The 230,686-nt window shown below is 65.8% G+C and carries 198 protein-coding genes, 1 tRNA gene and 1 pseudogene (2 of these 200 cut by a window edge); 90 read left to right on the forward strand and 110 right to left on the reverse strand.

What is annotated here, in order from left to right; all coding sequences use genetic code 11:
* From JL100_RS09415 to JL100_RS09425, 3 genes are all read right to left on the reverse strand, one after another.
* On the reverse strand, positions 1–2,531 hold the 5' portion of the coding sequence (locus tag JL100_RS09415) for a response regulator (protein WP_202683353.1). 988 nt of this gene lie to the left of the window's left edge; the window shows 2,531 of its 3,519 coding nt (coding positions 1–2,531); its start codon is at positions 2,529–2,531; the stop codon falls past the left edge of the window.
* Between the two features lie 22 nt (positions 2,532–2,553).
* Positions 2,554–3,621: a sugar ABC transporter substrate-binding protein gene (locus JL100_RS09420; protein ID WP_202683352.1), complete on the reverse strand. Its 1,068-nt coding sequence runs from the start codon at positions 3,619–3,621 to the stop codon at positions 2,554–2,556.
* Positions 3,622–3,801: 180 nt separating this feature from the next.
* Positions 3,802–4,293, reverse strand: coding sequence for a response regulator (locus tag JL100_RS09425; RefSeq protein ID WP_202683351.1), 492 nt, complete (start codon positions 4,291–4,293; stop codon positions 3,802–3,804).
* Between the two features lie 183 nt (positions 4,294–4,476).
* Between JL100_RS09425 and JL100_RS09430 the strand changes: the two genes are divergently transcribed.
* The 4 genes from JL100_RS09430 to JL100_RS09445 all read left to right on the forward strand — a co-directional run bounded on the left by JL100_RS09430 (position 4,477) and on the right by JL100_RS09445 (position 8,846).
* The gene (locus JL100_RS09430; RefSeq protein ID WP_202683350.1) at positions 4,477–5,748 is read left to right on the forward strand and encodes a hypothetical protein; all 1,272 of its coding nucleotides are present in this window, start codon (positions 4,477–4,479) and stop codon (positions 5,746–5,748) included.
* A 68-nt stretch (positions 5,749–5,816) separates the two neighbouring features.
* Positions 5,817–7,061, forward strand: a complete 1,245-nt coding sequence (locus tag JL100_RS09435) for a glycosyltransferase family 4 protein (protein ID WP_202683349.1) — start codon at positions 5,817–5,819, stop codon at positions 7,059–7,061.
* A gap of 1 nt (position 7,062) precedes the next feature.
* A complete protein-coding gene (locus JL100_RS09440) occupies positions 7,063–8,016 on the forward strand; it encodes a GumC domain-containing protein (protein WP_202683348.1) in 954 nt (317 codons plus the stop codon).
* Positions 8,013–8,846: a glycosyltransferase family 2 protein gene (locus JL100_RS09445; RefSeq protein ID WP_202683347.1), complete on the forward strand. Its 834-nt coding sequence runs from the start codon at positions 8,013–8,015 to the stop codon at positions 8,844–8,846. The genes JL100_RS09440 and JL100_RS09445 overlap by 4 nt, the downstream gene beginning before the upstream one ends.
* 8 nt (positions 8,847–8,854) lie before the next feature.
* Here the strand turns inward: JL100_RS09445 and JL100_RS09450 are convergent, their stop codons facing one another.
* The 5 genes from JL100_RS09450 to tnpC (JL100_RS09470) all read right to left on the reverse strand — a co-directional run bounded on the left by JL100_RS09450 (position 8,855) and on the right by tnpC (JL100_RS09470) (position 16,358).
* Entirely contained in the window at positions 8,855–9,331 is a 477-nt protein-coding gene (locus JL100_RS09450) for a helix-turn-helix domain-containing protein (protein WP_202683346.1), read from the reverse strand.
* Between the two features lie 208 nt (positions 9,332–9,539).
* Positions 9,540–10,334, reverse strand: a complete 795-nt coding sequence (locus JL100_RS09455) for a glycosyltransferase (protein WP_202683345.1) — start codon at positions 10,332–10,334, stop codon at positions 9,540–9,542.
* Positions 10,331–13,381: an SLBB domain-containing protein gene (locus JL100_RS09460; protein ID WP_202683344.1), complete on the reverse strand. Its 3,051-nt coding sequence runs from the start codon at positions 13,379–13,381 to the stop codon at positions 10,331–10,333. Before JL100_RS09460 ends, JL100_RS09455 begins: the two co-directional genes overlap by 4 nt.
* Before the next feature lie 260 nt (positions 13,382–13,641).
* Complete coding sequence (gene aguB, locus JL100_RS09465) at positions 13,642–14,523, reverse strand: N-carbamoylputrescine amidase (protein WP_202683343.1); 882 nt, start codon at positions 14,521–14,523, stop codon at positions 13,642–13,644.
* A 476-nt stretch (positions 14,524–14,999) separates the two neighbouring features.
* Positions 15,000–16,358: an IS66 family transposase gene (gene tnpC, locus JL100_RS09470; RefSeq protein ID WP_202685838.1), complete on the reverse strand. Its 1,359-nt coding sequence runs from the start codon at positions 16,356–16,358 to the stop codon at positions 15,000–15,002.
* Positions 16,359–16,551: 193 nt separating this feature from the next.
* Between tnpC (JL100_RS09470) and JL100_RS09475 the strand changes: the two genes are divergently transcribed.
* Complete coding sequence (locus JL100_RS09475; RefSeq protein WP_202685688.1) at positions 16,552–17,061, forward strand: MarR family winged helix-turn-helix transcriptional regulator; 510 nt, start codon at positions 16,552–16,554, stop codon at positions 17,059–17,061.
* 34 nt (positions 17,062–17,095) lie between these two features.
* Here the strand turns inward: JL100_RS09475 and JL100_RS09480 are convergent, their stop codons facing one another.
* A complete protein-coding gene (locus JL100_RS09480) occupies positions 17,096–18,394 on the reverse strand; it encodes a pentapeptide repeat-containing protein (protein ID WP_202685687.1) in 1,299 nt (432 codons plus the stop codon).
* 282 nt (positions 18,395–18,676) lie between these two features.
* Between JL100_RS09480 and phoU the strand changes: the two genes are divergently transcribed.
* From phoU to JL100_RS09555, 15 genes are all read left to right on the forward strand, one after another.
* The gene (phoU, locus tag JL100_RS09485; RefSeq protein WP_202685686.1) at positions 18,677–19,399 is read left to right on the forward strand and encodes a phosphate signaling complex protein PhoU; all 723 of its coding nucleotides are present in this window, start codon (positions 18,677–18,679) and stop codon (positions 19,397–19,399) included.
* A gap of 157 nt (positions 19,400–19,556) precedes the next feature.
* Positions 19,557–20,450 carry an urease accessory protein UreD gene (locus tag JL100_RS09490; protein WP_202685685.1) on the forward strand — a complete coding sequence of 298 codons (894 nt, stop codon included), beginning with the start codon at positions 19,557–19,559 and terminating at the stop codon, positions 20,448–20,450.
* A 47-nt stretch (positions 20,451–20,497) separates the two neighbouring features.
* Entirely contained in the window at positions 20,498–20,800 is a 303-nt protein-coding gene (locus JL100_RS09495; protein ID WP_158045833.1) for an urease subunit gamma, read from the forward strand.
* A gap of 11 nt (positions 20,801–20,811) precedes the next feature.
* Complete coding sequence (locus tag JL100_RS09500; RefSeq protein ID WP_202685684.1) at positions 20,812–21,117, forward strand: urease subunit beta; 306 nt, start codon at positions 20,812–20,814, stop codon at positions 21,115–21,117.
* A 50-nt stretch (positions 21,118–21,167) separates the two neighbouring features.
* Entirely contained in the window at positions 21,168–22,877 is a 1,710-nt protein-coding gene (gene ureC / locus JL100_RS09505) for an urease subunit alpha (RefSeq protein ID WP_202685683.1), read from the forward strand.
* A 23-nt stretch (positions 22,878–22,900) separates the two neighbouring features.
* Positions 22,901–23,347, forward strand: a complete 447-nt coding sequence (locus JL100_RS09510) for an urease accessory protein UreE (RefSeq protein WP_202685682.1) — start codon at positions 22,901–22,903, stop codon at positions 23,345–23,347.
* The gene (locus tag JL100_RS09515; RefSeq protein WP_202685681.1) at positions 23,337–24,113 is read left to right on the forward strand and encodes an urease accessory protein UreF; all 777 of its coding nucleotides are present in this window, start codon (positions 23,337–23,339) and stop codon (positions 24,111–24,113) included. Before JL100_RS09510 ends, JL100_RS09515 begins: the two co-directional genes overlap by 11 nt.
* Positions 24,110–24,778, forward strand: a complete 669-nt coding sequence (gene ureG / locus JL100_RS09520; RefSeq protein WP_202685680.1) for an urease accessory protein UreG — start codon at positions 24,110–24,112, stop codon at positions 24,776–24,778. The genes JL100_RS09515 and ureG overlap by 4 nt, the downstream gene beginning before the upstream one ends.
* An 88-nt stretch (positions 24,779–24,866) precedes the next feature.
* Positions 24,867–25,247, forward strand: a complete 381-nt coding sequence (locus JL100_RS09525) for a YgaP-like transmembrane domain (protein WP_228421161.1) — start codon at positions 24,867–24,869, stop codon at positions 25,245–25,247.
* 302 nt (positions 25,248–25,549) lie between these two features.
* Entirely contained in the window at positions 25,550–26,308 is a 759-nt protein-coding gene (locus tag JL100_RS09530; protein WP_228421162.1) for an ABC transporter ATP-binding protein, read from the forward strand.
* Entirely contained in the window at positions 26,301–27,023 is a 723-nt protein-coding gene (locus tag JL100_RS09535; RefSeq protein WP_202685844.1) for an ABC transporter ATP-binding protein, read from the forward strand. Before JL100_RS09530 ends, JL100_RS09535 begins: the two co-directional genes overlap by 8 nt.
* An 84-nt stretch (positions 27,024–27,107) precedes the next feature.
* Positions 27,108–28,325, forward strand: coding sequence for an ABC transporter substrate-binding protein (locus JL100_RS09540; RefSeq protein WP_202685825.1), 1,218 nt, complete (start codon positions 27,108–27,110; stop codon positions 28,323–28,325).
* A gap of 38 nt (positions 28,326–28,363) precedes the next feature.
* A complete protein-coding gene (locus JL100_RS09545; protein ID WP_228421163.1) occupies positions 28,364–29,251 on the forward strand; it encodes a branched-chain amino acid ABC transporter permease in 888 nt (295 codons plus the stop codon).
* Positions 29,252–29,254: 3 nt separating this feature from the next.
* Positions 29,255–30,238: a branched-chain amino acid ABC transporter permease gene (locus JL100_RS09550; RefSeq protein ID WP_228421164.1), complete on the forward strand. Its 984-nt coding sequence runs from the start codon at positions 29,255–29,257 to the stop codon at positions 30,236–30,238.
* Between the two features lie 374 nt (positions 30,239–30,612).
* Positions 30,613–31,281, forward strand: a complete 669-nt coding sequence (locus JL100_RS09555) for a phasin family protein (RefSeq protein ID WP_202683675.1) — start codon at positions 30,613–30,615, stop codon at positions 31,279–31,281.
* Between the two features lie 80 nt (positions 31,282–31,361).
* Here JL100_RS09555 and JL100_RS09560 read toward each other — a convergent pair whose 3' ends face one another.
* Positions 31,362–32,204, reverse strand: coding sequence for a 23S rRNA (adenine(2030)-N(6))-methyltransferase RlmJ (locus tag JL100_RS09560; RefSeq protein WP_202683674.1), 843 nt, complete (start codon positions 32,202–32,204; stop codon positions 31,362–31,364).
* A 78-nt stretch (positions 32,205–32,282) separates the two neighbouring features.
* Positions 32,283–32,897, reverse strand: coding sequence for a transglycosylase SLT domain-containing protein (locus JL100_RS09565; protein WP_202683673.1), 615 nt, complete (start codon positions 32,895–32,897; stop codon positions 32,283–32,285).
* A 367-nt stretch (positions 32,898–33,264) separates the two neighbouring features.
* Between JL100_RS09565 and JL100_RS09570 the strand changes: the two genes are divergently transcribed.
* Positions 33,265–34,626 (forward strand): tetratricopeptide repeat protein, encoded by a 1,362-nt coding sequence (locus JL100_RS09570; RefSeq protein WP_202683672.1) that lies wholly within the window; start codon positions 33,265–33,267, stop codon positions 34,624–34,626.
* On the opposite strand, the gene JL100_RS09575 is transcribed toward JL100_RS09570, so the two are convergent.
* The 5 genes from JL100_RS09575 to JL100_RS09595 all read right to left on the reverse strand — a co-directional run bounded on the left by JL100_RS09575 (position 34,623) and on the right by JL100_RS09595 (position 40,193).
* Positions 34,623–36,101: an alkaline phosphatase D family protein gene (locus JL100_RS09575; protein ID WP_202683671.1), complete on the reverse strand. Its 1,479-nt coding sequence runs from the start codon at positions 36,099–36,101 to the stop codon at positions 34,623–34,625. The genes JL100_RS09570 and JL100_RS09575 overlap by 4 nt on opposite strands.
* A gap of 112 nt (positions 36,102–36,213) precedes the next feature.
* The gene (locus tag JL100_RS09580; protein ID WP_201071281.1) at positions 36,214–36,447 is read right to left on the reverse strand and encodes an anti-sigma factor family protein; all 234 of its coding nucleotides are present in this window, start codon (positions 36,445–36,447) and stop codon (positions 36,214–36,216) included.
* A 331-nt stretch (positions 36,448–36,778) separates the two neighbouring features.
* On the reverse strand, positions 36,779–37,252 hold the full coding sequence (locus JL100_RS09585; protein ID WP_037456424.1) for a sigma-70 family RNA polymerase sigma factor: 474 nt from the start codon (positions 37,250–37,252) through the stop codon (positions 36,779–36,781).
* A gap of 460 nt (positions 37,253–37,712) precedes the next feature.
* Entirely contained in the window at positions 37,713–39,197 is a 1,485-nt protein-coding gene (locus JL100_RS09590; protein ID WP_202683670.1) for a RimK family protein, read from the reverse strand.
* On the reverse strand, positions 39,198–40,193 hold the full coding sequence (locus JL100_RS09595; protein WP_323378462.1) for a GNAT family N-acetyltransferase/peptidase C39 family protein: 996 nt from the start codon (positions 40,191–40,193) through the stop codon (positions 39,198–39,200).
* A 443-nt stretch (positions 40,194–40,636) separates the two neighbouring features.
* On the opposite strand from JL100_RS09595, the gene JL100_RS09600 reads away from it, so the two are divergent.
* The 3 genes from JL100_RS09600 (at position 40,637) to JL100_RS09610 (ending at position 46,575) form a co-directional block, all read left to right on the forward strand.
* Positions 40,637–43,114 carry a glycogen/starch/alpha-glucan phosphorylase gene (locus JL100_RS09600; protein WP_202683668.1) on the forward strand — a complete coding sequence of 826 codons (2,478 nt, stop codon included), beginning with the start codon at positions 40,637–40,639 and terminating at the stop codon, positions 43,112–43,114.
* A gap of 390 nt (positions 43,115–43,504) precedes the next feature.
* Complete coding sequence (locus tag JL100_RS09605) at positions 43,505–44,917, forward strand: DEAD/DEAH box helicase (protein WP_202683667.1); 1,413 nt, start codon at positions 43,505–43,507, stop codon at positions 44,915–44,917.
* Positions 44,918–44,961: 44 nt separating this feature from the next.
* Entirely contained in the window at positions 44,962–46,575 is a 1,614-nt protein-coding gene (locus tag JL100_RS09610) for a peptide chain release factor 3 (RefSeq protein WP_202683666.1), read from the forward strand.
* Between the two features lie 511 nt (positions 46,576–47,086).
* Here JL100_RS09610 and JL100_RS09615 read toward each other — a convergent pair.
* From JL100_RS09615 to JL100_RS09630, 4 genes are all read right to left on the reverse strand, one after another.
* On the reverse strand, positions 47,087–48,172 hold the full coding sequence (locus JL100_RS09615) for a GGDEF domain-containing protein (protein ID WP_228421166.1): 1,086 nt from the start codon (positions 48,170–48,172) through the stop codon (positions 47,087–47,089).
* 190 nt (positions 48,173–48,362) lie between these two features.
* Positions 48,363–49,355 carry a transglutaminase family protein gene (locus JL100_RS09620; protein ID WP_228421167.1) on the reverse strand — a complete coding sequence of 331 codons (993 nt, stop codon included), beginning with the start codon at positions 49,353–49,355 and terminating at the stop codon, positions 48,363–48,365.
* Positions 49,318–51,927: a circularly permuted type 2 ATP-grasp protein gene (locus tag JL100_RS09625; RefSeq protein WP_228421168.1), complete on the reverse strand. Its 2,610-nt coding sequence runs from the start codon at positions 51,925–51,927 to the stop codon at positions 49,318–49,320. The genes JL100_RS09620 and JL100_RS09625 overlap by 38 nt, the downstream gene beginning before the upstream one ends.
* Positions 51,920–55,252: a transglutaminase family protein gene (locus JL100_RS09630; protein WP_202683665.1), complete on the reverse strand. Its 3,333-nt coding sequence runs from the start codon at positions 55,250–55,252 to the stop codon at positions 51,920–51,922. The genes JL100_RS09625 and JL100_RS09630 overlap by 8 nt, the downstream gene beginning before the upstream one ends.
* A gap of 315 nt (positions 55,253–55,567) precedes the next feature.
* On the opposite strand from JL100_RS09630, the gene JL100_RS09635 reads away from it, so the two are divergent.
* Positions 55,568–55,864 (forward strand): hypothetical protein, encoded by a 297-nt coding sequence (locus tag JL100_RS09635; RefSeq protein ID WP_202683664.1) that lies wholly within the window; start codon positions 55,568–55,570, stop codon positions 55,862–55,864.
* 197 nt (positions 55,865–56,061) lie between these two features.
* Here the strand turns inward: JL100_RS09635 and JL100_RS09640 are convergent, their stop codons facing one another.
* The gene (locus JL100_RS09640; RefSeq protein ID WP_202683663.1) at positions 56,062–56,361 is read right to left on the reverse strand and encodes a GIY-YIG nuclease family protein; all 300 of its coding nucleotides are present in this window, start codon (positions 56,359–56,361) and stop codon (positions 56,062–56,064) included.
* Positions 56,362–56,546: 185 nt separating this feature from the next.
* Here JL100_RS09640 and adh point away from each other — a divergent pair, with 185 nt between their 5' ends.
* The 3 genes from adh to JL100_RS09655 all read left to right on the forward strand — a co-directional run bounded on the left by adh (position 56,547) and on the right by JL100_RS09655 (position 59,738).
* Positions 56,547–58,067 carry an aldehyde dehydrogenase gene (adh, locus tag JL100_RS09645; protein WP_202683662.1) on the forward strand — a complete coding sequence of 507 codons (1,521 nt, stop codon included), beginning with the start codon at positions 56,547–56,549 and terminating at the stop codon, positions 58,065–58,067.
* A 113-nt stretch (positions 58,068–58,180) separates the two neighbouring features.
* Positions 58,181–58,564 (forward strand): DUF779 domain-containing protein, encoded by a 384-nt coding sequence (locus JL100_RS09650; RefSeq protein ID WP_202683661.1) that lies wholly within the window; start codon positions 58,181–58,183, stop codon positions 58,562–58,564.
* Between the two features lie 124 nt (positions 58,565–58,688).
* Positions 58,689–59,738: a metal-dependent hydrolase gene (locus tag JL100_RS09655; protein ID WP_202683660.1), complete on the forward strand. Its 1,050-nt coding sequence runs from the start codon at positions 58,689–58,691 to the stop codon at positions 59,736–59,738.
* 9 nt (positions 59,739–59,747) lie between these two features.
* Here JL100_RS09655 and JL100_RS09660 read toward each other — a convergent pair whose 3' ends face one another.
* The 3 genes from JL100_RS09660 to hrpB all read right to left on the reverse strand — a co-directional run bounded on the left by JL100_RS09660 (position 59,748) and on the right by hrpB (position 64,657).
* Complete coding sequence (locus JL100_RS09660; protein WP_202683659.1) at positions 59,748–60,818, reverse strand: methyl-accepting chemotaxis protein; 1,071 nt, start codon at positions 60,816–60,818, stop codon at positions 59,748–59,750.
* 99 nt (positions 60,819–60,917) lie between these two features.
* Positions 60,918–62,102 (reverse strand): BaiN/RdsA family NAD(P)/FAD-dependent oxidoreductase, encoded by a 1,185-nt coding sequence (locus JL100_RS09665; protein ID WP_202683658.1) that lies wholly within the window; start codon positions 62,100–62,102, stop codon positions 60,918–60,920.
* Positions 62,103–62,134: 32 nt separating this feature from the next.
* Positions 62,135–64,657 carry an ATP-dependent helicase HrpB gene (hrpB, locus tag JL100_RS09670; protein WP_202683657.1) on the reverse strand — a complete coding sequence of 841 codons (2,523 nt, stop codon included), beginning with the start codon at positions 64,655–64,657 and terminating at the stop codon, positions 62,135–62,137.
* Between the two features lie 212 nt (positions 64,658–64,869).
* Between hrpB and JL100_RS09675 the strand changes: the two genes are divergently transcribed.
* Positions 64,870–65,712 carry a putative metalloprotease CJM1_0395 family protein gene (locus JL100_RS09675; RefSeq protein ID WP_202683656.1) on the forward strand — a complete coding sequence of 281 codons (843 nt, stop codon included), beginning with the start codon at positions 64,870–64,872 and terminating at the stop codon, positions 65,710–65,712.
* Positions 65,713–65,902: 190 nt separating this feature from the next.
* Complete coding sequence (locus JL100_RS09680) at positions 65,903–67,138, forward strand: SLC13 family permease (RefSeq protein WP_202683655.1); 1,236 nt, start codon at positions 65,903–65,905, stop codon at positions 67,136–67,138.
* Between the two features lie 568 nt (positions 67,139–67,706).
* Here the strand turns inward: JL100_RS09680 and JL100_RS09685 are convergent.
* The 3 genes from JL100_RS09685 to JL100_RS09695 form a co-directional block, all read right to left on the reverse strand.
* On the reverse strand, positions 67,707–68,807 hold the full coding sequence (locus JL100_RS09685; protein ID WP_202683654.1) for a CobW family GTP-binding protein: 1,101 nt from the start codon (positions 68,805–68,807) through the stop codon (positions 67,707–67,709).
* Complete coding sequence (locus tag JL100_RS09690) at positions 68,804–69,334, reverse strand: Fur family transcriptional regulator (protein WP_202683683.1); 531 nt, start codon at positions 69,332–69,334, stop codon at positions 68,804–68,806. The genes JL100_RS09685 and JL100_RS09690 overlap by 4 nt, the downstream gene beginning before the upstream one ends.
* A 412-nt stretch (positions 69,335–69,746) precedes the next feature.
* Positions 69,747–71,762 (reverse strand): PhoX family protein, encoded by a 2,016-nt coding sequence (locus JL100_RS09695; protein ID WP_202683653.1) that lies wholly within the window; start codon positions 71,760–71,762, stop codon positions 69,747–69,749.
* A gap of 256 nt (positions 71,763–72,018) precedes the next feature.
* On the opposite strand from JL100_RS09695, the gene JL100_RS09700 reads away from it, so the two are divergent.
* From JL100_RS09700 to JL100_RS09710, 3 genes are all read left to right on the forward strand, one after another.
* The gene (locus JL100_RS09700; RefSeq protein WP_202683652.1) at positions 72,019–72,747 is read left to right on the forward strand and encodes an SDR family NAD(P)-dependent oxidoreductase; all 729 of its coding nucleotides are present in this window, start codon (positions 72,019–72,021) and stop codon (positions 72,745–72,747) included.
* Between the two features lie 216 nt (positions 72,748–72,963).
* Positions 72,964–74,310: a DEAD/DEAH box helicase gene (locus tag JL100_RS09705; protein ID WP_202683651.1), complete on the forward strand. Its 1,347-nt coding sequence runs from the start codon at positions 72,964–72,966 to the stop codon at positions 74,308–74,310.
* 97 nt (positions 74,311–74,407) lie between these two features.
* Positions 74,408–76,165, forward strand: a complete 1,758-nt coding sequence (locus JL100_RS09710) for a potassium/proton antiporter (RefSeq protein ID WP_202683650.1) — start codon at positions 74,408–74,410, stop codon at positions 76,163–76,165.
* A gap of 7 nt (positions 76,166–76,172) precedes the next feature.
* Here JL100_RS09710 and JL100_RS09715 read toward each other — a convergent pair whose 3' ends face one another.
* From JL100_RS09715 to JL100_RS09725, 3 genes are all read right to left on the reverse strand, one after another.
* Entirely contained in the window at positions 76,173–77,225 is a 1,053-nt protein-coding gene (locus JL100_RS09715; protein WP_202683682.1) for an SGNH/GDSL hydrolase family protein, read from the reverse strand.
* A 100-nt stretch (positions 77,226–77,325) separates the two neighbouring features.
* Positions 77,326–77,934 (reverse strand): DedA family protein, encoded by a 609-nt coding sequence (locus tag JL100_RS09720; RefSeq protein ID WP_228421169.1) that lies wholly within the window; start codon positions 77,932–77,934, stop codon positions 77,326–77,328.
* Between the two features lie 108 nt (positions 77,935–78,042).
* Positions 78,043–79,929: a potassium/proton antiporter gene (locus JL100_RS09725; RefSeq protein ID WP_202683648.1), complete on the reverse strand. Its 1,887-nt coding sequence runs from the start codon at positions 79,927–79,929 to the stop codon at positions 78,043–78,045.
* Positions 79,930–80,338: 409 nt separating this feature from the next.
* Here JL100_RS09725 and JL100_RS09730 point away from each other — a divergent pair, with 409 nt between their 5' ends.
* Positions 80,339–81,448, forward strand: coding sequence for a porin (locus tag JL100_RS09730; protein ID WP_202683647.1), 1,110 nt, complete (start codon positions 80,339–80,341; stop codon positions 81,446–81,448).
* A gap of 133 nt (positions 81,449–81,581) precedes the next feature.
* Here JL100_RS09730 and JL100_RS09735 read toward each other — a convergent pair whose 3' ends face one another.
* Positions 81,582–82,049 carry an RT0821/Lpp0805 family surface protein gene (locus tag JL100_RS09735; RefSeq protein WP_202683646.1) on the reverse strand — a complete coding sequence of 156 codons (468 nt, stop codon included), beginning with the start codon at positions 82,047–82,049 and terminating at the stop codon, positions 81,582–81,584.
* A 170-nt stretch (positions 82,050–82,219) separates the two neighbouring features.
* Between JL100_RS09735 and JL100_RS09740 the strand changes: the two genes are divergently transcribed.
* Complete coding sequence (locus JL100_RS09740) at positions 82,220–82,501, forward strand: hypothetical protein (RefSeq protein WP_202683645.1); 282 nt, start codon at positions 82,220–82,222, stop codon at positions 82,499–82,501.
* Between the two features lie 61 nt (positions 82,502–82,562).
* Here the strand turns inward: JL100_RS09740 and JL100_RS09745 are convergent, their stop codons facing one another.
* The 3 genes from JL100_RS09745 to JL100_RS09755 all read right to left on the reverse strand — a co-directional run bounded on the left by JL100_RS09745 (position 82,563) and on the right by JL100_RS09755 (position 86,073).
* Complete coding sequence (locus JL100_RS09745) at positions 82,563–83,762, reverse strand: acetate/propionate family kinase (RefSeq protein ID WP_202683644.1); 1,200 nt, start codon at positions 83,760–83,762, stop codon at positions 82,563–82,565.
* A complete protein-coding gene (locus JL100_RS09750; protein ID WP_202683643.1) occupies positions 83,759–85,180 on the reverse strand; it encodes a bifunctional enoyl-CoA hydratase/phosphate acetyltransferase in 1,422 nt (473 codons plus the stop codon). The genes JL100_RS09745 and JL100_RS09750 overlap by 4 nt, the downstream gene beginning before the upstream one ends.
* Before the next feature lie 257 nt (positions 85,181–85,437).
* On the reverse strand, positions 85,438–86,073 hold the full coding sequence (locus JL100_RS09755; protein WP_202683642.1) for a LuxR C-terminal-related transcriptional regulator: 636 nt from the start codon (positions 86,071–86,073) through the stop codon (positions 85,438–85,440).
* A gap of 358 nt (positions 86,074–86,431) precedes the next feature.
* On the opposite strand from JL100_RS09755, the gene JL100_RS09760 reads away from it, so the two are divergent.
* The 6 genes from JL100_RS09760 to JL100_RS09785 all read left to right on the forward strand — a co-directional run bounded on the left by JL100_RS09760 (position 86,432) and on the right by JL100_RS09785 (position 94,266).
* Positions 86,432–87,178, forward strand: a complete 747-nt coding sequence (locus tag JL100_RS09760; protein ID WP_202683641.1) for a substrate-binding periplasmic protein — start codon at positions 86,432–86,434, stop codon at positions 87,176–87,178.
* Positions 87,179–87,249: 71 nt separating this feature from the next.
* On the forward strand, positions 87,250–88,839 hold the full coding sequence (locus tag JL100_RS09765; RefSeq protein ID WP_202683640.1) for a methyl-accepting chemotaxis protein: 1,590 nt from the start codon (positions 87,250–87,252) through the stop codon (positions 88,837–88,839).
* Between the two features lie 117 nt (positions 88,840–88,956).
* Positions 88,957–90,219: an MFS transporter gene (locus tag JL100_RS09770; protein ID WP_202683639.1), complete on the forward strand. Its 1,263-nt coding sequence runs from the start codon at positions 88,957–88,959 to the stop codon at positions 90,217–90,219.
* Between the two features lie 228 nt (positions 90,220–90,447).
* Positions 90,448–90,939, forward strand: coding sequence for a response regulator (locus JL100_RS09775; protein ID WP_202683638.1), 492 nt, complete (start codon positions 90,448–90,450; stop codon positions 90,937–90,939).
* 83 nt (positions 90,940–91,022) lie between these two features.
* Positions 91,023–93,683 carry an ATP-binding protein gene (locus tag JL100_RS09780; RefSeq protein WP_202683637.1) on the forward strand — a complete coding sequence of 887 codons (2,661 nt, stop codon included), beginning with the start codon at positions 91,023–91,025 and terminating at the stop codon, positions 93,681–93,683.
* A 175-nt stretch (positions 93,684–93,858) separates the two neighbouring features.
* Positions 93,859–94,266: a DUF2934 domain-containing protein gene (locus tag JL100_RS09785; RefSeq protein WP_202683636.1), complete on the forward strand. Its 408-nt coding sequence runs from the start codon at positions 93,859–93,861 to the stop codon at positions 94,264–94,266.
* 2 nt (positions 94,267–94,268) lie between these two features.
* Here the strand turns inward: JL100_RS09785 and JL100_RS09790 are convergent, their stop codons facing one another.
* The 3 genes from JL100_RS09790 to JL100_RS09800 all read right to left on the reverse strand — a co-directional run bounded on the left by JL100_RS09790 (position 94,269) and on the right by JL100_RS09800 (position 97,152).
* Positions 94,269–94,484 carry a hypothetical protein gene (locus JL100_RS09790; protein WP_202683635.1) on the reverse strand — a complete coding sequence of 72 codons (216 nt, stop codon included), beginning with the start codon at positions 94,482–94,484 and terminating at the stop codon, positions 94,269–94,271.
* 141 nt (positions 94,485–94,625) lie between these two features.
* Complete coding sequence (locus tag JL100_RS09795; RefSeq protein ID WP_202683634.1) at positions 94,626–96,416, reverse strand: monovalent cation:proton antiporter-2 (CPA2) family protein; 1,791 nt, start codon at positions 96,414–96,416, stop codon at positions 94,626–94,628.
* 37 nt (positions 96,417–96,453) lie between these two features.
* Positions 96,454–97,152, reverse strand: coding sequence for a Crp/Fnr family transcriptional regulator (locus tag JL100_RS09800; RefSeq protein WP_202683633.1), 699 nt, complete (start codon positions 97,150–97,152; stop codon positions 96,454–96,456).
* A gap of 327 nt (positions 97,153–97,479) precedes the next feature.
* Here JL100_RS09800 and JL100_RS09805 point away from each other — a divergent pair, with 327 nt between their 5' ends.
* A complete protein-coding gene (locus JL100_RS09805; protein ID WP_202683681.1) occupies positions 97,480–98,175 on the forward strand; it encodes a DUF502 domain-containing protein in 696 nt (231 codons plus the stop codon).
* A 123-nt stretch (positions 98,176–98,298) separates the two neighbouring features.
* Positions 98,299–100,170: a chloride channel protein gene (locus tag JL100_RS09810; protein ID WP_202683632.1), complete on the forward strand. Its 1,872-nt coding sequence runs from the start codon at positions 98,299–98,301 to the stop codon at positions 100,168–100,170.
* Positions 100,171–100,176: 6 nt separating this feature from the next.
* Here the strand turns inward: JL100_RS09810 and recG are convergent, their stop codons facing one another.
* Positions 100,177–102,258 (reverse strand): ATP-dependent DNA helicase RecG, encoded by a 2,082-nt coding sequence (gene recG / locus JL100_RS09815; RefSeq protein ID WP_202683631.1) that lies wholly within the window; start codon positions 102,256–102,258, stop codon positions 100,177–100,179.
* Between the two features lie 100 nt (positions 102,259–102,358).
* Here recG and JL100_RS09820 point away from each other — a divergent pair, with 100 nt between their 5' ends.
* Positions 102,359–103,213 carry a GNAT family N-acetyltransferase gene (locus tag JL100_RS09820; RefSeq protein WP_202683630.1) on the forward strand — a complete coding sequence of 285 codons (855 nt, stop codon included), beginning with the start codon at positions 102,359–102,361 and terminating at the stop codon, positions 103,211–103,213.
* 6 nt (positions 103,214–103,219) lie between these two features.
* Here the strand turns inward: JL100_RS09820 and JL100_RS09825 are convergent, their stop codons facing one another.
* The 5 genes from JL100_RS09825 to JL100_RS09840 form a co-directional block, all read right to left on the reverse strand.
* Complete coding sequence (locus tag JL100_RS09825) at positions 103,220–104,077, reverse strand: ABC transporter permease (protein WP_202683629.1); 858 nt, start codon at positions 104,075–104,077, stop codon at positions 103,220–103,222.
* A 3-nt stretch (positions 104,078–104,080) separates the two neighbouring features.
* The gene (locus JL100_RS09830; protein ID WP_202683628.1) at positions 104,081–105,004 is read right to left on the reverse strand and encodes an ABC transporter permease; all 924 of its coding nucleotides are present in this window, start codon (positions 105,002–105,004) and stop codon (positions 104,081–104,083) included.
* Positions 105,001–105,132 carry a hypothetical protein gene (locus tag JL100_RS37000; protein ID WP_456115310.1) on the reverse strand — a complete coding sequence of 44 codons (132 nt, stop codon included), beginning with the start codon at positions 105,130–105,132 and terminating at the stop codon, positions 105,001–105,003. The genes JL100_RS09830 and JL100_RS37000 overlap by 4 nt, the downstream gene beginning before the upstream one ends.
* On the reverse strand, positions 105,089–106,312 hold the full coding sequence (locus JL100_RS09835) for an ABC transporter substrate-binding protein (RefSeq protein ID WP_456115311.1): 1,224 nt from the start codon (positions 106,310–106,312) through the stop codon (positions 105,089–105,091). The genes JL100_RS37000 and JL100_RS09835 overlap by 44 nt, the downstream gene beginning before the upstream one ends.
* A gap of 63 nt (positions 106,313–106,375) precedes the next feature.
* A complete protein-coding gene (locus JL100_RS09840; protein WP_202683627.1) occupies positions 106,376–107,383 on the reverse strand; it encodes an ABC transporter ATP-binding protein in 1,008 nt (335 codons plus the stop codon).
* A 178-nt stretch (positions 107,384–107,561) separates the two neighbouring features.
* On the opposite strand from JL100_RS09840, the gene JL100_RS09845 reads away from it, so the two are divergent.
* Positions 107,562–108,167, forward strand: a complete 606-nt coding sequence (locus tag JL100_RS09845) for a phosphorylase family protein (RefSeq protein ID WP_202683626.1) — start codon at positions 107,562–107,564, stop codon at positions 108,165–108,167.
* On the opposite strand, the gene JL100_RS09850 is transcribed toward JL100_RS09845, so the two are convergent.
* From JL100_RS09850 to JL100_RS09860, 3 genes are all read right to left on the reverse strand, one after another.
* Positions 108,154–108,837, reverse strand: a complete 684-nt coding sequence (locus JL100_RS09850) for a glutathione S-transferase family protein (protein ID WP_202683625.1) — start codon at positions 108,835–108,837, stop codon at positions 108,154–108,156. The two genes, JL100_RS09845 and JL100_RS09850, sit on opposite strands and share 14 nt — an antisense overlap.
* Before the next feature lie 65 nt (positions 108,838–108,902).
* Entirely contained in the window at positions 108,903–109,685 is a 783-nt protein-coding gene (locus tag JL100_RS09855) for a DUF3108 domain-containing protein (RefSeq protein ID WP_202683624.1), read from the reverse strand.
* Between the two features lie 83 nt (positions 109,686–109,768).
* Entirely contained in the window at positions 109,769–111,931 is a 2,163-nt protein-coding gene (locus JL100_RS09860) for an RNA degradosome polyphosphate kinase (RefSeq protein WP_202683623.1), read from the reverse strand.
* 200 nt (positions 111,932–112,131) lie between these two features.
* Between JL100_RS09860 and JL100_RS09865 the strand changes: the two genes are divergently transcribed.
* The 3 genes from JL100_RS09865 to JL100_RS09875 all read left to right on the forward strand — a co-directional run bounded on the left by JL100_RS09865 (position 112,132) and on the right by JL100_RS09875 (position 115,505).
* Complete coding sequence (locus tag JL100_RS09865) at positions 112,132–112,605, forward strand: CreA family protein (RefSeq protein WP_202683622.1); 474 nt, start codon at positions 112,132–112,134, stop codon at positions 112,603–112,605.
* Between the two features lie 82 nt (positions 112,606–112,687).
* Positions 112,688–113,650 carry a tRNA dihydrouridine(20/20a) synthase DusA gene (gene dusA / locus JL100_RS09870; RefSeq protein WP_211113158.1) on the forward strand — a complete coding sequence of 321 codons (963 nt, stop codon included), beginning with the start codon at positions 112,688–112,690 and terminating at the stop codon, positions 113,648–113,650.
* Positions 113,651–113,900: 250 nt separating this feature from the next.
* Positions 113,901–115,505, forward strand: coding sequence for a sigma-70 family RNA polymerase sigma factor (locus tag JL100_RS09875; protein WP_202683620.1), 1,605 nt, complete (start codon positions 113,901–113,903; stop codon positions 115,503–115,505).
* Positions 115,506–115,621: 116 nt separating this feature from the next.
* Here JL100_RS09875 and JL100_RS09880 read toward each other — a convergent pair whose 3' ends face one another.
* The 9 genes from JL100_RS09880 to tatA form a co-directional block, all read right to left on the reverse strand.
* On the reverse strand, positions 115,622–116,548 hold the full coding sequence (locus JL100_RS09880) for a dihydrodipicolinate synthase family protein (protein ID WP_202683619.1): 927 nt from the start codon (positions 116,546–116,548) through the stop codon (positions 115,622–115,624).
* Positions 116,549–116,596: 48 nt separating this feature from the next.
* On the reverse strand, positions 116,597–116,776 hold the full coding sequence (locus JL100_RS09885) for a hypothetical protein (RefSeq protein WP_202683618.1): 180 nt from the start codon (positions 116,774–116,776) through the stop codon (positions 116,597–116,599).
* Between the two features lie 52 nt (positions 116,777–116,828).
* A complete protein-coding gene (locus tag JL100_RS09890) occupies positions 116,829–117,578 on the reverse strand; it encodes a ZIP family metal transporter (protein ID WP_228421170.1) in 750 nt (249 codons plus the stop codon).
* A gap of 10 nt (positions 117,579–117,588) precedes the next feature.
* On the reverse strand, positions 117,589–120,369 hold the full coding sequence (locus JL100_RS09895) for a sensor histidine kinase (RefSeq protein ID WP_202683617.1): 2,781 nt from the start codon (positions 120,367–120,369) through the stop codon (positions 117,589–117,591).
* Positions 120,369–120,617 carry a hypothetical protein gene (locus JL100_RS09900; protein ID WP_202683616.1) on the reverse strand — a complete coding sequence of 83 codons (249 nt, stop codon included), beginning with the start codon at positions 120,615–120,617 and terminating at the stop codon, positions 120,369–120,371. Before JL100_RS09900 ends, JL100_RS09895 begins: the two co-directional genes overlap by 1 nt.
* Positions 120,614–122,698 carry a 3'-5' exonuclease gene (locus JL100_RS09905; protein ID WP_228421171.1) on the reverse strand — a complete coding sequence of 695 codons (2,085 nt, stop codon included), beginning with the start codon at positions 122,696–122,698 and terminating at the stop codon, positions 120,614–120,616. Before JL100_RS09905 ends, JL100_RS09900 begins: the two co-directional genes overlap by 4 nt.
* 43 nt (positions 122,699–122,741) lie before the next feature.
* Positions 122,742–123,113: a response regulator transcription factor gene (locus tag JL100_RS09910; RefSeq protein WP_202683614.1), complete on the reverse strand. Its 372-nt coding sequence runs from the start codon at positions 123,111–123,113 to the stop codon at positions 122,742–122,744.
* 131 nt (positions 123,114–123,244) lie between these two features.
* Complete coding sequence (locus JL100_RS36505) at positions 123,245–124,189, reverse strand: SPOR domain-containing protein (RefSeq protein ID WP_202683613.1); 945 nt, start codon at positions 124,187–124,189, stop codon at positions 123,245–123,247.
* A gap of 179 nt (positions 124,190–124,368) precedes the next feature.
* Positions 124,369–124,581, reverse strand: coding sequence for a twin-arginine translocase TatA/TatE family subunit (gene tatA, locus JL100_RS09920; RefSeq protein ID WP_202683612.1), 213 nt, complete (start codon positions 124,579–124,581; stop codon positions 124,369–124,371).
* A 287-nt stretch (positions 124,582–124,868) separates the two neighbouring features.
* Here tatA and JL100_RS09925 point away from each other — a divergent pair, with 287 nt between their 5' ends.
* The gene (locus JL100_RS09925; protein ID WP_202683611.1) at positions 124,869–126,650 is read left to right on the forward strand and encodes an SLC13 family permease; all 1,782 of its coding nucleotides are present in this window, start codon (positions 124,869–124,871) and stop codon (positions 126,648–126,650) included.
* A 24-nt stretch (positions 126,651–126,674) separates the two neighbouring features.
* Here the strand turns inward: JL100_RS09925 and JL100_RS09930 are convergent, their stop codons facing one another.
* The 6 genes from JL100_RS09930 to glpD all read right to left on the reverse strand — a co-directional run bounded on the left by JL100_RS09930 (position 126,675) and on the right by glpD (position 132,598).
* Complete coding sequence (locus JL100_RS09930) at positions 126,675–126,854, reverse strand: hypothetical protein (protein ID WP_202683610.1); 180 nt, start codon at positions 126,852–126,854, stop codon at positions 126,675–126,677.
* A 146-nt stretch (positions 126,855–127,000) separates the two neighbouring features.
* Positions 127,001–127,780, reverse strand: coding sequence for an ATP-binding cassette domain-containing protein (locus JL100_RS09935; RefSeq protein ID WP_202683609.1), 780 nt, complete (start codon positions 127,778–127,780; stop codon positions 127,001–127,003).
* A 13-nt stretch (positions 127,781–127,793) separates the two neighbouring features.
* On the reverse strand, positions 127,794–129,026 hold the full coding sequence (locus tag JL100_RS09940) for a sugar ABC transporter permease (RefSeq protein WP_202683608.1): 1,233 nt from the start codon (positions 129,024–129,026) through the stop codon (positions 127,794–127,796).
* 86 nt (positions 129,027–129,112) lie between these two features.
* Complete coding sequence (gene xylF / locus JL100_RS09945) at positions 129,113–130,159, reverse strand: D-xylose ABC transporter substrate-binding protein (protein WP_228421172.1); 1,047 nt, start codon at positions 130,157–130,159, stop codon at positions 129,113–129,115.
* A 250-nt stretch (positions 130,160–130,409) separates the two neighbouring features.
* Positions 130,410–130,934 carry a peptidylprolyl isomerase gene (locus tag JL100_RS09950; protein WP_228421173.1) on the reverse strand — a complete coding sequence of 175 codons (525 nt, stop codon included), beginning with the start codon at positions 130,932–130,934 and terminating at the stop codon, positions 130,410–130,412.
* Between the two features lie 122 nt (positions 130,935–131,056).
* A complete protein-coding gene (glpD, locus tag JL100_RS09955) occupies positions 131,057–132,598 on the reverse strand; it encodes a glycerol-3-phosphate dehydrogenase (protein ID WP_228421174.1) in 1,542 nt (513 codons plus the stop codon).
* A 158-nt stretch (positions 132,599–132,756) separates the two neighbouring features.
* Between glpD and JL100_RS09960 the strand changes: the two genes are divergently transcribed.
* From JL100_RS09960 to JL100_RS09980, 5 genes are all read left to right on the forward strand, one after another.
* On the forward strand, positions 132,757–134,613 hold the full coding sequence (locus JL100_RS09960; protein WP_202683605.1) for a YdbH domain-containing protein: 1,857 nt from the start codon (positions 132,757–132,759) through the stop codon (positions 134,611–134,613).
* Positions 134,613–134,894, forward strand: coding sequence for a YnbE family lipoprotein (locus JL100_RS09965; protein WP_202683604.1), 282 nt, complete (start codon positions 134,613–134,615; stop codon positions 134,892–134,894). The genes JL100_RS09960 and JL100_RS09965 overlap by 1 nt, the downstream gene beginning before the upstream one ends.
* Complete coding sequence (locus tag JL100_RS09970) at positions 134,891–135,226, forward strand: YdbL family protein (RefSeq protein WP_202683603.1); 336 nt, start codon at positions 134,891–134,893, stop codon at positions 135,224–135,226. Before JL100_RS09965 ends, JL100_RS09970 begins: the two co-directional genes overlap by 4 nt.
* A gap of 131 nt (positions 135,227–135,357) precedes the next feature.
* On the forward strand, positions 135,358–136,197 hold the full coding sequence (locus JL100_RS09975; RefSeq protein ID WP_202683602.1) for a hypothetical protein: 840 nt from the start codon (positions 135,358–135,360) through the stop codon (positions 136,195–136,197).
* A gap of 98 nt (positions 136,198–136,295) precedes the next feature.
* Positions 136,296–136,814, forward strand: a complete 519-nt coding sequence (locus JL100_RS09980; protein ID WP_202683601.1) for a gamma carbonic anhydrase family protein — start codon at positions 136,296–136,298, stop codon at positions 136,812–136,814.
* 51 nt (positions 136,815–136,865) lie between these two features.
* On the opposite strand, the gene JL100_RS09985 is transcribed toward JL100_RS09980, so the two are convergent.
* Positions 136,866–138,680, reverse strand: coding sequence for a PHA/PHB synthase family protein (locus JL100_RS09985; protein WP_228421175.1), 1,815 nt, complete (start codon positions 138,678–138,680; stop codon positions 136,866–136,868).
* Positions 138,681–138,939: 259 nt separating this feature from the next.
* On the opposite strand from JL100_RS09985, the gene JL100_RS09990 reads away from it, so the two are divergent.
* The 6 genes from JL100_RS09990 to JL100_RS10015 all read left to right on the forward strand — a co-directional run bounded on the left by JL100_RS09990 (position 138,940) and on the right by JL100_RS10015 (position 145,183).
* Positions 138,940–139,392 carry a hypothetical protein gene (locus JL100_RS09990; RefSeq protein WP_202683600.1) on the forward strand — a complete coding sequence of 151 codons (453 nt, stop codon included), beginning with the start codon at positions 138,940–138,942 and terminating at the stop codon, positions 139,390–139,392.
* A 195-nt stretch (positions 139,393–139,587) separates the two neighbouring features.
* The gene (locus JL100_RS09995) at positions 139,588–140,838 is read left to right on the forward strand and encodes an LL-diaminopimelate aminotransferase (RefSeq protein WP_202683599.1); all 1,251 of its coding nucleotides are present in this window, start codon (positions 139,588–139,590) and stop codon (positions 140,836–140,838) included.
* Positions 140,835–142,127, forward strand: a complete 1,293-nt coding sequence (locus tag JL100_RS10000) for a homoserine dehydrogenase (protein WP_202683598.1) — start codon at positions 140,835–140,837, stop codon at positions 142,125–142,127. The genes JL100_RS09995 and JL100_RS10000 overlap by 4 nt, the downstream gene beginning before the upstream one ends.
* A gap of 116 nt (positions 142,128–142,243) precedes the next feature.
* Positions 142,244–143,212, forward strand: a complete 969-nt coding sequence (glpX, locus tag JL100_RS10005; RefSeq protein ID WP_202683677.1) for a class II fructose-bisphosphatase — start codon at positions 142,244–142,246, stop codon at positions 143,210–143,212.
* Positions 143,209–144,999: a single-stranded-DNA-specific exonuclease RecJ gene (gene recJ / locus JL100_RS10010; RefSeq protein ID WP_202683597.1), complete on the forward strand. Its 1,791-nt coding sequence runs from the start codon at positions 143,209–143,211 to the stop codon at positions 144,997–144,999. Before glpX ends, recJ begins: the two co-directional genes overlap by 4 nt.
* 108 nt (positions 145,000–145,107) lie before the next feature.
* Positions 145,108–145,183 (forward strand) — tRNA-Glu (locus tag JL100_RS10015).
* A 551-nt stretch (positions 145,184–145,734) separates the two neighbouring features.
* On the opposite strand, the gene JL100_RS10020 is transcribed toward JL100_RS10015, so the two are convergent.
* On the reverse strand, positions 145,735–146,304 hold the full coding sequence (locus tag JL100_RS10020; RefSeq protein WP_202683596.1) for a recombinase family protein: 570 nt from the start codon (positions 146,302–146,304) through the stop codon (positions 145,735–145,737).
* A 399-nt stretch (positions 146,305–146,703) separates the two neighbouring features.
* On the opposite strand from JL100_RS10020, the gene JL100_RS10025 reads away from it, so the two are divergent.
* Entirely contained in the window at positions 146,704–147,831 is a 1,128-nt protein-coding gene (locus JL100_RS10025; protein ID WP_202683595.1) for a porin, read from the forward strand.
* Positions 147,832–147,961: 130 nt separating this feature from the next.
* Here the strand turns inward: JL100_RS10025 and JL100_RS10030 are convergent, their stop codons facing one another.
* Both JL100_RS10030 and JL100_RS10035 read right to left on the reverse strand, forming a co-directional pair.
* Entirely contained in the window at positions 147,962–148,819 is an 858-nt protein-coding gene (locus JL100_RS10030; RefSeq protein WP_202683594.1) for a helix-turn-helix domain-containing protein, read from the reverse strand.
* A 214-nt stretch (positions 148,820–149,033) separates the two neighbouring features.
* Positions 149,034–149,875 (reverse strand): IS5 family transposase gene (locus JL100_RS10035; protein WP_456115318.1). Its coding sequence is split into 2 segments (ribosomal slippage): positions 149,034–149,503 and positions 149,503–149,875, totalling 843 coding nucleotides; the frame shifts between segments, so codons are not numbered across the junction.
* Positions 149,876–150,227: 352 nt separating this feature from the next.
* Here JL100_RS10035 and JL100_RS10040 point away from each other — a divergent pair.
* Positions 150,228–151,472 carry a hypothetical protein gene (locus tag JL100_RS10040; RefSeq protein ID WP_202685116.1) on the forward strand — a complete coding sequence of 415 codons (1,245 nt, stop codon included), beginning with the start codon at positions 150,228–150,230 and terminating at the stop codon, positions 151,470–151,472.
* Positions 151,473–151,637: 165 nt separating this feature from the next.
* On the opposite strand, the gene JL100_RS10045 is transcribed toward JL100_RS10040, so the two are convergent.
* From JL100_RS10045 to JL100_RS10100, 13 genes and pseudogenes are all read right to left on the reverse strand, one after another.
* Complete coding sequence (locus JL100_RS10045) at positions 151,638–153,158, reverse strand: site-specific integrase (protein WP_228421176.1); 1,521 nt, start codon at positions 153,156–153,158, stop codon at positions 151,638–151,640.
* 81 nt (positions 153,159–153,239) lie between these two features.
* Positions 153,240–153,377, reverse strand: a pseudogene (locus JL100_RS36800) (DUF6538 domain-containing protein); the annotation flags it as partial.
* A 592-nt stretch (positions 153,378–153,969) separates the two neighbouring features.
* The gene (locus JL100_RS10050) at positions 153,970–159,999 is read right to left on the reverse strand and encodes a choice-of-anchor I family protein (protein WP_202685118.1); all 6,030 of its coding nucleotides are present in this window, start codon (positions 159,997–159,999) and stop codon (positions 153,970–153,972) included.
* Positions 160,000–160,375: 376 nt separating this feature from the next.
* Positions 160,376–161,680 (reverse strand): M20 family metallopeptidase, encoded by a 1,305-nt coding sequence (locus tag JL100_RS10055; protein WP_202685119.1) that lies wholly within the window; start codon positions 161,678–161,680, stop codon positions 160,376–160,378.
* A 15-nt stretch (positions 161,681–161,695) separates the two neighbouring features.
* Positions 161,696–162,631: a DMT family transporter gene (locus JL100_RS10060; RefSeq protein WP_202685120.1), complete on the reverse strand. Its 936-nt coding sequence runs from the start codon at positions 162,629–162,631 to the stop codon at positions 161,696–161,698.
* A gap of 5 nt (positions 162,632–162,636) precedes the next feature.
* Positions 162,637–162,957 carry a cupin domain-containing protein gene (locus JL100_RS10065; RefSeq protein ID WP_202685121.1) on the reverse strand — a complete coding sequence of 107 codons (321 nt, stop codon included), beginning with the start codon at positions 162,955–162,957 and terminating at the stop codon, positions 162,637–162,639.
* 17 nt (positions 162,958–162,974) lie between these two features.
* A complete protein-coding gene (locus JL100_RS10070; protein WP_202685122.1) occupies positions 162,975–164,039 on the reverse strand; it encodes a histone deacetylase family protein in 1,065 nt (354 codons plus the stop codon).
* 62 nt (positions 164,040–164,101) lie between these two features.
* A complete protein-coding gene (locus JL100_RS10075; protein WP_202685123.1) occupies positions 164,102–165,100 on the reverse strand; it encodes a ketopantoate reductase family protein in 999 nt (332 codons plus the stop codon).
* The gene (locus tag JL100_RS10080; protein WP_202685124.1) at positions 165,097–166,785 is read right to left on the reverse strand and encodes an ABC transporter ATP-binding protein; all 1,689 of its coding nucleotides are present in this window, start codon (positions 166,783–166,785) and stop codon (positions 165,097–165,099) included. Before JL100_RS10080 ends, JL100_RS10075 begins: the two co-directional genes overlap by 4 nt.
* Positions 166,786–166,787: 2 nt before the next feature.
* Positions 166,788–167,630, reverse strand: coding sequence for an ABC transporter permease (locus tag JL100_RS10085; RefSeq protein WP_202685125.1), 843 nt, complete (start codon positions 167,628–167,630; stop codon positions 166,788–166,790).
* A 1-nt stretch (position 167,631) separates the two neighbouring features.
* Positions 167,632–168,609: an ABC transporter permease gene (locus JL100_RS10090; protein WP_202685126.1), complete on the reverse strand. Its 978-nt coding sequence runs from the start codon at positions 168,607–168,609 to the stop codon at positions 167,632–167,634.
* Between the two features lie 218 nt (positions 168,610–168,827).
* Positions 168,828–170,456 (reverse strand): ABC transporter substrate-binding protein, encoded by a 1,629-nt coding sequence (locus tag JL100_RS10095; RefSeq protein ID WP_202685127.1) that lies wholly within the window; start codon positions 170,454–170,456, stop codon positions 168,828–168,830.
* 93 nt (positions 170,457–170,549) lie between these two features.
* Positions 170,550–171,302, reverse strand: a complete 753-nt coding sequence (locus JL100_RS10100) for a class II aldolase/adducin family protein (protein ID WP_202685128.1) — start codon at positions 171,300–171,302, stop codon at positions 170,550–170,552.
* Positions 171,303–171,545: 243 nt separating this feature from the next.
* Here JL100_RS10100 and JL100_RS10105 point away from each other — a divergent pair, with 243 nt between their 5' ends.
* Positions 171,546–172,505 carry a LysR family transcriptional regulator gene (locus JL100_RS10105; RefSeq protein WP_202685129.1) on the forward strand — a complete coding sequence of 320 codons (960 nt, stop codon included), beginning with the start codon at positions 171,546–171,548 and terminating at the stop codon, positions 172,503–172,505.
* 26 nt (positions 172,506–172,531) lie between these two features.
* Here the strand turns inward: JL100_RS10105 and JL100_RS10110 are convergent, their stop codons facing one another.
* From JL100_RS10110 to JL100_RS10175, 14 genes are all read right to left on the reverse strand, one after another.
* On the reverse strand, positions 172,532–173,800 hold the full coding sequence (locus tag JL100_RS10110; RefSeq protein WP_202685130.1) for an amidase: 1,269 nt from the start codon (positions 173,798–173,800) through the stop codon (positions 172,532–172,534).
* Positions 173,801–173,834: 34 nt separating this feature from the next.
* Positions 173,835–174,800, reverse strand: coding sequence for an ABC transporter substrate-binding protein (locus tag JL100_RS10115; protein WP_202685131.1), 966 nt, complete (start codon positions 174,798–174,800; stop codon positions 173,835–173,837).
* A 49-nt stretch (positions 174,801–174,849) separates the two neighbouring features.
* Positions 174,850–175,707 carry an ABC transporter permease gene (locus JL100_RS10120; protein ID WP_202685132.1) on the reverse strand — a complete coding sequence of 286 codons (858 nt, stop codon included), beginning with the start codon at positions 175,705–175,707 and terminating at the stop codon, positions 174,850–174,852.
* A 30-nt stretch (positions 175,708–175,737) separates the two neighbouring features.
* On the reverse strand, positions 175,738–176,511 hold the full coding sequence (locus JL100_RS10125) for an ABC transporter ATP-binding protein (RefSeq protein WP_202685133.1): 774 nt from the start codon (positions 176,509–176,511) through the stop codon (positions 175,738–175,740).
* Between the two features lie 322 nt (positions 176,512–176,833).
* Complete coding sequence (locus JL100_RS10130) at positions 176,834–177,247, reverse strand: DUF3830 family protein (RefSeq protein WP_202685134.1); 414 nt, start codon at positions 177,245–177,247, stop codon at positions 176,834–176,836.
* Positions 177,248–177,265: 18 nt separating this feature from the next.
* Positions 177,266–178,225 carry an acetamidase/formamidase family protein gene (locus JL100_RS10135; protein ID WP_202685135.1) on the reverse strand — a complete coding sequence of 320 codons (960 nt, stop codon included), beginning with the start codon at positions 178,223–178,225 and terminating at the stop codon, positions 177,266–177,268.
* A 4-nt stretch (positions 178,226–178,229) separates the two neighbouring features.
* Entirely contained in the window at positions 178,230–179,339 is a 1,110-nt protein-coding gene (gene atzD, locus JL100_RS10140; RefSeq protein ID WP_202685136.1) for a cyanuric acid amidohydrolase, read from the reverse strand.
* Positions 179,340–179,372: 33 nt separating this feature from the next.
* A complete protein-coding gene (locus tag JL100_RS10145) occupies positions 179,373–180,818 on the reverse strand; it encodes an amidohydrolase family protein (RefSeq protein WP_202685137.1) in 1,446 nt (481 codons plus the stop codon).
* 8 nt (positions 180,819–180,826) lie between these two features.
* Entirely contained in the window at positions 180,827–181,885 is a 1,059-nt protein-coding gene (locus JL100_RS10150; protein WP_202685138.1) for an ABC transporter substrate-binding protein, read from the reverse strand.
* 27 nt (positions 181,886–181,912) lie between these two features.
* Positions 181,913–182,686, reverse strand: a complete 774-nt coding sequence (locus tag JL100_RS10155; RefSeq protein WP_202685139.1) for an ABC transporter permease — start codon at positions 182,684–182,686, stop codon at positions 181,913–181,915.
* A complete protein-coding gene (locus tag JL100_RS10160; RefSeq protein WP_202685140.1) occupies positions 182,683–183,558 on the reverse strand; it encodes an ABC transporter ATP-binding protein in 876 nt (291 codons plus the stop codon). The genes JL100_RS10155 and JL100_RS10160 overlap by 4 nt, the downstream gene beginning before the upstream one ends.
* Positions 183,559–183,578: 20 nt before the next feature.
* On the reverse strand, positions 183,579–185,045 hold the full coding sequence (gene allB / locus JL100_RS10165) for an allantoinase AllB (RefSeq protein ID WP_202685141.1): 1,467 nt from the start codon (positions 185,043–185,045) through the stop codon (positions 183,579–183,581).
* A 17-nt stretch (positions 185,046–185,062) separates the two neighbouring features.
* Entirely contained in the window at positions 185,063–185,854 is a 792-nt protein-coding gene (locus JL100_RS10170) for an SDR family NAD(P)-dependent oxidoreductase (RefSeq protein ID WP_202685142.1), read from the reverse strand.
* Between the two features lie 14 nt (positions 185,855–185,868).
* Positions 185,869–186,912, reverse strand: a complete 1,044-nt coding sequence (locus JL100_RS10175; RefSeq protein ID WP_202685143.1) for an ABC transporter substrate-binding protein — start codon at positions 186,910–186,912, stop codon at positions 185,869–185,871.
* Between the two features lie 154 nt (positions 186,913–187,066).
* On the opposite strand from JL100_RS10175, the gene JL100_RS10180 reads away from it, so the two are divergent.
* From JL100_RS10180 to JL100_RS10195, 4 genes are all read left to right on the forward strand, one after another.
* Positions 187,067–187,975 carry a LysR family transcriptional regulator gene (locus tag JL100_RS10180; RefSeq protein WP_202685144.1) on the forward strand — a complete coding sequence of 303 codons (909 nt, stop codon included), beginning with the start codon at positions 187,067–187,069 and terminating at the stop codon, positions 187,973–187,975.
* 1,451 nt (positions 187,976–189,426) lie between these two features.
* Positions 189,427–190,530 (forward strand): PP2C family protein-serine/threonine phosphatase, encoded by a 1,104-nt coding sequence (locus JL100_RS10185; RefSeq protein WP_228421177.1) that lies wholly within the window; start codon positions 189,427–189,429, stop codon positions 190,528–190,530.
* On the forward strand, positions 190,523–191,602 hold the full coding sequence (locus tag JL100_RS10190; RefSeq protein ID WP_202685765.1) for a serine/threonine-protein kinase: 1,080 nt from the start codon (positions 190,523–190,525) through the stop codon (positions 191,600–191,602). The genes JL100_RS10185 and JL100_RS10190 overlap by 8 nt, the downstream gene beginning before the upstream one ends.
* Complete coding sequence (locus JL100_RS10195; RefSeq protein WP_202685764.1) at positions 191,599–192,681, forward strand: serine/threonine-protein kinase; 1,083 nt, start codon at positions 191,599–191,601, stop codon at positions 192,679–192,681. Before JL100_RS10190 ends, JL100_RS10195 begins: the two co-directional genes overlap by 4 nt.
* A 606-nt stretch (positions 192,682–193,287) precedes the next feature.
* On the opposite strand, the gene JL100_RS10200 is transcribed toward JL100_RS10195, so the two are convergent.
* Positions 193,288–194,490 (reverse strand): IS256 family transposase, encoded by a 1,203-nt coding sequence (locus tag JL100_RS10200; RefSeq protein WP_202685841.1) that lies wholly within the window; start codon positions 194,488–194,490, stop codon positions 193,288–193,290.
* Positions 194,491–194,672: 182 nt separating this feature from the next.
* A complete protein-coding gene (locus JL100_RS10205; RefSeq protein WP_228421178.1) occupies positions 194,673–195,563 on the reverse strand; it encodes a tyrosine-type recombinase/integrase in 891 nt (296 codons plus the stop codon).
* Positions 195,564–195,879: 316 nt separating this feature from the next.
* Between JL100_RS10205 and JL100_RS10210 the strand changes: the two genes are divergently transcribed.
* Complete coding sequence (locus tag JL100_RS10210; RefSeq protein ID WP_228421179.1) at positions 195,880–196,872, forward strand: hypothetical protein; 993 nt, start codon at positions 195,880–195,882, stop codon at positions 196,870–196,872.
* A 117-nt stretch (positions 196,873–196,989) separates the two neighbouring features.
* On the opposite strand, the gene tnpC (JL100_RS10215) is transcribed toward JL100_RS10210, so the two are convergent.
* Together tnpC (JL100_RS10215) and JL100_RS10220 are read right to left on the reverse strand one after the other, a co-directional pair.
* Positions 196,990–198,348: an IS66 family transposase gene (tnpC, locus tag JL100_RS10215; RefSeq protein WP_202685838.1), complete on the reverse strand. Its 1,359-nt coding sequence runs from the start codon at positions 198,346–198,348 to the stop codon at positions 196,990–196,992.
* Positions 198,321–199,517 carry an IS256 family transposase gene (locus JL100_RS10220; protein WP_407696977.1) on the reverse strand — a complete coding sequence of 399 codons (1,197 nt, stop codon included), beginning with the start codon at positions 199,515–199,517 and terminating at the stop codon, positions 198,321–198,323. The genes tnpC (JL100_RS10215) and JL100_RS10220 overlap by 28 nt, the downstream gene beginning before the upstream one ends.
* A 116-nt stretch (positions 199,518–199,633) precedes the next feature.
* Between JL100_RS10220 and JL100_RS10225 the strand changes: the two genes are divergently transcribed.
* Positions 199,634–200,245: a VapE domain-containing protein gene (locus JL100_RS10225; RefSeq protein ID WP_407696978.1), complete on the forward strand. Its 612-nt coding sequence runs from the start codon at positions 199,634–199,636 to the stop codon at positions 200,243–200,245.
* Between the two features lie 479 nt (positions 200,246–200,724).
* Complete coding sequence (locus JL100_RS10230) at positions 200,725–201,057, forward strand: hypothetical protein (RefSeq protein WP_202685817.1); 333 nt, start codon at positions 200,725–200,727, stop codon at positions 201,055–201,057.
* A 77-nt stretch (positions 201,058–201,134) separates the two neighbouring features.
* Here JL100_RS10230 and JL100_RS10235 read toward each other — a convergent pair whose 3' ends face one another.
* The 3 genes from JL100_RS10235 to JL100_RS10245 all read right to left on the reverse strand — a co-directional run bounded on the left by JL100_RS10235 (position 201,135) and on the right by JL100_RS10245 (position 202,694).
* Positions 201,135–201,356 carry a hypothetical protein gene (locus tag JL100_RS10235; RefSeq protein WP_202685816.1) on the reverse strand — a complete coding sequence of 74 codons (222 nt, stop codon included), beginning with the start codon at positions 201,354–201,356 and terminating at the stop codon, positions 201,135–201,137.
* 78 nt (positions 201,357–201,434) lie between these two features.
* Positions 201,435–202,049 (reverse strand): recombinase family protein, encoded by a 615-nt coding sequence (locus JL100_RS10240; protein ID WP_202685815.1) that lies wholly within the window; start codon positions 202,047–202,049, stop codon positions 201,435–201,437.
* 231 nt (positions 202,050–202,280) lie between these two features.
* Positions 202,281–202,694 carry a DUF3846 domain-containing protein gene (locus JL100_RS10245; RefSeq protein WP_202685197.1) on the reverse strand — a complete coding sequence of 138 codons (414 nt, stop codon included), beginning with the start codon at positions 202,692–202,694 and terminating at the stop codon, positions 202,281–202,283.
* Between the two features lie 391 nt (positions 202,695–203,085).
* Here JL100_RS10245 and JL100_RS10250 point away from each other — a divergent pair, with 391 nt between their 5' ends.
* The 5 genes from JL100_RS10250 to JL100_RS10270 all read left to right on the forward strand — a co-directional run bounded on the left by JL100_RS10250 (position 203,086) and on the right by JL100_RS10270 (position 206,201).
* Entirely contained in the window at positions 203,086–203,418 is a 333-nt protein-coding gene (locus JL100_RS10250) for a hypothetical protein (RefSeq protein WP_202685198.1), read from the forward strand.
* Positions 203,419–203,742: 324 nt separating this feature from the next.
* Positions 203,743–204,438, forward strand: a complete 696-nt coding sequence (locus JL100_RS10255) for a hypothetical protein (RefSeq protein ID WP_202685199.1) — start codon at positions 203,743–203,745, stop codon at positions 204,436–204,438.
* 3 nt (positions 204,439–204,441) lie between these two features.
* Positions 204,442–204,996 carry a hypothetical protein gene (locus JL100_RS10260; RefSeq protein WP_202685200.1) on the forward strand — a complete coding sequence of 185 codons (555 nt, stop codon included), beginning with the start codon at positions 204,442–204,444 and terminating at the stop codon, positions 204,994–204,996.
* A 456-nt stretch (positions 204,997–205,452) separates the two neighbouring features.
* A complete protein-coding gene (locus JL100_RS10265; RefSeq protein ID WP_202685201.1) occupies positions 205,453–206,022 on the forward strand; it encodes a hypothetical protein in 570 nt (189 codons plus the stop codon).
* Complete coding sequence (locus JL100_RS10270; protein WP_202685202.1) at positions 206,019–206,201, forward strand: DUF4926 domain-containing protein; 183 nt, start codon at positions 206,019–206,021, stop codon at positions 206,199–206,201. Before JL100_RS10265 ends, JL100_RS10270 begins: the two co-directional genes overlap by 4 nt.
* Before the next feature lie 212 nt (positions 206,202–206,413).
* Here the strand turns inward: JL100_RS10270 and JL100_RS10275 are convergent, their stop codons facing one another.
* Positions 206,414–206,731 (reverse strand): hypothetical protein, encoded by a 318-nt coding sequence (locus JL100_RS10275; RefSeq protein ID WP_228421180.1) that lies wholly within the window; start codon positions 206,729–206,731, stop codon positions 206,414–206,416.
* Positions 206,732–206,840: 109 nt separating this feature from the next.
* Here JL100_RS10275 and JL100_RS10280 point away from each other — a divergent pair, with 109 nt between their 5' ends.
* Positions 206,841–207,296, forward strand: a complete 456-nt coding sequence (locus tag JL100_RS10280) for a tellurite resistance TerB family protein (protein ID WP_228421181.1) — start codon at positions 206,841–206,843, stop codon at positions 207,294–207,296.
* Between the two features lie 246 nt (positions 207,297–207,542).
* Positions 207,543–208,067, forward strand: a complete 525-nt coding sequence (gene coaD, locus JL100_RS10285; protein ID WP_202685204.1) for a pantetheine-phosphate adenylyltransferase — start codon at positions 207,543–207,545, stop codon at positions 208,065–208,067.
* A gap of 28 nt (positions 208,068–208,095) precedes the next feature.
* Here the strand turns inward: coaD and JL100_RS10290 are convergent, their stop codons facing one another.
* Positions 208,096–208,404, reverse strand: a complete 309-nt coding sequence (locus JL100_RS10290) for a hypothetical protein (protein WP_202685205.1) — start codon at positions 208,402–208,404, stop codon at positions 208,096–208,098.
* 137 nt (positions 208,405–208,541) lie between these two features.
* Between JL100_RS10290 and JL100_RS10295 the strand changes: the two genes are divergently transcribed.
* The 4 genes from JL100_RS10295 to JL100_RS10310 all read left to right on the forward strand — a co-directional run bounded on the left by JL100_RS10295 (position 208,542) and on the right by JL100_RS10310 (position 211,659).
* Complete coding sequence (locus JL100_RS10295; protein WP_202685206.1) at positions 208,542–208,979, forward strand: alpha/beta fold hydrolase; 438 nt, start codon at positions 208,542–208,544, stop codon at positions 208,977–208,979.
* A gap of 180 nt (positions 208,980–209,159) precedes the next feature.
* Entirely contained in the window at positions 209,160–209,315 is a 156-nt protein-coding gene (locus JL100_RS10300; protein ID WP_202685207.1) for a hypothetical protein, read from the forward strand.
* 262 nt (positions 209,316–209,577) lie between these two features.
* Positions 209,578–211,131 carry a sensor histidine kinase gene (locus tag JL100_RS10305; RefSeq protein WP_202685208.1) on the forward strand — a complete coding sequence of 518 codons (1,554 nt, stop codon included), beginning with the start codon at positions 209,578–209,580 and terminating at the stop codon, positions 211,129–211,131.
* Positions 211,132–211,257: 126 nt separating this feature from the next.
* A complete protein-coding gene (locus JL100_RS10310) occupies positions 211,258–211,659 on the forward strand; it encodes a response regulator (protein ID WP_202685209.1) in 402 nt (133 codons plus the stop codon).
* Positions 211,660–211,686: 27 nt separating this feature from the next.
* On the opposite strand, the gene JL100_RS10315 is transcribed toward JL100_RS10310, so the two are convergent.
* The gene (locus JL100_RS10315) at positions 211,687–213,696 is read right to left on the reverse strand and encodes a hybrid sensor histidine kinase/response regulator (protein WP_202685210.1); all 2,010 of its coding nucleotides are present in this window, start codon (positions 213,694–213,696) and stop codon (positions 211,687–211,689) included.
* 323 nt (positions 213,697–214,019) lie between these two features.
* On the reverse strand, positions 214,020–214,487 hold the full coding sequence (locus JL100_RS10320) for a VanZ family protein (RefSeq protein WP_228421182.1): 468 nt from the start codon (positions 214,485–214,487) through the stop codon (positions 214,020–214,022).
* Positions 214,488–214,564: 77 nt separating this feature from the next.
* On the opposite strand from JL100_RS10320, the gene JL100_RS10325 reads away from it, so the two are divergent.
* A complete protein-coding gene (locus tag JL100_RS10325; protein ID WP_228421183.1) occupies positions 214,565–214,948 on the forward strand; it encodes a cupin domain-containing protein in 384 nt (127 codons plus the stop codon).
* Between the two features lie 462 nt (positions 214,949–215,410).
* Positions 215,411–215,869 (forward strand): response regulator, encoded by a 459-nt coding sequence (locus tag JL100_RS10330; RefSeq protein WP_202685213.1) that lies wholly within the window; start codon positions 215,411–215,413, stop codon positions 215,867–215,869.
* 77 nt (positions 215,870–215,946) lie between these two features.
* Here the strand turns inward: JL100_RS10330 and JL100_RS10335 are convergent, their stop codons facing one another.
* From JL100_RS10335 to JL100_RS10345, 3 genes are all read right to left on the reverse strand, one after another.
* Positions 215,947–217,419: a PAS domain-containing sensor histidine kinase gene (locus tag JL100_RS10335; RefSeq protein ID WP_202685214.1), complete on the reverse strand. Its 1,473-nt coding sequence runs from the start codon at positions 217,417–217,419 to the stop codon at positions 215,947–215,949.
* A gap of 316 nt (positions 217,420–217,735) precedes the next feature.
* Entirely contained in the window at positions 217,736–217,894 is a 159-nt protein-coding gene (locus JL100_RS10340) for a hypothetical protein (RefSeq protein ID WP_202685215.1), read from the reverse strand.
* Between the two features lie 171 nt (positions 217,895–218,065).
* Positions 218,066–218,470, reverse strand: a complete 405-nt coding sequence (locus JL100_RS10345; protein ID WP_202685216.1) for a hypothetical protein — start codon at positions 218,468–218,470, stop codon at positions 218,066–218,068.
* Between the two features lie 418 nt (positions 218,471–218,888).
* On the opposite strand from JL100_RS10345, the gene JL100_RS10350 reads away from it, so the two are divergent.
* The 3 genes from JL100_RS10350 (at position 218,889) to JL100_RS10360 (ending at position 221,203) form a co-directional block, all read left to right on the forward strand.
* Complete coding sequence (locus JL100_RS10350; RefSeq protein WP_202685217.1) at positions 218,889–220,106, forward strand: sensor histidine kinase; 1,218 nt, start codon at positions 218,889–218,891, stop codon at positions 220,104–220,106.
* Positions 220,100–220,471 carry a response regulator gene (locus tag JL100_RS10355; RefSeq protein ID WP_202685218.1) on the forward strand — a complete coding sequence of 124 codons (372 nt, stop codon included), beginning with the start codon at positions 220,100–220,102 and terminating at the stop codon, positions 220,469–220,471. Before JL100_RS10350 ends, JL100_RS10355 begins: the two co-directional genes overlap by 7 nt.
* A gap of 300 nt (positions 220,472–220,771) precedes the next feature.
* The gene (locus tag JL100_RS10360) at positions 220,772–221,203 is read left to right on the forward strand and encodes a response regulator (protein WP_202685219.1); all 432 of its coding nucleotides are present in this window, start codon (positions 220,772–220,774) and stop codon (positions 221,201–221,203) included.
* Positions 221,204–221,547: 344 nt separating this feature from the next.
* On the opposite strand, the gene JL100_RS10365 is transcribed toward JL100_RS10360, so the two are convergent.
* Entirely contained in the window at positions 221,548–222,750 is a 1,203-nt protein-coding gene (locus JL100_RS10365; RefSeq protein ID WP_202685220.1) for a sensor histidine kinase, read from the reverse strand.
* A 1,333-nt stretch (positions 222,751–224,083) separates the two neighbouring features.
* Between JL100_RS10365 and JL100_RS10370 the strand changes: the two genes are divergently transcribed.
* Positions 224,084–224,248 (forward strand): hypothetical protein, encoded by a 165-nt coding sequence (locus tag JL100_RS10370; protein WP_228421184.1) that lies wholly within the window; start codon positions 224,084–224,086, stop codon positions 224,246–224,248.
* Between the two features lie 53 nt (positions 224,249–224,301).
* A complete protein-coding gene (locus tag JL100_RS10375; RefSeq protein WP_202685222.1) occupies positions 224,302–224,796 on the forward strand; it encodes a cache domain-containing protein in 495 nt (164 codons plus the stop codon).
* A gap of 88 nt (positions 224,797–224,884) precedes the next feature.
* Here JL100_RS10375 and JL100_RS10380 read toward each other — a convergent pair whose 3' ends face one another.
* A complete protein-coding gene (locus tag JL100_RS10380) occupies positions 224,885–225,796 on the reverse strand; it encodes a metallophosphoesterase family protein (RefSeq protein WP_228421185.1) in 912 nt (303 codons plus the stop codon).
* A gap of 241 nt (positions 225,797–226,037) precedes the next feature.
* Here JL100_RS10380 and JL100_RS10385 point away from each other — a divergent pair, with 241 nt between their 5' ends.
* Complete coding sequence (locus JL100_RS10385) at positions 226,038–226,829, forward strand: PAS domain-containing protein (protein ID WP_202685224.1); 792 nt, start codon at positions 226,038–226,040, stop codon at positions 226,827–226,829.
* 465 nt (positions 226,830–227,294) lie between these two features.
* Here the strand turns inward: JL100_RS10385 and JL100_RS10390 are convergent, their stop codons facing one another.
* Positions 227,295–227,696 carry a hypothetical protein gene (locus JL100_RS10390; protein WP_202685225.1) on the reverse strand — a complete coding sequence of 134 codons (402 nt, stop codon included), beginning with the start codon at positions 227,694–227,696 and terminating at the stop codon, positions 227,295–227,297.
* 335 nt (positions 227,697–228,031) lie between these two features.
* On the reverse strand, positions 228,032–228,343 hold the full coding sequence (locus JL100_RS10395; RefSeq protein ID WP_202685226.1) for a hypothetical protein: 312 nt from the start codon (positions 228,341–228,343) through the stop codon (positions 228,032–228,034).
* Positions 228,344–228,606: 263 nt separating this feature from the next.
* On the opposite strand from JL100_RS10395, the gene JL100_RS10400 reads away from it, so the two are divergent.
* A protein-coding gene (locus tag JL100_RS10400) for a tetratricopeptide repeat protein (RefSeq protein ID WP_202685227.1) crosses the window boundary here: on the forward strand, positions 228,607–230,686 show its 5' portion. Its footprint extends 317 nt past the window's final position; 2,080 of the gene's 2,397 nt are visible here — the first part of the coding sequence; its start codon is at positions 228,607–228,609; its stop codon lies beyond the right edge, outside the window.

Genomic DNA, 230,686 nt, shown 5'->3' on the forward strand with positions numbered 1-230,686 from the left:
AGGATAGTCACGACCCCCGCGGTGAGCGGGTCGGCCTTCATCGCGCGGACGAGGTCGATGCCGGTCATTTCGGGCATCATCTGATCGATGATCGCCATGTCGTAGGGGCGGCCGGACAGGCTCGCCCCGGCCAGCATGGCCAGCGCCTCGGCGCCGGAGGTCGCGGTGTCGGCGACCATGCCCCAGGATTCGAGCTGGCGCTGAAGCAGGTCCCGGTTTATCGCGAGGTCGTCCACCACGAGGGTCCGCTTGCCGGCCATCTCCATGCCGGTCCTTCCCGAGACACGGCCGAAACCGTCGGCGACGGGGGTGAGCGGGATCTCGATGGTGAAGACGCTGCCCTTCCGGTGCTCGCTGCGCACGCCGATGGTTCCGCCCAGCAGGTCGATCAGCCGCTTCGAAATGGCGAGGCCGAGGCCGGTCCCGCCGAACCGGCGGGTCGCGGAGGAGTCCACCTGGGTGAACATGGTGAAAAGCCGCGGCAGGGCCTCCGCCGGGATGCCGATACCGGTATCCTTGACCTCGAAACGGACGATGACCTGCCCGTTCGCCTCTCCGACCTTGCTGGCGACCAGGGATACCCAGCCGGCTTCCGTGAACTTGACGGCGTTGCCGGCCAGGTTGAGCAGGATCTGGCGGATCCGTCCGGGATCGCTGCGGAATACGCCCTGGAGTTCCGCCGGGACCAGATAGGCCAGTTCGATCCGCTTGCTGGCGGCCCGGGGTGCCAGGATCGCCAGGACGCTCTCGACCAGTTGGAGAAGCTCGAAATCGATCTCGTCGAGGGTGAGGCGGTTGGCCTCCATCTTGGAGAAGTCCAGGATGTCGTTGATGATCGTCAGCAGCGCCTCCCCGGATTCCTGGATGATCTCGGCATAGCGGCGCTGTTCCTCCTCCAGCTTGGTGTCGAGGAGCAGGCCGGTCATGCCGATCACGCCGTTCATGGGCGTTCGGATCTCGTGGCTCATGGTGGCCAGGAACTCCGACTTGGCCCGGTTCGCGATCTCCGCCTCCTCCTTCGCCTTGCGCAAGTCGGCCTCGTTGCGCTTGCGTTCGGTGATGTCGCGCAACTCGGTGACGCAGGCATCGACGCCACGGAACGGGATCGGGCGCGAGCGCAGCTCCACCGGGTAGCACGACCCGTCGCGCCGCAGCCCGGAGGCATCGCACGGTTCGGCCGAGCCGGTCAGGACCGGCACCGAGACGCGCGCACGGTCCGCCGGCTCGATCAGGTTCAGGACGCTGCGGCCGATCAGGTCGTCGTAGGAGAAGCCGGTGGAGGCGCAAAGGGCCTGGTTCGCTTCGAGGATGACCCCCCGCTGGTGGATCGCGATGCCGGTGAAGGACGCCTCGTGCAGGGCACGGAACCGCTTCTCGCTCTCCCGCAGGGCCGCCTCCGACTGCCGGCGCGCCTCGTGCCCGTCCATGAAGGCATTGAACCAGCGCGTGAGGTCGGCGACCTCGCCGCTCCCGAGGACCGGGAGCCTTTCGCCGGGACCGGAACGGTCCTGGACGGAGCCGTCCTGGAGCGACTGGAACCGGGAGGTGATGCGGCGGATCGGCGCCACGACGCTGCGCGAATAGGACATCGCCGCCAGCAGCGCCACGGCCAGGCAAACGACCATCACCCCCGCGGTGACCCGGCTGATGGTGCCGACATGCCGGTCGAGCGATTCGAGATCGACGACCTGGGCGATCAGCCAGCCTGTACGGTCGGAACGCAGGTACGTCACGACGACCGGCCGGCCGGCGATCGGGTGGGTGAAGCTGCCGGCCGGTGCGGAAAAACCCTCGGCGAAGGACGCGTTCATCCTTTCGCCGATCAGGCTGCGGTCGGGATGGTAGATGATCCGCCGGGCGGCGTCGGCCAGGAGCATGTGCGACGTGGCTTCCGTTTCGCTGTCGCGGAAGTGCCGGTAGAGCAGGTCGACGCTGTAGTTCACCACCAGGAGCGCCACCGGCCGGTCGCGCAGGGTGGCCCGGTCGAAGCTTCGCATCACCTTGGCCGCGGTGATCACCTTGCGGTGGCTCGAACTGGCGTTGACGTTGTCCTCGATCCCGGCCCAGTGGACGGTGCTGGAACCGGCCAGCGCCCCGTCGTAGATGCGTTCGCGGACATCCTTGCGGATGTGCCCGACGTCGAGCGTGTCGCCGACATGGTAGTGGGTCCCGTCCGTGGTGAAGATGTCGATCGAGACCAGCCCCTTGATGTTCAGGTAGCTGTTCAGGATGTAGCCGATGCGGGCCTGGGTCGCGAGGTTCGTGAAGCTGTCCCGCGCGGTGCCGTCCAGCTTGAGCGCATCGGCGATCGCGTCCACGCCCGATATGTTCGCGATCAGACTCTCGACTTGGTCCATCTGGACATGGAGGTGGTCGCGCTGGGCGCGGACCTGTTCGGCCGCGTGGCGGCTCGCCTCGGTCGCCAGGATCGAGCGGGAGACCTCGATCGCGGTCAGCCCGATCGCCAGGATCGGCAGGAAGCTGAGGAACATCAGGTAGGCGATGAACCTGAGCGTGATGTTCAACCTCAAGCGGGACAGCCACATCGCGGCGTCACGGCCTCTCTGGACGGGCCGTGATGACGCGCACCTCGACCATCGTCTCCAGCGGCACCTGTTCGCGGGATAGCATCCGGTTCGCGTAGGTGACGCCCAGATAGCCCTGGCGGCCGGCCTGCTGATCGATGGTCGCGACCAGGGCGCCGCTCTTGACCGCCTCGACGGCGTCGTTCAGGGCGTCGTATCCGGCGATCCTGACATCCCGCCGGCCGGCTTCCTGGATGTACCGGGCGGCGCCGAGCGCCATCATGTCGTTGGCGCAGAACAGCAGCGAAATGCCGGGTTCGCGCTCGAACATCGACTTGGCGACGTCGTATGCCTCGTCGATCTTCCAGTCCGCGCTCTCCTGGGCGACCACCGTGATCGCCGGGTTGGCCGCGAAGGCCCGCAGGGCGCCGGCCTTGCGGGCCTCGGCATTGGCGGCGCTCCGGATGCCCTCTATGATCGCGGCCTTCGTCGGCACGGAGACGTTCTCGGCCAGGACCATCCCGGCCAGGTAGGCGCCGTTCTCGTTGTCGACGCTGATGAAGGGCACCCGGGCCATCCCGACCTTCTGCGCGAACTCGGCATCCAGGCGGTTGTCGATGTTGACCACCGCCAAGCCAGCCGCCTGGGCACGCTTGAGCACCGGGATCAGCTTGACGCTGTCGCCCGGCGCGATGACGATGGCGTCGACCTGCTGCCGGATCAGTTCCTCGACGATGGCGACCTGCTGCTCGATGGAGGTCTCCTGCGCGGCGGTCTTGACCAGCAGCTCGATCCCGAGTTCCGCCTCGGCTACGCGCGCGCCCCGCTCCATTTCGATGAAGAAAGGATTGGTCAGGGTTTTCATGACCAGGGCGATCCGGCGTCGTTCCGGCACGGGATCGGCCGGCTTGACGGCGCTTTCCTTCCGGTCGGCGATGGAGCCCTTGTCCGCGGGCTTGGGGTCGTCGCAGGCGGCGAGCCAGACGGTCGCGAAGACGGCGACGAGGATGCCGCCCATGGCCCTCGCGGCGGCCCTCAGCAGCGGACACGGTTCCCGGTACGGGGTCGTGGCGGCGGAAGTCCCTGCGATGCCCATCGTTGATTCTCCATCCGGGTCGGGCGCGGGCCTGCGGCGCCCCGAGTTGAACCTGCCGGCCGGCCCGAGTCAGGATCAATCTGGCGGGCCGCCCCTGCGAGACTGAACGCATCGCGTTCAACGATCATGTCGCCCTCGCGCGGAAAACGTACAGCGGGGCCGAAACAAAACCAATCCGGATCATGGCGGAAGATCGAGGCTTGCCGGCTGGGCGGGTTCGCCCCGCGCCGGCTCGGGCTCCCGCCGGCCGAGCGTGGCCGAGATCTGCAGCAGGCGGTCGCGGAGCAGCGCCGGCCGGATCGGCTTGGTAAGGAAGGCCGAGACTCCCGCGGCGCGGGCGAGTTCGACGAGCTTGGCCTGCGCATGGGCGGTCAGGAATATCACCGGGATCCGGGAAGGCGGCGCCTGCGGCGGGACGACGCCGGCGGGCCTGCTGCCCGCGCGGAGATGTCGCAGGAACTCGATCCCGTTGACGGGGGACATCTGGATGTCGCTGATGATGATGTCCACGTCGGTGGTCGCCAGCATCTCCAGCGCGACCCCGGCGCCGTTCGCCTCCGCGATGGTGCGCACGCCGAGGTTCCGCAGGATCGACAGGATCAGGTTCCGCGTGAAAGCATCGTCCTCGACGACCAGTAGGCTGATTTCATCGAGTCTCAGTCCGGCGGTCATGGGCGTTCACTTCGCGATGGTGTGACCCCCGACGTACTCCCCATGGGGTAACGCCTGCAGGGTTCCATAGCTTTACTTTACAATGCGATCCGGTTCCACGGTTGAGTTGGGCGCCCCGGTACACCTGGGGCATGGTGCCGCTGGCGCGCGCTCCCGGTTGCGGAGTTCCGGGAAATGCACGCAGTGTCGGGCACGCATGACGACATGCGGCGGGATGGCATGGGAACGGGCGGCGGCATGCGCGATCGGGGACCGGGAGACTTGATCCGGGCCGGCGGACTGGCCGTGGCGCTGACGGCCTACGGCCTGTTCGGCGCTCCCACACCGCCCGGCGTCGGCTGGACCGAGATGGCCGTGGCCGCGGGACTGGCCTGCACCCTGGGGGTGGTCCGTCCCCTCTGCGTGGGGACCGGCCTGATGCTGATCGCACCGTCAGCCAGGCTGCACGAGGTCGTGGGCACGGCAGCCTTCCTCTATCTCCTCTGGGTCCCCTTGCTGGGGGCCGTGTTCGCCGGCGCGGCGCCCGAGGATGTCGTGCGCGACATCGTGCCGCTGGGCTTCCTGTTCCTGCCGGTGCTGCTGGCCCCGGCGGGACCGCTGACAGGCCGTTTCCTGCCGATCGGCCTGGCAGGGGTCGGCCTGCTGTTCGCCATCCGCTGGTGGTGGCCAGCCGTCGACATTGCGTCGGTCGGGCGGACCGTCATGGCGGAGGGCGATCTCTATCTTCTGAACAGCCCGGCCGTGCTCTTCACGGCGGTCTGGCTGCCTCTGGAAGGGGCGGCGAGGCTGTTCCGCCGGCCGCGCCCGGGATCGGCGGTCCTCGCCATCGCGGTGTCGGCCCTGTTGGTCGCGGCGGGGGCCGTCGCCGCGGCCGCGCTCGCGGGTGCCGTCCATCGCGCGGCGGTGCTGATCGCGGCGGCCACGGTCGCTTGCCGGATCCTCGTCCTGGGGCGGCGGACCCCGCTGGTCCTGGCGACCGTCGCCCTGGCGGCCGGCGGGGTCGCCGCCATGCTGCAGGACACGATCCTCGGAACGGCCGCGCAGATCGCCTGGAAGACTGAAACCTACGGACTGAACGAACGGGCTTCCGAGGCGGTGGCCGTCGCCGATCATATCGGCTCCTCTCCCGCATCCCTGGTGTTCGGCGCAGGCTGGGGAGCCCTGGTGCGGAACCCCGCGGTCGGGGAGATGTGGGTCTCCTACACCCATTCCTTCGCGACCTACATGCTCCTGAAGACCGGCATCGCCGGCGCGGTGGCGGTCCTGGCCTATCTTCTCTCGCTCCTGCCGCCGCTGGTCGCGCTCATGAAGCGGGAACCCACGCTGGCGTTCGGCCTGCTGCCATCCCTGGCGCTCGGCCTGTTCGCCCATACCAGCTTCAAGTATCTCTGCTTCGGCCTGATCCTGTCGATCGTCACCGCCCGGACCGGGCAATATCGCGACACCGGGACTTAATCTTCTTGCCTGCCCGACACCGGAATGCTTCTGTATGCGTGTATCGGAGCGGGTTTGGATCGCATCGGATGTGCAAGCCGTCCATCCTTTTCATAAATCGTGTGTTTCCGCCGGATCGCGGAGCAACCGGCCGTTGCCTGCATGACCTCGCAGCGCGGTTCGCCACGCGCGGCTGGCGGGTCTCGGTCCTGGCGTGCGGAGCTCCCGATGCACCCTCGGACGCTCCCGAGGGGGTCTCCGTCACCCGGGCGGGAGACCGCGTCGGCGGCTCCGGCCCGAACGGCGTCGGCTACCTGTCGGCCCTGCATCGCCTGTACCGCGCGGCGTCGCGGATACCCCGGCACGACCTGGTCGTCACCATGACGGACCCGCCCATGCTCGCGGTGCTCGGGCCGCTACTCGGCCGGCGCTGGGGATGCGGCGTCATCCATTGGTCCCATGACCTCTATCCGGACCTGCTGCCCGTCATCGGCGCCCGGCTGCCTCGGCCGGTCCTGTCGCTGCTGCACCGGGCGGCCACGGCGGCACTGCGCCGATGCGACGCCGTGGTCGCGATCGGCTCCTGCATGGCGGACCGGCTTTCCGGCAAGGGCATACCGGCCCAAAAGATCGTTACGATTCCGAACTGGCCCGATCCGGTGATCCATCCGATCCCTCGGGATGGCAATCCGGTCCGGGCCGCGCTGGGCCTGGAGGGCCGCTTCTCGGTGGCCTATTCGGGGAACTTCGGGCTTGCCCACCCGCTGGACGCGGTGCTCGAGGCCGCCTCCGTCCTTGCCGTGACAGCACCCGACGTCGCGGTTCTGCTGATCGGGGAGGGGCGGGGGCTGCCGCGCGTGAGGCGCATCCTCGAACGGCAGGCTCCGCCGAACCTGCGGCTTCTGCCCCTGCAGCCGTCCGGAACCCTTGCGGCCAGCCTGGGCGCTGCCGACCTGCATCTCGCCGTCATGGACAGGCGCTCGGAGGGCATGCTGGTTCCCAGCAAGGTATCCGGCGCCCTCGCCGCGGGCAGGCCCTGCATCCTGCTCGGCCCCTCGGCGAGCGCGGCGGCACGGATGCTGGTGGAGAACCGGTGCGGCGCCGTCCTCGACCCCGACGATGCGGAGGGGCTGGTGTCGGAGATCCTGTCCCATGCCCGCGACCCCGTTTTCCACGCGGCGGCCTGCGAACGGGCGCGGGCGACGGCCGCGCTCTGGTCCGCCGATCGAGCCGCCGACGCCTTCCTGAACGTGGCGGCCTCGGCCGTCCGCACGGTCTCCAGGGGAGAGACGGTGCGACCGCCGGCATCCCGCTGCATGACCGCCGGCGGCTGACATGTCCCTCGACACGGACCTGATCGGCCCCCTCGGGGAAGTCCAGAAACTGCTGCGGAACGGCGTGAAGATCGCGCTCGCCGGCCGCCGCCTCGTTCTCGGCGTCACCGTTCTCTCGGCGGTCTGCGCCGTGCTCGCGCTGCGCCAGATCGAGCCGGTCTTCACCGCCACCCTGGTCGTCGGGCCGACCGCCGCGGGCGGACTGCTCGGCCGCGCCGCCCCGCTGCCGGCGATCCCGCCCGGCAGCGAGACTTCGACGATCCCGGGGGCCGGCGAGACGATGTCGAACTACGAGCGCTTCCTCTACGAGGTCACGTCCTTTCCCGTGGCCGAGGAACTCGCAGCCGCGCCGGAGATAATGCACCGTGCGTTCGAGCCCATGTGGGATGCCGACGCGGGATCCTGGGTGCCCGACGACTCGCCCGTGGCGCGGCTGCGGCGCTTCTTCAACGAACTGGTCGGCCGGATCCCCTGGACCGAGCCGGACGGCAGGACCCTGGTGCGATACCTTCAGAAAGAGGTGCGGGTCCAGCAGGTCGGCACCACGCCGCTCCGCCGGATCATCTACCGGCATGCCGATCCGGAGTTTGCCCGCCTTCTGCTGAACCGGCTGTATGCCACCACCGAACGGCAACTGCGTTCCATGGCGGTCCGGGACAATGGCAGGATGATCGGCGAGATCTCCCGGAAGATCACGGTCACGCAGGATCTCGGGCATGTCGAGGCCCTTCGGTCCCTGCTGATCTCCCATGAACGGTTCGCCATGATGATGGATGTCGACCTTCCCCTGGCCGCGAACCTGATTCAACCGGCCATGGCCGAGGCCGTGCCGGACACGCCCGATCCGGTCGTCGTCGTGGCGATCGCCGCCGCGGCCGGGTTCGTGGCCGGACTCTGCCTCGTCTTCATCCGAAGCGCCGATCTGTCCGAATTCGTGAAGGCGGCAGGACGGTGATCCCCGTCACCGCCATCGTCATGACGCGCGACGAGGCGGCCAATATCCGCATCTGCCTTCATGCGCTCCGCCGGTTCGACGAAGTCTTCGTCGTCGATTCGGACAGTGGCGACGGTACGGCCGCACTGGCGGAGGAACTGGGAGCACGGGTCGTGCCGTTCCGGTGGAACGGCAGCTATCCCAAGAAGAAGCAGTGGTGCCTGCAGACGCTTCCGTTCCGGAATGACTGGGTGCTGTTCGTGGATGCGGACGAACGGGTGTCCGACGGACTGGCCGACGAGATCGCACGCCTGATGGAAACCGGACCGCGGGCGGCCGGATACTTCATCGCCGGACAGCCGGTCTTCGCGGGGAAGCCACTGAGGTTCGGTGCCTGGAACCGCAAGCTCGTCCTGTTGAACCGGTACCGGGCAGCCTTTCCGCCCTTTCCCGACCTTGACGTGGAACGCATGTGGGAGGTCGAGGGTCACTACCAGCCTTCGCTGGACGGGCCGGCGGGAAGTCTGCGCGGCCGGATGATCCACCACGATGCGAAGCCTCTATACGCATGGTTCGACCGGCATAACCGCTATTCCGACTGGGAGGCGGCGCTGATCGCGGACGGCCGCATCCGAGTGCTGGCGGAGCGCGAGAAAGGGACGCGTCGCCTGCTCAAGCGAATTCTCCGCCGGCTGCCGGCGCGCGGCCTGTCGGCTTTCCTGCACAGCTACGTGCTCTGCCTGGGCTTCCTCGACGGGGTGGACGGCTGGAACTATGCCGTCGCCAGGGCTTTCTACTACTGGCAGATCGCGGTCAAGGCACGGGTCCGGCGCGGCGGACCCGTGCTCTAGCCGACGCTTCAGGGACCTGCCGTATCGCTATCCTTGGTTTCTCCTCCGAGTGCCTTGATCAATTCAAAGGCACGCCGCCGGACGGTCGGATCGCTGATGCGATAGTAGGCGCGGACGAGTTCAAGCGTCTCGCGCTTCGCCATCGACTCGAATTCGTCGGTTTCGGTCGGCTCATGGATGACGTCGGCGCCTTCGGGCAGCGGCTGCCCGGTCGGCATGTCCTCGAAGAAGAAGCCGACGGGAACGTCGAGCACCAGTGCCAGATGATACAAACGGCTCGCGCTGATACGATTGGCGCCGCGCTCATACTTCTGTAACTGCTGGAAAGTGATGCCGACCGCCTCTCCGAGCTTCTCCTGGCTAAGGCCCAGCAAGGTTCGGCGCAGTCGGAGTCTCGCCCCGACATGAATGTCGATTGGATGGGGCCCTTCACCGCGACGCGATATCGTGTTCGCAGTTGCGGGTTGGGACTTTTTCGATTTCATCTTCTACCCCTGAGTACTTGCCCGGCGATTAAGGTGTAGCGCACAAATTTAGATTTCAAAAGGACTTATATGGCTCAAATGTCAAGACCTTTCGCGTGCATGATGTCGAGTACGGTGCAACCTGTCGAGCGTACCCTCATCTGGTTAGGGAAATGGAATAAGCGTAGTACAGGTCTCGCTCATACTACACGTGTGAGTGGTGCCTTGGCTACTCGTACATCCGGCGGCATCGATAAATTTCGTAAAACACCGGAAATCCGCGGCGCGTGAGCATGGCCAGATATTGCACCACCATTATTAAAAAGCAGGAAATGACGGAAAGGCGAAGGTAGCGACGGCGAATGCGGGTCTGGTCGCGCCGCCCGACCGAATGCATCACATAGGACAGACCGCCGGCTGCAAAAATGACCAGAGGCTCACGCAAGCGGACGACTCGGGGATTTACGGACAGCGCCGAGATCGTGAACGCATAGTCCGCTCCAACCGTGAACGACAGGTCGTAGCGGAGGTCGGCGACCGCCAGACGCCGATAGACCATGGCCTGGTGATGGGTGAACATGCCGTACCAGACGGTCCGGTGCGATCTGGCCGGCTTCAGCAGCAGGGTCCCCCCGGAGGTGCGCTCCAGGGCGTCGCAGTACAGGAAATCGGGCGAGGCGCTCGCCCGTATCTCCGCCGCGAGCCGCCCCAGGCTGTCGGGCGACGCCAACTCGTCGCCGGCGTTGAGGAACAGCAGGTAGTCGCCGGTCGCGGCGGCCATGCCGATGTTCATGGCATCGTAGAGGCCCTGGTCGGGTCCGGAGCGCCACCACGCGATCTCGGGGGCGAAGCGGACGATGTCGTCGCGGGTGCCGTCCTCCGACCCGCCGTCGACGACGATCCAGGCGAAATCCCGAAAGGATTGGCGGCGCAGGCTCGACCTCGTCCGCCTCAGTCCCTCACGGTCGTCGAGCACCACCGTGACGATGCTGAACAGCGGAGGGGGCGATGCGTCGTTTCTCATCGGTCGGTCAGCACGAACACGGCCGCCGCGGCGACGGCCAGCTGACTCAGCAGGCCGCCGACATTCTGGGTGAACCGGAAGAAGTGGAACGGCTCCGGGTCCCGGGGCACGATGATGGTCGATCCGGGCACCAGGGTCGTCTGCTCGTGGTTCCAGAAGCTGATCTTGAGGGGCTGGGCGCTGCCGTCCGGCTTCAGCACGAACGCGCGCGACGAGTCGGCGTACTGGGTCATGCCGCCGGCTTCCCCGATATAGTCGTCCGCGTCCTTCGCGGGGGAGAATTGCAGGCTGGCGGGGGCGAGCACCTCCCCCGTGACGGTGACGGTCAGCGGGCGCTTCGGAAAGAAGATGCGGTCCCCGGGTTCGAGAACGATGTCCAGCTCCGGGCGGAGCGCAAGCCTTGCCGGGTCCGCCTCAACCGTGATCCGCCCGATGGGCTGGGCATCGCGGAACTCGCTCGACAGGGTGCGCGCCCGCTCGATCTGCGCGGCCGGCGGCGGGTCCGGCCGCGCCAGGACGACCGAGATGTCGCGCTCGATGTTGCGGGCGATGGCCGCGAAGGACTCGGCCTGCTGGCGGCGCACGCTCTCCCGCGCGAAGATCGCGCCGGCCGGATATGCCTGATCCGTCAGCCCGCCGGCCCGCTTCAGCAGGGACGACAGTCGCTCCCCGCGGATCACGTCGAAGCTGCCGGGGCGCTTGACCTCGCCTTCGATGGTGACGGCATAGGGCTCCCGGTCGCTGAAGAGGGGGTCGACCCGGACGGAGTCGCCGGGACCGACGGCCGCCGCGAGCCCGTTGGCCGCGTCGAGGGATACGACCCGCCGGGCGCTGGTCACGGATCCGGGATCTCCCGTCGGTTCCCGGGCGGTGATCTCCACGCTGTTGCGGTCAGCCATATCGTTCAGTCCGCCCGCCGCCGAGAGGAGCAGGTCCAGGCCGACGCTTCCGTCGACCGGGTAGGCGCCCGGTTCCCGGACGGCGCCCCGGACATCGACGGAACGGTCGGCCAGCAGGGTCAGGAGGGCAGGAGGCGCCGTCTCGCCGGGAACGGCGCCCGCGCCGGCCGGTGCCGGTCCGGCCGGGCCGGCTCCTCCGGGGAGCACGCCTCTGGACGCCACCGCCGACCGGATCTCCGCGAAGGAGAACAGCCTCACCGTGTCGCCGTCGGCGAGCGGGCGGTCCGATATTCCCTGGATTATCTCATGCGGCGAAAAGGTGATCAGCCGCCCGGTCAGGCGCCGCCGGTCATATCGCTCGATCACGCCGAACAACGGGTATAGCCCGTTGAGCGCCTGGCTGCTGTCGCCGAGAAGCGAGCGTAGCGACGGCGCCTGGGACAGCAGCCGCGTGCCCGGAAACTTCGCGTGGCCTGCCAGTTCGATCCGGGGCGAAACCGGGTCGACGATATCGCCGCCTTCGGCACCCGCCGCGGCGGAGGCGCTTCCCCCGCGCGATGCCGCGTTCGACACCACGCCAAGACCCTGCGGGCCGCCGCCCGCCGCGCGCGACAGGGTGGCCAGATCCGACCGGTCGGCCGCCGGGTATAGACCAGGCCTGAGGACGCCCCGCATCAGCACCGCATGTTCCATCGCGAAGGCAAGCAGGTCGGGGTGATCGTCGAAGACCCGGGGGCACGGCATCGTCGAAGGCGCCAGGTCCTTCGCGGCCCGGGCCAGCGGCCCGCGGGCAAGCACGCCCTTCGGATCGCCCGAAAGCCGGCGCGCCAGCACCTCGATGCCCGCGCACTCCGCCGGATCGCGGCTCCGGCCATCCCGGCGCAACAGGTCGAGGACCGGTCGGGAGGACAGGAATCCGACATCCGACGATCCCAGCACGATGAGGGTATCATCGCCGCCCAGGAGCCGGTCGGACCTCCCGTCCAGGACCGCCTGGAGATCGACCGGCGACAGCACCCTCGCGAGGCTGCCGGGATCGGTGGTCTCCAGTGCCGCGAAGGGCAGGTAGGGGTCGGGGAGCAGGTCGACGGAGCCGATCAGCGATGCCAGGCTCTCCGCCTCGGCCAGGGCGCGCGGTCCCGGCTGTCGCACATGGCCCGTGATGGTCACCGTTCCCCGTCGATGGTCGCGGGCCGGGCTGACGATCAGCAGGTCGCCGGCCGCGACGGGCCGGGCATCGGGTTCCCCCGGATCGCGGATCGCCTCGTCCGGCGCCTCGGCCCCGTCGATACCCAGGGCGAATCGGACGATGCGGACCGGCGCCGGCTGGATCGGACCACCCGCCAGGGCCAGGGCGTCGGTTACGGACATCGGCGCGCCGTCCGCCTGCGCGGCGGGAGGGAGTTCGTAGATTCCCGGGCGCTTGACCTCGCCGGCGACGGCGACGGTGGGGCCGATCGGCGGAACCACGATCCGGTCGCCGTCCCGCAACGCGGGGTCCGAGCCGTCGAGACCCTGGAGCAGGCCGTAGAAATCCACGGTCCGGGAGGTGCCGCCGCGGATCAGCAGGATGGTCCGCAGGCTTCCGAGGCGGTCCACGCCGCCCGCCGCAAGGAGAGCGTCGAGCAACGTTCCGGAACCGGATACTTCGTGCCGCCCCGGAGACTTGACGGCCCCCGTGACCATGATGCCCATCCGGCGCATGCCTTCCAGGGACAGGAAGGCCTCGTGTCCGGCCATGCTGAGCGTCACTTCCGCTTCCAGCTGGCGGCGAAGGTCGGCGATCGTTCGGCCGGCCGCGCGCAGGGGGCGCAGATGGTGGAGAACCACGTCGCCGTTGGAATCCACCGCGTACCGGCGGCTCGACGGGTAGGCCGCCCCATGGATGGTTATCCGCAACTCGTCGCCCGGGCCGAGCAGATAGTCGTTCTGCGCGGTGCCGAAGGACGGGGGAACCTTTCCGGGCCTCGGGTCGAAAAGGTCGTAGCCATACAGCTTCAACGGAGTCCCGGCACGGCGGCCGAAAGCGGCCTCGATCGGGCTGACGGGGCCGGCCGATTCCGTGGGCAGGCGTCCGCCGGCCGCGTTCCGGTCGGCCCCGATGGCAGATCCGACAAGGCACAGCAAGGCCAGCGCCGACGGTATCAACCGGGCGGTAATCCTGCACGCAGCAGCAAGCATAATCCGTTGTTCATCTACAGGGGTGCATCGGAAGCATATATGCAACCGCATGCAATGCGCAGACTATCGCATGCTCTCCATGGGGAGGCAACCGGCGACGGAGGCTTACTGGTGGTTACAACAAGGGGGTCCGTTGAGGTGCGACGGAGGAATGGGCCGCGGCCATGGATGCGGCATTTCCGCCCAACAGTCGGCCACGGCCATTCCGGATCGATCCCGGCGGAGCGTCAGCGCCGGATCTGACGGTGGCCGTCGAGGGTCAGGATCGGGTCGTAAAGCTCGGGACGGCGGTCACGGAACAGCCCCCAGGAAGCGCGCGCCGCCCGCAGCCGGTCGAGATCGAACGTGGCCGTCAGCACCGCTTCCCGGTCCCGAGGCGCTTCGACCACCTTCTCGCCCTGCGGGCCGGCGATGAAGGATGATCCATAGAAGGTGATGCTCGAATTCTCGGCCTGCTCGACCCCGATGCGGTTGCTGGCGACCAGGGGCATCAGGTTCGCGCCGGCATGTCCCTGCATCACCCTCTGCCAGTGATCCCGGCTGTCGATGCCCGCGTCCTGGGGCTCGGAGCCGATCGCGGTCGGGTAGAACAGGACCTCCGCCCCCATCAGCGCCATGCAGCGCGCCGACTCGGGGAACCACTGGTCCCAGCAGATCGCCGCTCCGATCGTCGCATAGCGGGTCTTGAACACCTGGAAGCCGGTGTCCCCCGGATTGAAATAGTATTTTTCCTGGTATCCCGGCCCATCGGGGATATGGGACTTGCGGTAGGTCCCGAGCATCCGGCCATCGGCGTCGATCATGGCCAGGGAATTGTAGTGGGCATTGTTCGCCCGTTCGAAGAAGCTGACCGGAAGCACCACCTGCAGTTCCGCAGCCAGTGCGCTCATACGCCGCAGGACGGGATGATCGTCGACCGGAGCCGCCAGCGCGAACAGTTCCTGTTTCTGATCCTGGCAGAAATAAGGTGTTTCAAACAGTTCCTGGAGCAGAATGATCTGCGCGCCCTCGCGCGCGGCATGGCGCACGAGCCGTTCCGCCGTCGCCACATTGGCTTCCCTGTCCCAGGTGCAACTGGTCTGGGTCGCGGCAAGTGTCACGTTTCTCATCATTCTCCTCACGAAACGATCGGGCCCGCGGATCGATGGGCCGGGTGGAAAGCCGGTCAACAGATGGGGGCAGGTGCCTGCGGATGTTAGAGGGCTTGCGGGAGGACCGCCGACGACAAATGCCGAGGAAGCTCCGGAAAGGCGCCGGACAAGATCCGGGAGCCAGCGGCAGGCCATCCGCTCTAGCTTCGAAATCTCAGCTAATTTTCTCCAATTAAGAGAGAGTTTACGGACTGGCGATACGGTCCCGCGTGTCACGGCAATAGATGAGAAGCCACTACATCACATAAGTACGAAGTAGTCTATTCGTTCGATATCTAATTAATCATCCGGCTGGTCGCCTCGGGTGAAGTAGTAAGTTGGAGAGAGAAAAAATATTATCGATGCTGCTAATCTTTCTCTAAAAACGATTGGCCACGATGCACAGTGATGCCATTATGCAGTAATTGCTCACGGGGTTGGCGGATCGCGAGCCGTCAGGTGACGGCGAAGGTTCCACCGACGAGGTGGCGTACGGCGGTCCAGGCGGATTGACCTTGCCGACGCGCCGTTCCTGTCACGGATCGATACCCGGCGTGGATGCCGGGTCCCCAGTCGGATCGGAAGCCGTTGGTGACCTTGCGGAAGACCACGGACGGGCGAATTTCCTGCTCGCTGGCGTTGTTGGTCGGCGGCACGCGGCGGTCGGCGAGGAAGACGAAGAACTTGCCGCGCCATGCCTTGACCAGCCGCTGCAACTCGCGTCCGGCCGGATGGGCGGCGGGGGTACCGACCAGGGCATCGAGGCCGCGCTCGGCCTTTGCGGCGTAGGCGGCAAGCGTGCTGTCCTTCAGGCCCGGTCTTCGTTTGCCGACGCGGATGGCCCAGAGCAGGTGATCGCGGATCCTGGGTGCGACCATGGTGTCGCCGCAGTCGATGGCGTACTGCACGTCCCTGAGAACGTGGGCCAGGCAGACCTGGTGGACCCGTCCCAGTTCCTGCTGCCCGGCGTAGCGGTCGGAGATCCAGACCTCGGGCCGATGCCCGCCCAGGATCCCGGCGGCCACCGCCCGGGCGCGGCTGGGGGCGATGGTGTGCAGCACGGCTTGCCCGGAATGGAACACCCATTGCCAGTGGATCACGCCGTTGACCCGCGTCGTGGTCTCGTCCGAGGCGATGACGGAAGCCCCCAGGAGTTTGGCCTTGATCGCCGCGCAGGCCGTGTCGAACGCCGTGCCCATGCGGCGCAACGCATTGGCGATGGCGCCCTCTGAGATCGTCAGTCCGAACAACTCCTCCAGCATCCGCGACAGCCGCTCGAAGCCGACATGATGGCTGTGGTGCAGATAGGCCAGCAGTGCCCGGATGCCCGGTCCGAACGGGGTGCCCGGCGGCATGGCGGCGGGCGGGGCGGCCCGGTAGCGCCGCCCGCAATCGCCGCACCGGCCGCCGAACAGCTCGACCCGCGTCACCACCGGGCGGATCACCGGAAGGTCGATGTGGTCGTAGCGGTGCCGGCACCGCTGGGCGCTCTCGGGCACCGCCGTCCCGCAATGCGGGCAGCCCTCGACCAGGCGGCGCTCGGTCCGGTCCGGATCGTCGGCCAGCGGGCGCGATACTCCGGGGCGCGACGGCCGCGGCTTGCGCCGGCGCTTGGCGTCCGCCGTACGCGACGCACCGCCGGGGCCGTCCTGCGACGGCGGAATGTGCGAATTGGCCGACGTCTTCCGCGGCTTCCCGATCAGCGCTTCCAGTTCGGCAACCCGCGCCGCCAGACGCTCGATCAGCGCCGCCTGCTCGACCAGCAGGGCGTCCTTCTCAGCCTCACTCAGACGGTAACGCGGCGGTTTCTCCATCCCATCCTTGACTCATATTCCAAGCCGCAGCGCAACCCTTTTCGCCAACCCCGTGAGCAATCACATTATGCAAAGGGGCTCAACAAGCAGTTATTTTCGGTCGAAAGTATTTGACGAGTATCCGCCGCACCATAGGTAAGAACTATGGATGCAAAAACAGTTACGCCGCCATGGAATATGAGAGAATCTTTACATGCCCGAAAGTTTCGCGAATTTTGGCCGGAAAATCCAGTATGCGTCCGAAAGGCCGCACGGACAGTCAAATCCGCAGAGCGACAACAGTGTCGGCTATGTGGTGAGGGATGTTCACCGGGCTTTCTCACGTTCATTGCAGGCCAAGATCGCTGCCCATGGCGTAAGCATGGGACAATGGTTCTTTCTTCGTGCCTTATGGGATGAGGATGGACTTACGCAGCGCGAACTCAGCCAGCGAGTCGGCATGATGGAGCCGACTACTGTCACGGCCCTGAACAGCATGGAAAGGCGGGGCCTCGTGGAACGAGTCCGCAATCCCCATGACCGCAGGAAAGTCAATATTTACCTGACTCCCAAGGGACGCGGCCTTCGCGACGTCCTGTTGCCCTGCGCGGCGGATGTCAGCGAACAGGCGACCCGCGGCATCGAGCCCGCCGATCTGGCCATGGCGATCGACGTCCTGCACCGCATGATGATCAACCTCGGCGAGAACGGCGAAGGTCTCTGACATCGGGCCGGCTTCGGCCGTCGTTGTCGGCGGATCAGTCTTCGTCGTCGGGCGAGTGCGCCGGCATCGCGGCGCCGTCGAGGCGCGCGCCCTCCAGCTTCACATCCTTGAGGTTGGCGTCGATCAGGATCGCATCGGTCAGGTCTGCGAAGCTGAGATCGGCGCCGGTAAGATTGGCTCCGCGCAGGTTGGTCCGGCGGAGACTGGCTCCGATGAGCTTCGCCTCGCTGAGGTTGGCGGGCCACATCCGCCCGGTCGCCTTGCCGGTAGGGCCCTTTATATCGACCGATCCCAGTTCCGCGCCGTCCAGTCGTGCCCCGCTGAGATCGCTGCCGCGGAAATTGGTGCCGTCGAGCGTCGCATTCGACAGATTGCACTCCCTGAGGTCCGCGAGCGAAACGTCGGACATGACCAGCAGCGCCTCGGAGACGTTGGCGCCGACCAGCTTGATGCCCTTCAGGTTGGCGCCGGACAGGTTTACCCCGGTCAGGTCGATATGGGCCAGGTCCTCGGACTGCAGGTCGGCGCGCTGGCCGGTGGCGCCGTTGCTGTTTATCCAGTTGTAGTGCCCTTCGAGGCTGCGCTGGATCCTCAGCGAGAAGTTCTCCGCCGCCCGGGCGATGTTGGCGCCGGTGCAGTCCGCGCCGGACAGATCCACTCCCTCCAGCTTGGCTCCCAGCAGGTCGGCGTTCTTGAGGATCGCTCCCGCGAGGATGGCGCCGGCGAGGTTGCAGTCGCGCAGCACCGCCCCCGACAGGTTGGCGCCGCTGAGATTGACGCCCTTCAGGTCGGCCCTGGAGAGATTGGTGTTCTTGACATTGGCCCCGCTGAGATTGACGCCGGTCATGATCGCGCCCTGGCAGTCCGCCCCGGACATGCTGACTTCCGACATGTCGGCGCCCGACAGGTTGGCCCGGGACAGCATGGCGTCGTCGAAATTCGCTCCGGTCAGGTCGGACTTGAGCACCTGGGTGCCCGAAGAGCGGCCATCGAGCAGGGCGCCGCCCCGCAGGTCCGCCTCGCGGAGGATCGCGCCCTTCAGGCGGGCGCCCCGCATGTGTGCCCCCCTCAGGTCGGCGCGGTAGAAATTGCAGCCCGACATGTCGGCCTTGGTCATGTGCGCCGCGAACATGTCCGAATAGCTCAGGTTCGCCTTGTTCACGTCGCAGCCCGACATGTTGGCTCCCGACAGCTTCGCCGACTGCAGGTTGGCGCCGGCCAGATGCATCCCCTGGAGATCGATCATCGCGAGATTGGCGCGGACACCCCCGGCCCGTTTGCTCAGCCAACGCTCATGCTTGTCGAGGATGGCGACCAACTCGTGTGGGGTCATGAAGTGGTCCGTTCGAAATGGGGAGTGCGGGACAGGTCGCGGCTGGGTGGCGGGATCGAGGCTGAGCGGCGTTCCCCGGTATAAGACGCCGGTCGGCACTCTGCCGGAAAGCGGTTAAGATCAGGTTGCCGAGCCTGGATGCGCGCCCGAAACCGAGACGGCCCTCCCATAAGCGGGTTGACGAACCCCCGGAATCGATGAACACCTCGGGGCTGTCGGCCGTTATCGTGGCGGAAACCCCGGTCGGGGCCTTCCATGACCCTGGATGCAAGGAAGCGGAACATGCCGTCAGGACACACCGTGGTCGCGTTCGATACCGAACTGACCACGCTGCACAGGAAGATCGCCGAGATGGGCGGCCTTGCCGAGGAGCAGTTGATGCGTGCCATGGAGGCCCTGGTCTCCCGCGACGAGAACCTCGCGAGCAGCATCATCGGCCGCGACGCCGAGATCGACCGGGGCGAGGCCGAGGTGGAAGCCCTCGCGGTGCGGGTCCTTGCCTTGCGCCAGCCGATGGCGAAGGATCTCCGGCAGGTCATCACGGCGCTCAAGGTGAGCAACAACCTGGAGCGGATCGGCGACTTCGCGAGCAACTGCGCCAAGCGGGTGATGGCGCTGTCGCAGGTGCCGCCGACGGGTCCGATGAAGTCCCTGAACCGCATGGGGGTCACCACCGCCGGCATGGTCCACGACGTGGTGAAGGCCTATGTGGACGAGGATTACGATCTCGCGATGGCGGTGCGGGACCGCGACGCCGAGGTCGATGCCGTCTATACCAGCCTGTTCCGGGAGCTGCTGACCTACATGATGGAGTCGCCCCAGCAGATCACCGCCTGCACGCACCTGATGTTCATCGCGAAGAACCTGGAGCGCGTCGGCGACCACGCCACCAACGTCGCCGAGACCGTCTGCTTCCTGGTCAAGGGCCGCTTGCCCGGCGAGGAGCGGATGAAGGAGGACCTGAGCAGCTTCACGGTGGTCAACCCCCGCGAGCCCCAGGGATAGCCCCGGGGGCGAACGGCCAGCGCCGCCCCGGCGGGGCGATATCCCCGCGGAGCGCCGGATGTCCTTTCGCACTGCAACGGAGCGCGGTATCATGCCGCATCATTGGTTTGGCGGGACGACGCTGCATGAAATCTGCCGATAGTGCCCGCTCTTGACCATGGCGCCGGATACCTCGCTTCCCACCGCCGCACTTTCCTCCCGAAACGAGCAGCCCCGCCTGAAGATCCACGGCGCGGCCCGGGTCCGATTCGAGCATCGGGCCGGGACTACGCGGCTCGCCAACCTCTATCACCACGACCCGCTGCGGGTGCTTTTCCCGAATCCCCGGGCCGGCGACCTGCCGGTCGCCACCCTGGTCACGACGTCCGGCGGGCTGGTCGGCGGCGACCGGCTGGACATCGCGGTCGAGATCGGGCCCGGCGCCTCCGCGCTGGTCACGACCCAGGCGGCCGAGAAGATCTACCGGTCCACCGGTGCCGACGTGCAGGTGTCCGCCGACGTCACGGTCGAGCCGGACGGCTGGCTCGAATGGCTGCCGCAGGAGGCGATCCTGTTCGACGGCGCCCGGCTGCGCCGCGCCACCACCCTCCGCCTCGCGGGCTCCGCGCGCCTGATGGCAGGCGAGCTCCTGGTGTTCGGCCGGATCGCGCGCGGCGAGCGATTCGCCCGCGGGCTCGCGCGCGACGCCTGGGAGGTCCGCCGGGACGGCAGGCTGGTCTGGGCCGATGCCCTGCACCTGGACGGCGACATCGCAGGCATCCTGGATCACCCCGCCTGCTTCAGGGGGGCCACCGCCTATGGCACGATCCTTTATGCCGCACCCGACGCCGCGCGGCATCTGGACGCCGCGCGCGGCATGATCGACACTGTGGTGTCGGAGGCGCCGCCCGGCGTTCTCGCCGCCGCGACCTGCCTCGACGACATGCTGGTCATTCGCTGGCTTGGCGACCGGGCGCACCATGTGCGGCGCGCCTATGCCGGTTTCTGGGCCGGGTTCAGGGCTCACGTCGCCGGGCTGCCGGCGCGTCTGCCCCGCCTGTGGGACGTTTGAGAGGTGCTGCGCATGATGCCTGGGACGATGCAAGTAGGGACGGAGCCATGAACCTTTCGCCGCGTGAGAAGGACAAGCTGCTGGTCGCCATGGCGGCGATGGTGGCACGGCGCCGGCTGGAGCGGGGCGTCAAGCTGAACTATCCGGAGGCGATCGCCCTGATCACCGATTTCGTCGTCGAGGGCGCCCGCGACGGCCGGAGCGTCGCCGAGCTGATGCGGGACGGCGCGGAGGTGCTCACCCGCGACCAGGTGATGGAGGGGATCCCGGAGATGATCCACGAGATCCAGGTCGAGGCCACCTTCCCCGACGGCACCAAGCTCGTCACCGTCCACCTGCCGATCCGCTGAAGGAGGCTGCCATGATTCCCGGCGAGTTGCTGGTCCGGTCCGGAGAGATCGACCTGAACGAGGGGCGGGAGACCGTCAGCCTGGACGTCGCCAACACGGGCGACCGCCCGATCCAGGTCGGTTCCCACTATCACTTCTACGAGACCAACGGGGCGCTGTCGTTCGACCGCGAGAAGGCGCGCGGCTTCAGGCTGGACATTCCCGCCGGCACGGCGGTCCGGTTCGAACCCGGCCAGACCCGCACGGTCAACCTTGTCGCCTATGCCGGCAGCCGCGAGGTCCACGGCTTCACCGGCCGGATCAACGGCAAGCTCTAGCCCGGAAGTCCCCCCGTCAGGTTTCCATCCATCCTGGGAAAGCGTCCGCCATGGCCTATCGCATCGACCGCTCCGACTATGCCGCCATGTTCGGCCCCACCACCGGCGACCGCGTCCGCCTCGCCGACACCGAACTGATCGTCGAGGTCGAGGCGGACCACACCGTCTATGGCGAGGAGGTCAAGTTCGGCGGCGGCAAGGTGATCCGGGACGGCATGGGCCAGTCCCAGGTGACCCGCCAGGGCGGCGCCGTCGATACCGTCATCACCAACGCGCTGATCATCGACCATTGGGGCATCGTCAAGGCGGACATCGGCATCCGGGACGGCCGGATCGCCGCCATCGGCAAGGCCGGAAACCCCGACGTGCAGCCGGGCGTCACGATCGTCGTCGGCCCCGGCACCGAGGTGATCGCGGGCGAGGGGAAGATCGTCACGGCCGGCGGCCTCGACGTGCATATCCACGCGATCTGCCCGCAGCAGGCGGAGGAAGCGCTCTATAGCGGCGTCACCACGCTGATGGGCGGCGGGACGGGACCGGCGGCGGGGACCTCCGCCACGACCTGCACGCCGGGGCCGTGGCACATCGCCCGCATGCTCCAGGCGGTCGAGGCGCTGCCGGTCAATTTCGGACTGTTCGGCAAGGGCAACGCCAGCCAGCCGGCGGCCCTGGTCGAGCAGGTCAGGGCAGGGGTGTGCGCGCTGAAGCTGCACGAGGACTGGGGGACGACGCCCCAGGCCATCGACACCTGCCTGGGCGTCGCCGACGACATGGACGTCGCGGTCGCGATCCATACCGACACGCTGAACGAATCGGGCTTCGTCGAGGACACCATCGCGGCCTTCAAGGGCCGCAACATCCACGCCTTCCATACCGAGGGCGCCGGCGGCGGCCACGCGCCGGATATCATCAAGCTGTGCGGCCTGGGCAACGTGCTGCCCAGCTCCACCAACCCGACCCGGCCCTTCACGGTCAATACGGTGGACGAGCACCTGGACATGCTGATGGTCTGCCATCACCTCGACCCGCGCATTCCGGAGGACGTCGCCTTCGCCGAAAGCCGCATCCGGCGCGAGACGATCGCCGCCGAGGACATCCTGCACGACCTCGGCGCCTTCTCCATGATCTCCTCGGACAGCCAGGCCATGGGACGGGTCGGCGAGGTGATCATCCGGACATGGCAGACGGCCGACAAGATGAAGCGCCAGCGGGGGGCGCTGCCGGAAGAGCGGGGCGACAACGACAATTTCAGGGTCAAGCGCTACATCGCCAAATACACCATCAACCCCGCCCTGACCCACGGCGTGGCGGACCATGTCGGCTCTGTCGCGGTCGGCAAGCTGGCGGACCTCGTGATCTGGTCGCCGGCCTTCTTCGGGGTCAAGCCGGACATGATCCTGAAGTGCGGCATGATCGCCGGTGCGGTCATGGGCGATCCCAACGCCTCGATCCCGACGCCCCAGCCTGTCCATTACAGGCCCATGTTCGGGGCGATGGGCCGGGCGCTCACGGTCAGTTCGGTCACCTTCGTCAGCCAGGCCGGGCTGGAGAACGACCCGGCCGCCCGGCTCGGCCTGATGCGGCCGCTGGTGCCGGTCCGGGGCATCCGCTCCGTCGGCAAGAAGCAGATGGTCCACAACGACATGACCCCGGTTATCGAGGTCGATCCCGAGACCTACGAGGTCCGGGCCGACGGCCAGCTCCTGACCTGCGAGCCCGCGGACGTGCTGCCGCTGGCCCAGCGCTACTTCCTGTTCTGATATCCGCTTTTCCGGGACCCCGCATGCTCCGCCGCGCCACCCGAGTCCACGCCGCCGGCCACTGGCCCGCCGACACCGCCGCCGGTACCGTGACCCTCGCCTTCGACGACCGGTTCCGCCGCCGGATCCAGCTCAACGACGATTCGGGCGCGCCGTTCCTGCTTGATCTCGCGCGCGCCGTCGTCCTGAACGACGGCGACGCCCTGGAACTGGACGACGGCACCTGCATCGCCGTGCGCGCCGCGGACGAGGATCTGGCCGAAGTGACCTGCGCCACCCCGGAGACCCTGGCCCGCATCGCCTGGCACCTGGGCAACCGGCACCTTCCGGTCCAGATCGCGGGGGCCGCCGTGCGGCTCCGCTGGGATCATGTCATCGTGGAGATGCTGGAGGGGCTCGGCGCCGACGTGGTCCGGCTGCGCGCCGCCTTCACGCCGGAAGGCGGAGCCTATGCGCATCATGACCACTGAGCCCGCGACCACTGAGCCCGCGACCACTGAGCCCGCGACCACTGAGCCCGCGACCGCCGAGCCTGCCGCCGGGCCCGTGGATCTCCGGCATCTGACGCGCCTGCTCGCCTGGATGTCGCCGGGCTTCCCGATCGGCGGCTATACCTACAGCCACGGCATCGAGTTCGCGGTCGAGGCAGGACGGGTCCGGGACCGCGAATCGCTGGTTTCCTGGATCGAGGCGATCCTGCTGCACGGCGCGGGATGGACCGACGCCGTCCTGTTCACCGCCGCCGCCCGCGCGGTCGCGCAGGGCGACGAAGCGGCCCTGCGGTGGGCGGCGGAGCGGGCCGGCGCGATGCGCGGCAGCAGCGAGCTGGCGCTGGAGAGCACCGCCCAGGGAACGGCGTTCCTCTCGACGGTGAAGGCGACTTGGCCGCCCCCCGGGCTGGACCGCTGGGTGGGCGTGATCGCCGCCACCGGCCGGCCGCCGGCCCACGCGGTCGCCGTGGCCGTCGTCACCGCCTGCGCCGGCATGGACGCCGAGGCGGCGCTGTGCGCCTTCCTGCATGGCTTCGCGGCGAACCTCGTCTCCGCCGGGGTGCGGCTCGTCCCGCTCGGCCAGACCGACGGACAGCGCGCGATAGCGCGGCTCGACCCGGTCCTGCACCGCGTCGCGTCCGATGCCCTGGCGGCCGATCCCGCCGACCTGGGGTCCAGGGCGCCCCTGGTCGACTGGGCCGCCATGTCCCACGAAACACAGTATACGAGGTTGTTCCGCTCATGAGCCAAGCTGCCGAAACGGCGTCCATCCAACCCGAACCCATCGTCCGCTCGCACACCGGTCCCCTGAGGGTCGGCATCGGCGGTCCGGTCGGCTCGGGCAAGACCGCGCTGGTCGATGCGCTGTGCAAGGGCATGCGCGATGCCTGGGAGGTCGCCGCGATCACCAACGACATCTATACCCGCGAGGACGCCGAGTTCCTGACCCGGAGCGGCGCGCTGGACCCGTCCCGGATCCTGGGGGTGGAGACGGGCGGGTGCCCGCACACGGCGATCCGGGAGGACGCCTCGATCAACCTGGCGGCTGTCGACCAGCTGAACGCGCGGTTCCCCGACCTGGACCTGATCTTCGTCGAATCGGGCGGCGACAACCTGGCCGCCACCTTCTCCCCCGAGCTGGCCGACCTGACCATCTACGTCATCGACGTGTCGGCCGGGGACAAGATCCCGCGCAAGGGGGGCCCCGGCATCACCCGCTCCGACCTGCTGGTGATCAACAAGATCGACCTGGCGCCGCTGGTCGGCGCCAGCCTGGAGGTGATGGACCGCGACGCCCGCCGGATGCGCGGCGAGCGGCCGTTTCTGTTCAGCAACCTGAAGAGCGGGCAGGGGCTGCCCGAAATCATCTCCTTCATCGTCCGCGCCGGCGGTCTGCCGCCGCCGGGCTGAGCACCCCTTCGGTCGAGGGGCAAGGAACACTGCGGCCTGTCGACTTGTTTCTCCGGCGGTTATCTCGAACCGAAATGGAGAGGCGAGCGTGAACAAGGTCATCGACGATATCTATGAGAGGGTGGCCGGCGGGGAAGAGAACCTTTCCCAGGTCGAACGCTGGACCTCGATGCTCGGCGGCGTCGTCCTGGCCGCCGCCGGTCTGCGCCGGGGCGGCGTGCAAGGCGCCATCATGGGCGTGGCCGGCGGCTTGCTGGCAGCGCGCGGCATGAGCGGCCATTGCGCGATCAAGGCCATGATCAACGAACGCTCCGGCCACGACGAAGGCATGTATTCCGGGGATTTCCTCGAATCGGAACGCCGCCGCGCCGACGATCGCCTGGACCGACCCTGGAACCGGGTGGACGAGGCGGCGGACGAGAGTTTTCCGGCCAGCGATCCGCCGTCCTACACGCCGGGCCGCGCCTGACCCGTCCGGCACACGCCCATATCCGACGCCTGATGCGCGCCGGCCTCGCGAGGGGCCGGCGCGCATCGTTTCTGCAACCGGTATTACCAGTGCCCAGCCTTCGTATCCTGCTTATATTTCAAGCATTTCCGGAATGATCGACTGTTCCGTAAACACTATGAAATTGTCATTCATGTGTGCTAAGTTGCATTCGCCTGTGTAGGGAACGGCTCGTTCCGTCGCAGGACACCGCGTCGCGGACAGAACCATAATTCGGTCCCGAAGGGGCCGAACGCGACGCACGTGTGAACCGGGGGAGGCGAATGCAGGGCGAGAACATACTTGAAACCCGAAATCTGACGAAGGAATTCAAGGGTTTCATCGCGGTCAAGGACGTCAACCTCCAGGTCCGCCGCGGCAGCATCCATGCCCTGATCGGCCCGAACGGGGCGGGCAAGACGACCGTCTTCAACCTGCTGACCAAGTTCCTGACGCCGAGCGGCGGGCAGATCCTGTTCAACGGCAACGACATCACCCGGGTCAAGCCGGCCGACATCGCCCGGCGCGGGCTCGTACGCTCCTTCCAGATCAGCGCCGTCTTCCCGCACCTGACCTGCCTGGAGAACGTACGCGTGGCGCTGCAGAAGCGCCTGCGCGGCGACAGCTTCGACTTCTGGCGCTCGGAGAAGGCGCTGCACGCCCTGAACGGCCAGGCCGAGGCGCTGCTGGACTCGGTCAACCTGGCGGCCTACCGCGACACCGCCGCCGCCGAACTGCCCTACGGCCGCAAGCGCGCGCTGGAGATCGCCACCACGCTGGCGCTGGAGCCCGAGCTGATGCTGCTCGACGAGCCCATGGCCGGCATGGGCCACGAGGACATCGACCACACCGCGGCGCTGATCCGCAAGGTCTCGGCCAACCGCACCATCCTGATGGTCGAGCACAACCTGTCGGTCGTGTCCGACCTGTCGGACAAGATCACGGTGCTGCGCCGGGGCGAGATCCTGGCCGAGGGGCCTTACGCGACGGTGTCGAAGGACCCGCAGGTGATGGAAGCGTACATGGGGACGGGACATGCCTGACGGGGCCGCGACGACGACGGGGATGCTGGAGATCCGGGACCTCCACGCCTTCTACGGCGAGAGCCACATCCTGCACGGGGTCAGCCTGGACGTCCGGCGGGGCGAGGTGGTGACCCTGCTGGGGCGCAACGGCGCCGGCAAGACCACGACGATGCGCTCGATCATGGGCATCGTGGGCAAGCGCACCGGCTCGATCCGGCTGAACGGGACGGAGCTGGTGGGTCTTGCGTCGAACCGGATCGCCCGGCTCGGGATCGGCTACGTTCCGGAGGAGCGGGGCATCTTCTCCAGCCTGAACGTGGAGGAGAACCTGATGCTGCCGCCGACGATCAAGCCGGGCGGCATGGACGTGGAGGCGATCTACCGGCTGTTCCCGAACCTGAAGGAGCGGCGCAAGAGCCAGGGGACGCGGCTGTCGGGCGGCGAGCAGCAGATGCTGGCGATCGGGCGGATCCTGCGCACCGGGGCCGACCTGATCCTGCTGGACGAGCCGACCGAGGGCCTGGCGCCGGTGATCATCCAGCAGATCGGGCGGGTGGTGCGGGAGCTGAAGCAGAGCGGCTTCACCATCCTGCTGGTCGAGCAGAACTTCCGCTTCGCCGCCACCATCGCGGACCGCCACTACGTGATGGAGGAGGGGCACATCGTCGACATGATCCCGAACGACCAGCTCGAAGCCAACATGCACAAGCTGCACGAATATCTCGGCGTCTGATCCGGGCGCCGGGAAGCCGGACAGGCTGAACCGGGCGGACGCCCGGACAACGATCAACAACAATGATGAATAGGGATGCTGAACATGCTCAAGAAACTTCTCGCCGGCACCGCCACGCTCGCCCTGGCGGCCGGCGCCGTCACCGGGGCCGCCCAGGCCCAGATCTCCGGCGATACCGTCAAGATCGGCGTCCTGACCGACAAGTCGAGCCTCTATGCCGACGTTTCGGGTGAGGGCTCCGTCGTCGCGGCCCAGCTGGCGGTGGAGGAATTCGGCGGCAAGGCGGCCGGCAAGCCGGTCCAGGTCATCTCGGCCGACCACCAGAACAAGGCCGACATCTCGTCGAACATCGCCCGGCAGTGGTTCGATACCGAAGGCGTCGACGCCATCGCCGATCTGGTCACCTCCTCGACAGCGCTCGCGGTGCAGGAGGTCGCTCGCGACAAGGGCAAGGTGACCCTGATCTCCGGTGCCGCGACCTCGCGCCTGACCGGCGACGCCTGCTCGCCGACCGGCTTCCACTGGGCCTACGACACCTACGCCCTCGCGGTCGGCACCGGACGCGCCATGGTCCAGGAAGGCGGCAAGACCTGGTTCTTCCTGACCGCCGATTACGCCTTCGGCCATTCGCTGGAGGCCGACGTGACCCGGGAGGTCAAGGCGTTGGGCGGCGAGGTCAAGGGCAGCGTCCGCCACCCGCTGAACAACTCCGACTTCTCGTCCTTCCTGCTCCAGGCACAGGGATCCGGCGCGCAGGTCATCGGCCTCGCCAATGCCGGCACCGACACCACCAACTCGATCAAGCAGGCGGCCGAGTTCGGCATCACCAGCTCGGGCCAGTCGCTCGCCGGGTTGCTGCTGTTCATCTCCGACGTGGACTCCCTCGGGCTCCAGATCGCCCAGGGCCTGTCGCTGACCACCGGCTTCTACTGGGACATGGACGACGAGACCCGCGCGTGGTCGGCCAAGTACGAGCAGAAGACCGGCAAGAAGCCGACCATGGTCCAGGCCGGCGTCTACTCCTCGGTCCTGCATTATCTGCGCGCTGTCGATGCGGCCGGCACCGACGAGGGGCTGAAGGTCGCGAACAAGATGAAGGAACTGCCGGTCAAGGACATGTTCGCCAAGAACGGCAAGATCCTGCCCAACGGCCGCATGGCCCACGACATGTATCTGGCGCGCGTGAAGCAGCCGTCGCAGTCCAAGGGACGCTGGGATTATTACGACATCCTGCGCACGATCCCCGCCGACGAGGCTTACCAGAAGGCCGAGCTGAGCGGCTGCCCGTTCACCAAGAAGTGAGTCGCGGTCGATCCGAACCATAGGGAGGAACCGACGATATGTTGGAGCTGCTGGGGGTTCCGCCCCAGGTCCTGTTCGGTCAGCTCCTGCTGGGGCTGATCAACGGGTCCTTCTACGCCCTGCTGAGCCTCGGGCTGGCCGTCATCTTCGGCATGCTCAACGTCATCAACTTCGCGCACGGCGCCCAGTACATGCTGGGCGCTTTCGCGGCGTGGATGCTGCTGAAGTTCGCCGGGGTCAACTACTGGGTGGCCCTGGTGCTGGCCCCGGTGCTGGTCGGCCTGCTCGGCGTCGTGCTGGAGAAGCTGATGCTCAGCCGGCTCTACAAGCTCGACCACCTCTACGGCCTGCTGCTCACCTTCGGCCTCGCCCTGATCATCGAGGGCATGTTCCGCCACTGGTACGGCGTCTCCGGCCAGCCCTACCCGATCCCCCAGGCGCTGGCCGGCGGCCACAACCTCGGCTTCATGTTCCTGCCGACATACCGCGGCTGGGTCGTCGCCGTCTCGCTGGTGGTCTGCTTCGGCACCTGGTTCATGATCGAGCGGACCCGCCTGGGAGCATACCTGCGCGCCGCCACCGAGAACCCGGTGCTGGTCCAGGCCTTCGGCATCAACGTCCCGGTCATGATCACCGCGACATACGGCTTCGGCGTGGCGCTCGCCGGCCTGGCCGGCGTGCTCGCGGCGCCGATCTATCAGGTCAACCCGCTGATGGGCTCGCACCTGATCATCGTCGTCTTCGCCGTCGTCGTGATCGGCGGCATGGGCTCGATCCTGGGCGCCGTGCTGACCGGCTTCATGCTCGGCATCCTGGAAGGCTTCACCAAGGTGTTCTACCCCGAGGCCTCCAACATCGTGATCTTCGTCGTGATGGCCGTGGTGCTGCTGATCAAGCCGGCCGGTCTGTTCGGACGGGAGAAGTAAGCCATGGCAACCCATTCCCAAACCGCTCCCTCCCGGGCCGAAGCCCCGCGGGCCGGCCAGGGCTCGCCCGCGCTGAAATGGGCGGCGCTGGCGGCGCTGCTGGTGGTGGCGCTGGTCGCCCCGTTCCAGCTCTACCCGGTGTTCCTGGCCAAGGCGCTGTGCTTCGCGCTGTTCGCCTGCGCCTTCAACCTGCTGATCGGCTATGTCGGGCTGCTGTCGTTCGGGCACGCGGCGTTCTTCGGCTCGGCCGCCTACGTGACCGCCCACGCGGTCAAGGTGTGGGGCCTGACGCCGGAGCTGGGCATCCTGCTCGGCGTCGCGGTGGCGGCGCTGTTCGGCCTGGGGTTCGGCTTCCTGGCGATCCGGCGGCAGGGGATCTATTTCGCGATGGTGACGCTGGCGCTGTCGCAGATGGTGTTCTTCCTGGCGCTCCAGCTGCCGTTCACCGGCGGCGAGGACGGCATCCAGGCGGTGCCGCGGGGCTACCTGTTCGGGGTGATCGACCTGGGCGACAACCTGGCCATGTACTACTTCGTGCTGGCGGTGTTCCTGGCCGGCTTCCTGCTGATCTACCGGACCATCCACTCGCCCTTCGGGCAGGTGCTGAAGGCGATCCGGGAGAACGAGCCGCGGGCGGTGTCGCTGGGCTACAAGGTGGACCAGTACAAGCTGGCGGCCTTCGTGATGTCGGCGGCGCTGGCCGGCCTCGCCGGCGGGACCAAGGCGATCGTGTTCCAGTTGGCGTCGCTGACCGACATCACGTGGCAGATGTCGGGCGAGGTGGTGCTGATGACGCTGCTGGGCGGGCTGGGCACCATCTTCGGCCCGGTGGTCGGCGCCTTCCTGGTGGTCACCCTGCAGAACTACCTGGCCGGCACGCAGCTCCCGGTGACGGTGGTGACCGGCGTCATCTTCGTCGTCTGCGTCCTGCTGTTCCGCCGCGGCATCGTCGGCGAGATCGGAGCCTTGCTCAAGGGCAGGGCGTGACTCTTCACCGGTTATGGCCATGGACGGCGGCTTTGGCCGCCGTCTTTGTTTTTATGGTCGTGTAATCAAGGGTTTGTTGTTCGTCACGACAAGCCCGCGACAAGACCACGCGAGGTTTTGTCCAGAATGGGCAGCTTCCACCTCTATCCAAAGGGCAGTTGCATTACGCCGATGTGACGACCAGATGCTTGGGTGCGCCGCACCTAAGATAAATATTAAATGCTGAATTTAACGACCTCACAGAAGTTTCATCCAAAATTACTTTGCTGCACCCGCGATATCGTGATATAGCGGCGCAACAAGCACAGTTAATAAAACGTTAACTCGCCGTCCGGCTCTGGTTCGGACGCGAAGCGATACCTGAGGAGTAGACGATGGCGACCGATAAGGACACCACCACTCGCACCGCCAAGGACGCTGGTGAGGAAACGGTGAAGACCACCCGTGCCGCCGCCGCGGAAGCCGCGGAGACCGGCAAGAAGGTTTCCCGCGAAGCTGCCGACACCGCCGAAAAGGGCGCGGAAGTCGCTCGGAAGACCGCCGAGCAGGGTGCCGAGACCGCGAAGCGCGGCATGGAAGCCGGCAGCGACGTCGCCGAGAAGGCCACGCAGACGGTTGCCCATGTCGCTGAGGACACCGCCGGTGCCGCCCGCCAGCTGACCGAGCAGTCGAACCAGCAGTTCGGCCGCGTCTTCAGCATGCAGGCCAAGGCTTCCGAAGAAGTCACCAAGCGGACCCAGCAGAACCTGGAAGTCATGATGCAGGCCGGCTCGGTCCTGGCCGACGGCTTCCAGTCGGTGATGCGCGAGTGGGTGAACTACACCCAGAGCGCGATGCAGCGCAACATCGACGGCGTGAACACCATCATGCGCGCCCGCACCGTGCAGGATCTGCTCGCAGCCCAGAGCGATCTCGTCAACGCCGAAGTCGAGCTTCTGCTGAACAGCAGCGTCAAGATCTCCGAAGTGACCGCCCGCGTCGCCAACGACGCCGCCCAGCGGATCAATGGGCAGGTCAAGCAGCAGGCCCGCAAGACCGCCTGATCCGGTTCCAACGACCGATCTTCGAGAGCGCCGCGGTCCCGACAAGGGGCCGCGGCGTTTTCGTTATCCGGAGACCGGCCTTACTCGGGGACCAGCCACTCGACCCTGGTGCCGCCGGCCTCCGCCCCCAGGGCCTTGTGAAGGGCGGGGAGCACCGTTTCCAGCGCCGTGTCCAGCTGCCAGGGGGGATTGACGACGATCATGCCGCATCCGTTCAGGCGTTTGTGGGTATCCTCCTCGTGGACGGTCAGTTCCGCGGCCAGGATCTTCCGGATGCCGGTCCGTTCGAGCGACTCCTGGAAGCGCCAGACCGCCGGCCGCTCCTTGATCGGATACCACAGGGCATAGATCCCGGTCGGCCACCGCCCATGGCCGAGCGCCAGCGCCGCGACCATCCTCTCGAACTCGTCCGGCGTCTCGAATGGCGGGTCGATCAGCACCATGCCGCGCCGCTCCTTCAGCGGCAGGTGGGCCTTCAGGGCATGGTAGCCGTCCATATGCTGGACGGAGGTGTTGCGGTCGCGCGCGAATTCCTGCCGCAGGGTCTCGACGTCCTCCGGATGCAGTTCGGCCAGCAGCAGGCGGTCGGAGGGCCGCATCAGCATCCGCGCCAGCCGCGGCGAGCCGGGATACCAGCGCAGCGGTTCGCCGGCCTCGTTGAGGTCGCGGATAGCGTCCAGGTAGGGCGCCAGCTCGTCGGGAAGCCCGTCCGCGCCAGCCATGATCCTGGAGATCCCGCCGAGGTGCTCCCCGGTCCGGATCGCCTGGGTCGAGCCGAGATCGTAGCGGCCGATGCCGGCATGGGTGTCCAGGACGCCATAGGGCGCCGGCTTGAGTCCGAGCCGGCTCAGGATCATGGCGACGACGGCATGCTTCATGACATCGGTGAAGCTGCCGGCATGGTAGATGTGGCGGTAGTTCATGGCCGGATCATGTAGCGCCTGAACCCGCGCCAAACCAGCCCCGCGGCGGAGACCACCGCCAAGCTGGGCGATTGCCGGTCAGCCCTGGGCCGCGACCTGGGAGCGGCGGAAGGCCCTGCGGGTATCCGGAGCGATCGCGGGGTCGCCCTGGCGGGCGCACCGGGCGCCTTCCAGAAGGGCGGCGCTGTTCAGGTCCAGGCTTTCCAGGTGCTGGTGGATCTTGCAGGTATAGTCCCGCTGCTGGGAGCGGCTGCCGCCGTTATAGCGGGCCACCGCGACGTTCCAGCTGCCGGAGTCGGCCCGAAGGCGCTTCAGGTAGCGGGCGGCGTACCAGACATTGGCGGACGGGTCCAGGATGCGCTCGACCGGGCGGAAGTTGGCCCGGTGATGCTGGACGGAGAGCTGCATGCATCCGACCGTCGCATTCGGCCGGACGCGGCCCTGGCTGTCCAGCAGATGGCTCCGGGCCTCGTCAGCCGTCTCCGAATAGATCGCCTTGCCGTTGATGTTCATCGCGAAGGGCTGGGGGCGGCCATCCTGGCCGCTTTCCACCAGCGCGATGGACAACAGAAGGCCGCGGGGGATGCCGAGTTCCTGCTCGGCTTCGAGGACATGTTCGGTGCAACTTGCCGCTTGCGCAGATCCGACGGGGGTGAAGCCAAGTCCGATCGCCGTCAAGGCGAAGAGACCCATGCACCGGATGCTTGATCGCCGGCCAAGTGCCCGCATTGCTCTGATCCCCCTTGTCGCACCAGCTTGCGCGCTGGCACCGTGCGCACGCACGGATTTAACCACCGGCCGCCGATACCGGTACGGCGACCGCCTCCTCGCTTGAGTTCCAGATGCCACACCCGGCATCCGTAAGGATGTTTCCCAGATATTCTTCCGACCGTCAACTCCTATGTAACTCGAACCCGTTACACGGGAGAAACCGATCAGCTTCTTTTGAAGACGGTATCGACCAAAATAGAGGTAATGAAAAACCAATATTGACCCTTCGGTCGGCATCTGCCATATCCCTTTGGCTATATGGCGGCAGCCTTTCACAGGTCCCTCAATCTTGACTGATCAGCTTCTCCGGCCGGCGGATGGCGATACGGCCGACCTCGCCGATCCCGCAATTCCCTTGAATCCCGCCGAGTTCGCCCTTGTATCGGGCTATGCCCTGCGCGACGCCGGCGACAATGCCGCCGCCGAAGCGGCCTTCCGGCAAGCCGTCGAGGCTGATCCCGGGTGCGGTGAAGCATCGGGTGCCTTGGCACAACTTCTGGCTGATGGCGAGCACTGGGAAGAGGCCGCGGACGGGTTCCGCGTCGCCTTGTCGCAGGAGCCCTGGCGGATGGAATGGCGGACCGGTCTGTCCGACATGCTGGTCCGGTGCGGCAAAGCGGGGGAAGCCATCGTCCTGTGGCAGGACCTGCTGGAGCGACGGCCCGACAGCGCCTCCGGACACCGCGCCCTGGCCCGGCTCCGGATCGGTGCGGGGCAGCCGCTGGAAGCGATCGATCATTTCCGGGAAGCGCTCTTCCTGGATGCCGGAGACATCGAGACCGCAGTCGAACTGGCGGACGCCCTGGTGACGTCCGGCGACCCGCTGGCCGCGGTGGAGACCCTTCAGCCCGTCCTGCGCCGGCGGCACGACCACGCGGCCGGCCAGTTCGTGCTGGGCCGCGCCTGGCTGGAGTTGGGCGAGCGCTCGAAGGCGCTGGGGGCGCTCCGGGCCTGCCTTGACGCCGCTCCCGCCGATTCCCACGGCGCCGAGGCCCTGATCCGCCGGATCGAAGGCGATGCGACCGAAACCATGTCGCAGGCCTATGTCCGCGCCCTGTTCGACCGATATGCCGAGCGGTTCGACGAGGATCTGACCATCCGCCTGAAGTACCAGGCGCCCCAGACCCTGCGGGCGGCGGTCGACCAGGTGCTCGGCGCGGGTGCCGCCGGCCTCCGCGTGCTGGATGTCGGATGCGGCACGGGGCTGGCCGGCGTCGCCTTCCGACCGCTGGCCGCGCGGCTGCACGGGTCCGACCTGGCGCCCCGCATGGTGAAGAAGGCGGCCAGCCGCGGCGTCTACGACGACCTGGAGGTCGGAGAGATGACCGCGGTGATGGCGCGGAACCCGGGAGCCTGGGATCTCGTCGTCGCGGCCGACGTGCTCGTCTATGTGGGCGACCTCGCGGAGGTCATGGCCGCCGCCGCCCTGGCCCTGAAGCCCGGCGGCCTGTTCTGCGCGACGACGGAGCGCTGCGACGGAGACGGCTTCGCGCTCGGCCCGGCGCGCCGCTTCGCCCACAGTCCGGCCTATGTCCGCCGCATGGCCGCCGAGGCGGGCCTGGAGATGGTCGTGCTGGAGGAGGCGGTGCCGCGCTGGGAGAAGGGCCAGCCGGTCCCCGGCCTCGCGATGGTCGCCCGGTTGCCGGCCTAGACGACCCGCATCAGCGGTTCCTTCTCGCCCTCGACCTGCCAATGGGCATTCAGGCGTCCGGCCTCGTCGAAGTGGAGGGCCAGCCAGTTCCGCGCCCTGATGTAGCGGCGGCCGGTCTCGGGAAAGGGCACCATCTCCAGCGTCGTGCCGTCGGCGATGGTCTCCGTCCCGCGGCTGAGCCGTTCCAGGATTTCCGCATACATCCGGGACGGCGCGGGATGGACGATCCCGGAGGAGGTCAGCTGCCACAGGTCGAAGCCGGGGCCGTGGATCACCCCGCAGGCTCCCAGATGTATTTCACCGGAGACCACGGTGATCCGCATGTTCCGGGCTCTCGCCACGTCCCCCAGCAGGCGGACGAGACGGATATACTCCTTCTCGTGGACATAGCTGCGCCACTGGTCGCGCAGGTCGTCCTCCATCGAGGCCTGCGCCGGCAGGAAGTTGATCAGCTTCTCGACGGCGTGCAGGTTCGCGAAGATCATCGGCACGCTCGACATCAGGAGCAGGTGGCTGCATCCGTCGAACCGGTCCAGCCAGCCGGGCAGGGCATCCCAGGTCGCCTCGGACATCACGCGCGCCTGGGTCCGTTCGGTCCGCAGGTCCGGCGCGAAGATCCCCAGGTCGCCGATGCGGAACCCCTGGGTGAAGGTGCCCAGTTCGCCGCCCCACACGCAGTCCGGCGGGTCTTCGGGGGCGCAGCCGACCTGGAACAGGGCGAAGCTTCGGCGCGCGGCCTCGTAGACTCCCTGGAACACGGGACAGGTCCGCCGGTCGTCGGGATGGGATCCCCAGCCGTCGAAGATGTCGTGGTCGTCCCACATCATGACCGACGGGACGGTGGACAGAAGGGCGGCCGCTTCGGCCTGGCTCCACTGGCGGCAATAGAGGTCGAAATAGAAATTTCCGGCCTCCTCCGACATGGCGGACGTGAACGGGGCCGACAATTGCTCGCGCGACGGAAGGGAACTCCACTGCCGCAGGGCGGGGCAGTCGTCCCAGACCGCGTCGGCGTAGAGCTGGTCGCCGCCGTGCAGGAGCAGGTGGAAGGGACGGGCGCGATGCTGGGCGTTCAGGTGTCCCCAGCGCGCGTTGCGCGGCAGGTCCTGCTGGCTGAACACCGATTCGTCCTCGGTCCCGTTGCAGGCGGTGTAGGCGATCCGCGGCTTGCCGGACAGGCCGGGAACCGTCATGTACCAGCGGTCGCCGCCGCGGAAGCCATAACCGACGCGGGTGTCGTCCGCTGTGCGCGGGACCGCGAATTCCCAACGCCAGACATGGCGCTGGCCAAGCGATGCGACGTGGCGGGGCGGCACCGGAAGCATCACGCCGTCGACCGCCATGTCCGGCGGTTCGGCCGCGCCGGTCAGGACGAAAAGGGCGGAAACCCGCCAACGCTCGCCCTGCAGGCCCCGGAAATGCAGGACGGGTCCGATCAGTTCTCGACGTTCTTTCTTCTTCGGCGGCAACGGCATTCAAAGGCGCCCGATTATCCTGGAAGTTCGACCGAGGAACATGAACGCCCCGTCCCGATCTGGGTTCCTTTTGCGCCTTGAAGATTTGAACCGGATCACCGGGACCGGCGGGTCAGGTTCCTTCCGACCTGCGCCGGCGGAGAATATCGAGCATACGCTCGGGTACCGGTTCATTGAGAACGCCGTCATAGATCCGGTGAAGCTCCTGAACGTGCTGGCGATACTGCTGGAGCAGGGCGGCGGCTTCGATGTCGGTCTTGATCACCAACTCCACCTCCCGTTTCTCCTCGTCGCTCAGCGCGCCATCAAGATAGGCATTGATATCGCTCATGGTCAGTCGCTTCATTGGTATGCATCCCGGCGCTACTAGGGGCGGTTCACCCCGCAACGGGAAAAACCGAAGCAGGCGGTCTCCTGATGGACTATGAGCACTATCGAGGCCGTCAAGCACTTCCATGCCATTTACGCTAAACCACCCGGTATCCGCAATGGCGTTCGCGGACCGCGACCTCCCGGTATGCATGAAGAAGCGGCTGAACCGGCTACAATCGTGGCGTCGGGACCTAAACAAATTTCCCCTCTCCTTGTTCCGGCGGGAGATGCCCGGAGAAGTCCTGTTCCGGGCACTCCCGTCCGGCGTTCGGCAGGAGCCGCAGCGCGTGCGGGCAGCCTCCCCGTCAGGCTGCCATAAGGGTGTTCAGCCGCTCGCGCGCCCGGCACAGGCGAGACCGGATCGTGCCGATGGAGACGTTCAGCTTCTCCGCCGCTTCCTGGTAGGGACGGCCCTCGATCGCGACAAGCCGCACGACCTTCCGCTGGCACGGCGTCAGGCTGTCGAAGGCGCGGTCGACGTCGCGGAACACCAGGCGGGAGAGCTGGGACGGCTCGACCGACATGGCATGGTCCCACAGCTCGACCTTGGTGACGTGCTTGTCGCGCTGCAGGTTGTTGAAGTGAAGGTTCTTCAGCATGGTCGTCAGCCATGCCTGCATATTGGTACCGGGTTCGAAGCGATGGGACCGCGACAGGGCGCGCGCCAGACAATCCTGGGTCAGGTCTTCGGCGCTCGAAGCGTCGCGGGTCAGCTTACAGGCATAGCGCTGCAGGTTGGGAATGCAGTTGACTAGTTCCATGTCGAACGAGTAAGCCATAGTACGCTCCAATGGTCTCTGTTCTGGGAGGGCGGCCCCGGGGTCTGGTGCTGCGCCCTCGAGCGGTCGGGAGTGGGTTTGGTCCTTGGCGGTCCGGACTGGCAGGTCCTGGAGCGCCCGGTGCCTCACCGGGTCTTGGTCGGCGGAGGTGAGCTTGTCCCGCGGTGCGGGCAAAGCTTCGCCCTGGAGTGCCGGTGGCAGCCGGCCCTCCCCGGATCCGGCGCAGATATCGGCGCCTTGGCGGACCCGGTCCTTCAACTTTACTTCATGAGCGGTCCATGCTGGTCACGGTCGGCTTGTCGATCCCTCGGCGCTGCGGAGCATGCCCGGTGGCTCCAGTTCCTGGCGCCGGCCCGGTTGCTCCGGTGTTGGTGCGATTTCAACGTGGGCCGTTTGCGAATGTTCCAACCGAGCCGAGCAAAGAAATTATAAGGGGAAGTGCAAATAAGCGGTATATCGATCAGCCGCGCCCGGCTTCACCGTTTGTCCGACCATCCAAACGTCTTATGAACTCGCGTATGATAATTTTATACAATTCATCTTTTAATCTGAGATCCTCCACGCCCGTATCAATGTTCGGATTGTCATTGATCTCGATGACGAAGATGCCGCGATCGTTCTGCTTCAGATCAACTCCGTAGAGACCGTTACCGATCAGGCCCGCCGCTTTTACCGCGATCTCGACGACGGCCTTCGGCGCCTCGTCCACCAGCATGGTCTTGAAGGAGCCCTGTTCGAAACGGCCGTCGCTGTTGTGCTTGACGATCTGCCAATGTTTCTTCGCCATCAAGTATTGGCAGACGAAGATCGGTTGCCGGTTCAGCACGCCGACCCGCCAGTCGAACTCCGTATACATGAACTCTTGGGCCAGGATGACGTCGGACTCTTCGAACAGCGTTGCGGCGGTAGCCTCCAATTCTCCCCGGTTCTGCACCTTATAGACCCCGCGCGAGAACGAGCCGTCCGGGATCTTCAGGACGATGGGGTAGGGGATGTCCTGCTCGATCGTCGCCACCTTCGCCTTGTCGACGATGATCGTCTTCGGCGCCGGCACCTTGTTGGCCCGAAGCAGTTCGGCCAGATAGACCTTGTTGGTGCATCGCAGGATCGAGTTGGGATCGTCGATCACCGCCATGCCCTCCTTCTCCGCCTTCTTGGCGAAGCGGTAGGTGTGGTCGTCCAGCGACGTGGTCTCGCGGATGAACAGCGCGTCATATTCCGCGAGGCGCAGATAGTCCTTCTTCTCGACCAGCTCGATGGCGATGCCCAGCGCCTCCCCGGCCTTGATGAATTTCTGCAGAGTCTTGGCGCTGCTGGGCGGCAGCTCGTCCTTGGGATCGTGCAGCATCGCCATGGTGTAGCGGGGCGGCGCCTTCTCCGTCGGCTCGCGCCAGGTCGCCTTGGTATAGGCGTCGAGCGAGGCGCGGAAATGGTCCTCCTGGTCGGGACGCAGGTCGTCCAGCGACAGGGGCTGGAGCGAATGGATGTGCCAGTCGTCCTTCAGGCGGATCTGGATCTTCAGCATGGGGCAGCGGAACACGTCGAAGGCGCGCCGGGTCACATCCTGGAACCGGCGGTCGTCGGCGCTGCCGAAGAAGCTGTAGAGCGTGAACGACGCCTCGGGCGGCTGGGCCATGCGCTTCAGCCGCCGGCGCAGCAGCTCCTCCAGCTCGGGCAGGGCGTAGCGGTAGATGCTCTTCTGGCTGAGGTCCAGGATGGTCTTGACCGACGGGATGATCTTCTGGGTCCGCGCCTCGGCGAGCAGCGAGCAGTAGTAGCCGGCGCCCAGGTAGCTGTAGGCCCGGCTGAGATTGACGATCTTCGGATTGCGCGTCCGGACCGCTTCGGGCCTGGCGATGTAGTCCTTGGTGGTGATGATCTCTAGGTCGGTGCGATCGAACTTGAAGGTGGAGGACCTGTCGACGATGATCAGATGGGACGACATTCAGTGTTGATCCTGCCGGGTTTGACCCCGGCCGGGTCCTTGCCGGCGGGGTCGTAGGACGACCATGGCCTTGAGCTGGGCCTTGCCGTAGCGGGCCATGCGCTCGAAGTCCTTCTTGAGGATGGGCATGTTGACGCGATCCGTGTCGCTGGTGTGCTTGGCTGTCTCGACCAGGGGATCGTGGACATAGAAGAACCGTTCGTCGCATCCCGCGACAACCACCCAATGCGGAAACTTCTCGTGGTAGATCCGGTAGGAACTGATCAGCACCACGGGGATCGCCCCCGACGCCACGAGATCGGTCAGTTCGGCGGCGCCGAAGCTCCGGTAGCTGACCGCTATGTCCGTTTCCGCGATGTCCTTCTGCATGTCCTCCTGGACGAGCCGGAGCACCTCCTTCTTTTCCTCGCTGCGCACGCTGTCCAGGAACAGCGCGCGGTCGTCGTTGAGGATCAGTTCCACGCCGAAGCCGCGCCGCCAGGCCGACAGGGCCAGGCCGTAGGGACCGCAGCCGCCATGTCCGGACGTCATGAAGATGGTGGTGGATTCCCGCCAGATCCTAAGCTCCAGCGCCCTGTTCAGGTCGAGCGAGGGATCGAGGGCCTTCATCGCCATCATCAGGGCCGACGGGCCACAGGTGAAATCCAAAGTTTGTTCATAATAGGGCACCCGGATGCCCCGCGGACCGGTGGCGTCGGTCAACCGCTTTTCCAGGCGCAACGCTTCCATATGGTCGGCGTAATAGTCGCGGTAGATGCCGAACTCCCGGTAACCCGCGCGGCGGTAGAGCTCGATCGCCGCCTCGTTGTCGCGCCGCACCTCCAGCCTGAGATAGACGCATTCGTGTTCCTTCGCCTCGCGCTCGGCTTCCGCCAGCAGCCTTTGGGCTACCCCTTGCCGCCGGAAATCCGGATCGACCGCGAACGAGTAGAGCCGTGCCAGCGAGGTGCCGGCGTTGAACAGCAGGAGCACGTAACCCGCGATGCGGCCGGACATCGGCGATTCCTCGCCGCCGGCTCCGACCCCATGGGTCTCGACCAGGCAGACGGCGTTACCGCGCTTGAGGAGGTAATTGAAGTTGCGTCGGGTGAGGCGATCCGACTCGAAGGAGCGGCATTCGACCTCCAAAAGCGCCCCGATATCCGAAACGGTAGCGCGTCTGATCGTATTTGCCGCCGCACTTCGGTGGATTACCTTGGTATGCGTGATATGGTCCAGCATCTTGCCCTACGGGATACGCGCCGGCATGGCCGGTGACGTCACATCCTACTCTCTCCACAGGTCCAGGGAAGATGCTGCGGAATGAACCGGGCGCCGAGATCCGGATAGCAATGCTTAGGAAGTCTTAACTAAAAAAGCGGTACACGGTTAATCATTCGCGTGGCACGAGGGGGCGCGCGATCCGATTCACGAAGTTTGCAGCAGAAAGTCGCGTATCCATGGACGCTCGCTACAATCCGCGGAACCTGGAACACCGGGGCCTGGACACCGAAGCCTTCAAGAGGTCCTTCCTCGAAGGCCTGGTTTACACGGTCGGCAAGGACAGCCGCTCGGCGACCCGCCGCGACTGGTTCACCACCTCGGCCTTCGCCGTGCGGGATCGCCTGGTCGACCGCTGGATGGAGACCACCCGGAACTACTACCAGGCCGATGCCAAGCGGGTATATTACCTTTCGCTGGAATTCCTCATCGGCCGCCTGATGACCAACAGCCTCGCCAACCTGGGCGTGATGCAGGCGGTCGGCGAGGCGCTGGACGGCCTGGGCATGCGCCTGGACGACATCGTCGACGTCGAACCCGACGCGGCCCTGGGCAACGGCGGCCTCGGACGGCTCGCCGCCTGCTTCCTCGACAGCATGGCGACCCTGGGACTTCCGGGCTACGGCTACGGCATCCGCTACGAGTTCGGCCTGTTCGAGCAGCGGTTCGAGCATGGCTGGCAGGTCGAGCATCCGGAGCACTGGCTGCAGTTCGGCAACCCGTGGGAATTTCCGCGTCCGGAAGTGCTCTATCCCGTGCAGTTCTACGGCCGGGTCGAGGAGACCCGGGACAGCATGGGCGAGCGCGCCTACAAGTGGGTCGACACCGAGCGCGTCCTGGCGATGGCGTTCGACACCCCGGTGGTCGGCTACGGCGGCAGGACCATCAACACGCTGCGGCTGTGGTCGGCCCGCGCGACCAGCGACTTCCATTTCGGCCACTTCAACGACGGCGACTATATGAAGGCCGTCGAACAGAAGATCCTGTCGGAGAACCTGAGCCGGGTGCTGTACCCGAACGACGCGACCGACGCCGGCCGCGAGCTTCGGTTCAAGCAGGAATATTTCTTCACGTCGGCCTCGCTCCAGGACATCCTGCGCCGCTACACCCAGCACCATAGCGGCTTCGACGAGCTGCCCGGCAAGGCGGCGATCCAGATCAACGACACGCACCCGGCCATCGGTATCGCCGAGCTGATGCGCCTGCTGGTCGACAAGCACGCGCTCAACTGGGACCATGCCTGGGACATCACCCAGCGCACCTTCTCCTACACGAACCACACCCTGCTGCCCGAAGCCCTGGAAGCCTGGCCGGTCCGGCTGATCGAGCGGGTGCTGCCGCGGCACATGCAGATCATCTACGAGATCAACGGCCGCTTCCTGCAGAAGGTGCAGGCGCGCAAGTCCGTGGACAGCGGGACGCTGGCCCGGGTGTCGCTGATCGACGAGAACGGCGACCGCCGCGTGCGCATGGGCAACCTGGCCTTCATCGGCAGCCACAAGGTCAACGGCGTCGCCGGCCTGCACACCGAGCTGATGAAGCAGACCGTGTTCGCCGACCTGCACCGGGAGTTTCCCGACCGGATCAACAACAAGACCAACGGCATCACGCCGCGCCGCTGGCTGCACCAGTCCAACAAGCCCTTGTCCAACCTGATCACCAGCCGGATCGGCAGCGGCTGGATCCGGAACCTGGAAGAGCTGGAGGCCCTGAAGCCGCGGGCCGAGGACGAGGTGTTCCGCGAGGAGTTCCGCCGGGCCAAGCGCCAGAACAAGAAGCGCCTGGCGGCGCTGATCGCGCGGGAGCTGAACGTCGAGGTGTCGGTCGACAGCATGTTCGACGTTCAGGTCAAGCGCATCCACGAGTACAAGCGCCAGCTCCTGAACGTGCTGCAGACGATCGCGCTGTACAACGACATGCGCGACAGCCAGACGGTCAACTGGGTGCCGGTGACCAAGATCTTCGCCGGCAAGGCGGCTCCGTCCTATCATATGGCGAAGCTGGTGCTGAAGCTGATCAACGACGTCGCCAAGGTGGTCAATCAGGATCCCGCCGTCCGGGGCCTGCTGAAGATCGCCCTGCTGCCGAACTACAACGTCACCCTGGCCGAGGTGATCATGCCGGCGGCCGACCTGTCGGAGCAGATCTCCACCGCGGGGATGGAGGCGTCGGGCACCGGCAACATGAAGCTGGCGCTGAACGGCGCCTTGACCATCGGCACGCTGGACGGCGCCAACGTCGAGATCCGCGAGGCCGTCGGTCCGGAGAACATCTTCATCTTCGGCCTGAACGCCGAGGAGGCCGGCTCGCTGCGCCACGGCAACTATAACCCGCGCGAGGTGATCGCGGCCAACCCGCCGCTCAAGCGGGCCCTGGACATGATCGCCAGCGGCGTCTTCTCGCCCGACGACCCGCACCGGTACCGTCCGCTGATCCAGTCCCTGACCGACGGCGGCGATCCGTTCCTGGTGACGGCCGACTTCCAGGCCTACCGCGAAGCCCACGAGGCCGTCGCGGACCTGTACCGAAACCCGGACCAGTGGACCCGCAAGGCGGTGATCAACACCGCGTCGATGGGCTGGTTCTCCAGCGACCGGACCATCGGCGAATACGCCCGGGACATCTGGGACGCCGTTCCCGTCCTGCCCCAGGAGTAAGGGACGTAGCAGCAGGGGCAGGGGAGGGGCTGTGGACCGCCCCTCCCCTGCCAGCTTGCCGCAGCCGCACATATCCTCGAAATCGCCTCTGGTAATTTCCAGGAAAGGTGCTATCTACAGCCCTGTTGAGTGGCTTGGGCCCCCGACGGTCGGCATGGTGCCGTATCCGCATTTCGGCCCCTCGTGCCTTGCGGATATTGTATTGCTGGACCTTCGGACGCGACTATCGCCCGATCGCCCCGCTCCCTCATTTTCCGAAAGCAGCCGCTCGTTACGCGCGACGCCCCCCGGCCGTAAACGCCGATGGGAGCGCCGCCTTGTCTTGTCCCACGGTTTTGGCCGCAAGCCTTGGCCGCGAGGACTCACGTACCGAGGATTACGTTTTTGACTATGACTTTCGCTGAACTCGACCTCCACCCGACCATTCTGCAAGCCGTTGAGGCTTCCGGCTACAACGAGCCGACTCCGATCCAGGAAAAGGCTATTCCGTTGGCGCTGGCTGGTCGGGATCTGGTCGCTTCGGCCAACACCGGAACCGGCAAGACCGCCGCGTTCGTCCTTCCGGCCCTTCAGAAGCTGAAGACGCCGCGCCCGGCCGGCAGCTTTGGACCACGCGTCCTGGTGCTGTCGCCGACCCGCGAACTGGCGACCCAGATCCTGGACGCCGTCCGCAAGTACTCCAAGTTCGACCGTGTCCAGACCGGCGTGATCCTGGGCGGCATGCCGTACCGCGAGCAGCTCCGCATGCTGGAGCGGCGCGTCGACCTGATCGTCGCCACCCCGGGTCGTCTGATCGACCACCTGGAGCGGGGCCGCGTCAACCTGTCGGGCCTGGAACTGCTGGTGCTGGACGAAGCAGACCGCATGCTCGACATGGGCTTCATCGAGCCGGTCGAGCAGATCGCCGCCGCCTGCCCGGTGGGCCGGCAGACCCTGATGTTCACCGCGACCTGCGACGGTCCGATGGAGCGGCTCGCCGCCCGTCTGCTGAAGAACCCGGAGCGGATCGACATCGCGGGCCGCAACGTCAGCCACGACACCATCGACCAGCGCCTGCTGCGGGCCGATGACCTGGGGCACAAGCACCGCCTTCTCGACCACCTCGTGTCCACGGACGCCGAGGGCAAGATGATCGTCTTCGCCGCGACCAAGCGCGATGCCGACCGCCTGGCCGAGGAGCTCTGCGCCAAGGGTCATGCCGCCGGCGCCCTTCATGGCGACATGAAGCAGCACCAGCGCAACCGCACGATCGACGACCTGCGCCGGGGCCGTATCCGCCTGCTGATCGCCACCGACGTGGCGGCCCGCGGCATCGACATCTCCGACATCACGCAGGTCATCAACTTCGACCTGCCGAAGATCGCGGAGGATTACGTCCACCGCATCGGTCGCACCGGCCGGGCCGGCGCATCCGGCACCGCCTACTCGTTCTTCACCCGGAGCGACTGGAAGCAGGTCAAGGCGATCGAGCATTTCATCGGCAAGCCGCTGACCAACCACGTCATTCCGGGCCTGGAGCCGAGTGAGCGTCCGCGCAGCGCCAGCCCGGGCGGCTACAACAAGCGGCCCTACCGCAGCGGCGGCCAGGGTGCTCCCCAGGGGCGCGGCGGTTTCGGCGGCCAGCGTCGCCCGGAAGGCGAGCGGAGCGACCGGGGTCATGGCCACGGTGACCGGCCCCATGCCGAGCATCGCCATGCCGGCGGCGATCGTCCCCATGGCGAGCGCGGCGGCTACAATCCGGTCCGCCGTGACCGCGACCATTCCGCAGGCGGCGGCCGTCGCGGCTACTCGTCGGCCAGCTAAGGCCGACGGGATCTCCGGGGTACGAAACGCCAGGGAGGCAGCTCATGGATGAACTGCAGGATGCCGTCTCCCGGCGCCGGACGTTCGCGATCATCGCGCACCCCGACGCCGGCAAGACGACCCTGACCGAGAAGCTTCTGCTGTTCGGTGGTGCGATCCAGCTTGCCGGCGCCGTCAAGGCGCGCGGCGAGCAGCGTCGCGCCCGGTCCGACTGGATGAAGGTCGAACGCGAGCGCGGGATCTCCGTGACCGCGTCCGTCATGAATTTCGATTATGACAACCGGACCTTCAACCTGGTGGACACGCCGGGCCACGAAGACTTTTCCGAAGATACCTACCGCACGCTGACCGCCGTCGACAGCGCCGTCATGGTAATCGATGCCGCCAAGGGCATCGAGAGCCAGACCCGCAAGCTGTTCGAGGTCTGCCGGCTGCGCGACGTGCCGATCATCACGTTCGTCAACAAGATGGACCGCGAGGCCCGCGACCCGTTCGAGCTGATCAGCGAGATCGAGGAGACGCTGGCGATCGACGTGACGCCGGCCAGCTGGCCGATCGGGTCCGGCCGGGATTTCCTCGGCTGCTACGATCTGCTGCGCGACCAGCTGATCCTGATGGACAAGCGTCAGGGCGACGTGGCGAGCCAGGGCATCAAGTGCGAGGGCCTGGACGACCCGAAGCTCGACGAGCTTCTGCCGGCCCATGCGGTTGCGACGCTCCGCGAGGAGGTCGAGATGGCGCGCGGCCTGTGCCCGGAGTTCGATCTCGAGTCCTACCGGGCCGGCCATCTGACGCCGGTCTTCTTCGGCAGCGCCATCAACAATTTCGGTGTGCAGGAGCTGCTGAGGGGCCTGGGCGAACTGGCGCCGCCACCGCGGCCGCAGCCGGCCGACGGGCGCCAGGTCGAGCCGATCGAGCCGAAGGTGACGGGGTTCGTGTTCAAGGTCCAGGCCAACATGGACCCCAACCACCGTGACCGCATCGCCTTCTTCCGGCTTTGCTCGGGCCATTTCCGGCGCGGCGTCAAGCTGAAGCACATGCGCTCCGGCAAGCAGCTCGCCGTCAACAACGCGGTGCTGTTCCTGGCGCGCGACCGGGAACTGGCCGAGGATGCCTGGCCGGGCGACATCATCGGCATCCCCAACCACGGCTCGCTCCGGATCGGCGACACGCTGACCGAAGGCGAGGATCTGAGGTTCACCGGCGTTCCGAGCTTCGCTCCGGAACTGCTGCAGCGGGTCCGCCTGGACGACCCGATGCGGGTCAAGCACCTGCGGAAGGCGCTGGAGCATTTCGCGGAGGAGGGGGCGAGCCAGGTGTTCAAGCCTCTCCTCGGGTCGGACTGGCTGGTCGGCGTGGTCGGGCAGCTCCAGTTCGAGGTGCTCGCGGCGCGGATCGAGGCCGAGTACGGCATTTCCGCCCGGTTCGAATCGGCCTCGGTCGATGCCGCCCGGTGGATCGAGTGCGAGGACCCGGTCGAGATGAAGCGCTTCGTCGACTCCAACCGGGCCAATCTGGCGGAGGACCATGACGGCGCGCTGGTCTTCCTGTCGCGCAATTCCTGGCACATGAACCGCACCCAGGATGATTTCCCCAAGGTGCAGTTCCTGAAGACTCGCGAGCAGAACCGCATCGTCCAGCAGGCCGCCGCGCAGTAAAGCTAGCCACAGATACACGTAGATGGCCGCAGATAGTCATTCGTAAATATCTGTGTCCATCTGCGTTCATCTGTGGAAAGGAATGATTACTGCCTTGCCCCAGGATGACCTGAGAGAGACACCGGTGGCCAGAGATGATCCACGGCAACCGAAGGATTCTTTTCCGGCAGAGCATTCACCCTGTTATCGTCATGACCGGGCTTGACCCGGTCATCGCTTGCAGACTCCATCAGCGCCGCCGTGCAGAGAGATACCCGGATCAAGTCCGGGTATGACGAAAAGGGACGCCTCTGCCCATAGCTCAACCTTTTGGCCCTGACGCGACAACCGTGCAGGACAGCCGTAGATCAAGTCCGGTCATGACGAAAGGGAGAGCTTCTGCCTGTAGGCAAGGCTTTTTCGCATTGAGCAATCATCTTGCCGGACAGCCGTAGAGATGGCCCGAGCCTTATCTTTGTCCATCGCCGTCATCTGTGGCAAAGCAAACTGTCAGCCAAGCCGGTACCACGGTTCATGCCGTCTCCAGCTCCTCGCCGACGACCGGAGCGCCGTCCTCGCCGGTGCAGATGCAGTTCTTGCCGGACTGCTTGGCCACGTACATGCGGTGGTCGGCGATCTCCACCAGCTGGGTGGAGCTTTCCAGCGCTTCGGTGATCGCTTCGGCGATGCCGATGCTGGCGGTCTGGGGCTTGCCGTCGGGCCTCACGCCGAGACCGTCGGCGCGCAGGCGCCGGATCGCCGTCAACGCGCCCGGCGTGTCGGTGTCGGGCATGACGATCAGGAACTCCTCCCCGCCCCAGCGGATGACCAAGTCGCCCTGCCGCAGTCCCTTCAGGAGGGACTGGGCCGCGTCGCGCAGCACCCGGTCCCCCTCCTCATGGCCGAAGCGGTCGTTCACCTTCTTGAAATCGTCCAGGTCGACGAACACCAGGGACAACGGGCGCTTGTTCCGCCGGGCGTTGCCGAACTGGAGGTTCAGCATCTCCTCCCCGATCCGCCGGGCATAGGCGCCGGTCAGCTTGTCGTGGGAGGACTGGTTGACCAGCGCCATCAGGAAATGGAGCTGGCTCATCGCCGCCAGCGTCGCGACGGAGGACAGCAGCAGCAGGAGCCACATGGCCCCGAGATAGGAGTTGAACGGGAAGATCGCCGAGCCATAGACACCGGCGGTCAGGTGGGCCAGCAGCAACGGCGTCGCGAAGATGATCCCTTCCACCGCCGTGATGGGGAAGACGCTGAGGCCGGCGCACATCACGAAGGGCAGGAAGGCATAGCCGGCCGCTATGGCGGCCGCGGGGCTGTCCGGGTCGAACTGGTTGACCATCGGATGCGACGCGATGAAGAAGAGCGTCGGCACCGACAGGAGCCATGCCAGCGCCGCCCAGGCCTGCTTCATCCCCTCGCCGCCGCGGTAGTAAAGCGCCAGCGCGCCGAAGGCTATGCTGGCGCCGATCCTCAGCGCCGCGAGATAGCCCCATTCCGGCCAGGCGAACAGGTACATGTCTATGGCGATCCAGAGCGGCGTCAGGATCGAGAAGACACCGGCGACGATCCGGGCCCGGGAAACGATGAGCGCGGCGCGGCGCCGCTGTATCACGGGCGAGTGTCCCCTGGGCTGTATCAGATCATGGACCTGGGCCAGGGAAAGGTCACCATCGATATTCGCCAACGTTTTGTCGGCTATACGGATCAATATATTTGTAAGTGTTTGTTTCACGCCTTTTCCCGCAAGGCTTTAATGTAATTCGCGGGAATATACTAAAATAAATCCTACATTGGTAGGGTTTTCAATCCAGAAGCGGCTCCACGTCCACCTGGACGCTCAAAGTGTGTCCCCATCCGCCCAGGATCACACCCCTCACGGGACTGACGTCGTCATAGTCGCGGCCCCAGGCGAGCGTGATGTAGTCGGCATCGACCGGCTTGTCGTTGGTCGGGTCCAGGTCGATCCAGCCGGCCTCCGTCCCGCACCAGACCGAGAACCAGGCGTGCGACATGTCGGCACCGACCAGCCGGGGGCGCCCCGGCGGCGGATGGGTGCGCAGATAGCCGCTGACATAGCGGGCCGGAAGACCGATCGACCGGAGGCAGCCGACCCCGAGATGGGCGAAGTCCTGGCAGACGCCGCGCCGGTGCGCGAGCACGTCCGCCAGCGGCGTCGCCACCGTCGTCGCGGTCGAATCGAAGGTGAAATCCTCGTGGATGCGATGCATCAGGTCGAGCACGGCCTCGACCGCGGGCCGGCCCGGCGGGAACGACGGTTCCGCGTAGGCGGCCAGATCGGGCGACGCCTTCACCATCACGCTGTCGAACAGGAACTCGTTGGCCTCTATCGCATCGCAAGCGCGCGGCGCCCGGGCCGTTTCCCTGACCTCTTCCCACGCGGGGGCGGAGTCGGCATCGAGCGGCCCGGGCGGCGTGACTTCCAGCTCGACGACCGACTCGATCGTCAGCGACCGGTGCGGCTCCTGGACCGCGAAATACTCCGCCGGGTTGCCGAAATAGTCCAGCCAGGCCTCCCGCACGGCGGGCTCGGGCGTGATCGTCAGGGTGGCCGACGAGCAGGCCTGCCGCGGGTTGTCCCGCGGGCCGAGATGGACGACGTGCTGGGAGACCGAGACTCCGTCGCCGTACTCGTAACTGGTCGTGTGCCGGGTGCGGTAGCGCACCGGCCGGGTCGCGTTGTCCTCGCGAGCGTCGGCGTCTTCCGGCGCGGCGGCAGGGCCAAGCGCGGCGGCGGTATCAGGCGGGGCGGGAGAAGGCATGGCTGAAATAGGCATGGGCCAGCAGGTTCGAGATTTCGGGCAGCCGGTCGGCCAGGCTGTTCAGGGCGTTGCGCAGCGCGAAGCGGTCGCGGATGATCTCCGGTTCGCGCAGGATCTCGCGGGTGTCCTCGATCAGCCGGATCGCCGCCGTGATCGGGCTCTGGTTGACCCGCAGGTTGACCACCGGCGGGCGCGGCAGGGCCGCCAGGTGGCGCGCCAGATGGGATAGCTGGTAGGCCAGCGCCCTGGGGTTCGTCTCGTCGCACAGCAGCAGGTACAGGACCGGCGTCCGCTGGGCGGTCGTATAGTAGCGTTCCCGATAGGTCATGAAGCTTTCGCCGAGCTCCAACAGGACCTCCAGCACCGCCGGATCGTCCCCGGCGCCGTCGCAGATCCGGGTGCCGCGCATCAGCGCCAGGCTGTTGATCCCGCGTTCCAGCCGTCGCCCGATGTCCAGGAACCGCCAGCCCGGGCCGCGCGTCATGCTTTCCTGCTCCAGTCCGGCGAGCGCCGCCAGCGTGGTGATCAGGTCGTCCAGCCGCAGCAGCATCGCCGTATCGATGCGCGCCCGGGCCGATGCCGGCTCGCACTGGCGGTCGAGCTGGGAAATCACGCGCCACATGTCGAGCGACAGCCGGTCGCGCACGCCGGCGGCGGTCCGGTGAAGCCGCTGGATGTTGGCGCGCAGGCTGTTCGGGTGCCCGCCGTCGAACACCGCTCCCTGGAGCGCCTGGCGCAGGCCGCGGCCGGTGCCGCTTTCCGCCATGTCGGCCAGGTCGCGGGGCACCATGCCGGTCCAGTCCATCAGCCGCATCAGCGGGACCAGCTCGTCGCCGCCGCCGGGCCGGGTGCCGTCGGACAGGCGGGTATAGACCCCGCGCAGGATGCGCAGGGTGCTTTCCGACCGCTCGGCGTAGCGGCCGAGCCAGAACAGGCCGTCGGCGACGCGCGACGGCAGGTCGCCGCTCTGGGGCTTGACGTCAACGTCGCGCGCGGCGACGGTTCGCGGCTCCGTGCTGCGGACCTCCGACGGCACGCCCTGGGGGCGGGGCGGGGCGGGGCGGCCTTCAGCCGGGCCGCGGGCCATCACCCAGGTATCCTTGCTGCCGCCGCCGCGCTGCATCGACACGATCAGCCTGCCGGCGGTCGCCGACATGCGCGTCAGCCCACCGGGCATCACCGTGTAGCCGCCCTCGGGCTTGGCCGCGAGATACACCCGCATCACCAGCGGGCGCGGCTGGAGGGCGTCGTCGATCCAGGTCGGCACCGTGGAAAGGCCGAGCTGCTCCTGGCCGATGAAGTCGGCCGGACGGGCGCGCAGACGGGCGATCAGGTCCAGGCGCTCCTGCCGGGTCAGGGACGAGCCGAATACCGGTTCCGACCCGAGATGCGCGAAGGCGGGCTTGATCACCAGGCGATCGAGATGCTCGACCACGTAGGTCCGCTCCTCCTCCTGGCCGCACCACCACATGGCGACGCCCGGGATCTTCAGCTCCTCGCCCAGCAGGTGGCGGCACAGCATCGGCAGGAACGGCTTGAACGACAGCGACTCGACCAGCCCGCTGCCCAGCGCGTTGGCGACGGCCACCGTTCCGGCGCGCACCGCCTGGACGAGGCCGGCCACTCCCAGCGAACTGTCCGAGCGCAGTTCCAGAGGGTCGCAAAAGTCATCGTCCAGCCGGCGCAGGATCACGTCCACCGGCTCGAGCCCGCTCAGCGTCTTCAGGAAAACCTGTCGGTCGCGCACGGTCAGGTCGCCGCCCTCCACCAGCGTGATGCCCAGGTGGCGGGCCAAGTAGGCGTGTTCGAAATAGGTCTCGTTGTAGGGGCCGGGCGTCAGCAGGACGATGCGCGGGTCGCGGGTCGGGCGGGGCGCCAGCCGGACCAGCATCTCGCGGAGCGCCGTGAAGAAGGGACCCAGGGTGCGGACGTTGCAGTCCTTGAAGGCGTCGGTCAGGACCCGGCTGACCACCGCCCGGTTCTCCAGCGCGTAACCCGCGCCGCTGGGTGTCTGGGTCCGGTCGCCCAGCACCCACCAGCGGCCGTCGGGTGCCCGCGCCAGGTCGGCGGCGTAGAGGTGCAGGAACACCCCGCCGGTCGGCACGGCGCCGTGGCAGGCCCGCTGGAAGCCGCGGTCGGAATAGAGCAGCGCCGCGGGCAGCCGGCCCGACCGGATCAGGTCCTGGGGACCGTATAGGTCGGCAAGCATGGCGTTGAGCAGGGTCGCGCGCTGGATCAGCCCGGCCTCGATCCCGTCCCATTCCTCCGCCGGGATCAGCAGCGGGATCATGTCGAGCGGCCAGGGCCGCTCCATGCCCTGGGGATCGCCGTAGATGTTGTAGGTGACGCCGTTCTGGTGGAGCAGGCGTCGCGCCGCCTCCCACCGCTCGGCCATCAGCGACGGGTCGAGGGCGCCCAGCGCTCCCATGAAGCGTTGCCAGTGCGGGCGCAACCGGCCCCCCCCGGTGACCATCTCGTCATAGACCGGGCCGGTGCCGTATTGGAGCGCGTGCGCGTCGCCGAACAGGGAACCCTGCTCGGCGACGGCGCGGCGGCCTTCTTGTTCCAGTGCTTCCGTGTCAGCCAAGGCGCAGGTCGAGGGTCAAAGGAAACTCCAGGTTTCGCCTTTCCGGCGGTGTCTCCATCGGACCCGGAGTGTGACCGAACGGGAAGAAGCGGGCAAGCCGCCGTCCTTCGGCCTCGTGGGCGTTAACCGGGAATGTCTCGTGATTCCGGCCTCCCGGATGGGCCACGTGGTACGAGCAGCCGCCCACCGAACGGCCCGACCAGGTGTCCAGGATGTCGAACACCAGGGGGCTGTGGACCGGGATGGTCGGGTGCAGGCAGGACGGCGGCTGCCACGCCCGGTACCGCACGCCGGCGACGAATTCCCCGTCGACTCCCGTGGGATGGAGCGGAACCCGGCGCCCGTTGCAGACCACGGCGTGGCGCGACCCGACCATGCCGCCGATCTTCACCTGCACGCGCTCGACCGAGCTGTCCACATACCGCACGGTGCCGCCGCCGCCGGGCTCCTCACCCAGGACGTGCCAGGGCTCCAGCGCCTGCCGGATCTCCATCAGCATGCCGCGATGCGCCACTTCGCCGCACAGCGCGAAGCGGAAGTTAACATGCGGCGCGAACCAATCGTCCTGGATCGCGTAGCCGTGGTCGCGCATGTCGGCCAGCACGTCAGACAGGTCCTGCTGGATGAAGTGGGGCAGCATGAACTTGTCGGCCAGCTCGGTGCCCCAGCGCACCAGCCGGTTCTTGTACGGGGTCTTCCAGAAGCGGGCGATCATGGCGCGCATCAGGAGCTGCTGGGTCAGGCTCATCTGGGCGTGCGGCGGCATCTCGAAGGCGCGGAACTCGACCAGACCCAGCCGGCCGCTGCTGCTGTCCGGCGAATAGAGCTTGTCGATGCAGAACTCCGCCCGGTGGGTGTTGCCCTGCATGTCGGTCAGCAGGTGGCGCAGCACCCGGTCGATCAGCCAGGGCGGGCACCAGCCGCCGGCCGCCGCCTGGTCGATCTGGTTGAACGCGATCTCCAGCTCGTACAGCGAATCGTTCCGGGCCTCGTCTATGCGGGGCGCCTGGCTGGTCGGGCCGATGAACAGTCCGGAGAACACGTAGGACAGGGACGGGTGGTTCTGCCAGTAGGTGATCAGGCTGCGCAGCAGGTCGGGCCGGCGCAGGAACGGGCTGTCCGCCGGAGTCGCCCCGCCGACCACCACATGGTTGCCGCCGCCGGTCCCGACATGGCGGCCGTCGAGCATGAACTTCTCGGTCCCCAGCCGGGCCAGCCGCGCCTCCTCGTAGAGGGCGAAATTGTTGCGTACCAGTTCGTCCCAGGAGTGGGACGGGTGGATGTTGACCTCGATCACGCCCGGGTCCGGGGTGACCGCCATGCTGTTGAGCCGGGGGTCGCGGGGCGGCTGGTAGCCCTCCAGGATCACCGGCATGTTCAGCTCGACCGCGGTGGCCTCGATCTCGGCGACCAGGGCTAGGTAATCCTCCAGCATGCTCATGGGCGGCATGAACAGGTAGAGCTTGCCGTCGCGCGCCTCGCAGCATAGCGCCGTCCGGACCACCCACCAGGCCGACTTGCCGGCCTCGGGGATCTCGGTCCGGACCTCGGCCATGGCCTGGTAGGCCTGGCGGCGCAGGGCCTCCGGCTTGGGCGGCTCGGCCGTGCGCTGGCGCAACGGAACCGAGTGGGGGGCGAGGGGCGCACGGTCGTCGAACGGGTCCTGCTCCCAGGAATAGGGATAGTCGCGCATGTCGACCCAGGGCAGGGAGCCCAGGGGCAGGCGGTAACCGAGCGCGCTGTCGCCCGGCGCCAGCAGCAGGCGTTCCTGGCGCAGCGGCCAAGTGCTGGACAGCCAGACCGGTCCCTTCTGGTCCATCCGCCGGTTGATCGGCAGGGCGAACCCGACCGGCTCGTTCAGGCCGCGCTGGAACACCTTGGCCAGCCGCGCGCGCTCCTCCTTGTCCTCCAGCTTGCTGTCGAGCGGGTCGACGTTGACCGGGAGCTGCTGCTCCTTCCGCAGGTAATGCCACGGGTCCTCGTAGGCCGCCAGCACCAGGCTCGGCTCGATCCCCAGCCTCTTGGCCAGAGTCACCAGGAACAGGCCTGCCTCCTGCGTGCCGAAGCCGTAATCAACGGTCTCCTTCGCCAGCAGGTCGGTGTTGGCCCACATCGCGTCGCCGTCGCGCCGCCAATAGATGCTGAGGGCCCAGCGCGGCAGGCTTTCGCCCGGATACCACTTGCCCTGGCCGTAATGGACCAGGCCGCCGGGCGCGAACCGGCGCATCAGGCGGTCCAGCAGGGTGGCGGCATACTGCCGCTTGGTCGGTCCGACCGCGGCGGTGTTCCACTCCGCCCCCTCCATGTCGTCGATCGACACGAAGGTCGGCTCCCCGCCCATGGTCAGCCGGACGTCGCCGTCGTTCAGCTCCTGGTCGATCCGGTGGCCCAGCGCCTCGATGGCACCCCACTGGGATTCGGTATAGGGCTTGGTGACCCGAGGGGCCTCGTAGATGCGGGTGATCGTCATCTCGTGGCCGAACTCGACCTCGCACTCGTCCACCGCGCCGGTGATGGGGGCGGCGCTGGACGCGTCGGGGGTGCAGGCCAGCGGGATATGGCCCTCGCCGGCCAGCAGGCCGGAGGTCGGATCGAGCCCGATCCAGCCGGCGCCGGGCAGGTAGACCTCGGTCCAGGCGTGCAGGTCGGTGAAGTCCACCTCGGTGCCGCTCGGCCCGTCCAGCGCCTTCTGGTCGGCGGTCAGCTGGATCAGGTAGCCGGACACGAAGCGCGCGGCGAGGCCCAGGTTGCGCAGGATCTGCACCATCAGCCAGGCGCTGTCGCGGCACGACCCGGTGCCCAGCGTCAGGGTCTCCTCCGGGGTCTGGATGCCGGGCTCCAGACGGATGACGTAGCCGATCTCCTGCTGGAGCCGCTGATTCAGCGCCACCACGAAGTTGACCGACTGCATCGGCTCGCGCGGGACGCTCGCGATCCACGCCGCGAGCTTCGGCCCGACCTCCTCCGTCTCCATGTAGGGGCGCAGCTCGCGCTGCAGCCACGGCTCGTACTCCAGCGGCCACTGCTCGGCGCTGGGCTCCAGGAAGAAGTCGAACGGGTTGATCACCGAGATCTCGGCGACCAGGTCGACCTCGATCGACAGGGTGTCGGTCTTCTCCGGAAAAACGAAGCGGGCCAGATAGTTGGACTGCGGGTCCTGCTGCCAATTGAGGAAGTGCTGCTTCGGCTCGACCTTCAAGGAATAGCTGAGGATCGGCGTGCGGCAGTGGGGGGCGGGCCGGAGCCTGACGATCTGCGGACCCAGCGACACCATCCGGTCATAGCGGTAGAAGGTCTTGTGATTGAGTGCGACGTGGATCGCCATGAACTCGCCTCGAATTTTTGGTGCAGGGCGCACCGGCTGCGACGCAGGAGGGGGGAACCGTCCGCCGGTCAGGCGTTCCGGCTATTGGGTGTTAGCCAGTCATCATATCCCGCATCGCGGCATGACGGTACCCGCCAGAATCACTCGGATGAGGAAAAGCGCCCTGCTTGCCGACCCCCGAGGATCGGCCCATTTATAGCGACAGAATGTCGCAGCAAGGCGGGGAGGTGAGACGCTCAGTGCTCCTCGGGCATCGCCCGGCGGTCCAGAAGAACGAAAAAAGGAACTGAAGGCATCTTTGGGAGGAAGCCTCTGATGGGAATCGTCATTCAGCTCGGCCAGGACAACGGGATACCCGAACTCGCCGAACGAGTCGCCGGCGCCTGCCGCAACCGCCTGCTCGAACGGAAAACCGCCGCCGTCTCCTTCAATCACATCAGCGAACAGCTCGGCGTCGACCCGCGCCTGGTGCCCAAGGCCGTCGCCTGGCTCCAGCGGAACGGCCGGGCGGAGGTCCGAGACTTCAGCATGCGCAGCCGCCCGCACGTGACGGTGCCGGGGGTCTGCCGGATCGACGACGTAGATTGCTGCCCTCCGGCGGAGAGGACGTGAGGGCACTATTCAAGGAAATCGTAGACTCGAAGACATCTACCAAGTCCGAAGTCATCATGCGCGGGCTTGACCCGCGCATCCACGCGCAAACTGCCGGGATGAAGTGCGCGCGTGGATGGCCGGATCAAGTCCGGCCATGATGAAGAGGGAGGTGGCTGCGATCATATGAAATTGAGCCTGAGTCATGTAGATTTCCGTCATATCTGCAGCCGATCATACAAGTCGTCCCATTCCGGATTGTCCTTGAGGATGAGGAGCACCTTCCACGCCCTCGACCAGTGCTTGATGTTCTTCTCCCGTTGAACGGCGCGCAGGCTTTCATCATGCCGTTCCACCCAGACCAGGCGTTTCAAACCGTATCGCATCGTGAAGCCGTCATAGGCTCCTTCCCGATGCTCATGGATGCGCCGCGCCAGATTGGTCGTAACGCCGACATAAAGAGTCCCGTTGGGGCGGTTCGTCATGATGTAGACCCATGCACCCGCCTCTTTCGGCATGTTTCAAGCTCCTGACCCTGTTCGCCCATGTGCGTATGCACCTTGGAGGGCCGACAGCACACACCGGTCCCGCCCTCGGGACAATCTGCCGCAGTGCGTCTAAGGTATCATATACAGGCCCCCGGTCCTCAGGCATTCATGGTGCCACGTCCAGGATAACCACGCCGTGGTCAAAGGGGGAAACGATGATTCACCAAGCTCTCGACAAGTTCAGCCAGAAGATCGCCATTCGACCAAAGTATGACAACTTCATCGGTGGTCAGTGGGTCGCCCCGGTGAAGGGTCAGTATTTCAGCAACATTACCCCGATTACCGGAAAGCCGGTCGGCGAGATCGCCCGGTCCACCGCCGAGGACATCGAGCTGGCGTTGGATGCCGCCCACAAGGCCAAGGACAAGTGGGGCCTGACTTCCCCGGCCGAGCGCGCGAAGATCCTCAACCGCATCGCCGACCGCATGGAAGAGAACCTGGACCTGCTGGCCCTTGTCGAGACCATCGACAACGGCAAGCCGATCCGCGAGACGACCCACGCCGACCTGCCGCTGGCGGTCGACCATTTCCGCTATTTCGCCGCCTGCATCCGTGCCCAGGAAGGCTCCGCCTGCGAGCTGGACAGCACCACGGTCGCGTACCATTTCCACGAGCCGCTGGGCGTCGTCGGCCAGATCATCCCCTGGAACTTCCCGCTGCTGATGGCCGTGTGGAAGCTGGCTCCCGCGCTGGCCGCCGGCAACTGCATCGTGCTGAAGCCGGCCGAGCAGACCCCGATGGCCATCATGGTCCTGGTGGAGCTGATCGCCGACCTGCTGCCCGAGGGCGTGCTGAACATCGTCAACGGCTTCGGCGTCGAGGCCGGCAAGCCGCTCGCCCAGAACAAGCGGATCGCGAAGATCGCCTTCACCGGCGAGACGACGACCGGCCGCCTGATCATGCAGTACGCGTCCGAGAACATCATCCCGGTCACGCTGGAGCTGGGCGGCAAGTCGCCGAACATCTTCTTCTCCGACGTGATGGCCGAAGAGGACGATTTCTTCGACAAGGCGCTCGAAGGCTTCGCGATGTTCTCCCTGAACCAGGGTGAGGTCTGCACCTGCCCGAGCCGCGTCCTGATCCAGGAGAGCATCTACGACCGCTTCATGGAGAAAGCCATCGCCCGCGTCGGCCAGGTCAAGCAGGGCAACCCGCTCGACAGCTCGACCATGATCGGCGCCCAGGCGTCCAACGACCAACTCCACAAGATCCTGTCCTACATCGAGATCGGCAAGGCCGAGGGCGCCAAGGTCCTGACCGGCGGCGGCCGCGCCGTCCTCGAAGGCGAGCTGGCGGATGGCTACTACGTCCAGCCGACGGTGCTGGAAGGCAACAACAAGATGCGCGTCTTCCAGGAGGAGATCTTCGGGCCGGTCGTGTCCGTGACCACCTTCAAGACCGAGGAAGAGGCTCTCGCCATCGCCAACGACAGCCTGTACGGGCTGGGCGCCGGCGTGTGGAGCCGCGACGGCAACCGCGCCTACCGCATGGGCCGCGGCATCCAGGCCGGCCGCGTGTGGACCAACTGCTACCACCTGTACCCCGCCCACGCGGCGTTCGGCGGCTACAAGCAGTCGGGTATCGGCCGTGAGAACCACAAGATGATGCTCGACCACTACCAGCAGACCAAGAACCTGCTGGTCAGCTACAGCCCCAAGGCGCTGGGCTTCTTCTGATCGCGTGACAAACTTCCAGGATTGTCCTCGCTGAACTGGTTCCCCTCTCCTCCCCACGGAGGAGAGGGGCTTTTCGTCGTCGCGTATCGGGAAAACAGGTGAGGAGGAACGACATGGTAGAACGCGTCACCGTCACGCCGGCCGCCGTCGCCGTCATCGAGAAGCTGAAGGCGATCCACGGCGACCTGGCATTCCACCAATCCGGCGGCTGCTGCGACGGCAGCGCGCCGATGTGCTTCGCGGCGGGCGAGTTCCGCACCGGCGCGCAGGACGTACATCTGGGCGAGATCGTCGGCTGCCGGTTCTTCATCGGAGCCGCGCAGTTCGAATACTGGTCGCACACGCAGCTGATCATCGACGTGGTGCCGGGCCGGGGCGCCGGCTTCTCGCTGGAGGCTCCGGAAGGCGTGCGTTTCCTGACCCGCAGCCGGGTCTTCACGGACGAGGAGGTCGCGGAACTGGAAGCGGCCGGGCCGCCGCCGCGCGGCGACGCCTGACGCTTGATCCGTCCCGTTCCCGAGGGTAAGGCGATTGTCTCGGCGTCCAGCCGGTGCATCTATCTTTCTCGTGCCGCCCGCGAAGGGCCGGGCGCAAGCTTCAGGAAGGGCCCTCGGGTAGGACATGGACAGCATTACGCAAAGCCTGCTCGGCGCCGTGGTCGCGCAGGCCGGATTTAGACGGACGCTCGGGCGGCAGGCCATGGTGGCGGGGGCGCTGCTGGGCGCCGTTCCCGACCTGGACGTGGTCGCCGGCTTCTTCGGCCCCTATGCCAACTGGGTCCACCATCGCGGCATCACCCACTCCATCTTCTTCGGCCCGGTGGTCGGGCCGTTCTTCGGATGGGCGATCTGGCGTTTCCACCGCTGGCGCGCCTCCCGGCGGGGCGAACCCGACCGTCCCGACCCGCCGGAGGTGCTGAGGGCCTGGATCTGGCTGGCGGTCCTGGTGCTGTTCACCCATCCGATCATCGACCTGTTCACCAGCTACGGGACCCAGCTGCTGGCGCCGTTCTCCCGGCACCGCTTCGCGATCGACGCCTTGCCGATCATCGACCCGGTCTACAGCCTGGCCCTGATCGCCGCTCTCGTCATCGGCACCGTGGCGAAGCGCCGGCCGGGGGCCGCGGTCGGATCGGCGGCGGCGGCCCTGCTGTTCATCTACGCCTATTCGCTGATGGGCTGGGCGATCAACGAATCCGTCCGGACCACGGCCCGGGAGGAGCTGCGGCGGGCGGGCCAGCCGTTCGGCGAGGTGCTGGCCTATCCGCAGATGTTCCAGCCCTGGTTCCGCCGGGTCGTCGCCGAGACGCCCGAGTCCGTCATGGTCGGCTACCGCTCCGTCTTCGGCGACCGGCCGATCGAGTGGGAGACCTACCCGCTCCAGGCCGATCCGCTGATCGATCGTGTCGCCGCCACGCCGGAGGCGGCGATCTTCACCTGGTTCGCCATGGGCAAGGTGTTCTGGCAGGTCTCCGAGTCCCCCGACGGCGCGGTGGTCGAGGCGGTCGATTACCGCTACGGCATGTGGGGCGGGGACGCGCTCGGCTTCTGGGGCATCCGGACCCAGGTCGACCGCGACGGACATCTGCTCGGACCGCCTGTCAAGTTCCAGCGGGAGCGGAGCGCTTCCGGCAGCCTGCTGCGGCAGTACTGGCGGGAGATCTGGGGGTAGGCGGCGCCCTCAGAACAGCTCGATCCCTTGGTCCTCCGCCGCAACCTCCGCATCGAGGGCGCCCAGCCCGTCCAGCCCGCTGCCGCCCAGCAGCAGCCCGCGCAGGTCCTGCTCCCGGACCGATCCCGCCCGTGCGGGAGGCGCCAGGGTCGCCAGCCAGCCGGAGCGGTCGGGCACGTCGCGCAATGCCGGATGTGCCGACCGGGTGGCGGAGTCGAGATCGGCCAGGCCGGCGTTCATCGCCGTCATGCCATCCATCACATGGTCCAGCCGCTGCTTCGCCAAATCCTGGAACTGGAGGCGGACGACGATCTGGCCGATGTTCCGGCTCATGTCGGCGGAGGCCGTGACGGCTTCGCCCAGCACCGAGGTGAAATGGTCCGCCTGGAGGATCAGGCCGGACATGGCGAGGTCGATGCGCTCCTTGGCAAGCAGCTGGGGCGACAGGTCTGATTCGGCGATGGTCCGCAGGATGTCGTAGCCGCGCGTCACCCCGCGCGAAACGGCCCCGACGGTCTGGCGCATCCGCTCGGCCAGGGCCGCGGTCCCGGCGGAAAGCTCACGCACCTCTCCCGCGACCACATGGAAGGTCTTTCCGGCGGCGCCTGCGCGCGCCGCCTCGATGCTGGCGTTCAGCGCCAGGAAGCTGGTCTGCTGGTTGATTTCCTCGATCTCGCCGATGAACTTGCCGACCACCTCGACGTCCTGGACCACGTCGTCCAGCAGATACACCATGCGCATCGCCTGCATGGACAGCGAGACGATGTTGTTCACCATCTCGACCAGGATACTCTGCATCAGCACCATGACCTGCTCGATCGGGACGCGCTCGCCTTCCAACTCGACGATGTTCGCGTTCGCGATGATCTCCTGCACCCGCTTTCCCTGCTCGTCCGCCGACAAGGCGAGGTCGCGGAAACCGCTGCTGATGTCCAGCGTGCTCTGTTCGACGATGCGGCTGGTCTCCTCGACTTCGTTGCGGAGACTATCGAGGCATCGGGACTGGAAGGCACAGAAGGCCCGCCAATCGGCGAGCAGGCGGACCGCGGGCGGGAGGGCCGGAGATGATGCGTTTTCCATGCTGGACAGCCAACTCTCCGCACCGGATTTCAGGTGATTGAGCTCAAATTGCGCGAAGCCTAACCTGGGTTGGTGAACGAAGGGTAACCGTAATGCCCGTCAGGCGAATTGGCCTGCGCAAAAGCCGGACGACCAAGCCCATTGGAAATTGTAGCCGCCCAGCCAGCCGGTGACGTCAACCACCTCGCCGATGAAGAAAAGGCCCGGCACCTTGCGGGCTTCCAGTGTCTTGGAGGAAAGCTCCGACGTATCGACCCCGCCCAGCGTCACCTCCGCGGTCCGGTAGCCTTCGGTCCCGGCCGGCGTGATCCGCCAGTGCCGCAGGTCTTCGGCGAGGCCGAGCCAGTCGCGGTCCCGCACCTGTCCCGCCGGCCGGCCGTCCAGCCCGGCGGGCGTCACCCGGTGGGCGAGGCGGCGGGGCAGCACCTCCGACAGCACGGTCTTCACCTCCGCCTTGGGCCGCTCGGCGGCCAGCCGCTTCAGGTGCGCCGCCGCGTCCAAGCCGGGCAGCATGTCGATCTCGACCGTGTCGCCGTCGCGCCAGTAGGACGAGATCTGCAGGATGGCCGGTCCGCTGATGCCGCGGTGGGTGAACAGGATCGCCTCGTCGAAGGCGGTGCCCCCGCAACGCACCGACGCCTCGCACGCCACGCCGGCAAGGTCCTTGAAGTTGCGCGGGTCGGCATCGGCGAAGGTGAAGGGGACCAGCCCGGCGCGGGTCGGCAGCACCTTCAGCCCGAACTGCTCGGCGATCCGGTAGCCGAACCCGGTAGCCCCCATCTTGGGGATCGACAGCCCGCCGGTCGCGATCACCAAGCTCTCCGACTCGAACGTCGCGCGCGACGTCTCCACCCGGAACAGGCCGTCACGGGCGATCCGCGTGACCGACGTCTCCAGCGCCAGCCGGACGCCCGCCTCGTCGCACTCGCGCAGCAGCATGCCGACGATGTCCCGCGCGCTGTCGTCGCAGAACAGCTGGCCCAGCTTCTTCTCGTGGAAGGCGATGCCGTGCCGCCGGACCAGGGCGATGAAGTCGTGCTGGGTATAGCGCTTCAGCGCCGAGATCGCGAAATGCCGGTTGGCCGAGACGAACCGGTCCGGCGCCGTGTGCAGGTTGGTGAAGTTGCACCGCCCCCCGCCGGAGATCAGGATCTTCTTGCCGGCCTTCTCGGCGTGGTCGATCAGCAGCACGCTCCGGCCCCGGCGCCCGGCGGACATGGCGCACATCAGCCCTGCGGCGCCGGCGCCGATCACGATGGCGTCGAATCGGGTGGCTTGGCTCATGCTCGGCTCATGGGAAATCGGGAACCTTCCGTTCAGGTGCCGCGCCGCTTGGCGCGGCTGGTCGGTTCGGCCTGGAGGGGGTCGTCGGGCCAGTAATGCTTGGGATACTGGCCCTTCAGGTCGGCCTTAACGTGCCGGTAGGTGTTGGCCCAGAAGCTGGCGAGATCGCTGGTCACCTGCATCGGCCGGCGGGCCGGCGACAACAGGTGCAGGACCAAGGGAACCCGGCCGCGGGCCAGTGCCGGGGTCTCCGCCAGGCCGAACATCTCCTGGAGCCGGACCGCCAGCACCGGCACGTCGCCTCCCGTATAGTCCAGCGGTATATGGGACCCGCTGGGCACCGTGACATGGGTCGGCGCCGCCTCGTCCAGCTCGCGCTGCCGGTGCCAGGACAGCAGCGACCGGAGCGCCGCCGACAGGTCCAGCCGCTTCAGGTGGGCGCGGCGGGTCAGGCCGGTCAGGAACGGCGCCAGCCAGTCCTCCAGCGTGTCGAGCAGCGCCGCGTCGGACAGATCCGGCCAGTCGCCGTCCGGACCCTCGACCCGGCGCAGGAACTCGACCCGCGCGCGGAAATTCTCCAGCTCCCGGGTCCAGGGCAGGACGGCGAGGCCCAGCTCGCGGATGCCCTGGCACAGGGCGGCGGCTGTCCGGGCGCCTCCCGGGTCGGGCAGCGGCTCGTCCTTCAGGACCAGTTCGCCCAGCCGGCGCTGGCGGCGGGCGAGCACCGCCTCCTCCCTGCCGTCCCAGGCGACGAACTCCACCGTCTCGATGGTGTCGGCGAAATCCTCTTCCAGCTCGGCCAGGGTCAGGGGGGCGGCCAGGAAGATGCGGGCCTCCCGCTTGGCGCCGTCCAGGTCGGCGACCGCCAGGAACTCCTCGGCGGCCAAGGGCTCCATCTTCAGGAAATAGGCGCCGCGCCCGTTGCTCAGCCGGTACTGGCCGTCGCTTCCCGGTCGGCGCTGGCCGATCCGGTCGGGATAGGCCAGCGCCAGGACGCGGCCGGTGTCGGCCACGCCGCCGCCGCCCGGCCCGATACCCAGCTGACGCTGCCACTGGCGGGCCTGCCGCGCCACCTGCTTCACCGTCCAGCCGCTCCGGTCGGAAGACCGCAGCAACTCGACCCGGCGGCGCAGGTCGCCGTCCCGCGGCTCGCCGGCTCCCCCGGCCGAGGGTCCGGCCAGGATATCGCGTTCCCCCAGCAGGGCGGCGATCTCGCAGGCCAGCGCGCCGCAGCCCAGCCGGTCGCCGGCCAGCACCATGTGGGCGAGGCGGGGATGCATGCCGAGCGACGCCATCCGCCGGCCGTGCGGCGTGATCTTGTCCCCGGCGTCGAGCGCGCCGAGGCGGCGCAGCAGGTCGCGGGCCTGGGCCAGGGCCGGCGCCGGCGGCGGGTCCAGCCAGCACAGTTCTGCGGGATCGACCACGCCCCACTGGGCGAGCTCCAGCGCCAGCGGCGCGAGGTCGGCGGCCAGCATCTCCGGCGCGGTGTGGGGTTGCAGCGCGCGGTGCTGCCCCTCCGGCCACAGCCGGTAGCAGACTCCGGGCTCCAGGCGCCCGGCACGGCCCCGGCGCTGGTCGGCCGAGGCCTGGCTGACCTTGACCGTGTCCAGCCGGGTCATGCCGCTGCCCGGATCGAAGCGGGAGACGCGCATCAGGCCGCTGTCCACGACCACCCGGATTCCCTCGATCGTCAGGCTGGTCTCGGCGATCGAGGTCGCCAGCACGACCTTGCGCCGGCCCGGCGGCGTCGGCCCGATCGCCTGGTCCTGCTGCTCCTGGGGCAGATCGCCGTAGAGCGGGGCGATCAGGATGCCCGGCCCCGGCAGGGCGTCCCGAAGTTGCCGTTCGACGCGGCGGATCTCGGCGACGCCGGGCAGGAAGACCAGGATATTGCCCGGCTCCTCGTCCAGCGCGCGGAGAACCGCCGATGCGACGGCGTCCTCGATCCGGCGCGCCTTGGACGGGTCGACATGGCGGGTCTCGACCGGGAAGGCGCGGCCTTCGCTGGTGACGACGGGGGCGCCGCCCAGCAGCCCGGCGACCGCGGCGCCGTCCAGAGTCGCCGACATCACCAGCAGCCGCAGGTCGTCGCGCAGCACCGACCGGGTCTGGAGGCACAGCGCCAGCCCCAGGTCGGCGTCCAGGCTGCGCTCGTGGAATTCGTCGAACAGGACGGCGCCGACGCCTTCCAGCGCCGGGTCCTGCTGGAGCTGCCGGATCAGGACGCCCTCGGTTACCACCTCGATCCGGGTCCGCGGACCGACCTTGCTGTCCATCCGTACCCGATATCCTACGGTCTCGCCGACCGCCTCGCCGAGCAGCCCGGCCATGCGGCGGGCGGCCGCGCGGGCGGCGAGCCGCCGCGGCTCCAGCATGATCAGCTTGCCTCCCGCCAGCCAACCCTCCTGCAGCAGCGCCAGCGGGACGCGCGTGGTCTTGCCCGCACCCGGCGGCGCCTGGAGGACGGCATGGCGGGAGCCCGCCAGGGCCCGGCGGATCTCCGGCAGGATGGGGTCTATCGGCAGCGCCGGGAAAACTGTTTCAGGATTGGACAAGGCGCTGTGATCGTCGGGTTTCGGAAATGGGGGCGGGCTCTATAGCACGGGTTTGGCCGCGGTGCTCGGCCATCGGTCGACCGGTGCCTTCGGTATGAAGTGGGATCGTCCGCCGCAGGGTTACAGGGGGACGGCTTTACGGAAAATTAGCGCCGCCGGCGCATGCTGCCGTCCTGTGATCCTTCAACCTTGGACTTCCCCGACGAGGGTCCATGATCACGAGCGCCGCATCCTCCCCGCGGGCGTCGTCCGCTTCGACGGTTTGGCTGAGGCCGATCCGGTCGATGCCGTGCGGCTGCGCGGATGCCTGCGCCCACGTCCTGAAGAGCGATACCTCATCAAGCGTCTCGCCGTCGTCGTCATCCGGGGTGAACGGTCAGTCGAAGGACGGAGAGAAGCGCGACGCTTCCGGCCTGACCGAGGCCGAGCGGGACCAGGTCAAGGAGCTGAAAAAGCGCGACACGGAGGTTCGCAACCACGAGCGCGCCCATCAGGCCGCCGGCGGCCAATATGCCGGTTCGCCTTCCTACACCTACCAGACCGGCCCGGACGGCAGGCGTTACGCGATCGGCGGGGAAGTGTCGATCGACATCAGCCCGGAACGTGATCCCGCGGCCACCATCGCCAAGATGGAACGGATCAGGGGCGCCGCGACCGCGCCAGCCGAACCGTCGCCCCAGGACTACAAGGTGGCCGCAGCGGCCGACAAGGCGCGCATGGAGGCCCAGCGCGAACTGAACGCCCAGGCCCTGGAGAAGATCCAGGGGGACGGCGAGGCCGAGGAGGACGGGGAAGGGTCCGCCTCCGCAGGGGCCGCCTCCGACGGGAAGGCGCAATCCATCGGCAGGTCCCGGTCCGGTCCGGCGTCTGCCGGGCGAACGGAGCAGGGGCAGGAGGAGAACGAGAAGGAAAAGGAGCGGGACGGACGGCGGGCCGGGCAGCAGGATGGCTTCCCGGAGCAGAACGGCGGCCTCGTGGCCTCTGCCGCCCGGGCCTATCGCAACGCATCCGCCCTGGGACGGGCGGCCGGCGGCCTGGTCGGGATCAGTGCATGACGCGTGTGATACGGTTTCCGGATGATCAGCATGATCATCCGGAAACCGAAAACCCGGCAGATCAATGCCATAGGCGTTGTTTGAAAGGGTCATACCGAAACCGTTGCAACGGTTTCGGTATGACTTGGCGCCCCTTCGGGTGTTAAGGGAGTTCCGCTTCCCGCCTCACACCGACCCGGACTTCCCGCACGTGACCTTGTTCGTTCTCATCGTCTTCGCCGTCACCTATGCGGGCATGGCGCTGGGGCGGTTCCCCGGCCTGCGGATCGACCGCACCGGCATCGCCCTGGTGGCCGCCATCCTGATGCTCGCGGGCGGGGCGCTGGACAGCGGCCAGGTCGCGGGAGCGGTCGATTTCCCGACGCTGTTCATCCTGTTCGGGCTGATGATCCTGTCGGCGCAGTTCGCGTCCGCCGGCTTCTACGACTGGTGCGCGCTTCGGATCGCACGGGCCGGCCGGTCGCCCCGGACACTTCTGGCCGTCACCGTCGCGGTCGGCGGCGGGCTGTCGGCCGTGCTGGCGAACGATGTGGTGGTGTTCGCCATGACGCCGATGCTGTGCGCCGGGCTGAAGGGGCGGGGCCTCGATCCGCGCCCGTACCTGATCGCCCTGGCCGGCGCCGCCAACGCGGGGTCGGCCGCGACCCTGATCGGCAACCCGCAGAACATCGTGATCGGGCAGGTCGGCGGGCTGGATTTCTGGCGGTTCCTGGCGGCCTGCGGCGTGCCGGCGCTGGTCGCGCTGGCGTGCGTGTTCGTCACCGTGTCCGTGGTATGGCGCGGGCGCCTGACCGATGCCGGCAACCCCGCCTTCGCCGACCTGCCGGAACCGGACCTGGACCGCTGGCAGTTCGGCAAGGCGCTCGTCGCGACCGCCGCGCTGATGGTGATGTTCGGGATGCCGCTCCCGCACGAGGTGGGCGTCCTGCTGATCGCCGGCATGCTGCTGATCAGCCGCAGCCTGGAGAGCCGGCGCATGGTCGGCATGGTGGATTGGCCGCTGCTGGTCCTGTTCGCCTGTCTGTTCGCGATCAACTCCTCCCTGGAACGCACCGGCCTGCCGGCCGATGCCGTGGCCGCGCTGGCATCCGCCGGGCTGCTGCCGGACCGCCTTGCCGTGCTCGCCCCTCTCTCGGTCGTCGCCAGCAACACCATCGGCAACGTGCCCGCGGTGGTCCTGCTGCTGGCGGTCTGGCCCCAGCCGCCGGAAGGTGCCCTGTACGGGCTGGCCCTGCTGTCCACCTTGGCGGGGAACCTGCTGATACTGGGCAGCCTCGCCAACATCATCGTGGTCGAGCGGGCACGCGCCGTGGGGGTGCGGCTTGGCTTCCTGGAACATGCCCGGTGCGGCATACCTATGACCGCATTCTCACTCGCCTTTGCGTGTGTGTGGTTGTGGGCAACCGGGCTGATGCCGTTGAAGTGAACGGGAAGTTCCGTAACATTCCGGAAATTTACATTGTGCACCTGCGAGATGAAGATGAACCGATCGGTCCAGAAGTGTTGAGGTGGCCGGGCGGAGCTTTCCCGATTACTTAAATTGCCAGCTACCCGCACGACCTAATGCTCACCCGACGGTGAATTTTTCAACAAAACCCTTTCGACGTTGAGGGAATTGCGCTATGGTCACTCCAACGATGCGGGAACAAGAAAAGCAATAAGCTAACCTGCACGACAAAGGCACGCTTAGGGAGGGCGCTGCCGAACAATGAACGATCCTGCCCGGATCAAGGGCGGGACGACTAGGTTGAGGAAAGCAACGCACCGGTTCCGCTCCCGTCAGGGCGAGCGGCTGAGGTTGGCGTCGAGCCGGCTTTGGTTACCAACTTGGCCACACCGGGGGTGTCGCCCCCGTCATGACAAGGTTCCATGGCGCAAGGCGCTGGGACCGGCCAGGTGCCAAGAAAAATATGAGGGTTAGAACGATCGACGGCGGGCTCACGGCCCGCCGTTTTCTCTTTGTGCGCCCCCTTCCGGGGGCGGCACCGGTGCCGTCACTCCGACGCGTCGCGATAGGCTTCGAACATGGCCTCGATCGTCTCGCGGCTGACGTCGCGAGTGATGAAGACGATCCGGGAGCGGTGGTCGTCGGAAGGCCAGGCCTCCAGCCGCACGGGCGGATGGAACACGTGCTGGACGCCGTGGACGACGACGGGCGTGTCGGACTCCCGCACGTTCAGGATGCCCTTGATCCGCAGCAGGTCGGGACCTCGCAACGTGATCAGCGTCTCGATCCAGGTGGCGAACCCTTCCCAGGCCAGCGGCTCCTCGACCGTCATGCAGAAGGCGGTGATATGGTCGTCGTGCCGGTTCCGGTCGTGGGTGTGGCCGTGATGGTGATCATGGCCGTGATGCGCATGCCCGTGGTCCCCATGCCCATGATCACCGTGCCCGTGGTCCTCGCCGTAGGCCTCTGCCCTCAGCCACCGCTCCACGTCGGGGCTCTTGGTCGTCGGATTGTAGAGCCCGGCGTCGAACAGCCCGGCCGGCTCGATCTCGCCCTGCACGGCGCGCATCAGGGGGGCCGCCGGGTTCAGCGCGGCCAGCCGCCGCTCCAGGTCGGCCAGCGCCTCGGGGGCGGCGATGTCGGTCTTGGTCAGCACGATCCGGTCGGCGACGGCGGCCTGCTTGACGCTCTCCTGGTGGCGGTCCAACTGGTCGGCGCCGTTGACGGCGTCCACCGTCGTGATCACGCCGTCCAGGCGGAAGCGCGCCGCGATCAGCGGGTCATTCATCAGGGTATGGAGCACGGGTGCCGGATCGGCGAGGCCGGTGGTCTCGATCACGACGCGGTCGAACTCGGGGATCTCGCCGCGCACCCGCTTCAGGAACAGGTCGCGCATGGTGTCGATCAGGTCGCCGCGCACGGTGCAGCACAGGCAGCCGCTGTTCAGCAGCACCGTGTTCTCCGAGCTTTCGGCGACCAGCAGGTGGTCCAGCCCGATCTCGCCGAACTCGTTGATGATCACCGCCGTGTTCGCCATGCCGGGATGGCGGACCAGACGGGAGAGCAGCGTCGTCTTGCCGCTGCCCAGGAAGCCGGTGAGGACGGAGACGGGCAGGCGGGTCGGGTTGGCGGCGATGACAGTGGTCACGGTTCGGCTTTCTCAGGAGATGACGTTAGCGAATTCTGGCAGGCGGGGCAGAGCCCGCGCACCTCGACCGTCGGCCGGTCGATCTGGAACCCCCGGGAGCGGGCGCTTTCGGCGATGGCGGCGCTGACGTGCTGGTCGTTCAGTTCGATCGCGTTGCCGCAGTCCCTGCATACCAGGAACTGGCCGGCATGGGCATGGTCGGGGTCGGGACAGCCGATATAGGCGTTCAGGCTCTCCAGGCGATGGACCAGCCCGTGCTCGACCAGGAAATCGAGCGCGCGGTAGACCGTCAGCGGCGCCACCCGGCGGCCGTCCACCTGCATGTCCTCCAGGATCGCGTAGGCGCCCCGCGGACGGTGCCCGCTCCACACCAGTTCCAGCACCTGGCGCCGGATGGGGGTGAGCCTGGCGCCGCGCGACGCGCACAGCGCCTCCGCGCGCGCCAGGGCGCCGGATACGCAGTGCCGGTGATCGTGAGCGGCCGCGGGCTGGGCCGAGGGCCGGGCCGGAGGTGTGGTGATCGCCATGGCGGCTCCCGGAAGATCGTCGGTCGACATGTTATCATATAACGATCCTCCGCCGGAAGTTAATGGGCCGGCCGAAGACGGGCTGCCATGCCAGCACTTCATCTATTCCTGGCGGTCTCTTGTAGCTCGCCTTGGCCGAAGGCCGACCTGCAGCGCCCGCACCCCTTCATTGACTATGACGACCCCGATGAGCGCCGGGCACCGCCGCCGGGAGCCGCGCGGGGCACGGCCTGCACGGGTTTTCGCCCGACCCCTTCAGCGGGAACCACACGGAGGGGCGGCGCCGGTGCCGTCCTTCCGGGTGTCCGCCGCCGCCGCGCGGTGAACCCGCGAACGACAGACAGGTACCAGCCGGTTCCAACGAAAACGGGCGGCCGAAGCCGCCCGTTCCCGAAACGTCGTGCCGGACCGGTCAGACGCCGATGACGCCGCCATCCTCCTTGGTGACGACCACCACCGACGGGCGGGGCGGCATGCCGTCCTTGAAGTCCGGCCAGCGGGTCGCCGGGTCCTCGAAGCTGGACGCCTTGCCGAACTCCGGCCAGTCCTTGGTGTTGTCGGTCGCCGGGTGCTGCACCGCCAGGAACAGCGTCTTGTCGTCCGGCGTGAACACCGGGCCGCACATCTCGGCGCCGATCGGCACGCGGAAGAACAGCTTGCTGGTGCCGCGCAGGTCGCCTTCGGTCTCCATCGCCCAGACGCCGTCGGTCGTCTTGGTGGCCTTGTAGCTATTGCCGTCGGTGGTGACCCACAACCGGCCCTGGCTGTCCATCGCGCAGTTGTCCGGCATGCCGAACCAGCCGTCGGGGGAGGTCGCGGGGTTGAAGGTGGCGCCGACCGCGGCGACGCTGGGATCGCCGCACTTCACCAGGATGTCCCAGGCGAAGGTGGTCGAGGCGTGGTCGCCGTCGGTCGGGGTCATCTCGATGATGTGGCCGAAGGCGTTGTCGGCGCGGGGGTTGGCCACGTCGACCTGCTCGGCCTTGCGCCGGGTGTTGTTGGTCAGCATGACATAGACCTTGCCGGTGACCTTGTTCGGCTCGACGTCCTCCGGGCGGTCCATCTTGGTGGCGCCGAGCACGTCGCCGGCCTTGCGGGCCTGGATCACCACGTCGGCCTGGCTCTTGAAGCCGTTCTCGGCGGTCAGTTTGCCCTGGCCGTGGACCAGCGGCAGCCACTCGCCCTTGCCGTCCTCGCCGTACTTGGCGACGTACAGGGTGCCCTTGTCGAGCAGGTCCATGTTCGCGGCGCGGTCGTTCGGGTTGAACTTGCCCTCGGTCACGAACTTGTAGACATAGTCGAACCGCTCGTCGTCGCCCATGTAGAAGACGACCCGGCTGTCCTTGTTGACCACGCTCTCCGCACCCTCGTGCTTGAAGCGGCCGAGTGCCGTGCGCTTCTTAGGCACCGAGGTCGGGTCGAGCGGGTCGATCTCCACCATCCAGCCGAAGCGGTTGGCCTCGTTCGGCTCCTTCGACACGTCGAAGCGGTCGTGATAGTCGCCCCAGTTGTACCAGTTGCCCGGCACGCCGAGGCGCTTGTAGTTCTCGGCCTCGGGATGGTCGTCGGCCAGCTTGCCGCCGAAGTTGCCGTTGAAGTTCTCTTCCGCCGACACGTAGGTGCCCCAGGGCGTGATCCCGCCGGCGCAGTTGTTGATCATGCCGATGACGCTGGTGCCGGTCGGGTCGGCCTTGGTCTTCATCCGGTCGTGGCCGGCGGCCGGGCCGGTGATCCGCATCACCGTGTCGGACGCGGTGATGCGGCGGTTGTACTTGCTGTCGGCGACTACGGCCCACTTGCCGTCGGTCTTCTTGACCTCGATGATGGTGCCGCCGTGGGCCGCCATCTCGATCTCGGCCAGATCCTTGGTCATGGCCGTGAACTTGGCCTCCTGCTGCTCCACGCCCACGCCGGGGAACATGACTTCCTCGTCCGTGTATTCGTGGTTGATGCAGAGCAGGCCGTGGTCCGGATTGTTCGAGCCGTAGGGCAGGCCGATGTAACCGACATAGTCGTTGTTGTAGCCGAACTGCATCTTCTGCGCGGCCGCGGTCTGCTTCATCGGGTCGAAGGCCGGGGCGCCGGGCAGGACGGGGTCGCCCCAGCGGATCAGGATGTCGGCCTTGTAGCCCTTGGCGACATGGTGGGTACGGTCGACGCCGCGGCTCACCTCGTCGAAGCTGAAGCTGGCCTTGCTGCCGTTGCCGGCGGCGGCCTTGGCCTTCTCGGCCGTCGCGAGCGCCAGCGGGCCGAAGGTGGCGGTGATGGCGGCGACGGCGAGCGACCCGCGCAGCATGTCGCGGCGACCGAAGCGCTTGGCGATGATGTCACCGAGGGTCGGCCCCTCGGAGGGATTGCGGCCGATGTCCTCGGACGCCTCGAAGGCTTCCGCCTTGCACGAAAACTGGGAAATGTCGCGGCTGTCCATGGTTCTCTCCCACCTGCTCCGATCCGTGATCCGCCCCGTGTTCCGGGGTGTGTTGGCGCGGACCATAGACCGGCGTCATGACACTTCCGTGACTGTTCCATGACCCGATCATTAAATCAAAATCCGATTTATCCCTTTGAAAAACCGGGAAATCATCCGTCGGTACCGCGCCCGGCGGTGGACTGCGCCGCGCCGCACGCTAGTTCAGTCACACATGTTAACGGTTACGATCAAACAGCGTTGAGGCTCGGTACCCATGGCAGCACCCATCATCATCTTCGGCGCCAACGGCGGCATCGGCGAGGCCCTGGCGCGGCGGCTCGCTGCGGGCGGCGCGGAACTCTTCCTGACCGGTCGCTCCGCCGACAAGGTCGGCGCGCTGGCGGACGAGCTGAAGGCCCGGCATGCCCAGTGCGACGTGCTCGATCCCGACCAGATCGCGGCCACGGTGGGGGAGGCCGACCAGGGGGAGGGCATCGCCGGGATCGCCTATTGCGTGGGGTCGATCGACATCAAGCCGCTCAAGGCGACGAAACATGACGATTTCATCCAGACCTACAAGCTGAACGTGCTGGGCGCGGTGGACGCGGTCCGCGCCGCCGAGAAGGGGCTCAAGTCGGCCAAGGGATCGGTCGTGCTGTTCTCCACCGTCGCGGTCCAGCAGGGCTTCGCCAATCATACGCTGATCGCGACCGCCAAGGGCGCCGTCGAAGGGCTGGGCCGCTCCCTGGCGGCGGAACTGGCGCCCCATGTCAGGGTCAACGTGGTGGCGCCGAGCCTGACGCGCACCCCGCTCGCCCACGGCCTGACCTCGAACGAGCAGATGACCCAGAGCATCGCCGGGCTGCACGCGCTGGGCCGCATCGGCGAGGCTGACGACATCGCGGCCATGGCGGCCTTCCTGCTCGGCAAGGACAGCGGCTGGATCACCGGGCAGGTGTTCGGCGTGGACGGCGGGCGGAGCAGCCTGCGCACCAAGGGCTGAGGGCGGAACGGGGCGCAGTGCGCATCGCGGACCGCGCCCCGGAGCCCCTGGTCACGCGGGACTTGACTTCGCACCTGCGAAAGCGCAACTATCGTACTCGAACAAACGTACCGTCCGATCGCGCGAAGTGGCCTTGCCGCTGCATCGGGTGGGCCAGTATCAGCACAAAGGGCGACCCGGCAGCGCGCGGGGCAGGCCCCGAAAGATCCCTTCATAGTGACGTCTTTCAGCGAACTCGGCTTGAGCGAGCCGATCCTGCGCGCCATCAGCGCCGAGAATTACAGCACTCCCACGCCGATCCAGGCTCAGGCCGTGCCGCACCTGATCCAGGGCCGCGACCTGCTGGGCGTCGCCCAGACCGGCACCGGCAAGACCGCGGCTTTCGCGCTTCCGATCCTCCACCGCCTGTCGGAAAACCGCACCCGTCCCATGCCGCAGGGCGCCCGCGTCCTGGTGCTGACCCCGACCCGCGAACTCGCCATCCAGATCGGCGAGAGCTTCGCGACCTACGGCCGCAACCTGCCGCTTACCCGCACCGTCATCTTCGGCGGCGTCGGCCAGAACCCGCAGGTCCAGAGCATGGCGCGGGGCGTCGACATCCTCGTCGCCACGCCGGGCCGGCTGCTCGACCTGATCGGGCAGGGCTTCATCAAGCTCGACCGGCTCGAAGTGTTCGTGCTGGACGAGGCCGACCGCATGCTCGACATGGGCTTCATCCATGATGTCCGGCGGGTGATCAAGGTCCTGCCCGCCAAGCGGCATACGCTGTTCTTCTCCGCCACCATGCCGCCGGAGATCGCGAAGCTGGCCGACAAGATCCTGACCGATCCGGTCCGGGTCGAGGTGACGCCGGTCTCCAGCACGGCGGAGCGGATCGAGCAGCGCGTCATGTTCGTCGAGAAGGCGGACAAGCGGCCCCTGCTGGGCGAAGTGCTCAAGCGGCCGGACATCGGGCGCGCCCTGGTGTTCACGCGGACCAAGCACGGCGCCAACCGGGTCGTCGAGCAGCTCGGCCAGATCGCGGTCCGGGCCGAGGCGATCCACGGCAACAAGTCGCAGACCGCCCGCCAGCGGGCGCTGGAGAATTTCCGATCCGGCGAGATCCGGGTGCTGGTCGCCACCGACATCGCCGCCCGCGGCATCGATATCGACGGCATCACCCACGTGATCAACTACGACCTGCCGAACGTTCCGGAAAGCTACGTCCACCGGATCGGCCGGACGGCGCGGGCGGGGACCAGCGGCATCGCCATCTCGTTCTGCGACAGCGAGGAGCGGGCCTACCTGAAGGACATCGAGAAGCTGATCAAGGTCCGCATCCCGGTCGTCGAGGATCATCCCTGGCATTCCCTCGGCGGCGTCGTGCAGGCCGATCCCGATGCCCGGCCTCCCCTCCAGGATCGTCGTCCGCAGCGTCATGGCCGCCCGCCCCAGGGTCGGCAGGATCAGGGCCGTCAGGACCAGACGCGCCAGGCCCATGGCCAGGGGCAGGGCCGTCCGGCGCAGGCCCAGCAGGGCCGGCCGCCCCAGGGCAACCCGTCCCGCCGCCGCTCCGGGCGCTGATTCCCCGGGCGGGGTGCACCTACCAGCTGTTGAATAACGGGCGTCGAAATCCCATATCTTGTGTCTCCCCGACCTGAAGATGTGAGGATTTCGACGCATGATCGACTTGATGAGTCTGGCTATTCTGGTTGGAGCCGGCCTCGTAGCGATCAGTGTCCTCACGAGCCTGATTTCCTTCCGGGTCGGAGCGCCGCTGCTTCTGGTGTTCCTCGGCGTCGGGTTGCTTGCCGGCGAGGACGGCATCGGCGGCATCAACTTCGACAATGCGGGGCTGGCCTATTTCGTCGGCTCCATAGCCCTTGCCATCATCCTGTTCGACAGCGGGTTCGAGACCCGGTGGCAGACCGTCAAGGCTGCGGCCGGGCCGTCCCTTACCCTCGCCACGGTCGGCGTCGTCCTCACCACGGGGTTGGTGGGGGCGGTCGCGCACGTCGCCTTCGGCATGCCATTGCTCGAAAGCCTGCTGATCGGCGCGATCGTCAGCTCGACCGATGCGGCGGCGGTCTTCTTCCTGCTCCGGGTCGGGGGCATCAATATCCGCGAACGGGTCCGGTCGGTCCTGGAGATCGAGTCCGGCAGCAACGATCCGATGGCGATTTTCCTGACCATCACGCTGGTCGAACTGATCGCCGGCGGCGGCTCGGCCGAAAGCCTGTCGTGGGAAGTGGCCGGTTCCTTCATCCTCCAGATGGGCGTGGGCGCCCTGGGCGGCCTCGCCGGCGGGTGGCTGATCGTCCAGGCGGTCAACCGGATAGACCTTGAGCAGGGGCTTTACCCGATCATCGTCATCAGCCTGGCCCTCTGCCTGTTCGCCGGCGTCTCGATGCTGGGAGGCAGCGGCTTCCTCGCCGTCTATGTCGGGGGCATGTTCGCCGGGAACAGCCGTCTCCACGGTGCCCGGTCCCTGCGCCGCTTCCAGAGCGGCATGACCTGGCTGTGCCAGATAACCATGTTCCTGATGCTGGGGTTGCTCGCCACGCCGTCCGAGTTCCTCGACGTGGCACCGCAGGCGATCGCCCTGGCCCTGTTCCTGACGCTGGTCGGCCGTCCCCTTGCGATCTGGCTGTGCCTGATGCCGTTCGGATTCACCCGGCGGGAGACCGCGTTCATCGCCTGGGTCGGGCTGCGCGGCGCCGTCTCGATCCTGCTGGCGATCCTGCCGCTGATCGCCGGCTTCCCGGACGGGCAGGTCTTCTTCAACACCGCCTTCATCATCGTCCTGGTCTCGCTCCTGGTCCAGGGCTGGACGATCAAGCCGATGGCGCGCCGGCTCGGCCTCATCGTGCCGCCGCGCATCGGGCCGGTGGACAGGGTGGAGCTGGAGCTGCCGGGCGGCGCCAGCCACGAGCTGGTGGCCTACCGGACCGTGGCGGGCAGCCCGGTGACGCTGGGCGAGCGGATCCCCCGCTGGGCGCGGCCCTCCCTGATCGTCCGCAACGGCCAGTCCATGCGCCCGCACAAGGCCGGGCGGGTCGAGACGGGCGACCTCGTGCTGATCTTCACCTCGCCCGACCGGCTTCCGCTGCTGGACCGGCTGTTCGCCAGCCCGACGGAGCTGAAGGTCAAGGATCGGGAGTTCTACGGCGACTTCACCTTGGCGCCCGACGCCGCCATCGGCCAGCTCGCGGCGACCTACGGGTTCACGTCCCCGCCGCAGGACGCCGACCTGACCGTGTGCGACGTCCTCAGGCGGGAGTTCAGGGGCAGGGTCGAGACGGGGGACCGCCTTGCCTACGGTCCCGTCGAACTGATCGTCCGCGCCGCCGCGGACGACAGGATCGACGAGGTCGGGCTGGCGCTGGAACCGTCGCGGTCGGGCAGGACCGGCCTGTTCCGCCGCTCCGGCCGGACCTGACCCTTTCTCAGGATCGGCGGCGGCGCAGCAGGCCCAGGCCGAGCAGGCCCCCGGCGAGCAGCACGAGCGTCGCGGGTTCGGGAACCTCGGTCGGATCGCCGTCGGAACCGCCCACGCCCCAGTCGGACAATGCCGCCAGCGCATAGTTGCCGAGGATGCGGTGGGCGGCGGCAGTCGGGTGCAGGCTGTCCCAGAACAGGTACTGGTCGGGATTCGCGCAGACGGTCCCGGGCCGGTCGATCGCTCCGCTGAAGCATGGCGTCGTCACGTCGGTCAGCCCGTATCCCGCGGGGTTGGCGGCGACGTCGTTGAACAGGCTGCGGACGTCCAGCGGGATCAGATCGACCGGAAGGGTCGCCTCGATGCCGGCCAGGACCGAAGTCAGCGCGGCATTGAACGCGGCCGACAAGGTGGTGGCCCGCTCCTGGATCGCGGGTCCGCCCGCGATCGACTCCGGCGTCATGGCGAGGTCGCTGAGATTGGGCACCATGATGTAGCGGGCGCCGGCCAGGGCGAGATTGGTCACCGATTGGCCGACATTGGCGGTGGCCGCCGCCGCCAGCGTCTCGGCCGGCAGGGTGCTGCCCAATTCGTTACGGACGTCGTTGCCGCCGCCATAGACGATGTAGAGGGCGTCGGGATCGGCGCCGGTCGGCGGCAGCCGCGACAGGAAGCTCAGCGTCTGCAAAGTGACGCCGGGTACCGGCAGTCCGCCGACCGACGTGGTCCCGCCGGTCGTGGCGCCGCCGACGGCGTAGTTGTTTCCGCCGAGGAGCGACGGCCTCGATTCGGTGCCGTAAGCTCCGGCGACGATGTCGGTCCAGACCGGTCCGTTCGAGAACCGCCCCGGCGCATAGGGCGGCGATATCGGCAGCAGGCCGAGGGTCGCGGCCGAGATGTTCCCGGTGTCGCTCAGGCTGTCGCCGAACGTGTAGACCGAGGTGACGGGGGCCGCCCCGGCCGGACCGGCGCCAGCCATGATGCCGGCCGAGACGCCGATTCCCGCCAGCATCGCCAAGCCCTTCGGTGCCGAGGGCGAACGAGCGAACCACCAAAGCATTATCGTCTCCAGCGAGTTTCTGCAACTTCCGGTAAAGAGCGTTTCGGCGTGCTTTTAAAGGAACGGGGATATCGGCGCAATGGCGCGTTCGGTCGGACCGCTATTCGCCGGGCTGGCTCGCTTCCTCGCCTTTAGGCCGTCCGTTCCATTGCCGGTAGAAGCGATAGCCGAACAGGAGGACGAGGGCGGCGACGATGACGGTGCTGATCGGGCTGATATAGGCTTCCACCGATTGCCACTGGCCGCGCAGGATATAGCCGCAGACCGCGAGCGCCCCGGTCCAGGCCACGGTCCCGATCGTGGAGTAGAGCAGGAAGGGAAGCATGGGCATGCCGCTGATGCCCGCGGGAACGGAGATCAGGGTCCGCACGCCGGGGACCAGTCGCCCGATCAGGACCGCCACCCCTCCATGGCGTTCGAACCATTCGGTGGCGCGGTCGATATCCTCGGGCGATACCGTGATCCAGCGCCCGTAGCGCTCGGCGAAATGGCGCATCCGCTTCGCGCCGTACTTCTTGCCGGCATAGTACCAGGGCAGCGCTCCGGCGATCGAGCCGAGGACGCCGGCCACGATGACCCCGACCAGCGACAAGGGACCCTCGGCCGCGGTGAAACCGGCGAGCGGCATCACGACCTCCGACGGGATCGGCGGAAAGACGTTCTCCAGGAACATCAGCAGCGCGATGCCGGCATAACCCAGCGAGTTCATCAGACCAGTGATCCAGTCAATCATGTCATTCCAACCTTGAGCCTTGGTCGACCTTGCATCGGCAGATCGCAGTGAGAACCGCGAAGCGGCCGTTCCGTTGCAGTTCGATCATTTGCGGTCGCCTCCGCCTCGCTTCAACTCGCGCCGGGCGCGCCGTTCGGCCCGGCGGGCCTTGCGGTGCTGACGGCGCTGCCACAGTCGGAAATAGAAACGGCTGCGGGCGGCGTCGAGGGCGTGGAGCAGGTCCTCCGGCCGGGGAATCACGGGGACGCGCAGGCCGGCCGGCGGAGTGGCCGGTTCGAGGGCGAGCCCGACGGTAAGCAGCTTGCCCTCGTCCATGTCCCGCGCGATCAGTTCGACCGAGCCCATGCGCAGCCGGTCGCCGACCTCGACCGCGTCGCGGAATTCCTGCCGGAACAGGTCGGACAGGGTGAGCCTGGCGTTCCGGACCGAGAGGGGCAGGCCGTAAAGCTCGGCCAGGGAGCCCACTGTGATGTCAGCCTTCAGGCTCAGGTCGCCGAAGAACTGACGGTCGTCCTCCGCCAGTTCGCGGGTCTCGCCGAACAGCCGGTCGAGCAGCGCCACGCGCGACGGGGCGGTGAAGAGATAGACCAGGTCGCCTGCCTGGAGGTGGCGGACGCTGTGGATCGTCTGGACTTGGCCGTCCCGGATGATCAGCGAGGGGCGTGCCCAGCGGGGCAGGCGGTGCCCGGTCACCACCGGGCTGTGCTCGCGGATCGTGTAGGCGACCAGTTCGTAGTCGGCCTGCCCCGGCAGTTCCAGCTCGACGCGGTCGACCGGACCGATGCGCGGCGGCACGATCAGCTTCAGCCAGTGGGCCAGCGGCCTGATCGTCCAGCCCTGGACCAGCAGCGACATCAGGACGATCAGGAAGGCGATGTTGAAATAGAGCTGGCCGTCGGGCAGCCCGAACAGGGTCGGGACGATGGCGAGCAGGATGGACACCGCGCCGCGCAGCCCGACCCAGGCGATGAAGGTGGTCTCGTTGGCCGTGAAGCGGAACGGCGCCAGGCAGAGCCAGACCGCCAGCGGCCGGGCGACCAGGATCAGCACCAGGGCGAGCAGCGCGGCGGGAACCAGCAGCCCGGGAAACTGGGACGGCGTCGCCAGCAGGCCCAGCATGACGAACATCACGATCTGGCTCAGCCAGGTCAGCCCGTTGTGGAAACGGCGCAGGCTCTGCGCGCCGCGCAGCTTGGCATTGCCGGCGATCAGCCCGGCGACATAGACCGCCAGGAAGCCGCTTCCCCCGAGCGTCCCGGCGACCGCGAAGATGAACAGCGCGAGCGACAGGGAGACGACGGGGTAGAGGCCCTGCTCCAGGCGTATGCGGTTGATCGTCATGATCAGCAGCCACCCGCCGGCCAGGCCGAACAGGACGCCGCCGCCGATCTGGCTGACGAACATCAGGACCAGGTGCCAGGGTGATTCGGTCCCGCCGGCCGCGATCATTTCGACCAGGGCGATGGTCAGGAAGATCGACATGGGATCGTTGGTGCCCGATTCGATCTCCAGGGTCGACCGGACGCGGTCGCGCAGAGTGATTCCGCCCACCCGCAACAGGAAGAAGACCGCCGCCGCGTCGGTCGAGCTGACGATCGCGCCGACCAGCAATGCTTCCAGCCAGGGAAGGTCAAGGGCGAAGTGCGCCGCGGCCCCGACGAGGCCCGTGGTCGCGACGACCCCCGCCGTCGCCAGGGTCAGCGCCGGCCAGGCAGCCGCCTTGTAGCTCGAAAAGCGCGTGTCGAACCCGCTCTCGAACAGAATTATCGCCAGCGCGACGCTGCCGATGAGGAAAGCCGCCGGCGTGTTGTCGAAATCGATGCCGCCGATCCCGTCCTCCCCGGCGGCGAGGCCGACGCCGAGGAAGATCAGGAGCAGCGGGGCGCCGATGCGGAAGGAAATCAGGCTCGTGAAGATGCTGACCAGCAGAAGTGCGGCGGCGACGAGAATAATCAGATTGATCAATTCCATGAAACCATTCCGGCGCGACTCTTGATTGTGGCTGAGGAGCCCTTAGGGGACACCCGGTGAGGCTGGGTAGCGTCCCGTGGTTTCCAGTCTATGAGGGACTTTCACCTTTTGTTACGCATCCTTGGGGTAGCGGCATCCGCGCGGAGGTCCGGCACCCATCCGGGACAAAAACAGGTTTCCGCCCGTCCCAGAAGTAACAATAGATCTGAAGTGACAAACCAAAAGGGTTAGTAATAGGCTGTATGGATGATGTTACTGATCGAACACATATGTGCCCAAAGCTCACACTACGAAGCAGAAAGGACTTCAGCTAAGTCAGCATTGAGGTATCTATACGACCAAGACGACAGCGGGGACGACAAGATCGTGGCTGCGTCGGTTGAATTAATACTCGATAGGGGTAGCTTAAATGAAAAAGATCCTTTTGGGGACCACCGCGATCGCCGCCGCCGCTCTGTATGCGCAGGCTGCACAGGCGCAGATCACCGTTTCCCTGGGCGGTTACACCGAGTTCTTCGGCGCCTACTACGATGACGATGTGGGCAACCGCACGAGCCGTGAGTTCCAGCTCGAGACCGAAATCACCGTCCGTGCCGACGGCAAGGCCGACAATGGCCTGCTCTACGGCGCCAAGGTCGAGCTGCAGAACTCCTCGGGTGCCAACGCCGGCATCGTGACGGACGAAGCCTCCGTCTACCTCGGCGGCACCTGGGGCCGTATCGAGCTCGGTGACTTCGACGGCGCCGCCGACACCCTCGCCATCTACGCCCCGCTGATCGGCATCGAGCAGCTCGACGGCGACGCCTACGACTTCCTGGACGTCACCTCCGGCGGCACCCGCTTCGGCGCCCAGCCCTTCTTCGGCACCATCAAGGCTCCGGACTCGGGCGACTCCACCAAGGTCATGTACCTGACCCCGCGCTTCGCCGGCGTGCAGGCCGGTGTCAGCTACGCCACCCAGAACGGCAACGAGGGCCAGTCGGTCGTCGGCCTGAAGTCGCAGACGTCCTACCGGGACTTCTTCGAGTTCGGCGCCAACTACACCGGCACCTTCGCCGGCTTCTCGGTCGCCCTGGGCGCCACCGGTTCGACCGCCAGCGGCGAAGATGCCCTGGGCGCCACCGAGCTGGAAGACTTCTTCGCTTGGCAGGCCGGTGCCCAGCTCGGCTACGCCGGCTTCAAGTTCGGCGGCGGCTACGTCGACGGCGATGACTTCGGTGCCGCCGCAGGTACCGTTGCTGGCGATGCGAGTGCCTGGCACGTCGGTGCGAGCTACACCGCCGGTCCGTTCGCCGTCGGCCTCAGCTATGCCGATGCCGAGGGCGCGAAGGGTGGCTTCACCACCTACACCCCGGACTACAAGACCTACGGTGGTGGCTTCGCTTACACCCTGGCTCCGGGCTTCATCGTCCAGGCCGACCTGATGTTCGTGGACGAGGACGTCGTCAACCTGACGTCCGGCGCCACGGCCAGCAACGAAGGCTACGTCGCCGTGCTGAGCACCCGTCTGAACTTCTAATCGAAGTGGGGACCCGGGCAACCGGGTCCCTCCGGACAGGAATAAAGGGGCAGCGGATAGACCGCTGCCCCTTTTCTGCTTTCCGGCCTTCAGAACGGCCGTGCCCGCCTCAGCCAGAACGGCCGTGCCCGCCTCAGCTTGTGATTCGCCAAGTGCCGTCGGCCTGCTGGCAGGCGGTGCCGTTGGCTCGCTCGGCCCGTCCGCCGATATAGACGGTATGCTGGTACTCGCGGCAGGTCTGACCGCCAGGGTTCTGGAATGTCCGGGTCGGTTCGATGGTGCCGCGGCGGTCGTTGTCGGGGCTCGACCACTGGATCGGCTCGTTCCGTGTGATCGCGGCCTCTTCCGCCTGGACCGCCGTCGTCTGGTCGTCGCCCTGGAGGTGGCGGCTCAACTGCTGGCCGGCCAAGGCGCCGGCCAGGCTGCCGAACGCGGTGGCCGCGACACGTCCGGTCCCGCCGCCGATCTGCGATCCGAGCACGGCGCCGCCGACGCCGCCGCCCAGACTGCCGATGACGTCCCCGGTGTTCATGCCTTCGCAGGCGCCGAGTCCGAGTGACAGGGCGGCGAATGCGGCGATGGTCGCTTTGCGGTAGGCCATGGCGTCGTCCTTTCTGGAAGGCGTGTTGGCCCGTGCAACGCCGGGGTTGTGTGATTGTTCCGACCGGCGGAGGCCCGGCGGCAGGGGAATGGATGCGGCGCGCTCCTGTTGTTGCCTCATGCCGGCTGCCGTCGCGGCAGCGGGCCAATGATCACGACAGGAGAAACAGCATGACCCGCATGGCCATCGCCGCATTGGGCCTCGCCCTGTTCGCCGCAACCGCTTGCGAGAATCTGAGCGAGCAGGGGAGCAACACCCGGCCGGACGGCCGGTCCAGCACCTCCGGCGGCGCGGCCCTGGGATCCCGGGGCGGCAACGGACCCGCCACCGGCATCCCCCGGACCGGCAATGCCGACGTCGGAGCGCCGCGCACCGGAAGCAGCGACACCGATGCGGCCACGGGCGACATGATCCAGCCCGGACCGATCCCCGGCGAAGACATGCTGAACTGAGGCCGTTCGGCGTCGGCGGCCCCGTTCGGGGGCCCCCGGCGCCGAACGGCAGCCCGGCCGCTCAGGCGGCGCTCTGCTCCACCAGCGCTTCCAGAACGTGCAGGCCGATCATCGTCTCCTCGCTGGTCCTCACGACCAGCACCCTCACCGCCGAATCGGCAGCCGAGATCACCTGGGCGTTGCCCTCGTTGGCGTCGGCGTCAAGGGTGATGCCGAGCCATTGCATGCCCTCGCATACCCGCCGACGGATCATCGCCGAGTTCTCGCCGATGCCGGCGGTGAACACCAGGGCGTCGAGCCCGCCGACCGACGCCGCCAGGGCGCCGATCTGGCGGCGAATCGCATGGATGAAATAGTCGATCGCCCTGGCGGCCCTGGGATCGTCGCTGCGCTCCAGGTCGCGCATGTCGGAGCTGATGCCGGACAGACCCTTCAGCCCCGACTCGTGATAGAGCAGGCGGGTGACTTCCGGCACCGTCATCCCCGCCGCGCCGATCAGGTGGAGCAGCACGCCGGGATCGATCTGCCCGCTGCGCGTTCCCATGGCCAATCCGTCGAGGGCCGTGAACCCCATGGTGCTTTCGACGCTCCTGCCGCCGCGAATCGCGCACATGCTGGCGCCGTTGCCGAGATGGGCGACGACGATCCGGCCCGAGGCGACGTCCGGAGCGATTTCCGTCAGGCGGCGCGCGACATATTCGTAGGACAGGCCGTGGAAGCCGTAGCGCCGTATTCCCTGGTCGAAAAATTTCAGGGGAATCGCGAACGCCTCGGCGGCGAAGTCGTGGCCGCGGTGGAAGGACGTGTCGAAGCAGGCGACCTGGAGCACGCCGGGATAGCGCGCCTCGACCGCGTCGATCGGAGCGAGGTTGTGCGGCTGGTGCAGCGGCGCCAGCGGCACCAGTTCCTGGAGCTTCGCCCGGACGGCCGGGGTGATGGCCACCGGACCGGAGAAGTCCGGCCCGCCGTGGACGACCCGGTGGCCGACGGCAAGGACCCGGGCGTCGCCGAGGAAACCGTCGAGCCATTCGCTGATCACGTGCAAGGCGGCATCGTGGTCGAGCGGACCGGTGCCGTCCTCCCAGCGGATCTCCGCCAACACCGCGCCGTCCGCGTCCTTCGCGATGAAATGGACGTGCGTGCCGATGCCTTCGATCTGCCCCACCGCCAGCATGCGGACGGAGTCGGGACCGGCCGGCGCCTCCACCGAGAACTTGATGCTGCTCGATCCGGCGTTCAGGACAAGGATGGAGTCGATCATTGCTGCCCTCCCTGGATGCCGCCGAGGTCGAGGATGGCCTTGCCGGTCCTGGCATAGGCCTGATGGAGCTGGGCCAGGGCGCATGAGGCGAGGCGGGACTTCTCGTCGTCGGCCCGGCTGGTCAGGATGATCGGCACACGGGCGCCGAGCACCAGGCCGGCCGCGTCGGCATGGGCGATGAAGGTGAGTTCCTTCGCCAGCATGTTGCCGGCTTCCAGGTTGGGGACGATCAGCACGTCGGCGCGGCCGGCGACCAGCGAGGCGATGCCCTTGGTCCGGGCGGCCTCGAGATCGACGGCGTTGTCCATCGCGAGCGGGCCGTCGACGATGCCGCCCTTGATCTGCCCACGCTCGGCCATCTTGGACAGGATGGCAGCGTCGAGCGTCGAGGGAATCTTGGGGTTGACGGTCTCGACCGCGGACAGGATGCCGACGCGCGGCTGGCTGATGCCGAGCGCCAGGGCCATGTTGATCGCGTTCTGGACGATATCGACCTTGGTCTCCAGGCTCGGCAGGATGTTGATCGCCGCGTCGCTGACCAGCAGCAGGTGGTCCATGCCCGGAACGTCCATGACGAACACGTGGCTGATCCGGTGGGCCGTCCGCAGGCCGGTGCCGGATCGGGTGACCTCGTGCAGCAACTCGTCGGAATGGAGGTTGCCCTTCATGATCGCGCCGGCCTTGCCCTGGTGGACCAACTCGACCGCATGGGCGGCCGCCGCCTCCGACTGCGAGATCTCGACGATGGGGAAGCGGGAGATGTCGATGCCCAGTTCCTGCGCGATCGCCCGGATTCGGTCGGCCGGTCCGATCAGGGTCGGCTCGATCAGGCGGGCATCGGCCGCCAGCAGGGCGCCGCCCAGGGAGCTCCGGTCGGTCGGGAACACGACCGCGGTCGCAAGCGGCGGCAGTGCCGCGCAGGCGCTGATCATGCGGGTGAACTTCTCGTGCCGCTCGATCATCAGCTTGGGCAGCGCCGCGTCCGGCGTGTCTATGGGCTCGGTCGGAGCCAGGACGTCGGCGACGCCGTCGGCCACCAGGGCACCGTGCTGGTTGAGCAGCTTGCAGTCGAGGATCACGATCCCGGGTTCGCGCTTCTCGGTCACCGTGACGGTGATCGAGAGCTCGTCGCCGACATGTACCCGCTCGTAAAAGGAGAGCGTCTGTCCCCGGTAGCGCGTCCCCGCGCCGGGCAGGGAATTGCCGAGAACGGCCGAGATCTGCGATCCGACCCACATGCTCGGCGCTATCGTGTCGGGATCGACGGTGCCGTTCCGGTCCTGGTCGCGCGGCAGCGTCAGCGGATTGAGGTTGCCGGATGCATGGGCGAAGACCACCAGATCGTTCGCCGTGCAGATCCTGCGGATCGTCGCCGTATCGCCGATGGAGATCTCGTTGAAAGTCCGGTTTCTTGCCATGGGTCCCCTGGAATCACGTCGGCTGCCGAAGCGGCCGTGAGTTGAGGTGGCTGAAATCGGGGTCTGGGCGACGGCGCCGGGACATGCCGACGACCTTCCCCGTTCAGCGCCGCCACCCTATGACGTCACCATGACGAGTTCATTAGCGTTCCCGGACTTTTCTTCGCGGTGCGGCAAAACGCCGTCAGGCCGGAGGGGACCGCCCCTGGGGAGTGGTCCTCCGGCCGAACAGCGCTCCCGACATTCGTCCTCGCGGTTCAGGCGCTGAGCGCCCGCGGCCGGTCGAGGCCCTGGTGGATCGCCCACAGCGCGGCCTGGGTCCGGTTCGCCGCCTTGATCTTGCGCAGCAGCTGCTTGACCGACGCCTTGACCACCATCTCGCTGAGCGACAGATGGTCGGCGATCATCCGGTTGCTGTCGCCATTGACCAGGCGGCGGAGGATCTCGGCCTCGCGGACGGTCAGCCCGCGCGGCGCCGCCGGCTTGGAGACAGGGATCCTGAAGGGGGTCAGTCCGGCGGGGAGCAGGATTTGCCCGTCCATCACGCGGTCGAGCGCCGCGATCAGTTCGCCGGGATCATGGTCCTTGGTGAGATAGCCGTCGGCGTGCGCCTCGACGGCCTGCCGGAGGCGGTCCGTCTGGAGATTGGAGGTCAGCATCACCAGACGGGCACCGGGCATGGCGGAGCGCAAGGCCTGAAGCGACTGGGGCCTGTCCGCGCCGGGGTCGAGGACGATCAGCCGAGGCTCCGGCCCGATCTCCGAGGACCGGGATGCCAGCGCTTCCTCGATGCTCGCATGCTCGGCAACCACCTGGTAGCGCGAGCCTTCCAGCAGGCACATCAGGCCTTGGCGGAACAGGCGGTGCGGGTCGATCAGCAGGGTCGGGGTCATCGGTATTCTCCATCGCGGGAACCTGACCCAAAAAGACCATGGGAGCCGGACGGAGACAGTGAAGTAGTTCACAAACGGTAAAGAAGTTTTCCTTTTTTCGGCTTGCTAAGCCTGTCGCGAACCCGCCGGGCACCCGATGCGACATTTTGGTGGCCGATACCGCCGTCCGACCCCCGCCGGAGAATTTGTGGCAAGTTCGGAACTCAGACGCATTCGAGGTGGAGAGAACGTCGAAAACTACTCTTGCCCAGGGTCACCGATTCAGGATATGCAACGATATGTATAGAATTTGAATCTAACTATTTAATTTTCGAACGAACTGCGGACCCGTTTCAATTTCCTGCGCCGAGGAGGCAGAATGCATAGGTGTTTCGCCGGATCGTGGTCGTGGCCGATGCTGGCCGTGGCGCTCCTCCTGCTGATCGGCGCGGGGTGGGCATTTCCCGCGCAGGCGGGGCCCCTGAAGGTCGTGTATGTGGAACTGCCCCCCTACACCTATACCGATCCCGACGGCACTCCCAAGGGAAGTCTGGTCGAACTCACAAGGAAGGTCGCGGCCGACGCCGGGGTGGAGTTCACCGCGGAGTCGGTACCGGCGCGGCGCCTGTTCCAGGGGATCGCCGCGGGTGAATACGACATGTTCATCGGCATCAAGACGCCGGAGGCGTTCCAGGGCACGACGGTCGCGAGCAGGTCGGTGATCGCCAGGATCGATCTCCACGCGTGGTCGATCGGCGCGGTGCCGGAGGTCAGGGCCAAGGAGGATCTGGCCGGCAAGCAGGTGATCGTGCTGACGGGCTATTCCTACGGCGGATGGCGCAGCTATTTCGAGGATCCCGCCAACGGCGTCCATATGGTCGAGGCGAGGGCTCCCGAGCAGGCTCTCCAGCTGCTGGCCGCCGGGCGGGCGCCGATCCTCCTCCAGTACGCGCTTCCGATGGAGCAGGCGCTGGGCGGCAAGCGTCCGCCCGACCTGAAGTCGAGCCTCATCTCCAGCCTGGACTGCCATTTCGTCGTTTCGCTGAAACATCCGGACGCGCCCGGGCTGGTCGGCAGGCTGGACGCCAGCTTCGAGAAGCTCAAGGCGGCCGGTACCTTGCCCTGACGCAAGGCTCGACGACCAGCCCCCTAAGGGACCGGAAGCTTCCTTTCCTCGAACCACAGTCGAAGCGGAACATGCCCGACCCAAACGCTGCCCAGGGAGCCGCCGGAATCACCGGCCGGTTCGGTATCCGCCAGAAGGCGCTGATCCTGATCGGCGCGACCATGCTGCTGTCCGGCGCATCATCGATCGGCGTCACGCTCCACCGGTCCGAGCAGGCGGCCTATTCCGACCTGGAAACGCGAGCCGACATCATCGCCGCGCTTCAGGCCCGGTCCGCGGCCATTCCCCTGTTCGATTACGACTTCGAACAGGTGGCCGAACTGGTCAAGGCGGCGGCCGGCGATCCCGATTACCTCGCCAGCTTCGTGCGCGACCCCAAGGGGAAGGTCGTCGCCGCTGTCGGTGACCTGGACGCGGTCGATGGCTTCATCGAGGTCGTCCGGGAAATCCGCGGTGGTGTCGGCGGGCAGTCGGCCAGGATCGGCGAATACGTGCTGCGGCTGAGGACGGCGCGGACCGATGCGCATCTGCGCTCTCAGGCGATGGTCCAGATCGGCGGCGGCGTCGCGGCCCTGGTGGTCGTCATGGCGATCCTCTACGCCATCATCGCCTCCTTCAGCGGCCCGCTGGAGAAGCTGACGCGGCTGGTCGGGCGGCTGGCCCATGGCGATCACGGCGTCACCGTTCCGGATACCGGGCGCGGCGACGAGATCGGCGCCATGGCACGCGCGGTCGACGTGCTGAAGACCAAGGCGCTGGAAAGGGAACGGCTGGAGGCCGAGAAGATCGCGTCCCAGGCGGCGGAAGCGGCGCGGGCGAGCCGCCTGACCGATCTGGCCGCGGCCTTCGACAGCAGGGTCGAACTGGTCGTCGTGGAGGTTTCCGGGACCGCCGGGCAGATGAAGGCCTGGGCGGAGGGGGTACTCGACGGCGCGCTCGCCGTCGATCGGAGAAACAGCACGGTCGCCGACGCAGCCGGGCGGGCATCCCGGAGCGTGTCCATAGCGAGTGCAGCCGCGGAGGAACTGACCACCTCCATCCAGGTCATCGCCGAAAGCGTCGGCCAGTCGGTGCTGGTCTCCGGCCAAGCCATCGGCAAGGCGGACGAGACCCGGCGGACAGTCGAGTCGCTGGCGGAGGCCGCTCACAAGATCGGTGAAGTCACGGACCTCATCAACCAGATCGCCGGACAGACGAACCTGCTGGCGCTCAACGCGACGATCGAGGCCGCCCGGGCCGGAGAGGCGGGCAAGGGGTTCGCGGTCGTCGCAGCGGAGGTCAAGAACCTGGCCAACCAGACGGCGCGGGCGACCGAGGAGATCGCCGGCCAGATCCGGGCGATCCAGTCGGTGACGCAGGAAACGGTCGCGGCGATGCAGCAGATTTCCGCCGCCATAACGGACCTGAACGACCGTTCCGGCCAGATCTCCGCAGCCATCAGCGAGCAGCTCGGCGCCACCACCGAGATCGCGGTCCAGGTCAGCGGAGCGGCCGAGGGGGCGGAGACGGTCGCCCTGACGATCCAGGAGGCGGCGGGCGCCTCCCACGAGGTCTCGACCGCCGCTCGGGAGACCGTGCAACTCGCGGCGAAGCTGCAGGAGCGGTTCAGCGCGCTCCGCAGCGAGGTCCGCCAGTTCCTGGACTCCGTGAAGGCGGCCTGACGGGAGTGGGAGGAGCCTTTCGGCCGTGCCGGCTGTTGGATCATCGACCGACGCCTACCTGCCGGCGTCGGCGGTTTTCGCCCGATCCAGGCCCGCCACCGAGGAGCATTCCACCCCTTGCGCCCGTCCGTTCCCGCCGCCGGCTTCGATGGCGTCCTCCGAGCCCTGCGCAATCCGAACTACGGTCTCTACACCGCCGGCAACGCGGTGTCCCTGATCGGCACGTGGATGCAGCGCATAGCGGTCGGCTGGCTGGCCTGGCAGTTGACCGGCTCCGGCGCGTGGCTCGGAGCCATCGCGTTCGCCGACCTGTTCCCGACCGTGTTCGTCGGTCCCTTCGCCGGGGCGGTGGCCGACCGGTGGGATCGTCTGCGGGTCACGAAGGTCAGCCAGACGCTGGCCATGGTCCAGGCGATCACCCTGTTCGCGCTGACCTGGTTCGACCTGATGACGATCGAGTTGCTGTTCGCCCTGACGGTGGCGCTCGGGGTCATCGCCGGTTTCAACCAGCCGGCCCGGCTGGCGCTGATCCCCAGCCTGGTGCGGCGCGAGGACCTTTCGGCGGCGGTCGCGATCAACTCGATCATCTTCAATTCGGCCCGGTTCGTCGGTCCGGCGGTCGCCGGATTGATGATCGTGACCGGGGGCCTGGCATCCGCTTTCGCCGTCAACGCCCTCACCTTCGTGCTCTTCCTGGCTGCGCTGTCGCGCATCCGGCTGCCGGCCGAACCGCCGGCACCGCCGCGGGCGCGGAGTTCGCTGTTCCGTGATGTGGGGGACGGAATCCGCTATACCGCCTCGCACGAGGGGATCGCGCCGATGATGATCCTGCTGCTCGTGGTCTGCCTGTGCGTCCGCCCGGTCGTGGAGTTGCTGCCGGGGTTCGCGGCGGCCGTCTTCGCGTCGGGAGCGGGCGGGCTGGCCGCGCTCACCTCGACCATCGGAGCCGGCGCGGTGCTGGGCGGGCTCTGGCTGGCCCGGCGGACCGATCCCGGCGGCCTGACCGGCATCGCGCTGGGCAACACCCTGGTGCTGTCGCTCGCCCTGCTGGCCTTCGTCGCTACCGACCGCTGGTGGGTCGCGATACCGGCGCTCGGCATCCTGGGAGCCTGCATGGTCGTCATGGGCGTCGGCACCCAGACGCTCCTCCAGCTGTCGGTGGCGGGCGAGATGAGGGGGAGGGTCCTGAGTCTCTACGGGGTGATCTTCCGCGGCGGTCCGGCCCTCGGCGCCCTGGTGGTCGGGGTGGCTTCGGAGCGGTTCGGGCTCCGCATCCCGCTTGCCGTGAGCGCGGGCCTCGCCGTTCTGGCATGGCTCTGGACATGGTCCGGACGCGCCCGGATCGTCCGGGCGCTGGAGCCGGAAAGCCACGCCGACTGATGCTCAACCCGGTGCAAAGTTGCGAAGCGCAGGTAACTATATATTTGTTTCGCGAAAGCAGACGACGTGGCTGGTTACATTATAATCCCGCCGGGTATGTCCTTCGACCTTCCGTAGGCGAGTCTTCGCGTCGTCGATCGGACATCTTAATTGATTTAAGTAACTTGGTGATATCGGCCGGAAGTCATGCTATCGTGCTCGGAGCTATGACAAAAGGCCGAGAAGGCGGTGCCGGAAGTGAAGATACGACATCCAAACGCTTCAGCGCCGGACGGGTGGGGTGGTTCGCCGACCGTCTTTCGGGCAAACGTCCTGGTCCTGGACGACGATGCCGCGGTTTGCCAAGCCTTCGCCTTCACGCTGGAAGACCTGGGTTGTTCAGTCGTGGCGGTCACCGGCGTCCATGAGGCATTCTCCCTGATCGCCGGCCGGGGGTTCGTTCCGGACCTCATCATCGCCGACCAGGGCCTGGGGGAGGGAATGACCGGGATCGAGGCCGTCCGCCTGCTTCGGACCCAAATCGGCAAGCCGATCCCAGCCTGCATCGTTACGGGCGATGACCTGACGGACGCTTTGCGGGGGGGCTCGGCCGAGGATATCGGCTGCCTCGTGAAGCCGATCGGCTCAGCGGAACTGCAGGCCCTCGTTGCTCCGGGAGCCATGGCTCCCTATCAAGGTATGGGCAAGGAGCTTGAGTTTCGACCTGGGCTTCAACGATGAGGTAGCAGGTTTGAACGGATTCATGTCATATCCATGACTGTTTCGGTCTCGGGAGACCGTTTAACTGCGGTGGATGTGCCTGAATGCCGGTGGGAACCGAAAAGCTGTGGGGTGTCCTGCGCGGCCTTCGATTGCGCCTGATGCTGCTGGTATGCTGCGGCGTCCTTCCTCTGTCCCTTCTGGTCATTCATCTCCTCGAACAGCAGCGCCAACAGATTTTGACCGGCGCGCGCGACGACGTCATGAGCCTGGCGCGCGAGGCAGGCTTGCGGCAGGGCGAGGTTCTCGCCCAGGTGCGTGGACTGCTCCAGGCGCTTACGGCGATTCCAGCCCTTCGGGAGTTCGACGAAGGAACCTGCAGCGAGATGCTGAGCGAGATCGTCCAGCACCAGCCGGGGCTGACGTCGCTCTGGATCGCCCGGCCCGACGGCAGCGTGCCGTGCAGCGACCAGCCCGCGGGCCTTGCCCTGAACATGGCCGAGCGCGCCTATTTCCAAACGGCGGTGTCACAGGACAGATTCGTTGTCAGCAATTACCTGATCGGCCGGGTCAGCGGCCGGCCGGTCCTGGCTGCCGCCTTGCCGTTCCGCAGGCCTGATGGCCGGATCGGGGGAGTGGCACTGGGCGGCGTCGACATAAGCTGGCTCCAGAGGCTGGCGGACCAGGTCGTCAATGCCAAGGACATAAGCCTGGTTCTGATCGACGGGCACGGTACCTTGCTGGCCCATGGCTCGGCTTCGGCGCCGTCCGATCCGCCGGTCGGTTCGAAAGTCGCGGATCATCCCCTGATCGCCACCATGCTGGCGAGCGCCGACGGCAGCGTGGAATCCCCCGATCTCTCCGGCGTCAGCCGCTTGTTCGCCCATGTGGCGCTTCCCGGAACGGACGCGAGGCTGGCGGTGGGAATCGAGCGCCACGCCATCCTGGCCCAGGTCGACCGGCAGCGCACCATCAGCCTCGTGACGCTGCTTCTGGTGACGGCGGCGTCCCTGACGGCCGCGGCCCTGGCCGGAGAGGTGCTGGTGCTGCGCTGGCTCAATCGCCTGCGGGAGGCGGCGGCAAGGCTGGGGCGGGGCGACCTGTCGGTCCGGGCGCCGCTGCCTCCCGGCGGGGAGCTAAGGGAGTTGGCCGGCGCCTTCAACGACATGGGCGACAGCCTGGAACAGCGTGAGCAGAGCCGCAGCGAATCGGAAGCCCGGTTTCGCGACATGGCCGAAGTGTCCAGCGACTGGTTCTGGGAAACCGGTACGGACCACCGGTTTACCTATATTTCCAAAGGCATCAGCCTGACCGGGGCCGGACAGGATCTTTTCGTCGGCGCGCTGAGGGAGGAGCTCGCGGCGCAGCCGACCGACGACGCCGACCGCGGGAACTGGGACCGCTACAAGGCGGATTTGCTGGCCCGCCGTCCATTCCGCGACTTCACCTACCGGATCATCATGCCGGACGGATCGGTGCGGCACCTGTCCACCAGCGGCAAGCCCGTCTTCGACCGGGCGGGCCGGTTCAAGGGTTACCGCGGCGTCGGGCGGGACGTTACCCGCGAGGTGGAGGCGGAGCAGGCGGTAAGGAAGGCCCGGGAAGCGGCCGAAGCGGCGAACCAGGCCAAGTCGCAGTTCCTGGCGATCATGAGTCATGAACTGAGAACACCCATGACTGGCGTCCTCGGCACGATCGACCTGCTGTCCGACACCGGCCTGACGACCGAACAGGCCCAGTGGCTGGCCATCATGCGGACCTCGGCCGAGACGCTGATGACCGTGCTGAACGACATCCTGGATTTCTCGAAGATCGAGGCGGGCCAACTCCAGTTCGAGCAGGTCGAAATTCGGCTCGGTGCCGTGACCCGCGAAGTCACCGACCTGTATGCCCGGCTGGCGGCCGACAAGGGGCTGTCCTTCACGGTCCTCCTGGACGGACTGCGGACGGACGAGGTGCGCGGTGACCCGGTGCGGCTGCGCCAGGTACTGTTCAATCTGGTCGGAAACGCCGTCAAGTTCACCGACCGGGGACGGATCGAGATCCGGGTCTCGGAAGTGCCGTCCGACACGGCCGGCCTGATCGTCCGATTCGAGGTGGAGGACACCGGGATCGGCCTCAGCCAGGAGGAACGCGGGCACCTGTTCAAGGCGTTCTCGCAGGCCGACGCGACCACGACCCGCCGATTCGGGGGGACCGGCCTTGGCCTTGCCATATGCAAGCGGCTGGTCGAGGCGATGGGCGGCGACATCGGGGTCGAGAGCGTGCCCGGCACGGGGTCGACCTTCTGGTTCACGGTCAGCCTTGCACGTTCCGCCGTACCCGCGCCGGCCTCCCGTCCGGTTGAGGGCATTCCGGAAACCGCTCCCAGGCGCGTGCTGCTCGCCGAGGACGACGATCTCAACCGCCTGCTTATCGCGACCATGATCCGGCGCATGGGGCACGACGTCCAGACCGTCGAGGACGGCGCGCGGGCCGTGGAGGCGGCTGGCGAAGGCAACTTCGATATCGCCATCCTGGATCTCCAGATGCCGGTGATGACCGGGCTGGAGGCCGCCCGGCGGATTCGGGAGATGCCGGGGCACGTCGCGGAACTGCCCCTGGTGGCGCTCACCGCCGACGCCATGCCCGAACGGCACGCGGAACTTCAGGCGGCCGGCTTCGATCGGTGCCTGACCAAACCGGTAGACCTGCGCAAGCTGGCCCAGGCGATCGGCGAACTGGCGCGGGTGGCGGACGAACTGCCCTCCCGGGCGGTTCGATGAACGATCGGGGATGCGGAGCGGGACCGAGGGAACAGGAGCGGATGCGGACCGTTAGGGACGGACGATCCGGCGGTCGCGGCGGAAAACACCTGCCGGCGGTCTTCAGCTTTCTTGTGCGGCGCCGTGATAGCCTTGATATGATTGCCGGAAACCGGCAAAGGGAGATCCAGGGGAAATGAGCCTGTTCGACGACGTTGAAAAGCGGGTGAGACAACGCGCCTACGAGATCTGGCAGCGCGAGGGGTGCCCGGAGGGACGGGAGGCGGACCATTGGGCGCTGGCCAAGGAAGAGATCGCGATCGAGGACAACCAGACCCAGACGCTGGCGCCGAATCCGTCGCAGGGTGGCGACGATACCGTCGTCCATTCCGAGCCCGTCGAACCGCTGCTGGCGGCGGAGAGCCTGGAGGAGGATATCGGCGGTCCGACCAACCAGTCGGATGAGCAGCCCCTGCCCAAACGCACCCGGACCCGCCGCTCGTCCGCTGCCGCCGGCGATACCGCCGCAACGGCCGACGCCCCATCGGGAGCAGCCGGTACGACCAAGGCGCCCCGGACGCGGAAAGCCAAGTCCAAGGAATAGGGTCAGGCCGCGTCGCTTACGGCGATCAGGCCACCCAGCGCGCCGTAAGCCTTGCGATCGGCGCGCATCAGTTCCAGCAGTTCGCGCAGGCTTTCCTGCGCGAAGGTGCAGGTCTGCCGGTCCAGTTCGGCGCGGGTCAGTTCGATGAAGCTATCCAGCAGACGGGCATGCACCCGGCAGGCGGAGCGGAGTTCGGTGGCAATGATCGGGGTGCGCATGTCGACTGGCCCTTCGGCTCATGTTGAACGTGCCCCCATTACGCTATTTGCCGGTTAATGACCGGTAAAAGAATGTATCTCGCGAGCGATTTCAGACGAACTACCCCTTTTGAGAAAACAAGCCGCGTGGCTTCGCGGTATTCAAGGGGCCTTATGGTCCTGAAAACGCCCATGTTGTCCTGGCTGCATTTTTTCATCTGTTGATGGCACAGACATAAGCCGATCCGATCTGGGGGGGATCAGGTTGGTCAGCTTCGCGTAAGCCTCCAGCCGGAACTCTTCCAGCTGTTCCGCGACTTCATCGGGCGAGCGGCCTAGCGAGCGAAGCAGCAAGCCGCCGAGACGGAGACTGCCTTCCATCATCTCCGGAACCACGTGGGTCGCACCGGCCTCGCGCAGATGGGCCTGATGCTCATGATCCCGCGCGCGCGCATGGATGTCGAGCAGGGGGCACAGCCGCCGGATCGCCTCGACCGCCTTTTCGGCCGCCTGGGGCTGGTCGAGCGTCACCACGGCGGCTCGGGCCCGGTTGACGCCGGCCGCCTTCAGGACCTCGGCCCGGCTGGCATCGCCGTAATAGATCGGCAGGCCGCGCGCCCTGCCTTCCGCGACCCGCGAAGGTTCCAGGTCGAAGGCCATGTAGGGCAGGCGCTGCGCTTCCAGCAGCCTGGCGATGGTCTGTCCGACCCGCCCGAACCCGGCGATGATCACGTGGCCCTTGAAGTCGCGCGCGTCCTCCTCCAGCCGGTGGAGTTCGGCCGGACCGACCCGCGGCGTCAGCAGCACGGCGAGCCAGCGGCCGCCCACCATCAGGAACGGCGTCAGCGCCATGGTGAGCGCCACGACCGCGAGCATGAGCTGGCCTACCTGGCCCCCCAGCACGCCCAAGGCCATCGCGAGGCTGAACAGGACGAAGGCGAACTCGCCGCCCTGGCCGAGGCTGAGCCCGACCTGCGCCGACACCGCCGTGGGGAAGCCGAAGGCGCGGCACAGCACGGTCAGCACGACCGCCTTGCCGAGCACCAGCGCCGCGACCAGCGACAGCACCAGCGGCGCTTCCCGGACAACCAGTCCCAGGTCGATCGTCATCCCGACGGTCATGAAGAACAGGGCGAGCAGGATTCCGCGGAACGGCTCGATGTCGCCCTCGACCTGATGGCGGTACTCCGTCTCGGCGATCAGCAAACCGGCCAGGAAGGCGCCCAGCGCCATCGACAGCCCGGCGATCTCCGTCACGTAGCTGACGCCGAGCACGACCAGCAGCGTCACGCCGGTGAACAGCTCCGGCGACTTCGCCGCGGCGACCGCGCGCAACGCCGGCCGCAGGATCAGCCGCCCCACGATCAGGATCAGGAGGAGCGCCGCGACAGCCTTCAGCGCGGCGATGCCGAGCGCTCCGGCCAGCCGGGTGCCGCCGGCGGCCAGCAGCGGCACCAGGGTCAGCAGCGGAACCACGGCCAAATCCTGGAGCAGCAGGATTGCGAAGGCCACGCGGCCGTGCCGGGTCGGCAATTCGCCGCGTTCCACCAGGATCTGCAGCACGATGGCGGTGGACGAGAGCGCCAGGCCGCCGGCCAGGATCGCCGCCGCCTCGCGCGGCTGGCCCAGCCAGCGGGCGGCGAAATAGAACAGCGCCGCGGTGACGACGACCTGGAGCGTTCCCAGACCGAAGACGTGGAATCGGATCGCCTTCAGCCGCTCGATCGACAGTTCGAGCCCGATGGTGAAGAGGAGGAATACGACTCCGAAGTTGGCCAGCACGGTCATGCCGGAAACGTCGGAGACGATCGCCAGCCCGGCCGGGCCGATCAGCATTCCCGCCACGAGATATCCCAGCACCGGGCTGGAGCGCAGCCGCTGGAAGATCGGCACCACCAGGATGGCGGCGGCGAGGACGATCAGGACATCGTGAAGGTCTTGGGTGGCGTGCATGCGCGGCTCTGCAGGAGGGGCTTTTCAGGCGGGCGGTTCACTCGCCCCGGACTTCCTCCACCATATCGACCAGCCGCGAATAATCCTTAACGACGAGCGCATGGCTGCGTCGCTCGACGATCCCGCTGCGGGCGAGGTCGCTGAGCACGCGGGCGACCGTCTCCCGGGTCGTGCTGACCCGGCTCGCGATGTCGCCATGGACGGGAATCGGGGAGATCTCCGCGGTGTTGTCGGGTTTCAGCCCGGGCTTGGCAAGGCGGACCAATTCGGCATGGACCCGGTTGTTGGCCCCGAGCGTGCTAAGATCCATGATCCGGCCGGTGGCGCTTCGGATGACCGCGGCCATCCGCTGCATCAGCATCAGCGCCACCTTGGGATGGGTCGTCACGATCTCCTGGAACAGGCGGGGCGGGACGAAGGCGATCAGCGTGTCGGTCAGCGCCACCACGGTCGCGGACCGCGGGTCGCCGTCCAGGGCCGAAAGCTCGCCCATGTAACCCCCGGCGGAAACGTCGTCGAAGCTGATCTCCCGCCCGGACAAGGAAAACATCACGACGCGCACCCGGCCTTCGACCACCAGGCAGGCGTCCCTCGTCCCGCTGAGATGGTCGATGATCTGCTCGTCCGCCTTGTAGCGGCGCCAGCTGCACTGGCGGACGATGGCGGCGCGTTCTTCCGGCGTCAGGGACGCGAGCAGATCGATCCGGTCTAGCGAGGCGGCCTGCACTTCCGACACGGTTGGATACTCCAGCAAGCAAGGGGCCTGATCGAACGAGGCGGCGAACGAGGAGAGAAGGCTTGGCCGAGGATAGCCCACGGTGGTTTCGCCCGCGACCCCTCCTGAGGCTCTCCACCCGATCCGAAATCGTTTCGCACAGGCGAAATGACGTATTGTATGCTTTCAGATAGAACCGATTTCAGTAGGAGCGGCCGACAAGGCCCAACAAGTCATTGTGCCCCCGCCGGCTTCGGCCCATCATCAACCAGCGTGTCAGCCCAGGTTCCGCCCGTGCTCCCCCAAGAAGATCCCGACCAGCCCGCATCCTCTCCAGCATCTCCGGCCATGGGCGGCAAGCCCCTGCGGATCGGCCTGATGGGTCGGCTCCGGGCTTATTTCCTGGCAGGCATCCTGGTGACCGCGCCGGTCGCCATCACGCTCTATCTCGCCTGGGCGGTGATCAACCTGATCGATACCGCCGTGTCCCAGCTCCTTCCGGCGCAGTACAATCCGGAAAACTACCTGCCGTTCAGCATCCCCGGCCTGGGCGTGGTGATCGTCATCATGGCCCTCACGCTGACGGGCGCGCTGACGGCCGGTGTCATCGGCAGGCTGGTGGTCCGCGCCGGCGAGGCGGTGCTGGCCCGCATGCCGGTGGTGCGCAGCGTCTACGGCGCCACGAAGCAGATCCTGGAGACCGTGCTGGCCAACCAGTCGGCCGCCTTCCGGGAGGTCGTCCTGATAGAATATCCGAGGCGCGGGATCTGGACCCTGGGCTTCATCACCGGGCATACCCAGGGCGAGGTCCAGGACCTCACGGTGGACGACGTGGTGAACGTCTTCATCCCGACCACGCCGAACCCGACCTCGGGCTTCCTGCTGTTCGTTCCCCGCTCCGACCTGCACGTGCTGGAGATGACCGTGGAGGAGGGTATCAAGATGGTCGTCTCCGGCGGGATCGTCACGCCGCCGGACCGGCGCCCGGTCGCGCGGCGCGGCGACGTGGGGGAGCACGCCCGGGTGCCTGAAACCGTCGACTAGGGCGGCGGAAGTCCGGATGCCTCGATCTCCCCGGGGCCGCTTGAGGGACTTGGGTGTTAAGGCTGGAGCTATCCCGTTTCCGGTTCGGCCGGGCAAACCCACCGAGTGCCGCGTTCCCCTCCCATGTCCGAAGCCACACGCCAAACGTCCGGCGCCAAGACGCAGGATGCCAAGTCCAAGTCCGGATCGCCGTCCGGGCAGGCTGACCAGTCCCGGCTGGGCCGCCGCCTGAGCCTGTCGATCCCGACGCGGAAGCTGCGCAACAGCGAACTCGTCCTGATCCTGGTCAGCGGCCTGCTGGGCGGCGTGGTCGGTTTCGGGGTCATGCTGCTCCATGATTTCGTCGGATTCCTGCATCACCTGGTCTTCGACCTCGAAGAGGGGCGCTATCTGAGCGAGGGTGTCGGCATCGCTCCCGCCACCATGCTGCTGGTCCCCGCCCTGGGGGGTCTGCTGGTCGGGACCCTGATGTTCTTCGTACGCCGCTGGCGTCCCGGCGAAATCGTCGACCCGATCGAGGCGAACGCCCTGTTCGGCGGCAAGATGTCGTTGGTCGACAGCTTCCGCCTGACCGTCTCGACCCTGATCTCCAACGGCTGCGGGGCGTCGGTCGGCATGGAGGCGGCCTATACCCAGACCGGCTCGGGGCTTTCGTCCACGGTCGGGCAGGTGATGCGGCTGCGCCGGGGCGACTTGCGCATCCTGACCGGCTGCGGCGCCGCGGCGGCGATCGCCGCCGCGTTCAACGCTCCCCTGGCCGGCGCCTTCTACGCGTTCGAACTGGTGATCGGAAGCTATACCCTGGCGGCCCTGGCCCCCGTCGCGGTCGCCGCCGTCACGGCGACGCTGGTCGCGCGGATGACCCTCGGGGTTGCCCCGATCTTCACGGTCGATGTCACCCGGATCGGCGTGGAGGCGTTCGACTACGCCGCCTTCGCTCTGGTCGGGTTCGCCTCCGGCTGGCTCGGCATCCTGACCATGCAGGCGGTCACCGTCTCCGAACGGCTGTTCCGGATGATGGCGCCCCAGATCTGGCTGCGCCCGGCGGTCGGCGGGTTCTGCGTCGGCCTGCTCGCCATCGCGGTTCCGCAGGTGCTGGGCAGCGGCCACGGCGCCCTACAATTGAGCCTGGACGGCCAGATCGCCCTGCCGGTTCTGCTGGCGCTGCTGTCGGCGAAGATCCTGGCATCCGCCATATCCCTCGGGTCGGGGTTCCGCGGCGGGCTGTTCAGTTCGTCGCTGTTCCTGGGCAGCCTGTTCGGCGGCGTCCTGGCCGAGGTGACCATGAGCCTGTATCCCCAGCTGACGGTCAGCGATACCGCCTTCATGCTGGTCGGCATGGGATCGGTGGCGGCGGCGATCATCGGCGCGCCGATCACCATGGTCATGCTGGTGCTGGAGATCACCGCCGACTTTCCGGCGACGCTGGGCGTGCTGACGGGCGTGGTGGTCTCCAGCGTGGTGGTCCGCAAGGCGTTCGGATACTCCTTCGCGACCTGGCGCTTCCACCTGCGCGGCGTGCCGATCCGCGGCGCCCACGATGTCGGCTGGATCGAGGACCTGACCGTCGGCCGGCTGATGCGGCGCGACCAGAAGATCGTCACCGAGGACATGAAGGTCGCGGCGCTGCGCCGGATCTATCCGCTGGGCAGCGTCAAGCAGGTCTTCGTCGTGGACGAGTCGGGCCAGTACATGGGGCTGGTCGACATGGCCGCGGTCCACAACCCGGACCTGGACGAGCGGGCGGAGGATGTCCAGATATCGGAGCTTGCCCGGAACATCCGCTATTTCCTGCTGCCCCGGACCAATGTCCGGACCGCCCTGAAGCATTTCAGCGAGGCGGAGGAGGAGACCCTTCCCGTGCTGGACGGACCGACCACCCGCAAGATCGCCGGCTACCTGACGGAGGCCTATGCGCTGCGCCGCTACAACCAGGAACTGGAGAAGCAGCGCAGCGACGAGCTGGGCATGAAGAACCTGTACGGCGCGGACTGATCGAATTCATCCCGACCTGAGATACTTCACCGCCTGGTCCCGCTCGAACAGGTAGAGCAGCACGCGGAGCGCCTTGCCGCGCTCGGTCTGCAGCTCCGGGTCCCGCTCCAGGATCAAGCGGGCATCGTCGCGGGCGACCGCCAGCAGGTCGCCATGGACGGCGAGGTCGGCCATGCGGAATTCCGGCAGGCCGCTCTGCCGCGTGCCGAGCACCTCGCCGGCGCCGCGCAGGCGCAGGTCCTCCTCCGCGATCAGGAAACCGTCCTCGGTCTCCTTCATGATCGTCAGCCGCGCCTTGGAGGTCTGGCTGAGGGGGGTGTCGTAGAGCAGCAGGCAGGTCGAGGCGGCGGTGCCCCGGCCGATCCGTCCCCGGAGCTGGTGGAGCTGGGCGAGGCCGAACCGCTCGGCATGCTCGATCACCATGACGGAGGCCTCCGGCACGTTGACCCCGACCTCGATCACTGTCGTCGCCACCAGCACGTCCAGGTCGCCGCCCGCGAAGGCGGCCATGACGGCGTCCTTCTCAGTCGGCTTCATCTTGCCGTGGACCAGCCCGACCCGCTCGCCGATCTCCGCCCGCAGCAGCGCGTGGCGATCGGTCGCGGCGGCGAGGTCGACCAGCTCCGACTCCTCCACCAGCGGGCAGACCCAGTAGACCCGTGCGCCCTCGGCGATCTTGCGGCGGACGCCGGCGATGACCTCCTCCAGCCGGTCGATCGGGATCGTGATGGTGGTGACCGGCTTGCGGCCGGGCGGCTTCTCGGTCAGGCGCGACACGTCCATGTCGCCATAGGCCGTCAAGGTCAGCGTCCGCGGGATCGGGGTCGCGGTCATCACCAGGACGTCGACGCCCCGGCCCTTGGACGAGAGCTGGAGCCGCTGGTGGACGCCGAACCGGTGCTGCTCGTCGATCACCGCGACGGCGAGGTCCCGGAACGCGACGTCCTCCTGGAACAGGGCATGGGTGCCGACGATGATGTCGATCTCCCCGGCCGCCAGCCGCTCGTAGATCGCCGCACGGGCCTTGCCCTTGTCTCGCCCGGTCAGCACGCCGAGCCGCACCCCGGCGGCCTCCGCCAGCGGCCCCAGCGTCTCGAAATGCTGCCGGGCCAGGATCTCGGTCGGGGCCATCAGCGCCGCCTGGGCGCCCGCCTCGACGGCGTTGAGCATGGCGAGCAGCGCCACGACGGTCTTGCCGCTGCCGACGTCGCCCTGGAGCAGGCGCAGCATGCGCCGGTCCGCCTGCATGTCGGCGTAGATCTCCTCCAGCGCCCCGGCCTGGGCGCCGGTCAGGGCGAATGGCAGGGCCGCGACCACCCTGGCCCGCAGCCGGCCGTCCCCCTTGACCGAGCGGCCCGACAGCTTGCGCTGGTGCTGGCGGATCAGGGCCAGCGCCAGCTGGTTGGACAGCAGCTCGTCGAAGGCGAGCCGGCAGCGCGGCGGCGCCAGGCCGGACAGGTCGGATTCGTCCTGAGGGTTGTGGACGGTGCCGAGGGCGGCACGCCACGACGGCCAGCCGCGCCGCGCCAGCCACGCGGGGTCCTGCCATTCCGGCAGTTCCCTGGCACTGGCCAGAGCGGAGGCCATTGCCTTGCGCAGCACCTTGGAGGCGAGGCCGGCGGTCATGGGGTAGACCGGCTCGACCGGCTCGAACTCTCCCTTGGCGTCGGCCGGGACGATATGGTCCGGATGCGCCATCTGGGGCATGCCGTTGAACCACTCGACCTTGCCGCTGACGACGACCTGCTGCTCGAGCGGGAGCTGCTTCAGCAGCCACTCGCCGCGGGCATGGAAGAATACCAGGTCGATCTCCCCGCTGTCGTCGCGGCAGCGGACTTTGTAGGGGTGGCGCGGGTTCAGCGGGGCGGAATGGTGCTCCACCCGGACCGTCAGCGTCGCGATGGCATTGTCCGGGGCGTTCGCCACGTCGGGCGCGAAGCGGCGGTCGATGATGCCGGTCGGCAGGTGCCACAGCAGGTCCGCCACATGGGGGCCGACCAGCTTCTCGGTCAGCTTGCCGAGCTTCGGCCCGAGCCCCTTCAGCGTCGTGACGGGAGCGAACAGGGGGAACAGGATGTCTGGCCGCAAGGAGCGCCCTCGTTACGCGGGATGGGATGGCGGACTTAGCCGCAGCCGGCCCGTTGTCGCAAGTTCCGCGTCGTGCTTCAATCCCGACGGACGGAACGGGATGAGGAGTGCCGGCGTGACGGTCAGGACCATGAGCCGGGGCGATGTGGATCAGGTGATCGAGTGGGCGGCCGAAGAGGGCTGGAACCCCGGGCTGGGCGACGCGGTGCCGTTCCACGCCGCCGACCCGGCCGGCTTCCTGATAGCGGAGGCGGACGACGGCCAGCCGGCCGCGGCGGTGTCCGTGGTGCGCTATGGCGAGGATCTGGGTTTCCTGGGGCTCTACATCGCCCGGCCGGAGTACCGGGGGCGCGGGTACGGCATGGCGGTGTGGCGGGCCGGGATGGAGCGTCTGGCGGGACGCACGGTCGGGCTCGACGGCGTCGTGGCCCAGCAGGACAACTACCGGAAGTCCGGCTTCGTCCTGGCGCACCGCAATGTGCGCTACCAGGGAACCGTGCCGGCGACCGGCGCGCCGGAAGGATTGACCGATCTGGCCGCGGTACCGTTCGATCGCCTGCTGGCCTATGACCGGCCGCTGTTCGGCGCGCCGCGCGCCGCCTTCCTGTCGGCCTGGACCGGCATGCCCGGAGTCGTCGGCTTGGCCGCCGCGGGAGTTGCCGGGAGCCTCGGCGGCTATGCCGTGGCGCGGCCTTGCCGGGTCGGCTGGAAGATCGGGCCGCTGTTCGCCGACGATGCGGAAAATGCTGACAAGCTGTTCCGCGGCTTGTGCGCCGCCATCCCCGGGGGCGAACAGGTGATCCTGGACGTGCCGGAGCCGAATCGCGAGGCCATGGCGCTTGCCGCGCGGTACGGCCTCGCCCCGGTGTTCGAGACCGCCCGCATGTATGCCGGTCCGCCGCCCGGCCTCGATCTCGGCCGGATCTTCGGCATCACGTCGTTCGAGCTGGGATGACCGGGCTCAAACCCCGACGCCGGCATCCGACCCCTGCCGCGCCCGGCGGCGCTGGACCAGCAGCACGGCGCCCAAGGCTCCCAGGATCACCAGGAAGGAGAGCGCGGTCGTCAGGGTGCCAAGCGCGTACAGCACCGGCGTCGTGACGTTGGTGGTCATGCCGTAGATCTCCAGCGGCAGCGTGTTGAAGCTGCCGGCCGTCATCAGGGTCCGGGCGAACTCGTCATAGGACAGGGTGAAGCCGAACAGCGCGATGCCGATGACGCTGGGGGCGATGATCGGCAGCACGACGAAGCGGATCGTCTGCCAGGGCGTGGCGCCCAGGTCGCGGGCCGCTTCCTCGTAGGCCCGGTTGAAGCGGTTGAAGATCGCGAACATGATCAGCAGGCCGAAGGGCAGGGTCCAGGTCAGGTGGGCGCCCAGCGCGGAGCTGTTCCAGTTCGGCTCGAACCCGACGATGTTGAACATCAGGCCGATGCCGAGGCTGACCAGGATCGACGGCACGATCAGGCTGGCCACCGCGACGTAGAAGATAACGCCCGAGCCCCGGAAGCGATGGCGGAAGCCCAGTCCGGCCGCGACCGAGAACAGCACGGTCACCACCATGACGATCAGCCCCAGGATGAGCGATCGGGTCAGCGCGCCGCCGAAGTCGCCGACCGCCTGCTGCTCGAACAGGTTGTGGAACCAGTGTGTCGAGACGCCGTTCATCGGGAAGGTCAACCCGCCGTTCGGACCCTGGAAAGACAGGATCACGATGGTCGCGATCGGGCCGTAGAGGAACAGCACGAACAGCCCGAAGAAGGCGGCCAGCAGGTAGAAGCCGAGCGGGCGGGGTTCCCGTCCGCGCCGTGGTTTCGCCATGGCTCACAGCTCCTTTCGGATATCGACGATGCGCAGCATCAGCGCCACCATGATCAGCACGACCAGCAGCAGCACGACCGCGTTGGCCGCCGCGGCGGGGTATTGCAGCAGGGAGATCTGGTTCGCCATCATCAGGCCGACCGAGGCGCTCTGGCCGCCGCTCATCAGGCGCACCGTGATGAAGTCGCCCATGACGAGCGTCACCACGAAGATCGACCCGATCGCGATTCCCGGCTTGCTCAGCGGGATGATGACGTTGGTCAGCACCTGCCAGCCCGAGGCCCCGGCATCGACCGCCGCCTCGACCAGGGCCCGGTCGATCCGCATCATGGAATTGAAGATCGGCACGACCATGAACAGCACGTAGAGATGCACGAAGGCCAGCACCACGGAGAAGTCCGAGAACAGCAGGAACTCCAGCGGCTCGTCGATCACGCCCATGGCGAGCAGGGTCGAGTTGAGCAACCCGTTGCGGCCGAGGAACGGGATCCACGAGATCATGCGGATGATGTTCGACGTCCAGAACGGGATGGTGCAGACCATGAACAGGGTGATCTGCCAGGTCAGCGACCGGACATGGAAGGCCACGAAATAGGCGACGGTGAAGCCGATGCCCAAGGTCAGCGCCCAGGTCAGCGCCGCGTATTTCAGCGTGTTCAGGTAGATCTGCCAGGTGACCGGCGAGGTCAGCAGCTCCTCGTAATTGAGCAGCATGAAATCCGGGATCACCCGGATCGAATCGTAATCCCAGAAGCTGACGACGACGATGGTGGCGATCGGGACGAGCAGGAACACGGCGAAGGTGAGCGTGAGCGGCGCCACCTGGAGATAGGGGGCGACCGCCGCTGCCAGACGTGTCCGGTCCAGGCGCTTCGACGTCGCCCCCTCCCGGCGCTGGGCCGGGAGGGTTTGGGTCTGGCCGGTCATGCGGCGATGAACTCGTTCCACTTGCGGAGCATGTAGCGATCCTCGTCCATGACGGCGTTCCAGCAGGCCACGGCGCCCATGCGGTCATAGAAGGAGCCGCCGTCGCGGACCGCGCCGGCCTTCTCCATCACTTTGCCCTCCGGGCTGAGGATGTCGGTCGCGGCCGGCTTGCCTTCCATCCAGAAGGCCCATTCCTCGGCGCTCATATGCTCCTTCGCGGTGTCGAGCACGGCGCTGTAGTAGCCCTGGCGGTTCAGGTAGGCGCCGACCCAGCCGGACAGGTACCAGTTGATGTACTCGTAGGCCGCTTCCAGCTCCAGCCCGCTGACATGCTTGGCGATGCCCAGGCCGCCGCCCCCGGGCGCGGTATCCTTCCTTGAGCGGCTGGTAGGTGCAGGGGATGCCCTTGGCGCGGACGGCGGCGACCGCGGGCGACCACATGGACTGGATCACGACCTCGCCCGACGCCATCAGGTTGACGCTCTCGTCGAAGGTCTTCCAGAAGGCGCGGAACTGGCCGGCCTTCTTGGCCTCGATCAGCAAGGCGATGGTCTTGTCGATCTCCGCCTTGGTCATGTTGCCCTTGTCGCCGTACTTCATCTCACCCATGGACTCCGCGACCATGGCGGCGTCCATGATGCCGATCGACGGGATGTTGAGGATCGACGCCTTGCCCTTGAAGGCGGGGTCGAGCAGGTCTTTCCACTGGGTGATCGGCTTGCCGACCAGGTCGGGGCGGATGCCCAGGGTGTCGGCGTTGTAGATGGTCGGGATCAGCGTCATCCACTGGGTCTGCGACTTGGCGAAGCTGGTGGAGTCCTTGCCCTCGACGAAGCCCACTGTGTGCGGCGCCGTGCCTTGCGCGATGGACGATTCGGGAGTCAGCTTGCCCGTGATGAAGAGCGGGACGATCTTGTCGAAGTTCTTGATCTTGCCGACGTCCATCGGCTGCATGACGCCGGCCGGGAAGACCTTCTTGCAGATCCAGTATTCGATGTCGGCGATATCGTAGGACTTGGGCTGGGTGACCGCGCGCTGGGACACCGCGTCGCTGTCCAGCGCCGTCATCTGGAGGGTGAAGCCCAGGTCCTGCTTCACCTTCTCGGCGACCGCGTTGAGGTTGGAAACGCCGGTGCCGAACTGGCGCAGCGTCACGTTCTTGATGTTCTGCGCCCAGATCGTCGGGAACCCGGTGATGGCGCCGCTGCCGACGGCGAGGCCTGCCGCCGCCGCTGTCCCCTTCAGCGCCTGCCGGCGGGTGATGCCATGGGTCGCCGGCTTCGGCGGATTGGTGGAGTCGCTGCTCATCTCTGAAGCCTCTCGGTTTTCTTGTTTGTCGGTGTCGTTTGTCGGGATGCCCGCCCTACGGGATCAGGCGGCGAGCGGGTGCATGTCTTCCCCGGCCCAGACGGCGGTTACCCTGTCGCCGGCGTTGAGAGGGGCCGCGAAGAAGGCCTGTTCGGTGACGGTCACGGCGAATTCCTCGACGCCCGGGGACGCCAGGCGCAGATGGACCATCGGCCCCTGGTACTCGACCAGACGGACCGTGCCGGTGAAGCTGTTGGGTCCGGCCGTGGACTGGTCGTGCAGGAGGCGGATCTTGTCGGTCCGGACGGCGAACTGCCGGCCGGCGGCGCCGTCGAGGAACGACAGGACGTTGTGGCCGCCGATGAAGCGGGCGACGAAGGCGTCGCGCGGCCGGTTGAACACCTCGCGCGGGGAGCCGGCCTGGGCGATCCGCCCGTTGTTCATCACGACGACCAGGTCGGCCAGCGCCAGGGCTTCCTCCTGGCCGTGGGTGACGTGGATGAAGCTGATCCCAAGCTCGCGCTGGAGGCGCTTCAGCTCCTCCCGCATCTTGACCCGCAGGAAGGGGTCGAGCGCAGACAGCGGCTCATCCAGCAGCAGGGCGCTGGGGTTGGTGATCAGCGCCCGGGCGAGGGCGACCCGCTGCTGCTGGCCGCCGGAAAGCTGGGCGGGCAGCCGCTCGGCATACTTGTCCATCTGGACCAGTCCGAGCAGGTCCATCGCCTTGGCCCGGCGCTCGGGCTTGGAGACCCCCTTCAGCTTCAGGCTGAAGGCGACGTTGTCCACGCAGGTGAGGTGCGGGAACAGCGCGTAGCTCTGGAACATCATCGCCGTGCCGCGCCGGGCCGGCGGCAGGTCGTTGATGTGCGTATCGCCGAGAAGTATGTCGCCGTCGGTTACGGATTCATGTCCCGCGATCATCCGGAGCGTCGAAGTCTTGCCGCAGCCGCTGGGTCCCAGGAGGCAGCAATAGGTTCCCGCCGGAATGCGAAGGTCGATCGAGTCGACCGCCGTTACCGGCCCATACATCTTGGTGACCGCAGCGAGTTCGATATCCGCCGGTCCGGCCATTCGTCTCTACTCCACCCTGTCTCTTTGACTTGCCGATCATCAGCAGGCCACTCTTCAGCAATTTGGGTGCCAGGGAGGGCGGATGGGCGGATACGGAGCCGGATGCCTGTGAAGCCGGAGGAGAATGGTCAAATTGTATTCAAATCAGGATCTATTGCATGATTTTTAGGCAAACCCGATGACCTTCGGCATCGTGGTCGGCATGGAGGCCGAGGCCCGTATCGCCCGCCGGTCGGGCTTGCCGGTGGCGTTGGCCGGTGGAGCGCCGCGACTGCTCGCCGAAGGTGCCGACGGCCTGATCAGCTTCGGCATCGCAGGGGGCTTGGCACCCGGTCTCGCCCCCGGGACGCTCGTGGTCGCGTCCGAGGTGATCCTGGAGGGCGGCGACCGCCTGCCGGCCGGCCTGCCGCCGGGATACGCGGTGCCGAAGGCAGCCCTGCGGGCGCCGGTCGCCGAAGCGGCGATGATCGTGGCGGGCATCGGGGCGAAGCGGGATCTCCACCGCCGCACCGGCGCCGCCGCGGTCGATCTGGAAAGCGGGCAGGTGGCCCGGCTCTGCGCCGATGCCGGGGTGCCGTTCGCGGTGATCCGGGCCATCGCCGACCCGGCGGAGCGGGAGTTGCCTCCCGCGGCGCTGGTAGGCATGGGACCCGGCGGGCGTGTGGCGCTCGGCGCCGTCCTCGCGAGCGTCGCGGCCCGGCCCGGCCAGATACCGGCCCTGGTCCGGGTGGCCCTGGACACCCGGAAGGCGTTTCGCGCGCTCGCCGCCGTCAGGCTGGGTTGACGTAGTTCTGCGGGAACAGCGAGCGGAGCGTCACCTCGTCGAAATCGCGCTTGAAGGGGATGTCCTGCACGAACCGGCGGACCCTGGCGACGGCGGGGCGGGAGTCGATGGCCTGGAACCACCGTTTCAGGTTGGGCGTGGCGTCCAGCGGCGTGTCGCTGCTGTTCATGACAAAGGGTGCGCGCTCGATCCAACCCCAGGCCGCCATGTCGACGATGGTGAATTCGCCGCCGACCAGATAATCGCGATCGGCCAGCCGGTCGTCGAGGACCCGGTAGTGGCGCTCGGCCTCCCGGCGATAGCGGTTGGTCGCGTAGGCGCTCTCCGTATGGGTGCGCTGGAAATGGACGGCCTGGCCGGAATAGGGACCCAGCCCGGTCGCGACGAACATCAGCCACGACAGGAGGCTGCCCCGGTCCTCCGGCTTTCCGCCGAGCTTGCCGGTTTTTTCCGACAGGTAGAGCAGGATCGCGTTGGAATCGAAAACCGGCACGCCGTCGTCCTCGATCGCCGGCAGCTTGCCGTTGGGGTTCACCTTGAGGAAGTCGGGGGAATGCTGCTCGCCCTTGAAGGTGTCGACCGGAACGACCTCGTAGTCGAGTCCGGCCTCCTCCAGGAAGAGGGCGACCTTCATCGGATTCGGCGTGTAATGGAAGTAGAGGCGTATCATGTCGATTCTTCCCGGAATGTTGCCCTGTAGTATCGCGGTTCGGCACCGGTTTGTGCCGTGCCCGGTCACCCGCTGCGCGCCGCGACGAGGTTCATGACGACGTCGATCCACTCCAGCCCGACCTGGATCTTGACCGGGACCTGGGGTTCGCCGGGCAGGGGAGCGGCGAACCAGGCCGTCGCGGTGCGGTCCACGCCGTACTGGAAGAACTCGCCCTCGTCGCGGTCGCGCTCGAAGCCGGCGACGGGATGGATGCGGATGGTGCATCTCTCGGCGGCGCCCTGGTGCATGTTGCGCGACGATTTCAGGAGGGTATCGGGACCCTCCGATGTCACGGTGACGTCGTAGCGGCGCCGGCCGTCGAAGACCGGGAAGGTGCCGGTGCATCCGGTCTCGCCGCCCGCGGCGATGATCCCGACGGCGGCGCTGACCGGGTCCAGGGTGTTGGGGCGGAACTCCGGCGCGACCGCGCCGGAGGCCAGCTCGGACTGGGGCGGCTCGGCCGTCACGGACACGTTGCCGGCACCGTCATAGTCCAGGGCCAGGGTTCTGTGGCGCTTACGTTGCCGGCGGTCGGAGCGGAACTGCTCGGGCTCGACGCGGACGCCCTCCTCCATCCGGCCGTCGGCGGAAGCCCGGTAGGACCAGCGGGACAGCAGGTCGACCAGCCGGCCGCCCTTCGCCTCGACGCCGGCGGAGTAGCGGTCGCCCGCGATATCCAAGGTCATCGCGCCGCTGACCAGGAACAGGCCGCCGGCATAGACGTCGTAGTCCAGCGTCATGGCTCCCGCCTGGAGAGGAAGCGCGCACAGGACGACGGCAGCGGCGCAGGTGCGGAACGGTGCCATGGTGATTCCCCCGGCTCTGGAGAGTGCGGATGATGGTCAAACGCATTCTCCAGGCCCGAGTGGCGACACCATGGCGGAAAAAATCAGCCCCGGCTGCCGCTCCGGGCGCTGCCCCGGCCGGACAGGCTGGGGTTCTGCATGAAATAGGTATGCGCGTTCGGGGCGCCCGGCTCGGCCTCCATCCGGGTGAAGCCGCCGTCCGCCCCCATCAGCCAGCTCTGCGCCCGGTCGCGCAGGTTGGTGCCCATGATCTGCTCGACGATCTGCTCGTGGACCGTGGCGTTCTCGATCGGCACCAGGGTCTCGATCCGGCGGTCCAGGTTGCGCGGCATCCAGTCGGCCGAGGAGATGTAGACCTTCGCCTTGGGGGAAGGCAGGCCGTGGCCGTCGCCGAAGCACATGATGCGGCTGTGCTCCAGGAAGCGACCGACGATGCTCTTGACCCGGATATTCTCGGACAGGCCGGGCACGCCGGGACGCAGGCAGCAGATGCCGCGGATGATCATGTCGATCTGCACGCCGGCATGGGAGGCCTCGTACAGCTTGTCGATGATGTCGGGATCGACGAGGGAGTTGAGCTTGATCCAGATCGCCGCCTTGCGGCCGGCGCGGGCGTGGGCGATCTCCCGGTCGATCATCTCGACGATCCGGCTGCGCAGCGTCAGCGGCGCGATCGCCAGCTTCTCCAGGTGCTGGGGCTTGGCATAGCCGGTCATGTAGTTGAACATGACCGAGGCGTCATGGCACAGCGCCGGGTCGCAGGTGAAGAACGACAGGTCGGTGTAGATCTTGGCCGTGATCGGATGGTAGTTGCCGGTTCCGAAATGGACGTAGCTGTGCAGCCCGTCCGCCTCGCGCCGCATCACCAGAGACACCTTGGCGTGGGTCTTCAGGTCGACGAAGCCGTAGACCACATGGACGCCGGCGCGCTCCAGGTCGCGCGCCCACTGGATGTTGGCCTCCTCGTCGAACCGGGCCTTCAGCTCGACCATGGCGGTGACCGACTTGCCGGCCTCCGCCGCCTCGATCATGGCCGCGACGATGGGGGAGTTCTTGCTGGTCCGGTACAGCGTCTGCTTGATCGCGACCACCGCCGGGTCGCGCGCCGCCTGGAGCAGGAACTGCACCACCACGTCGAAGCTCTCGTACGGATGGTGGACCAGGATGTCCTTGTGCCGGATCGCCGCGAAGCAGTTGCCGCCGAAATCCCGGATCCGCTCGGGAAAACGGGCGGTGAAGGGCGGGAACAGCAGGTCGCTGCGCTCGTCCAGGATGAGCTGCTTGACGTCGCCCAGCGCGATCAGCCCCTTCTGGACGAAGACGTCGCCGGGAGAAACGCGCAGCTCGCTGACCAGGAACTCGCGAAGATCGTGGGTCGTCTCCGCCTCGACGGCGAGGCTGATGACCTTGCCGCGCCGGCGGCGCTTAAGGGCGCTCTCGAAGGTGCGGACCAGATCCTCCGACTCCTCGTCGATGTCGATCTCGCTGTCGCGCAGCACGCGGAACAGGCCGTGGCCGGTCAGCTTGAGCGGCGAAGGGAACAGGCGGTCGAGGAACATCAGCACCAGGTCTTCCAGCAGCAGGAAGCGGGTGCCCGTCCCCGGCAGCCGCACGAAGCGCTCCAGCTGGTTGGGAAGCGGGATCAGCGCGTCGAGCGGCTCGGTCTTCTCCGGGTCCTTGAGCTGGAGGACGAGGGCCACGCCCCGGTTGGCGATGAACGGGAAGGGGTGGGCCGGATCGACGGCGATGGGGGTCAGGACGGGAAAGATCTCGCGCAGGAAGCGGGCCTCCGCCCAGGCGCGATCCTCCTGGGACAGCTCCCTCGGCGCCACGACCCAGATGCCGGCCTCCCTCAGTTCCTCCAGCAGGGCGTTGGCGCAGTCCTGCTGCTGGTCGTTCAGCTGGATGATGGCCTGGTTGATCAGCGCGAGCTGTTGTTCCGGCAGGAGATTGTCGGGCGTGAGGGCCTTGACGCCGGCGCGTTCCTGGGCTTTCAGGGCCGCGACCCGGACCATGATGAACTCGTCCAGGTTGCTGGCCGAGATCGACAGGAAACGCAGCCGCTCCAGCAGCGGGTGGTTGGTGTTGTGGGCCTCGCCCAGCACCCTGTCATTGAAGGCGAGCCAGGACAGTTCCCGGTTGATGAAACGGTCGGGCGGCAGCTCCAGCGGCTCGGCTTTCGGCTGCGGCTCGGGCTTGTTCGCGCGCGCCGGCTTCTGGCCGGTCGCTTCCACGGTCGTGTCCATGTTCCATCCCCCAGGTGCTTTTCGTCAGCCGTGCCGGTCATCCGCGGCGCAACATGCGGCAACATTCAAGGCTGCCGCATGTAACATTTGTTAACATTTTGTGTCGATAGCCGTCCTGTGTCATATCGCCCCGGCGATCCTTGACTTCGGCGGTGGTTCCGCGTGTCTGTTGCCGCGTGTGTCCATGACGGAGAACAGAGATGATCCGGTACAGTTTCGCTGGGGCGCTGGTCGGTGCAGCCTTCGGCCTGGTTGCGGCGGCTCCGGCGGGGGCGGAAGAGGTGGGCTGCGTCACGACGGCCTGGAAGCTCCTGGGGGCCAATCACAGGGTCTGCGTCGAGGCGTTCGACGATCCGAAGGTCCCGGGCGTCGCCTGCCATCTGAGCCAGGCCCGGACGGGCGGGGTCTCGGGCAGCCTGGGGCTGGCGGAGGACCCCTCGCGCTTCTCCATCGCGTGCCGGCAGGTCGGCCCGATCACGATGCCCGACAAGCTGCGCGACAACGAGGAGGTCTTCACCGCCGACACCTCGATCCTGTTCAAGGAGACCCGAGTCGTGCGCATGTTCGACCGCAAGCGCAATACCCTGGTTTATCTGAGCTACAGCACCAAGATGGTGGACGGATCGCCGATGAACGCCGTCTCGACCGTGCCGATCATGCCTTGGCGGGAGTAGGGGCGGGCACGCCGGTTGAGTGACGATTTGAGTGACGAGACTTGACGTGAGCACACAGACATATCCCATTTCCGTCGCCCCCATGATGGACTGGACGGACCGGCACTGCCGGTACTTCCTGCGCCAGATCAGCCGGCACGCGCTGCTGTACACCGAGATGGTGACGACCGGGGCGATCCTGCACGGCCCGCGGGAGCGGCTGCTGGCCTTCCACCCGCACGAGCACCCGGTGGCCTTGCAACTGGGCGGCAGCGACCCGCAGGCCCTGGCGGAGTGCGCGCGGATCGCGGAAGGGTTCGGCTATGACGAGATCAACCTGAATGTCGGCTGCCCGAGCGATAGGGTGCAGTCCGGGCGGTTCGGCGCCTGCCTGATGGCGGAGCCGGACCTCGTCGCCGACTTGGTTGGCACGATGCGGTCGGCCGTGTCGATCCCCGTGACCGTCAAGTCGCGGATCGCCATCGACGAGATGGAGGAGTGGCCGACGCTGGACGGCTTCATCGCGACCGTGCGGGCCGCCGGCTGCACCCGGTTCATCGTCCATGCCCGCAAGGCCTGGCTGAAGGGGCTGAGCCCCCAGGAGAACCGCGACATCCCGCCGCTGCGCTACGATCTGGTCCACCGGCTGAAGCGGGAGAATCCCGACCTGGACATTACCATCAACGGCGGCATCCCGGACCTGGACTCGGCGGCCGAGCATCTCCAGGTGGTGGACGGGGTCATGCTGGGCCGGGCGGCGTACAAGAACCCCTACGTGCTGGCCGGCGTCGACCGGCGGTTCCACGGCGGTACCGAACCGGTCCCGACTCGGGAGGATGTGGTGCGTCGGATGCTGCCCTATATCGAGGCCAGGAGGGTCGAAGGCGTGCCCCTGAACGCCATCACCCGACACATGACAGGTCTGTTCCAAGGGCAACGCGGCGGCCGCGCGTGGCGGCGGCATTTGAGTGAATTTGCTCACAAGACCGGCGCGGGGCCTGAGGTTGTCGAGGCTGCGATGGCCCGGATCGATCCCCTGAAGGGATTTCCGCAGGCCGCCGAATAAAGGGGCGCGACAAAACGGCCTGTACCGTGTTGTCTGGAATTCGCGGTTTAGCCCTTGACAAACTGCCCGTAAAGACCGAAATGGCCGGCCGTTCACCGATCGGAAATAGCTGTGTCAGATTTTGGTAACGTGAGCGGTGCCGCGAGACGAAGGCGGTGCCGCGACAATGGTTTCCGAAACGAGTGAATTTCTATTCCTCCGCCTCGGCAGGGGTCGGCGGGACTGAGTTGGAAATCCGAGGACAATCGTTATGACCGCCCTTGAAATCACGGCGCACCCTGTCGCCGACGCCGATCGCGCCACTGCGGTGCGCAACGAGACCGCGGGAGCCCGCGGCAACATCGCCTTTGCCGAGCATTCGACCGACCCGGTCCGGCTGTACCTGCGTGACGTGGCGCAGCACCCGCTGCTGACGCGTGAGCAGGAGGTGACGCTTGCCCAGCGCATGGAGGCCGCCCGTGCGGCCATCGATGACGTGATCGCGGCCAGCCCCTTCACCTGCACCCGGCTCATGCGGAGCCTTCACGGCCTGCGCGACGGCTCCGTCAACGTCGGCACCGTCGTGGACCTGGAGCGCTTCGCCCGCATGGGGGCCGAAGCCGAGAGCGAGGACGCGGCGCTGGACGACGACCTCGCCGAGGTCGCCGATGCGGATACGGAAGTAGCGGAGGCCGTGGCGGTTCCGGCCATATCCGCTGCCGAACTGGCCGCGTCGGTGGTCGAGGCGCTGGAGCGGATCGAGGCGGTCCAACTGACCGACGCCGCGGCTGCCGCCGCGCTGATTCGCGAACTGCCGCTGTCGATCGACCTGCGCACCGAACTGATCAACACCATGCGCGACGTCAACCGGCGCATCGTCGGCGTCGATGGCCGCCTGGCCCGCGTCGTCATGGCCGGCGGCGTGAAGCGCGAGGCCTTCCTGGAAGCCTATCTCGGCTCCGAGGACGAGCAGGGTTGGCTGGCCAAGCGGGCCGCCAAGGGCGGTGCCTGGGCCAAGCTGGCCGAGCGCAAGGGCCAGGAAGTCGATGCCCTGTTCGCCGAGTTGGCCGAGATCGGCCAGACCGTCGGGCTGCCGATCAGCCAGTTCCGCGAGCTGTCCGCCCGCCTGCAGCGGTCGCAGAACGACCAGATCCGCACCAAGGAGTCCTTCGCCAAGGCGAACCTCCGTCTGGTCGCGGCCCTGGCCCGCAAGCATCTGAACCGGGGCCTGCCGTTCCTGGACCTGGTCCAGGAGGGCAATATCGGCCTGATGACCGCGATCGAGAAGTTCGACTGGCGGCGCGGCTACAAGTTCTCGACCTATGCTACCTGGTGGATCCGGCAATCGATGACCCGGGCGCTGGCCGACCAGGGCCGCACGATCCGCATGCCGGCCCATGCCTGCGAGGCGCTGACCAAGATCCGCCGCTGCGCGGTCCAGCTTCGCCTGCGCCGGGGCATCGAGCCGACCAACGAGGATATCGCGACCGCGCTGGCGATGCCTGTCGAGAAGGTCGCCGAACTGCTGCGCATGGCGGCCGACGCGGTCAGCCTGGACGCTCCGGTCGGCGATGACGACGACGGCGCTCGGCTGGGCGACTTCCTGGAGGACAGCGCCACGACCGGCGCGTTCGACGCGATCGCCGCCGGCTCGCTGCGCGAGAAGCTGTCGGAGATCCTGGACGACCTCACCCCGCGCGAGGCCGACATCATCCGCCGCCGCTTCGGCCTTGCCGGGACCGAGGAGACGCTCGAGGATATCGGCCGCGACTACAACGTGACCCGCGAGCGCATCCGCCAGGTCGAGGCGAAGGCGCTGCAGCGGCTCGGCCGGGCCAAGCATGCCCGGGTGCTGAAGACCTTCCTGGAAGGCTGAGGCCCTGGAAGGCTGAGGCCCTGGAAGGCTGAGGCCGGTCCGGGAGTTCAGGCGAACGAAAAGCGCCGGCGGGAGATCGATCTCCCGCCGGCGCTTTTCGTTTCTGCCTCCGAGGCTCAGCCGCCCAGCCTGACCTCCAGCCGCGCCATCAGGCTGTCCAGCTCCTTGTGGTCGTCGGCGTTGAGCCTGGGACCGGGGGCGCGGACCGCGGCGGAGGCCAGGACGCCGCGCCGGCGCAGGATCTCCTTGCGGATGGCGAGGCCGATGCCGGCCTGCTGTTCGTGGCGGACGATCGGCAGGTAGGTGTCGAACAGATCCTCGGCCCCGTCGGCGTCGCCGGCGAAGAAGCGACGGCAGACCTGGACCAGCATCTCCGGGTAGGCGAAGCCGGTCATGGCGCCGTCGGCGCCGCGCCTGAGTTCCTGGGGCAGGTGGAGCCCGCCGTTGCCGACCAGGATGCTGATGCGGCGCCCGCCGGTGTCGGGCCAGGTGCGAATCTGGCTGAGCTTGCGCAGGCCCGGCGCGTCCTCGTGCTTCAGCATCACGATCTGCGGATGGTCGTCGAACACCCGCCGCAGCGTCGCGACCGACACGGGGACCTGCGTCACCTGCGGATAATCCTGGAACACCACCGGCACGTCGGGGCCGAGGATGCGCAGGGTCTCCGCGAAGTAGTTGATCACCTGTTCCTCGGTCTTCAGGCCGGACAGGGGGGCGATCATGACGCCGGCGGCGCCGGTATCCAGGGCGGAGTGGGCGAACGCCGCGAGGTTGTTGCTTCCCGGATTGCTGACGCCCACGATCACCGGGATGCGGCCGGCGATCCGGTCGAACACGCGGCGCATGAAGCTCTGCTGCTCGTCCGGAGTCAGCTTCGGCGCCTCGCCCATGATGCCGAGGATCGTCATGCCGTCGACGCCGCACTCCAGGTAGAAATCCACCATCCGGTCGGTGCTGGCAAGGTCCAGCTTGCCGTCGTCCTCGAACGGCGTGGCGGCGATGATGTATACGCCGCTCGCCCGTTCGTTCAGCTTTTCGCCCATTCCTTTTCCTCCCTGCGACTGCGGATCAGCGGACCGGAGGCCAGCCTATCACCGGTCCGCCGGCTTTTCCTGGTCGGCGGGCTTTTCGCCGCCTTCTCCGGTCCAATCGTCGGTGATCATGGACTGGGCTTCGCTGATCTGGTCCACCTCCTCCTTGGACGGCGGGCGTGGAATGCGGGGGCTCTTGGGGCTGGTCGGGGTCTCGCCCGGGCGCTGCTCGTCGGCCATGGTCATCCTCCTCTGGGGGTTCACCATGACTAACAAGAAAGGGGGCTGATGATCACCCGAGCGAGACGTCCAGGTACAGCATGATGACGAACCCCAGCATCAGGCCGACGCTCGCCGCCTTCTCCAGCCCGGCGCGGTGGGTTTCCGGGATGATCTCGTTGCTGACGACGAAAATCATGGCGCCGGCGGCGAAGGCGAGGCCCCAGGGCAGCAGGGGGGCGGCCAAGGACACGGCGAGAAGCCCCAGGAGGGCGCCCAGCGGCTCGACCAGCCCGGTCGCCAGGGCGATGGCGACGGCCTTGCCGCGCTGGTAACCGATGCTGTGGAGCGCCACGGCCACGGCCAAGCCTTCCGGCATGTTCTGGAGGCCGATCCCGAAGGCGAGGGGAAGCCCGGTCGCGGTACTGCCGGTGCCGAATCCGACGCCGACCGCCAGTCCCTCCGGGATGTTGTGCAGGGTGATCGCGATCACGAACAGCCAGATGCGCCGGAAGGTATCTGTCTCCGGCCCCTGGCGGCCCTTGATGAAATGCTCGTGCGGGGTGAGCAGGTCGAGCGCCCAGAGGCAGGTGGCGCCGAGCAGGATTCCGGCGCCGACCACGGCCGGGCCGGCGCCGGTCTCCAGTGCGGGCAGGATCAGCGAGAAGAACGAGGCCGCCAGCATTACGCCGGCGGCGAAGCCCAGCAGCCCGTTCTGGAGGCGGCTGGAGACCTTGCGCAGGAACAGCAGGGGCACGGCCCCGAGGCCGGTGGCGGAACCGGCGGCGAGGCTGGCAAGGAAACCGATGAGAACTATGGACACGCCTATTCCGTCAATCGTCGGCTGCGGCCGCCACCGTCTCGGCGCCCGGGGGAGAAGTGGTTGAAGAAGCGCTCTGGTAAGGGATGACGAAGGCGAAGGTTGCACCTTGGCCCGGCGCGGTTTCCACCCAGATGCGACCGCCCAGATGTTCGACGATGCGCTTGCAGATGGCAAGGCCCAAGCCGGTGCCCTGCGGCTTGTCGGTCATGGTGTTGCCGACCTGGCGGAACTTGTCGAAGACGATCTCCGCGTCGCCCGGTGCTATGCCCGGGCCGTTGTCGGCGACGGCGACGCGGACTCCTTCCGCGACCGGCTCGACGCTGACGACCACCCGGCCGGTCCCCGACGGGGTGAACTTGGCGGCGTTGGACAGCAGGTTCATCGCGACCTGCGTCAGGCGGTCGTGGTCCCCCCGGACCGGCGGCACGTCGGCCGGGATGCGCTGTTCCAGCGCGACGTCCTTGTCCTTGAACACCTGCGCGGTGGTCGCCGCCGCGTCGCGCATGATCGCGGCGAGATCGATCGGGCCGATCGTCCAGTCGATCTCGCCGGCCTCGATCTTCGCCATGTCGAGCACCTGGTTGATCAGGCGGGTCAGCCGCTCGCTCTCGCGGATGATCAGGCCCAGGAACTCCTGCGACTGCTCAAGGTCGATGTCGGGGTTGTCGTGCAGGATCTCGGCGAAGGCGCGGATCGACGTCAGGGGGGTCCGCAGCTCATGGGTCACCGTCGACAGGAAATCGTCCTTGAGCCGGTCAAGCTCCAGGAGCTTCTCGTTGGCGGCCCGCAGCGCGATGGACGTGCGCTCCAGCTCGGCGGACTTCTGTTCGAGCTGCCGGCTGTATTCCAGCACCTGGCTGGTCTCGTCCAGCATGCGCAGCAGCTCGGCCATGGTGACCTCGCCGCCCTTGACGGCGGAGGCGAGGGCCACGCGGGCCGACGCGGCGCCGACCGCGCCGGCCATCAGCCGCTCGCCGAACCGGACCAACTCGGCGGTCGCCTGCCGGTCGCGGCGCAGGTCGATGTTGCGGCCGCGGGCGAAGCCGGCGAAGGCCTGCTCGGCCCGCTGCGGCCCGAGGAATCGCCCGACCAGGTCGACGAGGTCGCCGACCGTCGTGCTGCCCCGCCAGGTGCCGCCCTCGATCGAACGTTCGGTCTGGCGGAACACATCGACGAAGGCGTGGGCCTGGACCCGCTCCCCGACGCTGGGCCGGTCGAACAGCGACACGCCGACATAAAGGCCGAGATTGGCGAGCATGCTCCAGAACAGCGCGTGCGACAGCGGGTCGAGCCCTTCGAGGCCGAACAGGGCATAGGGGCGCAGCAGGGAGATCCCGGCGGGACCGTCGGTCAGGAAGCCGGGGTCGAGCCAGCCCGACCGCGCGAAGGAGGGCAGGAGCAGCGTGTAGGTCCAGGCGGCGATGCCGGCGACCAGCCCGGCGATGGCGCCGCGCCGGGTCGCCCGGCTCCAGAAGATGCCGCCGATCAGGGCCGGGGCGAACTGGGCGACCGCGGTGAAGGAGATCAGCCCGATGGCTCCCAACGCATAGGCGCTGCCGGCGAACCGGAAATAGGCGTAGCCCAGCAGCAGGATCGTCAGGATGGCGACTCGCCGGATCGCCAGCAGCAGGGGCGTCAGGTCCGGGTGGCGGTCCAGCTTCAGGAGGCGCAGGTTGAGAAGCGCCGGGATGACGAGATCGTTGGAGACCATGGTGCTGAGCGCCACCGTCTCCACGATGATCATGCTGGTGGCGGCCGACAGGCCTCCCAGGAAGGCGAACAGGGCGAGTGCGCGCCAGCCTTCCGACAGCGGCACGGCGAGGACGAACATGTCGGGATCGACCGTGCCGGCGGGGAACAGCAGCATGCCGGCCACCGCCACCGGCAGCACGAACAGGTTGATCAGCAGCATGTAGAGCGGGAACAGCCAGACCGCGCGGCGCAGGTGCGACTCCCGCATGTTCTCCACCACCGTCACCTGGAACTGCCGCGGCAGGCAGATGATCGCCGCCATGGAGAGCAGCGTGACCGTGATCCAGCTGCCGTCCGCCAGGGCCGGGTCGGCGGTCAGCAGGCGCGCGGTCCTGGGGTCGGCCGCAGCATTATCGAACAGGTCGGTGAAGCCGTCGTGCAGGCCCCACACGACCATGATGCCGACCGCCAGGAAGGAGACCAGCTTGACCACGCTCTCGAACGCGACCGCCGCGACCATGCCCTGGTGGTGCTCGGTGGCGTCGATGTTGCGGGTGCCGAACACGATGGCGAAGGCGGCCATCAGCAGGGCAACGTAGAACGCCTTGTCCGCGAGCAGGGCCGCCTGCGGCCCCGTCCCGAAGCCGGAGGGATCGGTGCCGGCCAGCACGTCGAAGCTGACCGACACCGCCTTGAGCTGGAGCGCGATATAGGGCGTGATGCCGACGATCGCGACGGCGGCGACCAGCCCGCCGAGCAGGTGGCTCTTGCCGTAGCGGGACGCGATGAAATCGGCGATCGAGGTGCTGCGCTGCTTGCGGGCGATCCGCAGGATCTTGGCGATCACGAGATACCCCAGCACCATGACCAGGGTCGGCCCGAGATAGACCGGCAGGAACCCGATGCCCAGCGTCGCCGCCCGCCCGACGCTGCCGTAGAAGGTCCATGTGGTGCAGAAGACGCCGAGGGACAGGGCGTAGACATAGGGGCTCGCGATGACGCTTCGGCCCCGGTCGGCCCTGCGGTCGGCCACCCAGGCGATCGCGAACAGCAGGAACAGGTAGGAGAAGGATGCGACGGCGATCAGCGAGGCCGGCATCACCGCTTGTCCTCGTCACGCTGGCGCCGTTCCATCGCCAGCCCCAGCAGGATGATCACCAGCGCCCAGGCGGCGAAGATGTAGACCAGCAGCGCCGGCCAGCCGAACAGGGTGCCCGGAGCCCCGAACGCCTTCAGCAGCGGCGGGTTGAACAGCACCAGCGCCAGCAGGAACAGCGCGACGAGGCGTTCACCGGACGGTGATCCCGGGGATCCCCCGGGCGGCGCCCTGTCGCGCCGGGCGGTCAAAACGCCCGCTCCCGCGCGTGCAGTTCGACCAGGATGTTGGCGCTTCGGATCGCGTCGTCGAGCGTGATGACGTTCTGTTCCCGCAGCATGTCGACGAACCGCAGGAAGATCGCCGCGGTCAGCAGGCTGTCGCCCAGGGCGGTGTGGCGGTCGACCACCTGGATGCCCAGCCGCTTGGCGATGCCGTCCAGCGTGTGGTCGGCATCCGGCCCCTGGAGCTGGCGCGACAGCAGCATGGTGTCGAGCACGGGATGGTCGAACCGGACCCCGCTGACCTTCTCCTTCATCTTGAGGAACTTGAGGTCGAAGGCGGCATTGTGGGCGACCAGCACGGCGCCCGACACGAACAGGTGGAACTGCGGCAGCACGACCGATGCCCGCGGCTTGCCGCGCACCATGTCGTCGGTGACGCCGTGGAACTGGATGGTCTCCGGCGGGATCATTCGGCCGGGATCGACCAGCTGGCTGAAGGTCTCGCCGGTCAGGATGCGCCCGTTGACGATCCGCACGCCGGCGATCTGGATGATCTCGTCACCGTCCGACGGGCGGAGGCCGGTCGTTTCGGTATCGAAAACGACGAAGGTCAGCTTGTCGAGCGGCGTCCGGCCCAACTCGGCCGTGGCGATCGGCTGGTGCAGCAGGGAGAAATCGAAGAATTCCGGCCGGGCCGAGGGCGGCGCGCGGTCGGCATGGCCGTGGAGCTGTTCGGTCGGCGGCAGCGGCACGCGCATGCGAGCCAGCCCGGGCCGGGGAGCGTCGCACCACAGTTCGCTCCGGTGATGCTGCAGGACGTCGGTGACGGTCAGGCCGCCCAGCGCGTCGGGCAGGGCCTGTTCCATCCAGCCGTCCACGACGGAGGAGGCGACCGGCGTGCCGCTCCACGAGATGTCGACGAAGACCCAGGAGCCCCCGGTCTCCGCCGAAAGGTCGAAGTTCCCGGCGCCGGTGACCTCGCCCAGCCGCCGCACCAGATGGTCGAGCAGCACGACGAGGCTGTAGCTGTCGCCGTGCAGCCATTGCGGCAGCCCGGTCAGCGTGATGGCCGGCCCGCCGGCGGCGGCGACCCGGGCGATCACAAGGTTGATCAGGTTGCCGGAGTGGATGTCGCTCATCGGCCAGGCGCCGGTGATGATGCTGCGGTAGTCGCCGGTCACGCGCTCCAGGCGGTTGGACAGGGCCGCGCATTCCTCCAGGATCACCTGTTCGAACGCCCGGCGCGACTCCCTGTCCAGGTCGGGGTTGTCGGACAGGGTCTCGGCCGCGGCCAGCAGGTTGGCGACCGGCGGCCGGAATCCCTCGGTCGCGGCCCGAAGGACCGCGTCGCGCTTGCCCAGCGCCGCCAGTTCTGCGGTGACGTCGTCGAAGGTGACCACATAGCCGGTTATGATGTCCTCCTCCTGGAGAATCAGGCTCATGCGCCCCTGGAGCAGGTAGCGCCCGTCGGTGGTGGCGGCGACGAACTCGGCGGTGACGCCCATGGGGTGGCTGTGGTGGCGCCCATCCTTGACCCGCAGGGTCAGCCGCTCCAGCGTGTGGAGCACGGGAGCCCGGGTCACCACCTGCAGCAGGTTCCGGCCGAGGCCCAGGTCGCCGGTCAGGTGGAGCAGGGTCAGGGCCGCCTGGTTGTAGAGCAGGATCTGGTGCTGCTGGTTGCACACCAGCACGCCCTCGTGCAGGTCGCGCAGCAGGGTGGAAAGCCGGCTCTTCTGTTCCTGCACCACCGCGGTCGAGGAGGCGACCGCCTCGTCTATGTCGGACCGCGCGGCGGCCAGTTTCTCGCCAAGCTCGTTGATCGCCTGGGGCAGGGGGGAGAGCGCCGCGTACCGCTCCGGCGGGACCCGGGCCGCCACGGTGCCGTGGCCGATCACCCGGGCCTCTCCGGCCAGCGCCGCCAGGGACCGCAGGATGCTCCCGTCGACGATCCGCCACAGGGCGAACACGGCTGCCAGCGCGATGGCGGCCCCGCCGACGGCCTGGGTCACCAGCGGGTTGCCGGCCCCGTCGGCGTTGGCCATCGCCGACGGCAGCAGGATCATCAGGACGGCGGCGACCGCACCGACCGACGCGAACAGGAGGGCCATTCTGCGGCGTCCGTCCATGGATTGCAGGCTCCCGTGCGAACGGTCAGGCGGCGGCGAGGTGCTTGCGCACCGTTTCGACCAGGTCGCGGGTGGAGAAGGGCTTGGTGATGTAGTCCGTCGCCCCGAGCGCCATGCCCTTCTGCCGTTCGACGTCGCGGCTCTTGGCGGTCAGCATGATCACCGGCAGCCGCTGCCAGGCGGGGTTGGCCCGTATGGTCTGGCAGACGTCGAAGCCGTCGCGCTTGGGCATCATGGCGTCGAGAAGGATCAGGTCCGGGACCGCCTGCTCGACCGCCTGGATGACCTCCTCGCCGTTCCTGGCGAGACGGACTTCGTAGCCCGCCTTCTGGAGCAGGAACTGGAGCGAGAGCAGGATGCTCGGCTCGTCGTCGGCGATCAGGATGGATTGGCTCATGAACGGCGTTTCCTCCGGCGCCCAACCCCGCGGCCGGGGCTGTTTCTTATTAGTTATGGTCAACACCAGTGGCGCCCAATGTACCCAGAGGGCTTCTACCCGATCAACAGCGACTATAAGAAAATTGTGATTTAGCGGACGCGAATGACATTACCGCGAAGATTTGCCGCACTGCGGAGTTCATCGGAGGCATCGGCCGCCTCCTTCTCCGTGCCGTAGCGGCCGACCCGGACCACCTTCCAGGCCTTGCCCGCGCCGTTTGTCCAGTCCGAGACGAAGGCGTCCCAGCCCTTGCCCGAAAGCTCGCGCGCGAGGCTGGCGGCGTTCGCCGGATCCTGGAAGCTGCCGACCTGGACCGTGTAATAGCGGCTGGGGATGGAATCCGCCTGCCGATCCCTTCCGGACCGCTCGGGCACCGGCAGGGTCGCGGACACGCCGGGGACGGGGGCGGCATCGCGCGGCTTCGACACCAGATCGCTGAGCGCCGCGATCGCCGGATCGATGGCCGGCTCGGCGGGGGGGGCCGGCTTCTCCGGCGGCGGTTCGGTCACCGCCTCCGGCGGCGGTTCGGCCACCGCCTCGGGCGGCGGTGCTTCCACCGGGGCCGCCAAGGCGGGAGGCGGCTCCATGGGAGCGGGCGGCGCATCCGGAACGGCCGCCGCCGTCATCTCCGCCGGCGGGGGCGGCTCGGGTGGCTGCGGCTCCGGCGTGATCTCGGTGGGCGCCTGCGGCTCCGGCGCGATCACGGCGGGCGGCTGCGGAGCGGGCGCGGCTTCCTCGGCCACCTGCGGCGGCGCATCCCGCATCGGCGCCGGTTGCGGGACCGGAGGCGCCGAAGGCGGCATCGGCGGGAGAATCGATGAGGGCGGCGGCGGATCGGCGGCGACCTGAGGGGACGGGCTCACCGACGGAGGCGGGGGAGAAGCGGGCACGGGGGGGTTGGGCGGCTCTGCCGCCGGCTCGACGGTTACCGTGGTGGTGCGCGGCGGAGGAGCGAGCATCACCGTGCTGACCCAGGCTCCGGCCGCGAAGGTCAGTACCAGTCCCACGGCCATGGCGGTGGATTTGAAGTTCATCGAGCACTATCCGGCCCGGGCGCGTCGAGCCCTCCAGGCCAGCTCCGTTTATTTTTCTGTCCTTCGGTCGAATAGGCGCCCGGAGGTCTTAAGGGCTCGTAAATCAAAATGCGGGGGATCCACCGCCCTGGTCGCGCGGTGGATCCCCCGCAGTCCGAAAAGACCGTGCGGCGTCGCGGTCAGGTGCGCGAAACGCTATCACGGGGCAGCTCAGCCGTGCGGCCGGCGGGGGCCGCCGGGACTTCCGGGGATTCGTCCTCCCGAAGTCCGCTCCGGAACTGCTTCATGCCGCGGGCGATGTCGCCCATAGCCTGGGGAATCCGCTTGGTGCCGAACAGCAGCATGACGGCTGCCAGAACGACGATCCAGTGGAAGAGGCTGAAGGAACCCATAATCTTGTCTCCAGTGAGGCCCCGCCTTGCCGGCAGTTCCCGGTTGAGTGATTGTCCGCTGCTAGCTTGCCGCGCTTGAAGGATGGACGGCAAGCCATCCGCTTCCGACCTGTCTGCCGCCGCCAAGCATGATCCGATACTCAGTATAGATGCTCCGGTCGGCACATAACAGCATTAGCTTTATAAGCTTTATTTGCGGCTTGTCGCGCGCGACCGCTGATGATAGCGAAGATGCGCCACTGAAGCCCGCATCCCGCGACCGGCCCCCGCGCCATTTCCGGAGTCCGATGTCCGCCCTCACTTTCCAGACCATCGTGGTGTTCGCGCTGCTTGTCGGCGTATTCATCGCCTTTATCCGCGAGTGGGTGCCGCCGGACATCGTTGCGCTGACGACGGCGGCCATCCTGCTTCTGACCGGCGTCCTGGGCACGGACGAGGTGCTGGCCGTCTTCAGCAACAATGCGGTCGCGACGGTGGCGGCGATGTTCGTGCTGAGCGCCGCGCTGGAGCGGACCGGCGTCGTGGAGGCTTTGGGCAATGCCGCCATGCGGGTGGTGGGGCGCGACCGGATGCTGGCTTTCGTGATGCTGGTCGGGCTGGCCGTGGTCACCTCGGCCTTCATCAACAACACGCCCGTGGTGGTGATCCTCACGCCGGTCGCGGTCCGGCTCTGCCTCCATCTCGGGATGGCACCCAGCAAGCTGCTGATCCCGCTGTCGTTCGCCGCGATCTTCGGCGGCACCTGCACGCTCATCGGAACCTCGACCAACCTGCTGGTGGACGGCGTCGCCCAGCGCATGGGCATGGAAGCCTTCGGCATCTTCGAGATCACCGGCTTCGGCGTGATCATGGCCCTGATCGGCATCGCCTATCTGGTGCTGGTCGGGTACCGGCTGCTGCCGGACCGCGAGACCACGGGCGAGTTGCTGTCCAACCAGCCCCAGCGTCAGTACCTGACCGAGGTGGTGGTGCCTCCGGGCAGCCCGGTGATGGGCATGACCCTGAAGGAGGCCAAGCTCGTCAACCTTTCCAACGCCCGGGTCATCGACGTTGTGAGGCAGGATGAATCGCTGCGCCGGGAACTGGACACCGTGGTGCTGCGCGCGGGCGACCGCATCCTGATGAAGAGCGGGATGGAAGGCGTGATGGGCCTGCGCGAGCATGCCGGGTTCGCCTTCGATCCGCAGGTGGACCTGCAGGAGATGTCGACGCGGAGCACCCGTGTGGTGGAAGGCATCATCGGCCCGCGCTCCGGTTTCGTCGACCACCGTCTGGCGGAATTCAATCTGCGGCGGCGGTACGGCCTCTACATGATTGCGGTACACCGGCAAGGCATCAATCTGCGCGAAAAGTTCGAGGAGGTCCGCCTCGAAGTCGGCGACATGGTGATCCTGGAGGGGCCGGAAGAAGGCATCCGGCGGCTGGTCGAGTCGGGCGACCTGATCAACCTGACGGAGCCGGTCCACAACCCGATGCGCCGCGCCAAGGCGCCGATCGCGATCGGCGCGGTCTTGGCCGTGGTCATACTCGCGGCCCTGGACATCATGCCGATCGCGGGTCTGGCGCTGATCGCGGCGGTGGGCGTCGTGCTCACGGGCTGCCTTGACCGGGACGAGGCCTACCGCTCGATCGAGTGGCGTATCCTGTTCCTGATCCTGGGCATGCTGACCCTCGGCGCCGCCATGGAGAAGACGGGGGCGGTCCAGCTTGTGGCGGGAACCGTGGTCGATGCGGTCGGCCGCAGCGAACCGCTGATCATGCTGTCGCTCGTCTACTTCCTGGCGTCCGCCCTGACGGAAATCGTCAGCAACAATGCCGTCGCCGTGCTGCTGACACCGATAGCCATAGGGATCGCGCAGCAGCTCGGCGTCGATCCGAGGCCCTTCGTGGTCGCCGTGATGTTCGGCGCCTCCGCGAGCTTCGCGACGCCGATCGGCTATCAGACGAACACGTTCGTCTATGGCGCGGGGGGATACAAGTACATGGACTTCGTCAAGGTAGGGCTGCCGCTCAACCTGCTTTTCTGGGCCGTCGCGACCTTCCTGATACCGCTTTTCTGGCCGTTCTGAGGCCGGCCGGAACGCGGATGAGGGTCAGCGGGCGAAGCGCGGCATCTTCGATCCGCACAACAGGTCGTCGAGCCGGTAGGCCATGTCCATCGCCATCTGGAAGGTGGGCTTGTCGAAGATCGGTTGCGGTCCGGCTTCATAGCAGAGAAGGCGCGCGTTCCGGATGGCGGAGTTGATGCTGGCGGGCTGGAGGTGGTGGTTCATGGCGCGTATCCCGATCTGTGGCGGCGGTCCGGCATCGCATCGGACCGCCTCTTCTACCCACAGGGTACGTGCGCTCACCGTGAAGGAATAGCAAAAAGCTTTTGATGATATATCAAGGGATCCCTTGAGGAACCGGCTTCGCCGCCTCAGTGCATCCCTTCCAGTTCCTGCGCGGTCTGCTGGCCGGGCAGTTTGCCCAGGATGATCATGCCGAGCACCTCGTCCTTGGTGACGTCGGAGGTGTGGCAGGTCCCGACCAGCTTGCCGTTCTTCATGACGCTGACCCGGTCCGACAGGTCGAACACGTCGTGAAGGTCGTGGCTGATCAGGAAGATGCCGATGCCTTCCTTCTTCAGCTGCTTGATCAGTTCCGCCACCTGCCGGGTCTCCTGCGGGCCCAGCGCCGCGGTCGGCTCGTCCATGATCAGGATCTTGGCGTTGAAGTGCAGGGCGCGGGCGATCGCCACCGACTGCCGCTGTCCGCCCGACAGGTTCTTGACCGGCTCCTTGATCTTGCGGAAGTTGGGATTGAGCCTGCCCATGACGTCGCGGGTCGCCCGCTCCATCGCGTCGTCGTCCAGCGTTCCCCAGGGGGTCATCAGCTCGCGGCCGAGGAACAGGTTGCCGGGTGCGTCGATATTGTCGGCCAGCGCCAGCGTCTGGTAGATCGTCTCGATGCCGATCGCCTTGGCGTCGCGCGGGCTGCGGATCTCCACCGGCTGGCCGTTGATCAGGATCTGTCCGGAGTTCGCCTGGTAGGCGCCGGAAAGGATCTTGATCAGCGTCGACTTGCCGGCGCCGTTGTGGCCCAGCAGCCCGACGACCTCGCCGGGATAGAGGTCCACGGTAACGCCGTCGACCGCCTTGATGCCGCCGAACTGGATGGAGATGTCGCGCATTTCCACCAGCGGAACGGTTCCTGTCATCTCTCGGGCCCTCCTAGCGGCGGCGTTTCTGGTAGACGGTATCGAGCCAGACGGCGACGATCAGCACCAGGCCGATGACGACCGGCTGCATCGGCGTCGAGATGTCCAGCAGGATCATCCCGCTCTGCAGGCTCTGCATGATCAGCGCGCCCAGGATCGCGCCCGCGATCGTGCCGACGCCGCCGGCCAGCGAGGTTCCGCCGATCACCGCCGCGGCGATGACGGACAGTTCCAGCAGCGAGCCGGTGGAGTTGAGGCCGGCATTGAGCCGCGCGGTCTGGATCGCGCCGGCGATCGCCGCGAGCACGCCCATCAGCACGAAGATCATCACCGTGACCTTGCGCACGTTGATGCCGCCCAGCTCGGCGGCCTCGGGATTGCCGCCGATGGCGAAGACGTAGCGGCCGAACTTGGTGACCTTGGTCAGCGCCGACATGGCGACCGCCACGACGATCAGGATCAGCACGGGGATGGGAATGCCCTGCGGCACCTGGGTGCGCGGCCGGTAATAGGAGTTCATCACCATCACGAAGGCCACGATCAGGGCCACGGAGACCGCCAGGATCAGCGCCTCGGCCCACAGCGGCCGGACGGGAAAATTGAACCGGTTGCGCCGCTGGCGCGTGCGGACCGTCTTGAACAGCACGGCGGCGATGAACATCGCGCCGACGACCCAGCTCCAGAAGGCGCCGATCGAGCCGTCCAGGCCGCCGCCCAGGAGCTGGAAGGTCGGGTCCATGGGGGCGACGGTCCGGCCTTCGGTGATCCACCAGGCGAGCCCGCGGAAGATCAGCAGGCCGCCCAGCGTGACGATGAAGGCGGGAACGGCGCGGTAGGCCACCCACCATCCCTGGAAGGCGCCGATCAGGGCGCCCATGGCGAGGCCGGCGACCAGGGATACCACCCAGGTCCAGGAGGTGCCGATCGGCAGCACCTCGACCTGGAGGACGGCCATCACCATGCCGACGAATCCCAGGACGGAGCCGACCGACAGGTCGATGTGGCGGGCGACGATCACCAGGACCATGCCGGTCGCCATGATGCCGACGACGCTGGTCTGGACCGACAGGTTCCACAGGTTGCGCGCCGTCAGGAAGATGCCGCCCGTCATGATGTCGAGCCCGATCCAGATCACCGCCAGGGCCGCCGCCATGGCCAGCAGCCTGGTGTCGATCTCCAGGGCCGCGATCAGGTTGCGGGCGCCCTGCGGCCGCGCCGAGCCGGGCGATTCAACGACAGTCGTCATTGTCAGGTTCCCTCATGCGGAAATCGCGGACCCCCGGCATGACCGGAGGACCGCGATCGCCGTTCAACGATCCGGGAGGCGGCGGCTCACATGCAGGCTTTGGGAGCCTTGGCCTTGTCGACACCCTGGCAGGCCACGGCCTTGGTCACCCAGCCCGCATCGATCACCAGGTTGAGGTTCTCCTTGGTGATCGGGATCGGGGTCAGGAAGATCGCGTCCAGCTCCACGCCCTTGGCGCCCTGGTTCCACTTGGTGGCGCCCTTGATCTGCGAGGCTTCGGCGCCCTTGGCCAGCTCCACGGCGATGTTTGCCGCGTTCTTGCCGAGTTCGCGCGAGTCCTTCCAGACGCTGACGGTCTGCAGGCCGCGGGCCACCCGGTTCAGCGCCGCCTGGTCGGCGTCCTGGCCTGACACGGGAATGCCCTGCAGGCCCTGGGCGGAGAGCGCCGCGATCGCGCCGCCGGCCGTGCCGTCGTTGGAGGCGACGACGGCGTCCACCTTGTTGTTGTTGGCGGTCAGGATCTGTTCCATGTTCCGCTGGGCGTTCTCGGGCAGCCACCCGTCGGTGTACTGCTCGCCCACGACCTTGATGTCGCCCTTGTCGATCGAGGGCTTCAGCACCTCGAGCTGGCCGGAATGCAGGAAGTCCGCGTTGGGATCGGCGGCGCTGCCCTTGATGAAGACGTAGTTGCCCTGCGGCTTGACCTTCAGGATCTCGCGGGCCTGGATGCGTCCGACCTCCTTGTTGTCGAAGGTCAGGTAGAAGACGCCGGGCGCCTCGATCAGGCGGTCATACCCCACCACCGGGATTCCCTCGGCGGTCGCCTTCGAGATGGCCGGCATGATGGCGTTGTTGTCCTGGGCCAGCACGATCAGCGCGGTGGCTCCGCGGGTGATCAGGCTCTCGACGTCGGCGAGCTGCTTGGACGGCGAGCTCTGCGCGTCGGCGCTGATATAGTCGGCGCCCAGCTCGGCCAGGCGGGCCTTGATGGCGGCCTCGTCGGTCTTCCAGCGTTCCTCCTGGAAGTTGGACCAGCTCACCCCGACGACGACCTTCTGGGCCCATGCCCCGGTAGATGCCGTCATGACGAGCACCGCGCCCACGCCCATCAGGGCATGCTTGATGGCATTCATTGAGTTCCGCCTCCCCCATAGGTTCATTCTTGTTGGCCCGGCATGTACCGTGGCGAGCTTTTGAAACCGGCTTGTGTCAACGTCCGGGCCACCAGACGCTGCGGCATTGTCGCTCTGCTACACACTGCCGCTGCCCAACGATGCCATGGCGCAAAAGCCAAATCAATCGACCTCGCCGGACTTCGCCGCCGCGGGCATAGCGCGGCCGCCGATGCCCTCTCCCGTGGCCGGGAGAGGGCTGGGCCGGCGCTTACTTGGCGTCGGCGGCGACCTGCATCTTGACGATGCGGTCGGGATCGGTCACCGCGCCGTTGCGCATGGACGACCCCTTCTTGATGTTGTCGACGAACTCCATGCCCTCGACCACCTGGCCCCAGACCGTGTACTGCCGGTCCAGATGGGGAGAGGGTCCGAACATGATGTAGAACTGGCTGTCGCCGCTGTTCGGATCCTGGGCCCGCGCCATGGAGACGGTGCCGCGGACATGCTTGTAGTTCGAGAACTCGGACTTCAGCTTCTGGCCGGACCCGCCGGTGCCGTCGCCCCTCGGGTCGCCGGTCTGGGCCATGAAGCCGTCGATCACCCGATGGAACACGAGGCCGTCGTAGAAACCTTGGCGGGTCAGTTCCTTGATCCGCGCGACGTGGTTGGGAGCCAGATCGGGCTTCAGCTCGATCACGACTCGGCCATCCTTCAGGTCGAGATAGAGGGTGTTTTCAGGATCCAAGGCAAAAGCCTCCCCACTCCAGAGAAAGGCGCCCATCAGGGTCGCCATGATTAGGGTCTTCAACCAGCGCATCGTTGCTTCCACAGTGCAGGTCGGTGACGCGGCGACCATAGTGGAAGCCGTGGCGGGAAGAAAGCCGTGCCTCGCGAACACCCGTCGGCGGCCGGTGGTCAGCTCGCCTGCGCCAGCGACCCCGACCCGGCGAGCCGCTGGGTCAGCCAATGGGCAAGGCGCTCGGCGCCCTCGGCCGGGACATGGAGGCCAAGCTTGGTCCGGCGCCACAGGATGTCGTCGGCGGTGCGCGCCCATTCCCGCTCGACCAGCCAGGCGGCCTCCCGCTCATACAGGCCGCCTCCGAAATCGGTGCCCATGTCCTGGAGCGAGCCGGCGTCGCCGACGACCCCCTCGGCCATGGTGCCGTAGAGCCGGCACAGGCGTTGCGCCACCGCGTCCGGCAGCCAGGGCCGTCGTGCCTTGAAGGCGGCCGTGAACGGTTCGAACCGGGCGTCCGGCATGTCGCCGCCGGGCAGCGGCGCCTTGGCGGTCCAGGACGGCGCCAGGCCGGGGATGAAGCCCGCCAGCTTGTCCATGGCATGCTCGGCCAAGCGGCGGTACGTGGTGATCTTGCCGCCGTAGATCGACAGGAGCGGCGCTTCCCCGGTCTCGCCCGACAGGTCGAAGACATAGTCGCGCGTGACGGTGGATGGGTTCGCGGCGCTGTCGTCGTCGTAGAGCGGGCGGACTCCGGAATAGCTGCGGACCACGTCGTCCGGCCCGATCTGCGTCCTGAAATAGCGGTTCACCGCGTCGCACAGGTAGGCGGTCTCCTCCGGATCGATCCGCACGTCCGAGGCGTCGCCCTGGAACGGGATGTCGGTGGTGCCGATCAGGGTGAAGCGGTGCTCGTAGGGGATCGCGAAGATCACCCGGCGGTCGGTGTTCTGGAGGATGTAGGCGTGGTCGCCCTCGTACAGCCGCGGGACGACGATGTGGCTGCCCTTGACCAGCCGCATGTGGGCATTGCCCTTCTGGCCGGCGATCCCGTGCAGGAACCGTTCGACCCAGGGGCCGGCGGCGTTGACCAGGATCCGGGCGGTCACCACCCGTTCGGCGCCGGTCGCCAGGTCCTTCAGCCGCGCGGTCCAGCGGTCGCCCTGGCGGCGCGCCTCGACGCAACGGGTGCGCGGCAGGATCTCGGCGCCGCGCGCTCGGGCGTCCATGGCGTTGAGCACCACCAGCCGGCTGTCCTCGACCCAGCAGTCGGAATAGGCGAAGCCGCGGGCGAGTTCCGGCTTCAGCGGCGCCCCCTCCGCCCGGTCGGTCCGGAAATCGAGGCTCCGGGTGCCCGGCAGGCTGCGCCGTCCTCCAATATGGTCGTAGAGGAACAGGCCCAGCCTGATCATCCAGGCCGGGCGGAGAAGCCGGTTGTGCGGCAGCACGAACCGCATCGGCCAGATGATGTGGGGAGCGATCCGCAGAAGCACCTCGCGCTCCGCCAGGGCCTCGCGGACCAGGCGGAATTCGTACTGTTCGAGATAGCGGAGGCCGCCGTGGATCAGCTTGCTGCTGGAGGAGGAGGTGGCGCTGGCGAGATCGGCCTGTTCGCACAGGATCACGGAAAGCCCGCGGCCGGCCGCATCGCGCGCGATGCCCGCGCCGTTGATGCCGCCGCCGATCACCAGAAGATCCACAGCCGATTCCCGCCGATCCATCTCCATCTCCCGAAAAGCCCCTCGGTATGTTCGAAAACGAACATAATGCGCGTTCTGAATTTTCGCAAACGAACATTCCCGAATGTCCTTTTTCTGACACGACGGAGTGCTAGCTTCGGTCGGGTGGAACGTTTCGTCGGGTGGAAGGTAAGGACGCGATGGCGCGTCGCTGGACGTGGGTGCTTTTGACGGTGATCGCCGTGGCCGGGACCGGGGTGCTGGGCCTGCCGTTCCTGGTCGAATGGCAGGGCGAGCGGATGCTGCGCGATTACGGCTGGCCGGGCGCGCGGGTGGACGTCGCGCGGATGGACCTGTCCGGTGCCGATATCGACATCTGGAACGACTCGGCCCGGGAGCGTCGGATCGGCCGGATCGAGCTGGCCTATTCCTTCGCCGCGGGGATCGGCGGCCGACTGGACCTGGATATGCCGCTGTCCGGACTGGTTCCGGAGGGCATCGAGTTGAAGGACGCCGCCTTGCGTACCGCCGGGACGATCCGGTCGGAGGACGGCCGGTGGAGCTATGTCCCCGACGGATGCGTCACGGTGACCGCCGCCGGTGCCGCCGCCGGGCAGGTAAGGGTGAGCGAACCGACTTCGCTGTGCCTGGAGTCCGTCCCCGGCAGGACCTTCCTCGACTACAGCCTTGCCGATGGCGTGACCCTGGCTTTCGCGGTCAAGCCCGCGCCTCTCAGGCTGACGGTCCAGGGAACGCCGGTTGCCGGCCGGCTCCCCGCCCTGGCGGTAGATGCGAGGCTGGCGGCGACCGGGGATCCCATGGGCATCGACCTCGCGTGGCGGCAGGGGATGATCTCGCTGCCCCGGCAGGCGGTCGTGGGCGAGGGCCTGTCCGGCAAGGCGACTTTCGATCCGGCACTGGAACACCCCTTCGCGGCCGATTACGCCATCGCGACCATCCGCCATGATCAGCGGAAGCCCTTCGTGGCGCCGCTCCGGGCGCAGGGCCGCGCCGAGGGAGATCTCCTCGGATCGGTACTTTTCGATGCTCGGCTGACGGACGCCGCCGGAACGATCTCCGTCGATATCTCGGGCGAGCAGGACGTTCCGGCCGGGGCGGGATCGGCCGAGGTGAAGATGGCGCCCGTCCGGTTCACGCCCGGCGATCCGGGGCTCACCGGCCTGTTCCCCTTCCTTGGCGACTGGGTCGAGACCGTCACCGGGACCTTCGGCCTGGACGGGCGATTCGCCTGGGGCGAGGGGAGCGGAAAAGGGAACGCATCGCTCCTGATCGAGAATGCGGCGGTCGAGACCGGCGGGGTAACGGCACGGGGCATCAACGCTGTGCTGGCCGCCGACAGCCTGGCGCCGCTTCGCCTGCCGCCGGGACAGGTCCTGTCGGTCGCGCTGATGGATGTCGGCCTTCCCCTGACGAACGCCGTCGTCGAATTCGGGATCGCGGCGGACAGGCTTTCCGTTGCCCGGGCCGAATGGCAGTGGGCCGGCGGCTTCGTCAGGGCCGTTCCGTTCGATCTCGGGCTCGACGATTTCGATCCGGGAGGCGAGGAGCGGACGATCGAACTGGAAGCGACGGGAATCGACCTTCAGAGACTCCTCTCGGTCGCGGCGGTCGAGGGGCTGTCGGCCACGGGGTCCCTGGGTGGGCGCCTGCCGGTCCGGGTCGGCCAGGGCTCCGTGACCGTCACCGACGGCAAGCTGGAGACTCTGGGTCCCGGCACCCTGCGTTACGACCCGGCGGCGCCCCCGGCCTTCCTGGAGGGCGATCCCGGCAGCAGCACGGACATGCTGCTCCAGGCGCTGACCGACTTCCGGTACGAATCGATGGAGCTGACGGTCAACGGGACTGCGGGCGGCGAGATGGCGATCGGTTTCGCGATCCGCGGGTCCAATCCCGATTTCTATGATGGATATCCGGTGGCGCTTAATCTTAATGTCGACGGCGCGCTCGACACGATCCTGCGGCGCGGCATCACAACCTATCGGATCCCGGAAGCGGTACGCGACCGGATCCTGGAATTCCAGGCCCAGGACAAATAATGGACATCCCGCTCGCGCGCCGGCGCCTGCTTCTCGGAACGGCGCTGGCCGGTCTCACCCCGGTGCTCGCGGCGTGCAGCCCGACGGTCAAGGTGGAGGCTCCCGACAAGCCGATCGAGATCAACCTGAACATCCGCATCGAGCAGGAGGTCCGCATCAAGGTCGAGCGCGACCTGGAGCAGGTTTTCGCCGACGATCCCGAGCTCTTCGGATTGCCGCCCGGCGGCGTGCCGGGGAGCGGCGGCCAGGGTGTCGGCAGAAAGGGTAACGGTACGAAATGAGACGCTTATTGATGGCGGCTGCGCTGGCCCTGTGGACCGGGGTCGCGGCTCCGGCGGCGGCGCAGGCTCCCCTGGACCAGGCCAAGCAGGCGGGATTGGTCGGCGAACGGCCCGACGGGCTGATAGGCTACGTCGCCGGCACCGTTCCCGCCGACATCCGCGCCCTGGTGGACCGGATCAACGCGCAGCGGCTCGACCGGTATGCCCAGGTCGCCCGGACCAACGGGACGTCGGTCGAAAGCGTGCAGGCCGTCGCCGGCCGCCAGCTGATCGAGCGGACGCCGGGCGGGCAGTATGTCATGACGGGATCGGGCGATTGGCGGCGCAAATAGGAACAATCCGTCGTGGTTGTTTTTCTATCCTTCGGCACGATCCCGTGATACGATTTAGGGGTATGTAAACTTCCGCCGCCAGGATACCGTCCCGGCGTCCGAAGACAGGGCTCCAGAAAGGAGTTTCGGCCATGGTGACGATATCCAGCTTCCTGTCCGCCTACTCGACGACGAGTGCGACCAGCACCGCCAGGACATCGGCGGCGACGACAAGTCCGGCCGCGACCACGGCGGCTTCGGAGAAGGCGTCGCCGACGACCCGGTCCAGCGGTGCCGCGGGGGCGATCAAGCTGGAGTTCGACCAGGCCAAGCCGCGTACCGCCGACAGCCTGCGGGACCAGCTGCGGACCAAGCTGGACGACGTATTGGGCGGGATCTACAAGGACAAGGACCAGCGCGCCAAGGCGACGGAGGAATCCCTGAAATCCCTGTCGTCGCAGATCGACAAGGCGGCGTCTTCAAAGGACGTCAAGGGCGTCGAGATCCGGGTCGGTTCTGTCAGCACCAACTACGGTTCCTCCTCCAGCGTGCGTTCGATCGGAATCGAGGTCGGGCTCGTGCGGGACAAGAAGGTATCGTCGTCCGACACGACCGTGCTCGACTACCAAGGGAAGACGGTCGGGCTGTCGGCGGGGGAGGTCGCATCCGGACTGGCCAAGGGCGCGTACTCGACCACGGGCCAGCTGCCGGCCGACGCGTCGAGCGCCGGGTCGGCCGCCCTGGAGAAGGCCCGGACGGCGCTGACGAAGGTGCAGCAGACCTCCGACGCCCTGAAGGCCTTCCGCAACGGCGACAGCGGCCCGCTGGACGAACTGCGGGCGCAGATGCAGGGCGGCAAGTCCTCGGCCTCGGCGGCGACCCAGTCGGTTTCCTCCGATCCCACGGCGGCACTGATGAGCAGGGACCCGAAGGTCCGCCAGCAGATGCTGTCCCAGATGATGGCCAACCATTACGGCCAGTTCGTCCGCTGATCGGCGGGACGGTGATCCTTTATCCAGGGCTTGGTTATTCCCGATGGGACGGCTAAGTGTCGCCGTTCCGACGGACGATCGCGACTGGGGAAGAGACCATGACCGCCTTGATCATGCCGCACCACGGCAAGTCACCTGTCATCCATGAAAGTGCCTTCATCGCGGATACCGCGGTGGTCATCGGCGACGTCGAGATCGGCGAGGACTCCGGGATCTGGTTCGGCTGCGTGATCCGGGGCGACGTCAACGTCGTCCGTATCGGCGCGCGCACCAACATCCAGGACGGCGTGGTGATCCATGTCGCGTCGCGAGGGCAGGGAACCTATATCGGCGACGACATCACCATCGGCCACATGGCCCTGCTGCATGCCTGCACCCTGGAAAGCGGCTGCTTCGTCGGGATGAAAGCCTGCCTGATGGACGGCTCCTATGTCGAAGGCGGCGGCATGGTCGCCGCGGGCGCCTTGCTGACACCTGGCAAGCGGGTGCGCAAAGGGGAGCTTTGGGCGGGAACGCCCGCCCGCTTCATGCGCGACGTCACTCCGGAAGAAATCGCCTTCTTTCCGCAGTCGGCACGTCAGTATGTCGACCTGGCTGCCAGCTATCGTCGGCCGTGACCGCCGGGGGGCGGCGGGGCGCGCCGTGCGCCCGCGCCGCACGGTTCCTCATCAGGTGATCCTGACCGCGACGTAGGACCCCGGCGCGTCCTCGATCACCGGCAGCCCGCCGGCGCCGGGAATGCGGGCCGCCACCTTGCCGCCGCCGTGCTTGGACAGCCAGCGCTGCCATTCCGGCCACCAGGAACCCGGGTTCTGCTTGGCGGTCGCCAACCAGTCGTCCGGGGCCTTCGGCAGCTTGGCGTTGGTCCAGTAGCAGTATTTCTCCGCGGCCGGCGGATTGACCACGCCGGCGATATGGCCCGACGCCGACAGGACGAACTTGATCGGGCCGGAGAAGGTCTGCGTCCCGGCATAGGTCGATTTCCACGGCGCGATGTGGTCCTCGCGGGTGGACAGCATGAACACGGGGGTCTTGATCTTCCGCAGGTCGATCGGCTCGCCCTTCAGGCTGATGCCGCCGGGCTGGATCAGCAGGTTCTTCTGGTACATGTTGCGCAGGTAGAAGCTGTGCATCCGCGCCGGCATGCGGGTCGAATCCGAGTTCCAGTACAGCAGGTCGAACGGGAACGGGTCCTTGCCCAGCAGGTAGTTGTTGACCACGAACGACCAGATCAGGTCGTTGGCGCGCAGCATGTTGAAGCTGGTCGCCATGGTGCTGCCGTCCAGGTAGCCTTTCTCGTTCATCTTCTCCTCGAGCATCTGGAGCTGCTCTTCGTCGATGAACACGGACAGCTCGCCGGACTCGGAGAAATCGGTCATGGTCGTGAAGAAGGTGGCGCTGGTGATCCGCTCGTCGCCCTTGGCCGCCATGTAGGCCAGGGTGGAGGCGAGCAGGGTGCCGCCCAGGCAGTAGCCTATGGCGTTGACCTCCGCCTCGCCGGTCGCGAGCTTGATCTGGTCGAGTGCTGCCAGCGGCCCCTCGACCATGTAGTCCTCGAAGCTCTTGGCGGCCAGTTCCTCGTCCGGGTTGACCCAGGATATCATGAAGACCGTGATTCCCTGGTCCACCGCCCACTTGATGAAGGAGTTCTTCGCGCGCAGGTCGAGGATGTAGTACTTGTTGATCCACGGCGGCACTATGAGCAGCGGGCGCCGCAGCACCTGCTCCGTCGTCGGGCTGTACTGGATCAGCTGCATCAGGTCGTTCTGGTAGACCACCTTGCCCGGGGTCGAGGCGATGTTCCTGCCCACCTGGAAGGCGTCGTAATCGGTCATCCGGATGCTGAGCTGGCCCTTGCCGCGCTCCAGGTCGTCCAGCAGGTGCTCCAGCCCCTTGACCAGGTTCTCGCCGCCGGACTCCATGGTGGCGCGCAGAACCTCCGGGTTCGTCATGACGAAGTTGCTGGGCGCCATCGCGTCCACGAACTGGCGGGTGTAGAAATCGACCTTCATGGCCGTCTTGTCGTCGAGGCCGTCGACGCCGCGGACGCTCGACTGCATGAAACGGGCGGTCAGCAGATAGGACTGCTTGATGAAGTCGAACAGCGTGTTCTCGTCCCAGGCGCTGTCCTTGAACCGGCGGTCGTCCTTGGCGGGCAGGATCACCGGGTCGGCCTCCTGGCCCAGGAACCGCTGGGTCGTGCGCTGCCACAGGGTCATGTAGTCCTGCCACAGCGACATCTGGGCCTGCATCAGCTTGACCGGGTCGGCCATCATCCGCGTGGTCATCTCGATGAAGGCGTGGCCGATGTTCAGCGGATCGGTCGACGGTGCATGGTTGCCGTCATGGACCTGCCGGGCCAGGAACTCGGACACCAGATGCTGGCTGTGCTCGGCGATCCGGGCCATCGCCCGGCTCAGTTCGACGGGATCGGGGAACTTCACGTCGGAGCCATGCGTTTCGGCTCCATGCGTTTCAGCCATGTTTTTCGGTCCTCTGCGACTCTACAATGATCTTGCGGTCGGCCGCTCCTCGCCGTGGAAATGCCGAACGCGGAATGCCGGGCTTGATGGAACGCGCACTTTGATACAACATCGGCGTAATTTTTTCAGCGCCGTGATACTGCGGCGTATGGTTCCGGCGAGTTTCGTCCGCGCCCAATCGACGCACGGGGATGCCAAAACCTCCGCCATGGGAGACTATGACGGCAATGGGTGACAGAAAATATAAAATGGCTACGCAATGACCAGCCCAGGCCCGAACCAGCATCCGCAAACCCGTCCGCGCCGGGCGGCCCCCTGGCGTATCCTGGCCGCCGCAGCCCTGCTGGCCGGCACGGCGGGATGCGCCGACAGTCCCGTGCTCGACCTGCTGGGCGGCGGCGCCGGCCTGCCGCCCGAGGGGGCGGAGCAGGGGCTGATCCGGCGCGCCACCGACCAGGACAAGACCTGGCCGAACCTCGCCAGCGTGCCGCCGCGGCCGACCGCCTTCAGCAAGCCGGCGGAGCGGCAGGCACTACTGGACCGGCTGAAGATCGAGAGGGGCGAGGACCTGGCGTCGGGTGCCGACCTGGACGCCCGGGCGCCGGTCGCCCCGGCGCGGCAGGCACCGCCGACGCTTCCCGCGATGGGCGGCGAGGTTCCGCCGCCGGTCAGCGCCATCCAGATCCCGCAGGCCCCGCCCGCGGCTCCCTGAGGTACGGCGCGGCGCCGGCGACCTGTATCCTTCGGCCCGTATCTTTTGGGGTGAAGCCGCCGCCGAAAAATCTCGATTCCGGAGCGTCGGGGCGGTACATACTGGCTCCCCGCTCCGGTCCGGCCGAAATGCCGCGGCCGGACAGGGCGGCGCGCATTTTTCAGGCGCCCGTATCTCCAGGTTTTCGGGGCACCCATGACGGATAGCGAATTCCACCGGATCAAGAGATTACCGCCGTATGTGTTCGCGGAAGTGAACGCCATGAAGGCGCGAGCCCGAGCCGCAGGCGAGGACATCATCGATTTCGGCATGGGCAATCCGGATCTGCCGACTCCTCCGCACATCGTGGAAAAGCTGATCGAGGCGGTTCAGGACCCGAAGACCCACCGCTATTCCAATTCGCGGGGCATCCCCGGCCTGCGGCGGGCGATCTGCTCCTACTACAAGAAGCGCTTCAACGTGACGCTCGACCCGGAGAGCGAGGCGATCGTCACGATCGGATCGAAGGAAGGGCTGGCCAACCTGGCGCAGGCGATCACCAGCCCGGGCGACATCATGCTGGTGCCCAATCCCAGCTATCCGATCCATCCCTTCGGCTTCATCCTGGCCGGCGCCGCGATCCGCCACCTGCCGATCGGGCAGGGCTACAGCTTCATGGAATCGCTGGAACGCGCGGTGAAGCACAGCGTGCCCAAGCCGCTGGCGGTCGTGCTGAACTATCCGTCCAACCCGACGGCCGAGGTCGTCGACCTGGACTTCTACCGGCCGATCGTGGAGTTCTGCCTGAAGCACGGGATCTACATCCTGTCCGACCTGGCCTACTCCGAGATCTATTTCGACGACGTGCCGCCGCCGTCGATCCTGGAGATCCCGGAGGCTCGGGAGATCGCGGTCGAGTTCACCTCGATGAGCAAGACCTATTCCATGCCCGGCTGGCGCATCGGCTTCGCCACCGGCAACAAGAAGCTGATCACGGCCCTGGCGCGCATCAAGTCCTACCTGGACTACGGCGCCTTCACCCCCATCCAGGTCGCCGCGGCCGCGGCACTCAACGGTCCGCAGGACTGCGTCGCCGAGGCTCGGGCGATCTACAAGGCCCGCCGCGACGTCCTGATCGAGGGTCTGGCCGCGGCGGGATGGCAGGTGCCCAGCCCGCCGGCCAGCATGTTCGCCTGGGCGCCGATCCCGGCCCAGTTCGCCCACCTGGGCAGCCTGGAGTTCAGCAAGCTGCTGCTCCAGGAGGCGAAGGTCGCCGTGGCGCCCGGCATCGGCTTCGGCGAGTACGGCGACGGCCATGTCCGGTTGGCGCTGGTCGAGAACCAGCACCGCATCCGGCAGGCCTGCCGCAACATCCGCCTGTTCTTCCAGGAAGCGGGGATCGCGCCGCAGGGCGCCGCGCGCCGCGCCCCGGTTCCCGCCGGCGCCAAGCAGCGGGCCGCGTCGTGACGGCCCCGTTGAAGATCGGGGTCGCCGGCCTGGGAACCGTCGGCGGCGGCGTCCTGAAGCTGCTGGACGGCCATGCCGACCTGCTGGCCGGGCGGAGCGGCCGGCGCATGATCGTCACCGCGGTCAGCGCACGGACGCGGGGCCGTGACCGCGGCGTGGATCTCAGCGGCGCCCGCTGGTACGAGGACGCGACCGCGCTGGCCGCCGATCCCGACGTCGACGTCGTGGTCGAACTGATCGGCGGGTCCGAGGGAATCGCCCGCGAGCTGTGCGAGACCGCGCTGACGCGGGGCAAGCACGTGGTCACCGCCAACAAGGCGCTGCTGGCGCTCCACGGCACCGGCCTGGCCCGGCTGGCCGAGGAGAACGGGGTGGCGCTCGCCTTCGAGGCGGCCGTGGCCGGCGGCATCCCGGTGATCAAGGGACTCCGCGAGGGGCTGGCGGCCAACGGGATCAAGGAAGTCCACGGCATCCTGAACGGCACCTGCAACTATATCCTGACCGAGATGCGGGAAACCGGGCGAGAGTTCGGCGACGTACTCGCCGAAGCGCAGAAGCTGGGCTACGCCGAGGCGGACCCGAGCTTCGACATCGACGGCGTGGACGCGGCCCACAAGCTGGCGATACTGACCTCCGTGGCGTTCGGCTGCGCGGTCGACTTCGAGTCCGTCCACATCGAAGGCATCCGGCATATATCCGCGCTGGACATCGACTATGCCCGCGAATTGGGCTACCGGATCAAGCTGCTGGGCATCGCCCGGCGCTACAACGGCAATGTCGAGCAGCGCGTCCATCCGGCCATGGTGCCGGTCGATTCGCCGATCGCGTCGGTCGACGGCGTGTTCAACGCGGTGGTGGCGGACGGGGATTTCGTCGAGAAGGTCACCTTCGTCGGCCGCGGCGCCGGCGCCGGCCCGACAGCGTCGGCCGTCGTCGCCGACCTCGTGGACGTGGCGCGGGGCCGGATCTCCCCGGCGTTCGGCGTCCCGTCCGATCGGCTTGAAAGCGTCCGAGCCGCCCCGCCCGAGGAACGCCGAGGAGCGTACTACCTGCGCCTCATGGTGGTCGACCGCCCCGGCGTGATAGCAGAGGTGGCGGCGGCGTTGCGCGACGAGAATGTTTCGATGGAATCGTTCCTGCAGCGCGGCCGTGCGCCGGGCGAAGCGGTTCCCGTCGTGTTGACCACCCACGACACCGATGAAGCGTCCATGCAGCGGGCGCTGGTGTCGCTGTCGCGGTTGGAAGCGGTGATGGAAGCGCCGCGGATGATTCGCATCGAGCAGTTCTGAGTCAGGTCCGACGGGCCGGGTGTCCGGAAAACCGGGCTCCGGAAAGAGTTCAATCGATTGAGGAAATGGGGAAGAACCCCAGGGGGAAAACGATGGTAGAGCAAGCAGCGCGTCAGATGGACCGCAACCTGGCCCTCGAGGTCGTACGCGTGACCGAGGCGGCCGCCCTGTCGGCATCGCTGCTGATCGGCCGCGGCGACGAGAAGCTGGCCGACCAGGCCGCCGTGGACGCGATGCGCCAGGCGCTGAACAGCCTGGCGATCGAAGGCACCGTCGTGATCGGCGAGGGCGAGCGGGACGAGGCGCCGATGCTGTATATCGGCGAGAAGGTCGGCACCGGCGGCCCGAAGGTCGATATCGCCCTCGATCCGCTGGAAGGCACCACCATCACCGCGACGGGTGGCCCGAACGCGCTGGCCGTGGTTGCGATGGCGGAGGAAGGCGGCTTCCTGAACGCGCCCGATGTCTACATGGACAAGATCGCGGTCGGCGGCAACCTGCCCGAAAATGTCGTGGACCTGGACGAGACGGTCGCCAACAACCTGAAGAACCTGGCCAAGGCCAAGGGCGCCGAAGTCTCCGAGCTGCTCGTCTGCATCCTGGACCGGCCGCGTCACTCGGAGCTGATCGCCAAGGTCCGCGAGGCCGGAGCCCGGATCATGCTGATCTCCGACGGCGACGTGTCCGGCGTGATCGCCACGTCCCAGCCGGAAAGCGGCGTGGACATGTACATGGGCAGCGGCGGCGCCCCCGAAGGCGTGTTGGCGGCCGCGGCCCTGCGCTGCATCGGCGGCCAGTTCCAGGGCCGGCTGCTGTTCCGCAACGACGACGAGAAGGCCCGGGCGGCGCGCTGGGGCGTCACCGACCTGACCCGCAAGTACGAGTTGAACGACTTGGCCAGCGGCAACGTGATGTTCGCCGCCACCGGCGTCACCACCGGCACCATGCTGCGGGGCGTTCGCCGCTTCGCCGGCGGGGCCGTGACCCACTCCATCGTCATGCGCTCGAAGAGCGGCACCGTCCGCATCGTCGAGGCGCACCACAACTTCCGCCGCAAGACCGGCTTCGGTCCCGCGGATAAGTGAGTTCGCAACAGGCCTTCCTGAACGTTACCCGCTCGCTCGGGGGCCGGCGCTGGATCGCCCGGCCGTCCGACGAGCGGACTGCCCTGGCGCTCGCCCAGAGCCACGGCCTGCCGGAACTGGTGGGCCGCGTCCTCTCGGCGCGCGGCGTCGATCTGCCCACGGCGGAAAATTTCCTGTCGCCGACGCTCAAGGCGTTGCTGCCCGACCCCAGCCACCTGAAGGACATGGACGCCGCGGCCGACCGGATCGCGCGCGCGATCCGGTCCGGCGAACGGGTGGCGGTGTTCGGCGACTATGACGTGGACGGCGCCACTTCGTCGGCCCTGCTTCGCCGTTTCTTCCGGGCGGCGGGGGCGGACCTGTCCGTCTACATCCCCGACCGGATCGCGGAGGGCTACGGCCCCAACGCGCCGGCGCTGATCCGCCTGAAGGAAAAGGGCATCAGCCTGGTGGTCACGGTCGATTGCGGCGTTACCGCCTTCGATCCGCTGGCCGCCGCCGCCGCTGCGGGGCTCGACGTGGTCGTGGTCGACCACCACGCCGCGGAGCCGCGCCTGCCGCAGGCGGTCGCGGTGGTGAACCCCAACCGGGTGGACGACGCCTCGCCGCACAAGACCCTGGCGGCGGTCGGCGTCACCTTCCTGCTGGTCGTGGCGCTCAACCGCGCGCTGCGGGATGCCGGCTGGTGGTCGGCGGGCCGGCCGCAGCCGGACTTGCTGGGCTGGCTCGACATCGTTGCCCTGGGGACGGTATGCGACGTGGTGCCGCTGGTCGGCCTCAACCGCGCCCTGGTGAGCCAGGGGCTCAGGGTGATGGCGCGGCGGTCCAATCCGGGCATCACCGCCCTTTCCGACTTGTGCAAGCTGGCGGAGAAGCCGGACGCCTGGCATGCCGGCTATATCCTGGGGCCACGGGTTAACGCCGGCGGCCGGGTCGGCGCGTCCGACCTGGGTGCCCGGCTGCTCTCGACCGACGATCCGGCCGAGGCCGCCGATCTGGCGCGCATCCTCGACCAGCACAATACCGAGCGCCGCGCCATCGAGGCGGCCGTGGTCGAGGAGGCCATGGTCCAGGTCGAGGCGGCGCTGGAGGATCTGGGCGGGCTGGTCTTCGCCGTCGGCGAGGGCTGGCACCCGGGGGTGATCGGCATCGTCGCCGCCCGCCTGAAGGAGCGTTACAACCGCGCGGCCTGCGTCGTGGCGCTGGACAAGGGCATCGGCAAGGCTTCGGGACGGTCGGTGCGCGGCGTCGACCTGGGAGCGGCGGTGATCGCCGCGCGCCATGCCGGCCTGCTGATCGCCGGCGGCGGCCACCGCATGGCGGCGGGCTTCACCGCGGCGGCCGAGCGGCTGCCGGAGCTGAAACGATTCCTGTCCGACCGCATCGCCGCCCAGCAGGAGGGCGGACCGCTTGCCCCGACCCTGGAGCTGGACGGCGTGCTGTCGGTGGGGGGAGCCACGCCCGGCTTGGTCGGTACGCTGGCCAAGCTGGGTCCCTTTGGCACAGGCAATTCCGAGCCCCGCTTCGCGCTGGCCGACGCCCGCATCGCCCATGCCAGCGTGGTCGGCGAGAACCATGTCCGCTGCATCCTGACCAGCGGAGGCGGCGAGCGCCTGAAGGCCATCGCGTTCCGCGCGCTCGACAGCGACCTGGGCAAGGGCCTGCTCAAGAGCGGCGGCGCGCCGCTGCATGTCGCCGGCCATCTGCGCCCCGACAATTGGCAGGGCCGGAACGAGGTCCAGCTGATGATCGAGGATGCCGCCCCGGTCTGGGGCACCGCTGGCTGACCCATTGCCGGGGCGGAGAAATTTCCCACAGAAACTTCGCCGCCCCAGCAGAATCCGCCTTGATTTACCCCCGTCGCCCGGCTATCCATCCACTCACTTCAGCGCCTCGTCCCCTTCGTCTAGAGGCCTAGGACACCGCCCTTTCACGGCGGCGACACGGGTTCGAATCCCGTAGGGGACGCCACTCAAAGTAGTGGCTTAGATCAAGGTTTTCCGGCGCCTACAGCAATCCGACAGGCACTGAAATCGTAGCAGGCTTCGTAGCAGAAGCCTAGCCTCTGGTGTGGTTAACGAGTTACACTGTATGGTGGCATTGACGGTGATGGATACGTTTTTCCGCCTCGGCGCCTATGTGTATGGAAAAATTACAAGTCTTTCATGTATAATTCTTTTTTGGCAACCAATCTATGTACCGCTACCTGGTTGCTCGGCTCTGTGGTTTCCAAACCTGACAGGTCAATCTACACCGAGTGTGTGTACGGATGTCTGAGAGGGGGGCTTGGTCCCTGCCCCGGGGGAGGTAGCTGAAGGCCGAATTGCTTCATCGTGCGGTCTTTGCGGGCAGGTCAACCAGAGGCGGCTTAGAACCGCCGTCCGGCAGCCAGTTCCTTACGCCCATTGCTCCGCATCGGCGCGGTTGTACCTTCCTGGGCGGGATGCTTCACCATGCCCTTGGGAGGCTTGCTGGGTGAGTCCCCAAGTTTTTCCGCTCCTTTCCCCTGCGGAGACCGAAAGCTATCCTGTGGCCTTCTGGCGGGCTTCTGCAGCATCAAGGATGCGGTACACGCTCGCTCGTCCAATCCCAAGGCGCTTGGCGATTTCACCTGCCCCTAGCCCTCCGGCCTTAAGGGCGCGTACCTGTACAGTGTCAATGCTGGCCTTCCGGCCCTTATAGACGCCTTCGGCCTTGGCTTTTGCGATCCCCTCTAACTGGCGCTCTTTCCTCAGGTTCGTCTCGAACTCCGCGAACACGCCTAGCATATCTAGGAACGCTTTACCGGCAGCCGTCCCGGTATCGATTGGTTGTTCCGTTGCCCTCAGGGTCACTCCCTTGGCCTTCAGTTCCCGAACGATATCCTGAAGGTCGCCGATGCTGCGGGCTAACCGGTCTACCCTGGTGACTACCAGCACGTCGTCAGACCGAAGGAACTGAAGCAGTGTGTCCAGCTCGGTCCGCCCTTGTCGGCTGGTGCCGCTCACCTTCTCCGATCGTACTACATCGCACCCAGCGGCTTTCAGCGCCGTGGTCTGGATGGACAGGTCTTGGTCAATGGTGCTCACTCTGGCGTAGCCGTAGACGGTCATGCTCCGGTTCCCGATTGTGTCTCATATGGGTCTAGAACCTGAACTTTGCCTGTCTCGAAATCGATAATCAATCCAAATGAGACTCATAGATGCTGGGGCAAATGTCTCACGACCTATGTCTCGTATGGGTATACATTAATGATGCAATGGTCGCCCAGCTTGTCGCCGTTCAGCGCTGCATTCATGTCGCTCGCCACCTTTGTTTGTGTCGGAGAGTACCGATCACCCGCCGAAGGCATGTGTTGTATCATTGTCACGGTGTGTGGCTTTGACCAGAGGAGAAGCATGGATGTTGTTGCAAGCCATGCCTTTCCCGGTATTTATACGACCAAGACGACAGCGGGGACGACAAGATCGTGGCTGCGTCGGTTGAATGAATACTCGATAGGGGTAGCTTAAATGAAAAAGATCCTTTTGGGGACCACCGCGATCGCCGCCGCCGCTTTGTATGCGCAGGCTGCACAGGCGCAGATCACCGTGTCCCTGGGCGGTTACACCGAGTTCTTCGGCGCCTACTACGATGACGATGCTCCCGGCCGTACCAGCCGCGAGTTCCAGCTCGAGACCGAGATCGTCGTCCGCGCCGACGGCAAGGCCGACAATGGCCTGCTCTACGGTGCCAAGGTCGAGCTGCAGAACTCCTCGGGTGCCAACGCCGGCATCGTTACGGACGAAGCCTCGGTCTACCTCGGCGGCACCTGGGGCCGTATCGAGCTCGGTGACTTCGACGGCGCTGCCGACACGCTCGCCATCTACGCCCCGCTGATCGGTATCGAGCAGCTCGACGGCGACGCCTACGACTTCCTGGACACCGGCTCTACTTCGGTGCCCCGCTTCGGCGCCCAGCCTTTCTTCGGCACCATCAAGGCTCCGGACTCGGGTGACTCCACCAAGGTCATGTACCTGACCCCGCGGTTCGCCGGCATCCAGGCCGGCGTCAGCTACGCCACCCAGAACGGCAACGAGGGTCAGTCGGTCGTCGCCTTTAAGGAAGACACCACCTACCGGGACTTCTTCGAGTTCGGCGCCAACTACACCGGCACCTTCGCCGGCTTCTCGGTCGCCCTGGGCGCCACCGGTTCGACGGCCAGCGGCGAAGACGCCGTCGGCGCCACCGAGCTGGAAGACTTCTTCGCTTGGCAGGCCGGTGCCCAGGTCGGCTACGCCGGCTTCAAGTTCGGCGGCGGCTACATTGACGGCGACGACTTCGGCGCTACTGCCGGCACGAACGCCGGTGACGCAAGCGCTTGGCACGTCGGCGCCAGCTACACGGCCGGTCCGTTCGCGGTCGGTATTAGCTATGCCGATGCCGAGGGTGCGAAGGGTGGCTTCACCACTTACACTCCGGACTACAAGACCTACGGCGGTGGCTTCGCCTACACCCTGGCTCCGGGCTTCATCGTCCAGGCCGACCTGATGTTCGTGGATGAGGACGTCGTTCCCGTTACTGCTACTGGTGTTGCTGCCGGACCTACGGTCAGCAATGAAGGTTACGTTGCCGTGCTGAGCACCCGCCTGAACTTCTAATCGAAGTGCGGACTGGGGCAACCGGGTCCAATGAACACGAAAGGGGCAGTGGCGAAAGCTGCTGCCCTTTTCGTATCCTAACCCATAACTGCAGAAGGATCTATCCTTCGACTTTTTACGCGTATTCCTTCTAGTCCTTCTGGCATTCGACGGGGCAGTAAAATGTAAATGTAGACACACCATCGAACGCTGAGAAGAGTTTCTGTAAAATATCAACGTTGCGGACAAGTTTATTTGCAGCTCTGATATCTATACTGATGGTTGTTTGTTGACGTGAAAGCTTAACCGAAAATGTAGTATGCCGTTCGGATCTCATGTCTGTTTGGGAAACGATACAGTCGGGCAATTCAGGAAAGAATAAAGCAATAGCGTCCCGAATGTCTTGAAGGAACTCGTCACTTGGATCGTCGTTAAGATTAACGTGCCACGTTGCTTCGTAAGGCGTCTCCATGCTTCTATTCAGCCCAAGAAAGCTTAAAACTTTCGACGCCAAGTCAAAGCTCAAAGCGCTCTCTCCGGAAAGCCAACGTGATAACGCGGGTCTGTTAATGCCAAGGTCTTCAGCAACCTTTTTTATGCTCGAAGTTAGCTTTATCACCGATCGAATTTTTGTTCGCGTTCCTGGATCATCAAGATCAATAGACGATTTGATGCCGTGCGATGCAATTATTTTAGCGACTTCGTCAAGCGATATATCCGTGTAAGTGCCGTTTGCTGTCATTCGTGCCAAGTGGGCTATCAGCACTGCCGATGGCCCCTCGCACTCTCGCTCACCTCTTGCCCATGCTTCAACCGTTCGCGGATTAACTCTGATCATTTGGGCCACCCGATCAGCCCAGCCGCGACGCTGACCATCATTGATCAAGTATCCAAGTTCGCGTAGGAGTGCAGGGGGCAAAGTAAAGTTATTTGGCATGGATCTCGAAACATTTCCTGTTTTTGAAGCGTTGTGATGGTGATTATGACTAATACCGAGATCGTCATGCACCAAAATCTGTGTGATCTCAGCGTGCTTACTCTGGTGAAGGACAAGAGCAAGGTTTGTGCTGCTCCACGGATCTGTAAAATCTACACTAGGACCGCAGGTCAGTTAGAAACATCGTGCAATGAGATGAGCTACATAGTGATGCTCCGTGGCACCGATCACCGCGTCTTAAAGGTCGCTCATCGTTTTTGTTTCCACTGACTGCCCGTTTTGAAAGTCATGGAGGTGGCAGGCGCTTTCGATTTGGGTGGGCGAGGCGCTGTAGCATCATGCGAATGGCTGCGAGGGTGACCATGGCTTCGGAGACTTCTGGCAATTCTTCATAGTCTTTGGACAGGCGACGCCATCGCCCGAACCAGCCGAATGTTCTTTCAACGATCCATCTGCGAGGGATGACGACGAAGCCAGTTGTCCCGGCGATCCGGCGGACGATGATCAGCGTCAGGCCGAGCAGGAAGCAGGCGAGCAGGACCGGCAACCGATTGTAGATGCTGTCGGCGAAGACGACCTGGAGCCAGCAGTAGAGGTGCTTAATCTTCTTCAGCAGATCCCAAGCGCTGTCGGCGTCCTGGATATCGGCAGCGTGAACGAGGACACCGAGCAGAAAGCCAGAGGTATCGACCCCGATATGGCGCTTGCGGCCCTTGACCTTCTTGGCGGCATCGTAGCCGCGAGAGCCCCTTTTTCCGTGGTTTTGACGGTCTGGGTGTCGATGATGACAGCCGTCGGGCTGGCCTCTCGACCTTCGGTCTCGCGCAGAGTTATGACCAGATAGTGGCGGATGGTTTCCCACACACCACCCTCCAGGAAAGTTCGGAAATAGCCATAGACTGTTTGCCACGGTGGAAAAGCGGGAGGCGGTGGCAGGTGGCGCCACTGACACCCGGTGCGCACGACATAGAACAGGCCATCCAGCATCTGCCGCATATCGGTGGTCCGGGGCCGACCGCCCGGCTTCGGCGGCGGGATGAACGGCTCGATCAGGCGGTACTGATCATCGCTCAAGGCCTGACCGGAACCATAATCCCCAACCAGCGCTCGATCCTCGGGTGTCCACATTGCGGCCTCCAGAATGGGCATCTCCGCCCTTCCAAACAGCTATAGACGTGACCCTTCCCCCGCGCTCAATCGGACTGGCTGCACTTTTAAAACGGGCAATGAAGTGGAATGCCTGGCGAGAAGTTGAAGCATCTGGAGTAACGTCATTCATGCATATGAGTCAAGTATGTCAAGGCAAAATGGAGCCGCTACGCAGAAGCCACATGAGAGACGATTTGACAGCCATCGGTGGGCTGAGTCGCCTGCTCTGAACAGCTTAGTTGATCAGGTGGCCAGCGCGATTGAGGCGTTGGAAGAGCGAATAAGGAGGCGCACCGAGGCAGAGGCATTCCGGTTCAGGACCGCAATCCGCGTGCTCCTGCTGAACCTGTTCACAGTCTGGTCGATTGATCCTAAGACCAAACTGGGCATTTCGTTGGATGCCAATGCCTACAGTGGTGCCTCACGGTACCGCAATCCGCACCTGACCTACCGTCAGTTTGAGGCTGCGTTTCGAGGTTTGGAAGCCTTGGGGTTCCTCAAGGTCACCAACCCTGGATACCAGTTCAAGGCGACTGGCGAAGGGCAGGTGACTAGGGTTGTTGGCACCGAGAAGTTGGGACTGCTGCTTCAGGAGGAGACCCAACTTTCACCGATCGATGTGGTTCCGTCACCGACACGGGAGACGATCCTGCTTCGTGATAACAGCGGAAGGATGGTGGAGTACGACGACACCGAAGATACGACCCGGATGCGTAACAATCTTGGTCGGATCAACCACGTTCTTCGGCAGAACTGGCCGGACATCGAGATCAGTCGTGACGAATGGGTTAACCTGCAGGAGCGGCTTGAGGCCAAGGAGGATCGGGTGCCAATTGATCTTGGTAGCCGGTATTTGAGCCGCATCTTCAACAATAACTCATTCCTGATGGGCGGACGGTTCTATGGCGGTTGGTGGCAGAATGTGCCCAGTGACCTCCGTCCCTACATCCGGATCAATGGCAAACTAACGGTGGAGATCGACTACTCTTCCATCCACCCCCGGATGTTGTTTGCTATGGAAGGGCTGGAAGCACCGGATGATCCGTACGACATTGGGCTTGATCCACGGTTCAGGGAGGTGGTCAAGCAGACCTTCAACGCCCTGATTAACGCCAGCACTAATCGCATCAATCCGGTAAGCAGCTTCGACGCTGACGCTATCGGCATGTCATGGCCTGAGTTCAAGAAAGTAGTGCGACAAGCGTTTGCCCCGATTGCCAAGTATTTTGGTACGGGTGAAGGCATCCGCCTGCAAAGGGTAGATAGTGACATTCTGGAAAAGGTACTGGTCTATTTTGCCGAGCGGGGCATTCCATGCCTTCCTATCCATGACAGTGTCATCATGCACCATGGTTACACCGATGAACTTGAGGCCGTGATGACCCAGGCATTCGAGGAAGTGACCGGAATTGCTGGCAAGGTTAAAGGGACGCTGAGCGTTCAGCGTGCCAGGGAGGCCAGAGGAAATCCGGACGGGGCATGGGACATCGAGGATGTGCTTCGGCCTGATCCGAGTTTTCGGGACTATGATGATCGTCTGGCCGCATGGCATCGGAAGGGATGGGGCAAGGCGTAGAGCATCCGCCCACGACTTCAGGGATACCAAGGCCATGGATTAGGAGAGGGGGGAGGGGGTATTCCCCATTACCCATAACGGTTAATTCTTAATCCATGGCCTTGAAGGGGAGGGGGAGGGAGGAGTTCCTCATTACCCATAACAGTTGATTTGGTGACCGGGGTTCTACTCGGCCACGTGCAGATGGCCCACGTCCAGATTGTCATACCGGACGCTTGCCATTGCCTCGGCCAATCGTGCCAGTGGGTAGCCTTGTCCATAGCGACGACTGACCGACGCACTGCTATGCCCCATCAACGCGTCGAACACGGCCTCCTCGATACCAGCCGCCCGACAAGCGTCCTTGAAACCGTGCCGGAATGAGTGGAAGACTTTTCGGTTGTCCGTGATGCCGATGTCTCGGGCATACCGGCCCCACCACTTCGACCAGTTGCCGGTCAGATGGCCCTTGCAGTCCGGCTTCAGCTCGGAGAACACCCGATCGTGACCAGCTTGCTGTTGCTGATCCACATAGGCCAGGAACCCGCACCGGATCAGTTCGGGATGGAGGGGAACCTTCCTCCTGGACTCGTTGGTCTTGATTGTCTTGCCGTCGCCAACCGTGTTGATATCGATGTAGTGGATACCGTTATCCTGCCGCACATCGGCCACCTGAAGCTGTCCCAATTCGTTCAGCCGCGCTCCGGTGAAGGCGCCCAGCATCGGCAGCCAGAAGTCGGCATTACGGATGAGGGCAGGTCCGGGAACTGTAGAGCGTGCCAGCGACTTCCGGCCGCGATATACGGGTGAGTTAAAGATGGTACCCAAGTCCGCCGTGCTGTAGGGCAACCGTGTTTCGCTGCTGGTCTTGGACTCTCGAACCTTCATCCCGGAAAAGGGATTGGCCTCAAGGTAACCGTTCTGGACCGCCCAGCTGAGCAAGGTTCCTATCGATCCCAGGAGGGCATTAACGGACGATCCAGAAAGTCGCTCAAGATCGCTCCTGCCGTCAACCTGCGCCAGGACATCCCGAAGAGGGAGATCACGCAGAGGGCCGGGCAGGGCACGCGGCATCTTCAACATCGCAGCCTTGAACTCTCGCACATGCGCTTTGGTGATGCTGTCGATCGGCATATCGCCGTGCAGGCTGTTGAACCGAGCTACGGCGGTATCGAACTTGGCGATGGTTTTGGCGGCGGGGCGACGCTCTGCCTTATACCTCTCGTAGATTTCCTGCAGTGTGGGCTGAGCTTCCGCCATGAAACCAGGGGCAGGCGTATTGCCAGCGATATTCAAGGCGACCACAGATCCAGCAGGGCAGGGAGCTACCACCGGGTCGGCCGGATCAGTGTCGAAAAGGCTATATGCCCGATCACGGGTTAGCTTCGCAATCTCCAGGTTGGCGCGAAGCGTGTAGTGGGCCAGCTTGCGCCACGCAGGGCTGTTCCGGTCAAGGACAATGCCGCTGGCGGTCAGGATAGCGTCCACGTCTTCGGCGACATGTCCCAGGCAATTCCGGTCCAGGTCATCCTGCGCGATGCCGACAACCTCATCATAGGTGTCCAACATCGCATCGTGCGGGTCCAAACGGTAATGGATGTCGGGATCATGGGCCGGTATGCGCTGGCGCAGGCGCATGTCCTCAGCTTCGGCCATTGCTCGGTCGAAATGCTGGCGAGCAAGGTTCTTCACGTCGGCTTCGGTCATCATCGCATTCGCTCTGGTTATGGCGAATAACCTAAGGCCGGCCGCTTTCATTATGGTTAATGAACGATGAGCTTCGGTTCGCCGGCTTGTCCGAAGGCTGCGGGTAATTTCCCGTCGACCGAAGCGGGGTACTAGATCGGATGGAACGAATAGGCGTACATAGAAGACGCCATTGGACCGGAGGTGCAGGTTTGCATTCGGCATGAAGGGGGCAGCCATCGTAGCAGGTTTCGTAGCAATGGCTTGTCGAACCGCTGACTTTGGCGACCAAAGCCCTTGATCTAGAAGCTTTCCGGCGAAGTTGGCGTCTCCCCTCCCGTAGGGGACGCCACTCAAAACAGTGGCTTGCCTGGAGTTTTTCCTGACAATCCGCACTATGGTTCACTGGCCGCCGAGCTTCGGGAAGTTACCTTAGCGCGACCGAAGGTTTGGCGCGTCGCGGCGGCTGGAGTGGCACGAAGGCCGATTACTTGGAAAGCAAGTAATCGGGCGGGCGATCATCACGCAACATCCGGACATTTGCGCCATCCCGACATAGGCGGACAATGCCGGCTCGCGCTTCAATATGGATGCCAATTGGTCAGCCAGGGCCTTCGAGTATCTTGATCATGCCGACGGGACCGGATTCCTCGACCCCCTCGACGTTCAAGGAAGTCGTTTCGGCCAGCTCCTTCAAGTCACCTATAGGATCGGGACTCTTCCGCGCGCGGCGCGCGGCGATGAACCTGTAACTTCCTTCAGGAAGAGGTTGGCGGCGGCATGGTCGATGCCGCCGCCCCTCATGCCACCCGTCACGGCGGTGATGGGCCGGTTACGCTCCGTAGATCGATTGCCGCACGGCCTCGATGTCGCCGGAGATCACCGTCACCGTGTCCAGCCCGGCGCCGATGCCGACCACCGGCACCAGGATCTGGCCGTTGGCGTCCGGTTCCAGCGCGGTCAGCGGCGCCAGCGCCTCGGCCACGTCCTCGCCGTCCTCGATGCCAGCGAGCAGGGATTGGAGCTGCGGGCTCAGGAGCCCGAGGTCGCCGTTCAGCAGATCGTCCACCTGCCCGAGGATCGGGGCGAAGTCGATGGTGTCCGCCGTCAGGTCGAGGTCGCGTCCGCCCTCGAACAGCATCGCGTCGCCATTGCCCAGGTCGGCGACCAAGGTCGTGTCCGCCTTGTCGTCGTCCAGCCAGCCCTTGGGGAACACGATCAGATCCTCGTCGGAACCGAGGAACACCGCGTCCCGGCCGGAGCCCGCCACGACCGTGTCGCTGCCCCGCCCGCCGGCCAGCAGGTCGATCCCGTCGCCGCTGGTCAGCAGGTCGGAGTCCGAGCCGCCGAACAGCGCGTTGGTGCCGGTGGTGCCGATCAGCCGGTCCGCACCGGCCCCGCCCAGGGCGATGTCCAAGCCGGTGCCGGTGCGGATCGTGTCGGCGCCGTCGCCGCCGGACATGATGTTGGTTCCGGCCTCGCCGTCGATCGCGTCGTCGCCGGCATTGCCCTCGGCGATGTCGGTGCCGTCGCCCAGCGCGATGAGGTCCGGCCCGCCAAGCGCCGCGATCCGGTTGTCGCCGTCGCCGGCCCGTATCACGTCCCGGCCGTCGGTGACCTCGAAGGTCTCGGGCAGGTCCAGGCCGACCACCAGCGGGTCGTGGTCGCTGGCCTGCTCGGTGAACTCGGCGTTGACATGGACCACGTCATAGTCGGTCTTCTCCGCCAGCGCGTCGCTCACCAGCGCGTGGTCGAGCGCCTGGGCGTTGCCTTCGAAGATATAGCTGTAGCGTTCCTCCTCCGGCAGGGTGAGCGTCAGGTTGTTCAGCACCTGCTCGTCGCCCTCGCCGGTGACGGCCGCCAGCGGCTCCAGGAACTGGAACTCGTTGAAATCGCCGAGAACCACCACGTTGGCGTCGGCGTCCTCTTCCAAAAGCTCGTCCACGAACGCGTTGATCGCCTTGCCCTGGGCGATCCGCTGTTCCTCGCCGCCGTTGACCGGCGGCTGGACCGCGCCGAACAGCGGGGTGCCGCCGCCCTTCGACGTGTTGTGGACGGTGATCACGTCCACGGCGTTGCCGTTGAACTCGAATTGGGCGTAGAGCGGCACGCGGCTGTCGGTCCAGGGCTCCTCCCCGAACTCGCCGATCGCCTGCACGCTGTCCTCGACCAGATCGACCCGGTCGCCGTTGTAGAGCATGCCGACCCGGATGTTTCCGCCGGGCTGGCCGCCGGAGGTGCCGTCCTCGGGAGCCACCTCCACATAGGTGTAGGTCGGGCCGCCGGCCTCCTCGATGGCGTCGATCAGCGCCTGGGCGGTGGCCTCGCCGCTGACGGTCCCGTCGTCGGCCGAGCCGCTGCCGTCCTGGATCTCCTGGAGGGCGATGATGTCGGGCGACTTCAGGTTCGTGACGATCTGTTCGGCCTGGGCGTCGAACTTGCCGTCGGCCAAGTCGGTGTCGCCGTCATCGTCGTTGGGGTCCAGGTTCTCCACATTGTAGCCGGCGACGGTCAGGCGATCCGCGCCGCCCTCGAGATCCGTGGTCTCCCGCTCGATCGGGCTCGGCACCACTTCGCCCAACTCCTGGACCAGCACCTCGTAATTGCCGAAGGCGTAGGATACGACGCCGGTCACGTCGCCCAGCAGGGCGCCGGTGTCCACCTCGGCGGTGAGGTCGCCGGACACGTCGGAGTCGAACTGGAGCTGGACCCGCTCCGGGTTGAAGTCGTCCGGCCCGATCACGATCGCGCCGCGATCGTTGAGCCCGGTCGCCCCGGCGCCCTGGTCGGCCACCGTGAAGATCTCGCCGAAGCCGTTGGTCGGCGACGTGGCAACGGCGTCGGCGACGGTGACCCGCATGCCTTCCAGGCTTTCGTAGAACTCGATGCCGTCGGGGCTGATGGTCTCGGTCGGCGGTTCGCGGCCGGCTTCTCCGATGATCACCGCGTCCGGCAGGTCGGCATCGGTCGCCAGCACCCGGGTGTCGGTCACCTGGGAAATCTGGGTGGTGGACAGGTTGCCGCTCGACGCGCCGCCGGGGGTGAACTCCGAGACGGTGCCGGTGACGGCGATCTCCATGCCCTGGACGACCGTCGGGGCGGACCCGGTGAAGACGAAGATGCCGTCCGAGGTGGCGTCGTCGCCGTCGCCCTCGCCGTTCTCCCCGGTGTCCTGGAGGTAGTAGCCGTTGCCGTCCACCGCGGTCACGACGCCGCGCGCCGTGACGGTCTGGCCGGCCAGCGGGGAGGTGGCGCCGGTTCCCTGGATCTCGCCGATCGCGGTATAGTCCGGCTCCGCCGGGACGCCGATGCCGAACAGTCGGGTGGTCCCGCTGACCTCGTTGGTGACCGCCAGCAGCGGCTCGCCGGTCGGGCTGTCGCCGGCGGTGATGAAGGCCAGACCTTCCGGGCCGAGGTCGCCCGCGGTGCCGTCCTCGGCCGATCCGGCGAAGTCGCGGGTATTGACGTACTGGACGAACCGGGCGCCGTCGGCGTCGGTCACGTCATAGACCATGACGCCGCCGACCCGCTCCAGACCGACGAAGGCATAGGTGCGGCCGTCGACCTCGCCGACCGCGACGCCTTCCGGCTCCGGCCCCTTGTTGTCGGACCGGTTGTCGAAGCTGTCGTTTTCGTCGTTGTTGGCGTTGAAGCCGGTGGTGCCCAGCTCCGCGGCGGTGATCCGCTCGAACTGGTCGCCGCTGTCGAAGACCCGCTCACCCTGGTCGTTCCAGATCGTGAAGGACCGGCCGCCGAAGGTGTAGAGCTGGTCGATGTCGCCGTCGCCGTCGGTATCGCCGTCCACGGCCGAGACCGTCAGGCGGCCCAGTTCCTCGTCGGACTGGAGCGATTCGGCGTCGGGGAAGGCGGTCGGATCCAGGTCCGCGTCGGCGACGCGGATCTCCTCGCCGTCGCGGGTATCGCCCTCGTTGGCGGTGACCCAATAGGTCTCGCCGTCCGCCCCGGCGTAGCTCGCGATCGCGTCGGGCTGGTACAGGCCCAGGACGGGGACCGGGCGGATCGCGATGCCGTCCTCGTCGTTCGGGTCGATTCCGTTGCCGTCCTCGGAGAAGTCCTTGGTGCCCAGCGGCAGGATGTCGGTCACCTCCAGGGTGGAGAGGTCGATCCGCGCGACCGCGTTGTTCTCCTGCAAGGTGGCCCAGGCGACGGCGCCGTCCGGGGACACCGCGATATATTCCGGCTCCACGTCCTGCGAGACGGTCTTGCCCGCCTCGATCCGCACGCCCTGGTCGCGCAACTCGTCCTCCCGCCCGTCGAAGGCGGAGAAATCGATCGGCGTCGCCTCGGCCCCGATCAGGCCGTCGGCGAGGTCGATGACGCTGATGCTGCCTTCGGGGTCGGTCGTGTCGGTCGGTTCCCCCTCGTTGGCGACCAGCAGCTTCGTCCCGTCCGCCGTGAAGGTCAGCGAGTCCGGAAGCACGCCGGCCTCGACGGTGCCCAGGAAAGTCCCGCCGTTGCTGTAGAAGGCGACGAAGCCGTTCTCGGCGCCGTCCTCGTTCTGCACCGCGGCGGCGACCACCCCGCCGGAAACGGCCACGCTGTTGACGCCGCCTGCTCCGGACAGCGCGCCGATGTCGGCCTGTCCGACGCGGACCGGCGCGTCGGGATCGGAAACGTCGAGGATGTCCACCGCCAGGTCGCCGTCGTTGCTGACGAACAGCCGCTGGGTCAGCGGATCATAGGCCGGGATCTCCTGCGCGCTCTCGTCGAAGATGCCGGTCTCGAACACGCCGAGCGGCGTCAGCGCGATGCCGGCTCCCGTATCGCCATCACCATCGCCGTCACCGTCACCATCCCCGATGTCGTCCAGCGAGTCCTCGCGGACCGACAGGTTCTGGATGCGCTCGTCCTCGGCCTGCGCGGTCTCGGCTTCGTCGAACGGGGTCTCGGCGAACTCGGCGGCCAGGTACTCGGCCAGGGCGTCCTGCTCGGTGCCGGGGTCGGCGAAGGTCGCGGCGCCCGGGTCGGTCGGCACGTCGGCCAGATCGACGCGGTTGGCGAACTCCGGATCGGCCTCGATGAACTCGGGGAACGGATAGCCGTCGCCGCCGTCCGCCAGGAAGCTCAGGGTCACCAGCCGGATGGCGTCCGGCGCGTCCGGGGCGACCTCGCCGTCGGCGACGACGGTCCGGGCCGGTTCGCCCTGGTCGTCCAGCAGCACGGCCGTGCGCACCCGCTCGCCGGCCGGCAGGTCCGGGTCATAGCTGAAGGCGACGCCGCCGACCTGGGCGAACTGGCCGGGAGTGGCGCCGGGGCCTACGGCGGCGACGCCGTGCTCCAGGGCGGCCTTGAGCTGTTCGGCCGTCACGGTCAGCGTGGTCAGGCTGTTGTTGAAGCGCAGCGCGTTGGAGATGTCCAGCTCGGAGACCTCGCCCGCCTCCTTGCCGGCTTCCGGGTTGGCCTGGGTCGGCAGCAGGGTGCCGTCATCCGCCACCGTGCCGATCGGCGCGCGGATGCCGCCGCCGTTCTTGATCGAGACCTGGACGTCCGGGTCGATCTCCCGCGCCGCCGCGATGTTGGCGTCGGACGACAGGTTGCCCAGGTTGGTCTCCTCCGTCCGGACATTGATCCGGCGGCCCTCCAGGAATACCGAGCTGAGGCCGAAGACGTTGCCGTCCTGGGCGTCCACGATACCCTGGACTTCTCCCACCAGGTCGCTGACCTCGCCGGCCGCGGTGCCCTCGGCGAATGGGTCGGCGCCGTCGTAGAGCGCCGCGACCTGCTCGTCCGTGGTGGCGATCGGGCCGCTCTCCTCCGGATCGATGCCGTCCGGAATCAGCACGCCCTCGGCGTCGAACTCGACCACCAGCCGGCCGACATAGCTGTATTCGCCGTCGGTCGAGACGATGGCGATCGGGTTGCCGTCCGCTCCGGTCGCGGTGACCGGGTAGGGGCCGGCAGCCTCGTCGCCGGGTCGGAGCGTGTCGGTGTCGTCGGCCAGGATCGTGTCGGACCCGCCGGCGATGATCACGTCCACGCCGTTCAACAGCGGTGCCAGACCCTGTTCAAGGGCGAGCTGCTGGAGATGGCTGACCAGGACGACCTTGGTGACGCCCTGGTCGGCCAGCCGGGCCGCCTCGGCATTGACGATCTCCGCCAGGGTGGAGAGGTCCTCGTCCGAGCCCTCGACCCCGACCGTGCCGGGGGAGGAGATCTCTGCGAGGCGCGGCGTGGTCAGGCCGATCACGCCGATCGGCTCGCCGTTCTCCTCGATGATGGCGCTGTTCGCGATCTTGGCCGGATCGGCGGTACCGGCCGCCGCGGCGTCCAGGTCGGTGCGGAAGCTGTCGGCGGTTCGGATCTCGTCCGTGTAGAGGGATTCGAGTCCGGAGCCGGTGAATTCCAGGTTCGACGACAGGTAGGGGAACTGGGCGCCCATCCAGTCGATCCCGGACAGCGGCGGTTCGCCGGCGTCCGGCGCCCCGGCGGCCACGCCGATGATCGAGGAGATGGCGTCCAGCCCGAGGTCGAACTCGTGGTTGCCGAAGGCCGAGGCGTCGAACCCGACCAGGTTCATCACCGAGATGTCGATGCGGCCCTGCGCCGGAGCCAATTCTTCGAAGCTCACATCGTCGGCATCGGCCGGCAATCCGTACAGGAAGTTGTAGGCATCCGCGAAGGCGGGACCCAGGTCGGGATCGGCGGAGGCGTTGAAGAAGGGGCCGGGAATATAGTTGTCGCCGGCCGACAGGGTGATGGAGTTTTCCTCCTCCGCCTCCAGGGCCTGCTCGATGGCGGCGAAATTGGGTGCCCGCTGGATCGCGTCGATGCCACCTTCCAGGTCAGAGGCATGAAGTATCTGGAGACGGAAGGTCTCGTCGGTGCTGATCGTGCTGGACATCAAGTAAGCCCTCCCTACGCCTGTATAATAAGTGCGGCAACCTGCGTGATGACACGGAGCCGCGATTGGCTGGGCGGACATTTTCAGAAAGCGATTTCAGTAATATTACAAGTCGATGATAATCGGCTTGGCTCGATTATTGGATTAATCCAAACGGCCTTAAAAATTTACATATAATAATATTAAAATAATAGGTTAATGTTCTTGTGTCGGCTCTCGGATCGTGGACTGGAGCACCATCGATTCCACTGTCCGCACCAGGCGTTGGCCAAGGTTCATGGGTCCGGATACCGCAGCCACCTCGTGGAAGGCGGCACCTTCGACGAGGTAGTGCGGGTCCGGTCGAATGTCGAACTGCCGAGCCGGCTCGTTATCCTCAGCCGGCCCTCTCCAGGCCGCACCAGCCCGCCATGAACAGGGCGAGGACCCGCGTCACGTCCCGCAGGCTGTCGAGCGACACGGACTCATCGATGCCGTGGATGCCGGCGGCCTCGGGGCCGTAGCAGGTGGCCGGCGTGTTTCCGTAGAGATTGAAGAAGCGGGCATCGGTGGTGCAGGTCGCGGCCAGGTCGGCCGGTTCGCCGCCGAGCACCGTCCGGTGGCTGTCGGCCAGCATGCGCATCATCGGGTGCTGTCGGTCGATCACGCAGCCCTCGGCCTGGAAGCCCCGCCACTCCACCTCGACCCGCAGCCCGCCCAGCTCCCTTTCCGCCTCGCGCACGGTTCCCAGGACGGCGTCGCGCACCTCGGCCGTGGTCATGCCGGGATAGAAGCCGATCCGGACGTCGATCGTGCAGCGCGACGGAACCGAGGACGTCCATTCGCCGCCCTCGATCCTGCCCAGGTTGAAGTTCACGGGATGGCGGTGGTCGGCGTATGCGGGATGGCGATGTCCCGGCTCGTTCCAGCGCTCCTCCAGCCGGCGCAGACGGTCCATCAGGGCGAAGGCGCTCTCGATGGCGTTGCTCCCGGCCGAGGTGTCCAGCACATGCGCCGGCTTGCCGGTGACGGTCAGGCGCACCCACATCACGCCCAGCTGCGCCGTCATGAGGGTGTGGTCGAAGGGCTCGGGGATGACCGCGGCGTCGGCGCGGTAGCCGCGGTGGAGGCAGGCCAGCGCGCCGTTGCCGGTGCATTCCTCCTCCACCACGGACTGGAGATAGACCGGCGCCGCCGGGGCGAACCCCAGCTCGCGGAGCGCCCGGAAGGCGGTGGTGTAGGCGGCGATCCCGGCCTTCATGTCGCCGGAGCCACGGCCGAACAGCCGCCCGTCGCGCACCACGGGCTCATAGGGCGGGTTGCTCCAGAGCTCTCCCGGTCCTTCGGGAACCACGTCGATATGGCCGTTCAGGATGAGCGAGCGCCCCGTCGCCCCGCGCGGCCGGTGGATGCCCACCACATTCTCCCGCCCGTCATAGGACATGACCGAGGGGGAGTAGCCGGGCAGGGCGCGGATCGCGTCCTCGTCGATGGCGAAGCGGTCCACCTCCAGTCCCAGATCGGCGAACGCCGATTCCATCACGGCCTGGGCGCCCTGTTCGTTGCCGAGCGTGGAGGGTTCCCCCACCAGGGCGGACAGCAGCGCCACGTTGGCGTCCTGGAGCGCGTCAACCGCGTCGATGACGGCCTGCCGCAATCCCCCGTCCGGAAGCCCGCCGTCGGAAGCAATACCCTTGTCCATTGTTTTTCTCCTTTTTCATCCGTTCCGGCGCCGCCGCACCATGACGCAGGCGACGGCGGAAACCACCAGGGCGAGCGAGACCAGCACGCGCGCCGTCAGCGGGTCGCCGAGGACCAGGACGGAGCCGGCGACGCCCACCACCGGTATCACCAGGGTGGCGATGGTCGATTGCGCGACGGTGAGCCGCTTGACGATGACGAACCACAGGATCTGCGCGACGCAGATGGAGAAGACGAGGTGATAGCCCAGGGCCAGCCAGGTCGACAGGTGCCAGGAGGCCGGCCCCGGCGCGGACTCCAGCACGGCCGCCAGGACGATCACCGGCAGGGCCGACAGGGCGTATTGCCAGCCGGTCACCACGACGGCGTGGCTCTCCCAAATGCCGCGCCGTTTCATCAGCACGGTCCCCAGGGCCCAGGACACGGCCGCAGTGATGACCAGGAGCGGTCCCGCAAGGTTCCCGGCTCCACCCCGCAGGGCTTCCGGACCGAGCAAGACCAGCAGCCCGCCCAGCCCGAGCGTCAGGCCGACGACCTGCCGCCCGCCCGGCCGCTCGCCCAGGAAGGGGATCGCCAGCAGGGCGGCCCAGACCGGCATGGTGAAGGCGATGATGGCGGCGCGCGAGGTCGGCATCATCAGCTGCGCGAAGGCCGTGCAGAGATTGAAGGCGAGGATGTTGAGCAGACCCGTCGCCGCCAGCCACGGCATTTCCGCAGCAGGCACCTTCAGCGGGAGTCCCCTGGCCCGTGCCCAGGCCAGCAGCGCCAGCGCTCCCGTGGAGAAGCCGATGGCGCGGAGCGTGATGGGCGGCAACTCGAACAGCACCGTTTTCACCGCCGGCCAGTTGCCGCCCCAGAACAGCCCGATCGCCAGGATCAGCACGACCTTCGCGACGGTCTGCCGGGCATCGGGAATGGTGCCGGCGGACGGTGCTTCGGCGTGCGAGCCCATCGCGGCTATGACCGGGCCGAAGCGGGCTCCAGGAACTCGACCTCCACGAAGACGAGATCGCCGTCGCCGTCGTTGATCACGTTGTGCGACACGCCGGCGGAGCGGAAATAGCTCCGGCCGGGCTCCAACTCGGCATGGTTCACCGTGCCGTCCGGCATTTCCAGCCGCATGCGGCTGCGGGTGACCGGGACGATCACGTAGTCGTACTCGTGGGTATGGGCGCCCGTCTCGGCACCCGGCGCGAAGCGCCACTCGGTGACGCGGGTGCGGCCGTTCTCGAGGTGCTGGTGCGGCGTCGCCTTGGGGCGGGAGGCAGTGTCGGTCATGGCTTGGGTTTCCGGGGTCAGGAGGCGGAAGGGAGGCGGTGGGCGGCTTCGAACCCGTCCAGGAAGCTCGCGAGGTTCGCGGCGAGGTGGTCGACCGCGTAGCCGCCTTCCTGGATCAGCACCGTCGGCAGGGCCGCCTCGGCGATGATGCGGCCCAGCCGGCCGAAGCCGGGCGTGGTGACGCCGAAGGCCGCCAGGGGATCGTTCTTGAAGGTGTCGAAGCCCAAGGACAGGACGAGCAGCGACGGGGCGAACCGCCCGATGGCGGCAAGGCCGTCCCCGACCGAGGCCAGGAAGGCTTCCTCGGAGGTGCCGAGCGGCAGGGGCAGGTTGAGGGTGTAACCTTCCCCGCGGCCAGTGCCGCGCTCGTGCGCATGGCCGGCCATGAAGGGATAGAACTCCATCGGGTCGGCGTGGACCGACACGAAGAACACGTCGTCGCGCTCCCGGAAGATCGCCTGGGTGCCGTTGCCGTGGTGGACGTCCACGTCGAACACCGCCACGCGCGGCGGCAGGCCGCGCGCCGCCAGCAGGCGAAGCGCCTCCTGCGCCGCGATCGCGGCATGGTTCAGGTAGCAGAAGCCACCCGCCATGTCCCGGCCGGCATGGTGCCCCGGCGGCCGGCAGAGCGCGTAGGCCGCCGCCTCTCCGCCCGTGGCGACGGCCCGCGCCGCGGCCACGGCGCAGTCGGAGGCCGCCTTGGTGGCCGCCCAGGTTCCCTCGGCGATCGGGCAGGCCGTGTCGCTCATGTGGAAGCCCGCCTGGCCGACCACGCCGGAGGGGTACGAGAGCATGTCCGGCCCGCGATGGACGTTGGGGATCACCGCCGGCGAGGCGTCGGGCAGGGCCGTCCAGCGGGCGTGGGCGGTTTCCAGGAAGGCCAGGTATTCCGGCGAATGCACGGCGGCCCGGGGTGCCGCCCCCGCGTCCGGGGCCTGTTCCAGGCGGTCGCCGCGCCGGACGAGGGCGTCGAGCACGGCCTGCACGCGCTCGGGCTTCTCTGGCACCGGCTTGGGCTGGCCGCGCACCAGGAACTGCGGCGGCCGGTGCAGCACGGTATCGGGATGGTGGAAGCAGCGCATCGGGGTCTCCGTCAGTTTGGTGGCGCTGTCGCGCGGGTGGGGAAGGTTTCCGTCATGCCCGTTCAGGCCGCCATGCCGGCCGGGCCGCTGCCGCGCTGGCGGGCCCTCATCTCCACCAGGGCGGCGACCGTCTCCACGGTCGGCGTCGGCACCCCGGCCAGCGCTCCCAGCTCGGCTACGGCGCGGACGATCGCCTCGATCTCCAGCCGCCGGCCGGCTTCCATGTCCTGAAGCATGCTGGTCCTGAAGTCGCCGACCGCGGCGGCCGCCGCGATGCGCGCATCGATGTCGGCGGCGGACCGGACGCCCAGGCGCTCGGCCACGGCGCGGGCCTCCTGCATCAGCGTCCTGGCCACCGTGCGGGTCCCGGGATCGACGCACAGCGCCCCCATGGTGGCTCCGGTCAGGGCGCTCAGCGGGTTGAAGGCGAGGTTGCCCCACAGCTTGGTCCAGATGTCGGAGCGGATGTCGAGGCTGCCGCGCGCCTGGAACCCGGCGAGGCTGAACAGCTCGACGATGCCTTCCACCGCCTGCGTCCTGCGGCCGAGCGGGTCGCCGAAGACGAAGCGCTGGTCGTCCACATGGCGGATGCGGCCCGGCGCCTCCCCCTCGACCGACACCCAGGCGACGGCCCCGACCAGCCGGTCCGCCGGGATCGACCGCCACAGCGTGCCGTCCGGGTCCACGGACTTCAGCCGGTACGACCCCAGCGGCTCCGGCTGGCCCAGCGGGTACCACCAGGGGATGCCGTTGACCATGGGCACCACGGCGGTCTCCGGCCCGGCGAGGCTGGCCAGCGTGTCGAGCGCGCCGCCCAGCGCGTGCGCCTTCACGCACAGGAAGACCGCGTCCTGCGTCCCGGCCGACAGGGCATCGTCGGTCACCCGGACCGGCACGCGGGAGACGCGCCCCAGCGGCGTCGCCAGGGTGATCCCGTCCCGGCCGATCGCCTCGGCGGCCCGGGGGCGGGCGACCAGCGTCACCTCGGCCGGCGTCGTGGTCAGGCGGGCGGCCAGCAGGCAGCCGATGGATCCCGCCCCCACGACGGCGATCTTCCTCATGCCACCGCTCCCCGGCCGGCGGTGCCGGAAGCGCCGTGCCGGTGCCGGAGGTTTTCCGGGATCTCCCACTCCTTGCCCGGGATCGCGTCGAGCAGGGTCCGGGTATAGGCGTGCCGCGGGTTCTGGAAGACCTCGCGCGCGGTGTTCAGCTCGACCACGCGGCCCCGCTGCATGACCGCGATGGTGTCGCAGACCTGGGCCGCGATCCGCAGGTCGTGGGTGATGAACAGCATGGCGAGCCCCAGCCGGTGGCGGATCTCGTCGAGCAGGTCGAGCACCTGCCGCTGCACCGACACGTCCAGGGCCGACACCGGCTCGTCCGCGATGATCAGCTTCGGCTCCAGCGCCAGCGCGCGGGCGATGGAGATGCGCTGGCGCTGCCCGCCGGAGAACTCGTGCGGATAGCGGTCCGCGGCGCTCTCCGGCAGTCCCACCAGCCGAAGCAGTTCGCGCGCCCGAGCCGCCGCCTTTTCCTTCGGCTCCCCGAACGCCACCGGCCCCTGGGCGATGATATCAGCCACCCGGTGCCGCGGGTTGAGCGAGGCATAGGGGTCCTGGAAGATCATCTGGATGTCCTTGCGGACCGGCCGGAACTGCTTCCGGCTCAGCCCCGCCAGGTCCTGGCCCTGGAACAGGATGCGCCCGCCGTCGGCCTTGTTCAGGCCGACGATGCAGCGGCCGAGCGTCGATTTGCCGGACCCGCTCTCTCCCACCACGCCCAGCGTCTCGCCGGGATGGATGGTGAGGCTGATGTCGTCGCCGGCCACCAGTTCCCGGCCCTTGCGGAACAGGCCGCCGCCGATATGGAAGACCTTCCGCACCTTGTCCGCCGTCAGCAGGGCGTCGCCCCGCTTGGTGAAGTCGGCGCGGTGCTCGATATAGTGCGGCACGGCGGCGATCAGCTCGCAGGTATAGGGATGCCGGGGGCGGTTCAGCACCTGCTCGGCCGGCCCGACCTCGACGCACTTGCCATGCTGCATGACCGCGACCGTGGTCGCGATCTCGGCCACGACGCCGAAATCGTGGGTGATGAACATGACGCCCATCCGGCGCTCGGTCTGGATCTTGCGGATCAGGTCGAGGATCTGCCGCTGCGTCGTCACGTCCAGTGCCGTTGTGGGCTCGTCCGCGATCAGCAAGTCGGGTTCCAGCGCCAGGGCCATGGCGATCATGACCCGCTGCCGCTGGCCGCCGGACAGGCGGAACGGGTAGCTGCGCCGCAGCCGTTCCGGGTCGGGCAGGCCGACATCCTCCAGCAGTTCCAGGACGCGGGCGCGCCGGGCCGCCCTGTCCATGGCGGAGTGGGCCTTCAGGCTCTCCTCGATCTGGTCGCCGACCTTCATCAGCGGATTGAGCGCCGTCATCGGCTCCTGGAAGATCATCGCGATGCGGCCGCCGCGCAGGGACCGCTGCTCGGCGTCGCTCATGGCCAGGATGTCGCGGCCGAGATAGTCGGCCTGGCCACCCGCCACCCTGACATGCGGCTTCGGGAGCAGGCCCATGATGGCGTGGGCGGTCATCGACTTGCCGGAGCCGGACTCGCCGACCACGCACAGGATCTCGTTCCTGTGGATCCGGAGGCTGACGGCCTCGACCGCGTGGGGCCGCTCCGCCCCGTGGGGCAGGGCGACGGTCAGGTCGCGGACGTCGAGCAGAATGTCGTCGGCGGTTTCACCGGGCGCCATGGTCATGCCCTTCCCTTGCGAGCCAGTTTCGGATTGAGGGCGTCGTTCAGCCCCTCGCCGACGAGGTTCAGCGCCAGCACGGTCAGCAGGATCGCGATGCCGGGGAAGAAGCTCATCCACCACGCCTGCCGGATGACGGTGCGGGCGGCGCCGATCATGTATCCCCAGCTCATCACGTTGGGGTCGCCCAGGCCCAGGAAGCTCAGCGAGCTTTCCAGCAGGATCGCCGTCGCCACGGTCAGGGAGGCCGCGACGATGATCGGCGACAGGCTGTTGGGCAGGATCTGGCGCAGGATGATGGTGCCGGTGCCCTGGCCGGTCGTGACGGCCGCCTGCACGAACTCCCGCGAACGCAGCGCCATGAACTCGCCCCGCGCCAGCCGGGCCAGCGGCGGCCAGCTCACGATGGCGATCGCGATGGTGATGTTGGTGATGTTGGGCGTGAAGATCGCGACCAGGACCACCGCCAGCACGAAGTTGGGGATGGTCTGGAACAGCTCCGTGAAGCGCATGATCGCGTCGTCGATGGCACCGCCGTGGTACCCGGCGGTGGCGCCCAGGGTGACGCCGATCAGCAGCGCCACCGCGGTGGAGGCGATGCCGATCAGCAGCGACACCCGCGCGCCGTGGACGATGCCGGACGCGATGTCGCGCCCCAGCGTGTCGGAGCCGAGCAGCGCGTCCTCCGACAGGGGCGGCTGGAACGGGATCGCGACCATGTCCCAGGGGCTGTCCGGATAGAGCAGGTTGGCGAAGATGGCGCACAGCACGACCAGCGCCAGGATCGCCAGGCCGACGACGGCGCCCCGGTTCCGCGCGAAGGCCTTCCAGAAGTCACGGCTCATGTCAGGCCACCTCGATGCGGGGATCGACGAGGGAATAGACCAGGTCGGTGATGATGTTGAAGACGATCACCATCACCGAGGTCACGAAGAAGATGCCGAGCAGGACCTGATAGTCCCGCTGCAGGACGGCGTCGAAGGCCAGCCGGCCGATGCCGGGCCAGGCGAACACCGTCTCGACCAGGATCGAGCCGCCGACCAGCTGGCCGGCCTGGATCCCGGCGAAGGTGATGACCGGCAGGATGGCGTTCCGCAGCACGTGCCTGAAGACGATGCGGGTCTCGGTCAGCCCCTTGGCGCGGGCGGTCTTGACGAAATCCATGTCGCGCACCTCCAGGATCGAGGCGCGGGTCAGCCGGGCATAGACCGCCATGTAGAACAGCCCCAGCGTGACGACCGGCAGGATCAGGTGCGTCGCGATGTCGGCGGCGCGGTCCAGTCCCTCGTATCCGCCGCCGACGGTCTCGTAGCCGAAGGCCGGCAGCCAGCCGAGCTGGACCGAGAACAGCAGGATCAGCATCAGGCCGACCCAGAAGATCGGCGTGGCGTAGCTGAGCAGCGCCAGCACGGTTATGGCGGTGTCCGACCATCGGCCGACATTCATCGCCGCCAGGGTGCCGAGCAGGATGCCGGCGGTCAGCGCCAGGATGAAGGCGCAGCCGGTCAGGATCAGCGTCGGCGGCAGGCGGTCGGCGATCAGGTCCCATACCGGCCGCTGCTGCCGGTAGGAGTAGCCGAGATCGCCGGTCGCCACGTCGGCCAGGTAGATTCCGAGCTGTTCGTACAGCGGCCGGTCCAGGCCGAACTGTTCGCGAAGCTGCTCGACATATTGCTGGTCGGCGGCCCCGGCCTCGCCGGCCATGACCATGGCCGGGTCGCCCGGGGCGGCGCGCACCAGCAGGAAATTGATCACCACGATGGCGAACAGGATGAAGACGGACTTTATCAGCCGCCTTCCCAGGAACGATGCGATGGCGGCCATTGCCGTTCAGCCCTTTCGCTGGGAGCCTCGGTGGTTCGGCACAGTGGTTTCGATAAGCCGCGGCTGCGCGGATTGCCGTAGGTCGGCCTTCGCCCGCAGGGCGAACGCCGACACCCCGCATCGACGCCCCGGCCGAAGTGTCGGCGTCGGCCTTCGGCCGAGGCCGACCTACGCGAACCGACCAAGATCACTGGTTTCGAAGGAGTCGGTGTTGCCCGTCACTTCTTCTTCTCGACCCAGGTGTCGGCGAAGTTTTCGGACGTGCCGATTGCGGTGGTCACCGCGTTGTGGACTCGCTTGTTGACGAAGGTCGGGAACTCCATCTCCAGCAACCAGATCACCGGCATGTCGCCGACCAGGATCTTCTGGGCCTCGCTCAACTGCGCGCCGCGCTGCTTGGGGTCGTTCTCCACCGCGGCCTTGGCGAACAGCTCGTCGACCTTGGGGTTGGAATAGCCCATGGTGTTGGAGAACATCACGCCCTTGCGGATATTGTCGGAGATGTAGGTCCGCGCCACGCCCAGCGACGGGTCGCCGTACTGGTAGACGAAGTTGTTGGTCGCCCGGTAATCCCAATTGGACACCTTCTGGACCCAGCCGGCGACGTCGGTGCTCTCCAGGTTCACCTTGACGCCGATCTTGCCCCAGGATTGCTTGATGTACTCGCCCAGGCGCGCCCAGGTCTCGCCATAGGGCATGGGGGTCAGGGTGATCTCGGCCCGCACGCCGCTACCGTCGGCCTCCAGGCCCATCTCGTCCAGCAGTTCCTCGGCCTTGTCGGTGTCGTACTCGTACTGGGGGACGTCCGGCTCGTAGAACGGGGTGACCGAATTGACCGGACCGGTCGCGACGCGGCCCAGCCCGAACCAGATCCGGTCGCGGATGAACTCGCGGTTCAGACCGTGGGCCAGGGCCTGCCGGAAGCGTTTGTCGTCCAGCGGGGCCGTGCGGGTGTTGATCTCGATCCAGGACAGCGGGGCGACGAATTCGTAGCCCTTGGTGGTCATGGTGAGGTGCGGCAGCTCCTTCAGGCGCGGCACGTCGAACGGCTCGACGTCGTTGAACTGGCTGATGTCGACCTGTCCGCTCTCCAGGGCCAGCGCGCGGCTGGCGGCGTCGGGGATCACCCTGAAATAGATTCCGTCCAGGTAAGGCTTGCCGTCGAGGTAATAGTCCGCGTTCCTGACCAGGTGGATGTGGCTGCCCTTGACCCACTGCTCGAACTTGAACGGCCCGGTGCCGATCGGGGTCGAATTCTTGGGGTTCTGCTTGTAGTCGGTGCCTTCGTAGATGTGCGCCGGCATCATCGGTGCCGAGGAAACCTCGAAAGCCTTCATGAAGGCCGGGAACGGCTGCTTCAGCTTGAAGGTGACGGTGTAGTCGTCGGGCGCCTCGATGCTCTCGACATGGCTGAAGTTGGCGCGGGCGCGGGGATGGACCTCGGGCAGGAACTTGGAAGTGGTGAAAACCACGTCCTTGGCCGTGAACGGCGTTCCGTCGTGCCACTTCGCGTTCCGGCGCAGCTTGAAAGTGTAGGTCAGGCCATCGGGCGAAACTTCCCAGCTTTCCGCCAGTCCCGGCATGGGGTTCAGGTCGTGGTCGTAGCGCAGCAACCCTTCATAGATCTTGCCGGCGACCGTCTGGGTCGGGCCCTGCTGGTTGAGGCCGAGGACCAGGATCGGGGGTTCGGGCTGGACGATGACGTTGAGCGTCCCGCCCTTCTGCACCTGCTCCTGGGCCAGGGCCGGCCCCGCGGCGGTCGCGACGAGTGCCGCGGGAGCGAGAAGGGCCGCCGCGACCGCTCCCGAGGCGGTGAGGCGGCGCAAGTACGCCAGTCGGTTGCTCATGTTCTTCTCCACTTCCCTGTTCATGTTTTTCCGCCGGAGGTTTCACGCACCGGTCTTTCTATTCGTTTTCCGGGCCATTCGTTTCCCGGCGCGTCAGGCCCGGTAGCCGTCGCCGCTCTGGCCATCGACCCAGCGCAGCAGGGGACCCCATTCGAGGACGCCGGCGCGGGGATAGGCTTTCTCGTACTGAAGCGCGGTATGCTCGCAGACTTCCGGCGAGGGCGTCACCAGGGGCCGGCCGCCGGACAGCGCCGCGATCTGGGTGCGGCAGCTCTGCTCCAGGTAATACATCAACACCGCCGCCTCCGGCACGTCACGGCCGACTGTCAACAGGCCGTGGTTGCGCAGGATCATGGAATGGTGGTTCCCAAGGTCGCGGGCCAGCCGCTCGCGCTCGGCATGATCCAGCGCGATGCCCTCGTAGTCGTGATAGGCGATGCGGCCGTACCAGCGGAGCGAATGCTGGGTGATCGGCAGCAGCCCGTCCGCCTGCGCGCTGACCGCCATGCCGGCGTGGGTGTGCAGGTGGATCGCGCACCCGATGTCCGGCCTCGCCATGTGCAGCGCCGAGTGGATGGTGAAACCGGCCGGATTGGCTTCACCCTCGCTGTCCTCGGCCAGGTTGCCTTCGCCGTCCACCTTGATCAGGTTGGACGCGGTGACCTCGTGGAACATCAGGCCGTAGGGATTGATCAGGAAACGGCCTTCCTGGTCGGGCACGCGCGCCGACATGTGGGTGTAGATCAGGTCGGTCATGCCGAGCAGGTGAAACAGTCGATAGGCCGCCGCCAGATCGACGCGGGTCTTCCACTCCGCGGGCGACACCTTGTCCTGTTTCGAGGCCATGGAGAACTCCTGTTCGATTGTCGGAAGGGCGGGCGCCGGCTTCGGCGACCCGTTCATTACGATGAGGAAAAATGGCGTCCGGCAAATTGGCAATTCTCATCGCCCCCATAAACCAGGATTATGGACCGGGGCCTTGCAGGTGCCGCCGAACGGCGGGCAGCGGGCGGATCGGCCGCGATTCCGCCGCCCTGGCCCTACGGCTCCCTTAGCCGGACTTATGGCACGCATACAGGACCGCAACGCATGGCGCAGCAGCGTGAACTGGACAAGCTCGGCAACCAGCTCGACTGGAACCTCCTGCGCACCTTCATGGTGATCGTGCAGGAGGGCAGCATCACGGCGGCCGCCAACCGGCTGTTCCTGACCCAGCCGGCGGTGAGCTTGGCGCTGAAACGGCTGGAGGCGCGCCTGGGCCGGGAGATGATCGAGCGCGGGCAGGGCCGTTTCCGCGTCACGGAGGCCGGAGAAACGATCTACCGGGAGGTCGTGGACATCTACGGTACGATCAGCCGTTTCGGCATCCTGGTGCGGGAAATCCACGAGGAGATTTCCGGCCATGTCAGGATCTTCCTGACCAGCCGGATCCAGACGGTGCTGTTCGACCGCGTCCTGAAGGAGTTTCACGCCCGCTACCCGAAGGTGACGTTCCGCATCGACGTCATCCCTTCGACCGACATCCACGTCGCCCTGCAGCAGAAGATCGGCACGTTGGGCATCTGCCTGATGCGCGAACCGATCCCGGGACTGCGCAGCGAGGTGCTGATCCACCAGACCTACCGCCTCTATTGCGGGCGCGGTCACAGGTTCTACGGCCGCGAGGGCCTCGACGTCGCCGACCTGCGGAAGGAGGATTTCGTGTCCTTCACCACCGACCAGATCGACGGCACCCTGTCGCCGCTGGCGGTGTTCCGCGCGCGGGAAGGGTTCGGCGGCCGGATCGTCGGCGCCTCCGCCAACCTGGAGGAGGTGCGGCGCATGATCGTCTGCGGTCTCGGCCTCGGCCCGCTTCCGGATCACACCGCCGCCCGCGACGTGGCCGACGGGGAGTTGTGGGAATTGCCCCCCTATGAAGGGGTGGCCCCGGTGGACGTGCATCTGATCTGGAACCCGCAGTCCAGGTTCAACCGGGCCGAGATCGCGTTCCGGGAGATGCTGCTCGCCCAGATCCGCGATCTGCCCATCGACCGGCGACTGCCGACCTGAAACGGTCGAAAAAGCCCTGCCGGACCTCAGGATGCCAGTGCCTGCTCGGCGAAGGCGGCGACAGCCAGAAGACGGGCATCCCGCCGCCAGGGCGCCACCAGCTGGATGCCGAGCGGCATGCCGTTCGGTCCTTTTCCGCACGGCAGGGTGATCGCCGGGGCGCCGATGAAGGTCCAGGGCGCGCAGAGCGCCGGGTCGCCGGTGTCGTCCAATCCCTTCGGGGCTTCTCCCGTGGCGGGAACGGTCAGGACGGCGTCGAACCCGTCGAAGTGGGAAGCCATGCCGTGCCGCAGGCTCTTCTGCCGCCCCAGCGCCCCGACATAGGTCTCCGCGTCGATGCCCCGCCCGTCGGTGACCAGGGCCTGGAGATGACGGCTGGTCCGGTTGGGAAACCGCTCGACGCGGTCCCGGAAGATGTGCCGGGCCTCCACCCTCAGCACCGTCATGATGTCCTCCAGGGTCCTGCCGTACGCACCGTCCAGCTTGACCGTCTCGACGACGGCGCCGGCCGCCGCCAGGGCTTCGGCCGCCCGGTCGCGGGCGGCCCGCTGGTCGGGACCGACACGATCCCATGCCGGCGGATCGATCACCGCGATGCGCGGCGTCGGCAGGGCGGAAGCGTCGCCGTCCAGGCCGTCCGGGACCATGCCGTGGGGGTCGGACGGGTCCGCCGCCGCGAAATGCCCGAGGGCGTAGGCCGCGTCCGCCACCGACGGGGTGAACAGCCCGACATGGTCGAGCGACCAGGCCAGCGGATGGACGCCGGTCCGCGGGATCGCGCCGAAGCTCGGCTTGAACCCCACCACGCCGCAGAAGGCGGCCGGCCGGATCACCGAGCCGATGGTCTGGGTGCCGATCGCCAGCGGGACTATGCCCGCCCCGACCGCCGCCGCCGACCCGCTGGACGAGCCGCCGGGCGTGCGGGACTCGTCGTGCGGATTGACCGTCGGGCCGGGGTTGCGCCAGGCGAACTCCGTCGTGACCGTCTTCCCGATCACGGTGCCACCGAGACGCCGGATCCGCTCAACGATCCAGGCGTCCGCCGCCGGCCGGAAACCGGGATCGATCCGCGAGCCGTAGCCGGTCGGCATGTCCGCGGTATCGATGATGTCCTTGACCGCGACCGGCACCCCGGCGAGCGGGCCGCCGTCGGCCTGCGCCGCAGCCTCACCTGGCAGGTGGGCGAAGGCGTGGAGCCGGCCGTCGAGGCGGGCCGCTTCCGCCAGCGCCGCGGGCACCGCGTCGCCGGCACCGCCGCCCGCGATCCGCCGAAGGGTGGATGGGAATGCCGTCACTGTGCTGCTCCCAGGCGAATAGCTTCATGAAGGCTCATCGGGAAAGCGCCTTGGTGATGAACTGCTTGTCCACGAACTGCTCGAACTCCGGCTGCGATCCCAGGTTCCCCAGCGCGATCTGCACGCCGAGGCTGGTGCTCATCCCGTCCTCGGTGATGTCCACGCTGGGGGCGTAGACGCCTTCCTTGACCATCCGCTCGACCGCCGCGGCGACGACCTTCTGATCGAGGTTGGGGAACTGGCCCTGGGCGATCCGTGCTGCCTCCTGCGGGTCCTGCTGGATCATGGCCAGCGCCTTCTGGAGGCCGTTGACGAAGGCCTGGGCCTTGCCGGCATCGACGTTGCTGCGCGCCATGATGGTGGAGAAGGCATAGGCGCCGTATTCCTTCGGGAAGGAATAGACCACCTTCTTGCCCTGGGCCACCGCTTGGTCGACGCCCGGCTCGTACATCACGGCCAGCGGCGCCTGGCCGCCGATGAAGGGTGCCGGCTCGGCGCCGATCTGGACCTGGGTCATGCGGACGGAATCCTGGGAAACGCCGCTTTCCTTCAGGAGCTTGAGGAACAGGGAGGTGCTGGTGGTCGGCATCATCCCGGCGACCACGGTCTGGTCGGCGAAGCTCTCGGGACCCTTGTAGTCGAAATCCGCGTCGGCCAAGATCCAGACGGCGGCGCCATTGACGACGTTGGCGATGGTCTTGACCGGGGCGCCCTTCTCGAAGGCGATGGCGGTCCATTCCGGCCCGTGCAGCGAGAAATCAGCGCTGCCGGCGATCACCGAATTGAGCGCGGTCGGCCCCGAGCCTGCCGTCTCCTTGGTAACGTTCAAGCCTTCCTCGGCGAAGAAGCCCTTCTCCATGCCGACATAGAGGGGAAGGTAGAGGAGCGACTGGAACGCCTGCGAGATGGTGACGTCCGTCTTCGCCCCGCCCTGCGCCAGCGCCGGCGCGGTCAGGGAGAGCAGGGCGGCGGATGCCAGGGCTGCGACGAGTTTCTTCATGTCCAACTCCGGATGCGTGAAAGGTCGGATAGGGGACGGGGGCCGGAGGTCAGGCCGCGACCTGCCGGGAGCTCTGCTCCTGCTTCCAGGGCAGGACGCGCCGTTCGACGAAGTTGACGAGGTGGTAGAGGGCGAAGCCCAGGATCATCAGCGAGAAGAGCCCGACCCAGACCGTGTTTAGGTCGTAGAGGTTGGACGCGGTGAAGACGAGGTGCCCCAGCCCGTGCTGGGAGGAGATGAACTCGCCCACCACCGCGCCGACCAGCGCGAAGCCGATATTGATCCGGAAGGTGGCGATGACGGCCGGAAGCGACGACGGGATCACCGCCTTGTAGAAGATCCGGTGCTTGTCGGCGCCCATGGAGGCCAGCAGCCGCTGGAGGTCCTTGTCGGAATCCCGGGCCGCCTGATAGGCGGTGATCAGCGCGACGATCGCGGTCATCGCGATGACCAGGGCGATCTTCGCGGAGTAGCCGGTGCCGAACCACAGGATGATCAGAGGTGCCAGCGCGATCTTCGGCACGCTGTTGAGCGCGATCACGAAGGGCTCGACGATGCGCGCGACATTCTCCGAGTACCACAGGGACAGGCCGAGCGTGGTTCCCAGGAGCGTCCCGATGGCGAAGCCGACGATGGCCTCCAGCGCCGTGTAGCCGGCATCGACGAACAGCGACCCGTCGGCGATGAAGCGGCCGAAATTGGCGAAGATCCCGGACGGCTGCCCGACCAGGAAGCCGGAGATCGCGCCGGTCCTGACGCCGATCTCCCAGGCGGCGAAGAAGGCCGCCACCGCCAGCACCTGGATGCCCGCCCGGGCGAACCCGCCGCCGGCCTCTCCCAGGGAAAAGCGCGACCAGGCCCGGCCCGGCAGGGCTTTGGCGGAAGCCTGGATGCGTGATGCGGTCATTGTCATGATGCGATCCTTGCGTGTCTGGCCTCAGCGTGTCTGGATTTCGAGTTCGCTGCACAGCAGGTTGAAATACTGGGAGAAGTGCGGGTCGCTCCGCGATTCCACGGGGGAGTGGCAGGATATCTCGATGTCGTGGACCGCCTTCACCCGCGACGGCCGACCGCTCAGCACGACGACGCGCTTCGACAGCGCCACGGCCTCGTCCACGTCGTGGGTGATCAGGATGACCGTCTTGCCGGACTTCTCCACGGCATCGACCAGCACCCCCTCCAGGTGCAGGCGGGTCTGGTAGTCGAGCGCCGAGAAGGGCTCGTCCAGCAGCAGGATGTCGGGGTCCATGACCAGCGTCCGGATCAGCGCCACGCGCTGCCGCTGCCCGCCGGACAGGGTGCTCGGATAGGCGTTCTCGAACCCGGCGAGGCCGAAGGCCGCCAGATACTCGCGCGCCCGCTCCTTCGCGACGCGCGGATCGACGTCGCGCATCTCCAGACCCAGCAAGGCGTTCTGGAGCACGGTGCGCCAGGGGAACAGGAGGTCCTTCTGCATCATGTAGCCGATGTGGCCGCGCAGGCCGGTGACCACCTCGCCCCTGAAGCGCATGGTGCCGGCATCCGGCTCCAGCAGGCCGGCGATCATGTTGAAGATCGTCGTCTTGCCGCAGCCCGACGGCCCGATGATGCTGACGAAGTCCCGCTCGTGGATCTTGAACGTCAGGTCGTTGACGACCGGTACCGTGCCCGTCCGGGTCCGGAAGGACTTCGCGATGCCGGTCAGTTCCAGTTGCGTTTCTCTGTCCTGCATGATCGTCCCTCACGATGAGTCATAGACGATCAGCAGCAAAACGCATGCCAGAGTATGTTGATTATAGATGTGATCGAGGCGGAAATCAGCTCCGGTTCCGGGCCGGCACGAAATTATCAATTGCCATAAGGCAAATTAACGAATTTATCTTGCAAGGCATTCGCCGCATCTCGCGGATTGCGTTCGAGGATTGGGACGGGGGCCGGCCATTGCGGCGGCTTCTGTCCAACATCGCGGCATATGGTGCGGAAACTGGGCGCTTGATGTGCAGCGGCCGCCAGCCCGACCCCGCGGCCTTTCCGCCGCGGAGCCGGGCGTCCCGTCACGCCGCCTCGAACCGGATCTTCCGGGCGCCCTGCCACAGGGCGCGGCGGCCGACCTCGGGCAGGTTCTCCAGTCCCGAGGTCAGGGTGATGAAGTGGTTGCCGGCCAGCTGGCCCATCTTGCTGGCGAACTGCACGCCGCCATAGGCCAGCAGGATCTCGGTCTCGCTGATCCCGCCGGGATACAGGATGATCTGCCCCGGCGCCGGATAGCTGGTATGGTTCTCGTATCCCACGCCGAAATCATAGTCGCCGAGCGGGATCCAGACGCCTTCGCCGCTCCAGCGGACATGGACGACCTGCGAGTCGAACGGCAGGCGCTCGATGAAGGCGGCACAAGTCTTCGGTGCCGCCTGGAACTCCAGCCGCGCGTCGAAGACCATCTCGTCGATGGTGACTTTAAGCTTTTCCATGATCTCTCTTCCTCCCCGTCAGGGGGTTGGTTTCGTCCCGAGCGCCCAGCGCCCCAGCATGGCATGGATGCCCTTGCGCCGGTTCACCAATTGCGTGACGCGCAGGTCGGCGGCAAGGCTGCACAGCCGATAGGCTTCCTCCTCGGACAGGGACGTGCGTTCGGTGATCAGCGCCATCATGTCGATCAGGGCCATGCGCGCGGCCTCGTCCAGGTCCTCGTCGAAGCCCATGGTGATCAGGTGGCCCGGCGTTTCCGCCCGGGGAAACGCCAGCCCCGCCCGCTTGACCAGGTCGATGCGGAACGTTCCGGTCAGGCCGGTCTCCACCGCGGTCAGGCAGACCTCGCCGTCGCCCTGGGCGGCGTGGCCGTCCCCGGCGGAGAACAGCGCGCCTTCCGTCCAGACCGGCAGGTACAGGACCGATCCGGCCGTCAGCTCCTTGTTGTCGATGTTGCCGCCGAAGGCGCCGGGAACGATCGAGGTGAGCCGCCCCAGCTCCGGTGCCGGCGCGGTGCCCATCACCCCGAAGAAGGGCCGGGCGGGGATCTCCAGCCCCCAGGGCGTCAGCACCGTTCCCGCCGCCCTGTCGATCGGCAGGTGGATCCGCCGGTGGTCGGGGAACCGGTCGGGCAGGGCTCCGGCGCCCGGCCGGATCAGGTTGAAGCCCCAATCCTCGCGCAGCGCCACGTCCAGGATCTCGACCCGGAGCGCGTCGCCCGGCTCGGCCCCCCGGACGGCGACCGGGCCGGTCATGATGTGCGGCCCCATGTCCGGCTCGACGGCATCAAGGATGCGCCGGTGCTCGGGCCGGACCGTCATGGCGGAACCGGCCGGCGGCAGGTCGTCCCGGCCGCCGCTCACGGTATGGATGACGACGGTGTCGCCGCCGGCGATCTCGGCGACCGGGGCCAGCGCCGCGTCGAAATGGCCCCAATGCACCGTTCCGGGTTCGGGGAGGAGTTCGATCCGGTCCGCCATGGGCTCAGGCCCGTTCCGCGATGATCGCGACCGGCCCGCCGCCGTCCGGTCCCTGGTGCTCGGCCCCGCCGGAGACGAACAGGTCGGTCATGCCCATCGTTCCGGCCAGCACGCCGGCGACGAAGGCGCGGGCATGCCGGGTCGCGGAGATGTCGCTGTCGTCCAGCATCGTGTGCCGCTGGCCCCGCACGGTGCCGGTGCGCGACGCCTCCGCCTTGGCCAGCACGGCCCTGACCCGTGTCCTTGCGGGGGCGTCGAGCTGCCCCTCGGCGTCGAGACCCAGACGCGCCAGCGCCGCGCGCACCGGCCCGATGTCGGCGGCATCGCGCATGACCGCATGATCGATGGCGAGCGGACCGGTCCAGTCCGGGCTCATGCCGAGCACCAGGATCTCGTGGCCCATCAGCTCGATCCCCGAGGAGGTGCTGGCCCGGCCGGACCACAACCGCATGTCGGTGCCGATGGCGTCGTCGGGGATCTCCCCGATCGCCAGTTCGCCCAGCGCCACGGCGACGCCCAGCGCGCTGGCGCCGCGCGACAGCCCCATGGATTTGAGGGTGTCGCGGGTGGCGGTCGCCTGGCCCCGTGCCTCGGCCTCGGCGGCGCGGGCCGCCGTTAGCAGCGGGCACTTGATCTGCACGAAATGCACGGCGGCCGGATCGGCGATGCCCGCGCGCTCCATGGCGTCGGCAACTCCCCGCGCCACCATCTCCACCTGGGCGCGGCGGCCCAGATGCTCGGGCGGCAGGTCGGGGGTGATGGCGCTTCCCATGGCGAGCGCCGGGCCGCGCGCCGGATCATCCGACTCCCGGCGCTCGAACACGATCCAGTGGGGGGAGAGGGCGCCCTCGGTCCCGCCGGACATCACCAGGCAGACGCGACCGGCCGCTTCCCGTCCCACATGCCCCTGGAGGAACAGCTTGAGGCTTTGGGTGGCGAAGCCCCGGCTGAAATCGTTGACGCAGCCGTTGCCTTCCGTCTTGCCGAGGATCGCGACGATCCCGGCGGGGTCCAGGTCGCCCGCCCGGACCAGCCGTTCGAGCCCGGCCACGTCGTCGGGGCCGGTGGTCGCGATGCGGTGGACCGCGACGCCGGGGCGAATGCGTGATGTCATGCTGTGTCCTGGTCTTCCGTTCGATAGGCTGCCTCAGCAGCAGGGTGCCGCCGCGAAATGCCGGTGCAGCGCGCGGCCCAGTTCCGGCAGCACGGTCCGCAGGGCGTCGTTCCCCTTGATCCCGTGGCGCAGCCGGTCCAGCAGCTCCGCCTGGACGGCGTCGTAGTCGATGCCGGTCAGCTTGCCCCGCCGCGCGACCGTCCGCCCCGCCACGATCACTTCGGCGATGTGGCCGGCGCCGGCGCGGGCGAACAGCAGGTCGCGCGGCGACAGGTCCGGCACCAGCCGGTCGGAATCCAGCTTGCCCGTGTCGAGCAGCAACAGGTCCGCGGGCGCTCCGGGCTCGATGGCGCCGCCCTCGTCCCGCCCGGTCACGGCGGCGCGGCCGTTGGCCAGGGCGATCCGCAGCATCTCCGTCTCGTCGATCGCGGTGTCGAAACCCCAGCCGCGGTGCAGCGCGTTGGCGAGGCGCATCTCGCCCAGCACGTCGTCGTCCTCGTCCAGCGTCAGCCCGTCCAGGCCCAAGGCTACCTTGCAGCCGCGCGCGACCATTTCCGCCACCGGCGCGATGCCGGACCGGATGCCCAGGTTGGAGCCCGTGTTGACCGCGATCGTGGCGCCTGATTCGGCGATCAGGTCAAGCTCCTCCGGCCGCGCCCAGGTGCAGTGGGCCAGGGTCAGGCGCGGCGACAGCAACCCGATCCCCTTCAGGAAGGCGATCATTCCTTCCGGGAAGTTCCGGTCCGCCCAGTCCCGCTGGTAGCGCGTCTCCAGGCAGTGCATGTGGACCCGCCGGCCGGTCCGGGCGGAGGCGTCGGCGACGGCGCGCAGCAGCCCGGGCGAGCACCACTGCACGCCGGTCGGCCCGTACTGCACGTCCACCAGGTCCCCGGCCGCGGCGCCGGCCACCTCCTCGACCAGCCGGATCTGGTCCTCCACGGGCATCGGGGCATTGCCGGTCCGCCGGGCGATCTCGCGCTGGGCGTCCTCCGGCATCAGGGCCAGCACCTCCTCCGACGGGCCGTAGACCAGCGGGTTGCGGTCCTTCAGCGCGACCGCGAAGCCGATCCGCACCCCGATGTCGGCGGCGGCGCGGGCGACCTCGGCGGCTTCCAGGGGCAGCGGGGTCAATCCCTGCACCCGCGTATGGTGGACCATGACGGCGCCGGCCCCGCCCAGGGCGCTGCGGCCCAGCGAGGCCGCGGCGGCGAGGTAAGGGTCCACCGCCGGCAGCAGCGCCAGATACTGGAGCCAGAGCTCCAGCGGCTTGCCCGCCGCCCCGAAGGAACTGGACCGCACCGGCCGGGCGTGGTCGTGGGCGTTGACCGGCACCGGCAGGGCGAACAGCGGGTCGGCCTCCCCGTCGATCCCCGCCACGCCGGCGATCCGGCCGCCGTCGAGCGAGAGCCGGCATGGCCCCCGCAGGTCGTAGCCCCTGCCGTGCAGCAGGCCGGCGCAGGCGATGGATCTTTCCGTCATGTCGGGCCTCAATTCCCCGCGCCGGCGACGAGGCGCCGGTCCTGCGGCGGCAGGAACGACCGGTCGAATACTTGCGACGGCTCGGGCCTGCGCGGCAGGTCGTAGGCTTCGGCCATCACCGCGATGGACCGCTCCAGCCGGGCGTCGTCCACGTCGCCCAGCCCGATCTTCCGCGTTTCCGGCGTGATCATCAACCGGTCGAAGGCGAACCGCACCCGGCGCCCCTCGCTGCCGGCATCGACCAGCGGCTCGACCGCGGTCAGCGCCTTCACGCCCATGTCAGGATCGGCCATCACGTCTTGCACCGCCCGGTTGATCGCCCGGACGAGCCCCCGGACCGCCTCCGGCTTGTCGCGGGCAAGATCCCGGGACACCATCACGCCGTTGGAATAGAGGTCCAGCCCATGGTCGGCATAGTCCAGCCACCGGAAATCCCCGTCCGGGTCCTGGCCCTGCTGGATCAGGTTGACGTAGCTGGTCACGTTGAAGACCAGGGAGGCCGCGACCTCGCCGCGGATCAGCATCTGCTCCTGCAGGTTCGGCTGCATGTTCAGCACCTCGACCGACGGCACGGCGACGCCGTTCCGCGCCAGCAGCGCCGGAAGCAGCCGGGTCGCGGCACTGCCGGCCGGGCCGCCGACCTTGCGGCCGGCCAGGTCCTTCATGTCCTCGATGCCGCTGTCCGTCCTGGTCAGCACCGCGAAGGGCGGACGGTTGTAGAGCTGGTAGACCATCACCGGCGCCTCGCCGGGCTTCTGCGCCGCCTGCTGGATCACGGCGTTGATGTCGCCGAACCCGGCGTCGTAGGCGCCCGACATGATGCGGGTGACGGTGGCGGCGGAGCCCTCGCCCTGGTCGATGGTGACCTCCAGCCCCTCGTCCCGGAAATAGCCCTTGTCCCGGGCGACGAAGTACCAGGCGTGGATGCCCTGGTACTTCCAGTCCAGCGTGAAGCGGATCGGCGTCGGCTCCTGGGCCTGTGCGGGGGTGGCTGCGAACGGCTGCGCGGCGGCGAGGGCGAGGCCGAGCCCGGCCGCCAGGGCGGCCCGGCGGGAAATGTCGATCATGGTGTTCTCCGATGCTGTGCGCGGGCCTCAGCCCATCGCGAATTCGGTCTTGCGGTTGGCCCAGCCGGTGACGCGGCGCTCGATCAGCGAGAAGACGACGTAGAGCGCGATGCCCAGCCCGGCCAGGATGAAGAGCCCGGCGAAGACCAGCGGGACGTTGAAGTTGGAGGAGGCGATCAGCATCATGTTGCCGATCCCCCGGTTGGACGCGACCGTCTCCGCGATGACCGTGCCGACGAAGGACAGCGTGACCGCGACCTTGAGGGAGGCGAACAGGTAGGGCATGGCGCGCGGCAGCCCGACGTTCAGCAGGATGTCGCGCTTGGTCGCCTTCATGGTGCGCAGCACGTCCTCCAGCTCCGGCTCGGTGGTCGCCAGCCCGGTCGCCATGTTCACCACCACCGGGAAGACCGAGATGATCATCGAGGTGAGCACCGCCGGCACCGTCCCGGCGCCGAACCACAGCACGAAGATCGGCACCACCGCGACCTTGGGAATGGACGAGAAGCCCACCAGCAGGGGGAACGCCACGTTGTAGGCCAGCCTGGACGAGCCGATCAGCATCCCGATCAGCACCCCGGCGGAGACGCCGAGCGCGAACCCGACCAGCGTGGTGTAGAGCGTCTGCGCCGCGTGCGGCATCAGGGCGGGCCAGCGCTCCACCAGCACCATGACGATCTGGGACGGGCGCGGCAGCACGTATTCGCTGATGCCGAACAGCAGGCAGGCGACCTCCCACACCACGAAGACCCCGGCGATCAGGCAGGCGGACGCGATCTTCTCCTGTTTCAGGCTGGTCATGGGTTACCTCCCGCGGCGCTCCGGGCCTCGACGATCAGGGTGCGCAGCTTGTGGGTCAGGTTGGTGAATCCCGGCTGGTAGGTCGTGTCCAGCGTGCGGGGGCGGGCGAAGCCGACCGGCTCGTCCACCAGGATCCGCCCGGGGCGGGCGCTCATCACGACGATCCGGTTGGCCAGGAAGGCGCTCTCGCGCAGGTCGTGGGTGACCAGCAGGACGGTCGGCTTGCCGTCGATCCACAGCGTCTGGAGGATGTCCCAGAGCTCCTCCCGGGTGAACTGGTCCAGCGCGCCGAACGGCTCGTCCAGCAGCAGCAGGTTGGGCTCGTGGATCAGCGCCCGGCACAGCGAGGCGCGCTGCTGCATGCCGCCGGAAAGCTGCCAGGGATACTTGCCGCCGAAGCCGCCCAGGCCGACCTTGGCCAGCAGGGCCTCGGCCCGGTCGCGGTACTCGCCGTGCCGCTTGCGCTTCCAGTCGGCCCGGAAAGGCTGCACGATCTTGAGCGGCAGCATGACGTTGTCGCGGATGCTCAGCCAGGGCAGCAGGGTCGGGTTCTGGAAGGCCATGCCGATCCGCACGTCCTGGGCCCCGACCTCCCGCCCGGCCACGAAGACGTGGCCGCTCGACGCCTTCAGCAGGTCGCCGACCAGCTTCAGGATCGTGCTCTTGCCGCAGCCCGACGGCCCGACCAGCGCGATGAAGTCGCCCTCATCGACCTGGAGCGAGATCTCGGCCAGCGCCTGCGTGGCGCCCGGACCCTTCCCGTAGGAGACGGTGACCCGTTCCAGCTCGATGAACAGCCTGCGCGGGGGCTGGGGGTCCGGTTCCGGCACCGTGGGCACGGGGACCAGCGCGGGTGATTTCGCCGTTTTCATGGGTGTCCTCGGGTCGGGCTTCACTCGGCCGCCCGGACCTGCCGGACGGACCCGCCGTCCTGCCGGTTGCCGGTGATAGCCGCTGTGGTTTCCTCGACGTGGCAGGGCCGGGGCTCGGGCATGGACTGGATGCGGCCGACCGACTGCCCCCAGCCGGAGGAATCCTCGACCAGCCGGCGGTCGCGCATCACGAAGCGCCCGCGCACCAGGGTGTGCATCGGCGCCCCCACGGTCTCGAATCCCTCGAACGGCGTGATCCTGCCGCGGGAATGCAGCGCCTCGGCCCGGATCGTCTCGCGCCGGGCCATGTCCACCAGCGCCAGGTCGGCGTCGGCGCCGGGGACGATCGCCCCCTTGCGGGGATGCAGGCCGAACGCCTTCGCCGGCGCCGTCGAGGACAGCCGGACATAGTCGCTCAGCGACAGCCGGCCGGCATTCACCTGGGTCAGCATCAGCGCCATCTGGGTCTCGACCCCGGGGAAGCCGCAATCGGCCGTCCAGATGTCGTCGCGCACCTTCTCCGCGGGGTCGTGCGGCGCGTGGTCGGTCGCGATCATGTCGATCGTGCCGTCGCGCACCCCTTCCCACAGCGCCTGCTGGTGGTGCTGTTCGCGGACCGGCGGGTTTACCCGGATGATCGAGCCCAGGTCGGCATAGGCCCGCTCGTCGAACAGCAGGTAGTGCGGGCAGGTCTCGCCGGTGACGTCGACGCCGCGCGCCTTCGCCTCCCGCAGCGGCCGCAGCTCGTCGCCGGAGGAGATGTGCAGCACGTGGATGCGGGCGCCGGTCCATTCCGCCAGGATCGCGGCGCGCGAAACCGCCTCGGTCGCGACCACGGCGGGGCGCGACGCCAGGTGGGCCAGCGGGTCGCGCCGGCCGGCGGCCATCAGCTTCCGCTGGCGCCACGCCATGATGGAGGCGGTCTCGGCATGGAGCGAGATGCGCAGCCCGTGGCGGGCGATGATCTCGAACCCTTCCAGCATGGCGCCGGTGGAGGGCGAGGGCAGGTTGCCGAAGGTGTTGCCCATGAAGCATTTGAACGCGGCCACGCCGCCCGCGACCAGGCCGTCCAGCTGGTCCAGGTTGTCCTCGGCGAGCAGCCCGTACAGGCCGTAGTCCACATGAGCCTTCGCCGCCGCCCGCTGCTTGATCCTCAGCGCCTCGACGGTGCCGGTCGGCGGGTCGGTGTTGGGCATCTCGAACACGGTGGTGACCCCGCCCATGGCCGCCGCCGCCGTTCCGGTCCGCCAATCCTCCTTGTGGGTATAGCCCGGTTCGCGGAAATGGACATGGGCGTCGATCGCGCCGGGCAGCAGGTGCAGGCCGGTCGCGTCGAAGGTCTCCCGCGCGGCCGGCATGGATTCGTCCGCGCCCACCGCCAGGATGCGGCCGTCCTCGACGGCGACGGCGCCCCTGAAGCTGGCTTGGTCGGTAACGATGGTGCCGCCGGTGATGACGAGGTCGGCGAGGGTCTTTCCGGTTTCCATGTTCCTGTCGTCCTGTGTCAGAGGGAGGCCCAGCCGCCGTCTACCGGCAGGTCGACGCCGGTGATCTGGCGGGCCGCGTCGCTGGCGAGGAAGAGGCAAGCCTTGGCCACATCCTCGCCGGTGGAGACGCGGCGCAGCGCGTAGTCGGCGGCGTGCCGCTCGGCCGCCTCCTCCTCGGTGATGCCCAGCCGCCGGGCCATTTCCGGCACGACCTTGCCGCGGAAGCGCGGCCCCTCGACCATGCCCGGCGCCACGCAGTTGACGTTGACGTTGTAGGGGCCGGCCTCAAGGGCGAAGGATTTGGTGATGCCGCGCAGGCCCCACTTGGACGCCGAATAGGCCATCCGGCCGGCCCGGCCGCGCATCCCGAAGGTGCCGCCGACATTTACGATTTTGCCGTAGCGCTGGTCGATGAAGGTCGGCATGACGGCGCTCATGGTGTTGAAGCAGCCCGCCATGTTCAGCTCCACGATCTCGTCGAATTCCTCGCGGGTGGTCTCCCAGCCGGTCTTGCCGACCGGGCCGGAGCCGCCCGCCACGTTGACCAGCACGTCGATCCGACCGAAGGCCGCGAGCGTCCGCTCGGCCGCCCCGGCGCAGTGCGCCCCGTCGGTGATGTCGCAGGGGATCACGATCGCCTCCGCGCCCAGCGCCCGGACCTTGGCGGCGACCGGCTCGATCGCGTCGAGGTCGCGCCCGACCAGGGCCAGCCGGCAGCCCTCTGCGGCGAAGGCCAGGGTGACGGCCTCTCCCATTCCCTTCGCGGGGCCGGTGATCATCACGACCCGCGATTTCAAACCCAGTTCCATGGTTCTTCTTCTGGTTATTGCTTGATGACGGCGGTCGGCCGTTCGGACAGCGGCGGCAGATAGGCGTCGGTGAAGACCGCGGACGGTTCCGGGGCGTTCTCCAGGCCGTTTGCCTCGACCACCATGTCGATGGCGCGCTTCAGGCGCTCGTCGTCCACGTCCCCCAGGCCGATCGTGGCGATCTCGGGATGGTTCATCTCCATCCGCAGGGTGGCGACGGTGCGCTCGATCTCGACCTTCTCGTTCAGCAGAGGCTCGCGCTTCATCACGGCCGCGACCGAGCCGGCGGGGTCGGCGATCATGTCCTTGGCCGCGCGGTTGATCGCCCGGACCAGGCCCTTCACCGCGTCCCCGTTCCGGTTCAGGAACGGCTTGGACACGACGATCGCGTTGGAATACAGGTCCATCCCGTAGTCGCCGTAATTGATGAAGCGGAAATCCTTGTCCGGGTCCATGCCGGCGCTCTTCGCGCTGAAGGCGATGGTGTTGACGTAGCCGAAGATCCCGTCCACCTGCCCGCGCTGGAGCATCTGCTCGCGCAGGTTCGCCTGCATGTTGGTGACGGAGACCTTGCCGGCGTCGATGCCCGCGACCTGGGCGAACGCCGGGAACAGCTTGAGCGCGCCGTCGTTGGCGGGGCCGCCGATGGTCTTGCCTTCCAGGTCCCTGGGCGTCCGGATCGGGCCGTCCGCCTTCACCGCGATCGTGAAGGGCGGCGTGTTGTACATCATGAAGACGGCGACCGGCGCCTCGTCGGGCGACTTGGCGGCCAGGGTGATCAGCGCGTTCACGTCGCCGAACCCGGCGTCGTAGGCTCCCGTCGCCACCTTGGTGATGGAGGCGGCCGAACCCTCGCCCTGGTCGATGGTGACGTCCAGCCCCTCCGCCTTGAAGTATCCCTTGTCCTCGGCGATGAAGAACAGCGCCTGCGGTCCCTGGTATTTCCAGTTGAGGACCATCTTGACCGGTGTCTGGGCGGATGCCGCGCCGGCCAGGCCGATAGCCCCGACCAGGGCGCCCGCGAGAACCGCGGGCCATTGGCTGATGACGCTGCGCATGTGGCCTGTTCCTCCTATGGGGTGGGGAAGGGGAGAATGCCCGTCGTCCGGACGAAGACGACGCTATGCGCGATCCGATGGCGCCTCAAACGCCGTTTTCCTGTTAGGGTGTAGACGAAAAGTCTACACAGCGGGGTATGCCGGTATGAGGCACATGCGGATCTGGCGCTATGTCGACGAGGCGGCGAAGTACGGCTCGCTGCGCAAGGCGGCCGAACAGCTCAACGTCACGCCGTCGGCGCTCCAGCGCCGGATCCAGGACGTGGAGGAGGATCTGGGTGCCGCGATCTTCGAGCGTTCCGCCCATGGGATCCGGCTGACCGCGGCGGGGGAGAGCTTCATCCGCTGGGTGCGTACCCAGTCGGCCGACCTGGAGCGGGTACGCTCGCACATCGAGGACCTGTCCGGCATGAGGCGCGGCCATGTCCGGATCGCGTGCAGCCAGGCGCTGGTAAACTACTTCCTGCCCCGTCAGATATCGGAGTTCCGGGAGTCTTTCCCGCTGGTCAGCTTCCAGGTCTCGGTGGTGGACCAGGGCTCGGCGATCCGGATGCTGCGCGAGTACGAGACGGACCTCGCGATCATCTTCAGCCCGCGCCGGACGCCCGAGTTCCAGCCGCTGATGACGCTGGGCCAGCGGGTCGTCGCCATCGTCGCCGCCGACCATCCCCTGGCCGGGCACAAGGTCGTGCGCCTGCGCGATTGCGCGCAATATCCGATCGCCCTGCCGGACGGCAGCTTCGGGACCCGCGCCATCCTGGAGGATCTGCTGTCCGTCAGCTCGGCCAAGCTGTCGGTGGAGCTGGAATCCAACTCCTTCGAGATGCTGCGCAACCTGGCGCGGTCGGGCGGCGTGGTGACTTTCCAGATCGAGATCGGCGCGCCGGTCCCGGAAACCGACCCCGGCCTCGTGGCGCTTCCCCTGAGCGACCTGGACATGGCGCATGGCCCGCTGGTGCTGGGCCAGCAGCGCGGCCGCACCCTGCCAGTCGCGACCGCCAAGTTCGCCGAACAGCTCGCGCGCCGGCTGGACGACGCCCGGATGAAGCCGCAGCCCATATAGTCCGACACCGCGCTCCTGCCGGATACCTTCGACCCGATCGCGACCGCTTCGGGAGGTCCTTCGCGAACCGGAAGTCCGGCGGACGCTGATCCGCCTGCCCGGGGAGGCGGATTAATCCGGCGGTGAGAGCGCCGCATGGGTGTCCTTGGCCAACGGGGCGAACGCCGACGTTATCGGAGGATGCCCCATCGACATCCTGTCCCATCGATGTCCTGCAGGGTGGCTCGGTGAAAGACATGGGACGCCCCCGGGTGCCCATCCCTCGCGAGGCGCCTGTCTGTGGTTTTCGAGGGGACGTTCGTCACGCGAGAGGTGGTGCTGGGCAGCATGATTGCCTTCTGCCTGGCAGTCGCCGCCTGGGCTTGAGCCTGCGACAGGATAAACTGAGGGCAGTCAGACATGTTTCCGAAGCGGGCCGTTTTCGTCGGCATCAAGGACGGTCGAGCCCGACACTCGCCGCAACGTCCCGGATCGGAGTATGCGGACATGAAAAAGCCGGTCGAACCTGGGTCCGACCGGCTTTTTTACTGGTAGCGGAGGAGGGATTTGAACCCCCGACACAAGGATTATGATGTCTCCACCTAATGACTGCGATACGCCCGAACCTCTTGATCTTGCTGATCTTTTCGGTAGCGAAGACCGATCTGATAGGGGTTCTCTGCATTGACAGTCGGATGTGAGTCGGCACACTGCCACCTCCTCATCCCGATATCGTTGGCCTCGCCCATGCGGGTCATCGCGGTGCGGCGGAGATCCTGGAGCCGCAAGCCCGTCAGGCCCGCCTCCACCATGGTGGCCGTCCACCGCTCCTCGAACCGTCGCTGCTTGAAAGGCTCTCCACGGTGGTTCAGGAGGACGTATTCACCCACGCGGGGATGGGCATCCAAGGCATCCTGAGCGGGTTCATGACCAGGATGCTGACCGCCTGAGCGGTCTTGCCTTGGGTCAAGCTGATGCGACGACCGTCGTACTGTGAGCATTGGAGTCGGAGCAGATCCCCATGCCGGTGGGCCGTATAGAGACCCAGCAAGAGGTCCATTTGCATCGTTTGGTCAGCGACAGCCAGCAAGCTCCGTTGGTCATCGTATGACCACACCGGCCGGCGGGGCTGGACCGAAAGATGCTCGACAACGAGTACCGGGTTGAGCAGCATCCGTCGCCGCCGGATGTCGAAGCTGCACACGAGGCTCAAGACCGCGAGGGTTATGGTTGCAGTGCCGTGGATGCTGCCGGAAGGCTTCCTGGAGGGTGTAGACGTACTCGACGCCGCCCTCTCCGCCCAACCGTGCCAATGGTATGTCACCGATAAGCTTGATTAGCTCGCTCATCAAAAGTGGTGGCCGAAGACAGAACTAGGTTGAAAAGCTTGCATCTATATGAAAGATCTATAGGAATGATGACTATCGGATTGAACTGGCTGCAACGTGGATCATAACATATCAAAGGGTAAGTTGCAGGAAAGCCTGGGAGTCTGGCTCAGCAGACCAATTCCTGCACTCGCCCAAATCGACATAGCATCGGGCTACGCATCTTTGGGGACATCAACGGGTTTGGTGCGGACCGAGAATCAAGACAAGGTTCTAGCGGCCCGTATCCGCTCATCCTACAATCATGGGAAATCCACATACATTTTCGCGGTATGCGACGGCATGGGAGGGATGCAAGAGGGTGAACTTGCAGCCCGCATTGCAATGTCAACATTCGTTTCCGCTATGGTGGCAACTGACGACCGTCCACTTCAGGACCGAGTATGCGAGGCGGCTCATTATGCTAATGTAAGCGTCAACCGTAGACTTCAGGAACGCGGGGGAACAACATTAACTGCAGTAGCAATCGAATCGGAGACGGATGCACAAATATTTGCGGTACACGTAGGCGACAGTCGCCTCTACCGGTACGCGAAAAGTGCTGGTTTGCACCAGATTACGACGGATGACACATTAGCAGGACTTGTTAAAAATCGGAACGCCGCAGGCAATGAAGAAGTTCCCGGTCGCAAGGGGCTTCTACAATATGTTGGGATGGGCGAAGGTCTCGACCCGCACGTCATGAATTTGAAGTTCGGTCCAGAAGATGATCTCCTACTGCTAGTAACAGATGGCGTTTATGCAATTGGAGACGAGCTTTCGTCATCAATTTTGTATAATGCTGAGAGGCCATCGCTCGGCGTTCAGAGGTTGTTGAGAGTTGCGAACTGGACCGGCGGGCGTGACAATGCCTCTGCTGTTATATGTGATTTGAAGGCACTATTCCCTATCCGTCATGGACGCGACAACAGGCTATCTGGTGTAGAGGCTTACGATGCTTACGGCCAGTTTGACTTCTGGTGGCCTCCCGAAAGCGTTCATGAACATCCTGAGCGAGTGGGCCGTGAGCAAGCGGTAATAACTCCGAGGCAAAACCAGAAAAGGATTCCTAAGAGACGGCACAGCAAAAAGGTGCCTAGAATACAACCGATGCAAGAACCTGTTCATCAGTCAGAGCGGGTATTTGATGAGCGATCTACATCGGAAAAACCCAAGCCACAGATAAGGATTGACTTCACAGATGAGTAATCCACCACTGGTCCTTCCAGATCGCTATGAAATAAAAGGCGATCCTATGTCTGGCGGTATGGGCAGCGTCATTGTATGTCGCGACAACTTCCTTGAACGTCAGGTCGCAATTAAGGTGTTGCAAGAAGTGACAGAGTATCGCCGCCTCTCTGATGAATTGACTGCTCTGCAAAGTATACGGTCAAAGCACGTAGTGGAGATCTTCGATGTGATCACCGATACTTCAGGGAGAGCAGTTGGCATTGTTCAGGATTACATACCTGGCTTGGATTTATTCGCTGTTGCCAAAACGGGTCTGTCCAGCAACGCGTATTTGAAAACTATCTTCCAGATAGCATCTGGCATCTCTGATATCCACTCGCACGGCTTGATACATCGAGACATCAAGCCGAGCAATATGAAACTCGATGGAGAGGGTATAGTAAAGTTGTATGACTTCGGGCTGTCCCGATTCTCTGGAGTGGATTCCGCAACCAAAGGATTTGTGGGAACGGTCGGCTTCGCTGCTCCCGAATTGTATCAAACTGGTACAGCGGAGTTTTCAGAAGCGGTTGATACCTATGCCTTTGGAGCAACGGCATGGTACCTCGCGGAACGCACATTACCAGCCGCATTGATGGCAGTGCCGCCGGAGCCTTTTTCAACAGCCAGCAGCTTTTCTCAGTTGACTATAGGTATACCAACGACATTAACTGATATCCTTGACAGTACTTTGTCGGAGAGTCCTGAAGATCGACCGACAATGCAGGAAGTTACCGACGCTATTGGACGTCACCTTCTATATGGAAGGCATAGAGCTATACTTATTAATGGTCCGGCTGTGTATGAATTCACCAAAATAGGACAGGTGGTGACCATAGGCAATACCAAGGTTGGCTCACTTAAAATCCGGTACAATGGCTTTGGATACGTTGCCGAAAGTGTTCTCGATGAAGTATATGTTAATGCTTCACTTATATATGATGGATTTTTGTTTCCAGGATCTTGCGTAATTTCTATCGGGGCACCATATAGGGGCTTTGATAGAGCGTTTGTTACATTAGACATCTCTCAGCCGGAGGTTGTTCTGTGAGCATAGCAATTCACAAAACTGGTGATATTGTTGCTGATCGTTATGAAGTAATCTCATATGTTGGTGAAGGAGGCATGCAGCAGGTATTTAGAGCTAAAGACTTATCCCTGAAACGTATTGTTGCGGTAAAGACGCCAAAAAACAATACTGCTCAAAAGAGGTTCAAAAGAAGTGCCATTGTTAGTGCAAGGATCAACCACCCAAATGTGGCGAAAACGCTCGATTACCTTAGTTTCCAGGATCGAGACTATTTGGTTGAGGAATTTATTGATGGAAGAGATCTCAAGATTGTCCTCACCAATGAAATTCCCTTGCTTGACCCATATCTCTCAGCCAGAGTTCTACACTATCTCTCTAAAGGCCTGGCTGCGTCACATCATGTAGATGTAGTTCATCGTGACCTCAAGCCCAGCAACATTATGGTGGTTGGGGGACATGGTTTGTCACAAGTCAAGATAACAGACTTTGGAATCGCGAAGTTAGCCGAAGATGAACTTGCAGAAGCGAAGGAAGGAGGCGACGCATCTATCACTGGATCACAGACCATGGTAGGTGCCCTGCCTTACATGTCTCCTGAAATGATTGAGAGCCCCAGAGACGCTGGCAAACCGGCAGATGTTTGGGCTCTTGGAGCCATGATGTACGAGTTAATGAGCGGCAAGAAACCTTTCGGATCAAGTTTGAAGGCTATTCATGCAATAATTGAAGCAAAACCTCCTGCCATTCCTCCTGAGATATCGGCCAACTCGCAGATGTCTCTTCTTGGCAAGGAACTTTTCAGTATCGTTTCGTCTTGCCTTCAGAAGGATGAAGCCAGTCGGCCGACGGCTGATAGTTTAGTCAGCCAATGTGAACAATTATGCTACTCGATGGAGAGTCGTGAGATTGGCGTCCTCAGAGTTATGCAACGACCGACCTATGGGTTTATTCAAGATGCGTCAGGTCATGATGTTTTCTTCCATGTTGCAAGTGTCTACGGCCGCCAACCAGCAGTCGGAGAGAAGGTCAGTTTTGCAAGATTTCCTGGGGGCGAAGCGGATCGGGCTCATCCAGTGATTGCCTTGAGGTTACATTCTTAAAGCTTTCGTGCTGTTGTTAGAGCGGCATCTGATAAGGCTTCATATGCGGGTTAGCAGCCCAGTGACTTGAGCGATAATGCCGCCACACACACCCGAGTGAGCCTGATCAGGAATGGCTCAAGTTGCGGGATGAGGAGGTGGCAGTGTGCCGACTCACATCCGACTGTCAATGCAGAGAACCCCTATCAGATCGGTCTTCGCTACCGAAAAGATCAGCAAGATCAAGAGGTTCGGGCGTATCGCAGTCATTAGGTGGAGACATCATAATCCTTGTGTCGGGGGTTCAAATCCCTCCTCCGCTACCAGTTAAAACCCCTGCCAAGTCAAGCACTTGGCAGGGGTTTTTCGTTTGGCGGGCCAGTCGTCCGGCGATCAATCCGCGTTCCCTGTGCCGACCTTTGTACCGGGGCGGATCACCGCATGCAGGTCGTCGACTCTGAGGAAGACGTAGGCCCTTTCGGTCATGGCAACCGACTTGTGCCCCAACCACTTGCTGACCCGGTATAGGTCCATACCGTAGTCCTGTAGGAGGCGGCAGCCACAGGTTCGGCGGGATTGCGTCCGTCAAGCTGGTGTAAATTGGGAGGAGGCCATCAGCACCGTAGGTCAGGTCTTGGTCAGCGCGGCGAGGGCTGCTTCATCACTGGCGACCATGCCGGTCATGGTCTCAAGCGTCAGGTAACGATGTTGTAGTTGCCACTCGTCGTTTTGCTCGAGAAGTACAGCACCAACAAGCCTGCGAACACTGGCCTCGTTCGGGAAGATCCCGACGACATTGGTCCGGCGCTTTACTTCCTTGTTCAGGCGTTCGATCGGATTGGTCGAGTGCAATTTGCTACGATGGGGTTCAGGATAGTCCATGTAGGCGAGCACGTCGTGTTCGGCATCGTCAAGCAGGGCGGCGACCTTGGGAAAGCGTGGGCGGAGCTGATCGGCGACGTGGCGCCAGGCTTGTCCGGCAGTCTCGCGATCGGGCTGGACGAAGACCTGCCGGACAGCGGCCGAGACGACCGACTGCTGGCTTTTCGGCACATGGGCCAAGAGCGATCTCATGAAATGAACCCGGCACCTCTGCCAAGTGGCGCTCAGGACCTGGGTGATAGCCGCCTTGAGACCTTCGTGGGCGTCGGAGATCACCAGCTTCACGCCCTTCAGACCGCGACGGACCAGCCCCCGCAGAAACTCGATCCAGAAGGTGGCGGCTTCCGACTGGCCCAGGCCGAGCCCGAGGATCTCGCGGCGGCCGTCCTGGTTGACACCGGTGGCGATTATCGCCGCGATCGACACGATGCGGCCATTCTGGCGGACCTTGATGTAGGTCGCATCGAGCCAGAGGTAGGGCCACTCGCCGTCCAGCGGCCGCTCGAGGAAGGACAGCACGCGGGTGTCGATGTCCTGGCACAGGGCCGAGACCTGCGACTTGGAGATGCCGGTCATGCCCAGCGCCTGGACCAGGTCATCGACCTTGCGGGTGGACACGCCCTGGATCCACGCTTCCTGGATCACGGCCGTCAGCGCCTTCTCGGCGGTCTTGCGAGGCTCCAGGAAGGCCGGAAAGTAGGTGCCCTGGCGCAGCTTCGGGATCTTCAGGTCGAGCGTGCCGAGCCGGGTTTCCAGCTGACGATCCCGATGTCCGTTGCGGTATGTGGTGCGCTCGTCGGACCGCTCATGGCGCCCGGCGCCGATCAGGCCGTCGACCTCGAACTCCATCAGTCGCTGGAGCGTGTGAGCGGCGATGGCGCGCAGGAAGTCGCCATCGGTACTGGCCTGGATCTGGTCGAGCAGAAGTGTCATCGTATCCTTGGTCATCATGCCTCTCTCGGGGTCTGGTCTCGTGTCGCAACTCGACCTTACCTGAAGAGCGTGATGACCACCTCCACGTCGTTGCGGCCCCAGCGGCGGAGGGTTGAGGCGGCCCGGGCTCCGCTCTGCGAGCTCCACCCGGGCCGCCTCAACCCTTCAAGGGCCAATTTCCACCACTCCGTTGGACGTTACCTTCGGCGGAGATCATGCCATCGAAGATCGCTTATCCCAGCCCGCGATGCGGCCCCATCCAGCCCACGAGTTAGCCTGAGGTACCGTGATCCATCTGGTTTGCAGAACACGTAGGGCGAGGTCAGATGTCGTGGCTGCTGTGCCAGGATCTGTGCGGCCTGATCGGTGAGGGGGACCACCCTTGGATTGCTGGTCTTGGTTTTGGTGAGAGTGAGTTCGTGACGCCGCTGGTTGACCTGTGACCACTCCAGAGACAGTTGCTCCTCCAGGCGAAGACCGGTTTCGATAGCGAACCCGACCATCGGCTTGAGATAAGACCCCGCCGCAACGAGAAGCCGTTCCTGCTCCTCATGGCTCAGGTAGCGTCTTCGAGGGTCTCCTTCCTTCAAGAGTCGCCGGTCCAGGGTCCGGATCGGATTTGCATCAACCCACTCCCATGAGATAGCGAGTTGCAGCATCGATGAGAGGCAAGCCAGGTCGCGTCTGATTGTTGATGGCGATATGCCCTGTTTTCTCCGGAAGCTGACATAGGCTAGGATCTTCGTCTTCGTGACCTCATCCAGATAGGCCCCGACGAAGTGCGGGTTCAACATCTTTAGGCTGAAGAGGTATCGGCGGGCAGCTAGAGGTTTGAGCGATGGAAGGTGCTCGCCGATAAATCGCTCGACAGCCTCATCAAAGGTGTGACGGGGACGGCCGCCTCGGTCCAGCCGTCGGCGTTCCTCAACCAGTTGAGCAAGATACTGCTGAGCCACAACTTTCGACGAGGTTCGGGCTGACCTTCGGACCTCCTGTCCGTGCCATGTAAACCGGACCCACCATGTCCGCCCCCGCTTGTAAACCGCTGCCACGTAGATCCTCCTGCACCGGCAAATCCAGTTGTCCATGCAGGACGGTCCCATAGACCGAGCCGCTGTCAATCTGACCACTGGTTCCGCTTTGGATCGGCCCTAGAACATACCAGTCGGAGTCCGGTTTGGTGGAGCCGAGGAGGGGCATGTGAGGGCCTTGGCTGCTGAGGACAGTGCTATTGTCTGCCGCCTACTATACTGAGCCAAGCTTTGTGTCGCGGCAGATTTGGATTGCCGAAATGGCTGGGCCAACTCGCCATTCTATCAGACCATGTTCCTTGGCTCATTATTCCCGTTTTTGATTTTTCCGGGGGTGTTCCTGCAATTTGGACCCGCGGGGTGAGGATTGTTCATGGTGACCCTCGTCGCGGCAATCGAGCCCCGACTGAATGAGGGTTATGGAATGAGCCTTGTCACCAAGTTCGCTGGACAGCCGGATGTTGTCGGTATCCTCGAGGAGATTCGCCTGGGTACAACGGCCCTGGACCGTGCAGCCCCTGCCAACTTCGCCGACACCGTACTGGCCCGGCTCCCGGTCGAGAACCTGAGCCCCGACGATGTTGATGTCGTCGCGGAGTTCTTGAAGGGTGAGGTCGGCCTGAACGTCAACCTGACCAAGCGAAAGATCGCCAGGGCCAAGGTCGCCGAGGTTCTGGGATTTTTCCCGACGAGCCTTGCTGAATTCATTCGGGCCTACACCGATCAGTTTGGCTTGGAGCCGACGCTCAAGGACAGGGTCCGGGTTACCAAGCGGGTGTTGATCCGGGCGGACGGTAGCGAAGTCCGCCTCCAGGAGACCGACGACGAGTACCTCGACCGCTTCAACGAAATCTGGAGTCCGCGGGAGATCGACGTGAGGCGGGTCGTCGATCAGATGAAGATCTTCAACGAGGATCACAAGCTCGGCTTCACCGAGGCCGGCATTGAGCGGGCTTGGAACGAATGGGTGGTGCAGAAGCGGGCGGAGATCCTGTTCTGGCTCGCTGACAAAGTGGGCGGCGGCATTCAGGAAGATGAGCACGCCGAGACAGACCAGCAGTGGGACCTGTTCCTCCAGGCTGTGCTGGCCGACTACGACCAGGATCATCACCTGGTCAAGGCTGTCCTCCAGCACTTCATCTGGCAGGTCGGCCGGAAGATCCGGGGTATGACGGTCGGCAATCACATGATGCCGGTGATCATCGGCCAGCAGGGTGGCGGCAAGACCGAGATGGTCAAGCGGTTCCTGTCGCCGCTCGGCGACGCCTGGGTGGACAGCGACTGGGACTGTCGGGAATTCCGTGCTTGGCGGGGCGGGTTCAGTATCAGGCGGTCATCGCCTTTGCGAACCGGTCGCCGAAGATGACAGCCATCTGGGCTTTGGCGGCCGTCCATTCCCGGGGCGGCATCTTCCAGTCTTTCTCCGCGCGGTTCAAGACGAGAAACAGGGTAATTGCTCACGGGGTTGGCGGATCGCGAGCCGTCAGGTGACGGCGAAGGTTCCACCGACGAGGTGGCGTACGGCGGTCCAGGCGGATTGACCTTGCCGACGCGCCGTTCCTGTCACGGATCGATACCCGGCGTGGATGCCGGGTCCCCAGTCGGATCGGAAGCCGTTGGTGACCTTGCGGAAGACCACGGACGGGCGAATTTCCTGCTCGCTGGCGTTGTTGGTCGGCGGCACGCGGCGGTCGGCGAGGAAGACGAAGAACTTGCCGCGCCATGCCTTGACCAGCCGCTGCAACTCGCGTCCGGCCGGATGGGCGGCGGGGGTACCGACCAGGGCATCGAGGCCGCGCTCGGCCTTTGCGGCGTAGGCGGCAAGCGTGCTGTCCTTCAGGCCCGGTCTTCGTTTGCCGACGCGGATGGCCCAGAGCAGGTGATCGCGGATCCTGGGTGCGACCATGGTGTCGCCGCAGTCGATGGCGTACTGCACGTCCCTGAGAACGTGGGCCAGGCAGACCTGGTGGACCCGTCCCAGTTCCTGCTGCCCGGCGTAGCGGTCGGAGATCCAGACCTCGGGCCGATGCCCGCCCAGGATCCCGGCGGCCACCGCCCGGGCGCGGCTGGGGGCGATGGTGTGCAGCACGGCTTGCCCGGAATGGAACACCCATTGCCAGTGGATCACGCCGTTGACCCGCGTCGTGGTCTCGTCCGAGGCGATGACGGAAGCCCCCAGGAGTTTGGCCTTGATCGCCGCGCAGGCCGTGTCGAACGCCGTGCCCATGCGGCGCAACGCATTGGCGATGGCGCCCTCTGAGATCGTCAGTCCGAACAACTCCTCCAGCATCCGCGACAGCCGCTCGAAGCCGACATGATGGCTGTGGTGCAGATAGGCCAGCAGTGCCCGGATGCCCGGTCCGAACGGGGTGCCCGGCGGCATGGCGGCGGGCGGGGCGGCCCGGTAGCGCCGCCCGCAATCGCCGCACCGGCCGCCGAACAGCTCGACCCGCGTCACCACCGGGCGGATCACCGGAAGGTCGATGTGGTCGTAGCGGTGCCGGCACCGCTGGGCGCTCTCGGGCACCGCCGTCCCGCAATGCGGGCAGCCCTCGACCAGGCGGCGCTCGGTCCGGTCCGGATCGTCGGCCAGCGGGCGCGATACTCCGGGGCGCGACGGCCGCGGCTTGCGCCGGCGCTTGGCGTCCGCCGTACGCGACGCACCGCCGGGGCCGTCCTGCGACGGCGGAATGTGCGAATTGGCCGACGTCTTCCGCGGCTTCCCGATCAGCGCTTCCAGTTCGGCAACCCGCGCCGCCAGACGCTCGATCAGCGCCGCCTGCTCGACCAGCAGGGCGTCCTTCTCAGCCTCACTCAGACGGTAACGCGGCGGTTTCTCCATCCCATCCTTGACTCATATTCCAAGCCGCAGCGCAACCCTTTTCGCCAACCCCGTGAGCAATCACGAAACAGGAGCTTCAGCGCGGCCTCGTCATTGGGGAAATGCCCCCTGGCCCGGACCGCCCGGCGCAGCTTTGAGTTCAACGCTTCAATGGCATTGGTCGTGTAAAGGATGCGCCGGACCTCGCGCGGGAAGGCAAAGAAGGGGATGACCTCCGGCCACGCCCGCCGCCAAGCCTTGCCGATGGCCGCGTATTTTTCGCCCCAAGGCCCGGTCTCAAAGGCGCTCAGAGCCATCTCGGCGGCCTTGTCGTCGACAGCGTCGTAGACCGTCTTCAGGGCGGCGGCGATGGCCTTGCGGTCCTTCCAGGACGCGAACTCCATGCTGTGGCGCAGCAGATGAACGACGCAAGTCTGAACAATCGTCTCCGGATAGGCAGCCGCGATCGCCTCGGGAAAGCCTTTCAGCCCATCGACGACGGCCAGCAGGATGTCCTCCACACCCCGGTTCTTCAACTCGTTCAGGACGCGCAGCCAGAACTTGGCGCCCTCGTTCTGTTCGATCCACAGGCCCAGCACCTCCTTGGCGCCGTCGGCCCGCACGCCGATGGCGACATGGATGGCCTTGTTGCGGACCAGACCTTCGTCGCGGATCTTGACCCGGATGGCATCCAGGAACACCAGGGGGTAGATCGCCTCCAGCGGCCGGTTCTGCCAGGCCGTCACCTCCTCGATCACGGCGTCCGTCACCGTGGAGATCAGGTCGGCCGACACCTCGATGCCATAGAGCTCCCGCAGGTGTCCCGTGATCTCCCGGGTTGACATGCCGCGTGCGTACATTGAGATGATCTTCTCGTCGAAGCCGGGGAAGCGCCGCTGGTATTTGCCGATCAGCGCCGGATCGAACGTCCCCGACCGATCGCGGGGAATGGACAGACCCATCGAGCCGCCATCGGTCAGCACCGTCTTGTGGCCGTAACCGTTGCGACGGTTGCCGCTCTCATCTCCAGCCAGATGATGATCCAGCTCCGCCTTCAGCGCCCGCTCCGTCAGCGCCTTCTTCAGCTGGTCGAGCAGGCCGTTCTGGTCGAATGCCGTCTTCGCATCGGCTCCAGCCAGCAGCTGGTCAAGGATCGCGTCAGGGATAACAGGATCTTTGCGTCGGGCCATTCAGGGTCTCCTTCTGTTTCAGGATAACCCCGCCAAGCACGAAATTCCCGATAGTCCCCAGCGACTTCGCCAAGCTGGCCGACGACCGACACAGTGAGGTCCTGGGCAGCCTTCCCGTGCACTTCCTCGATGAGATGTCGTATGCGAGCCGAGCGGACATTGAGGTGACCAAGCGGAAGATCACCACGGATCAGATCACCTACCGCCCGCTCCATGGCAATGCCACCAAGACTCTCCGGAACATCGCAACCTTTATCGGGTGCTCGAACCAGCCGCTGGGCCACTCGATCCAGGACCCGACCGGAACGCGGCGGTTCTACGCCATCGCGGCCCGTGACCGTCTCGATTGGAAGGTCATCAACGATATTCGTTGGGATCTCCTCTGGAGGTCGGTGGCCTGCATTGACGCGAGCCCGCTTGATGCGGTCCGCGACGCCGTCGCGGCCGAGCAGGAGGCTCATCGCGTACTGGGGCCGGTCGAGGAGTGGTTGACTGCGTTCGACCGGCAGGACCACCTCTATGTGCAGGTCGGCAAATGGGAACCGGCCGAGGAGGTGTTCTACGCCTTCACGGCGTTTGACCAGAGGATCAATCCGGGCCGGCCGACCAACTTCCGCAGCTTCGGCATCGAGATGACCCGGCTTGCCGCCCTGGCGGATACGCGGGTCGAGAGGAAACGGGACAGCGGAGGCGTCAAGTACCGGGTTCTGCCTCGCCCGCAGGGGTGACCGGCGACGCGGGTGTAGGAATGTAGGAAGTGCAGGAGCCGGGCCGAAGTTCGGCCCGGCTGCCGCCTGGGCGAGTCTGAGTCTCAGACTTCTGCTTCCTTCCTACACTTCCTACACTAAAGAGAAAAAGTATAGATAGAACAAGGGTTTAGTGTAGTGCAGGTGCGATATAGCTGTGTAGGAACCTGGCTCAGGTCTGGCCCTGCCGCTCTCTAGTGCAGCCACGCCGCCCCGGAACGGCGATAGGCGTCACCGCCACTGAGCGACCAAGCACTCACTCGACCTTCACCGCCACCTCCCGAGTGAATGCCCCTCTGACGTCAATCACGTCAAAGTCATTTACCCACCACATTAGCGAAATCGCAGAAAAGTACTCATCTGACCAAACAGTAATTTTGCTTCTCCCTGATCAGATGCTTCAAATTACCCTTACCGCAGCGGATGGCTACGGTTCGAAACACATAGAAAGGTTGTTTACCATGGACGTTAAGCTTCTCAGACATCTGCTCACTATGCACAAGCACAAGGCTGTCGTGGACGCAGAGAACACGGCATTGCGGACGGAGGTCGAAAGCCGATCCCATATCACCAGAATCGATGTCCGGACCTGCTGGATCGACAAGCTCTCGTCGTCGGCCGGACGCGTTCCTGGTCAATACAGCATTGCTCCGGGTCGGGTATGGTGGTCGGGAGGAAACTGCTATCGCACCTTCATCGTAGGGTGTGACGACCTGGCGGTGCTTACCCTTGCCAGACTTCGCTGGCACTGCGTGCCCGGTGGGAAGATCGGCTTCGAGTTCCCGCAGGACTGAGGTCATGCTCCAGCCGGCGCCTGCGGCGCCGGCTGGAGCAACCAACAGGCATGCTCAGGACAAAACCGATCCCAGCGTCAGTTCCAGGCATCCTGCAGCCGGTCGCAGATCTCAACCGACTGGCAGCCGCACTGGACAGCAATCCGATCTGCATCCGGCTTGGCGTCAAGGATAACGACATCATCACGATCCTGGGCGAAGGCTCGGAACCGGTTCCAGTCAGTCGGATCAAGGTAGAGGACTGCGACGTGCTCATGACGATGGCTGCGTCGTTTGCTAATGAACTCGTGGGCTCGCATGCTGAACTCCGTGACGGGCGACGCCGAGGTGCGTCCCGGTATTTACCCGCCGAGAGCCAGTCCGGCACAGTCTTGGGCTCAGACTGTGCCGGACTGGCTCTCGGCGACCATGGACTGCCTGACCCGCGAGACCGCTGTCGGACTGACGCCGGTCAACCGGGCCACCTGCCGCACGCCGGCACCGCCGGCCAGGGCCTGCCGGACGCTCTCAAGCTTGCCCGCCGGCATCGGCGGTCGACCGATGCGGCGACCCTGACTACGAGCCCGGTCGAGCCCGGCCATGACCCGCTCCCGGATCATCGATCGTTCGAACTCGGCGAACACCCCCAGCAGTTGGAACATCATTCGGCCCGACGGTGTCGAGGTGTCGAGGCCCTGCCGGTGCAGGTAGAGATCAATCCCGCGGGCTTGGATGTCGGCCAGAAAACCCACGAGATCCTGGAGCGACTGGCCGAGTCGGTCCACGCTCCACGCCGCGATCAGGTCGAACTCCCGGCGTGCCACCCCCTTCAGCAGGGCGTCAAACCCTGGTCTCTGCTCCCGACCCTTCGCACCGCTGATCCCCTCATCGACATGGACGGCCACGACGACCCAACCCAACCGCTCGCCCATCGCCTGGAGAGCGACGAGTTGGTTCTCGACTGTCTGGTGCCGATCCGTCGACACCCTGGCGTATATGGCGACCTTCTTCATGCCGATCACCGTCGCACAGGCCCAGCCGCTGTCAACTAACCGGGTGGTTGTGGGACACCGCAGAAGAGGCTCCGGAAGCCAGGAAATATGCGACGCTGGGGACCCGGTTGGCGGAGGGGGTTTTGGGACATCCGCCACAGGAGGAGTGTCAAGGGAGCAAGCAGGGGAAGTGGCTCTCGCCACCTCCCCACCAGTGCCGAAAACTGTTTCCAGAAACAGTTCGGAGCTAGGTTAAGAGCCGCTGACTGGCTGGAGCCCGAGGTCTTCCACGATCACTACGTCGCCCAAAATTGGGGTATCAAACTGCTGCTGATAGGTCGCGAGTATCTGATCCCGAAGGGGATGCTGATCGATGCGAAGATTGGACATCTCCATGTGGAGCCGGGCTTGCCAGTAGGCAGTGGCCCGAGGATTCGACGGCAAGTTTAAGACCCGCCCCTCTTCGTGTACGATCATATAGGTGATCTTGCCCTTGAAAGGAATCATGACTTTTCCATAATGGCCACCTACCCAGCTTTGTATTTCTTTGAAGTCAATGTTGGAAAATTTTTTCTGTGGCATTTTTCTAACGGTGATTTCCAAATCTGGATTGGCAGGCACAAAATGCAGGCATACCAATTTCTCTTTTGATTTGTTTCTCTTCATGTTCTTCTGTCCTTCTTGTTTGCAAAAATAGTATAATGGCAGACTCAACAATAGAGAAGTACTTTATGAACGGATTATTACATTACATGAATATTCTAAGGCATTGTAGTTGTGTGGTGAGATGCGGCACTTCACGGGCATTATCCCATGCCGTAACGAGGCCATTGTGCCTATATTGGGCTGATCCAAGCGAAACCTTTAGTGTGGTGACACAGATACCGGTTCTCATGCATTCTCCGTTGGCTGATCCCCTCATACGCGAAAGGCCCTACGGCGGTCATCATGAGAAGCTCCATGGTTATTGTCGGAGGCGTTCAGGGAGAGGCGGGGGCACGTTACCAAACTGACCTCAGTCCGACACCGCACCCTCCTGGGGATTTGCCGTAAGCTGATGGCTCCGGGCCTGTATCGAAACCAGGAACTGGAGGGTCGCCAGCTTCTCCAGCGGTTGCTCGGACGGGTAGAATGGCCGTCTGCCCTGGAGGTCATCATTGGCGTACTGCTCGCGGCTCGTATGTGCGACCAGGATATCGACCCCAGAGTCAGGGCCATCATCGCTGTCGTGGACATCGGCACCAACCCGGAGGACTACTTGGTCGAGGTCCTTGAGGAACCGTTCAACCATGACCTACAGGATGCCGACGGGATTGCAGCGTTCATGGTGAGTCTCGTTCAGGCACCGGCTGCAGAAATACTCTCGACCGTCAGCAATACGAATGCCTGATCGACAGACGTGGTGTTCGCCTGCAACTGCCTCTCGGCAAAGCCCGGGTGGTGAAGTTGACAGCAGTCCCAACTGTGCGACGCTCGAGGTATGCGTCGCCTCATCCTCACCCCTGTACGTCTTATCGAGCTTCCTGACGGGCAGAGCCACGCGGAGTTCGTTCGACAGGGCGGACCTGATGGACTCCGACTCCGCGACTACGGCGACGTCGTCCAGGTCCACTTAGAGGCGTTGCTGGACCATGACGCCGGGGAAGTCGAGGCGGTGGTTCGGGTCGCCCTGGCAAGGCCGGTTGATGTCGGGTGGTACTCGTAGAGGACAGGCATGAACGACCTCATCTGGGCCTACATGAATCCTTACAATACGGGGTTGCCGATGGCGATTTGGATCGGCCAGCACGGCTGCCGACGGCCGCCACGTGGCTTACGCCAGCCTATCCGGGCAAACCAGCAACACGGCAGTATTCCGAAGTACATTGACATCGAGGAGGCCGAGACAGCCGAGATCGAGGTCGAGAGCGGTGAAGTTACACAGGGCAGCCTCACGGGCGATGACTTCAACCTCGTCCGGCAGTGGCTCACATCAAACCGCGAGGTTCTCGCCAAGGAATGGCTGGGGAAGATCTTTACACACCTGCTGCCATATCATCTCATAAAGCTTCACGACAGCGGCTATCCGCCGCTTGATTTCCGGCCGAGGACCTCCATCGAGGCGTTCGTCGCCCACCTGGGCTGGCCCATGACCGATTACGTCCGGGAGGTCTGCGACCACCTACGGTCCTACAACCACTTCATCGCGTGCGATAACGATCGGTACTGGCGGCTCCAGGATGGCATCGAGAGCTTCTGCTACAAGGTCGGCCGACTGGATGTTGATTGGTCGATGGGTCACCTCATCGTTGGTGATGACGAGTTCACCCGCGTGTACTGTGTCTTCGCCTTCAGGAGCCGCGACGCCCGAGACGCGGTGATGGTCCGCTTTCGCCGAGCCGCCCACATCCTGGTTCCGGGGCCGGGCTGAGCCATGGCGACCTCCTACTCCCGCCATCTTCCGGGTCGGCGTCGTGAAGGCTTTGGGCCACCGTTCCACTGCCGATCGTGGATCTACACCGTCCAGCGTGTCCTGCCCCACTGGGATCGCGATGGGTGGGCCGCCCAAACCATCGGCCGACCGATCTTGATTATGGGTTATCCCGGCAGCAACCAATACCGCAAGCCGGTCCGGCAGCAGCTTTTCGATCGCCGGCACGAGACCCTATGGCCCCGCATCCCGGCTTGTAGGGACGACACGATCTTCGCCATCAGCCGCTTCCATCACCGAGTTCTGAAGATCGGGCCTTGGAACCCGCACCCATGCCAAACCTGGGCCAAGCTCGACCGTGACGCCACCGGGGTTGAGGGTATAATTCGCATCTGGTCCGTCCACCCACAAGTCAGCCCGCCATACGCCGAGTACTTCGAGGGGTTCGCGACGGATCGCCGCGACCCGGACTTCAGGGTCTTCCTGTTCGACGACCCGTTGCCAGCGGACGTCCGGTCGCCGGCAGCGGCCAAGCGGCAAGCCGCGGCGGTCGTTTGATGGGTCGGCCTGAACCGTGAGAGGCTGCTGACCCTCGCGAAGAAGGCGGTCTGGTGGAACTTTGACTATGAGAAACAATTTTTTCGAGGGTTCCGACCGCTCACAGTTGAGGATTGAGATGCCTAATCCCCTTAAGTGCTATTCGCGGCGGGCCTACCTTGCTTAGGGAGGTAGCAATAGGCCTTGTTAAAAAAGAAGGCCAACGAGTCCTAGTTATTTTTCTCGTCAAATGCTATCGAGAACAACCAAGATGAAGCAAAATGATGACTAGAGATTACAGATCCCTCATGGTGTTATTCATCGCCTTGCCGGCCGATGAACAGCGACCTGTCGTTGATGAGATCCTGCATCAGGCAGACAGCCTCTTGATCGATGGCAAACCAGCGGTGGACTACCGAGTTCGCCCTAGCCCGACAGGATATTCAATCGAATTGAGCACATCAGAGCCTTTCGTGGATGATGACGAATGACTGCCATCATGCATTCCGGCCCGTCGCCGCTTACGGCATCGATGTCAAGGAGAAGGCGATGATCGATGTCGCAGCGATATTCCTGGCGTGGCTCGACCGCACCCCGCTGCCGGTGAGGATCATGGTCGCGGATATCAGTCTCAGCCGCGTGAAATTCAGCATTGATGGCTGGGCCTGCCTCCAGGGTTCCCTCAACCATTGCGGGATCAACATCTATGCCATGCGTGGCGGGGAATGCTGGGACATCATTTGGGACAGCGACATTTCACCGAAGGAGTTCGATAGCGGCTGGGGCTGCGGCCTGTGCATCGATGCTTGGCAACAGGGATCGTACCCGAAACCACCGTCCTATGCGTCGCCCGAGGCTCTGTGGGTCGAGCACACGCTGGAACCCTTTCGCGACTGGCTGGAGAAGCTTGTGGCGTCGGCCGGCGTTGCTTTCGTCGACTATGACGGAGCAACTGCTGCTTGGCTGTTGCTGGAGGGCAAGCCGATTCCGGAACGGGCGGTAGAGGTCGTCGGAAGGTACTTGCCGTTAGAGGAGTTAGACGCATGACTCTGGCTGAACCCATTCCCGAACTGTCGGTCGTCAGGGTTTCCGGTCAGCAGGGCACGATAGTCCATGTGCATCGCAACGGCGAAGCCTACGAGGTCGAGTTCAGCAATCCCTCGCGGGTCGATACCGTTCTGGCCCGTGAAATCCAGGCTGTGGTCTGGGTTCCTCCTGATAACTGATCAGTTCCCGGTCTGATCGGACTACTGGCCGAGCGGCACGACACCATCGTGTCGATCACGCTGGACTGGCGGATCGCCTAGGGGATCCGTGCCGATTTCCGCTTGCTGATGGGCACCGATACCATCACGCAGCACCGGATTCATCTGCTCCGCTACGATGTCGCGACCGACCGCGTCGTCGCCTATATGTCCCGCTGCTGGCCGATTTCGCCCTAGAGACGTTCGATCCCGCAGCGGTCACCTGGAAGATCATCGACCGGCACGGCGACCGTCTGCCGATCCAGGTCCGCCTCGACGCTGCCCGGCGGGAGTAGGAGATGATCGTCGACATGGCGAGCCTCGCTCCAGAGGTCCTGGCGTTCGAAACCGACCTGTAGGGTTAAGGCTTCTTGAAGAGCAAGGACTTCTATTTTTCCACTGGGATATCCAGACCGGCAGATTTCAGGCCGGCTGTAGCTCTCGACGCCTATCGGAGCCAGGGCAACGGCCGGCTGGCGGGTAGCGATGAGGATATGGAACCAGCACGCCATTGCGGTGCGGCATTTTCTCCGGGGACGCTCCACCCAACGACCAATTTCACCGCGACAGTGCCGACCATGCTGTGATAGCTCGGATCGACACGCTCCCATGGACAATGTCATGATCACGATCAGCCGAAACTTCGCCAGGATTCTGACCGATTATGTCGGCAGGCTCCAGAACCATGAATTCTTCGAAGCCGCCATGGCAATGGCGGCAGCGATCATCTGGGCCGATGGCCATCTGCATGCGACCGAGCAGGACAAGCTGGAGAGGTTCATCGGGACCTCACCGCTGCTCCAGCCCTTCACGCCCGACCGGCTGCTCAACACCTTCCATCACTACAGCGAGATGCACCGCCTGCACGGCCACAAGGGCACAGAGGGGGTCCGGCAGGCCGTGCTGCGGGTCCACGACGAGGACCAGCAGGTGCTGCTGCTGAAATTCGCCCTCGTGCTTGCCAAGGCTGACGACCCGGTCTTGCACGACGACGAGGAGCGGGTGATCCGTGAGTTCTGCCACCTGCTGAACATCCACGAGGACGAGATTTTCGGCGAGATCGAGGACGCCGCCTAGTGAGGGACAGGGGGGCCTCGGGCTAATCGGGCAGGCGTCCGCAAATGCCCCGACCTCGAACAGACCACACCAGTATCGCACAGGTATGCCGGATCGCCGGTATAGAGTAGTAGCTTAGGAGGGCACATCACCCAGAGCCTCGGCTTGGTTGGCAAAGCCAAAAAGGAACCAGATGAATAAGGTTGATGTGGTCGCCCTGGTCCGTAATGCTCGTAGAGCATGTGTTCGACACGTAGGTGGGCCGTCATGAAGATTGGTCTCTACGCGGGTTCCTTTGACCCCTTTCAACTTGGCCACCTGGACGTTGCAATCCGGGCCGCCAGACTGCTCGATTCCCTCTACATAGGAGTCGGCGTGAACCCGGAGAAGCACGGCGGGCTCTTCGCTCCCATGGATCGGGTAGAAATGGTCCGGCAAACGCTGAACTGGCATCTACAGAGTACACCAAACGATGCCCCGGCCATCGACCGCGTTCAGGTTGTCCAGTACAACACTTTGGTGAACGAAGCCGCCGACCAGTTCGGTGCCCACTATCTGGTGCGAGGCATGCGAGCAAGCGACGACTTCAGCGAGGAGTGGGATCTCGCTGGTGTTCTATACAAGACGGCTCCGCACCTGGAGTTTGTCCACCTCATGGCCCGACCCGCCCACATCTTCGAGAGGAGCAAATACGTCCGCCAACTCGCGATGTTCGGCTCCCCTGACCTGGAGAAGTTTGTCGCTCCACCGGTTGCCCACGCTCTCCAGACCAAGTTCAGCAAGTCGCCCTGATCATTCTCGGCTCCCCGAAAAACCCGGCTCAAGACAGTGACAGGTAACGCATTACACTGATGGTTGTCACAGCTTTGCCGAAATTTCTCGTCAATACGAGACGGCAACCCAAACCGCCACCGGCTGTTATTCTCTCACCGGACCACAGGAGAATGGTGCAAGGAGCAATGCCATGCGGATACCTGCTGCGATATGCCTGGGTTTGGCCCTGCTGTTGGGCGGCTGCGGTGACAGCGACGATGACGATGATGACCGGCAGGGCGGGATTTCCCAGCAGCAGAATGATGACGACGATGATGATTAGCTCTGGTACTAGAGGACCATAAAGACAGGTCATCGGTCACTCCCGGGGATCGTCGTTGCATTTGAGATCGGATTCCAGGGGGGCGAGCGGCCTAGTCCTACTGGCCGGCTATTACCAGCAGACCATCCGCTACGACGCCGGGCTCGTCCCCCCTCCCAGCGATTCCCGTGGTGGGCGACCTGTTCCGCTACACCGTGGCCCCACTTGTCGGTGCCGCCTTGATGCCGGCGAACCTCAAGGCGATGTTCTCACCCCTGCCGGTTCCGCATCGGTTCAGCGAGGCATTCCCCCATGCCTTCCCGGTTCGACCGGGCCAGATCCGGGCCCAGTCACGGGACGCCGTGACGATGATGCCGGGGGTGCACGACTTGGAGGAGCAGGTTCGCGGCCTCGACATCCCGGTGTTCATTATGGCCGACGATCATGATCGCATTGTAAACCACGAGGATCACGCGATCTGGCTACATGAATGGACTCCACAGAGCACCCTTGAGATCGTTCAGAATGCCGGGCACATGATGCACTACGCGGCCCCGCTTCAGGTCACCGCGGCCATCGATACAGTGTCGCAGAAGGCCACACGAATGCTGGGAGAGCCGGTGGCCTAAGGCTGGATCGCGAGGAGGTTCATGCCCCTCCGACTTGATCATGGGTCTTTCCTGGCCGCCTGGGCATTGGCGTAGATGGCGTCCTGCCGATCCGACGTGAACTTGGAGGCGTTTTATGAGACTGGTCAGCACCTGTTGAAGGCTGCGACGATCCCCGAGCACAGTTGCCGGAGACTAGGCATGTCGATCCAACCTGTGCCGGGCATCGCCCACCGAGAAATCAGTCCATCCAATCGCCTCATTGAGGATCTCTCGAAGGCGGACTGGTTCCTCGTGATGCTTCAGATGCCCTACCTTGATCTTCGCCATGCGAAGCAAGTCGTTGATCGGATCTAGCAGGTTCTTGCCGTTGTAGTGAAGATCTTCAACCTACTCTTGGTAACGATCAGCCAGCGGGCCGAAAAACTCCTCCATCATAACCTCGCTGAACCCGATAATCGCATTCGAGGGACCGAGACCTACACTCGGCAGGAATCCGGGTCCGGCTCAGTTTATTGGACGCTTGAGGCAATTCCATGGTTAATCAAATGTTAACGGCATTTTAACAAGTCGCCTATATGTGTAATAGAGCGTCCTCACACATACAGACTTCAAGGCAATGCTGGACTACGTTCTTAGCTCCGCGTCATTCCTGCCGCACGGCTTCTGCCTACTCTGGCGGCCGGACCTCGTGGCCTTGCATGTTGCGTCCGACATCACGACCGGCTTGGCCTACTTCTCGATCCCGTTTGTGATCCTCAGGTTTCTGAAGCGTCGGCCGGATTTCGAGTATCGCTGGGTAGCCTACCTGTTCGCCGCCTTCATCGTCCTGTGCGGCACCACGCATTTCGCATCCGTCGCCATGCTCTGGAAGCCCTATTACGGCCTCGACGGTTTGCTGAAGCTGATGGCCGCCATCGTGTCGGTTACCACTGCGGCCCTCCTCTGGCCCTTACTGCCCAAGATCCTTGCCATCCCGAGTCCCCGACTGCTCGCCGAAGCCAACAGCCGGCTCGAAGCGGAGATCCTGGAGCGGCGTGCGGCCGAGGCGGAACTCCAGCAAGCTCGCGATGACCTGGAGCGTCTGGTCGCCGAACGGACCGTTGAACTCGCCCGCAGCGAGGAGCGGGCTCGCCTCGCCGCCGAGGCGGGTAACATCGGGACTTGGGACTGGGATTTGACCACCGGCATGGTGACGCGGTCACCAGAGTGTCTGGCGTTGTTCGGCCACGCTTTGGATGGCTCTCCGGCGGTCGATGCCTTTTTCCGCTGCCTGCACCCCGACGACCGGGTGCGGGTGCGGCGGGAGACCAAGGAGGCCCTTGTCAGTGGAAAATGGCGATCCGAGTTCCGGGTCATCCTGCCGGATGGGAACACCCGTTGGTTCGACTGTCGCGGCAGTGTGCTGTACGAAAAGATCTTGGGCGAGCTTGAACCGGTCCGCTTCGTCGGTACCATCTCGAACATCACCGAAAAGATCGGGGCTGCCGAGGCCATGCACGCGTCGCTGGTCGAGAAGGAGACGCTCCTTCGGGAGATTCACCACCGGGTGAAGAACAATCTCCAGACCCTGCTGGCTCTGCTCCAGATGGAAAAGCGACAGGTCAGCGATCCGGCTCTAGCCTCTCGGTTCGACGCCATGCGATCCCGCATTCAGGTCATGGCCAGCATCCACGAGAACCTCTACTCCTCGGATGGCCTCTCGGCGGTCAACATGGGCAAGCAGATGACCAGCCTCTGTGAGGGCCTGCGGCAACTCGGATCGGGCCTGAACCGGATCGAGATCGTCACCGACGTCGAGGACCTTTTCTGTTCCATCGACCTGGCGGTTCCGCTGGGCGTCCTGGCGAACGAGATCGTTACCAACGCGGTGAAGCACGCATTCCCGGACAGCCGGACAGGGCGAATAGAGGTCTCGCTGCGGCATCGCGGGCAGGACGTGCTGCTCAGGGTTCGGGATAACGGGATTGGCGATGCCTGCAAGGCAAAAGGCGGCATCGGCAAGCAGTTAATCACCGCCTTGGCCGGACAATTGAGAGCCGACATCAGCGTTGATGTCCAGGCAGGCACCCTGGTCCAGGTCAGGCTCCCAGCGGAAGACTTCAAGCGACACTCCACAAAGCCAGCCTTGTTACCTGCCGTACCTTTAGACCAGTATTGTTACAGCGTGTGATATCCGCGACAGCATTAGGTTGCACAGCTACCAGCAGGGGACACCAGCGTCAGGAAGTTGTTAGCTCCTCGTCATGTCGGCCGCAGCCAATCCGGACAGGGCCGATGCACCCTCCAGGGAGTGCTGATGAAGATCCTGATTGCCGAAGACAACGCCCTGGTTGCCCTCGACCTGGAGCAGCAGGTGACGGATGCTGGACATACTGTCGTCGGTATTGCGGGCACAGCAGCCGAAGTGCTTGGCTTGGCTACGGATTATGGTGCCGATCTGGCCCTGATGGACGTTTCCTTGGCGGACGGGTCGAGCGGCATCGACGCGGCCGTGGTTCTGAAGGACCGTTTCGGCGTCCCCAGCATCTTCGTAACCGCGGCACTGCCTGATCGACCGGAAGTGCGTCGGGTCGCCATCGGGCACCTGAACAAGCCTTATACCGAGGAGGAGGTCGTCGCGGCGATACAGGCCGTCGAGGCGACGCTGCGAGGTGAGCCTCCACGCTCCCTGCCGCCGAGGATGCGTTTGTTCGCGTGATACGCTTCTGTCAGGCCAGTCCTTGGCTTACACGGTGCGGTAAGCATCCAGAGCATCCCTCAACGTCGATGAACTCACCGGCTTATGAAGCAGGCGATAGCCGCTCGCCTCGGCCTCCTGCAATCGCTCCGGGGCGGTGTCGCCGGTGATCAGGAGACTTGGGATCGGCCGGTTGCCGTAACGGGCACGGATGTGCCGGATCGCCTCAATGCCGGTGCGTCCGGCCCGCAGCCGGTAATCGGAAATGATGATATCGGGGGCACGATCCAGTTCCGACAGCAGGTCCATTGCCTCGGCCTCGCTGGCCGCGATCACGACCTCATAGCCCCAGCCTTCGACCACGACCTGGAGCCCACGGAGGATGATGGCCTCGTCATCGATGATGACGACCAGACCCTTGTGCCCCTCATCCTGTGTGCTCCTACCCGCACCGACGAAGCCTATGTTGTGGTGCGTGTTGTAGCCAACCAGCGGCACGTCCACCCGGAAAACCGAGCCGCGGCCGGGTACCGAGTGGACCTTGACTGGATGGCTGAGCAGGGATGAGAGCCGCTGGACGATGGCAAGGCCGAGGCCGAGACCCTGGCTGCGGTCCCGCTCGACGTTGCCGACCTGATAGAACTCCTGGAAGATGTCGTCCAGTCGGTCGGGCGGGATCCCTATGCCAGTATCCCAGACCTCGATCCGTAGGGTCTGGCCGCGAGCCCGGCAGCCAACGAGGATCTTCCCGTGATCGGTATAGCGGATGGCGTTGGACACCAGATTCTGAACGATCCGCTCCAGCAGCGTCGGATCGGAACGGATGATCGCGGTCGTCGGTCTGACCCGGAGCGTGAGCCTCCTGTCGCCGGCCAGCGGTCCGTATTCGGCCCGAACGCGGTCGAACAGTGTCGCGAGCGAGAAATTCGTCAGCCGGGGTTGCACGATGCCGGCGTCGAGCCGTGATATATCGAGCAGACTGTCGAGCAGGATGTTGACGCCGTCCAGTGATGCCCGAAGATCGTGGAGCAGCGGCTGGACCGCGGTGTTCTGGATCTGCGACGTCAGGGCCGAGGTGAAGAACACCATCGCCTGGACCGGCTGCCGGAGATCGTGGCTGGCGGCGGCCAGGAACTTCGACTTGGCGATGTTCGCCCGCTCAGCCTCCTCCTTTGCCCGTTTGAGTTCCTCCTCACCCCGCTTGCGGTCCGTGATGTCCTGGGCGACGCGGACATAGCCCCGCATCCGGCCCTTGTCGTCCCATAATGGCGTGATAATCACGTGAGCCCAGAACCGGCTGCCATCCTTTCGGACCCGCCACCCTTCGCCATCGAAGCGACCGTGCTCTCGCACCAGAGACAAGACGTGATCCGCCTCACCCGCCGCTTCGGGCGGGTAAAAGACCTGCGTGGGCTGACCGACCGCTTCAGCCGCGGACCAGCCATAAAGCCGTTCAGCCCCGGCGTTCCAGGTCGCGATCCGCCCTTCGGTGTCGAGCCAGTTGATGGCATAATCCCGCACGTTATCGACCAGCAAGCGAAAGCTTTTCTCGCTGTGGCGAAGCTGTTCCTCGATCTTCTTCTTTTCGGTGATGTCGCGAACGATACCGGCGAACAGCCGTCTGCCGCCCAACCGGCTCTCACCGACGGACAGATCCATCGGGAAGGTCGAGCCATCCTGGCGTTGCCCTTCGACCTCGCGACCGATGCCGATAATCCTGGGCTGCCGGGTCGCCGCGTAGTTCGCGAGGTAGCCGTCGTGCTCGCTGTGATAGGGCTCGGGCATCAGAATATGGACATTCCGGCCGATCACCGCCTCGCTGGCATAACCGAAGATCCTCTCGGCGGCTCGGTTGAAGCTCTGGATGCAGCCGTGTTCGTCGATGGTGATGATACCGTCCACAGCAGCCTCAAGGATCGCTGCCGATCTGGCTTCCACCTCACTGAGGGCTGACTGCCGCTCCGCCACTGCGGCTTGGGTATCCTGGAGAGTGGCCTGAAGGGATCGCACCGTCCTGGCCAGCCGCCAAGCGACCGCGATGGTGATCAGGGTACTCACGGCCCCTGCCAGTGCGACGCCAGTCATCCAATACATCGGACCCCCTGACAGGTTCACTCGACGAACGGAGATGCATGCCTGCTGACATCCCAGATGCTCTGCTGGCACCGTGGTGCTGCAATCTGACCCCCAGTTCCGAATGCCTTCAGCGTGGTTAAGAATTGCTTAACGGCTTCTGAATCCCGTCCGGAGAGCGGGGGCGTAGGAAAGGTGCTGCTAACCTGAAACGCCATACTGACCGGCGGCAGGTCAGGTTGTAGGGCTGTTTCAGCCCTCCGGCTCTCTCCTCGAGACAAGAAAACAACCCTATGGAACGAGGCAGGTCAGGCACGGGAGAAAGCGGCCACCACCCTGCGGACCAGGACGGCAACTGCCAACCCGACCAACGCCCCGAGCGAGTTGACCGCGAAGTCAGCCAAGTCGGCCTGTCGTCCAGGTGAGACGTGCTGAAGCAGTTCGAGAAGCCCACCGAACCCGATGGCGGCACCGACGATCATGCCGGGAGCAATCCGCCCTGACCAGCCCAGCGAAACCAGCAGGCTCAGGGCCGAATAGGCGGCCAGGTGATCGAGTTTGTCACCAAGGCCAGTTCCGATGGTGGGCGACCGAGATGACAGCGATGCGGCGGTGATGATGATGGCTGCACCGGCGGCTGCCACTCGGATCGGGTAGGTCTTTGGGACGCGGAGGAAAGAGCGGTCGGCTGGGGGCATTCCCCATTCATGCCCGATAACAACAAAGGAATGGTCAAGGCAGGAGGCCACCATACCGCAAGCCGCATTCGCCGTCACTCAGGCTTGTTCGGTCGAGTCACTGTCCGGCGATCTAGCATCATGGCATCATGGCGGAAAACAGGAGGAGAACCGCGATGAAGTTCAGCGTGAGCCACGCCGATGAGAGCGATTTCGCCCATGACGGCTTGAGGTCATTTTTCGAATACCGCGATCTGGCGATTAAGGAGGCGACGGCCGGGCGGTTCAATGCCCACGTCATCCGGGCTCGGCCGGGGGAGAGATCGCCTGGGGAGTGGCACCGGCACGACCTCGACTTCCAGATGGTCTATGTCCTGCGGGGCTGGGTGCGGTTCGAGTACGAGGGCGTTGGCGAGGTGCTGCTCCGGCGGGGATCGTGTGTCCATCAGCCAGCAGGCATCCGGCACCGCGAGGTCGAGCATTCCGATGACCTGGAGATGCTGGAGATCACGTCTCCCGCTGAGTTCGGGACTGAGGTTGTAGAGGCCCTAACCTCGTGAGTGTCTTGGCTGGGTCGTTGCCCACCGCAGGCTGATCCCGATGGGGGCAGCAAACACAGCAAAGCAACGCCCAGGACCGTGCTCTGGACAAGAACGACGTCATAGGACGGCCATTCTGGTGATTGCCGGCCGACATCGTCCATCATACCCAAGCGACAGGTTCGCTGCAGCGGCTCCAGCACGAGAGCGTGTTATGGTTGAACAATCTCCAATGTAATATTGGCAGTGAAGGAAACGCATGCTGACACCGCACCGATGCCCTGCTGAATTATCATTCTCGCATTCGGCAGTTGTGCTTCGATCTAATCTGAATAGTACTTCAGTATTCACGCTATCAGCGGTTTCTGTATCTGGCCCCTTTGGGCTCTCCACCAAGAAATACGGCATATCTCTTCAAGATGATTGCAATCTGGGATGATAATGATAATCATTGCAACTTATCCATTGAGGGGCGGTGACAAGATGCGGATCTTGATCGTTGAGGATGACCCTCTGGTCGCCCTGGCCCTGAGGCTGTACCTGACAGAGCTTGGCCACACCGTGGTCAGCACTGCCGCCGATACCACCAGGGTTCTGCAACTCGCGGACGATGGTATCGAGGCCGATCTGGCCCTCGTTGACCTTCATCTCGCACGGGGGGCGTGTGGTATCGAGGCCGCTGTGCAGCTACGTTATCTGTCCGGCATTGCCTCGGTATTCCTGACGAGCGATGCTGAAGGAGCCCATGCTGCCCGGCACGCGGCCATAGGATGCTTGATCAAGCCGATCTGTCCTTCACGGCTTGCTGCCGCTCTGATGGCCCTTGATGCCTTTGTACAGGGGCAAATCCCAGACCATGTCCCCGATGGGCTTGAAGTATTCCCGGCGGCTATGTCGGCCGCCTGTTCGACGCCTCTATATCGGGATGGCCAGCCGAACTGATCGGCCCTCCGCTATCAGACTGCCCGGAATACTCCCGGTGGTCAGGTCGCAGTGCGTGAGCTTTCCCTGCTGCGATGTTACGGTCCCGATCTGGCCGGCCGTCTTGCCGAAGCAACCCTGAGCCGAAACACCGACCCTTTACCCGGAGCGGATGAGACCTCCATCTGATGCCCGAGCAGACCAGTCAGGCGGTTGACGACGGCCAAGCCGATCCCGAAGCCCTCGCTGGCGTTGCGGGTTCTGTCACCGCATCGGTGGAACTCGCGGAAGATGTCGCCGCACTGATCCGGCGGTATGCCGATGCCAGTATCCCACACCTCGATGCTGACCGTCGCTCCGCATCGTCGGCATCCAATCAGCACGCGGCCCTGCTCAGTGTACCGGACTGCATTGGAGATCAGGTTCCGCAGGACTCGCTCCAGGAGCAGCGGATCGCTCAGTACTTCCAGGCCCGTGTTCACGACGATCAAGTCCAGGCCTTTCTCGGCTGCTTGGGCAGTGAACTCTCCAGCCAGCCTGCCGAGCAGATCGCCCAGCATCACCGGCCCGATATTCGGCTCGACCGCCCCGGCTTCCAGCTTCGACATATGTATGATCGCATCCAGCAGGTCCGACAGCGACCTGACCGATTGCTGGATCAACCCGACTAGGTTCAATGCGGAGGGTTCGGTCACCCGGCGGTCCAGCAGCTTGGCGAACAGGGCGATGGCCTGGATGGGCTGACGGAGGTCATGGCTGGCGGCAGCCAGGAAACTCGTCTTAGCACGGCTCGCCTGCTCGGCGGTCCGCTTGTCCGTGAGCAGTTTGTCCTCAGCCCGCCTCTGGGCGGTGATGTCGCGGGCGACACAGAGGATACCGATGATTTCACCGCTTTCCGACCGCAGGGGCATCTTGAGCTTTTCGATGATCTTGCCACCTGTCGCAAGCTTGAGCGACTGATCAACGGTCACGAGACTTTCACCAGCCTGCATGACCTGCACATCCTCGCGTCGGACAGCCTCGGCGTCCGATGGGTCCATGATGTCATGGTCGGTGATACCGGGAACGGCACGCGATGAGGCAAGCCCGACGACCTCGGCGAATATCCGGTTCCCGCCGAGGTACCGGGACTGCCGATCCTTCCAGTAGACAGCGTGAGGGATCTGATCGAGGACCAGCCAGAGCGGATCGCTTCCCCCTGCAACTCCACCCGCCTCCGGAGGCCGCGTGATTCTCTCGTTGGCGTGGATCACGGCTCCGGATACCGCTCCCGTCTCCGTGAGCAACGGCATGACCACGACGTTGAACCAGCGGCCCCGGCTCTGGAGTTCGGTCCTGAGTGATTGCCCGCTGGAGACAACTTGCACTACGGTATCATGCAGCAGAGCACCGTTCGATCCGGCGACCTCGCTGATGCACCTGCTCCGGATCGCTACGGGCGAGACAGTGACAATCTCGGCGGCCACCTGGCTGGCCGCTTCAATCCTGCCCTCACGGTCAACCAGGATCAGGGGGTACTGGACCGTGCTCAGAATGGCAGATAGAAGGTCCTGCTCTTTCTGTAGTGCCATCAACCGCCTTCTTTGTACAAAATCCAACTGTAATATCAGTTTGTTTCCCGGACTAGTAATGCTGCATCTAAGAGTTCTCCAGCCGGCAACTTTTTAGCCTCACTATGGCGGATGATATTTGCCCAGGATCAGAAGTTCAATTATCAATAATATGATGCATTCTGGATGACAGAGCATCATGGGCATGAGCATGGCCGAGCCACCGGCCAGTCACGTTACCGGCATCCAGTCCGGCCGTTCGATCCGACGCCAGGGTTTGATGCCATGTTGGTTGTCTGAGGAAAGCTGACGGTGACCCCTGGAGCGGAGCAGACAGTCAGGCGGCTTTGCGGCAGGTTGGCTGCAACCGCTTCTTCATCTCGTTGAGGAATAGGCGAACCTCCTCAACCTTCAAACCATCGCGGGCCAGCACGGCGTGCAGGATCGGGTCGTCGAGTAGGTCATCAAGCGAGGGTTCAGGTCTTCTCTTGTCCATTGGTAAACCTCCAAGAATGAGTTGCTGATCTCCGGAACCGTGTTCCTTATCAGTGGATCATGACCAACACGTGAAACCTGGGGCGGCCGCTCCGGCATAGCCCAGATGGACGCGTGTGGTTTGCGAAATATTACTGGAAACGATACTGGCTGCTCAGGCCACTCAGGCTTATCACCACCAGCCCGGCGGTCGGACGACCATGAGGTCGATCAGCCCGTTGCTCCGGTCATCGTACCGTTGGATGCGGGTGGCTGCCCGAGCTATCCACGAGCGTTCGGCGGCCTCGGCCGCAGCCAGCCAGTCGGAAGCAAGAGGGCGAACACCGTGCAGCCATGTCCACTCGTCCGGTCGGATCGCAACGACAGTCCCATCGCCTCGCTCGGATTGCAGACGGCCGTAGGCCAAAGCCGCATCCCAAGTAGCGGAGCAGGCGGTGCCGTAGCTGTGGATCCTGATCAGATCGCCCGTGGTGGAGAACACGACTTCCAGAATGTCCGGGACTGGTCGCTCGCGGCGGCCCGATGTCAGACAAGGCGGCACGGCGGTCGGTAGAGTGACCCGGCGTGGCAGCAGCATCGTTTCCCCCTCAGGACACTTGGCGATTTTTCATTGAAACTTCTTGAAGCCCAGGCCGTTGTAGACCTCTGACCTTCCGCGTTCCAGCCATAAACCTGCCTACGCCGGGAATCTTTCGGCAGGGGGAGTAGGACGTTGCGGAAGTCTCCATGCAGACGGCCTGTACTGTTGAAATACGGCGGTCGAGATTGCTGTAATCCAGCCCTAATCTTGTGCTACGGGTAAACTCTCGAGCATTGTTTCAACCTCCGGAGAGGCCCACCGGACAGCCGAAAGCGGCGTTCCGGCAATCCGTGCCGCGGGTATGCAGGGTCGTGCCTGTGAGGAGTTGGTACCCACCAGACCACAACCGCCAAGCCGTGTCGGGGGATCCATACCTAACTCCATGCAGACAGGTGCCACTGAAAGCAGCAGAGATATGGGAGATCAACAGTCTGAATTCCTGGGCAGTCTGCCAGAGGGCTTCGCCAGACCTCCGGTGCCGCTCGATGAACCGCAGCGGCTCATCGCGTTGCACCGGTATGACCTGCTCGACACGCCACCGGAGCGAGCCTTCGACCATATCACGCGACTGGCCGCGAGCGTGCTCGGCACGCCGATTTCGCTGATCACGCTGATCGATGAAACCCGGCAGTGGTTCAAGTCCCGACATGGTCTCGACGCCCCCTGGACCCGGCGAGAAGTGGCTTTCTGTTCCTACACGATCCTCGACACCGAACCCCTGGTTGTTCCGGACGCCACGGCGGATGACCGCTTCGCCGCCAATCCGTTGGTGACCGGAGATCCGAACATCCGGTTCTACGCCGGGGCACCGCTGGTCACGCCGGAGGGGCATGTGCTGGGCACCCTGTGCGTGATCGACCGCTCGCCCCGCCCGGAGTTCAGCGACGAACAGCGGCGGCTCCTGCGAGACTTCGCCGACCTTGTGATGACGGAGATCGAGGCCCGCTCAGCCAACCGGGCCTTGCGTCACATGATTCGCGAGCACCAGGACACCGAACGGCAGCTACAGCGATTCCTGGCGGAGAAGGAAACCTTGTTGCGGGAGGTCTACCACCGGGTCAAAAACAATCTCCAAGTCGTCGATACGCTCCTTGCCCTTCAGATCCGTCACACTCCGTTAGATGCCGGGAACCTGCGGGATCTGCGATATCGGGTGTACTGCCTCGGCCTGGTCCACCAGAAGCTGATGCAATCAAAGGATCTGGAGACGATCAACCTGAGGGAGTTTCTCCGTGACCTGGCTCAGGCTCTCGTCACCTATCACGCAACGTCAAAGAGTGACCTGCCGCTGGATGTCACGGTCGAGCCCGTGGACGCCACTATCAAGATTGACGTCGCAATCCCTTTGGGATTGCTGGTCACCGAACTGGCTTCCAATGCGTACAGGCATGCCTCCCCGCCCGATCAGCACGGTATTATTGATGTCTCGCTGACGATCACGGGCGGAGGAAGGGCTTACTTGATCGTCGCCGATAATGGTGCCGCCGTGCTGAACACACCCTCACCCTCTGCAATAGGACAGCAGATCATCGCCGCACTGGTGGATCAGTTAGACGGTGATATGACCATGGACGAGAGCCATAGCAGGCAGGTCGTCGTGACATTCCCTTGTCCCGGAGAACTGCCATGTTGACCGATGATGCTCCCATTTTGATTGTCGATGATGACAACCTCGTGCGGCTCGGGATCCGGATGACCTTGGAGGACGCCGACTTCCGAAACCTCCAAGTTGCCAAGTCGGGATCGGCAGCCGTCAGGATGGCATTGCGGCACCACCCGGCGGTCGTCCTGATGGACGTCCGGCTTGGAGATGGCATAGATGGTGTCGAGGCGGCCCAGCGGATTTGCCGGGAGCATTCCTGCAAGGTGATCTTCCTGACCGGCTCCAACGAAACCGCAACCCAGCTTCGGATCAGTGCCACAGACGCCGCCGGCGTGCTGGTCAAGCCGATCCTGCCCCAGTACCTGCTTGAAGCACTCGAAGCTCTGCCGGGGTAGAGCCGCTCCTGAAGCAGATCAGGGCACGAGGAACGCCGCGGCTCCACGAGGCAGGCTCCCGGTGGTCTCGGCTATCGTGTTGAATATGCTCTCGTGAGCGACCCCAGTATCGGCCGGTAAGCAACTCCTTCTTGTCAGCCAACGCTGGAACCGTCCCAATGACATATGATGGATTGTCCGTTTGTGCATTGCCGAAAAAGATCCGAAAATATGGGAACCGGTGCGAGCCTGCCCTGTTCTGACGGTCGTTGCTTCATCCCATGAAACCTGCATCGGCGAGCCGGATTGGTCCCCCATGTCATGCGTATTCTTATAGTCGAAGATGAGCCTATCATTGCCCTGAGTACCCAGGCCGATCTCGAGACGTCAGGACACACTGTGGTGGGTCTCGCAATGACATCCGCGGAGGCGGTCGCTTTGGCTGATCGCTGCCGCCCCGATCTGGTGCTGATGGACATCCGTCTGGCCGAGGGCAACGGAATGGAGGCGGCCGAAGCAATCCATACCCGCTGGGCCATTCCCTCATTGTTCGCGACGAGCTATGCAGAGCATTCGGCAGGTGCATGCCCTGCTGCTCTCGGCTGCCTGAGAAAGCCATACGACTGCCGGAGCCTTGTACGCAGCACCCAGATCGTCGAGCAGGTGATGAACGGGCTCAAGCCGACCATGCCGCTGCCACGGAACCTTGAGCTTTATCGACGTGAATTTACTCCCCTGCAACCAGTATCTTGACAGAGTCTTTCAGGAGATCTGATCAGCCTTTCTTTCTATGGTGCTTGCCAAGCCGTCAACGCCAAAGCTGGTTGCGGGTGCAATTGCTCAGTTGTTCAGCCTGACGGGTTCCCACGCTGCTTGTACATCGGCAACGGCACGCCCCATGGGGTTGTCTGGCCTGATTGATGATCGTCGGTGATGAAGTCAGGCCGCTCAGGACTACCACCTGGAGACCAGGAACCGCAGAATATGTCGCGTTCCGGGCCGGTGCTCTGTGTCGAACTCCAGAACGCCTTCAAGCTGGCGAGCCATGGCCGGTAACAAGCGGGATGCCACTCCCGGCCTTCAGCACCGGCCTAACCTCATCCTGATGGATCACCGGATCCTGTGAGGCAGTCAGGAATACCCAGGGTCAAAGTTCCCGCAGTGCCCGTGTCCCGCTCCTCCCTCCGGAATTCCCCACCGGCCATCTTGGTCAGCAGGGGGATCAACTCCAGCCCGGTCCCATGCCCCCGAAACTGCTCAGCCGGCATGCCAATGCCGTCGTCTGCCACGATGAGGCAGGCCTTGCCCGGCTCGGTTCTCTCCAGCGACACTGTGACTGCTCCGCGTCGGAGCGGAAAAGCGTACTTGAGGCTGTTCGTCACCAGTTCATTGACAATGAGACCCACCGCGACCGCTCGGTCATGACTGACCTCCACGGAGACCAGACGGAGATGCAATCTGATGGAGCTATCGTCATCGGGCTCGTGGCCGTGCATGAGGAACCGCTGCTTGACGAGTTCAGCGAGGTAGCCGGCGAGGTCCACCGCGTGTGTGGCCCCGCTCTGGTAAAGGCGGCCATAGATAAGGGCGAGGGACTCCACGCGTTGTCCGACGCTTTCCAGCCGCTGTCTCGTCTCGCTGCGTTCCGCCCTGCGAGCTTCCATCCTCAGGAAGGACGTCACGACGGCCATGTCGTTCTGAGCCCGGTGCTGTAGTTCACGCAGAAGAACGGCCCGCTCCGTCGCCGCCGCGGCAAGCTGGTGGTGAGCCCTGTGCCGGTCGATGGCCGCACCCAGCAGGTTGGCGTAGGTCTGGAGAAAGCTGATACCGGCTGTGGTAAACTCCCGCTCGTCCTGGCAGTCCACCTCCAAGGTTCCATACGCCCGGTCTTTGCAGAGGATCAGGACGTTCAGTGAGACGACCACGCTCATTTGCCGCACCACCTCAGACGGCTCGAACCGCGTCTCTGTCGGGACGTGTGAGATCACGGGCTCGTCAGCCAGCATAGTATAACCGGCAGCGGAGCCGTGACCTCCAGGGACGATGGTCTTGCCTGTGGTCGCAACCTCGGACGGCACGCCGACGGCGGCTCGCAGCAGCAACTCGTCCTTTCCCGGTAGAGCCTCGAGCACCTTGGCGATGGGAGCCCTGAAGCCGCGTGCAACCAGTTCGCAGGCCCGCTGAAGGATGGCGTCCAGATCCTCGCTCTGGAGAGCGACCAATCCAAACTCGGCGAGTGCGGCCTGCTGCTCCGACCATGCACGCAGGCGGTCTTCCAAAGGATCCGGTGAGCGAAACATCTGGCAAACCTTTCGTTTAGGACGCGGGCCTCGAAGTCGTCACCACAGTTGCCTCCACTGAGACCGCAGCCGCCCCGTGCATCTGCTGAATACGCGGACGCACAGACAGTCGATTACAGTCGAAGTTGCTGGGCTGGCCGGAACACCTGCGGATCACCTGATCCTACCCCGCGAGGGCGACCACCTCCGGATTGAACGCCCCTGGCGGAAGCAGAATCCTGGCGGGGATCCTCACGGCCCTTCGGCGGTCGGTTCGGCGTAACGGGCAGTAGGTTCTTACCACTTTAACACTCATCATGTTGTCCAGAACTGCACCAGACAACGGGCACGCCAAACCGGTGTACTTGGTGTCTATAAGGTCAATGTGGATATACTCTCCTGACAGAGGCACAAACCCAAGCATAAACGTTGCACACACCCTCCGTTGGTGCGATGATCCCTCCACCGCCAGTTGCCGAACCACTCTATCGTTTCACCTGAGACGAATGGAAGCAGACGCGTGCTGGTGACGTGACGGGAACGCTGCACAAGGAGGCAGCAAGATGATCCCGAGTGAGGTTCTGGCAGCGTGGATCGTGGCCGTAATGACCGGGGCTACGGCATTGGGCGGGCTCTCACTGCTTGGCAGCCCTCCTTCGGCCGGCGGCATGGAAGCTGAAGCTCTGCCGTTCCGTTACGCCGATGTAAGCACTGCTCGACGGCTCCTTCCTCTAAACCCGGTGGAGATCCCGCCTGGAGGCTACCGGCAGCCTACCGGCTCGCCCGGTAGCGACCCCAGTAGAGTGGGCCGACGATGACGATCAGGGGCATGAGATCGATCAGCACGACAAGAGAGATGAACCACCTGAGGGACCGCTTGCGGCAGAGTACAATGCCGCCGTGTTCCTAAGCCCATAGGCTCGAAGCGGTGCCACGTCGTCTGGAAGACGCCGGTCACCTCGACCGTTGATGACACGCTGTATGCTTCGGCGGAGAATGTCGCCTGGCCCTCACTGAACTTTTTGGCCCATTCGATCTCGATCTGAATCACTGGTTGATCATGAGGAAGAACAGTCCATCCAGAGCCGACCAACGACTCAGTGCTCAGCGGCAGCCTACCAAAATTCTCCTTGATCATACGACGACATAGCTAAGTTTGGTGTATGCCACGGAAATCACAATGATGCATCGATCCTTACCCGCTGCAGGCTCTCTACTGAGCGAGGGGGCCTCAAGTATCTACCCCTCTGGCCTGGAGATTATCTACTTCGTGGGAGAATGTCCGATCCGGCTTCGCAGTCGCGACATCACGCCGCCGCGGAGCCATGCCAGAGCCGTCCTGGTGGTTCTAGCTGTGGGCGAGGTGGCCTGGGCGAGCCGGATCGCCGACGTGATTGATGCCTGGGAAACCGCCTATCAAAGCCGTGATCCATTCTGGATCAGGGCCGTTGCCGAGCGGATCAAACGGCTTGCCCTGATCAGCAACGGGTTGATGATCTTCACGCCCCCGGCGGCGTGACAGCCGGCATCTCGGTCATGACGGGTGTGATACGGGGCAACCAGGAGGCTGCCATGCGGAGAACGGTGTTCGTTGTCGCCACAGCCCTGACCCTCTCCAGCGGTACGGTCTCGGGTCAGGAGAAGGCGACGCCGCAGCAGGTGGTGCAGAAGGTCCGGCAAGCCGTCGGTTACCTGAGCCAGAAGGGAGAGGCCGGCCTCGCAACCTTCAAGGAACGGCGATCCGATTACGTATGGGCCGACACCTATGTCTTCGTGATCGACTGCGAACGCAAGAAGGTGGCGGCAAACCCGCTGTTCGGCTTCGTCGGCATGCCACTGTCCGACCTGAAGGATCCCACCGGCAAGGTGATCGGCCCGATGTTCTGCCCGAGCGGCACAACCGAGGGCTACTGGGTCGAGTACCACTGGCCCAGGGCAGGCCAGAAGCAGCCGGCCCGCAAGCTGACCTACATCAAGCCCGTTCCGAATACGCCATTCACGGTGGGAGCGGGTATCTACGATAACAAGTTCACGACCACGGATCTTGAGACGGCAAGTGGCCAGTGACAGAAATCAGCCGGCCGGCCTATGCCCGACGAGGTCGGGGCATTGGCAACAAGTGATAGATCGGACTGTTTGGGCACGCAACTCGCGGTCAGGCCCACGCCTCGAAACCCTGATCCATCACGACAGACGTATCGATCACCTGCACAGTGTATGGGCCGTTCCTTTTCTCGCCTGGACAGCCGCGTGGATTGCTGATGAACCGCACGCCCTGATCGGTGAAATCCTGATGAAAGCTGGATCGGCCGAAGCACCAAGTGGTCAGCTTGCCACCATCCAGACAGTCCGACCAGATTGGCACCAGGGCAGCCGTGCAGGCCGCCTCTGCCTCCAGGTCGCAGATGTGGTCGCCTGTGAAAGTAATGGCGTCCACATGGGGAGCCGCGTAGGTGATAACCACGATCTCGTGTATGGACGGATCCGCCGCCGCACCCTTCACCTGCTGAGCCAAAAGCTCTACGTGATGTGCGAACAGGTCGTCAGGCAGAACGGCAATTCCGAGTTCCAGGTTGCCGACATCATGGTTGCCGCACGGCATGTCGAACCGTTCCTGATCGGAATCACCGCTCCCCGCTACTTCGGCATGGAAATGACTCCAGCCGGTCATGCCGCAAACCAGTGTGCTCTCGATTGTTAAGCCGGAACCAGTGCCAAGATAATAGATGCCGTCATGCTGCTCGGCGAACTGCCGGAGCCTCTCGGCCGCTGCGGGACTCCAGTAGCCGTTCGGGTGTTCGCATGACCCCTCAACAAAGATCACGCATCGAAACGCCTGCCGGGCCAGCAGGATCTCCTCCATGCTGATGCCTGCTGAGCCCGAAACGTTACCGGCGATTACCAGGATATCGGTCCCGGTCCATCGTCGCACGATATGCCAGTCGAACTGCTGATTGTCCGGGTAGTGATCGACATGGAGGTCGGAAACCAGAGCGAACTTCAATGCAGGTGTCCTAGCCTCTTGGGTTTCGCACAAGCCCGCCGAGGCGAAGGCCGCCGACGGCATGGAGCGGCATATCCGCGGCCCTTTCAAACTGAACTTATCAGTATGCTTTCGCGGGGACCAAAGCAATAAAGTTCCTTTTCGGAAAAGTTCCATATCAAAGAGCATTATGCTTTTCGGCGTGGGCTCATTGGACTTGCAACAAAAGTGTAACCCCGGTATAACCAATGCTGCACCGCACAACAACGCCGTGTCGGCTTTTTGGACTAGACCGTAGGTGCTGTCCTGACCTCCGCAGGACAGCATGAGCAACTGCATGGACCCTCTTGGTATGAATAGCACCACTTCGTCTGATCCAGGAGCGGCATCCTCAAACGGGCAGTTAGACTACCGGCTGCTGGTGGCGACGATCCGGGATCCCTTGCTGGTGATTTCTCCGGACGGAGTGATCCTGGCGGCCAATCACCCCGCGGCAAGCATGCTGGAAACCCCGCCGAGGGCGGGCGATCTCCTGTGGGGCCACGTGCCTATGGGCATGGTCTACGATTATGCCGGAGTTGTTGACACTGTCGTTCTCTCCTGTCGGTCCATCCGCTTCGAGCAGCAGGTCGGGGGCCGGTGGTTCGAAATCTCTGTCGAACCGATGCTCGGGAAAGCAGATCAGACAATGGCCGTTTTGGTCCATGGTAGGGACATAACGGCCAGGAAGCAGATCGAGGCTTGCCACCGGGCCAGCGAAGCCCTCCTGTCCGTGATCATCGATCATTTGCCCGAATTGATCTACTGGAAGGACCAGCAGGGACGGTTCCTTGGATGCAATCGGGCCTTCGCTGAGGCCAACGGCCTGACCTCCCCAGAGGAGGTCCGCGGTAAGACCGACTGGGACTTCCTGCCTCCGGGCCAAGCTGCGTCTCTCCACCAGCAGGACTCCGCCGTGATGACGGAGCATCGCTGCCATCGGGCGGAACAGACTCTCAATCTTCTGACCGGCGATCAAGCTGTGGAGAAAGCCAAGTTGCCGCTGTTCACCGAGAGCGGTGATGTGATGGGTGTTCTGTCTGTTGCACAGAAGGTGAACGAGGCGGAGGAGAAGTGAGCCAGAACCCCTAGACAAACATCATGACATAGCGTGAGCAGTCATTGCTCCGTGCATCTCTAAAGTCTCTGCTTTTGTCTTCAGTAGACAACGAACCCGCCTTACCGATTACGGCACTGCGGAAGATATGCCGAACAGAGGTGAAGGAAATTCATCAATGATCAAGCAGGCAGGTCAATGGAAGGTTACGTTCTGTCTGCCGGGCGGCGAACCCGTAGATCTCTTGTATACGACAGACAACTATGACGATGCCAGGAGCTTTGCGACGGAAGTCCAGTCAGCGGACCAAAAGCTGGTACCGAAGATCACTCGGACTGACGAGAACTCACCGCCCCCGAAAGGTAGGACGTGATTGCCTTTCGAGAGCATTATGAACGAGTCAGGGCGGCGTGGAAGCCCATCACGGCTCCCATCTGTATTGGAGCATTACCTAGGCAACGACGGCAAAGCTGTTGCTCTTGGTGATCACTTGCCTTCGATACTGACATCGAACTGGCGTAATTGGTCGGCCACCAGAGTCGCCCGAGCCCTCCGGAGCCGGGCGATGAGTTCGTCAATCTGCTCAGGCGTGTCCAGGGCAATGGCTTCGCTGGCTGCAACTGTGCTGGTCAGTCGAACGGAGGGCCGGCCATTGAGCGTCTCGCCCATGGTCAAGGCATAAGGGACCGGTCGCTGGTAGCTACCGCGGATCTGCCAGTCTTCAGCAGGATCGATAGCCCGCCTTTCGGCCGCCCGCACCGCATTGAAGATCATCGCGGCGGTTTGTTCACCGACATTTCGGGGCTGGCCGGTGGTTTCGTCCTTGCGGTAATCCAGGATGGAAACGCGTTGGATCGCATCCAGGATCTGGTCGGTCCAGTCGCTCATGTCGGCCTCCGGTGATGGCGTGCTTGGGATCCACAACACCTGTACCGGGATTGAATTCCGCCAGAAGCAGCATGATGCCGTCTATACGCGGATGTATGGCTCGCGACACCGGCAGCGGGATGATTGAGCCTCATTCAGGGGCCAGTCGTCCCCCATCTCAACAAATTCATCGCTCCTGCCCTGTCATTTCTGGAAGCTGGTGACCTGCTGTTTCGTCAGGGGCACAGTCATCTCATCGCATTGCATGGTGAACGGGGCCAGGAATTTCTCTTCCCCATTCTCACCGGATTTGCGTGAACGGAAGACCGATGTACATCCCTGCCGCCTCGACAGCTTCAAGGCTGCTCGTCAACGTGGATTGATTGTATCGCAGCAATCTGCCGCTTCACGTCCAAGATGGCAGCCTCCGCTGCCCTGGTAGCTCGCCCCTCGCCGGCCGCCTCACCGAGACCTACTACGGCTCTACCGCCATCCCGCATCACGCTGCTGACATCCACGAAGTCGAGGCATATCAGCCCTGGGACCATTAGCAGGTCCGTGATGGAGCGGATGGCAAGGCAGGTCCGCTGCTGGGCGTCACTGGGATCTTCGATGCCGGCCTTCCTGGTTTTCTGGCAGACATCGGTGCAGAGATGGCAGAACTTCATGGGTCACCTCATGGGGCGTCCACATCAGCCAGCCATGGATTGGCCGACTGGCAAGAGGAACCCTATGAAGCCCCAGCTACCATTTGCATCGGTTAACCGCAGGCCCTTGGAGGAGCCCCCAGGGGCGGCCTTGACGAACCCGCCGATCATGACCAGCAAGCGGAGCGGCAACAAGACAAATGATCAATGAGCCGCCCGCGACTTGCCGATCAGCGGACCGCCCCGTTACGATCGACCCTCGGCAAACATGGCAGGTCGCAGGCATGGCATTTCACGAAGATCCACTCCTGGTCCACTGGGCGATTGGGTACCTGCACGATACCGAGTTCGCTCGGCCGGACCCACGGAAGTTCGTCGAGGAGACATTCCTCAGCCCATCAGCGGTCCGACATTATTTCGACACCTGGGAGCCGCATGACCTCAACGTGCTGATCGGTCTTGTCCCCGACCCAGTCCTCGCCGAACACGCGGACCGGCTGGTGGAGATGTGGCCGACGCTGCCCTATCGGGCCGCCATTGACGCCGCTGCCTTCCTGGCCCGCCACGATAACGTCCGTGCTGCCAGCTTGTTCGAGGGCTACTTGTCCGCACCGGATACTGTCCGCCCCCGGCAGGTCGTTGGTATTCTCCAATCGCTGGATCACCTCGCCCCCGAGGCGACCCGCCGGATCATTGATCTCGCCCAGCCCGTGATCGAGACCCTCGCCGACACCGATGATGCCTATGCGGCAAACATCGCACGGATCACGGCGGCCCTGCGTTCCCGTCATCCGGCCCGCATCGACATGGTCCGACGGTTCCTGTCAGAGTGGGCCAACGAACGGGGAGAGAGGGCCTATGCCAACCATCTAGAAACAATTGCTGCCGTCCTGTTCGGCGATCGCTCCCAGTTTAGCATCGTCCGCGATTACGTACTCGGCTTCACCAAGCAGAGCGTCGGTCCGGTTGCGGCGTTCATTTACCAGTCCGGGCTCGACATCACCGCGGTCGATAATATCCTGCGACCCCTCCGCACCAATGACCGCAAAGCCGCCGAAAGGGCTGTTATGCTGCTCGAGGCGGTGTCGCGAGGCATGGTCGCCGCAACGGTCGGCGAGCCCGCCTGGGAGGATCTCATCGCCCTGGTCGAACAGGGCTTCTCACAACCATCGTCGCCGAAGGCGAAGCGGATCTGGCACGGCGTCATTGCCCTGGCTGGTGTGCTCAGCGTCCACCGGCGGGAACGGCTTGATCTAAGCGAGATCCATGATCGGGACGTCTGGCCGCTGATTGCAGCGGACATGCGGCTTCCGCCGGGCCTGGATGAAGTGGGCGGACACCTTCGCACGCTGCCGCTAGACGAGGTCACCGGTCACCTGACCCGGATTGCTCGCGAGCATGCCGATGACTATGGAGCCGTCCATGCCGCTGATCTGATGGCTCAACTCGGTGATCCGGCGTTCCTGCCCGTGCTGATCGACCTGATGGACGCTGAGTTCGAAGAGAGTCGCGATGCCGCCATCAGGGCGGTGGAGACGTTCGGCGACACTGCCATCGAGTACCTTAGTCAGCATTTCGACCGGCTCCCCGAGTTCGTCCGCATCCTTGCCCTGGGACTGGCCGTGAGGAATGGATCGCCAGGAGCGGTCGGCCTGATCGATCGGCACTGGGACGCGTTTCTCGACGAGAGCGATTATGAACTCGGCGAAGCCGTCCTGGCTCTGGATGAGCCGGAGTTGAACGAGCGGTTGAAGGGATTGGTCGGTCAGAACTTGCAAGGTATGGACCGGGCCTTTGTCATTCTCGGCTTGCTGTATGGCGGTTTGGCGGAGGAGCATCGGGAGATCGAGAGGCTGGTCCGATCGCAGTTCGACAAGGACAACCGCCGACAGCATGCCTTCCTGGTGGAAACCCTCAATGGCGACCTTGGCGTACCCAGACTCGACGTTCCGCTGACATGCATCAGATGCGGACACACCGCGACCTACGCGGTGCATGAAGTCTGGGTATTGCCGGACGCTCCCAACCCCCAACCCTTCCTGGCCGAGGACATCGCCTGCACGGCCTGCGGGGCGGTGTCGGAGTTCGAGTTCACCCCCGACGCCATCGAAGCCATCACGGCAAAACTTGCCGATTTACCGCAGGAGGACTGGCTGTTCTCGCGGGGCGACCGGTTCTCACCAGTCAAGCGGCGGTCGTTCACCGGGGCGTTCGGGGAGAAGCTGTCGGCCCAGCAGTTGCTTGCCCAACTCGGGGAGGAATCCGTGAAGGGCGAAGCGTACCGGCTCCTTCGACTCGGACATGCCTATCATGCCGCGAATCGGTTTGTCGAAGCGGAGCGTCTCTACCGGCAGGCCATTGACA

It is taken from the genome of Skermanella mucosa, assembly GCF_016765655.2.
GTDB lineage: Bacteria > Pseudomonadota > Alphaproteobacteria > Azospirillales > Azospirillaceae > Skermanella > Skermanella mucosa.

Coding starts and splice junctions, on each gene's coding strand:
- JL100_RS09725 (WP_202683648.1), bottom strand. CDS start 79,929: ATGGAATTGATCAATCTGATTATTCTCGTCGCCGCCGCACTTCTGCTG.
- JL100_RS10170 (WP_202685142.1), bottom strand. CDS start 185,854: ATGGAACTGGGTTTGAAATCGCGGGTCGTGATGATCACCGGCCCCGCG.
- JL100_RS09490 (WP_202685685.1), top strand. CDS start 19,557: ATGGCGCCGGATACCTCGCTTCCCACCGCCGCACTTTCCTCCCGAAAC.
- JL100_RS09510 (WP_202685682.1), top strand. CDS start 22,901: ATGCTCCGCCGCGCCACCCGAGTCCACGCCGCCGGCCACTGGCCCGCC.
- JL100_RS09925 (WP_202683611.1), top strand. CDS start 124,869: ATGTCCGCCCTCACTTTCCAGACCATCGTGGTGTTCGCGCTGCTTGTC.
- JL100_RS09970 (WP_202683603.1), top strand. CDS start 134,891: ATGAGACGCTTATTGATGGCGGCTGCGCTGGCCCTGTGGACCGGGGTC.
- JL100_RS09935 (WP_202683609.1), bottom strand. CDS start 127,780: ATGACAGGAACCGTTCCGCTGGTGGAAATGCGCGACATCTCCATCCAG.
- JL100_RS09810 (WP_202683632.1), top strand. CDS start 98,299: ATGTCCGAAGCCACACGCCAAACGTCCGGCGCCAAGACGCAGGATGCC.
- JL100_RS09560 (WP_202683674.1), bottom strand. CDS start 32,204: ATGAACTACCGCCACATCTACCATGCCGGCAGCTTCACCGATGTCATG.
- JL100_RS09455 (WP_202683345.1), bottom strand. CDS start 10,334: ATGAGAAACGACGCATCGCCCCCTCCGCTGTTCAGCATCGTCACGGTG.
- JL100_RS10155 (WP_202685139.1), bottom strand. CDS start 182,686: ATGACCAGCCTGAAACAGGAGAAGATCGCGTCCGCCTGCCTGATCGCC.
- JL100_RS10090 (WP_202685126.1), bottom strand. CDS start 168,609: ATGGCCGCCATCGCATCGTTCCTGGGAAGGCGGCTGATAAAGTCCGTC.
- JL100_RS09755 (WP_202683642.1), bottom strand. CDS start 86,073: ATGACCCCGACCCTGCTGATCGACCCGCACCGCCTGTTCCGCCAAGGC.
- JL100_RS09475 (WP_202685688.1), top strand. CDS start 16,552: ATGCCCGAAAGTTTCGCGAATTTTGGCCGGAAAATCCAGTATGCGTCC.
- JL100_RS10105 (WP_202685129.1), top strand. CDS start 171,546: ATGGCGCAGCAGCGTGAACTGGACAAGCTCGGCAACCAGCTCGACTGG.
- JL100_RS09740 (WP_202683645.1), top strand. CDS start 82,220: ATGACCCGCATGGCCATCGCCGCATTGGGCCTCGCCCTGTTCGCCGCA.
- JL100_RS09735 (WP_202683646.1), bottom strand. CDS start 82,049: ATGGCCTACCGCAAAGCGACCATCGCCGCATTCGCCGCCCTGTCACTC.
- JL100_RS09785 (WP_202683636.1), top strand. CDS start 93,859: ATGAGCCTGTTCGACGACGTTGAAAAGCGGGTGAGACAACGCGCCTAC.
- JL100_RS10255 (WP_202685199.1), top strand. CDS start 203,743: ATGAACGACCTCATCTGGGCCTACATGAATCCTTACAATACGGGGTTG.
- JL100_RS09690 (WP_202683683.1), bottom strand. CDS start 69,334: ATGGCGATCACCACACCTCCGGCCCGGCCCTCGGCCCAGCCCGCGGCC.
- JL100_RS09595 (WP_323378462.1), bottom strand. CDS start 40,193: ATGTCCGGCCGCATCGCGGGTTACGTGCTCCTGCTGTTCAACGCCGGC.
- coaD (WP_202685204.1), top strand. CDS start 207,543: ATGAAGATTGGTCTCTACGCGGGTTCCTTTGACCCCTTTCAACTTGGC.
- JL100_RS09495 (WP_158045833.1), top strand. CDS start 20,498: ATGAACCTTTCGCCGCGTGAGAAGGACAAGCTGCTGGTCGCCATGGCG.
- JL100_RS09535 (WP_202685844.1), top strand. CDS start 26,301: ATGCCTGACGGGGCCGCGACGACGACGGGGATGCTGGAGATCCGGGAC.
- JL100_RS10100 (WP_202685128.1), bottom strand. CDS start 171,302: ATGGCCTCGAAACAGGACAAGGTGTCGCCCGCGGAGTGGAAGACCCGC.
- JL100_RS09940 (WP_202683608.1), bottom strand. CDS start 129,026: ATGACGACTGTCGTTGAATCGCCCGGCTCGGCGCGGCCGCAGGGCGCC.
- JL100_RS10355 (WP_202685218.1), top strand. CDS start 220,100: ATGTTGACCGATGATGCTCCCATTTTGATTGTCGATGATGACAACCTC.
- JL100_RS10395 (WP_202685226.1), bottom strand. CDS start 228,343: ATGAAGTTCTGCCATCTCTGCACCGATGTCTGCCAGAAAACCAGGAAG.
- JL100_RS09480 (WP_202685687.1), bottom strand. CDS start 18,394: ATGACCCCACACGAGTTGGTCGCCATCCTCGACAAGCATGAGCGTTGG.
- JL100_RS10345 (WP_202685216.1), bottom strand. CDS start 218,470: ATGCTGCTGCCACGCCGGGTCACTCTACCGACCGCCGTGCCGCCTTGT.
- JL100_RS09830 (WP_202683628.1), bottom strand. CDS start 105,004: ATGACCGGCCAGACCCAAACCCTCCCGGCCCAGCGCCGGGAGGGGGCG.
- JL100_RS09905 (WP_228421171.1), bottom strand. CDS start 122,698: ATGGCCCTCCTGTTCGCGTCGGTCGGTGCGGTCGCCGCCGTCCTGATG.
- JL100_RS09795 (WP_202683634.1), bottom strand. CDS start 96,416: ATGCACGCCACCCAAGACCTTCACGATGTCCTGATCGTCCTCGCCGCC.
- JL100_RS09610 (WP_202683666.1), top strand. CDS start 44,962: ATGGATGAACTGCAGGATGCCGTCTCCCGGCGCCGGACGTTCGCGATC.
- JL100_RS10130 (WP_202685134.1), bottom strand. CDS start 177,247: ATGGAAAAGCTTAAAGTCACCATCGACGAGATGGTCTTCGACGCGCGG.
- JL100_RS09545 (WP_228421163.1), top strand. CDS start 28,364: ATGTTGGAGCTGCTGGGGGTTCCGCCCCAGGTCCTGTTCGGTCAGCTC.
- JL100_RS09710 (WP_202683650.1), top strand. CDS start 74,408: ATGATCGACTTGATGAGTCTGGCTATTCTGGTTGGAGCCGGCCTCGTA.
- JL100_RS10325 (WP_228421183.1), top strand. CDS start 214,565: ATGAAGTTCAGCGTGAGCCACGCCGATGAGAGCGATTTCGCCCATGAC.
- JL100_RS10290 (WP_202685205.1), bottom strand. CDS start 208,404: ATGACCTGTCTTTATGGTCCTCTAGTACCAGAGCTAATCATCATCGTC.
- JL100_RS09420 (WP_202683352.1), bottom strand. CDS start 3,621: ATGGGCATCGCAGGGACTTCCGCCGCCACGACCCCGTACCGGGAACCG.
- JL100_RS10365 (WP_202685220.1), bottom strand. CDS start 222,750: ATGTTTCGCTCACCGGATCCTTTGGAAGACCGCCTGCGTGCATGGTCG.
- JL100_RS09825 (WP_202683629.1), bottom strand. CDS start 104,077: ATGGCGAAACCACGGCGCGGACGGGAACCCCGCCCGCTCGGCTTCTAC.
- JL100_RS10340 (WP_202685215.1), bottom strand. CDS start 217,894: ATGGACAAGAGAAGACCTGAACCCTCGCTTGATGACCTACTCGACGAC.
- JL100_RS10380 (WP_228421185.1), bottom strand. CDS start 225,796: ATGCCGTCGGCGGCCTTCGCCTCGGCGGGCTTGTGCGAAACCCAAGAG.
- JL100_RS09575 (WP_202683671.1), bottom strand. CDS start 36,101: ATGCCGTTGCCGCCGAAGAAGAAAGAACGTCGAGAACTGATCGGACCC.
- JL100_RS10375 (WP_202685222.1), top strand. CDS start 224,302: ATGCGGAGAACGGTGTTCGTTGTCGCCACAGCCCTGACCCTCTCCAGC.
- JL100_RS10360 (WP_202685219.1), top strand. CDS start 220,772: ATGCGTATTCTTATAGTCGAAGATGAGCCTATCATTGCCCTGAGTACC.
- glpX (WP_202683677.1), top strand. CDS start 142,244: ATGGACCGCAACCTGGCCCTCGAGGTCGTACGCGTGACCGAGGCGGCC.
- JL100_RS10075 (WP_202685123.1), bottom strand. CDS start 165,100: ATGAGGAAGATCGCCGTCGTGGGGGCGGGATCCATCGGCTGCCTGCTG.
- JL100_RS09500 (WP_202685684.1), top strand. CDS start 20,812: ATGATTCCCGGCGAGTTGCTGGTCCGGTCCGGAGAGATCGACCTGAAC.
- JL100_RS09765 (WP_202683640.1), top strand. CDS start 87,250: ATGCCCGACCCAAACGCTGCCCAGGGAGCCGCCGGAATCACCGGCCGG.
- JL100_RS10135 (WP_202685135.1), bottom strand. CDS start 178,225: ATGGCGGACCGGATCGAACTCCTCCCCGAACCCGGAACGGTGCATTGG.
- JL100_RS09730 (WP_202683647.1), top strand. CDS start 80,339: ATGAAAAAGATCCTTTTGGGGACCACCGCGATCGCCGCCGCCGCTCTG.
- JL100_RS09550 (WP_228421164.1), top strand. CDS start 29,255: ATGGCAACCCATTCCCAAACCGCTCCCTCCCGGGCCGAAGCCCCGCGG.
- JL100_RS09760 (WP_202683641.1), top strand. CDS start 86,432: ATGCATAGGTGTTTCGCCGGATCGTGGTCGTGGCCGATGCTGGCCGTG.
- JL100_RS09530 (WP_228421162.1), top strand. CDS start 25,550: ATGCAGGGCGAGAACATACTTGAAACCCGAAATCTGACGAAGGAATTC.
- JL100_RS09540 (WP_202685825.1), top strand. CDS start 27,108: ATGCTCAAGAAACTTCTCGCCGGCACCGCCACGCTCGCCCTGGCGGCC.
- JL100_RS10180 (WP_202685144.1), top strand. CDS start 187,067: ATGCGGATCTGGCGCTATGTCGACGAGGCGGCGAAGTACGGCTCGCTG.
- JL100_RS10390 (WP_202685225.1), bottom strand. CDS start 227,696: ATGAGCGACTGGACCGACCAGATCCTGGATGCGATCCAACGCGTTTCC.
- JL100_RS10115 (WP_202685131.1), bottom strand. CDS start 174,800: ATGAAGAAACTCGTCGCAGCCCTGGCATCCGCCGCCCTGCTCTCCCTG.
- JL100_RS09425 (WP_202683351.1), bottom strand. CDS start 4,293: ATGACCGCCGGACTGAGACTCGATGAAATCAGCCTACTGGTCGTCGAG.
- JL100_RS10025 (WP_202683595.1), top strand. CDS start 146,704: ATGAAAAAGATCCTTTTGGGGACCACCGCGATCGCCGCCGCCGCTTTG.
- JL100_RS10265 (WP_202685201.1), top strand. CDS start 205,453: ATGATGACGAATGACTGCCATCATGCATTCCGGCCCGTCGCCGCTTAC.
- JL100_RS09585 (WP_037456424.1), bottom strand. CDS start 37,252: ATGGCTTACTCGTTCGACATGGAACTAGTCAACTGCATTCCCAACCTG.
- JL100_RS09995 (WP_202683599.1), top strand. CDS start 139,588: ATGACGGATAGCGAATTCCACCGGATCAAGAGATTACCGCCGTATGTG.
- JL100_RS09930 (WP_202683610.1), bottom strand. CDS start 126,854: ATGAACCACCACCTCCAGCCCGCCAGCATCAACTCCGCCATCCGGAAC.
- JL100_RS09820 (WP_202683630.1), top strand. CDS start 102,359: ATGAGGAGTGCCGGCGTGACGGTCAGGACCATGAGCCGGGGCGATGTG.
- JL100_RS10190 (WP_202685765.1), top strand. CDS start 190,523: ATGAGTAATCCACCACTGGTCCTTCCAGATCGCTATGAAATAAAAGGC.
- JL100_RS10070 (WP_202685122.1), bottom strand. CDS start 164,039: ATGCGCTGCTTCCACCATCCCGATACCGTGCTGCACCGGCCGCCGCAG.
- JL100_RS10125 (WP_202685133.1), bottom strand. CDS start 176,511: ATGCAGGACAGAGAAACGCAACTGGAACTGACCGGCATCGCGAAGTCC.
- JL100_RS09665 (WP_202683658.1), bottom strand. CDS start 62,102: ATGAGCCAAGCCACCCGATTCGACGCCATCGTGATCGGCGCCGGCGCC.
- JL100_RS09715 (WP_202683682.1), bottom strand. CDS start 77,225: ATGCTTTGGTGGTTCGCTCGTTCGCCCTCGGCACCGAAGGGCTTGGCG.
- JL100_RS09975 (WP_202683602.1), top strand. CDS start 135,358: ATGGTGACGATATCCAGCTTCCTGTCCGCCTACTCGACGACGAGTGCG.
- JL100_RS10260 (WP_202685200.1), top strand. CDS start 204,442: ATGGCGACCTCCTACTCCCGCCATCTTCCGGGTCGGCGTCGTGAAGGC.
- phoU (WP_202685686.1), top strand. CDS start 18,677: ATGCCGTCAGGACACACCGTGGTCGCGTTCGATACCGAACTGACCACG.
- JL100_RS09695 (WP_202683653.1), bottom strand. CDS start 71,762: ATGGACAGCCGCGACATTTCCCAGTTTTCGTGCAAGGCGGAAGCCTTC.
- adh (WP_202683662.1), top strand. CDS start 56,547: ATGATTCACCAAGCTCTCGACAAGTTCAGCCAGAAGATCGCCATTCGA.
- JL100_RS10020 (WP_202683596.1), bottom strand. CDS start 146,304: ATGACCGTCTACGGCTACGCCAGAGTGAGCACCATTGACCAAGACCTG.
- JL100_RS09450 (WP_202683346.1), bottom strand. CDS start 9,331: ATGAAATCGAAAAAGTCCCAACCCGCAACTGCGAACACGATATCGCGT.
- JL100_RS09440 (WP_202683348.1), top strand. CDS start 7,063: ATGTCCCTCGACACGGACCTGATCGGCCCCCTCGGGGAAGTCCAGAAA.
- JL100_RS10150 (WP_202685138.1), bottom strand. CDS start 181,885: ATGATCGACATTTCCCGCCGGGCCGCCCTGGCGGCCGGGCTCGGCCTC.
- JL100_RS09885 (WP_202683618.1), bottom strand. CDS start 116,776: ATGGCCGACGAGCAGCGCCCGGGCGAGACCCCGACCAGCCCCAAGAGC.
- JL100_RS10085 (WP_202685125.1), bottom strand. CDS start 167,630: ATGAGCCGTGACTTCTGGAAGGCCTTCGCGCGGAACCGGGGCGCCGTC.
- JL100_RS09850 (WP_202683625.1), bottom strand. CDS start 108,837: ATGATACGCCTCTACTTCCATTACACGCCGAATCCGATGAAGGTCGCC.
- JL100_RS09875 (WP_202683620.1), top strand. CDS start 113,901: ATGACCGCCCTTGAAATCACGGCGCACCCTGTCGCCGACGCCGATCGC.
- JL100_RS10060 (WP_202685120.1), bottom strand. CDS start 162,631: ATGGGCTCGCACGCCGAAGCACCGTCCGCCGGCACCATTCCCGATGCC.
- JL100_RS09640 (WP_202683663.1), bottom strand. CDS start 56,361: ATGCCGAAAGAGGCGGGTGCATGGGTCTACATCATGACGAACCGCCCC.
- JL100_RS10385 (WP_202685224.1), top strand. CDS start 226,038: ATGAGCAACTGCATGGACCCTCTTGGTATGAATAGCACCACTTCGTCT.
- JL100_RS10160 (WP_202685140.1), bottom strand. CDS start 183,558: ATGAAAACGGCGAAATCACCCGCGCTGGTCCCCGTGCCCACGGTGCCG.
- JL100_RS10305 (WP_202685208.1), top strand. CDS start 209,578: ATGCTGGACTACGTTCTTAGCTCCGCGTCATTCCTGCCGCACGGCTTC.
- JL100_RS09790 (WP_202683635.1), bottom strand. CDS start 94,484: ATGCGCACCCCGATCATTGCCACCGAACTCCGCTCCGCCTGCCGGGTG.
- ureC (WP_202685683.1), top strand. CDS start 21,168: ATGGCCTATCGCATCGACCGCTCCGACTATGCCGCCATGTTCGGCCCC.
- tnpC (WP_202685838.1), bottom strand. CDS start 198,348: ATGGAGAAACCGCCGCGTTACCGTCTGAGTGAGGCTGAGAAGGACGCC.
- atzD (WP_202685136.1), bottom strand. CDS start 179,339: ATGACATCACGCATTCGCCCCGGCGTCGCGGTCCACCGCATCGCGACC.
- JL100_RS09660 (WP_202683659.1), bottom strand. CDS start 60,818: ATGGAAAACGCATCATCTCCGGCCCTCCCGCCCGCGGTCCGCCTGCTC.
- JL100_RS09590 (WP_202683670.1), bottom strand. CDS start 39,197: ATGTCGTCCCATCTGATCATCGTCGACAGGTCCTCCACCTTCAAGTTC.
- JL100_RS09855 (WP_202683624.1), bottom strand. CDS start 109,685: ATGGCACCGTTCCGCACCTGCGCCGCTGCCGTCGTCCTGTGCGCGCTT.
- JL100_RS09565 (WP_202683673.1), bottom strand. CDS start 32,897: ATGGGTCTCTTCGCCTTGACGGCGATCGGACTTGGCTTCACCCCCGTC.
- JL100_RS09515 (WP_202685681.1), top strand. CDS start 23,337: ATGACCACTGAGCCCGCGACCACTGAGCCCGCGACCACTGAGCCCGCG.
- aguB (WP_202683343.1), bottom strand. CDS start 14,523: ATGAGAAACGTGACACTTGCCGCGACCCAGACCAGTTGCACCTGGGAC.
- JL100_RS10205 (WP_228421178.1), bottom strand. CDS start 195,563: ATGGACAACTGGATTTGCCGGTGCAGGAGGATCTACGTGGCAGCGGTT.
- JL100_RS10210 (WP_228421179.1), top strand. CDS start 195,880: ATGGTGACCCTCGTCGCGGCAATCGAGCCCCGACTGAATGAGGGTTAT.
- JL100_RS09650 (WP_202683661.1), top strand. CDS start 58,181: ATGGTAGAACGCGTCACCGTCACGCCGGCCGCCGTCGCCGTCATCGAG.
- JL100_RS09720 (WP_228421169.1), bottom strand. CDS start 77,934: ATGAACTCGCTGGGTTATGCCGGCATCGCGCTGCTGATGTTCCTGGAG.
- JL100_RS10095 (WP_202685127.1), bottom strand. CDS start 170,456: ATGAGCAACCGACTGGCGTACTTGCGCCGCCTCACCGCCTCGGGAGCG.
- JL100_RS09780 (WP_202683637.1), top strand. CDS start 91,023: ATGCCGGTGGGAACCGAAAAGCTGTGGGGTGTCCTGCGCGGCCTTCGA.
- JL100_RS09655 (WP_202683660.1), top strand. CDS start 58,689: ATGGACAGCATTACGCAAAGCCTGCTCGGCGCCGTGGTCGCGCAGGCC.
- JL100_RS09865 (WP_202683622.1), top strand. CDS start 112,132: ATGATCCGGTACAGTTTCGCTGGGGCGCTGGTCGGTGCAGCCTTCGGC.
- xylF (WP_228421172.1), bottom strand. CDS start 130,159: ATGAATGCCATCAAGCATGCCCTGATGGGCGTGGGCGCGGTGCTCGTC.
- JL100_RS09750 (WP_202683643.1), bottom strand. CDS start 85,180: ATGGCAAGAAACCGGACTTTCAACGAGATCTCCATCGGCGATACGGCG.
- glpD (WP_228421174.1), bottom strand. CDS start 132,598: ATGGATCGGCGGGAATCGGCTGTGGATCTTCTGGTGATCGGCGGCGGC.
- JL100_RS09675 (WP_202683656.1), top strand. CDS start 64,870: ATGATCACGAGCGCCGCATCCTCCCCGCGGGCGTCGTCCGCTTCGACG.
- JL100_RS10275 (WP_228421180.1), bottom strand. CDS start 206,731: ATGGCGTGCTGGTTCCATATCCTCATCGCTACCCGCCAGCCGGCCGTT.
- JL100_RS10330 (WP_202685213.1), top strand. CDS start 215,411: ATGCGGATCTTGATCGTTGAGGATGACCCTCTGGTCGCCCTGGCCCTG.
- JL100_RS09805 (WP_202683681.1), top strand. CDS start 97,480: ATGGGCGGCAAGCCCCTGCGGATCGGCCTGATGGGTCGGCTCCGGGCT.
- ureG (WP_202685680.1), top strand. CDS start 24,110: ATGAGCCAAGCTGCCGAAACGGCGTCCATCCAACCCGAACCCATCGTC.
- JL100_RS10350 (WP_202685217.1), top strand. CDS start 218,889: ATGGGAGATCAACAGTCTGAATTCCTGGGCAGTCTGCCAGAGGGCTTC.
- JL100_RS09580 (WP_201071281.1), bottom strand. CDS start 36,447: ATGAAGCGACTGACCATGAGCGATATCAATGCCTATCTTGATGGCGCG.
- JL100_RS10240 (WP_202685815.1), bottom strand. CDS start 202,049: ATGAAGAAGGTCGCCATATACGCCAGGGTGTCGACGGATCGGCACCAG.
- JL100_RS09600 (WP_202683668.1), top strand. CDS start 40,637: ATGGACGCTCGCTACAATCCGCGGAACCTGGAACACCGGGGCCTGGAC.
- JL100_RS10045 (WP_228421176.1), bottom strand. CDS start 153,158: ATGACCGAAGCCGACGTGAAGAACCTTGCTCGCCAGCATTTCGACCGA.
- JL100_RS09700 (WP_202683652.1), top strand. CDS start 72,019: ATGGCAGCACCCATCATCATCTTCGGCGCCAACGGCGGCATCGGCGAG.
- JL100_RS09880 (WP_202683619.1), bottom strand. CDS start 116,548: ATGGGCGAAAAGCTGAACGAACGGGCGAGCGGCGTATACATCATCGCC.
- JL100_RS09555 (WP_202683675.1), top strand. CDS start 30,613: ATGGCGACCGATAAGGACACCACCACTCGCACCGCCAAGGACGCTGGT.
- tnpC (WP_202685838.1), bottom strand. CDS start 16,358: ATGGAGAAACCGCCGCGTTACCGTCTGAGTGAGGCTGAGAAGGACGCC.
- JL100_RS10065 (WP_202685121.1), bottom strand. CDS start 162,957: ATGACCGACACTGCCTCCCGCCCCAAGGCGACGCCGCACCAGCACCTC.
- JL100_RS09435 (WP_202683349.1), top strand. CDS start 5,817: ATGTGCAAGCCGTCCATCCTTTTCATAAATCGTGTGTTTCCGCCGGAT.
- JL100_RS09960 (WP_202683605.1), top strand. CDS start 132,757: ATGGCGCGTCGCTGGACGTGGGTGCTTTTGACGGTGATCGCCGTGGCC.
- JL100_RS09840 (WP_202683627.1), bottom strand. CDS start 107,383: ATGGCCGGACCGGCGGATATCGAACTCGCTGCGGTCACCAAGATGTAT.
- JL100_RS10220 (WP_407696977.1), bottom strand. CDS start 199,517: ATGGCCCGACGCAAAGATCCTGTTATCCCTGACGCGATCCTTGACCAG.
- JL100_RS10335 (WP_202685214.1), bottom strand. CDS start 217,419: ATGGCACTACAGAAAGAGCAGGACCTTCTATCTGCCATTCTGAGCACG.
- JL100_RS10300 (WP_202685207.1), top strand. CDS start 209,160: ATGTCGATCCAACCTGTGCCGGGCATCGCCCACCGAGAAATCAGTCCA.
- JL100_RS10055 (WP_202685119.1), bottom strand. CDS start 161,680: ATGGACAAGGGTATTGCTTCCGACGGCGGGCTTCCGGACGGGGGATTG.
- JL100_RS09985 (WP_228421175.1), bottom strand. CDS start 138,680: ATGGCTGAAACGCATGGAGCCGAAACGCATGGCTCCGACGTGAAGTTC.
- JL100_RS09990 (WP_202683600.1), top strand. CDS start 138,940: ATGACCAGCCCAGGCCCGAACCAGCATCCGCAAACCCGTCCGCGCCGG.
- JL100_RS10270 (WP_202685202.1), top strand. CDS start 206,019: ATGACTCTGGCTGAACCCATTCCCGAACTGTCGGTCGTCAGGGTTTCC.
- JL100_RS10145 (WP_202685137.1), bottom strand. CDS start 180,818: ATGACGGAAAGATCCATCGCCTGCGCCGGCCTGCTGCACGGCAGGGGC.
- JL100_RS10230 (WP_202685817.1), top strand. CDS start 200,725: ATGGACGTTAAGCTTCTCAGACATCTGCTCACTATGCACAAGCACAAG.
- JL100_RS10080 (WP_202685124.1), bottom strand. CDS start 166,785: ATGGCGCCCGGTGAAACCGCCGACGACATTCTGCTCGACGTCCGCGAC.
- JL100_RS36505 (WP_202683613.1), bottom strand. CDS start 124,189: ATGAACTTCAAATCCACCGCCATGGCCGTGGGACTGGTACTGACCTTC.
- JL100_RS10280 (WP_228421181.1), top strand. CDS start 206,841: ATGATCACGATCAGCCGAAACTTCGCCAGGATTCTGACCGATTATGTC.
- JL100_RS10175 (WP_202685143.1), bottom strand. CDS start 186,912: ATGCGCAGCGTCATCAGCCAATGGCCCGCGGTTCTCGCGGGCGCCCTG.
- JL100_RS09910 (WP_202683614.1), bottom strand. CDS start 123,113: ATGAGCCAATCCATCCTGATCGCCGACGACGAGCCGAGCATCCTGCTC.
- allB (WP_202685141.1), bottom strand. CDS start 185,045: ATGGAAACCGGAAAGACCCTCGCCGACCTCGTCATCACCGGCGGCACC.
- JL100_RS09895 (WP_202683617.1), bottom strand. CDS start 120,369: ATGCCGGCCTCGCTGATCGCCGTCGCATCCTTCTCCTACCTGTTCCTG.
- JL100_RS10235 (WP_202685816.1), bottom strand. CDS start 201,356: ATGCGAGCCCACGAGTTCATTAGCAAACGACGCAGCCATCGTCATGAG.
- tatA (WP_202683612.1), bottom strand. CDS start 124,581: ATGGGTTCCTTCAGCCTCTTCCACTGGATCGTCGTTCTGGCAGCCGTC.
- JL100_RS09860 (WP_202683623.1), bottom strand. CDS start 111,931: ATGGACACGACCGTGGAAGCGACCGGCCAGAAGCCGGCGCGCGCGAAC.
- JL100_RS10310 (WP_202685209.1), top strand. CDS start 211,258: ATGAAGATCCTGATTGCCGAAGACAACGCCCTGGTTGCCCTCGACCTG.
- dusA (WP_211113158.1), top strand. CDS start 112,688: ATGATGGACTGGACGGACCGGCACTGCCGGTACTTCCTGCGCCAGATC.
- JL100_RS10245 (WP_202685197.1), bottom strand. CDS start 202,694: ATGAAGAGAAACAAATCAAAAGAGAAATTGGTATGCCTGCATTTTGTG.
- JL100_RS37000 (WP_456115310.1), bottom strand. CDS start 105,132: ATGGAGAAGGCCGGCGCGGTCCGCGACGGCGGCTCCTTCTATGACCGC.
- JL100_RS10050 (WP_202685118.1), bottom strand. CDS start 159,999: ATGTCCAGCACGATCAGCACCGACGAGACCTTCCGTCTCCAGATACTT.
- JL100_RS10120 (WP_202685132.1), bottom strand. CDS start 175,707: ATGACCGCATCACGCATCCAGGCTTCCGCCAAAGCCCTGCCGGGCCGG.
- JL100_RS09605 (WP_202683667.1), top strand. CDS start 43,505: ATGACTTTCGCTGAACTCGACCTCCACCCGACCATTCTGCAAGCCGTT.
- JL100_RS09635 (WP_202683664.1), top strand. CDS start 55,568: ATGGGAATCGTCATTCAGCTCGGCCAGGACAACGGGATACCCGAACTC.
- JL100_RS09980 (WP_202683601.1), top strand. CDS start 136,296: ATGACCGCCTTGATCATGCCGCACCACGGCAAGTCACCTGTCATCCAT.
- JL100_RS09950 (WP_228421173.1), bottom strand. CDS start 130,934: ATGGCGACCCTGATGGGCGCCTTTCTCTGGAGTGGGGAGGCTTTTGCC.
- JL100_RS10250 (WP_202685198.1), top strand. CDS start 203,086: ATGGCTCCGGGCCTGTATCGAAACCAGGAACTGGAGGGTCGCCAGCTT.
- JL100_RS09630 (WP_202683665.1), bottom strand. CDS start 55,252: ATGGCGATCCACGTCGCACTCAATCACAAGACCTTCTACCGCTATGAC.
- JL100_RS09965 (WP_202683604.1), top strand. CDS start 134,613: ATGGACATCCCGCTCGCGCGCCGGCGCCTGCTTCTCGGAACGGCGCTG.
- JL100_RS10200 (WP_202685841.1), bottom strand. CDS start 194,490: ATGACCAAGGATACGATGACACTTCTGCTCGACCAGATCCAGGCCAGT.
- JL100_RS09620 (WP_228421167.1), bottom strand. CDS start 49,355: ATGCCTATTTCAGCCATGCCTTCTCCCGCCCCGCCTGATACCGCCGCC.
- JL100_RS09845 (WP_202683626.1), top strand. CDS start 107,562: ATGACCTTCGGCATCGTGGTCGGCATGGAGGCCGAGGCCCGTATCGCC.
- JL100_RS09745 (WP_202683644.1), bottom strand. CDS start 83,762: ATGATCGACTCCATCCTTGTCCTGAACGCCGGATCGAGCAGCATCAAG.
- JL100_RS09835 (WP_456115311.1), bottom strand. CDS start 106,312: ATGAGCAGCGACTCCACCAATCCGCCGAAGCCGGCGACCCATGGCATC.